At 39.9% G+C, this 230686-nt stretch carries 207 protein-coding genes, 1 tRNA gene and 1 other RNA gene (2 of these 209 running past the window's edge); 72 read left to right on the top strand and 137 right to left on the bottom strand.

Annotation, left to right across the window (positions count from 1 at the left end; all coding sequences use genetic code 11):
• The 7 genes in view from mraY to mraZ are tightly spaced (each overlapping or abutting the next) and all read right to left on the bottom strand, a layout consistent with a single transcriptional unit that may run on beyond the window.
• On the bottom strand, positions 1–743 hold the 5' portion of the coding sequence (gene mraY, locus ACMUMK_RS04090) for a phospho-N-acetylmuramoyl-pentapeptide-transferase (RefSeq protein WP_414699847.1). The gene continues 340 nt to the left of window position 1, outside the view; 743 of the gene's 1083 nt are visible here — the first part of the coding sequence; the start codon lies at positions 741–743; the stop codon falls past the left edge of the window.
• Positions 737–2143, bottom strand: coding sequence for a UDP-N-acetylmuramoyl-tripeptide--D-alanyl-D-alanine ligase (locus ACMUMK_RS04085; protein WP_414699846.1), 1407 nt, complete (start codon positions 2141–2143; stop codon positions 737–739). Before ACMUMK_RS04085 ends, mraY begins: the two co-directional genes overlap by 7 nt.
• On the bottom strand, positions 2140–3699 hold the full coding sequence (gene murE, locus ACMUMK_RS04080; protein WP_414699845.1) for a UDP-N-acetylmuramoyl-L-alanyl-D-glutamate--2,6-diaminopimelate ligase: 1560 nt from the start codon (positions 3697–3699) through the stop codon (positions 2140–2142). The genes ACMUMK_RS04085 and murE overlap by 4 nt, the downstream gene beginning before the upstream one ends.
• On the bottom strand, positions 3689–5530 hold the full coding sequence (locus ACMUMK_RS04075) for a penicillin-binding transpeptidase domain-containing protein (protein ID WP_414699844.1): 1842 nt from the start codon (positions 5528–5530) through the stop codon (positions 3689–3691). Before ACMUMK_RS04075 ends, murE begins: the two co-directional genes overlap by 11 nt.
• Positions 5527–5847, bottom strand: coding sequence for a cell division protein FtsL (gene ftsL, locus ACMUMK_RS04070; RefSeq protein WP_414699843.1), 321 nt, complete (start codon positions 5845–5847; stop codon positions 5527–5529). Before ftsL ends, ACMUMK_RS04075 begins: the two co-directional genes overlap by 4 nt.
• Positions 5844–6779, bottom strand: a complete 936-nt coding sequence (rsmH, locus tag ACMUMK_RS04065) for a 16S rRNA (cytosine(1402)-N(4))-methyltransferase RsmH (protein ID WP_414699842.1) — start codon at positions 6777–6779, stop codon at positions 5844–5846. Before rsmH ends, ftsL begins: the two co-directional genes overlap by 4 nt.
• On the bottom strand, positions 6779–7237 hold the full coding sequence (gene mraZ / locus ACMUMK_RS04060; RefSeq protein WP_414699841.1) for a division/cell wall cluster transcriptional repressor MraZ: 459 nt from the start codon (positions 7235–7237) through the stop codon (positions 6779–6781). The genes rsmH and mraZ overlap by 1 nt, the downstream gene beginning before the upstream one ends.
• A gap of 412 nt (positions 7238–7649) precedes the next feature.
• On the opposite strand from mraZ, the gene glpK reads away from it, so the two are divergent.
• Together glpK and ACMUMK_RS04050 are read left to right on the top strand one after the other, a co-directional pair.
• A complete protein-coding gene (gene glpK / locus ACMUMK_RS04055) occupies positions 7650–9143 on the top strand; it encodes a glycerol kinase GlpK (RefSeq protein WP_414699840.1) in 1494 nt (497 codons plus the stop codon).
• On the top strand, positions 9140–10198 hold the full coding sequence (locus tag ACMUMK_RS04050; protein ID WP_414699839.1) for an aldose epimerase family protein: 1059 nt from the start codon (positions 9140–9142) through the stop codon (positions 10196–10198). The genes glpK and ACMUMK_RS04050 overlap by 4 nt, the downstream gene beginning before the upstream one ends.
• 62 nt (positions 10199–10260) lie before the next feature.
• Here ACMUMK_RS04050 and ACMUMK_RS04045 read toward each other — a convergent pair whose 3' ends face one another.
• The gene (locus ACMUMK_RS04045; protein ID WP_414699838.1) at positions 10261–12267 is read right to left on the bottom strand and encodes a winged helix-turn-helix domain-containing protein; all 2007 of its coding nucleotides are present in this window, start codon (positions 12265–12267) and stop codon (positions 10261–10263) included.
• A gap of 133 nt (positions 12268–12400) precedes the next feature.
• On the opposite strand from ACMUMK_RS04045, the gene ACMUMK_RS04040 reads away from it, so the two are divergent.
• Positions 12401–14428, top strand: coding sequence for a spermidine synthase (locus tag ACMUMK_RS04040; RefSeq protein ID WP_414699837.1), 2028 nt, complete (start codon positions 12401–12403; stop codon positions 14426–14428).
• Positions 14429–14518: 90 nt separating this feature from the next.
• Here ACMUMK_RS04040 and ACMUMK_RS04035 read toward each other — a convergent pair whose 3' ends face one another.
• Positions 14519–15292 carry a SapC family protein gene (locus ACMUMK_RS04035; protein ID WP_414699836.1) on the bottom strand — a complete coding sequence of 258 codons (774 nt, stop codon included), beginning with the start codon at positions 15290–15292 and terminating at the stop codon, positions 14519–14521.
• Positions 15293–15517: 225 nt separating this feature from the next.
• The gene (locus ACMUMK_RS04030; RefSeq protein WP_414699835.1) at positions 15518–15949 is read right to left on the bottom strand and encodes a hypothetical protein; all 432 of its coding nucleotides are present in this window, start codon (positions 15947–15949) and stop codon (positions 15518–15520) included.
• 253 nt (positions 15950–16202) lie between these two features.
• Between ACMUMK_RS04030 and ACMUMK_RS04025 the strand changes: the two genes are divergently transcribed.
• A complete protein-coding gene (locus tag ACMUMK_RS04025) occupies positions 16203–17549 on the top strand; it encodes a sugar MFS transporter (protein WP_414699834.1) in 1347 nt (448 codons plus the stop codon).
• A gap of 97 nt (positions 17550–17646) precedes the next feature.
• On the opposite strand, the gene ACMUMK_RS04020 is transcribed toward ACMUMK_RS04025, so the two are convergent.
• Positions 17647–19254, bottom strand: a complete 1608-nt coding sequence (locus ACMUMK_RS04020; RefSeq protein WP_414699833.1) for an FAD-dependent oxidoreductase — start codon at positions 19252–19254, stop codon at positions 17647–17649.
• Positions 19255–19514: 260 nt separating this feature from the next.
• Here ACMUMK_RS04020 and ACMUMK_RS04015 point away from each other — a divergent pair, with 260 nt between their 5' ends.
• A complete protein-coding gene (locus tag ACMUMK_RS04015) occupies positions 19515–20720 on the top strand; it encodes a dipeptidase (protein ID WP_414699832.1) in 1206 nt (401 codons plus the stop codon).
• Positions 20721–20790: 70 nt separating this feature from the next.
• On the opposite strand, the gene ACMUMK_RS04010 is transcribed toward ACMUMK_RS04015, so the two are convergent.
• The 8 genes from ACMUMK_RS04010 to ACMUMK_RS03975 all read right to left on the bottom strand — a co-directional run bounded on the left by ACMUMK_RS04010 (position 20791) and on the right by ACMUMK_RS03975 (position 30047).
• Positions 20791–21705 (bottom strand): diguanylate cyclase domain-containing protein, encoded by a 915-nt coding sequence (locus ACMUMK_RS04010; protein WP_414699831.1) that lies wholly within the window; start codon positions 21703–21705, stop codon positions 20791–20793.
• Between the two features lie 106 nt (positions 21706–21811).
• Entirely contained in the window at positions 21812–23539 is a 1728-nt protein-coding gene (locus tag ACMUMK_RS04005) for a protein kinase domain-containing protein (protein ID WP_414699830.1), read from the bottom strand.
• A gap of 32 nt (positions 23540–23571) precedes the next feature.
• A complete protein-coding gene (gene cynS, locus ACMUMK_RS04000; protein WP_414699829.1) occupies positions 23572–24015 on the bottom strand; it encodes a cyanase in 444 nt (147 codons plus the stop codon).
• A 95-nt stretch (positions 24016–24110) separates the two neighbouring features.
• A complete protein-coding gene (locus tag ACMUMK_RS03995; RefSeq protein WP_414699828.1) occupies positions 24111–24920 on the bottom strand; it encodes a formate/nitrite transporter family protein in 810 nt (269 codons plus the stop codon).
• A 425-nt stretch (positions 24921–25345) separates the two neighbouring features.
• Positions 25346–26230: a glutathione-dependent disulfide-bond oxidoreductase gene (gene yghU, locus ACMUMK_RS03990; RefSeq protein WP_414699827.1), complete on the bottom strand. Its 885-nt coding sequence runs from the start codon at positions 26228–26230 to the stop codon at positions 25346–25348.
• A gap of 106 nt (positions 26231–26336) precedes the next feature.
• Positions 26337–28523 carry a S9 family peptidase gene (locus ACMUMK_RS03985; RefSeq protein WP_414699826.1) on the bottom strand — a complete coding sequence of 729 codons (2187 nt, stop codon included), beginning with the start codon at positions 28521–28523 and terminating at the stop codon, positions 26337–26339.
• Between the two features lie 152 nt (positions 28524–28675).
• A complete protein-coding gene (locus tag ACMUMK_RS03980; RefSeq protein ID WP_414699825.1) occupies positions 28676–28936 on the bottom strand; it encodes an EF-hand domain-containing protein in 261 nt (86 codons plus the stop codon).
• Between the two features lie 106 nt (positions 28937–29042).
• Complete coding sequence (locus ACMUMK_RS03975; RefSeq protein WP_414699824.1) at positions 29043–30047, bottom strand: rhodanese-related sulfurtransferase; 1005 nt, start codon at positions 30045–30047, stop codon at positions 29043–29045.
• 212 nt (positions 30048–30259) lie between these two features.
• Here ACMUMK_RS03975 and ACMUMK_RS03970 point away from each other — a divergent pair, with 212 nt between their 5' ends.
• Entirely contained in the window at positions 30260–30832 is a 573-nt protein-coding gene (locus ACMUMK_RS03970; RefSeq protein ID WP_414699823.1) for a YdeI/OmpD-associated family protein, read from the top strand.
• An 88-nt stretch (positions 30833–30920) separates the two neighbouring features.
• Here the strand turns inward: ACMUMK_RS03970 and ACMUMK_RS03965 are convergent, their stop codons facing one another.
• The 5 genes from ACMUMK_RS03965 to ACMUMK_RS03945 form a co-directional block, all read right to left on the bottom strand.
• Positions 30921–31232 carry a putative quinol monooxygenase gene (locus ACMUMK_RS03965; RefSeq protein ID WP_414699822.1) on the bottom strand — a complete coding sequence of 104 codons (312 nt, stop codon included), beginning with the start codon at positions 31230–31232 and terminating at the stop codon, positions 30921–30923.
• A gap of 79 nt (positions 31233–31311) precedes the next feature.
• Entirely contained in the window at positions 31312–31785 is a 474-nt protein-coding gene (locus ACMUMK_RS03960; RefSeq protein WP_414699821.1) for a DUF6438 domain-containing protein, read from the bottom strand.
• Between the two features lie 281 nt (positions 31786–32066).
• Entirely contained in the window at positions 32067–32807 is a 741-nt protein-coding gene (locus ACMUMK_RS03955; RefSeq protein WP_414699820.1) for an HAD family hydrolase, read from the bottom strand.
• A gap of 48 nt (positions 32808–32855) precedes the next feature.
• Positions 32856–34562: a pseudouridine synthase gene (locus ACMUMK_RS03950; protein WP_414699819.1), complete on the bottom strand. Its 1707-nt coding sequence runs from the start codon at positions 34560–34562 to the stop codon at positions 32856–32858.
• A 100-nt stretch (positions 34563–34662) separates the two neighbouring features.
• Positions 34663–35769, bottom strand: coding sequence for a DUF2891 domain-containing protein (locus ACMUMK_RS03945; RefSeq protein WP_414699818.1), 1107 nt, complete (start codon positions 35767–35769; stop codon positions 34663–34665).
• 287 nt (positions 35770–36056) lie between these two features.
• Here ACMUMK_RS03945 and ACMUMK_RS03940 point away from each other — a divergent pair, with 287 nt between their 5' ends.
• Complete coding sequence (locus tag ACMUMK_RS03940; protein WP_414699817.1) at positions 36057–38075, top strand: cache domain-containing protein; 2019 nt, start codon at positions 36057–36059, stop codon at positions 38073–38075.
• 345 nt (positions 38076–38420) lie between these two features.
• The gene (locus ACMUMK_RS03935; RefSeq protein WP_414699816.1) at positions 38421–38684 is read left to right on the top strand and encodes an RNA recognition motif domain-containing protein; all 264 of its coding nucleotides are present in this window, start codon (positions 38421–38423) and stop codon (positions 38682–38684) included.
• Positions 38685–38712: 28 nt separating this feature from the next.
• Here ACMUMK_RS03935 and ACMUMK_RS03930 read toward each other — a convergent pair whose 3' ends face one another.
• On the bottom strand, positions 38713–39213 hold the full coding sequence (locus tag ACMUMK_RS03930; RefSeq protein WP_414699815.1) for a VC2046/SO_2500 family protein: 501 nt from the start codon (positions 39211–39213) through the stop codon (positions 38713–38715).
• Between the two features lie 214 nt (positions 39214–39427).
• On the opposite strand from ACMUMK_RS03930, the gene ACMUMK_RS03925 reads away from it, so the two are divergent.
• Complete coding sequence (locus ACMUMK_RS03925; protein ID WP_414699814.1) at positions 39428–41509, top strand: trypsin-like serine protease; 2082 nt, start codon at positions 39428–39430, stop codon at positions 41507–41509.
• 107 nt (positions 41510–41616) lie between these two features.
• Here ACMUMK_RS03925 and ACMUMK_RS03920 read toward each other — a convergent pair whose 3' ends face one another.
• The 13 genes from ACMUMK_RS03920 to ACMUMK_RS03860 form a co-directional block, all read right to left on the bottom strand.
• Positions 41617–42702 carry a methyl-accepting chemotaxis protein gene (locus ACMUMK_RS03920; RefSeq protein ID WP_414699813.1) on the bottom strand — a complete coding sequence of 362 codons (1086 nt, stop codon included), beginning with the start codon at positions 42700–42702 and terminating at the stop codon, positions 41617–41619.
• A gap of 102 nt (positions 42703–42804) precedes the next feature.
• The gene (gene mazG, locus ACMUMK_RS03915; RefSeq protein ID WP_414699812.1) at positions 42805–43605 is read right to left on the bottom strand and encodes a nucleoside triphosphate pyrophosphohydrolase; all 801 of its coding nucleotides are present in this window, start codon (positions 43603–43605) and stop codon (positions 42805–42807) included.
• 6 nt (positions 43606–43611) lie between these two features.
• Positions 43612–45777, bottom strand: a complete 2166-nt coding sequence (relA, locus tag ACMUMK_RS03910; protein ID WP_414699811.1) for a GTP diphosphokinase — start codon at positions 45775–45777, stop codon at positions 43612–43614.
• A 168-nt stretch (positions 45778–45945) separates the two neighbouring features.
• The gene (acpS, locus tag ACMUMK_RS03905) at positions 45946–46326 is read right to left on the bottom strand and encodes a holo-ACP synthase (RefSeq protein WP_414699810.1); all 381 of its coding nucleotides are present in this window, start codon (positions 46324–46326) and stop codon (positions 45946–45948) included.
• A gap of 7 nt (positions 46327–46333) precedes the next feature.
• A complete protein-coding gene (pdxJ, locus tag ACMUMK_RS03900) occupies positions 46334–47065 on the bottom strand; it encodes a pyridoxine 5'-phosphate synthase (RefSeq protein ID WP_414699809.1) in 732 nt (243 codons plus the stop codon).
• A 9-nt stretch (positions 47066–47074) separates the two neighbouring features.
• Positions 47075–47800: a DNA repair protein RecO gene (recO, locus tag ACMUMK_RS03895; protein WP_414699808.1), complete on the bottom strand. Its 726-nt coding sequence runs from the start codon at positions 47798–47800 to the stop codon at positions 47075–47077.
• 24 nt (positions 47801–47824) lie between these two features.
• A complete protein-coding gene (locus ACMUMK_RS03890) occupies positions 47825–48106 on the bottom strand; it encodes a hypothetical protein (protein ID WP_414699807.1) in 282 nt (93 codons plus the stop codon).
• Between the two features lie 81 nt (positions 48107–48187).
• On the bottom strand, positions 48188–49906 hold the full coding sequence (gene recJ / locus ACMUMK_RS03885; RefSeq protein WP_414700324.1) for a single-stranded-DNA-specific exonuclease RecJ: 1719 nt from the start codon (positions 49904–49906) through the stop codon (positions 48188–48190).
• A gap of 81 nt (positions 49907–49987) precedes the next feature.
• Positions 49988–50719, bottom strand: a complete 732-nt coding sequence (gene dsbC / locus ACMUMK_RS03880) for a bifunctional protein-disulfide isomerase/oxidoreductase DsbC (protein ID WP_414699806.1) — start codon at positions 50717–50719, stop codon at positions 49988–49990.
• Between the two features lie 141 nt (positions 50720–50860).
• Positions 50861–51775, bottom strand: coding sequence for a site-specific tyrosine recombinase XerD (gene xerD, locus ACMUMK_RS03875; protein WP_414699805.1), 915 nt, complete (start codon positions 51773–51775; stop codon positions 50861–50863).
• The gene (locus ACMUMK_RS03870) at positions 51765–52079 is read right to left on the bottom strand and encodes a DUF2007 domain-containing protein (RefSeq protein WP_414699804.1); all 315 of its coding nucleotides are present in this window, start codon (positions 52077–52079) and stop codon (positions 51765–51767) included. The genes xerD and ACMUMK_RS03870 overlap by 11 nt, the downstream gene beginning before the upstream one ends.
• A gap of 32 nt (positions 52080–52111) precedes the next feature.
• On the bottom strand, positions 52112–53224 hold the full coding sequence (locus tag ACMUMK_RS03865) for a PilT/PilU family type 4a pilus ATPase (RefSeq protein WP_414699803.1): 1113 nt from the start codon (positions 53222–53224) through the stop codon (positions 52112–52114).
• 9 nt (positions 53225–53233) lie between these two features.
• Positions 53234–54277, bottom strand: coding sequence for a type IV pilus twitching motility protein PilT (locus ACMUMK_RS03860; protein ID WP_414699802.1), 1044 nt, complete (start codon positions 54275–54277; stop codon positions 53234–53236).
• A 30-nt stretch (positions 54278–54307) separates the two neighbouring features.
• Between ACMUMK_RS03860 and ACMUMK_RS03855 the strand changes: the two genes are divergently transcribed.
• The 5 genes from ACMUMK_RS03855 (at position 54308) to ACMUMK_RS03835 (ending at position 59685) form a co-directional block, all read left to right on the top strand.
• Positions 54308–55015: a YggS family pyridoxal phosphate-dependent enzyme gene (locus ACMUMK_RS03855; RefSeq protein ID WP_414699801.1), complete on the top strand. Its 708-nt coding sequence runs from the start codon at positions 54308–54310 to the stop codon at positions 55013–55015.
• Positions 55005–55826 carry a pyrroline-5-carboxylate reductase gene (proC, locus tag ACMUMK_RS03850; protein ID WP_414699800.1) on the top strand — a complete coding sequence of 274 codons (822 nt, stop codon included), beginning with the start codon at positions 55005–55007 and terminating at the stop codon, positions 55824–55826. Before ACMUMK_RS03855 ends, proC begins: the two co-directional genes overlap by 11 nt.
• A 24-nt stretch (positions 55827–55850) precedes the next feature.
• Positions 55851–56393: a YggT family protein gene (locus tag ACMUMK_RS03845; protein WP_414699799.1), complete on the top strand. Its 543-nt coding sequence runs from the start codon at positions 55851–55853 to the stop codon at positions 56391–56393.
• Between the two features lie 46 nt (positions 56394–56439).
• On the top strand, positions 56440–56832 hold the full coding sequence (locus ACMUMK_RS03840) for a DUF4426 domain-containing protein (RefSeq protein ID WP_414700323.1): 393 nt from the start codon (positions 56440–56442) through the stop codon (positions 56830–56832).
• Between the two features lie 153 nt (positions 56833–56985).
• The gene (locus ACMUMK_RS03835) at positions 56986–59685 is read left to right on the top strand and encodes an ATP-binding protein (RefSeq protein WP_414699798.1); all 2700 of its coding nucleotides are present in this window, start codon (positions 56986–56988) and stop codon (positions 59683–59685) included.
• 9 nt (positions 59686–59694) lie between these two features.
• On the opposite strand, the gene ACMUMK_RS03830 is transcribed toward ACMUMK_RS03835, so the two are convergent.
• Positions 59695–60288 (bottom strand): LysE family translocator, encoded by a 594-nt coding sequence (locus ACMUMK_RS03830; RefSeq protein ID WP_414699797.1) that lies wholly within the window; start codon positions 60286–60288, stop codon positions 59695–59697.
• A 105-nt stretch (positions 60289–60393) separates the two neighbouring features.
• Between ACMUMK_RS03830 and ACMUMK_RS03825 the strand changes: the two genes are divergently transcribed.
• The 5 genes from ACMUMK_RS03825 (at position 60394) to ACMUMK_RS03805 (ending at position 66309) form a co-directional block, all read left to right on the top strand.
• A complete protein-coding gene (locus ACMUMK_RS03825) occupies positions 60394–60846 on the top strand; it encodes an Lrp/AsnC family transcriptional regulator (protein ID WP_414699796.1) in 453 nt (150 codons plus the stop codon).
• Between the two features lie 104 nt (positions 60847–60950).
• Positions 60951–61379 carry a hypothetical protein gene (locus ACMUMK_RS03820; protein WP_414699795.1) on the top strand — a complete coding sequence of 143 codons (429 nt, stop codon included), beginning with the start codon at positions 60951–60953 and terminating at the stop codon, positions 61377–61379.
• A gap of 76 nt (positions 61380–61455) precedes the next feature.
• The gene (locus ACMUMK_RS03815; protein WP_414699794.1) at positions 61456–62523 is read left to right on the top strand and encodes a transporter; all 1068 of its coding nucleotides are present in this window, start codon (positions 61456–61458) and stop codon (positions 62521–62523) included.
• A gap of 160 nt (positions 62524–62683) precedes the next feature.
• Positions 62684–63802: a phosphoserine transaminase gene (locus tag ACMUMK_RS03810; RefSeq protein ID WP_414699793.1), complete on the top strand. Its 1119-nt coding sequence runs from the start codon at positions 62684–62686 to the stop codon at positions 63800–63802.
• A gap of 422 nt (positions 63803–64224) precedes the next feature.
• Positions 64225–66309, top strand: coding sequence for a TonB-dependent receptor (locus ACMUMK_RS03805; RefSeq protein ID WP_414699792.1), 2085 nt, complete (start codon positions 64225–64227; stop codon positions 66307–66309).
• Between the two features lie 127 nt (positions 66310–66436).
• Here the strand turns inward: ACMUMK_RS03805 and ACMUMK_RS03800 are convergent, their stop codons facing one another.
• From ACMUMK_RS03800 to ACMUMK_RS03775, 6 genes are all read right to left on the bottom strand, one after another.
• Positions 66437–66841, bottom strand: a complete 405-nt coding sequence (locus ACMUMK_RS03800; protein ID WP_414699791.1) for an NUDIX hydrolase — start codon at positions 66839–66841, stop codon at positions 66437–66439.
• A 61-nt stretch (positions 66842–66902) separates the two neighbouring features.
• The gene (locus ACMUMK_RS03795; protein WP_414699790.1) at positions 66903–67397 is read right to left on the bottom strand and encodes an arsinothricin resistance N-acetyltransferase ArsN1 family B; all 495 of its coding nucleotides are present in this window, start codon (positions 67395–67397) and stop codon (positions 66903–66905) included.
• A gap of 149 nt (positions 67398–67546) precedes the next feature.
• A complete protein-coding gene (locus ACMUMK_RS03790; RefSeq protein ID WP_414699789.1) occupies positions 67547–67891 on the bottom strand; it encodes a hypothetical protein in 345 nt (114 codons plus the stop codon).
• Between the two features lie 143 nt (positions 67892–68034).
• The gene (locus tag ACMUMK_RS03785) at positions 68035–68406 is read right to left on the bottom strand and encodes a hypothetical protein (protein ID WP_414699788.1); all 372 of its coding nucleotides are present in this window, start codon (positions 68404–68406) and stop codon (positions 68035–68037) included.
• Positions 68407–68737: 331 nt separating this feature from the next.
• Positions 68738–69466 carry a class I SAM-dependent methyltransferase gene (locus ACMUMK_RS03780; protein WP_414699787.1) on the bottom strand — a complete coding sequence of 243 codons (729 nt, stop codon included), beginning with the start codon at positions 69464–69466 and terminating at the stop codon, positions 68738–68740.
• A 137-nt stretch (positions 69467–69603) separates the two neighbouring features.
• Entirely contained in the window at positions 69604–70596 is a 993-nt protein-coding gene (locus ACMUMK_RS03775) for an MBL fold metallo-hydrolase (RefSeq protein WP_414699786.1), read from the bottom strand.
• A 119-nt stretch (positions 70597–70715) separates the two neighbouring features.
• Here ACMUMK_RS03775 and ACMUMK_RS03770 point away from each other — a divergent pair, with 119 nt between their 5' ends.
• Positions 70716–71696, top strand: a complete 981-nt coding sequence (locus ACMUMK_RS03770) for a transposase (protein ID WP_414699785.1) — start codon at positions 70716–70718, stop codon at positions 71694–71696.
• A gap of 500 nt (positions 71697–72196) precedes the next feature.
• Here the strand turns inward: ACMUMK_RS03770 and ACMUMK_RS03765 are convergent, their stop codons facing one another.
• Positions 72197–72559, bottom strand: a complete 363-nt coding sequence (locus tag ACMUMK_RS03765; RefSeq protein ID WP_414699784.1) for a winged helix-turn-helix transcriptional regulator — start codon at positions 72557–72559, stop codon at positions 72197–72199.
• A gap of 129 nt (positions 72560–72688) precedes the next feature.
• Between ACMUMK_RS03765 and ACMUMK_RS03760 the strand changes: the two genes are divergently transcribed.
• Together ACMUMK_RS03760 and ACMUMK_RS03755 are read left to right on the top strand one after the other, a co-directional pair.
• Positions 72689–73273: an NAD(P)H-dependent oxidoreductase gene (locus ACMUMK_RS03760; RefSeq protein WP_414699783.1), complete on the top strand. Its 585-nt coding sequence runs from the start codon at positions 72689–72691 to the stop codon at positions 73271–73273.
• A gap of 8 nt (positions 73274–73281) precedes the next feature.
• Positions 73282–73815, top strand: a complete 534-nt coding sequence (locus ACMUMK_RS03755; protein WP_414699782.1) for a redoxin domain-containing protein — start codon at positions 73282–73284, stop codon at positions 73813–73815.
• Between the two features lie 131 nt (positions 73816–73946).
• On the opposite strand, the gene ACMUMK_RS03750 is transcribed toward ACMUMK_RS03755, so the two are convergent.
• The 4 genes from ACMUMK_RS03750 to ACMUMK_RS03735 form a co-directional block, all read right to left on the bottom strand.
• Positions 73947–74468, bottom strand: a complete 522-nt coding sequence (locus tag ACMUMK_RS03750; protein ID WP_414699781.1) for a hypothetical protein — start codon at positions 74466–74468, stop codon at positions 73947–73949.
• Between the two features lie 119 nt (positions 74469–74587).
• Positions 74588–74926: a hypothetical protein gene (locus ACMUMK_RS03745; protein WP_057794162.1), complete on the bottom strand. Its 339-nt coding sequence runs from the start codon at positions 74924–74926 to the stop codon at positions 74588–74590.
• Positions 74927–75064: 138 nt separating this feature from the next.
• Positions 75065–75382 (bottom strand): hypothetical protein, encoded by a 318-nt coding sequence (locus tag ACMUMK_RS03740; RefSeq protein ID WP_414699780.1) that lies wholly within the window; start codon positions 75380–75382, stop codon positions 75065–75067.
• A 324-nt stretch (positions 75383–75706) separates the two neighbouring features.
• Positions 75707–76297 (bottom strand): helix-turn-helix domain-containing protein, encoded by a 591-nt coding sequence (locus ACMUMK_RS03735; RefSeq protein ID WP_414699779.1) that lies wholly within the window; start codon positions 76295–76297, stop codon positions 75707–75709.
• Between the two features lie 110 nt (positions 76298–76407).
• On the opposite strand from ACMUMK_RS03735, the gene ACMUMK_RS03730 reads away from it, so the two are divergent.
• Complete coding sequence (locus ACMUMK_RS03730; RefSeq protein ID WP_414699778.1) at positions 76408–77154, top strand: SDR family NAD(P)-dependent oxidoreductase; 747 nt, start codon at positions 76408–76410, stop codon at positions 77152–77154.
• Between the two features lie 17 nt (positions 77155–77171).
• Here the strand turns inward: ACMUMK_RS03730 and ACMUMK_RS03725 are convergent, their stop codons facing one another.
• The 7 genes from ACMUMK_RS03725 to ACMUMK_RS03695 form a co-directional block, all read right to left on the bottom strand.
• Positions 77172–77597 (bottom strand): hypothetical protein, encoded by a 426-nt coding sequence (locus ACMUMK_RS03725; protein ID WP_414699777.1) that lies wholly within the window; start codon positions 77595–77597, stop codon positions 77172–77174.
• Between the two features lie 27 nt (positions 77598–77624).
• The gene (gene gloA / locus ACMUMK_RS03720; RefSeq protein WP_414699776.1) at positions 77625–78185 is read right to left on the bottom strand and encodes a lactoylglutathione lyase; all 561 of its coding nucleotides are present in this window, start codon (positions 78183–78185) and stop codon (positions 77625–77627) included.
• Positions 78186–78320: 135 nt separating this feature from the next.
• Positions 78321–78662 (bottom strand): DUF1801 domain-containing protein, encoded by a 342-nt coding sequence (locus tag ACMUMK_RS03715; protein ID WP_414699775.1) that lies wholly within the window; start codon positions 78660–78662, stop codon positions 78321–78323.
• Between the two features lie 11 nt (positions 78663–78673).
• Complete coding sequence (locus ACMUMK_RS03710) at positions 78674–79870, bottom strand: FAD-dependent monooxygenase (RefSeq protein WP_414699774.1); 1197 nt, start codon at positions 79868–79870, stop codon at positions 78674–78676.
• A gap of 16 nt (positions 79871–79886) precedes the next feature.
• Positions 79887–82001, bottom strand: coding sequence for a 5-histidylcysteine sulfoxide synthase (ovoA, locus tag ACMUMK_RS03705; protein ID WP_414699773.1), 2115 nt, complete (start codon positions 81999–82001; stop codon positions 79887–79889).
• A 51-nt stretch (positions 82002–82052) separates the two neighbouring features.
• Positions 82053–83150, bottom strand: coding sequence for a hypothetical protein (locus ACMUMK_RS03700; protein ID WP_414699772.1), 1098 nt, complete (start codon positions 83148–83150; stop codon positions 82053–82055).
• Between the two features lie 74 nt (positions 83151–83224).
• Positions 83225–83494 carry a TIGR03643 family protein gene (locus ACMUMK_RS03695; RefSeq protein WP_414699771.1) on the bottom strand — a complete coding sequence of 90 codons (270 nt, stop codon included), beginning with the start codon at positions 83492–83494 and terminating at the stop codon, positions 83225–83227.
• 136 nt (positions 83495–83630) lie between these two features.
• Between ACMUMK_RS03695 and ACMUMK_RS03690 the strand changes: the two genes are divergently transcribed.
• From ACMUMK_RS03690 to ACMUMK_RS03680, 3 genes are read left to right on the top strand one after another with little or no spacing between them, the layout of a single operon-like run.
• Positions 83631–85076, top strand: coding sequence for a cryptochrome/photolyase family protein (locus tag ACMUMK_RS03690; RefSeq protein WP_414700322.1), 1446 nt, complete (start codon positions 83631–83633; stop codon positions 85074–85076).
• A gap of 2 nt (positions 85077–85078) precedes the next feature.
• Positions 85079–86617: a cryptochrome/photolyase family protein gene (locus ACMUMK_RS03685; protein WP_414699770.1), complete on the top strand. Its 1539-nt coding sequence runs from the start codon at positions 85079–85081 to the stop codon at positions 86615–86617.
• Positions 86604–86744: a DUF2256 domain-containing protein gene (locus ACMUMK_RS03680; protein WP_414699769.1), complete on the top strand. Its 141-nt coding sequence runs from the start codon at positions 86604–86606 to the stop codon at positions 86742–86744. The genes ACMUMK_RS03685 and ACMUMK_RS03680 overlap by 14 nt, the downstream gene beginning before the upstream one ends.
• A gap of 86 nt (positions 86745–86830) precedes the next feature.
• Here ACMUMK_RS03680 and mdoH read toward each other — a convergent pair whose 3' ends face one another.
• The gene (gene mdoH, locus ACMUMK_RS03675; RefSeq protein WP_414699768.1) at positions 86831–88774 is read right to left on the bottom strand and encodes a glucans biosynthesis glucosyltransferase MdoH; all 1944 of its coding nucleotides are present in this window, start codon (positions 88772–88774) and stop codon (positions 86831–86833) included.
• A complete protein-coding gene (locus tag ACMUMK_RS03670; protein ID WP_414699767.1) occupies positions 88764–90326 on the bottom strand; it encodes a glucan biosynthesis protein in 1563 nt (520 codons plus the stop codon). The genes mdoH and ACMUMK_RS03670 overlap by 11 nt, the downstream gene beginning before the upstream one ends.
• A gap of 903 nt (positions 90327–91229) precedes the next feature.
• Here ACMUMK_RS03670 and ACMUMK_RS03665 point away from each other — a divergent pair.
• The 5 genes from ACMUMK_RS03665 to ACMUMK_RS03645 are packed head-to-tail and all read left to right on the top strand — an operon-like array spanning position 91230 to position 96782.
• On the top strand, positions 91230–92558 hold the full coding sequence (locus ACMUMK_RS03665; protein ID WP_414699766.1) for a sigma-54-dependent transcriptional regulator: 1329 nt from the start codon (positions 91230–91232) through the stop codon (positions 92556–92558).
• 50 nt (positions 92559–92608) lie between these two features.
• Positions 92609–92824, top strand: coding sequence for a histidine kinase (locus tag ACMUMK_RS03660; RefSeq protein ID WP_414699765.1), 216 nt, complete (start codon positions 92609–92611; stop codon positions 92822–92824).
• A 1-nt stretch (position 92825) separates the two neighbouring features.
• Positions 92826–94319: a sensor histidine kinase gene (locus ACMUMK_RS03655; RefSeq protein ID WP_414699764.1), complete on the top strand. Its 1494-nt coding sequence runs from the start codon at positions 92826–92828 to the stop codon at positions 94317–94319.
• A complete protein-coding gene (locus ACMUMK_RS03650; protein WP_414699763.1) occupies positions 94319–94777 on the top strand; it encodes a response regulator in 459 nt (152 codons plus the stop codon). The genes ACMUMK_RS03655 and ACMUMK_RS03650 overlap by 1 nt, the downstream gene beginning before the upstream one ends.
• A gap of 25 nt (positions 94778–94802) precedes the next feature.
• Positions 94803–96782 carry a response regulator gene (locus ACMUMK_RS03645; protein WP_414699762.1) on the top strand — a complete coding sequence of 660 codons (1980 nt, stop codon included), beginning with the start codon at positions 94803–94805 and terminating at the stop codon, positions 96780–96782.
• Between the two features lie 25 nt (positions 96783–96807).
• On the opposite strand, the gene ACMUMK_RS03640 is transcribed toward ACMUMK_RS03645, so the two are convergent.
• The 5 genes from ACMUMK_RS03640 to ACMUMK_RS03620 form a co-directional block, all read right to left on the bottom strand.
• Complete coding sequence (locus tag ACMUMK_RS03640) at positions 96808–97773, bottom strand: diguanylate cyclase (RefSeq protein ID WP_414699761.1); 966 nt, start codon at positions 97771–97773, stop codon at positions 96808–96810.
• A 264-nt stretch (positions 97774–98037) separates the two neighbouring features.
• Positions 98038–98607 carry a BON domain-containing protein gene (locus ACMUMK_RS03635; RefSeq protein WP_414699760.1) on the bottom strand — a complete coding sequence of 190 codons (570 nt, stop codon included), beginning with the start codon at positions 98605–98607 and terminating at the stop codon, positions 98038–98040.
• 226 nt (positions 98608–98833) lie between these two features.
• Positions 98834–99079 carry a hypothetical protein gene (locus ACMUMK_RS03630; RefSeq protein ID WP_414699759.1) on the bottom strand — a complete coding sequence of 82 codons (246 nt, stop codon included), beginning with the start codon at positions 99077–99079 and terminating at the stop codon, positions 98834–98836.
• 2 nt (positions 99080–99081) lie between these two features.
• Positions 99082–99507 (bottom strand): hypothetical protein, encoded by a 426-nt coding sequence (locus ACMUMK_RS03625; RefSeq protein ID WP_414699758.1) that lies wholly within the window; start codon positions 99505–99507, stop codon positions 99082–99084.
• Positions 99508–99516: 9 nt separating this feature from the next.
• Entirely contained in the window at positions 99517–99837 is a 321-nt protein-coding gene (locus ACMUMK_RS03620) for a DUF883 domain-containing protein (RefSeq protein WP_414699757.1), read from the bottom strand.
• A gap of 369 nt (positions 99838–100206) precedes the next feature.
• On the opposite strand from ACMUMK_RS03620, the gene ACMUMK_RS03615 reads away from it, so the two are divergent.
• Positions 100207–101124 carry a mechanosensitive ion channel family protein gene (locus ACMUMK_RS03615; RefSeq protein ID WP_414699756.1) on the top strand — a complete coding sequence of 306 codons (918 nt, stop codon included), beginning with the start codon at positions 100207–100209 and terminating at the stop codon, positions 101122–101124.
• Between the two features lie 118 nt (positions 101125–101242).
• Here the strand turns inward: ACMUMK_RS03615 and ACMUMK_RS03610 are convergent, their stop codons facing one another.
• The 9 genes from ACMUMK_RS03610 to ACMUMK_RS03570 all read right to left on the bottom strand — a co-directional run bounded on the left by ACMUMK_RS03610 (position 101243) and on the right by ACMUMK_RS03570 (position 110809).
• On the bottom strand, positions 101243–102865 hold the full coding sequence (locus tag ACMUMK_RS03610; protein WP_414699755.1) for a diacylglycerol kinase family protein: 1623 nt from the start codon (positions 102863–102865) through the stop codon (positions 101243–101245).
• A 58-nt stretch (positions 102866–102923) separates the two neighbouring features.
• Positions 102924–103853, bottom strand: coding sequence for a phospholipase A (locus ACMUMK_RS03605; RefSeq protein ID WP_414699754.1), 930 nt, complete (start codon positions 103851–103853; stop codon positions 102924–102926).
• A gap of 152 nt (positions 103854–104005) precedes the next feature.
• The gene (locus ACMUMK_RS03600; protein ID WP_414699753.1) at positions 104006–104197 is read right to left on the bottom strand and encodes a hypothetical protein; all 192 of its coding nucleotides are present in this window, start codon (positions 104195–104197) and stop codon (positions 104006–104008) included.
• A 47-nt stretch (positions 104198–104244) separates the two neighbouring features.
• On the bottom strand, positions 104245–104421 hold the full coding sequence (locus ACMUMK_RS03595; protein WP_414699752.1) for a DUF1328 domain-containing protein: 177 nt from the start codon (positions 104419–104421) through the stop codon (positions 104245–104247).
• Positions 104422–104741: 320 nt separating this feature from the next.
• Positions 104742–106781 (bottom strand): TonB-dependent receptor, encoded by a 2040-nt coding sequence (locus ACMUMK_RS03590; protein ID WP_414699751.1) that lies wholly within the window; start codon positions 106779–106781, stop codon positions 104742–104744.
• Between the two features lie 120 nt (positions 106782–106901).
• Positions 106902–108035, bottom strand: a complete 1134-nt coding sequence (locus tag ACMUMK_RS03585) for a PepSY-associated TM helix domain-containing protein (protein ID WP_414699750.1) — start codon at positions 108033–108035, stop codon at positions 106902–106904.
• 167 nt (positions 108036–108202) lie between these two features.
• Positions 108203–109594, bottom strand: a complete 1392-nt coding sequence (locus ACMUMK_RS03580) for a histidine kinase sensor domain-containing protein (RefSeq protein ID WP_414699749.1) — start codon at positions 109592–109594, stop codon at positions 108203–108205.
• Positions 109591–110280, bottom strand: coding sequence for a response regulator transcription factor (locus tag ACMUMK_RS03575; RefSeq protein ID WP_414699748.1), 690 nt, complete (start codon positions 110278–110280; stop codon positions 109591–109593). Before ACMUMK_RS03575 ends, ACMUMK_RS03580 begins: the two co-directional genes overlap by 4 nt.
• Positions 110281–110374: 94 nt before the next feature.
• Complete coding sequence (locus ACMUMK_RS03570) at positions 110375–110809, bottom strand: hypothetical protein (protein WP_414699747.1); 435 nt, start codon at positions 110807–110809, stop codon at positions 110375–110377.
• 193 nt (positions 110810–111002) lie between these two features.
• Here ACMUMK_RS03570 and ACMUMK_RS03565 point away from each other — a divergent pair, with 193 nt between their 5' ends.
• The 3 genes from ACMUMK_RS03565 to ACMUMK_RS03555 all read left to right on the top strand — a co-directional run bounded on the left by ACMUMK_RS03565 (position 111003) and on the right by ACMUMK_RS03555 (position 113428).
• Positions 111003–111248 carry a hypothetical protein gene (locus tag ACMUMK_RS03565; protein ID WP_414699746.1) on the top strand — a complete coding sequence of 82 codons (246 nt, stop codon included), beginning with the start codon at positions 111003–111005 and terminating at the stop codon, positions 111246–111248.
• A 299-nt stretch (positions 111249–111547) separates the two neighbouring features.
• Complete coding sequence (locus ACMUMK_RS03560; protein WP_414699745.1) at positions 111548–112432, top strand: mechanosensitive ion channel family protein; 885 nt, start codon at positions 111548–111550, stop codon at positions 112430–112432.
• Entirely contained in the window at positions 112433–113428 is a 996-nt protein-coding gene (locus ACMUMK_RS03555; RefSeq protein ID WP_414699744.1) for a zinc transporter ZntB, read from the top strand.
• Positions 113429–113445: 17 nt separating this feature from the next.
• Here the strand turns inward: ACMUMK_RS03555 and ACMUMK_RS03550 are convergent, their stop codons facing one another.
• The 7 genes from ACMUMK_RS03550 to ACMUMK_RS03520 all read right to left on the bottom strand — a co-directional run bounded on the left by ACMUMK_RS03550 (position 113446) and on the right by ACMUMK_RS03520 (position 118154).
• The gene (locus ACMUMK_RS03550; protein WP_414699743.1) at positions 113446–114453 is read right to left on the bottom strand and encodes a phospholipase A; all 1008 of its coding nucleotides are present in this window, start codon (positions 114451–114453) and stop codon (positions 113446–113448) included.
• A gap of 57 nt (positions 114454–114510) precedes the next feature.
• A complete protein-coding gene (locus tag ACMUMK_RS03545; protein WP_414699742.1) occupies positions 114511–115104 on the bottom strand; it encodes a hypothetical protein in 594 nt (197 codons plus the stop codon).
• A gap of 41 nt (positions 115105–115145) precedes the next feature.
• Positions 115146–116183 carry an ACR3 family arsenite efflux transporter gene (gene arsB, locus ACMUMK_RS03540; RefSeq protein WP_414699741.1) on the bottom strand — a complete coding sequence of 346 codons (1038 nt, stop codon included), beginning with the start codon at positions 116181–116183 and terminating at the stop codon, positions 115146–115148.
• An 11-nt stretch (positions 116184–116194) separates the two neighbouring features.
• Positions 116195–116914 (bottom strand): arsenical resistance protein ArsH, encoded by a 720-nt coding sequence (arsH, locus tag ACMUMK_RS03535; protein WP_414699740.1) that lies wholly within the window; start codon positions 116912–116914, stop codon positions 116195–116197.
• The gene (locus ACMUMK_RS03530; protein ID WP_414699739.1) at positions 116914–117384 is read right to left on the bottom strand and encodes an arsenate reductase ArsC; all 471 of its coding nucleotides are present in this window, start codon (positions 117382–117384) and stop codon (positions 116914–116916) included. The genes arsH and ACMUMK_RS03530 overlap by 1 nt, the downstream gene beginning before the upstream one ends.
• An 18-nt stretch (positions 117385–117402) precedes the next feature.
• A complete protein-coding gene (locus ACMUMK_RS03525; protein WP_414699738.1) occupies positions 117403–117738 on the bottom strand; it encodes a metalloregulator ArsR/SmtB family transcription factor in 336 nt (111 codons plus the stop codon).
• 98 nt (positions 117739–117836) lie between these two features.
• Positions 117837–118154 carry an MliC family protein gene (locus ACMUMK_RS03520; protein WP_414699737.1) on the bottom strand — a complete coding sequence of 106 codons (318 nt, stop codon included), beginning with the start codon at positions 118152–118154 and terminating at the stop codon, positions 117837–117839.
• 93 nt (positions 118155–118247) lie between these two features.
• On the opposite strand from ACMUMK_RS03520, the gene ACMUMK_RS03515 reads away from it, so the two are divergent.
• The 3 genes from ACMUMK_RS03515 to ACMUMK_RS03505 all read left to right on the top strand — a co-directional run bounded on the left by ACMUMK_RS03515 (position 118248) and on the right by ACMUMK_RS03505 (position 120272).
• The gene (locus ACMUMK_RS03515; RefSeq protein WP_414699736.1) at positions 118248–118763 is read left to right on the top strand and encodes a YgjP-like metallopeptidase domain-containing protein; all 516 of its coding nucleotides are present in this window, start codon (positions 118248–118250) and stop codon (positions 118761–118763) included.
• Between the two features lie 53 nt (positions 118764–118816).
• Positions 118817–119170, top strand: a complete 354-nt coding sequence (locus ACMUMK_RS03510) for a YacL family protein (RefSeq protein WP_414699735.1) — start codon at positions 118817–118819, stop codon at positions 119168–119170.
• Between the two features lie 451 nt (positions 119171–119621).
• Positions 119622–120272: an OmpW/AlkL family protein gene (locus ACMUMK_RS03505; RefSeq protein ID WP_414699734.1), complete on the top strand. Its 651-nt coding sequence runs from the start codon at positions 119622–119624 to the stop codon at positions 120270–120272.
• A gap of 90 nt (positions 120273–120362) precedes the next feature.
• Here the strand turns inward: ACMUMK_RS03505 and ACMUMK_RS03500 are convergent, their stop codons facing one another.
• The 9 genes from ACMUMK_RS03500 to ACMUMK_RS03460 all read right to left on the bottom strand — a co-directional run bounded on the left by ACMUMK_RS03500 (position 120363) and on the right by ACMUMK_RS03460 (position 137261).
• Complete coding sequence (locus ACMUMK_RS03500; protein WP_414699733.1) at positions 120363–120869, bottom strand: hypothetical protein; 507 nt, start codon at positions 120867–120869, stop codon at positions 120363–120365.
• Positions 120870–120983: 114 nt separating this feature from the next.
• Positions 120984–122438, bottom strand: coding sequence for a decarboxylating NADP(+)-dependent phosphogluconate dehydrogenase (gene gnd, locus ACMUMK_RS03495; RefSeq protein ID WP_414699732.1), 1455 nt, complete (start codon positions 122436–122438; stop codon positions 120984–120986).
• A 233-nt stretch (positions 122439–122671) separates the two neighbouring features.
• The gene (locus tag ACMUMK_RS03490; protein WP_414699731.1) at positions 122672–123592 is read right to left on the bottom strand and encodes a diguanylate cyclase; all 921 of its coding nucleotides are present in this window, start codon (positions 123590–123592) and stop codon (positions 122672–122674) included.
• Entirely contained in the window at positions 123592–128277 is a 4686-nt protein-coding gene (locus ACMUMK_RS03485; protein ID WP_414699730.1) for a response regulator, read from the bottom strand. The genes ACMUMK_RS03490 and ACMUMK_RS03485 overlap by 1 nt, the downstream gene beginning before the upstream one ends.
• Positions 128278–128971: 694 nt before the next feature.
• Positions 128972–129058, bottom strand: a tRNA-Leu gene (locus tag ACMUMK_RS03480).
• A 118-nt stretch (positions 129059–129176) separates the two neighbouring features.
• Positions 129177–130115 (bottom strand): sugar kinase, encoded by a 939-nt coding sequence (locus tag ACMUMK_RS03475; protein WP_414699729.1) that lies wholly within the window; start codon positions 130113–130115, stop codon positions 129177–129179.
• A 59-nt stretch (positions 130116–130174) separates the two neighbouring features.
• Positions 130175–131479 carry an MFS transporter gene (locus ACMUMK_RS03470; RefSeq protein WP_414699728.1) on the bottom strand — a complete coding sequence of 435 codons (1305 nt, stop codon included), beginning with the start codon at positions 131477–131479 and terminating at the stop codon, positions 130175–130177.
• 310 nt (positions 131480–131789) lie between these two features.
• Positions 131790–134048, bottom strand: a complete 2259-nt coding sequence (locus ACMUMK_RS03465) for a polysaccharide lyase 6 family protein (protein ID WP_414699727.1) — start codon at positions 134046–134048, stop codon at positions 131790–131792.
• A 141-nt stretch (positions 134049–134189) separates the two neighbouring features.
• Positions 134190–137261: a TonB-dependent receptor gene (locus tag ACMUMK_RS03460; RefSeq protein ID WP_414699726.1), complete on the bottom strand. Its 3072-nt coding sequence runs from the start codon at positions 137259–137261 to the stop codon at positions 134190–134192.
• Between the two features lie 276 nt (positions 137262–137537).
• Between ACMUMK_RS03460 and ACMUMK_RS03455 the strand changes: the two genes are divergently transcribed.
• On the top strand, positions 137538–138269 hold the full coding sequence (locus ACMUMK_RS03455; RefSeq protein ID WP_414699725.1) for a FadR/GntR family transcriptional regulator: 732 nt from the start codon (positions 137538–137540) through the stop codon (positions 138267–138269).
• Between the two features lie 134 nt (positions 138270–138403).
• On the opposite strand, the gene ACMUMK_RS03450 is transcribed toward ACMUMK_RS03455, so the two are convergent.
• Complete coding sequence (locus ACMUMK_RS03450) at positions 138404–139216, bottom strand: SDR family NAD(P)-dependent oxidoreductase (protein ID WP_414699724.1); 813 nt, start codon at positions 139214–139216, stop codon at positions 138404–138406.
• 373 nt (positions 139217–139589) lie between these two features.
• On the opposite strand from ACMUMK_RS03450, the gene ACMUMK_RS03445 reads away from it, so the two are divergent.
• Positions 139590–140048 (top strand): RDD family protein, encoded by a 459-nt coding sequence (locus ACMUMK_RS03445; RefSeq protein ID WP_414700321.1) that lies wholly within the window; start codon positions 139590–139592, stop codon positions 140046–140048.
• Between the two features lie 70 nt (positions 140049–140118).
• Here ACMUMK_RS03445 and lptG read toward each other — a convergent pair whose 3' ends face one another.
• Together lptG and lptF are read right to left on the bottom strand one after the other, a co-directional pair.
• On the bottom strand, positions 140119–141183 hold the full coding sequence (lptG, locus tag ACMUMK_RS03440) for an LPS export ABC transporter permease LptG (protein ID WP_414699723.1): 1065 nt from the start codon (positions 141181–141183) through the stop codon (positions 140119–140121).
• The gene (gene lptF / locus ACMUMK_RS03435; protein WP_414699722.1) at positions 141176–142285 is read right to left on the bottom strand and encodes an LPS export ABC transporter permease LptF; all 1110 of its coding nucleotides are present in this window, start codon (positions 142283–142285) and stop codon (positions 141176–141178) included. The genes lptG and lptF overlap by 8 nt, the downstream gene beginning before the upstream one ends.
• A 263-nt stretch (positions 142286–142548) precedes the next feature.
• On the opposite strand from lptF, the gene pepA reads away from it, so the two are divergent.
• The 5 genes from pepA to ACMUMK_RS03410 are packed head-to-tail and all read left to right on the top strand — an operon-like array spanning position 142549 to position 150598.
• On the top strand, positions 142549–144054 hold the full coding sequence (gene pepA, locus ACMUMK_RS03430) for a leucyl aminopeptidase (RefSeq protein ID WP_414699721.1): 1506 nt from the start codon (positions 142549–142551) through the stop codon (positions 144052–144054).
• A gap of 28 nt (positions 144055–144082) precedes the next feature.
• Complete coding sequence (locus ACMUMK_RS03425) at positions 144083–144550, top strand: DNA polymerase III subunit chi (RefSeq protein WP_414699720.1); 468 nt, start codon at positions 144083–144085, stop codon at positions 144548–144550.
• Positions 144543–147395, top strand: coding sequence for a valine--tRNA ligase (locus tag ACMUMK_RS03420; RefSeq protein ID WP_414699719.1), 2853 nt, complete (start codon positions 144543–144545; stop codon positions 147393–147395). The genes ACMUMK_RS03425 and ACMUMK_RS03420 overlap by 8 nt, the downstream gene beginning before the upstream one ends.
• 57 nt (positions 147396–147452) lie before the next feature.
• Positions 147453–148997 carry a bifunctional metallophosphatase/5'-nucleotidase gene (locus ACMUMK_RS03415; RefSeq protein ID WP_414699718.1) on the top strand — a complete coding sequence of 515 codons (1545 nt, stop codon included), beginning with the start codon at positions 147453–147455 and terminating at the stop codon, positions 148995–148997.
• Positions 148994–150598 (top strand): diguanylate cyclase, encoded by a 1605-nt coding sequence (locus ACMUMK_RS03410; protein WP_414699717.1) that lies wholly within the window; start codon positions 148994–148996, stop codon positions 150596–150598. The genes ACMUMK_RS03415 and ACMUMK_RS03410 overlap by 4 nt, the downstream gene beginning before the upstream one ends.
• On the opposite strand, the gene ACMUMK_RS03405 is transcribed toward ACMUMK_RS03410, so the two are convergent.
• Complete coding sequence (locus tag ACMUMK_RS03405) at positions 150595–151152, bottom strand: DUF3016 domain-containing protein (RefSeq protein ID WP_414699716.1); 558 nt, start codon at positions 151150–151152, stop codon at positions 150595–150597. The two genes, ACMUMK_RS03410 and ACMUMK_RS03405, sit on opposite strands and share 4 nt — an antisense overlap.
• 70 nt (positions 151153–151222) lie before the next feature.
• Positions 151223–151585 (bottom strand): hypothetical protein, encoded by a 363-nt coding sequence (locus ACMUMK_RS03400; protein WP_414699715.1) that lies wholly within the window; start codon positions 151583–151585, stop codon positions 151223–151225.
• Between the two features lie 256 nt (positions 151586–151841).
• On the opposite strand from ACMUMK_RS03400, the gene ccoG reads away from it, so the two are divergent.
• From ccoG to ACMUMK_RS03375, 5 genes are all read left to right on the top strand, one after another.
• Positions 151842–153281, top strand: coding sequence for a cytochrome c oxidase accessory protein CcoG (gene ccoG / locus ACMUMK_RS03395; protein ID WP_414699714.1), 1440 nt, complete (start codon positions 151842–151844; stop codon positions 153279–153281).
• A complete protein-coding gene (locus ACMUMK_RS03390) occupies positions 153278–154243 on the top strand; it encodes a serine/threonine protein kinase (RefSeq protein WP_414699713.1) in 966 nt (321 codons plus the stop codon). The genes ccoG and ACMUMK_RS03390 overlap by 4 nt, the downstream gene beginning before the upstream one ends.
• A 263-nt stretch (positions 154244–154506) precedes the next feature.
• Complete coding sequence (locus ACMUMK_RS03385; protein ID WP_414699712.1) at positions 154507–154935, top strand: phosphate ABC transporter substrate-binding protein; 429 nt, start codon at positions 154507–154509, stop codon at positions 154933–154935.
• A gap of 14 nt (positions 154936–154949) precedes the next feature.
• Positions 154950–156062 (top strand): porin, encoded by a 1113-nt coding sequence (locus tag ACMUMK_RS03380; RefSeq protein WP_414699711.1) that lies wholly within the window; start codon positions 154950–154952, stop codon positions 156060–156062.
• A gap of 154 nt (positions 156063–156216) precedes the next feature.
• Positions 156217–156846, top strand: a complete 630-nt coding sequence (locus ACMUMK_RS03375; protein WP_414699710.1) for a thiol:disulfide interchange protein DsbA/DsbL — start codon at positions 156217–156219, stop codon at positions 156844–156846.
• A gap of 97 nt (positions 156847–156943) precedes the next feature.
• On the opposite strand, the gene ACMUMK_RS03370 is transcribed toward ACMUMK_RS03375, so the two are convergent.
• The 4 genes from ACMUMK_RS03370 to yaaA all read right to left on the bottom strand — a co-directional run bounded on the left by ACMUMK_RS03370 (position 156944) and on the right by yaaA (position 161769).
• Positions 156944–159298, bottom strand: a complete 2355-nt coding sequence (locus ACMUMK_RS03370) for a DNA polymerase II (RefSeq protein WP_414699709.1) — start codon at positions 159296–159298, stop codon at positions 156944–156946.
• The gene (locus ACMUMK_RS03365) at positions 159298–160071 is read right to left on the bottom strand and encodes a GGDEF domain-containing protein (protein ID WP_414699708.1); all 774 of its coding nucleotides are present in this window, start codon (positions 160069–160071) and stop codon (positions 159298–159300) included. The genes ACMUMK_RS03370 and ACMUMK_RS03365 overlap by 1 nt, the downstream gene beginning before the upstream one ends.
• A gap of 255 nt (positions 160072–160326) precedes the next feature.
• Positions 160327–160722, bottom strand: a complete 396-nt coding sequence (locus ACMUMK_RS03360) for a DUF3718 domain-containing protein (protein ID WP_414699707.1) — start codon at positions 160720–160722, stop codon at positions 160327–160329.
• Positions 160723–160992: 270 nt separating this feature from the next.
• Positions 160993–161769: a peroxide stress protein YaaA gene (gene yaaA / locus ACMUMK_RS03355; protein ID WP_414699706.1), complete on the bottom strand. Its 777-nt coding sequence runs from the start codon at positions 161767–161769 to the stop codon at positions 160993–160995.
• A gap of 367 nt (positions 161770–162136) precedes the next feature.
• On the opposite strand from yaaA, the gene tal reads away from it, so the two are divergent.
• A complete protein-coding gene (tal, locus tag ACMUMK_RS03350) occupies positions 162137–163090 on the top strand; it encodes a transaldolase (protein WP_414699705.1) in 954 nt (317 codons plus the stop codon).
• A gap of 84 nt (positions 163091–163174) precedes the next feature.
• Positions 163175–164818, top strand: a complete 1644-nt coding sequence (gene pgi / locus ACMUMK_RS03345; protein WP_414699704.1) for a glucose-6-phosphate isomerase — start codon at positions 163175–163177, stop codon at positions 164816–164818.
• Positions 164819–164904: 86 nt separating this feature from the next.
• Here pgi and ACMUMK_RS03340 read toward each other — a convergent pair whose 3' ends face one another.
• Entirely contained in the window at positions 164905–165444 is a 540-nt protein-coding gene (locus ACMUMK_RS03340; protein ID WP_414699703.1) for a DsrE family protein, read from the bottom strand.
• 367 nt (positions 165445–165811) lie between these two features.
• Here ACMUMK_RS03340 and ACMUMK_RS03335 point away from each other — a divergent pair, with 367 nt between their 5' ends.
• From ACMUMK_RS03335 to ACMUMK_RS03310, 6 genes are all read left to right on the top strand, one after another.
• Positions 165812–168283: a TonB-dependent siderophore receptor gene (locus ACMUMK_RS03335; protein ID WP_414699702.1), complete on the top strand. Its 2472-nt coding sequence runs from the start codon at positions 165812–165814 to the stop codon at positions 168281–168283.
• Between the two features lie 49 nt (positions 168284–168332).
• Complete coding sequence (locus tag ACMUMK_RS03330) at positions 168333–169625, top strand: CynX/NimT family MFS transporter (RefSeq protein WP_414699701.1); 1293 nt, start codon at positions 168333–168335, stop codon at positions 169623–169625.
• A 26-nt stretch (positions 169626–169651) separates the two neighbouring features.
• Entirely contained in the window at positions 169652–170707 is a 1056-nt protein-coding gene (locus tag ACMUMK_RS03325; RefSeq protein WP_414699700.1) for an LLM class flavin-dependent oxidoreductase, read from the top strand.
• Positions 170700–171359 carry a cysteine hydrolase family protein gene (locus ACMUMK_RS03320; RefSeq protein ID WP_414699699.1) on the top strand — a complete coding sequence of 220 codons (660 nt, stop codon included), beginning with the start codon at positions 170700–170702 and terminating at the stop codon, positions 171357–171359. Before ACMUMK_RS03325 ends, ACMUMK_RS03320 begins: the two co-directional genes overlap by 8 nt.
• A 447-nt stretch (positions 171360–171806) precedes the next feature.
• Entirely contained in the window at positions 171807–171977 is a 171-nt protein-coding gene (locus ACMUMK_RS03315; RefSeq protein ID WP_414699698.1) for a DUF3545 family protein, read from the top strand.
• A gap of 167 nt (positions 171978–172144) precedes the next feature.
• Positions 172145–172504 (top strand): DUF2750 domain-containing protein, encoded by a 360-nt coding sequence (locus ACMUMK_RS03310; RefSeq protein ID WP_414699697.1) that lies wholly within the window; start codon positions 172145–172147, stop codon positions 172502–172504.
• A 108-nt stretch (positions 172505–172612) separates the two neighbouring features.
• On the opposite strand, the gene ACMUMK_RS03305 is transcribed toward ACMUMK_RS03310, so the two are convergent.
• The 6 genes from ACMUMK_RS03305 to thrA form a co-directional block, all read right to left on the bottom strand.
• Positions 172613–173632, bottom strand: a complete 1020-nt coding sequence (locus tag ACMUMK_RS03305; RefSeq protein WP_414699696.1) for a GGDEF domain-containing protein — start codon at positions 173630–173632, stop codon at positions 172613–172615.
• A gap of 183 nt (positions 173633–173815) precedes the next feature.
• Positions 173816–175450, bottom strand: a complete 1635-nt coding sequence (locus ACMUMK_RS03300) for an FMN-binding glutamate synthase family protein (RefSeq protein ID WP_414699695.1) — start codon at positions 175448–175450, stop codon at positions 173816–173818.
• 115 nt (positions 175451–175565) lie between these two features.
• Complete coding sequence (gene ung, locus ACMUMK_RS03295) at positions 175566–176225, bottom strand: uracil-DNA glycosylase (RefSeq protein WP_414699694.1); 660 nt, start codon at positions 176223–176225, stop codon at positions 175566–175568.
• A gap of 9 nt (positions 176226–176234) precedes the next feature.
• A complete protein-coding gene (gene thrC / locus ACMUMK_RS03290) occupies positions 176235–177518 on the bottom strand; it encodes a threonine synthase (RefSeq protein ID WP_414699693.1) in 1284 nt (427 codons plus the stop codon).
• A gap of 91 nt (positions 177519–177609) precedes the next feature.
• Positions 177610–178605 carry a homoserine kinase gene (thrB, locus tag ACMUMK_RS03285; RefSeq protein ID WP_414699692.1) on the bottom strand — a complete coding sequence of 332 codons (996 nt, stop codon included), beginning with the start codon at positions 178603–178605 and terminating at the stop codon, positions 177610–177612.
• Positions 178605–181067, bottom strand: coding sequence for a bifunctional aspartate kinase/homoserine dehydrogenase I (gene thrA, locus ACMUMK_RS03280; RefSeq protein ID WP_414699691.1), 2463 nt, complete (start codon positions 181065–181067; stop codon positions 178605–178607). The genes thrB and thrA overlap by 1 nt, the downstream gene beginning before the upstream one ends.
• Before the next feature lie 348 nt (positions 181068–181415).
• On the opposite strand from thrA, the gene ACMUMK_RS03275 reads away from it, so the two are divergent.
• The 5 genes from ACMUMK_RS03275 (at position 181416) to nspC (ending at position 186142) form a co-directional block, all read left to right on the top strand.
• Complete coding sequence (locus tag ACMUMK_RS03275) at positions 181416–182318, top strand: 1-aminocyclopropane-1-carboxylate deaminase/D-cysteine desulfhydrase (protein ID WP_414699690.1); 903 nt, start codon at positions 181416–181418, stop codon at positions 182316–182318.
• Between the two features lie 84 nt (positions 182319–182402).
• The gene (pnuC, locus tag ACMUMK_RS03270; protein ID WP_414699689.1) at positions 182403–183023 is read left to right on the top strand and encodes a nicotinamide riboside transporter PnuC; all 621 of its coding nucleotides are present in this window, start codon (positions 182403–182405) and stop codon (positions 183021–183023) included.
• On the top strand, positions 183016–183546 hold the full coding sequence (locus ACMUMK_RS03265) for an AAA family ATPase (protein ID WP_414699688.1): 531 nt from the start codon (positions 183016–183018) through the stop codon (positions 183544–183546). Before pnuC ends, ACMUMK_RS03265 begins: the two co-directional genes overlap by 8 nt.
• 147 nt (positions 183547–183693) lie before the next feature.
• Positions 183694–184896 (top strand): saccharopine dehydrogenase family protein, encoded by a 1203-nt coding sequence (locus ACMUMK_RS03260; RefSeq protein WP_414699687.1) that lies wholly within the window; start codon positions 183694–183696, stop codon positions 184894–184896.
• A gap of 106 nt (positions 184897–185002) precedes the next feature.
• Positions 185003–186142, top strand: coding sequence for a carboxynorspermidine decarboxylase (nspC, locus tag ACMUMK_RS03255; protein ID WP_414699686.1), 1140 nt, complete (start codon positions 185003–185005; stop codon positions 186140–186142).
• A 35-nt stretch (positions 186143–186177) separates the two neighbouring features.
• On the opposite strand, the gene ACMUMK_RS03250 is transcribed toward nspC, so the two are convergent.
• A complete protein-coding gene (locus ACMUMK_RS03250) occupies positions 186178–186606 on the bottom strand; it encodes an Lrp/AsnC family transcriptional regulator (RefSeq protein WP_414699685.1) in 429 nt (142 codons plus the stop codon).
• Between the two features lie 140 nt (positions 186607–186746).
• Here ACMUMK_RS03250 and yjeH point away from each other — a divergent pair, with 140 nt between their 5' ends.
• On the top strand, positions 186747–188018 hold the full coding sequence (yjeH, locus tag ACMUMK_RS03245) for an L-methionine/branched-chain amino acid transporter (protein WP_414699684.1): 1272 nt from the start codon (positions 186747–186749) through the stop codon (positions 188016–188018).
• A gap of 112 nt (positions 188019–188130) precedes the next feature.
• Here yjeH and ACMUMK_RS03240 read toward each other — a convergent pair whose 3' ends face one another.
• Together ACMUMK_RS03240 and ACMUMK_RS03235 are read right to left on the bottom strand one after the other, a co-directional pair.
• Entirely contained in the window at positions 188131–188601 is a 471-nt protein-coding gene (locus ACMUMK_RS03240; RefSeq protein WP_414699683.1) for a thioredoxin, read from the bottom strand.
• A gap of 112 nt (positions 188602–188713) precedes the next feature.
• Entirely contained in the window at positions 188714–191329 is a 2616-nt protein-coding gene (locus ACMUMK_RS03235) for an ATP-binding protein (RefSeq protein ID WP_414699682.1), read from the bottom strand.
• Positions 191330–191626: 297 nt separating this feature from the next.
• On the opposite strand from ACMUMK_RS03235, the gene ACMUMK_RS03230 reads away from it, so the two are divergent.
• From ACMUMK_RS03230 to ACMUMK_RS03210, 5 genes are all read left to right on the top strand, one after another.
• A complete protein-coding gene (locus ACMUMK_RS03230) occupies positions 191627–192424 on the top strand; it encodes an RNA polymerase sigma factor (RefSeq protein WP_414699681.1) in 798 nt (265 codons plus the stop codon).
• Positions 192421–193065: a hypothetical protein gene (locus tag ACMUMK_RS03225; protein ID WP_414699680.1), complete on the top strand. Its 645-nt coding sequence runs from the start codon at positions 192421–192423 to the stop codon at positions 193063–193065. The genes ACMUMK_RS03230 and ACMUMK_RS03225 overlap by 4 nt, the downstream gene beginning before the upstream one ends.
• Positions 193066–193091: 26 nt before the next feature.
• Positions 193092–196334: a CHAT domain-containing protein gene (locus ACMUMK_RS03220; protein WP_414699679.1), complete on the top strand. Its 3243-nt coding sequence runs from the start codon at positions 193092–193094 to the stop codon at positions 196332–196334.
• A 31-nt stretch (positions 196335–196365) separates the two neighbouring features.
• Entirely contained in the window at positions 196366–196986 is a 621-nt protein-coding gene (locus tag ACMUMK_RS03215) for a hypothetical protein (RefSeq protein ID WP_414699678.1), read from the top strand.
• 251 nt (positions 196987–197237) lie between these two features.
• A complete protein-coding gene (locus ACMUMK_RS03210; protein ID WP_414699677.1) occupies positions 197238–198686 on the top strand; it encodes a hypothetical protein in 1449 nt (482 codons plus the stop codon).
• 22 nt (positions 198687–198708) lie between these two features.
• Here the strand turns inward: ACMUMK_RS03210 and rnpB are convergent.
• The 17 genes from rnpB to ACMUMK_RS03125 form a co-directional block, all read right to left on the bottom strand.
• Positions 198709–199076: RNase P RNA component class A (gene rnpB / locus ACMUMK_RS03205), an RNA gene on the bottom strand.
• Between the two features lie 49 nt (positions 199077–199125).
• A complete protein-coding gene (locus ACMUMK_RS03200; RefSeq protein ID WP_414699676.1) occupies positions 199126–199551 on the bottom strand; it encodes a hypothetical protein in 426 nt (141 codons plus the stop codon).
• 49 nt (positions 199552–199600) lie between these two features.
• On the bottom strand, positions 199601–200620 hold the full coding sequence (locus ACMUMK_RS03195; protein WP_414699675.1) for an AgmX/PglI C-terminal domain-containing protein: 1020 nt from the start codon (positions 200618–200620) through the stop codon (positions 199601–199603).
• Complete coding sequence (locus ACMUMK_RS03190) at positions 200617–201180, bottom strand: ExbD/TolR family protein (protein ID WP_414699674.1); 564 nt, start codon at positions 201178–201180, stop codon at positions 200617–200619. The genes ACMUMK_RS03195 and ACMUMK_RS03190 overlap by 4 nt, the downstream gene beginning before the upstream one ends.
• Positions 201180–201719 (bottom strand): ExbD/TolR family protein, encoded by a 540-nt coding sequence (locus ACMUMK_RS03185; RefSeq protein WP_414699673.1) that lies wholly within the window; start codon positions 201717–201719, stop codon positions 201180–201182. Before ACMUMK_RS03185 ends, ACMUMK_RS03190 begins: the two co-directional genes overlap by 1 nt.
• A 39-nt stretch (positions 201720–201758) precedes the next feature.
• On the bottom strand, positions 201759–202427 hold the full coding sequence (locus ACMUMK_RS03180) for a MotA/TolQ/ExbB proton channel family protein (protein ID WP_414699672.1): 669 nt from the start codon (positions 202425–202427) through the stop codon (positions 201759–201761).
• Between the two features lie 63 nt (positions 202428–202490).
• Positions 202491–202766, bottom strand: coding sequence for a hypothetical protein (locus ACMUMK_RS03175; RefSeq protein WP_414699671.1), 276 nt, complete (start codon positions 202764–202766; stop codon positions 202491–202493).
• The gene (locus tag ACMUMK_RS03170; RefSeq protein WP_414699670.1) at positions 202763–203497 is read right to left on the bottom strand and encodes a tetratricopeptide repeat protein; all 735 of its coding nucleotides are present in this window, start codon (positions 203495–203497) and stop codon (positions 202763–202765) included. The genes ACMUMK_RS03175 and ACMUMK_RS03170 overlap by 4 nt, the downstream gene beginning before the upstream one ends.
• On the bottom strand, positions 203484–206459 hold the full coding sequence (locus tag ACMUMK_RS03165; protein ID WP_414699669.1) for a tetratricopeptide repeat protein: 2976 nt from the start codon (positions 206457–206459) through the stop codon (positions 203484–203486). Before ACMUMK_RS03165 ends, ACMUMK_RS03170 begins: the two co-directional genes overlap by 14 nt.
• 47 nt (positions 206460–206506) lie before the next feature.
• Positions 206507–208573, bottom strand: a complete 2067-nt coding sequence (locus ACMUMK_RS03160; RefSeq protein WP_414699668.1) for a tetratricopeptide repeat protein — start codon at positions 208571–208573, stop codon at positions 206507–206509.
• 2 nt (positions 208574–208575) lie between these two features.
• A complete protein-coding gene (locus ACMUMK_RS03155) occupies positions 208576–209127 on the bottom strand; it encodes a hypothetical protein (protein WP_414699667.1) in 552 nt (183 codons plus the stop codon).
• A 39-nt stretch (positions 209128–209166) separates the two neighbouring features.
• A complete protein-coding gene (locus ACMUMK_RS03150; protein ID WP_414699666.1) occupies positions 209167–210336 on the bottom strand; it encodes a DUF3570 domain-containing protein in 1170 nt (389 codons plus the stop codon).
• Positions 210323–210559, bottom strand: coding sequence for a DUF4266 domain-containing protein (locus ACMUMK_RS03145; protein WP_414699665.1), 237 nt, complete (start codon positions 210557–210559; stop codon positions 210323–210325). Before ACMUMK_RS03145 ends, ACMUMK_RS03150 begins: the two co-directional genes overlap by 14 nt.
• A gap of 12 nt (positions 210560–210571) precedes the next feature.
• A complete protein-coding gene (locus ACMUMK_RS03140) occupies positions 210572–211126 on the bottom strand; it encodes a TlpA family protein disulfide reductase (protein WP_414700320.1) in 555 nt (184 codons plus the stop codon).
• Between the two features lie 34 nt (positions 211127–211160).
• On the bottom strand, positions 211161–211799 hold the full coding sequence (locus ACMUMK_RS03135; RefSeq protein ID WP_414699664.1) for an outer membrane beta-barrel domain-containing protein: 639 nt from the start codon (positions 211797–211799) through the stop codon (positions 211161–211163).
• Complete coding sequence (locus ACMUMK_RS03130) at positions 211769–212569, bottom strand: SH3 domain-containing protein (RefSeq protein WP_414699663.1); 801 nt, start codon at positions 212567–212569, stop codon at positions 211769–211771. Before ACMUMK_RS03130 ends, ACMUMK_RS03135 begins: the two co-directional genes overlap by 31 nt.
• Entirely contained in the window at positions 212569–215283 is a 2715-nt protein-coding gene (locus ACMUMK_RS03125) for a hypothetical protein (RefSeq protein WP_414699662.1), read from the bottom strand. The genes ACMUMK_RS03130 and ACMUMK_RS03125 overlap by 1 nt, the downstream gene beginning before the upstream one ends.
• A gap of 814 nt (positions 215284–216097) precedes the next feature.
• Between ACMUMK_RS03125 and ACMUMK_RS03120 the strand changes: the two genes are divergently transcribed.
• The 3 genes from ACMUMK_RS03120 to ACMUMK_RS03110 are packed head-to-tail and all read left to right on the top strand — an operon-like array spanning position 216098 to position 221432.
• Positions 216098–217288, top strand: coding sequence for a hypothetical protein (locus ACMUMK_RS03120; RefSeq protein ID WP_414700319.1), 1191 nt, complete (start codon positions 216098–216100; stop codon positions 217286–217288).
• Positions 217288–219807, top strand: coding sequence for a LamG domain-containing protein (locus ACMUMK_RS03115; RefSeq protein WP_414699661.1), 2520 nt, complete (start codon positions 217288–217290; stop codon positions 219805–219807). Before ACMUMK_RS03120 ends, ACMUMK_RS03115 begins: the two co-directional genes overlap by 1 nt.
• A gap of 32 nt (positions 219808–219839) precedes the next feature.
• Positions 219840–221432: a hypothetical protein gene (locus ACMUMK_RS03110; protein WP_414699660.1), complete on the top strand. Its 1593-nt coding sequence runs from the start codon at positions 219840–219842 to the stop codon at positions 221430–221432.
• A 91-nt stretch (positions 221433–221523) separates the two neighbouring features.
• Here the strand turns inward: ACMUMK_RS03110 and ACMUMK_RS03105 are convergent, their stop codons facing one another.
• The 12 genes from ACMUMK_RS03105 to ACMUMK_RS03050 form a co-directional block, all read right to left on the bottom strand.
• Positions 221524–222084: a YbhB/YbcL family Raf kinase inhibitor-like protein gene (locus tag ACMUMK_RS03105; protein ID WP_414699659.1), complete on the bottom strand. Its 561-nt coding sequence runs from the start codon at positions 222082–222084 to the stop codon at positions 221524–221526.
• Positions 222085–222173: 89 nt separating this feature from the next.
• Complete coding sequence (locus ACMUMK_RS03100) at positions 222174–222980, bottom strand: helix-turn-helix transcriptional regulator (RefSeq protein ID WP_414699658.1); 807 nt, start codon at positions 222978–222980, stop codon at positions 222174–222176.
• Between the two features lie 57 nt (positions 222981–223037).
• The gene (locus ACMUMK_RS03095) at positions 223038–223283 is read right to left on the bottom strand and encodes a hypothetical protein (RefSeq protein ID WP_414699657.1); all 246 of its coding nucleotides are present in this window, start codon (positions 223281–223283) and stop codon (positions 223038–223040) included.
• Between the two features lie 383 nt (positions 223284–223666).
• On the bottom strand, positions 223667–223987 hold the full coding sequence (locus ACMUMK_RS03090; RefSeq protein WP_414699656.1) for an Imm58 family immunity protein: 321 nt from the start codon (positions 223985–223987) through the stop codon (positions 223667–223669).
• 65 nt (positions 223988–224052) lie between these two features.
• Positions 224053–224556 (bottom strand): RDD family protein, encoded by a 504-nt coding sequence (locus ACMUMK_RS03085; RefSeq protein ID WP_414699655.1) that lies wholly within the window; start codon positions 224554–224556, stop codon positions 224053–224055.
• A gap of 80 nt (positions 224557–224636) precedes the next feature.
• The gene (locus ACMUMK_RS03080) at positions 224637–225011 is read right to left on the bottom strand and encodes a hypothetical protein (protein WP_414699654.1); all 375 of its coding nucleotides are present in this window, start codon (positions 225009–225011) and stop codon (positions 224637–224639) included.
• A gap of 89 nt (positions 225012–225100) precedes the next feature.
• Positions 225101–225463, bottom strand: a complete 363-nt coding sequence (locus ACMUMK_RS03075; RefSeq protein ID WP_414699653.1) for a hypothetical protein — start codon at positions 225461–225463, stop codon at positions 225101–225103.
• Positions 225464–225486: 23 nt separating this feature from the next.
• Entirely contained in the window at positions 225487–225855 is a 369-nt protein-coding gene (locus ACMUMK_RS03070; RefSeq protein ID WP_414699652.1) for a hypothetical protein, read from the bottom strand.
• A gap of 92 nt (positions 225856–225947) precedes the next feature.
• Positions 225948–226379, bottom strand: a complete 432-nt coding sequence (locus tag ACMUMK_RS03065) for a hypothetical protein (protein ID WP_414699651.1) — start codon at positions 226377–226379, stop codon at positions 225948–225950.
• Positions 226380–226421: 42 nt separating this feature from the next.
• Positions 226422–227228, bottom strand: a complete 807-nt coding sequence (locus ACMUMK_RS03060; protein ID WP_414699650.1) for an alpha/beta fold hydrolase — start codon at positions 227226–227228, stop codon at positions 226422–226424.
• 473 nt (positions 227229–227701) lie between these two features.
• Positions 227702–227965 carry a hypothetical protein gene (locus tag ACMUMK_RS03055; RefSeq protein ID WP_414699649.1) on the bottom strand — a complete coding sequence of 88 codons (264 nt, stop codon included), beginning with the start codon at positions 227963–227965 and terminating at the stop codon, positions 227702–227704.
• Positions 227966–228629: 664 nt separating this feature from the next.
• Positions 228630–230686: the 3' portion of an AAA family ATPase gene (locus tag ACMUMK_RS03050; RefSeq protein WP_414699648.1), read on the bottom strand. 1618 nt of this gene lie beyond the right edge of the window; the window shows 2057 of its 3675 coding nt (coding positions 1619–3675); its start codon lies off the right edge, out of view — the gene reads right to left on this strand; its stop codon occupies positions 228630–228632.

Raw genomic sequence — 230686 nt, 5'->3', positions numbered from 1 at the left:
CCCACTATTGCAGTACACACTATGACTAACTCACTTGTTAAGGGTAAGTGTGGGATATTTAAATAAGCAGAAAAATTAATATGGCCAGTAGCATAGGCGAAAATAGCAAAGGCCCCAGCAACTAAAATGACAGGAACAATAGCCAGCCCATCTAAGCCGTCTGTCAGATTAACTGCATTACTAAATCCTACTAACACAAAGTAAGTAGAGACTAAGAAAAAGATGCCCATTTGCGGCATAACTTCTTTAAAAAATGGAACCAGCAAAGCAGTTTCAGCTGCATTTTGTTGACTTGAATATAGGTAGAAGGCAACGGCTATAGCGATAACTGATTGCCAGAAATATTTCCAACGAGCAATTAACCCCCGAGAGTCTTTACGTATTACTTTACGATAATCATCAACAAAACCGATAATGCCGTAACTCACCACTACAAATAGGGTCACCCACACGTATCTATTACTAAGATCTGCCCACAGCAAAACGCTAGATACTATAGCTGCTAGAATCAACAAGCCTCCCATAGTCGGTGTACCGGATTTAGCTAAATGGGATTCAGGTCCATCATCTCTAACAGTCTGACCAATCTGCATATTCTGCAACCATTTGATCATTTTTGGACCGATAATAACCGCAATCAACAAAGCCGTTAATGTACTTAAAATAGCTCTAAGGGTAACGTAAGAAAATACGCTAAAGCCATTGTCAAACTGTTGTAGCCAGTCGGCTAACCACATCAACATGCGATGCGCTCCCTAATTCTTTCAAGCTTTCCCAAGGGGGATACCTCCAATGCAGCCACAACCAATTCCATTTTTGCGCTTCTAGATCCTTTAACTAAAATACTGATGTCACATTTTTCTGTAGTGACATTTTGATTAACGTATTCGACTAATTGCTCTAAACCACTGAAGTGCTTGCCCTGATCCTCAAAAACATCACTGGCAGACTGGCTTAACACCCCTAAACTGAACAGCTGATCAATGCCTTTTTCTTTGGCATACTCACCTACTTGCTCATGATAAAAACGGGCTTTTTCACCTAGTTCACCCATATCGCCTAGAATCAGTATTTTTCTTCCAGCAAAACTCGACAATAAATCTATACCAGCATTAACAGAGCCCACATTTGCATTGTAGGTATCGTCTAAAATTTTCACCTGGTTGGTTAGTTGTTTAACATGCAAGCGGCCTGCTACGTGGGTCATACTGCGTAAACCTTCACGGATATCTTCTAACGATGCGCCAACATTTAACGCAAGAGCGGCGGCTACTAACGCATTACTTACATTGTGAGTACCAGGTATAGACAAGGTAATATCTTTACGACCTTGGGGTGTTACTAACTCAAACTGTGCGCAACCATCTAAGTCCAAAATAATGTCTTCAGCATACAGATCGGCTTTTTTCTCCACACCAAAGGTTTCTACTTTGTTGTATTTAAGTTTACCTAACCAAAAATCTGCAAATTGGCTGTCTGCATTCACCACAGCTAAACCACTTTCCGATAGACCTTTGAATATTTCACTTTTTGCTCTGGCCACCCCTAAAAGGCTACCAAACCCTTCTAAGTGGGCAGCAGCTGCATTTACTATGGTGGCAACATCTGGTTTCACCAAATTAGTTGTGTAAGCAATCTCACCTAGATGATTGGCTCCCATTTCAATAACAGCAAACTCATGATCTTCTTCTAACCTAAGCAGTGTCATTGGCACGCCTAAGTCATTGTTAAAATTACCTTTTGTAGCGAGTACTTTACCTTTACGAGCAAGTATTGAAGACACCATTTCTTTCACAGTGGTTTTACCGCTGCTGCCTGTAATACCGACAGTTTTTGGTGCAACCTGGGCTTTTACTGCCGCCCCTAAATGGCCAAGTGCCAAACGGGTGTCTTCAACCAAAATGTAAGGCAAAGCGCTCTCAACATGTTTTGACACTATTAGTGCTATCGCGCCTTTTTGTTGCGCTTGCTCAATAAACTTATGACCATCAAAATTTGGCCCTTGCAGAGCTAAAAACAAATCACCGTTTTGAATACTTCGGGTATCAGTGCTTACGCCTTTGATAACAAGAGGTTGCTCTGTGTTATCAATAAGTTTTCCATTAACTTTATCTGCCACCCATGACAGTGAAACCGGGATCATATTGCTTTGCCTTTTTGAAATTGTGAAACGAAATGACGTTCATCGTACGCCACCGTATTAGTACCTATAATTTGATAACTTTCATGCCCTTTACCTGCCACTAGCACCATGTCTTCGTCTGACGTCATAGAATAGGCCGTTTGAATGGCTGTTTTACGGTCATGCTCAACCAAGATATTTTCAGGATGTATACAGCCTGCTAGGATCTCATCGATAATTGCCTGAGGGTTTTCACTGCGCGCATTATCATCGGTCAATACAATGTGGTCAGCGAGCCTTTCAGCTATCTCACCCATCAATGGGCGCTTACCCGCGTCTCTGTCGCCACCGGCTCCAAACACACACCACAGTTTTCCCTTACAATGCTGCCTAGAGGCAGTGAGTGCTTTCTCGAGCGCGTCAGGAGTATGAGCATAATCCACCACAATACTCGCCTTTCCAGCTCGGCTAAAAACTTCCATTCTTCCAGCTACAGGTTTTATTTTTTGAGCCAAATAGGCAATTTGCTTCATACTTTTGCCTAGACATAACTGACTACAAATAGCAGCCAGTACGTTAGACACGTTAAATTCCCCTAGCAGAGACAGGCGTATTTCACAGTCGCCCCAAGAGGAGCAAATTGACATGCGAATACCGTCAGCAGTAAAACGTAAATTATTAGCCACACAGTACTGGTAGCCCTTAGCAATAGAGGAGACATTGATATTCTGGCCAAACAAGACTACGGAAACGCCATTTGGTATCTGAGTGAGCCAATTTTTATGCTCAATGTCATTTATGTTGATGACCGCATAACGCAGCTCAGGTTGCGCAAGTAACATTCTTTTTGCTGCAGCATACTCTGCCATTGAGCCGTGGTAATCTAAGTGATCTCGAGTCAAATTAGTGAAAATAGCGATATCAGTTTTAACTGCACTGATTCGATGTTGTATAAGGGCATGGGACGATGCTTCTAACGCTACCTGAGATACCCCATCTCCAACAAACCCTGCTAACAAAGCTTGCATACTGATTGGGTCTGGAGTGGTATTAATTGTCGTTTTTAATTCATTTTTAGCAGCTTGCTCGTATACACCTGCCCCTAACGTCCCAATAGATGCACTACGCTCTCCCATTAGGCTAGCAAGCTGGTTTACTAGCTGCACGGTAGACGTTTTACCATTGGTACCTGTTACAGCTATAACTGACATTGAGTTAGCTGGATACTGATAAAAACGCGCAGCCAACTCGGATAGAGTTTCTGGTAGCTGATAAAAAGATACAATTTTACATTGCTGACGAGTGTCTATATGTCCATGGAGTGCTGGGTCATCACACTGGGCCACAATTACTTTTGCGCCTAGGCTTATCGCCTGGGAAATAAAATCTCGGCCATCTTGAGCATATCCTTTCACCGCAACAAATGCTTTGTGACTCGACACTTGACGACTATCTATTACCAGCTCACCTACCCATAAATCTGGGGCATCAATTCCAAAATGAGCCAAAAGAGGCTTAATGCTTTGATCAAAAGCACTATGGAATTGTGTGTTAATACTTACCATATCAGCCTTCATTTTCAGCCCCTGGGGTATTTTCTTCATAAGACGCAGCAGTCAAAGAAGACACACTTTTATCATCAGGTGGCACATTCAGCATTTGTAAACTGGCAGCCATCACTTTAGAAAAAACTGGGGCGGCTGTATGGCCGGCATAATACAATTCACCTTTAGGCTCATTGATTAAAATCACCACGGCTAACTGAGGGTTTGATACCGGAGCAACACCTGCAAAAATATTAACGTATTCTTCACCGTATCCATTTCTAACAGCTTTACGGCTAGTACCTGTTTTTCCAGCAACACGGTAGCCTGGTACCTTAGCTTTTTCAGCAGAGCCGCCTTTTTGCACCACGCTTTCCATCATGTGCAAAACTTGCTTAGTTGCATGCTCACTTAAGACTCGCTCTGACTCAACCGGTGTATCTGACTTTACAATGCTTAGAGGGCGCTTTATGCCGCCATCACCCAAAATACTGTACATTCTGGCAAGCTGTAATGCGGTTACCGAAATACCGTAACCAAACGACAAGGTTGATAACTCAAAATCAGACCAGCGGTTTCTTTCATTAAAGATACCGTTACTCTCACCTAGCAAATTGGCTCCGCTATCGCTCATCAATCCAACGTTATAGTAAGTATCTAACAAGAAATCTTTTGGGACAGATAAGGCTAATTTTGAAGTTCCCATATTGCTAGACTTACGAATAATGTCGGTTAGGTTTATCTCACCATAATTGCGAGCATCCCTAACAATATTTCCGCCAAGGTGCATCCAACCTGGCGAAGTATCAATCACAGAATCCACCTCTACAGCACCAAACTCTAGCGCACTAAGCACAGCTAATGGCTTAATTGAAGAACCCGGTTCGTATGCATCTGTCACTGCGCGGTTACGAATTCTGTGAGCAGAAACACCAAAGCGATTATTAGGATTAAAAGATGGACTATTAACCAAAGCCAAAATTTCGCCAGTATTGACATCTATGACTACAGCAGAACCAGACGTAGCCTTGTAGTATTGTACTGCTTGCTTAAGCTCTTTATAGGTAAGCGCCTGAATACGCTGGTCTATGGTTAATTGAATATCTTGCGCCGCTTCACCTTCTTTAAACTCAATTAACTCAACCATGCGGCCTTTACCGTCACGGCGAATTTTACGACTTCCTCTAGAGCCTGCTAACCATTTGTCATATAGTTTTTCTACGCCTTCAATGCCCGTGTCATCCACATTAGTAAACCCAACCACATGTGCTGATACTTCTCCACTTGGGTAATAACGTCTTGATTCATCACGCAGATACACCCCAGCCAACTCCAGTTGTTCTACGTAATCAGCCATAGCAGGTGATACTTGACGCTGCATGTAAACAAAACGTTTGCTAGGGTCTGAAATCTTACTTTTTAAAGCGTCAACATCCTGTCCTAAAACATCTGCCAGCGCCTGCCAGCGCTTAGCTTGTTTTTTGTTAAAACTTACAAGATCAAACTTAGGGTCATCTTCAGCTTCTTTTTGCGCTTCTAACTGAGCGTCATGGATGGCTTTAGGATCAGCCCATATAGCTCTAACCGGCACACTTACAGCCAGTTGTTGACCATTTCTGTCTGTAATTAGCCCTCTGTGTAGCGGGTTATCTCGTGTTCGCAATGTACGATTGTCGCCGCGTTTTATTAATAAATCTGGAGATACAACTTGGATGTATACTGCTCTTGCACTCAAACCAACAAACACCAATAAGATAGCCGCAACCACAACAACAAAGCGCCAATGCAGTAAAGCTGGCACAGCGTTTATTTTGGCTTGGTTACCTTTTTTATTAGGGCGTGTAGTGGTTTTAGCTCGGCTCATTTGATCCTCACCACCACTTCTTCATTGGGCTTAGGACGATGCATGTCCAATTGCTTTTTAACTAAGGCTTCAATTCGATTATGTTCGGTCAATGCGCTTTGCTCTAACACCAAGTGACGCCACTCTACATCCAGCTGATCTTTCTCCTGCATCAAGCGCTCTATGGCAATAGACATCTGCCTATTGTGGTGAGCGCTTAAGATAACTAAGGCAGCACTAACCATCACCGCTAGAAACAACAAAACCCGCACTGGATGGCGGGCTAAATCAGCAATAACAAAACTAAGGAGATTAAAGTTTGTTTTGGCACTGGTCATAGTTTTTCAGCCACCCTTAGCACCGAGCTTCTCGCTCTCACATTTACCTCCAACTCTTGGGGTGAAGGCTTAGTAGCTTTGCCAATTGTTTTCATAGCCTTAGTAGCATCAATTTCAGACTGCATAATTGGCAAGCCATGGGGAACATTTGCCCCTCTGCTTTGTTCACGCATAAAACGCTTAACCAGCCTATCTTCTAATGAGTGGAAGCTAATAACTGCTAATCTGCCTTTAGGAGCGAGTGTGGTAAGCGCGGCCTTAAGACCGGTTTTGATCTCGTCAAGCTCACTGTTAACGTAAATGCGTATCCCTTGAAACGCTCGGGTAGCGGGATGTTTAAACTTGTCTTTAACAGGCACAGCTTCATCAATGATTTCTGCCAGCTGTGCAGTGTCGGTTATAGGGGTGATTGCACGAGTATTTACAATGGCATGTGCTATTCGCTTGCCAAACTTTTCTTCACCAAACTCTTTGATAACTTGGGTAATATCTTGTTCATCAGCCACAGCTAACCACTCGGCAGCACTCATGCCTTTGCTAGTATCCATACGCATATCAAGGGGGCCTTTACGCATAAAGCTAAAGCCGCGCTCAGCATCATCTAGTTGCGGCGAAGAAACCCCTAAGTCCATCAATATCCCGTTAATTTTCCCCACTAGTCCTAACTCTTCTGCAACATCTTGAAGCTCAGAAAAAGCACGGTGGTGAATAGAAAACCTAGGGTCGTCTGCAAATTGCTTGGCAGCCTCAATTGCGGTTAGATCACGATCTATCGCGATCAAACGACCTTTATCAGATAAAGCCGCGAGAATTTGTCGTGAATGTCCACCGCGACCAAATGTAGCATCCAAGTAGATGCCGTCAGGTTGGATAGCCAAACCATCAATGGATTCGTTCAGTAATACTGATAGGTGGGAGAAGTCGTTATCCATTAAAGGGAAAAATCCTGTAGTCGCTCAGTTAGTTCAAAATTGCCTTCTTGTTCTGTGGCAACATCTAAATTTAATTGTTGCTGCCAAACATCGGCGTCCCAGATTTCGAATTTATTAAATTGCCCAACTAACATAATTTGTTTGTCTAATTTTGCATGCTGCCTTAAAGGCGCATTCAACAAAAATCGACCATTTTTATCCATGTCGCCTTCACTTGCGTTACCAAGTAACATACGTTGCATACGGCGTTCATGGGGATTCATACTGGATAAACGACTTAATTTGAGCTCGATTTCTTCCCACTCTGGAAGGGGGTAAAGCAATAAACAAGGTTGTTGAGTATCTATGGTGCAAACCAAATGGCCCTGACAATCATCCAGCAAAGACTGCCGATACCTTGTGGGTATCGTTACACGTCCTTTTATGTCTAGACTGATTGCATTGGAGCCGCGAAACATTGTCAAACCTTTGTTTTTATCTAGCGGAAATTAATCGTTATAGGTGACAACCAACGAATTCCATAAGAATTTTGTTGTTTTAGACCATTTTGATCCACTTTGTGCCACTATTACCCACATTGCACAGTTTATGTATCACTTGTCCATCATGTCAAGGACTAAAACAATCAATTTGAATGGATGCCAGCCCTTGAGTTTATTGGACTTATCGAAGTGTTTGATATAACGAAAGAAATACAATTAGTGACAGGAATTTGCGACAGTGGAATAAGTAAAAAACCCAACTCACTGCTATTACTGCTAATATGAAACCTAGGGTCTCTCCCCTATAACCTTCTTAGCTGAAATGGCAAATAGTTAAGATAATTGAAAACCACTAGCCCTTTAAATTTATAATGGAAGCCAGCTATTTATGTCCATTGAAAACTGCATTCTGTCAATTGACCAAGGTACAACATCTTCTCGGGCCATAGTGTTCAGCCCAGACTCCACCATAATTGCAATTGCTCAACAAGAGTTTGAGCAGCACTACCCAAACGACGGCTGGGTCGAACATGATCCTGAAGATATATGGGCAAGCATCCAAAATGTATGCAAACAAGCATTAGAAGAGGCAAAAAACAAAGGGGCTAACATTGTTGCGATTGGTATTACCAATCAAAGAGAAACAACTGTGGTCTGGGATAAAAAAACAGGCAAAGCTATATACAAGGCTATAGTCTGGCAAGATAGGCGCACAGCGCCCCAGTGCCGAGAGTTAAAACAGCAGGGTCACCTTAACACCATTCGTTCACGCACAGGGTTACTACTCGACCCTTATTTTTCTGCGACTAAAGTGTCTTGGATACTAGACAATGTAAAAGGCGCTAGACAAAAAGCCAATGCTGGTGAACTTGCCTTTGGTACGATCGATAGCTTTCTAATTTGGCGTTTAACTGGCGGAAAAGTACACGCTACTGACGTCACTAATGCCAGTCGAACCAACCTATTCAATATCCATACACTCAACTGGGACCAAGAGTTACTAAAGCTGTTTGATGTACCAGCTTCACTACTACCTAATGTAAAAGAGTGTACTGATGACTATGGCATAACCTGCCCGAGCGCATTCGGCGCAACACTTCCCATATTAGGTGTCGCTGGAGACCAACATGCAGCAAGCATTGGTCAATGCTGTTTTCAAAAAGGGGCAATAAAAAGTACCTATGGAACAGGGGGATTTTTAATGCTAAATACTGCAGAGCAAATACTGGAATCAAAAAATAACTTACTCACTACTGTAGCTTATACAATTAAAGGAAAAACCCATTACGCCCTAGAAGGCTCTATATTTGTCGCAGGCGCAGCCATTCAGTGGTTAAGAGACGAGTTAAACCTAATTGAACATGCCTTTGAAACTGAGTCTTTAGCACAAAGTGTTGAAGACAATCACGGCGTGTATTTTGTGCCAGCATTTGCAGGATTAGGCGCACCTTACTGGGAGCCTGACGCCAGAGGTGCCATATACGGTCTAACGCGCGGTACCACAATCGCTCATTTAGTAAGAGCTGCGTTAGAATCTGTATGTTTACAAACATTCGATTTACTTAAAGCCATGGCTGAAGATGGCGTCAACCCCCAACAACTTAGAGTAGATGGAGGAATGGTTGCTAATAACTGGATTTGTCAATTTTTAGCTGGAATATTAGAAATCGAAGTAGAGCGCCCTAAAATTATGGAGACCACTGCATTAGGCGCAGCATATTTAGCAGGGCTGCAAGCAGGTATTTACCAATCAACTCAAGAGCTGACGCTAATGAACCAAATTGAAAGCAAGTTTAAACCCCAAATGCCTCCCAAAATCAGACAACAACGATTAAAAGGATGGTCTGCCGCCATTCAAAGTACCTTAGGATTTAATGCATGATCACACAAACACCTTTCGGAACCATGCCAAATGGACACAAAATCACCCAATTTACGTTAACAAATGCTCAAGGGGTAAGTATTGAAATCCTCACCTTAGGTGGTGTGATCAGGCGCTGGTTGATTCCCACGACTGAAGATACTGCAACAGACATAGTGCTAGGGTATGACACACTTGAAGAGTATATACATGACGATAGCTCCTTAGGTGCATTAATTGGCCGTTACGCAAACCGTATAGCAAAAGGCCAGTTCACCTTAGACGGCACAGATTATCAAACTGATATAAACCTCGGAGAACACTGTTTGCATGGTGGCAGCCAAGGGTTTAGTAAACAAATTTGGGATAGTTCAATTTTGTCTGACTCAGAAAACCCTTCCATATTATTAGAGCTTCAAAGCCGGGACGGAGATCAGGGGTTCCCGGGAGATATTCATGTCAAAGTCATTTATACCTTAACTGAGCACAATAAGTTAAAAATTGAATACTTTGCTAATGCTTCAAAAAGCACAGTATTTAATCCAACCAACCATAGTTATTTTAATTTAGAAGGCCATAAACATGGCTCCGTAGAAGATCACCAAATACAGGTATTAGCGAGTCAATATACTCCCATTGACAATCAAGGGGTGCCAACCGGCGAAATAGTCACAGTAGACGAGACGCCATTTGACTTTAGGCCATTAACTAGCATTCATCAGCCGTTATCAGCACCCAACGAACAAATTCAATTTGGTAACGGTTTAGATCACAACCTATGCTTAGATTACTACTCAAATAAGGCTAGGGTTGCAACTTACGCTGCTCAAGCACAAACCCAAGACGGTAAAGTTACGTTAAAGGTGTATACCAATATGCCAGGTATACAAATTTTCACAGCAAACCATTTACGTGACAAAAAAGGAAAAGATAACGCCTTATATCAAGCTAGACATGGGGTGTGCTTTGAAACCCAATTTTACGCCGACTCCCCCAACAAACCTCACTTTCCTAGTACTAAATTAGAAGCAGATGAAGAATTCTATTCAATTACTGAATACGAGGTGTTGTTTTAGATACTTCCAAAAGTAAATACCCTAGTACGCAGTAAAAAACTGCGTACTAACGATAAGTTCTATTATCTCAAACGTACTAACTGTTTAATATCTTTAACCCTGCTAAACAAAAACTTATCTGCGTTTATATTAGCATTCGTTAAAAACATATTGTTACCGTATTCTTGGGTTAAAAGTTGAGTTTCACTTAGGCTAATTGGGTCAACTTTAATGAGCTCAAACCCTGAAGTATTGGCTACCTTCACCGAAAAATAATCCTCAGCAAGGGTAAAGCCTTCTACATTTCCCCCGTTGCTTTGCCAATATACTTCCAGCTCTTGACCGTCTTTTGTTGCATAAATTTTACTATTGTCAGATACATAAAGTGTGTCTTGGTTATCTAACCCCATATACACACATTCAAAATTTTCTGGGGAATCAAACAGCAGGGTTAACGTTTTTGTATCTATATTGAACTTAACAGGCTTTATGCCTTCATCAGTTTTGCGGGAAACTAATACAGCATTTTCATGGAAGTATGACTCCCATAAATAAAATGGGCCGAAATCATGTTTTACCTCCTTATATTTAGCTAACGCTACTTCTACAATAAACAGAGTATCTTTGCTGGCCGTAATGATTTGACTGCCATCAGAAGACCAAACAACACCGAATAAATCTTCGTTTTTAGGGTTAGTAAACACCAAGCGCTCTTGACCATTCTCGTATATAAAAAGTTGCTTTAAACCATTACGGTGAGACTCAAATACAAACCTAGAATCATCAGGAGCATAAATTGGCAAAAAATCTAAAGATTGAGTATCCACCAACATTTGGTAATCCTCTGGTGACGCTAGCTCAGAGTACATAATATCGATATCCATGCTAACCAACTCCATCATAATTTCATTACCATCGGTTGTATATTGTGCATTTCGGATATAGTGAAAGTTATCAAAATCAATATTGGTAAGCCTACCTTGCTTATCAATTAACTTTAATTTATCTCTATTACTTACCAATAAAGCCTGGCCCCCTGGATGCCAGCTTATGCCGTGGATATTATTCTCTATGACTCGAAGTCTAGTCATTTCTCTGTTTTCAATGGTAAATAAATCAATGCGATATCTGTTCTGATGCACATCAAAAACTAAAGCTAACTGGCTATCATCCGGTGATAATGCAAGCAACTGTAATTGTTCATTACCATTAAAGGTCTTGAGGATTTGTATTTCTTTAGTTCTCACAGAAATACGTTTTAGCTGCGTAACAGCCCCACCATTATCAGTAGAAAAATAGATATATCCTGTTGTTGACCATTGCAACTGGAGGTTATTGACTTGCCACTCTTTGAAGCTGGTCAAAGTGACAGGTTTTGTGGCACTTAGTTGATAGGGGTCTATGGTCAAGTACCGCAACAACTCTTCACTTTTTTGCAACTCTAGAAATGCCAATGAACTTCCGTCTTTAGACCATCCTAGCTTAGTGTACTTAGTGGCGTTTTTGGTGATCTGACGCTCTTCACCCGTTGAAAGCTTTTTAATCCAGATATGATTTTTCTTATTTTTACCTATTCTGACAAACGCAACTACATCCATGCCAGGCGATAACACTAAATTAGACTCACTTGCCTCACTAGAAGTTAAAGGCTTGAGTAAGCTAAAGTCTAGTTTGATTGCAGGCTCAAACCAGTCATCCCAAGTAATAAGCGCACCTATTGCGAATATTAAAGCAACAACCAATGATACAAAAATCATTACAGAAGGTGGATTAGTGTCAGGCTCGAGGTCAGCGATCGCCAAACTATACCCACGCTTAGGGTGAGTAAGAATAAACTCAGGAGATTTAGTATCCAGCTCAATGATTTTACGCAGTATCGCGATACTCCTCTGCACAGAACTAGGGTTGAAAATAGCATTTCCCCAAATGGCCTTAAAGATATCTTGCTGACTGACCACTTGGTTTTTATATGAATACAAAAATGCCAGTACATCCATGACTTTAGGCTCGATTGTATGGAGTTTACCCGATACATTTATTTGGCAACGGCTAACATCAACTGTACAAGATCCTATTTTAAACTCAGTCACTAACACTCCAAAACATCTTATAAATCAACCCTTAAGAATTTCTTAAGGAATCCTTAACCCTGACTACATTGTACTACTTTACTCATAGCATAAAGCTGAAAATACCTTATCACTTTACCAAATAGACTAACTTGTGCCGAAGTATTTATTTATTATTCCCCTATGTATTAGTGCGTTTTTACTGTTTCAAATCCAACCCATTTTAGCCAAGGTATTACTACCATTATTTGGGGGAGGTGCTGCCATTTGGACTGCCTGTATGATGTTTTTCCAAGGAATGCTGTTACTAGGTTATTTACATGGATATTTAGTCACTTTAATACCCAAATTAAGGTGGCAATGGCTGCTACAAGGGTTACTTTTAACTCTATCTTTACTTGGATTAAACTGGACCATATCAACCGAAGGGGTAGACTTAAATAGCCCTTGGCCACAACTAACTATATTGTGGGTTTTGGTAAAACAAATTGGATTACCTTTTTATTTACTTTGTTCAACCAATATTTTATTGCAATACTGGTACCTTAAATTCTACCACTCAAGTAGCTCCAGCTACTCTTTATATGCTTGGTCTAACTTAGGCTCATTAACTGCATTAATAGCCTATCCACTTTTTATCGAAAGCTATCTAGCAGTTAGTATTCAAAACCTGTTTTGGTCAGCTTTGTACTGTTTAGGGGTGGTCAGTCAAATGACCTTATTCTTTCTCTTAGCTAAAAAACAAAAGTGCCAAAAAAAACAGCTCCATCTAAATACTCTAAAAATAACAATACCAGCTCGCTTACTCTGTTTATGGATAAGCCTAGCGGCAACAGGCTCTATGATATTGATAAGCACGACCCAAATGCTGTCATTGAATATATCTCCTATGCCGTTTCTTTGGATATTGCCTTTAGGTTTCTACTTACTGAGTTATATTTTGGTCTTCTCAAATATAAATTATTATCAGCGTAGTTATTGGTTTCCATTGTTTGGTGTGTGTTTATTCGCAGCCTTGCTGATGTTTTATTTAGGTAATCAATTTAATAGCTTTGCGCAAATAGTTATGTATCTGCTAATTCAATTTGTCACTTGTATAGTGTGCCATGGCGAACTTCGTAAATTGGCTCCTGAAGGACACAAGATGCCACTATTTTACCTCTGTACCGCGGCTGGAGGGCTATTGGGTAGCGTTTTTGTATCTATATTAGCGCCATTAATTTTCAAGCGTTTAGATGAATACCTCCTAGCCTTGTTTTTACTTTTCGCTTTAACCTCTTTATGTATAACGCAAAAACGAAAGGCTTACATGGTTTTCTATTGTCTAGGGTTATGCTTATTACCTATCAGTTACCTACTTATTAATTCCGCCTATAGTCGCTTCGATGTTGCTCAGGTTCGAAACTTTTATGGCTACCTAAGTATAAAAGACGTACAAACGGACCAAGGCATGTCTCGCACTATGGTAGATGGGACAACGGTTCATGGCCGCCAAATGCTTCACTCTAATGTAAGCCAAGCAACAGATTATTATGCGAATAATACAGGGGTTAGCATAGCCATCGCCCATGCCAAACTAAACCCTCAAATGCATATGGCAGTTATCGGTTTAGGGGCTGGCGTTTTAGCACAGCAAGGACGCAAAAATGACCACATTACTTTTTATGAGCTTAACCCTGCGGTAAAACATTTTGCACAGTCTTACTTCAGTTACCTTGATAACACTCAAGCGACTATAGAGGTTGTAATGGGGGATGGGCGTATATCACTGCAAGAAAGCCTAGAGCTCAATCAAAGGAATACACTTGATATTTTAGTGATAGACGCTTTTAGTAGCGACGCCATTCCAACTCATCTATTGACTAAAGAAGCCTTTGAACTTTATTGGCAGCACCTCAAACCAAACGGCTTACTAGTTATCCATACATCAAACAATCATCTAGACTTAAAGCCTGTTGTTTACGCCTTAGGAAATAACCAAAATAAACATTCACTAGTATTCAACAACAGCAATAATCAAGGCTCTAAATACATATCGGAATGGGTAGTTGTTACTAGTGACAAAACCTTTAGAAGTGCGCCTGCGGTGCTAATACACTCTAAGCAACTGCAATACTCTAAACAGCAAGCTATCAGTTGGACTGATGATTTTAATAGTTTAATGTCGGTACTTAAAAGTTAACTCAATTTCAATTTGGCTTCGTCTAAATACTAAAAAACCCGTTAAGGCATTACCTATAACGGGGTTTCAAATACATTATATTGCTAAGTATCAGCTTGCTGGAGCAGCTTCTTCCGCTTTAGCTTTTTCTTCAGGGTTTTCAAGGCCTACTTGTAAAGAGTGCACTGGGTTATCTGTGCTAGCAGTCAATTGAACTAGACGGTTAAGTTGCCCTAATGACATCAATACAGCATAAATAGCGCCTAAGAAACCGCTTTTGTGAAGCTCAAGTACTTGCTCAGAATCCAGCTCTTGCAAACGCTTTTCGCTTATAGTTTGCATACCGTTTATATTACGCTTTTCACCATTTACGTATTGAGCACGAACAACAATCGAATCAAGTAACTTCAACTCTTCTAATTTCTCGATGAATTTACGTGTGTTCATTTCGCTATTTGTTAATTCAGACAACAACTTCTGTCTATTCTCAAGGTAAGGGCTTGCTGCTTCATCAACAAACAATGGCTCACCTTCTGTACCTACTAAATCTGAGTTTTCATCGATATACACACCTAACTTATCGCCATCAGGACGAACGTCAAATGGATACCGTTGAACATTCATAGGTACAACGTGTCCTTCCCACTTCCCTTCTTTAGCGAACAAGTTAACACCTTGTTCAATACCTAACATGACTACACTGTGAGTCGTACTGGTTTTTGGATCTGTAATAAAGATAATAGGCATGCAGCTAGCTAACTGGGCATACTCGCGAATTGAAGCCGCGGCTAAATGTGAGTCCTTGGCGTGAGAAAAGTCATTGCTTAATTTTACGCGAAGATCTTTATGCTTGTTTTTATCTAGGGGGATGTAACTCATTGTCATTGGAAAATTCTCTAATTATTTTTTATAAAACGACATAAATTATCGTTCTAACTTCTTTAGTTCAAATCTATCTGGGGATGATTATCTGGTTTACAAGTAAAAATTAAGGGTCACTGATTTTTATTTTTAAACATTCTTTAGTGTAATCAAAATTACTAGCCTGAGTTTAAAGGGCTAAAACTAGTTGAACAATAACCAATATTCAAAAACTAGCTCTATTCCATATTATGATGGGCAAGTTACAGTTTTATAACTTAACCTCTCATCTAACCCTGACACATCACTAAAACCTAAGTTTTCAGCCTCAACTAAGTTTGAAGCTTCAATTGTATAAATGTAAATATCACTTGTATCAGCACCACAAACCGTTGGATAACTTACACCTGTAATATAGCCACATTGGGGCTCTGTAAAATCGATATCTGCGCTTGTTAAAAATGCGCTGGTATCTTCAAGGCTTAGGCCATCATCATTACATTGGGTTTTACCGCTGGCAATATACACAGAAACAAGCTGGACTCCAACTTCACTTGTTAAGTCGCTACTACATGAAACCAGTAATATTGCTAATAATAGGAAGGGTTTATCTAAATACATGATTGCCTCAATTCTTATAAAGATACTGATTAAGCTTACTTCAAAACTAAAGTTAGTCACAAAAACTAAACTACCGTTAAGCATTTACCAATGAAAATCATCACAAATTTTACCTTTCATCGTGGTTTCAAGTACCGCTCAACGTCTTCTTCTTGGCCACATTATCACTAGATGTTAGCATTTTGTTAATCTGCATTAATTACTTGTGTAAATCGATGGGAGTAACGTATCTTCCATGTTAATGAAAACGCAAAGCCAATTCATACTTTGAAGCAATGGCTTTATTACCAAACAAAATTCAGGAAACGATTAAATGGGTTCTAAAAATAACTATAAATCTGCCTTTGCATTTTTAACCATTCTCTTTTTTATGTGGGGCTTTATCACTGTATTAGTGGATGCCTTGGTTCCTAGGTTAAAAGATGTATTTGAATTGACCTATGGTCAATCAATCATGGTGCAATTTGCCTTCTTCGGCGCTTTCTTTTGTTTTGCTATACCTTCTAGCTTTTTACTTGAAAAAATTGGATATCAAAAAGGCATAGTCGTTGGTTTGTCTGTAATGGGGTTAGCTTGTTTACTCTTTTACCCTGCTGCAAGCATCAGAGAATTTTGGATTTTCATAACAGCCTTCTTTACCTTAGCTGCAGGTATTACTTTACTCCAAGTTGCAGCTAATCCTTATGTCACCTTATTGGGCGATGAAGAGTCAGCCTCAAGTAGGTTAAACTTATCTCAAGCTTTTAATAGTTTTGGTACCTTACTTGCGCCGATAGCTGGAGCATTATTTTTACTTAGCGACACTGTATTAGATGCTAGCAGTATTGAACAATTGAGTGACGCCGCTAAAGTAGAGTATTACGCCAACGAAGCGTTATCAGTACAACAACCCTTTGTTATTATCGCTCTTATTCTATTTGCATTAGCCGCTATTTTTGGGTTTAAAACCCTACCATCACTGATTCAAAAAGCGCCTAAAGATGGTTACGCGCAGTTACTTAAGCACAAAAAATTCCTTTTAGGTGTACTCGCTATCTTTATGTATGTGGGCGCAGAAGTATCTATTGGCAGCTTTTTAGTTAATTATTTTCAAGAGCTACAGGTGATTGACACCATTAAAAACAGTGCATTTTTAAGTAATGTATCTTCACTATTATTAATTGGTAAAGACATCACAGACGTTGATGCTAATGCAGTGCTTGGCTCATTTGTTACCTTGTATTGGGGCGGCGCTATGATAGGAAGGTTTGTTGGTGCTTTCTTAATGCGCTTTATAAGCAGCGGTAAGCTTCTGATGATATTCGGTTTACTAGCAAGTACTATGATTGTCATTTCTGTTTCCGGCAGCGGCATCACAGCAATGTTTGCGATTCTAGCCGTAGGCCTATTCAACTCAATAATGTTTCCAACCATCTTCAGTTTAGCTTTAGACGGTTTAGACAACCTAAAAGCCCAAGCCTCAGGCCTTCTTGTAATGGCGATAGTAGGTGGTGCTTTCATACCAAAGATTACGGGCACAATCGCTGATACTTTCGGTACAGATGCCAATGGTTTATCCACTGGAAGCGGCTTGAGTATTGCATTTTTATGTTTAGTGTTGTGCTACTGCTACATAGCATTTTTTGGTGCTACAAAAAGCAAAGTAGCTGCAAGCCTGTAGGTATTGAGTAACCCAGTAAGCCTCTGTTTATAAACTTATTAATAAACAGAGGCTTCTTATAGGTAGCTATTGATACCTTTGAGGTAAATATCAATCACTAAACCAGCGAGGCTTTATACTCTTGCAACTTAGCGTCTGCCTCTTCTCCAAATAATATTTCGCAGGCTTCTTGCAAACCTGGATCTGCTAAAATATCTGCTTGTCGAACCACTAAGGAGATTTTCGAGCGTCGCCGTAAAAAGTCTTCTAACTTGGTAACCATCTCTCGACTCGCCGCATGCTCAATCTCCACTCTCAAGTATTCAGAATGTTTAATTAGTAGCTCTGCTTCGGCAGGGTTTTCGCGGATTTTTTCAAGCATATTAATCGCATTACGACCATACCTACGCCAAAACCTAATACTTAAAGGCTCCGAAGAGGTGGCAGGTGTAAGTGAGTCAAAATCCATTAATTTAGCTCGGTGAAAAAACTCATCTCGGACAGCTTTATCTGGCTCGCCGTACCATTTGAAATCTGGATCTGAAAACTCAACCCCTAAAGACGCTATAATTTCAGCCACTTCATCCCCTACATTTATACAATCAGTAAGTTTGCCTCCAAAAATAGAAAGGTAATTGTCAGTGGCGTTTACATCAATGGCATGTTTTCGGGACAGTTGCACCCAATCAAGCTTTTCCCCCTGCCCTTTAATAGCCAAGGGGCGAACCCCGCAGCGCTCGGCAATAATATCTGCTTGAGTTAAAGGATTTGGCAAGTCCATAAGCTCATTAACGTTATCTAGTACAAATTGCCTATCTTGCTCTGTCACAGCGACGTTAGGGTTTTCAACTTGGGTATCAGTAGTTCCAATACAGGTTTTAGCTCCCATGGGAATAACAAAAAATAAGCGACCATCGTTCGCAAAAAAGGTTAACACAGTGTCATCGTTTGTAAGCTTATCAACTATCAGATGAATACCTTTAGAAAACACATGTTTGTGATCTGTTACTTGTTTATTTACTCGATTAACAGTATCTACAAATGGCCCAGCGGCATTAATGATTACTTTAGAGCGTATCGTAAACTCTTCACCACTAAGGCAGTCTTTAGCTTGGGTGTGCCATAGTGCGTCATTTTTTATCGAACCATTAGCGACAACATAGTTAGCAGCAATACAGCCATAACTCATGCTCGAACGAATAAAGTTAAAAACAAACCTAGCGTCGTTATCGTGCAAAAATGCATCCGAATACTCTAAGCCAGCCTCAACATTTTTAGTATTCACAAGAGGTTGTAAATTTTTGATCTTTTTACGATTTAAATACACAGGAGGCTTTGTGTAAAAGCGGCCCATGACCCAATACACAAGAGTTCCAAGATAAATAAAAAAAGGAGGAAAACGAAACCCTTTATGAATACTGGTAAAAAAGCGAATTTCTTTCACTGTAGAGGGGTAGTGAGTCATTAAATGGTTACGACTTTTACATAACTCGTTAACCAAAGCATACTCGTGGCTTTCTAAATATTTAATTCCTCCCCAAGCTAAATTAGAGGAGTTTGAGCTAGTAAACCCTGCAAAGTCACCTTTATCGATCAAAGCGACTTTGGCTCCTTTAGCCGCAAGAGAAGCTGCAGAAACAGCGCCATTGATACCGCCGCCAATAATCAACACATCAAAGGTTTTTGACTTTAGTTGTTTGAGGTTACTTTTTCTTAAACTAGTCATTTTAGCTCCCTCTCAAATATGCTGCATTGAATCAACAATGCATTTATATCGCAGTAAAAGCAAAACATGAAAGTAATAAAGTTGCAATCTATGTGGCAATTAACACTAGAAAATAAGAGCAGCTTTACTTTAAGCACCTAATCTATAAACTAAATCTATACCAAATTGGTATTGAGGCGCTTCCTCACCATTCATAGGCAAAGCATCACTCATTCAAATCAGTAAAGCTGCAACAGTTAAAAATAGCGGGAGACTATTCGTTGAAAACAATACACAGTAAAATTAAATTAAGCTGCTTTTTAGCCGCGTCAACTTTTTATGCGGGGCAAGCCACCGCCATAGAAGTTAGTGACAAAGCCCACCAACTAGCTCAAGAAAACATCATTATTGATTCTCATATCGATGTACCTTATCGAATAGAAAACAACTGGGTTGACGTGACAAAAGCCACCGAAGGAGGCGATTTTGATTACCCTCGCGCTAAGCAAGGCGGTCTTAATGCACCTTTTATGTCTATCTACGTTCCAGCCAGTCTAGATAATTCTGATAGCTCTACTAAGTTAGCCAATAAGCTAATTGACTACATGGAAGCCATAGTTGGCCGTGCACCAGATAAATTTGCCATAGCCACTAGCACTGCTGATGTCGAAGAGCAGTTTGCAAAAGGACTTATTTCCTTACCTTTAGGTATGGAAAACGGTTCACCAATCCAAGGCGACTTAGCTAACCTAAAACATTTTTACGACCGTGGGATTCGTTATATTACCCTTGCTCATTCACTAGCCAATCATATTTCAGACTCATCTTACGATTTGCGTAGAAAGTGGCATGGATTAAGCCCTTTTGGTAAAAAGCTTATAGTAGAAATGAACAAACTAGGTATTTTAGTGGATATCTCTCATGTATCTGACGATGCCTTTTATCAAGCAATTGAAATAAGCAAAACGCCGGTTATTGCCTCTCATTCATCATTACGCAAATTTACCCCAGGATTTGAGCGTAATATGGATGACAAGATGATAAAAGCATTAGGAGAAAATGGCGGTGTAATTCAAATCAACTTTGGGTCAACTTTTGTCACAAAAAATGCAAACGCATGGAGTAAAAAGCGCAGCGCTGACCGCAAACAAGCTGAAGAAAAGTTAGGGAAGGATACGCCAGCCTTTAAAGCGTTTGCAGAAAAATACAGTAAAGAAAACCCGCTACCTTACGCCACATTAGAAAGCGTACTTGACCATATTGACCACGTAGTAGAGCTAATTGGTATTGACCATGTGGGTATTGGTTCTGATTACGACGGTGTAGGTGATTCACTCCCAACTGATCTGAAAGATGTATCTACCTACCCTAACCTAATTCAAGGTTTATTAGACAGAGGTTACAGCGACAGCGATATTATCAAAATTTTAGCTGGCAACTTTATGCGAGTATGGAAAGCTAACGAAGAGTACGCCGCAAAACATTAAGAAAAAGGAAACAAAAACAAACCTCTAAGTTACAGAGGTTTGTTTTTTATCTTGTGAATAAAGTAAAAAATTAAGCGATGATGTATTGCCCACACCCAAGCTCTTTCGCTTGATTCAGATGCTCATCAACTATTTGTAAGAAACGTGCAACCTCAAGGGAGCCATCAGTGATCAAAGTGCCCCCTATACACAGGGTAACTTTTTCAGATGGAGATGTAAGATGAGGAATACTCAACTCTCGAATTGCTTCCATCACAGCTAATGCAATATGTTCTATACCTGCAAGGTCGCTATCTGGAATCACTAAAACAAATTTGTCACTTTCAAAACGAGCTACAAAGTCAGTTGGCCTGCGAGCAAAGCTTGCTAATGTTTGCGCAATTTTCTTCAGACAATTATCCGCTGCGAATTTTCCATATTCTTTGTTGAATCTTTTGAAATAGTCAATATCAAACTTTAAAATGCCTAACGAACTATTATGCCTAGCCGCAAGCCTAGCTTGTTGAAAAAAGAAACCATCAAAAAATCGTCTATTGGGAATACTGGTCAAGGTATCCGAAATTGACAGCTTCTTTAGCTTATCCGTTGACGACTTCATTGACAAAAACGAAATCACTCTGTGCCTTAGAGTTTGTATCGAAAATGGCTTAGCAATAAAATCAACACAGCCCGCATCCCAACACTCGTCTTCTAATTCAGGATCAGTTTGCCCGGTAATAAAGAAAACGGGAATGTCTTTGGTCTTAATATCGCTTTTTAAATTGTAACTGGCCTCCAAGCCACTCATATTTGGCATATTGATATCCATCAACACCAAGTCAGGGGGAGACTCTTGGCAAAACACTATGGCTTCTAAACCATTATGGACATGGTGAGCTTCATAAATATCAGACAAAGCTTGCATCGAAATCATTGCACTTAGTGGGTCATCCTCCACCACTAAAACCACCATTTTTGTATCTGTTAATGCATTATCATCAAACATACTAAACCTTTCCGTAACCACTAAATACATGCCATTAACAGCAGATACCTTGCAAAATTCTCCATTATGTCAAAATACGTTTGATTTTTACATAGAGTGACAAATGTTATTTTGCTAACAATCCTAAGATAATTAGCACCAAAATTACGCAAATGCTTTGCCAAAAAATAACAGGATCTCTTTCAATGAGAGGCGGCTTAGTTTTACTTAAAAAGCTTTTACTAGGTTGGCTTAAATCAAAAATGAATTCTGATAATTCTTGATAACGTTTATAAGGGTTTGGGTGTAGCGCTTTTCTCAAGGTGTCATCTACCCAGGCTGGAATTTCTCTTTCATCATGCAGGGCTGATTGATAGTGTAATTTTTTCTGAGCTGATTTAGTTCGAGCTAGAGAAGCTTTAATTCCATAGGGTAACTTACCAGTTAACATCTGGTAGGTGATAACAGCTAAAGAAAACAAATCCGATTTAGAAGTGCCCACTTCACCTAAAAAATACTCTGGGGCTGTGTATTGCACCGTCCCTAAAATACTGTCATGCTCAATTGACTGTGTCATTTCCATTAGGCCGGCCACTTTAGTTGAGCCAAAATCAATTATTTTTACCACTCCCGCCTTATCTATCATGATATTTTCTGGGCGTATATCTTGGTGCAACATTTCTAAGCGGTGGAAGGCTTGCAATCCAGTGGCGATTTGCGCAACTATTTCCCTAACACTTTGTAAACTAGGTTTAGGGTTATCACGCATCCATTGCGTAAGAGTTTGCCCCTCAATATATTCAAAAGCCGTAAACAAAAAATGGCGTTTGCGCGTAACCTCACATGGTTTAAGCACATGAGCACTGCTTATACGCTTGGCAATCCACTCCTCCATTGAAAATCGTTCGAGGTGAGAAGGCTCATCTTTTAAATCTATGGATGGCGCCTTTATCACCACAGGTAAACTAGACTCTCCCATTAAATCTTCAGCTAAATAAACGTGGCTGCGACTAGTTGAGTACAATACTCGTAATATTTTAAATCCATCAAATTCTTCTCTCACATCCATAACCGGAGGAAAAGGTAACTCAGTGAGCTCTTTAATACGCTCAATAGCATCTTGGCTGGGTAGGCCATCGACTCTTATAACTTGTACACTGAGATTATCATCGCTACCCTCACTTAACGCATAATCAGCTATTTTAGCAGCAGCTTCGTCTAAGTTGTCGGCATTTAAGCCAACAATCTCGTACATTAGGTCTTTATCCACACACTCATAAACGCCATCGGTAGCCAGTATAAAAACATCACCAGTTTCTAGTTGAAGAGAGCTATGATCTAATTCTAGTTGGCGAAACATGCCCATTGCACGGCTTAAATAGCTTTGCTCATTAGAAACCCAAGTACGATGGTCTTCAGTTAATACACTTGCATTACCATCACGAAAGTGAAAAATACGGCTATCACCAATATGAAAAGTATAAGCTGTGTTAGATTTAATAACTAAGGCACTTAAGGTACAAACATAGCCCTTATTTTTATCAAATCTATGTTCGCTTTTTTCAGTTTGAGAGTGTAACCAAGTGTTGTTTGCGGTAAGTACCCGCTCTGCAGACTTTTTAACGGACCAGGTTTCAGAAGTGCAATAATAATCTTCTAATAAACTTCTAACTGAAGATTCACTGGCAATATGACTAACGTCGCTACTGCTTATACCATCTGCGATAGCAGCAACAATTCCTTTAGTGGATAGCTGGGGCTCTGAAGGCACCATCACACCATAAAAATCCTGATTTACAGCTTTGCGGCCTTTGTCAGAATACTGCCCAACCGATACAACTAATTGACTGGGCATGGTGTGAGGCTCCTTACTATTTACACTATAATTTAATAACTTTTATAAGGTAAAAACTTACCTGTCATGGTGATTTTAACTCTATCACCTTTTGGATCTTCCTTGCGGCTTAAGTCCATATCAAAATCGATTGCACTCATTATCCCATCGCCAAACTCTTCATGAATTAGCGCTTTAAACGTTGTGCCATAAACATTAACCAACTCATAAAATCTATAAATAAGTGGATCTGTTGGCACTGCTGTAGGCAGGGAGCCTTTATAAGGTACCACTTGCAACTGTGCAACAGCTGCAGGAGGTAAGTCTAGTAGCTCACCTACGGTTGCTGCCTGCTCAGCTGTTAATGTCATTTGACCTAACAAAGCTGCGGTAGTCCACTCTTTACTCTGACCTACTGCTTCAGCTAGTTGTGGCCAAGTTAGGTTCTTAATTTGTTTTTGTAAAACAATGAGTTCGGTAACTTGATTACGGTCCATAATATTACTCACTTTTTAGTAAATAAAAAATGATACTTGCTATGAGTAAAACAGGCTGTTGAACTGAATTAACTATAGCAAGCACCAAAGGGAAATTAAGCGTTACGGGCTTTACTTTCACGAACATGAGTGAAGTAAATAGGTAAACCTACAAGTAAAAATCCACCAGCAAGGTTACCTAAAGCAGTAGGGATTTCATTCCAGATAAAGTAATCACTTATCTCAAATGCTCCACCCATTATCATAGAGAATGGGAACAAGAACATGTTTACAATTGAGTGCTCAAATACCATAAAGAAGAACAGCATGATTGGCATCCACATAGCAGCCATTTTAGCGCCAGCAGAAGTAGAGATCATAGCGCCAACTACGCCCATAGATACCATCCAGTTACATAACATGCCGCGGATAAAGATAGTAAACCAACCACCTAAACCTTGCTCTTTATAGCCTAAGGTTCTTGACTCACCGATTGACGATACTTTTTCAGCAATGATACCGCCATCAATCTGATAACCATAAGTTAAAATGAAAGACGCAAAAAATGCTGTCGTTAATGCACCTGCAAAGTTTCCACAAAAAACTAATCCCCAGTTACGCAGCATACCTTGAATAGTACAACCAGGTCTTTTGTCAATAACGGCAAGAGGTACTAATGTAAATACCCCAGTTAATAAGTCATATTTCATCAAGTACAGCATGATAAAGCCAACAGGAAAAAGTACAGCTCCAAGTATTGGACTGCCTGTTTTTATAATCACGGTAATTGCGAAAAACGCTGCTAGAGCTAAGATTGCTCCAGCCATAAAGGCTCTAACAAGTGTATCTTTGGTAGACATGAAAATTTTCTGTTCACCAGCATCTACCATTTTGGTAGCAAATTCTTTGGGTTCTAAGTAAGACATTCTCAACTCCTGATTTTTATTTTTAAGTTTAATGTGTGATTTTTAGCAAAAAAAAACGTCCATAAACTCACTAGCGCTAGCTAATGAACTTATGGACGTCGTTATCCTGTGAATCTTTTATTTTAAGCCACTATTGGCTTTGATTCAGATTTACCAAAGCAAAGTTTGGGCCAATCACTTTTTTTATAATAAAATTGGCGTTTAAAGCCAATACAAATAGGCACTCCCGGTTAAACAATCCCCCAAATAAACGCCAACTAATCTAAAAAGAATAAATGCCACAGATCAAAAATAGTTCATAACGCACCTCAAAAGTGCGCAGTTTTTAAACACAACATTTCTATTTAATTAAGAAAGTAGAAAAAGGAAGCTTTACTATAGAAAAACTATGCCCCATAAAATATGGGGCAAATAGGCAGGAACAATTATAGGGTTTTAACTCCCTCTCCCTCCATTTTGTCTTGGGTTTTATTTTCAAAATCACTAGCATCATTGCGCTGGTGTAACTGCTCGGCTGGATCTCCCCAGGTTCTGTTAACCATTTTCCCTCTTTTAACAGCTGCTCTGGCATCAATTTGCTTAGCCCAGCGAACGACATTCTTATAGGTGTCGACTTGTAAAAACTCTGCTGCATCGTAGAGTTTGCCAAGCACTAAAACACCATACCAAGGCCAAATAGCCATATCGGCTATGGTGTACTCATCACCACAGATAAATTCGTTATCAGCTAATTGTCGGTCTAAAACATCTAGTTGGCGTTTAATTTCCATAGCATAACGGTTAATCGGGTATTCGTATTTTTCTGGCGCATAAGCGTAAAAGTGTCCAAAGCCACCTCCTAGCATAGGCGCACTGCCCATTTGCCAAAACAACCAAGATAAACACTCTGGCTTTCTAGCTGGATCACTAGGTAAAAAGGCATTAAATTTTTCAGCTAGGTACAACAGAATAGCCCCAGATTCAAAAACACGAGTAGGAGGCGAGGTGCTGTTGTCCATAAGTGCGGGGATTTTTGAATTAGGGTTAATATCGACAAAGTCACTACCAAATTGATCACCCTCCATAATATTTACTATGTAGGCGTCGTACTCAGCATCTTTAATACCAGCAGCCAATAACTCTTCTAACATCACGGTAACCTTTACACCATTGGGCGTAGCTAATGAATGTAACTGTAAAGGATGCTTACCAACTGGTAAGGTTTTATCATGGGTAGCACCTGCTATAGGGCGATTGATATTGGCAAATTTACCGCCACTACTCGCATCCCATGTCCAAACTTTAGGGGGGGTGTAACTTTTATTAGTCATAAAATTCTTTTTCCTCATAGTGCTATAAGGCAAACCTTGGTTTGCCACAGACTGTGGTTATTTTTATATTAGAACGATGACACCTTCGAATAATTCCATAAAAACATTATTCTTTTATGCCATGTGCCAAAAGCGTGAATGCGTATTCTTCTGCTGAGTCTTTTAATTGTACATATCGCCCTGTATTAGAAAAATGTCCAGCACCCATATTCATGCGCATGACTAACAGGTTTTTATCAGTTTTTGTGGCTCGTAATTTAGCTGTCCATTTGGCAGGCTCCCAATAGGTCACTCTAGGATCATTTAAGCCACCGGTGACAAACATAGGAGGATAGGCTTTCGCCTCTATATTATCGTAGGGTGAATAACTCTTTATATATTCAAAAGAAGCTTTACTAGTAATTGGATTGCCCCACTCACTCCACTCTGGCGGCGTTAAAGGTAAGCTTGCATCTAACATAGTATTTAATACATCAACAAAAGGTACGCCTAGCTTAACCGAACGCCAAAGCTCAGGCGCTTGATTTACCACAGCGCCCATTAACTCGCCACCCGCACTGCGCCCGCTAATAGAGATATTTCCTTTGGCCACATAATTTTTGTCAATCAAAAACTGCGCTACATCCACAAAGTCATTAAAAGTGTTTTGTCGTTTAGTTAGCTTGCCATCTAAATACCATTGATATCCCATTTCATCACCGCCTCTGACGTGGGCAATAGCAAAGGCAAAACCACGGTCGAGTAAACTTAATGTGTTTGGCACAAAGGTAGGCTCCATGCCTATTGCATATGCGCCATAACCATATAAATACATAGGCTGGCTAGCATCTTTTTTAAACCCCTTTTTGTAAACAATAGAAACAGGTACCTCAACCCCATCTCTGGCTGGAGCCATCAGCCTTTCGGTGTAATATTGAGTTTTATCATAACCCGAAGGTATCTCTTTAATTTTTCTAAGGGTCAAGGCTCTGCTAGCTATATCAAAATCATAGACACTCTCTGGGGTGATCAAAGACTCATATGTAATACGCACATGTTGCTGATTAAATTCAGGATTATGGCTTAACCTAACACAGGCTACTTTTTCAGGAAGTGGGATATCAAATCCAGGTTTGTCGTAAGGCAAAATACTTAATGACTGTATACCTTTTACACTGTTTGATACTGCTACAAAGTCTTTAAAAACTTGAAAACCTGTAAGGTATTTATCATCTGAACCAGCGATAAAGTCTTGCCAACTTTCATATTTTGGGTCGAGGTCACTTACTTTAGCAAGTCTAAAGTTGGTATGAGTATCGTTACTTAATAGATAAAAGAATCCATTACCATGATCCACCTCTAACAAGAACTTTTGTTCACGCTTACTTAGATACTCAGGGGCTTTAGTTAAATCATCTAAATCATACACCAAGGATTCAGTCGCTTCAGAATTACCCGACTGAATGACCAAATACTCGTCACTACTGGTAGGGTGAAAACTTAAAGAATAGGCGTCATCATGTTCTTCTTTTAAAATATGATCTTGTTGCTGAGTGTTTCCTAATGTATGCAAATTCACACTTTTAGTTCGCAAAATCTCTTCGTCTAACAAAGTATAAATGAGGCCTTGGTTATCTGTAGTGAATAAAACTGAGCCGTAAATATTTTGCAGATTGTCATCCAGGTACGCACCGGTAAGCAAACTGAATATTCTTACGGTGTATCTTTCACTACCATCTGTATCATATGAATAAGCCAACCAATTATTATCAGGGCTAACCTCAATAGTGCCTAAGTCAAAATACTCAAACTCTTTAGCTAATATATTCTCATCTAAAATGATCTGTTCTTCAGAGCTACCTAAGGCTCTTCTGACCCATACGCGGTAATCTTCGCCCGCTCTAAAATACCATCGGTATTCAAAACCGTTCTTTTGCCAAGGTACGGAAGTTTCAGCATCGCTAATACGGCCTTTAAACTCTTCAACTAAACTGCTGACTAAGGCCTGATTCGGCTCTATGAACCTTGCATAATATTGATTTTCAGCTTTTAGATAATCCAGTACAGGTTCGTCATCTACAGTGGGGTAACTTTTATCTTTCAACCAATGGTAGTTATCCGAAATTTCAATTCCATGGTATTCAGCTGTGAAAGCTTGTTGTTTTGCAATTGGCGCGGGTACTGTTAATTGAGTTAGTGGTGGAAATGTTTTTTGCTCAGTGTTTTGTTTGGTCACGTCAAAAGGCTCACATGAGAGAAATAAGACATTAATTAAGGTAATAATTAACAAGTACTTGGGGGGGTAATGAAACATAACTTTATATCCTTATAAATTAGTCAATTTAAGTGTCAATCAGAAAGGCTTAGCTACACCTCAAATCTACTTTACTCCTTTAACAAAAAAAGCCCAAACATTAGTGTTTGAGCTTTCTATATTGTTTACAAATAGTGAAACCAAGCTTTACTTTAGTATTCCCACCATGATTGTTGCCACCACTCTAAAAACTCTTCAAAATCGATAGACCCATCATGGTTCTTATCAATTAAGTTAAAGCCTTCTTCAACGTGGCTGGCTTTGGTTTTGGGTGATAAAACTGTTAATAATTCAATAAACTCTTTCAAGCCTATTTCACCATTACCATCAGCGTCAAAAAAATCAAACTCTTTACGAGCTTCGGCTATTTTCTCAGGAGCTAGTTTTTGTTCAGATTCAGTATTTAAAGACATAGTTTCTTCAACTTTTAATTCAATGGCTTAAGTCTAACGCTTATCACAAGTCAGTGTCTATGCACTATTGTGAACAAGGAGCAAAAAAGGTAAATAAATCACCCTTTTAGCCGTTACTTTTCCCCATAGCAGTGCGCTGAGCACGACGTGCAGCACCTTTTTGTTGGCGTCTTAGCTTAATTGCCTTGCGAGCTTCTGTGCCTAAATGCTCTTCCTTTCGCTCACGAGCAAGGTTAACTTGCTTCTCTCGCTCTCTAAAACGCGCTATCTGTTCATCACTGTGAGTACCGAAACATTTAGGGCAACTTACCCCAGATTCAAACTGTTCGCTTTGTTTATCTTCTTCAGTAATAGGTAAGCGACAGGCATAACACTGGTCATAATCACTTTTTTCTAAATCATGATTAACGGCAACACGGTTATCAAATACAAAGCAGTCACCTTCCCACATAGTGTCTTCTTTAGGCACATCTTCTAAATATTTAAGAATGCCGCCTTCTAGATGGTAAACCTCTTCAAACCCCTGCTCTTTCATATAAGCAGTTGATTTTTCGCAGCGAATACCACCGGTACAAAACATCGCAACTTTCTTATTTTTGCTTGGATCTAAATTCTCTTTTACATACTGGGGAAATTCTCGAAATGAATCTGTTTTAGGGTTAACAGCATGCTTAAAGGTACCGATTTCAATCTCGTAATCGTTACGGGTATCAATCAACAATACATCAGGGTCAGAAATCAGAGCATTCCAATCAGCGGGTTTAACGTAGGTGCCCACTGTTTTACGAGGGTCGATCCCTTCAACACCCATGGTCACGATTTCTTTCTTTAACTTTACTTTAGTGCGGTGGAACGGCTGAGTGTCATCTAAAGATTCTTTTACTGATATTGGATTCAAACGCTCATCAGCATTTAGCCATTCTAGCAAAGCATCAATGGTCTCTCTAGTTCCTGAAACCGTACCATTTATTCCTTCTTCAGCAAGAAGCAAGGTACCCTTGATATTCTTAGACTCCATAACCTGGAGTAAAGGTTGGCGAAGCTCTTTGAAGTTTTCAAGAGAGACAAATTTATATAACGCGCATACGACAAATTTAGATTGTTCAGACATAATATTACCTGCGGTTTGGGGCGTAATCCCAGAGCAAAAAATTAGGGTGCGGATGGTAGCAGATTGATGTGATTTTCGTCAAACAAGACACAGCAGTTACCCAAATCCCGAGTAGTATTGCCGTCACCTCTTTGAATCAGCTTTGCTGGTTGTTTATTTAGTTAAGCTGCTATATAACAGCAGCTCTACTTTAGTAATCAAACTGAACCTAAATGCCAGCACCTAACCCATCAAAAATAAAGGCATTTGCCACACCAGAAGCGCTCAATAACTGGTTAAAACAACACCACCAGAGTGAAACTGAGCTTTGGGTTAAAATATTTAAAAAGCACACAAAACTGCAAAGTGTTACTTGGGATGATGTAGTGATAGAAGCCTTATGCTGGGGCTGGATTGACGGCATAAAAAAATCACTTGATGAGCAAAGCTATCTACAACGCATAACTCCAAGATTACCTCGGAGCAATTGGTCCAAAAGAAACACAGAACATGTAGAGCACTTAATAGCGACAGAGCGCATGATGGAGCCTGGGATGGTTCATGTTCGAGCGGCTAAAGCTGATGGCCGCTGGGAAGAAGCCTATGTAGTAAGTAAAATGGAAGTCCCAGCAGATTTCATAGCAGCACTAGATACGCAGCCTAATGCAAAACGCTTTTACGCCACCCTTAATAAATCTCACAGAAATACCATTGCCTATAGTCTAACAAGTGCTAAAAAGCCTGAAACTAGACACAAGCGTTTTACAAAGTTTATTACTATGCTAACCAATAAAGAAAAACCCTAGTAATAACTGAGGGTTAGGTAAGTAAAGCTAGCTGTTACGCTACTACCATAAAGTAAAAAAGCGGCTATGACCGTATTATTGTTTGCTACTAAACAGGAATTTCATCTGACGATAAGTCATAGGAAGAAAACTTTCTCTCCATCAGACCGTATTTTTTGGCACTATCACGCCAAGGTATAACATGATCTGCATTAAGGTGGCTTTGTAAACTTTCTCTGTCTGGCCATAATTCGGTAAACCTGATTAGGCCTTTATCGAAAGGATCTTCTGCAACATCATAAGCAATGCAATTATCTTTCTCTCGGGTAGCATCAACAAAACTCTTAAGATGGGGTAATACCAACTCAATATTTTCTGCTGGAAACCTCAGTATCCCAAACACCACGACTTTAACTTTCATAGAAACTCCAAACTGTAATATTTAGGTAACCTCAAGGTATGCAATATGGCTATCTTTGTAAACTGTACCAAGCTATTTATTAGCCACCTACGTAGCTCTTTAGACCAATGAGTTCAAAAAGTGTATCTTCGATAACTTCTAACTCTTCTTCTCGGTCAAACCCTTTACAACCATGGTAATGATAAATGGTTTTCTTAGTATTGGCATATTGCAAAGATAGAACAGTACTAGGGTGATCTGTCCATTGCTCTTGGCAGGGGCTTTCTTTTTCAGACCATCCATAGTTATCGCGAAACGTTTGAAAATCGCTGCTATCTAACAAACGTATGATATTTTGAAAAAGGTCAGAATCCTTTGGAAGCCTATGTATTCCAGTTAGCTCTGTATGGGCTTCGCCATTAAAAACAATTACGCCATCTGAAAACACATTTACCTCATAGACTGGGCAAGTACCAAAACAAGGCGTTGTAGACAGACTAAATACATCGGTGGTGCTTGGATTAGCAGCTAGACTGAATGCAAAAAGCAGCACAGATAAGATAACACTTTTCATCGATTCACCCTCAACATATAAACATTACTCATACCTATTTGGAGTGCATTTGTAGCCACTATTGATAATGGTCGTTCTCGTAAAGTCTTATCCATAAAACTGCTATTAGTAAATTCATCAATCAATTTATCCAGATAGCGAACAATACCCATAAGAGGTCTTCGACCTCCTCAACATGCCCCCACCACATTGCCCAAAACACAATAATATTCAGTTAAAGTTAGCGACCTAATAGTTATTGCCAATACGCAGCTAACCACTATAACTAGTCTTTACTCTAGCTAAACCTCAGCTTCTGGAACCTTAATTCGTAATTTTGCCATTTTTTCATAATAAGGTTGTACGGCCTCTACAACTTTTAATTGTTGCTCGTTCAAAACAAAATCTTGCTGAATATAAGGTGAAAAGCCAGTGGATTTTTCTACACTGTGGTACCAGTGTTTTGCCCACACGCCATCGGACTCTCTGGGGCCTTTTGGCCACGCTAGCATCCCTGTATCAAAGGGTATCGCTAACGCCTTACACACTTCTGACAAAATATACTCAGGATGTTTAAGCACATCATTTGAATCAATAACAGGAATACTCTGTCCAGTAATTTGCGTAATCTCGTCATATAATTCGGCTTGCCTGATAATACCTATATCTTGAGCGCTACACTGGCCCATACTATTTGTGTATGAGTTAACCACTTGCGCTGGATCGCGAATTAAAAAGCAGTGTTTGAAGCTTTTGGTCCACCCTAAATCAACATCATCTAACATATGGTGAGTCATATGTTTTTGATATTGAAACTGGGTTATACAGTCGCCCTCGGTTAATTGCTTAACAACCTTTTTGTAATCAGTACTTTGCTCAGCGAGAATATCCTCAAAACAGGGATGAGGACTTTGGGTTTGCTGTAAATAATAAGCATAAAAAGGCTCATCGATAACCTGGCAGTCGCTACGGTTTTCCCAACTACGCATCATGGCGGTAGAAATATTACGAGGGCCAGACCACATGGCGATTCGGGTTGTCATAATTATTACTCTCTTTAAAGATTAGTTTTTTACAAGCCAATTCAAATGTTAAAACTCTGCTTCGACGTTAAAGGTCATCAACTCTTTGCTTTTGGGGTGCCTAATCGTCAGGCTTTGTGCATGCAAATGTAAACGGTGAGTTCTAAGGCCGTACAAATCATCTCCAACAATGGGCATATTTAACCCTTCGCCGTGAGCACAATGTAACCTTAATTGATGGGTCCGGCCTGTGTAAGGTTTCAACAACACTTTAGTTTGATTTATATGGGGGAAACGTTCAATTACCTGCCAAAATGTCTTAGCTGGCTTACCATCTTGCTTACATATTATTTGCCTTGGCCTGTCGTAATAATCCCCTCGCATAGGCAGGTTTATCTCACCTTGTTCATGCTCTGGTATCCCCTCAACTAATGCAACATATTCTTTATGAACATCTCGCTGTATAAATTGCTTTTGTAAAAATTTATTGGCTCTTGGGTTAAGGGCTAACACCATTAATCCAGAGGTAGACATATCTAACCTGTGTACGATTAAAGGCCCAGTTGCTTCTGGAAATTGCTGTTTTATCCGCAAATATACTGAGTCAGAAATATCTTTCCCCGGCACAGATAAAAATTCGGTAGGCTTATTAACTATCACTATATCTTCATCTTGATAGACGATATCTAAAATTTTACCTGCGCCACAATTTTGAATAAGGGGGTTATCTTCTACATCTAACCCCTGCAGCATGTGCTTTAAAATTGGATGGCATTTACCCATACAGGCTGGGTAGTATTGCTTATGCTTTCTTATTTCGGATTTAGGCGAAGCGCCCCACCAAAACTCAGCCATAGCCAAAGGCGTAAGATTTTGCTTAAAAGCATAATGTAAAAGCTTGGGCGCAGCGCATTCCCCCGCTCCTGCTGGAGGCGTATTAAGTGGCGTTTCAGCAAATATATCGAGTAGACTTTTTGGCACTAAAGCTTGATTCAAAAACTGATACTGAGAGAATATTTTGTTTTGTAAATTTGCTGAGAGTTGTTTTCTTTGAAGCTTTAAGGAAGCAATTTCATGGGTTAGTTTTACAAGTCTTTGCTGTACGTTTTCTATAGCACTTTCAGACTGTTCAGTTAAATCTCTTAGACGCCATTTATCGTAAACACTTTGTTTCGCCAACTCGCCAAGGGCGTCTTCATTTTTATCACTTTGGATGGCTAGCGTTTTCCGCTTAGCTTTTCGGGCCTTACGGTTTGCAATCAACTCCTCTTTGAGGGAGTTCAGTTTACAGTTAAAATCACTTTTAACCTCATCTAACTGCTTGGTTAAGTTTAGCAGTTCGGGGGCATTTTCTTGGGTTTCTATTTGTTCGTTTAATTGATAAATCGCGAGCTGTTCGGCCAAGAAAAAGCTATCTTTAGCTAACAAATCAAATACGGGAGGCACAAAGCCTTTCAAAAGATTTTGCTTGGCTAATTTACCTGAGAATGCCGTTATAAACCCCAACTCGCCCTGAGCATTTTTTACCAACAATACCCCAAACATTTTCCCAATAATTAAGTCAGGATCATCGCCCAAACCAAAGTTATGATACCAAGACGTTTGAGACTGCAAATACTTTTGTACTTGCTCTGCAGCAAGCACGCACAGAGGATGCGGCTCATAATAAAACGGAAAGGTAAAACGTTCTGGTAATGCATAGTTTTCAACAGATTCTGTAAAATAGGTAAAGCAACTATTTTCAAACTCTTGTGGGTAAGTGGTAGAAGTATTCAAATTTTAAGAAGCCGTGATAATAGTTGAACCTGACGAATGCCCTCTTTGAGACACCTAGCTCAACGGGTCTCAAAGAGTGTGATTAACAAAAAACTAAGGTTTAATGGATACCTCTTTTTGTTTGTAAATAAGTAGCAAAGCTGCCCAGCCAATGGCTTCCCATGTAATGCATATCGTGAATAACTGAATTAATACCTGCTTCTTTATGGTTTTTAGCAGCACTAACAAGGGCGTTTACACGAGGGTCTTGTTTATTCAGTGCAGAGGCAATACCTTCTAACATCCAGGCACGGCTTAGGTTTAAACCATCTAGATGTGCAAGTTTACCATCACTTTTATCCGCCACAGTAGCCACAGTCAACCAGTTCGAGCTGCCATCGGTAGGTATACTCGGTAAAAAGTCGCCTAACCATTTAGCGTACTCTGCTGCAGGTAACACTCGGCGCATTAAATCAGCTTCAGCAATGCAAGGAGACAAAAAGTCTTGCCCTGAAGGCTCATAACTCAAAGGACAATTTACGTCATTTATATATAAACGATTTACAGTTGTAGTTAATAAATTTCGAAAATCTTGATTTTGCGCTGTAATACTCCAATCTAGCATTAACCCAAAAGCAAAAGCGGTTTGGCTATGCTCACCTACTCGAATAGGAAAAGCCAACTTAGGTAGCCAATCACTCACATTTGCAACAATCTTATCCTCTAAGGGTTTAAGTGTCGTTAACCACTGTTTTGCTTTAGGGCTATCCCATTGGCGTAACTCACCCGTGAGTTGTAAAAACCAAGCTAAGCCGTAAGGGCGCTCAAAACTCGTTCCGGTATTAGGGCGATTAAAATATGCAAGCTCTGCTGTAATATTGTCTTTGGTAAAACTTTCATCAAGGCTATTTATAATATCTTGATAGTGCTTGTTATTAGGGTACTGACTAGCTATACGAGTTAACAACCAATGGCCATGCACAGAAGAGTGCCAATCAAAACACCCGTAAAATGCCGGATATAATTGCTTGGGAGTCTTAACATGCTCATCTTTCGTCATCATGTGTTTAATAATATTAGGATATTCTTTGTGAACGCACTCAAGGGCTAACTCAGCAAAACGATTCATCACTTGGGTTTGGCTAGGAGCAGAAGGTTCAGTCGCTTGCTGGCTAAAAGTAGTCACGCTGTAAAAAACCGCTAATACACATACAATTTTTAATTTCATAATGATTACTTGCAAATATATAGACCTAGTTGGTGAAAAAGAATAAACGCTCCAGACAAGCATAGCAACAAAAGCAAAAAATTAAGACTAAAGTATTAATTACCCCAACCATTATATTTTACCTTTAAGTTTCAAATAGATAGACATCTACATTCATTGAAAAAAAGTCATTGCATCCCGTGGATTTTTTGCGTTTAATGCTAAGAGTTGCTCAAGTAACAACCAATAACAAATATAGATAAGGATGTTGTCAAAAATAATAATAATAATAAATAGGCAAGATCATTTTGAACTCCTTATCTACTGTAAATACGCAAAATTTAAAATCAGTTATTCCCCAAATTAAATCCTATGAAGAACGTCTGCAAGCCCTTAACCTTTGGTGGGGTAAAATTTCCTTAATTGGTAAAATTAACAGCCAAAATGTATCGGATAGTATTCTCGAAGAGATGCACTACACCCGCCAAAAGTTTTCTAAGCTCCAAGAAAGACTGATTCAAAACCTACTTAACGCTCACCTACAAAAACGCATGGCTGAGGACCAAAACAAATCTCAGGTAGCAGTTGATATCCTCATTAGAAATCTATTTGAAAGAACAGCTGATGTTGGTTTTTTAGCAACAGACGATGACATTCGAAACTTCTTACTTATCCAAAATAAGAGTGAAAATGATCGCTTAAAGATGCAAGTTCGGCTGCAAGAATATGTAAAGAAGTACTCTGTATATGATGAAATCATAATACTTGACCCTACAGGTAAAGTGCAGATTAATTTAAACCCCGACAACAAGATCACCCACAGCAAAGATCCACTCATTTTCGAAACCCTTTCCACCAAGCAAGACTATATTGAAACCTTTGGTAAAAGTGATTTACAACCTCAGCAACAACACTCATTAATTTATTCTTGCACCATTAAAACCAGTAACAATCAAGATGCTAAGGTTTTAGGGGTTCTATGCTTATGTTTTCGATTTGATGATGAAATGGAAAGTATATTCAATAATTTACAGTCTAAAGGTATGACTAGCAGTATTAATATTGTTGACGCAAAACATAAGGTTATTGCATCTAGTCACCCACAAATTTTCGAACTAGAAGACTTTCTTACAGATCATGAATCAACCACTTTAGTGAGTTTTAAACAACAAGATTACCTATCGACCAAATCAACCACAAAGGGATATCAGGGCTTTATGGGCCTGTCTTGGTGCGGACAGGTTATGACCCCCCTTCAAGATGCGTTTCAACATACACATCAAGTAAGCAGCACCCCAAATGAAGCATTTACTTTATTAAATTCAGAACTATTTTCAGACGAATTAAAAGATATTTACCGAAGTTCGATGCTAATTAACGACGATCTAAGCTTAGTTGTATTAAATGGCATCATTGCCGCTGCAAGAAATAGTGCAGTTGAATTCATGCCAGTTTTGGACGAAATCAAAAAAACCGGACAAGGCATAGTGTCTATTTTTTCTGATTCAATCGATAATCTAAAATCTACAGTATTAAGTTCAAGGCTGAGTGACTTGAGTTTTTACGCAAGCTTAGCTGTGGATATAATGGATCGTAATTTATACGAAAGAGCAAATGATGTGAGATGGTGGGCATTAACTACTGTTTTTCGCGAACACTTACAAAGCAAAGAACTTAGCAGCGCAGCCAAACAAGAAATTTCAAACATACTGCTCTACATAAACAAGTTATACACGGTTTACACCAATTTATATGTTTACGATAGAAATGGAGTCATCTTAGCCGTTTCAAACCAAGACCAAGGGCACTTCATTGGCCAACAAGTTGAGCCTAAAAGCGGTGCAGCTGAAGCACTGCAAGTGAACGATTCACAAAAATATTCGGTTTCAAGTTTCGCTAAAAGCAATCAATATCAAAATAACCAAACCTATATATACAATGCTTCGATAACAAACTTGGAACAATCAAGTGTAATAGGTGGCATTGGGATTGTTTTTGATAGCAAACCAGAATTTTCGGAGATGTTAAACGACACACTACCGATTGACGAGCAGGGCAAAATTATTAATGGATGTTTCGCAATTTATTGCCAACGAGACGGCATGATAGTTTCAAGTACAGAGAACTCACCCCAAGGTGTGGGTGAAATAGTCGACTTAGATAAAGACCTTTTATCGTTACAAAATGGCGAGCAGCATTCTTTGTTAGTTGAATATAAAGGCAAACCTTATGCTGCTGGCATAGCCGCTTCAAATGGCTACAGAGAATATAAAACCACGGGCGATTATTGTAATGATATATTAGCCTTAATAATGCTACCTAGCTAATACCTTTTGGCAGCAAAAGTAAATAATAATTAACATTAAGTTAAACACAGCCAACCTAACAAGATAATGTTAAACTTTGCAACTATTTTCATTGAAATTTACTCTAAAAAACACGATAAACACATTAAAAATCAAATATCCTAAATTCTAGACAACGTAAATCAGTAAATTACCTAAACAGCAAGTTCGCGGCATTTCATGTTAATTTACCAACACTTTTCTCTAATAATTGCCTTTTATCCATCATTTTATGGCATAGTGGCGAAAACTTCCTATTATGATGAAAGTTGGTACTAACAAGCCTAACGCTACTACCCAATTATTTATCAAATACCGAGACAAAATATGAAAATTTTAATTCGAAATCTAGATCGTACAACCAATGAAGACGAGCTCAAGTTGTTATTTCAAGAATATGGAACTGTACAATCTTGTAACCTAGTTACAGACAAAGTCAGCGGCACATCTAAAGGGTTTGCTTTTATAGAAATGCCAAAAGTAGGAGAAGCTAAAGCAGCAATCAAAAATTTAAACTATAAGACACTGGGAGAGAATAAAATAAGAGTTAAAAAAGCAGAGCCTAAAGCTGCGGATACCCCAGAAGACTAAACCTATTTACCGATTTATATAAAAGCCACTAAGCAGCAGTGGCTTTTAGCCCATCTAAAATATCAAACAAAGCGGTTTCATCAACCTCAATATCTTGGCTAAGCTCATTAGTCACTCGGTTTTGTGTAAAGACACTAGTATTAGCAAGCACTTCTTCATCGATAGCATTAGGATTATTGCGCAGCGATAAAGGCTCTGGATGCATTGCCAACCAAAGGTGCGCCGACCTAATATGGCCACTTCCCATCAAGTTTGCGGTATTTTCAGCCTTTTTCCAATAATTTGCATCTACTGCCAAAGAGGAGCGTTTGTAATAATGAAGCCCTTGATTATCTATTGAGACATACTGAGGCTCCTCTGTTTTTTCTATACGAGGACGATAAAGACTATTTGGCTCTAACATTGCTAACAAAAGAGCAAATTTAGCACCCTGCTGAGAGGAACGATTAAGCTCTCCATTTAACTCGAGATCACCAGATAAGGTAAAATCAACATGGGCATTGTTTAGATTGCTTTCTGAGCTTAACAAATATAATCCAAAGTAATTAAAGGATGAATAACCTATTTATCGCATTAAACAGCGAAGACTTTAGGTAAATCTGTAGATCTGCCTCCTAACCTTTGACATTTACAATTAAATCACCAGAATGTCTTACCTGACTTTTAGTCACCATAATTTATGGTTACAACAAGCTATCTCTTTAACTTATGACTACTACTTGTATTATTTAGGAATTTTTTTAATGAATAGACTGCTGCGCGCTATCTTCCCTCTAGCGATATTGCCCCTCTCTCCTTATGTATTTTCTGCAGATAATACAAGCCTATTAAACACATATAGTAAGGATACTTTAATAGAATCAAGAATCGTTGGTGGCGACGAAGCGGTAGCCGATGACTGGCCTTGGATCGCTGCTTATGTTTTTCCATTTGGTACAGGTGATACATCATTAGTTGTAAATAATGAAACCTTTGATACTAACCCTTTTACTTATGGTACAGGCGGCCAAGCGAATGCTGAAATTGTCGATTGCGGCTTAGGCGACTACACATGTACAGAAGCTGCCGGAAAAGTGTGCCTAATCGAGCGGGGTGATATTAACTTTTCTTTAAAAGTTAATAATTGTGAATCAGGCGGTGGTGTTGGTGCAATCATATATAACAATGAAGAAGAAGGTAACTTTATTGGTACTTTGGGTGATGGCTTTATTGGAACTATTCCAGCGGTTGCAATCAGTCGTGATGATGGCCTTCTTTTGCTCGAAGAGATAGGCGAGCTTGCAAGTATTAATGTTTCCTTTGCTCAAGATATAGTCTGCGGGGGCTCTTTTATAGGCGACAAATGGGTCATAACAGCCGCACATTGTGTTGAAGATAGTACTTATCACAGTATTCTTAAGATGAATGTAGGTGAATACGACTTAACAGATGGAGCTGAAAACGCAATAGATATAGCCAACGTCTATATTCATCCAGACTACGATCCAAATGCATTTAACAACGATATTGCCATAGTAGAGCTGGCTGAATCATTGACTGTACCTGCAGTCACTATAGCAACATCTGAAGTAACCTCTCAATATGCAATAGAAAATAGCACAGCTACCGTTGCTGGCTGGGGGAGTAGAATTGGGTATGAGCCAAACGAAGAACACATTGAAGATTTTCCAGATATCCTACAACAAGTTGATTTACAGCTTTACACCAATCAAGAATGTATAAGTACATTAAGCGAAAACGTCTTTGTTGATGACTCAGATATAACAAGCAACATGATTTGTGCAGGCGTTCCAGCTGGAGGTAAAAGCTCCTGTCAGGGCGATAGCGGGGGCCCTTTAGTAATCAATACAGGCTCTGGCGTTCAACAAGTGGGCATTGTTAGTTTCGGATTTGGTTGTGGCGCTGAGGGGTACCCAGGTGTCTATACCCGAGTTTCTGAGTACATCGATTGGATAAATAACATCACAGGTGGTGTAGCAATTGAAACTCAGTTTGACTTTGGAGTTGTACTAGAAGGTGAATCACTCAGTGAGAGCTTTGAAGTGTCTAATAATAGTATTTCAACAGTAACGCTCAGTTTTGAAACATCCGGCAGTAACTCTATTACTATTGACAGCACAGCATGTAACACTATAGCTGCGAACAGTTCTTGCGAGATTGACGTTACCTATACACCAAGTGGGAGTGAAGATTTAAACGCTGAAATCATTATTTCTACAGATAACATTAATATCCCGGGTAATAACTTAAAGCTGACAGGTATTGCCCTAGCTGAGTCTAACTCAATCGGTGCATTAGTTGGAGAAACTGACGTTACTTGGTTTAGTGGTGGCTCTAATGAACTGGGCTGGGTTTCAAATACCCAAGAAGGCATTGAAAGTGGCGCCATTACAGATTTACAAGAAAGTACCCTAGTCGCATTGGTAAGCGGCACAGGCACCTTTACCTTTGAATGGTCTGTTTCTTCAGAAGAAAATACAGCCCTTGAGCCTACCGATGATGATTATGAGCCCTACGATGCCCTATTCGTTTATGTAAATGATGAATTACTTGATTTCATTACAGGAGACGTGGACTTTACAGAATACAGCATAGAGTTGTCAGGTGGCACAAACGTTATTACTTGGGTTTACAGTAAAGATTTAAATACTAGCTCTGGAGATGATAAAGGTTACATACGTAACGTTGACTTCCAAGTTCCAACAGACTCCACAGACACTGTGACAGAGACTTCTAATAACTCATCTGGAGGTGGCAGCTTAATGTGGTTAACACTATTGATAATTTTTGGGTTAGGAATACGGAATATATTAACGACTAAGTAATTAATTTAACCTACATAAAAATGCAAGGTCGCATTAATCAATACTATACAGCCTCTAAATATCAAGAGGCTGTATGTAAAAGATACAATAATTGCTAAAAATAAAAATTAGAGCAAATCTGTCAGATCATCTAAGCAAGACATAACTTGATTACTAGCTTGCTCCATTGCCACTAAGTATTTTACTGCTTCGTCTTTATTGCCTTTTGCCAATAACTCCATTGCTTTTAATCCGTTTTGATGTACTGCTTCGTGGGGCTTATCTAAATTTCTAAAAGGCGCGCTATCAGCATATTTTTGTTTGCCTTCGGCTTGATACCATTTTCCTAAACGACACATCTTATGGTCAGCAAAAGCATCTAAATTATGCTCTTTAAGTCCATAAATAACAGCGTAAACTTCACTTTTCCAAACTATATGATCTAACTTAACTGTCTGTATAAATGAGCGGTGAGATCCACTTGTAATAGTATCTTTCATGGCATTACTAGAATTAACAATAGATGTAAAACTACTATTTAACTCACTAACACCGACTGATAAGGTATCATTGTTGCCTTTAATTTCATTAACAGAATCCACGGCATCCGCTGTTGAGGATATAATATCACCAACTAAGTCAGCGACCTCACTTGCAGACTTATTCGTTTCATTGGCTAAAGAGCGCACTTCGTCGGCAACTACACTAAATCCTCTTCCAGCATCTCCGGCTCTGGCAGCTTCAATAGCAGCATTTAATGCAAGTAGGTTAGTTTGGTCGGAAATACTAGTAATAGTAGTAACAAATGTATTGATGTTATCAGCCTTATTAGAGAGGCCTGAAATATTAGCAGTCATTGTCATCATTTTTGTACTTAGTTCAGACATTGATGAAGCGATTGACTCTAAAGATGTAGAAGAGCTTTCAAATAACTTATTAATCCCTTCAATTGACTCACTTTGCTTGTCAATGCGTTGAAATGACTCTAGCACTGTTTGTCTTATACCTTCCACTTGCCCCAAAGAATCGAGCGTACACTTTACTAAAGTTTTTTCATAACTAGCGCTGGAAGAGTTTTCCAAAGCATTTGCTGCAACTACCTTTTTAAGATCTATATTCTCTGACTGCACAGCATCAAGTTTTTGAGATAACTCAATAACTCTTTGCTCTAATTGGTTTTTCTCAGATATTACTTTCTTGTACTGCGAAGACAAGACAAACCTATTGACCCCTTAGTTTCTAACTTAGTTACTAAATATCGGCTGATTATTCAAAGCCTTCAACAAGATAAACAGGTTTCATAAAAATAGAGGCGATTAGTTTGCTTTAACTCTTTGCCAAGCCGCTTCCATATTCTCTAAATCAGCGTCAGCAACACAAGAGCCTTGCGCTTTTAAAAGCTGCTCGACTTGCCTAAAGCGCTGTTCAAATTTGTGATTAGCTTTAATTAAGGCGCTTTCGGCATTAACATTAAGGTGCCTTGCAAGATTAACCACCGAAAACAACAAGTCACCAACCTCCTCTTCAACGGCTTGTTGATTTGGGTTTGCAACTGCAACTTCATCAATAACTTCTTGGATTTCTTCCCTAACCTTAGCAACGACAGGGTCAAGAGTGGGCCAATCAAACCCGACTTTTGCACATTGCTTTTGTAATTTATGAGCTTTGATTAAGGGGGTAACGCCACTAGGTATATTGGCTAATAGGCTTGAGTCATTATCTTTACCGGATTCAGCACGCTCTTGAGCTTTTATATCATCCCATTGCTTAGATAAATCTTGGTTGCTTTTCTCTTTGCTGCTAGCAAAAACGTGGGGATGACGACGAATTAATTTATCAGAGATGCCGCTAGCAATATCATCAAAGCTAAACTGGCCTTGTTCACTACCAAGCTGCCCATAAAACACCACTTGAAATAACAAGTCTCCAAGTTCGTCTTTGATATCTTGCATGTCTTTACGAGCAATTGCGTCAGCGACTTCATAAGTCTCTTCAATGGTATAGGGCACAATACTGTCAAAGGTTTGCTGTAGATCCCAAGGGCATCCAGATTCGGGATCTCTAAGCTGCTGCATTATGCTCAAAAGCTCGGCAATGGGCGTATTTTTAGCTGTCATCGGCTATTAGTTATTATCCGTTTTATACACATTGGTGACGCCTTTAACAGACTGTATTCTTGCAATTGTCTTTAATAAGGTCGTTAAATCTTTAACTTCGATACTCAGCTCAATTTTGGCCGTGTTTAGTTTGGTATCACTGGAGCTATTCACACCAAGTAGACTAACCCTTTCATTGGTCAATACAGTTGTCACGTCTCTTAATACACCGGCTCTGTCAGTACTTTGCACCACCACTTTGGTTTGAAACGCGCCCTGTATATCGCTTGCCCAATTAACGTCAATTTCACGCTCTGGGTGAGTGTCAAGCAAGTGGGCTAACTGATCACAATCTTGTCTGTGAACACTGACTCCACGACCTTGCGTAATATAACCTTGAATCGGCTCTCCCGGTAAAGGCTGGCAACAACCGGCAATTTGGTTCATCAAGTTACCTACACCTTCGACAACAATGGTGTCTTTTTTGTTAGTAGAAGGTTTGCGAGGAACAAGCTTAAGCTCCAACTCTGGCTCTTTTTCAGGTGCATGCTTTTGCTGTAAATAATGCACAACCTGCATGATTTTAATATCACCAGCGCCTAGAGCTGCGTATAAATCTTCGACTGTTTGCATATTAAAACGAGCCGTCGCTTCTGCTGCAAGCTTGCCATCCATACTCAACTTGCCTAGCTCTCTATCCAAAAGCTCTTTACCAGCAATCGCATTTTTATCTTTATCTTGGCGCTTAAAGTAGGTTTGAATCTTCGCTCTTGCTCGAGAAGAATACACATAACCTAAACCCGGATGCATCCAATCCCTACTGGGGTTTGAATGTTTACCCGTCAACACTTCTACCTGATCACCTGTCTGTAACTGATAAGTAAAAGGTACAATGCGACCTCCAACTTTTGCACCATTGCATCTATGGCCTACATTACTGTGAATATAATAAGCAAAATCCAAGGGTGTAGACCCTAGCGGTAAGTCAACTACATCGCCATCAGGGGTAAATACGTAAACTCTATCATCGAACACTTGGCTTCGTAGTTCTTCAACCAAATCACCAGAGTCTGATACTTCATCTTGCCACTGTAATATTTTTCGTAACCAATTGATCCGTTCTTCATACCCAGATCGCCCAGAAGCCGTACCTTCTTTATAACGCCAATGAGCAGCCACCCCTAACTCGGCATCTTGGTGCATTTTTTCGGTTCGAATTTGTATCTCTATGGTTTTACCTTGTTTTCCTAGGGTAACAGTGTGAATAGATTGGTATCCATTTGCTTTGGGCGTAGCAATATAATCATCAAACTCTTGGGGAATATGACGCCAATGGGCATGCACAACCCCCAAAGCCGCGTAACAATCTTGCAAACGTTCAGCGATGATCCTAACAGCACGAATGTCATAAAGCTGTTCAAAGCTAAGGTGCTTTTTCTGCATTTTTTTCCAAATGCTGTAAATATGCTTAGGCCTTCCGTATACCTTTGCTTTTATATTCTGAGAATCTAATACACCTTGAAGTTCGTTAACAAAGTCTTCGATATACACTTCACGATCAGTACGACGTTCATCTAATAATTTTGCAATTTGTTTATAAGACTTAGGGTGTAAATAACGAAACGAGTGATCTTCTAGTTCCCATTTTAATTGCCCTATACCTAACCTATTAGCTAACGGAGCGTAAATATTGGCACACTCGCGGGCCACTAAAACCCGAGTTTCTTCGTCTTCATTTTTAACTTTTTGTAAGGCGCATATTCGTTCTGCAAGCTTAAGAACGACTGCTCTTACATCCTCGACCATAGCAAGTAACATGCGCCTAACGTTATCGATTTGAGACTCGTCATTTTTACGAGCACTGTTGGCGCGAGTATGGAGCGATTTAATCGCATCCATTCTCCGTACACCCACAATTAGCTTCTGAATGCCCTCTCCAAATAACTCAGTAATTTCATCGTCATCTAACTTATGGACTTCACAATATGGATAAATAAGCGCGGCTTGTAAGGTTTCATCATCCATGTGTAGTTCATGGAGGATTTCTACCATTTCTTGGCCTGTTAGCAGTATTTCAGGGGTATCGGAAACATCACGAAGTTTTTGCTTACTAGACTCAGGCAAATTAAGGCCTGCTAACCATTCAGCAAATGGAGGGCGTTTTTCTTCGTGTACTTTTCGAATTGAAACCATAAAACAAGCCTTACTTTTGATATATCTTTCTAGATATGTAAATTGGGACTTTCACAATCCACACCCTAATCATCAGGGTTACTAACTTTGGTTTAACTAATCTATCGACGATTTAAATATCTGTTTGCAACAGCAAAGATAATTTAAGCACCATTGAAGTGCATCTTACTAAAGAGATTCTAGAACCACAGTTACCACTGCGTAGTGCTTCTCGTCAGAAATCGATATAAAACTATTGTTAATCTGCCTTTGTTCGCATATTTCAGCAAATTTCCCAGTAAAAACCAGACTAGGCTGACCAGATGGAAGATTTACAACTTCAACATCTTTAAAACCCACTCCGTTTGCAATCCCTGTGCCTAGGGCTTTAACGGCTGCTTCTTTTGCAGCAAAACGTTTAGCTAAAAATTGCGCTGGAAATTTATGTTGTTCGAAAATCTGCCACTCTGCAGGCGTTAAAATTCGCTCCGCAATACGCTTTGAATGACTAATTAGTTTTTCAATGCGTTCAATTTCTACTATGTCTGTGCCTAATCCTGCAATTGCCATAAATGAATTACGCCCGAGCTTCTTGCATCAACTTACGCATATCAGCAACAGCTTTTGCCAGCCCATCAAAAGCGGCTCTAGCAATAATGGCATGACCAATATTGAGTTCATACAGCTCCTCTATGGCGGCGATGGGTTTCACATTATGATAATGCAGCCCGTGACCTGCATTCACCTTTAGGCCTTTTGAATGCGCATATTTAATTCCTTCAATCAGAACAGCGAGTTCTTTTTGCTGCTCTTGTTCATTGTCAGCTTCAGCATATTGTCCTGTATGAATTTCAATAAAAGGAGCACCTGCAGCAATCGCCGCATCTATTTGCGTTTTATCCGCATCAATAAACAAAGAAACTAAGATACCAAGAGCGGCTAAACGTTCACATGCAGATGTAATTTTAGGTAAATTTCCTGCTACGTCCAAGCCACCTTCAGTGGTTAATTCTTCTCGCTTTTCAGGGACAAGGCAACAAAACTCAGGTAAGGTTTTCTCAGCAATGAGTAGCATTTCTTCTGTGACTGCCATCTCTAAATTCATACGGGTCTGTATGGTCTGCTTGAGAATCTGCACATCTCGGTCAAGTATATGCCTTCTGTCTTCTCTAAGATGAACGGTAATGCCATCAGCTCCAGCACGCTCTGCAATTTCAGCTGCATGAACTGGATCTGGATACTGTGTTCCCCTTGCATTTCGAAGGGTCGCTATATGATCAATATTTACACCTAGCAAAATTTCTTTCATTTACGCTTCTCATTTTTTTCTAAAAGCACTTTTAGTCCATGTCTGCTGAAAAAGCTCTCTGCTTTTTAGCGGTTTATGACCTAATAAGTGGGCTAATGCAGTACGAGTTATATATTTCGCACACTTTAAACTTTCTGTTGTCCAGCTATTATCGCCCATAGCAATAAGGGCCGCTCCAGAAAAACGATTGGAGCCTACCGAGCCAGATTCAACCGTTTTAACACCCTGCTCCAACACTAAGCAATAGTCGATTTCAGGCTCTACTATTTGCCCAGTTTCAAAATCATGAAGTAAATCTATTCCATATCCCAATTCGTCCAATAAAATTAACTCGAACTGACGTAAGCAGGGCTCCATTTCGCAACCATTTTGTAGCAAAGTTAAACTTTGATAATAATACTCGTAAAGTTCAGGATGAGGGACTTCTTTGGGTAACAACCTATTCAACAATTCATTTAGGTACATGGCACAAAACAATGCTTGACCACCTAAGTTAAGCATTTTACCGGCAGATTCAAGTTGATTGAGGTTTCGCAGCTCATGCTTACCAGAAATGCTAACAAGTAAAGGTTGAAAGGGTTGTAACAAGCTTTTTTTATCGCCTTTGTTTCCTCTGACACCTTTAACTACTGCACTAATTTTACCGACTTCTAGCGTGAAAATATCCGTTAAGTAGCTGGTTTCTCTATATGCTCGGCGATGCAATACAAAACCATGTAGTGGTTCAACAACCAACAGAAGTAACCTTATATAGGGAGATTAACTAACTTTAATACGTACAACTTTCATGGCTTCAAACTCCATTCCAGCAATATCTTCGGTGATAGGGTAATAAGTCAGATTAACTCTCGCCCCCGTTAGATTTTTATACATTTTTCTACGGCGAAATTTGAAAGGAACATCAATGCCGTCAATCATCAGCGTATTAGCAAACCAATCATCGTCTTTTCTTTGAACATGGGACACCACAGACATATCTTCTGAATGTGTGAGGTTATCGTGCTTGTCTAGTAACTTTTCTACGTCGGATTTTTTTGCCATAACATTTTTTTTAATTCGATAAAGAAAGTAGTCTAGCACTTCTAGGGTATTTCATAAATGCTTAACCCTTAAACAGCAAGATTATAACGCCACCAGACCATCAACTAGTAATTGTAGACTGGTTTTACCTCGGAACTCATTTATGTCTAACTTATATGCCACACTAACTCGACGACATGCAGGATTAGGCCACAGTGTTAAGTCGATATTAAAAGCGATGGCATCTATTAAAATTCCACTTGTATGTTTAAGCATCATTTTTAAGTGCTTAGCCCCCACAAGCCGCTGCTCTAGAAGTTCAAACTCGCCGTCAAATAAAGGCTCGGGAAATTGCTGTCCCCAAGGCCCGGCCTCTTTCACTTGCTGAGCAAATTCCAAAGTAAAATCTGCAGCCGCTAACTCACCATCGCTCACTAGCTCACCTGCCAAGGGTTTACCAGCTAATGCCTCTTCAGCTAATTGGTTAAATGCTTGTTTAAATGCCTCTAGGTTACGCAAAGGCAAGCTTAGGCCAGCTGCCATAGCATGCCCACCAAACTTACCTATGATATCTGGGTAACGACTACTCAGCTCTTCGAGTAAATCACGAATATGTAATCCAGGGATCGAGCGTGCTGAACCTTTAAGGGTATGATCGTCATGGTGTGCAAAGGCTATAGTTGGCCGAAAATACTTTTCTTTTATACGCCCGGCTAAAATACCTATAACACCTTGATGGTAGTTCTCTTCATATAAAACCAAACCAAAAGGCAATTGACTTGCTTCCAAGTTTAGATTCTCCAACGCCTTTACTGCTTCTTCTTGCATCGACCCTTCTATCTCGCGACGCTCCCGATTAAGGCCATCAAGTTGCACTGCGATTTGCCGTGCTTTGGTGTCAGAGTCTGTGAGTAGGCACTCAATACCCAAAGACATATCGTCGAGGCGCCCTGCTGCATTTAACCTTGGACCGATCACAAATCCCAAATCAGAAGCCTGCATACGGCGCTTATCACGAGAGGCAACTTCCATAATGGCTTTGATACCTGGTCGGCACTTATTACCTCTAATTCTTTGTAAGCCTTGATGCACTAAAATACGATTATTAGCATCCAGCGGAACAACATCGGCAACCGTACCTAAGGCCACCACATCGAGCAAATCTGCTAAATTTGGTATATTGATACCTTTGTTTTCAAACCAATCTATTTCTTTCAATTTGGCCCGTAGAGCCAACATCAGGTAAAACGCCACCCCAACGCCAGCTAAGTTTTTAGACAGAAACTCACAACCAGGCTGATTGGGATTCACGATTGCATCAGCTTGTGGCAAAGATTCCGCCGCCAAGTGGTGATCGGTAATAACCACTTCTATGCCCAGTGATTTGGCTTTCGCCACCCCAGCAAAGCAAGCTATACCATTATCAACTGTCATGATTAGTTGTGCTTTTTGTTGGTGAGCCACTTCAACTATCTCGGGACTTAACCCATAGCCAAAATCAAAGCGGTTCGGTACCAAATAATCATGATTTTTCGAGCCCAGCCAAGAGAGTGACAACATACTCAGAGCGGTACTGGTTGCGCCATCGGCATCAAAGTCGCCAATAACCATGATCTTGCGCTCTGCAACTATTGCATTTGCCAGTAGCTCCACTGCTTTATTGACTCCAGTTAAATCTTGGTAGTGTAATAAAGCTTGCACATTTCGTTGCAGCTGAGTTTCGTTTTCAATACCGCGGTCAGCGTAAATCTGTTTTATTATCGGATGAATTGAGTCAGGTAAATGACTACTAGTTTGATGTTCTCTACGGCGGATTTGCACAACGGGCATAAGGGATAATCTAATTTGAGGAAAAATAAAAGCCCGCTATAAACGGGCTTGGAATAATAACTAACAAGGGGGTTACATTATCGCTTTTAAAGCTTTCTCTAATTCATGGGGAGGTTGATAGCCCGGTATTACAGCGCCATTAGGCAAAACGATATTTGGCGTGCCACCAACACCAATTTGCTGACCAAACTGATATTGCTGAGCAACTTTAGTACTACAATTTTTACGAGTAACACTCGCCCCAGCTTTAGCGTTATTCATAGCTTCTTGTGGGTTATCAGAACACCACACAGACACCATATCATTATATGGCGCGCTATTTATACCGGCCCTAGGGAAAGCTAAATAACGTACAGTTATGCCTAAGTCATTGTACTCTTCCATTTGATTGTGTAGCTTACGGCAATAACCACAAGTTATGTCTGTGAAAACATTTACAACATATTTTTCGTTTTCAGCTTTGTATTCAATTGTATCGTTTTCAAACGCCTTAATGCCATCAAGACGAACTTGACCAAGCGACTCTTCGGTGAGGTTACGCATACCATCTTCAGTATCGTAAATACGGGCTTGCAATAAATACTGCCCATCTAAGCTGGTGTAAAACAAACCACGATTAGTTAATACCTGTAATAAACCAGGGATAGGTGCATCACCAATTGACGTTACTTGCATGTTTAAATTGTTTTGAATTTTAGCTTTTGCTTGTTCATATTTAGCAGTGTCATCAGCTGCCGATGAGCTAAAACTAACGCTTAGTATTAAACCAGCTAAAATGCTGCTAATTTTTGTCCGTGCTTTCATTAGGTTTCCCAAGTAATTTCAATAATAATATGACCCTAAAGAGGGAAAATAATTTCAAATAAAATAGTTTAATTTGTTAATGCTTAAGTGTAACGGAAGCAAACCACTAACCCAACACCTGATTCAGCCTCTTTTAGCACCCTAACCTCTTGGGTGATGCTCCGCTACTAGCTTCTGTAAACGCTCTGTGGCTACATGGGTGTATATTTGTGTAGTAGATAAATCACTATGGCCTAATAGCATTTGTACCACTCGTAAATCCGCCCCATGGTTCAATAAATGAGTAGCGAATGCATGGCGCAAAGTATGGGGTGATAAATCGTTTTTTATACCTGCTAACTGACTATAGATTTTTATTCTATGCCAAAAGGTTTGCCTTGTCATGGCCACCCCGCGTTTACTAGGAAATACAATGTCACTCTCAGATTTAAGTAATAATATTCGCCCCTCTTTGATAAACCTTGCTAGCCATTCAATGGCTTCTTCACCTAAGGGCACTAACCTTTCTTTATTACCTTTACCTGTAACCCTAACCACGCCTTGTTGCAGGCTGACTTGATCCATTCTTAAGTTAATCAATTCTGTTACTCGCAAACCTGTGGCATACAAAACTTCTAACATAGCCTTGTCCCTTAGTTGAATAGGATCATCAGGTAGCGGGGCATTAAGTAGATCATCAACCTGCGCTTCACTTAAGGTTTTTGGTAATGTCTGAGGCAGCTTGGGGTTTTGCATTAAACTAATGGGATCATCAGCCCGGATTTTTTGGCGCAGCATATAGTGGCACAAAGCCCGTATGCTGCTCAAAACTCTAGAAGTACTGCGCTGCGACAAGCCGCCGTCAATCCGCATCGCAAGGTATTGATTTAAGGTTTCCTGGGTAAAGTTACTTAATTCAATTTCACCGATGTTAGCCGAAGATTGCTTCAAAAAACCTGAAAACTTCGTTAAATCAGCACGGTAAGCACTCAAGGTATTTTCACTTAAGCCTTTTTCTAACCACATAGCCTCGATAAAAGCTTCAATTTGCTCTTTATCTGCAGGGCTAATTATCATAAATATCCGTACCGCACTGCCAACATACTTCAAAGCTAGCTTCGTTTAACTCATTGCAGGTATTACAAAGCCACGACTGAGAGCTGTCGGGTTGCTCCTCAAAGCGGCGAATAAATTGCTCTACTTTAGGCAACCACTCCTCATCAAGGATCCATACTTCAGGGCTAGCATCAACTGCGGACAATTCACCGACACCACCAATTGCAAATTCATTTTTTACAAAACAATCAATGCCTTTTTCATCCAACAGTTGCTTTACTTGAAACACCATAAAACGGTCGTTATGGGTATATACTTTTTTCACTTGGCCACCAACTTATGTCTACAATTTATCTATTAATCCATATCAATAGATACATTAGACAGTGATCCTAGCTGATTTCCTTCATCAGAATCCAACTTAATCATTAATCGTAGATCATTTGGCGAGTCAGCATGGTGAATGGCATGCTCTAAAGTTACCTTGCCTGCTTTGTATAATTCGTACAGTGCCATATCAAAACTCTGCATTCCCATCTCTTTGCCTTTCTTCATGGCTTCTTTTAAGCCACCTATTTCATTGCGCTGAATTAGGTCTGTCACTAGGGGGGAGTTTAATAGTATTTCAATGGCCGCAACTCGACCTTTGCCATCAGGTGTAGGCACCAATTGCTGCGCCACTATGGCTCGCATATTTAAACTTAAGTCAAACCTTAGTTTTTCATGCTGCTCTGGTGGGGCTAAATGCATAATACGCTCAATAGCTTGGTTGGCATTATTAGCATGGAGTGTCGCCACACATAAATGCCCTGTATCAGCAAAAGACATAGCGTATTCCATGGTTTCCATTGAACGAATTTCCCCAATCAAAATTACGTCTGGCGCCTGACGCAAAGAGCTTTTTAAGGCATCATCAAAGGACTGGGTATCAATTCCCACCTCACGTTGCGTTACAACACAGTTACCGTGCTCATGCACAAATTCAATAGGATCTTCTATGGTTAATATATGACCTCGAGAATGCTGATTTCTATGCCCCATAAGTGCCGCAAGAGAAGTAGACTTACCCGTTCCGGTAGCACCCACAAACAAAAGCAAACCTCGCTTTGACATAATCACATCTTTCAAGACTTCAGGTAATCCTAACGCCTCTACTTGAGGAATCTTAGTGACAATACGCCTTACTACCATACCGGCCATGTCTCTTTGCCAGAAGGCACTGCAACGAAAACGTCCAATATCATCCCGGGCTATGGCAAAGTTACATTCTTTAGTTGAATCAAATTCGTCACGTTGCTTTTGATTCATTGCATCATGAACTAACGCTAACGCTTCTTCTTCAGTTAGATTACTGCTGCCAACAGGTGTCATTTGCCCATTCACTTTTGCACTAACAGGGAAGCCAACCGTCACAAATAAATCTGATGCACCTAAGTCTTGCATCGCTTCAAGGTAGGGGGAGAGTTCCATAATATATCCTTAAAAACCGTTAGATGTTTTTTTATCGACAGACTTTGCCGCGGCATCTTGTGGTGATATCAACCCTTGCGCCACCAGCTTTTGTAAACACTGATCCATAGTCTGCATACCATGGGATTGACCTGTTTGAATCACCGAGTACATTTGTGGCACTTTATCTTCACGAATAAGGTTACGAATAGCAGGGATCCCCAGCATAATTTCGTGGGCTGCCACACGGCCACCGCCGTTTTTCTTCAACAGGGTTTGCGAAATAACCGCTCTGAGTGATTCTGACAACATTGAACGTATCATGGACTTTTCAGCCGCAGGGAACACGTCAATCAACCTGTCTATAGTTTTAGGTGCAGAGTTGGTATGTAATGTACCAAATACTAAATGACCAGTTTCGGCTGCAGATATCGCTAAACGTATTGTTTCTAAATCCCTAAGCTCACCCACTAAAATAATATCTGGATCTTCCCGCAAAGCTGAGCGCAAAGCGTTGTTAAAACTATGGGTATCTCTGTGCACTTCCCTTTGATTGAGTACACACATTTTATTTTCATGCACAAATTCGATAGGGTCTTCTATGGTCAAAATATGTTCACGCTTTGTTTTATTGATATGGTCAATCATAGCTGCCAAGGTGGTACTTTTACCGGAACCTGTCGCCCCAGTTACCAGCACAATACCCGTAGGCTGATTAATAATATCTTTAAATATATCTGGCGCACCTAAATCGTCTAAACTCAAAATTTCACTAGGGATGGTCCTAAGTACTGCAGCTGCCCCTCGGTTTTGCATAAAAGCATTCACCCTAAAACGGGATAAGTCTTTTACTTCAAAGGAAAAGTCAGTTTCTAAGTTTTCTTCATACTCCTTACGCTGCTTGTCATTCATGATTTCATATATCAATCCATGCACTTCTTTATGCTCTAAGGCAGGGATATTCAGTCTTCGCATTTCGCCATCAACACGAATAATTGGGGGTAATCCAGCAGAAAGATGTAAATCAGAGGCTTTATTTTTAACACTAAAGGCCAAAAGTTCGGTAATATCCAAAGCAATATTCTCCGTATATGATGTTGCAGTATGGAAACAATAGCAGAACGACTTAAAAGCGTACAAACAACGATTAAGCAATCAACTTTAAAAGCTCATCGTCCTTCAAATAGCGTAAAATTACTAGCGGTTAGTAAGACTAAACCCGTATCTGATATTGTCCAAGCGTATGAAGTTGGACAACGTTTGTTTGGTGAAAACTATGTACAGGAAGGCATTGAAAAAATTCAAGCATTGCAAGATCTTGATGATATAGAGTGGCATTTTATAGGGCCATTACAGTCAAATAAAAGCCGCCTTGTGGCAACGCATTTTGATTGGGTAGAAACCATTGATCGTCTTAAGATTGCGCAACGTTTAAATGACCAATGCCCAGAAAACAAAAAGTTAAACATTTGTGTCCAAGTTAATATCGACAGCGATCCAAACAAAGCTGGCATCAAAGTAGAAGAGTTAAATGAATTTATAGAGGCAATAGTAATAATGCCTAACTTGTGCTTGCGGGGCTTAATGACTATCCCCAAAGGGCAGCAATCACCAGAACAACAGCAGCACAGCTTTGGAAAAATGGCTGATTTGTTTAATGCCTTGAAATTAAAATATCCAAATATAGATACCCTTTCCATGGGGATGTCTGGTGACATGGTGCACGCCATAAATAATGGTAGCACTATGATAAGAGTAGGTACTGCTATATTTGGAACACGTAATCAAACTAAGGAATCTAATGCAACATAGAAAAATCGCTTTTATCGGTGCCGGTAATATGACCAAAAGCATCATAGGTGGACTTATAAAGAACGGTTATCCAGCAGATCTCATCATTGCTAGTAACCCTTCTGTGGCCAAACTAAATGCATTGAAAGATGAGTGTGGCATAAATATCACCCAAGATAACAATCAAGCGATAGAGTTTGCACAGGCTGTAGTTCTCGCAGTCAAACCACAGCTTATGGAGCAGGTAAGCGCAGCTATCGATAGCACCATCGATTTATCAGATAAATTATTTATCTCTATCGCAGCGGGCATCACCACAACCAGACTTAAAGAAATGCTAGGTGGTAACTATTCAGTTATTCGTACTATGCCCAATACTCCAAGTGCCCTTGCATTAGGCATGACGGGCCTGTTTGCTGACGCAAATATAACAGCTGAAGATAAAGAATTTGCAGGTAACCTATTATCACAAGTAGGAAAAATAGCCTGGGTTGAAGAAGAACCTATGATGGATGGCGTTATCGCTGCAGCGGGAAGTAGCCCGGCTTATTTTTTCTTATTCCTAGAAGCCATGGAAAAAGAAGCGATGGCAATGGGATTTACAAAATCCACCGCGCGCTTACTCGTTCAACAAGCCATGTTAGGTGCAGCTGAAATGGTTTGTCATAACCCGAACCTTGAATTAAGTGAGCTGCGCACCCAAGTCACTTCTAAAGGTGGCACTACAGCAAAAGCAGTTGAAGCACTACAACAACAAGGCTTAGAAAAAATTATAGCCAAAGCAATGCAAGCAGCAGTGCAACGAGCTGAAGAAATGTCTCGTCAGTTTTAATAAAGATTAGGAACACAACGCCCAATGAACTCAGTTTTAATGCTTATTGATACACTATTTAACTTGTACCTTATGGTAGTGTTACTGCGCTTATGGCTACAATTCGCCAGAGCAGACTTTTACAATCCATTTAGCCAGTTTGTAGTCAAAGCCACACACCCAATAATTGGGCCTTTACGCAGAATACTGCCATCGGTAGGAAGGTTAGATACCGCTACCCTAGTGTTAGCTTTCTTAGTAGCGGCGGTTAAACTCATCGTGATACGTTTAGTCGCAGGAGGCATCGAAGTTACCCCCATTCAAATTGCTCTATTCGCTGTGATTACCGTTTTTAAAGAAGCCTTAAGCTTGTTAATTTATGTCTTAATATTAAGGGCAATATTAAGCTGGGTTAGTCAAGGACGTAATCCTATCGAGTTAGTCATGGGGCAGCTTACAGAGCCACTATTAGCACCTATTCGAAGACGTATGCCTGACTTAGGCGGGTTAGACTTATCGGTAATGGTGGTTATCTTATTGCTATTTTTTGTACAAAGTTTATTAGGTGAATGGTTTGGTATTTATTAAACAAAATAAGGGTTCATCATATTGGCTTAAGATTTTAATTTGCATCATGGGAATCTTTGCTTCTCAGGTTCAAGCAGAACAAAAAGCCGATTTGGGAAGCTGGGAAGTACACTATATAGCGATAAACAGCACATTTTTAACCCCAGAAATAGCCAAGCATTATGGTATTTTGCGAAGCAAATATAATGCTGTAATAAATATTTCTGTACTTGATAAGCAAGACAAAACGGCGCAGTCTGTGGTAGTGACTGGTGAAGCCAAAAATTTATTAGGTGTAGTTAAAAAGTTATCCTTTAAGAAAGTAACCCAAGGTGGCGCTATTTATTATTTAGCTCCGCTTTCTTTTAGTGACTTAGAACAATACCGAATGACAGTAAATTTGAATGATGGAACAGAACAAGAAACTTTGAAATTTCAACATAAATTTTATGCAGAATAGGCGGTAAAGAAACAAACCGCCTAATTCAAACTAAAGGCTAATGGACGTATATTTTCCTTTATATTAATGTTCGCTTGTTATTTTAAGGACGAGTTGTGAGCAAAGATTTTCGCGAAAATACTATAAGAATTCTAAACAGAACTTGGAATATTTATGTTTAGAACCATTAAGTTTCAGATTTTATTAATATCTACTATTTTTGTGGTGTTAATGCTGTGCCAAACATTCTTATCTAGAAATATACAGTCTGTCTTCACTGAAGCATTAGACCAAACTCAAGAAATAGCCAAAAAAGTTAGCTTGGTAAGAGAGCTAGAAAGAGATGTTATTGATTTACAACGCAACGTTTTAATCTACAAAAACTTAGCTAACGAGTCCTCTATCAGCCGCTTTAATGTGCTTATGGCTAAGAGTTTAAATAACTTAGAAACCCTGACTAAACTCACCGAAAAAGAGCATGATCAGAATATATACCTTGATTACATCAAGCGTATGAAAGCACACCTCAACGATTATCAAGAAAACTTCAATAGTGTCATAGTGGGAAGAGGTAACCGAGAAAAGCTTTATCAAGAAGGCGTGTTAAATAATTTAGGGTTAGCATTTGAAGGCTTTGACCTAGAACCCAACGCAACTCATATTAATGAGCGAAACTTTCAAGCAGCCAAGTTTCATTTAGCACAAGCAGAAACACTGTTATTACAATACCTTTTAGCCCCAGACCAATCGATAGTAGAGCCTTTTAACCAATTAATCGCTGCCGTTAAAAGCGATGTTGAACAAATCAATAGCAACAAAGCCCAAGTGCAACAAGCCCTTGAGAATTTAAGTAATGTAAAAGTAGAGTTTGCACGGTTAACAAAAATTACCCGTGGATACATGTTTTTAGCCAACGTTGTTATGACAGGCTCGGCAAATGAATTTCTGCTTTTAGCAAGGCAATTAAATGATTTAGTGACCCAAAACTTAGATAAAACTAATCAAGCCGTTAAAGAGTCTATTGATAGCTCTCGTTTAAGCAGCGTGGTGTTTTCTTTGTTTGGAAGTATGTTAACCATATTCACTACGCTGTTTTTAATTTACAAAATAATGCTACCAGTGAGTAACATAACTCATGTATTTAGAAGACTAGCAAAAGGCGAGAGTATAGATAAAATCCCTAACCTTCATCGCACCGATGAGATTGGAGAGCTAGCACAAGCAGCAGATATATTTCATAAGAAAAACAAACAAACGGTTACCCTATTAGAAGAGTCCCAATCACTAAATGAGCAACAAGAGCGACTCAACCAAACCCTAGTTGAAACCAATAAAAAAGCTGAGCAAGCCACCTTAACTAAAAGTAGATTTCTGGCCAATATGAGCCATGAAATTCGCACTCCAATGAACGGTATTATTGGCATGCTTGAAGTACTTATGCGTACCCCGTTAACCCCAGACCAAACCGAAAAGCTAACAAAAGCGTCATACTCTGGGCAGATACTCATTAACCTTATTGATGGCATATTAGACTTCTCTAAGATTGAAGCTGGCAAGCTAGATATCGAAAGCATAGAGTTCAATACCAACAATATGTTCAGTAGTATTTTAGCCAGCATAGAAAGCGGCTCACGACATAAAAGATTAGATGTACGTTTATACATCAACCCAGAACTACCAAGTACGTTGATTGGCGATCCGTTACGAATAAACCAAATAATACTGAACTTATGTAGCAACGCCATTAAGTTTACTCGCAATGGATCTGTGTTTATCAATATTGATTTCATACCTAAAAACGACACAGACTTAAACTTTATCATCACAGTAAAAGACACTGGGATAGGCATGCTACAGAGTCAGGTGAGTAAGGTATTTGATATTTTCTCTCAGGCAGATGGCTCAACTAGCCGAGTGTTTGGTGGAACAGGCTTAGGCTTATCCATAGTAAAACAACTTGTTGAGTTAATGTCTGGGCATGTAAGTGTGCAATCTGAAAAAGGTAAAGGAAGCACATTTACGGTAAGTCTTCCCCTTAAAAGAAGTAGCAATGATGAACAGGTGCTAAATGAAGCTACACACCTAACCACTAAGCTCTATTACTTTAGCAGTAATAGAAACGGCTTTTTACACCATAGTTATTTAGAAAAAATGGCGCTAGATTACCATCACATGCCACTGACACAGCTATCAGTAACAGTTGATGACATTAAAAAAGGTGACATAGTAGTTCTAGATATAGATGAGCAAAGTGCCCTACAGTCGTTTTTTGATGCCATTGATTATCTACACAAAAAGTCAATTGCCATTGGTTTTGTTTCACACTCGCACTTAAAGAGTTTACCCAAGCAGATCACACTATTTTGGGACGTAGAATTTCTTTATCACCCTTTTATTCCTGAGCAGTGCAGCCAATTTTTAATGAAGCTTTTTACCTCTAACAAGCTGGTGACCATTCCTAGCAGATTTGACAGGCCTAATGAGAATATCCCTCAGTATTCTGGGTACGTGCTGATAGTAGAAGACAATGATATTAATCTGGCTGTTATCAGTGAAATGCTAAAATCATTGGGGGTACGTTATGATGTGGCACATGATGGCGGTCAAGCTGTAGTACAAATCCAAAAATCTCCCACATACGACATGGTCTTCATGGATATACAAATGCCCCTAATGGATGGTTACGAAGCCACCACTAAAATAAGAGAGCTTGGTTACAAAGAGTTGGTTATATGTGGGTTATCAGCTAATGCCATGCAACAAGATATTGATAAAGGTAAATCCGTTGGCATGAATGACTATTTAACCAAACCTATCAATCAACAGTCTCTTGAAAAAGTCATAGCTAAATACCTGCCCATTAAAGATAAATAACAGCACATATCATAAAAACATTGGGTATAAAGACACCACCAACATACTTGCCATAAGACAGTTAAATACCCTTAAGCGCTTTGAGTTGGTTAAAAAGCGTCGAATGTTTTTTCCTAAAATTGTCCAAACTGTAATGCAGGGCAAATTAACCATCCCAAAAACCATAGTAACAAACAATACGGCTTCGACATTATTGGATGGTGCATACACACTTATAGCCATTAGCGCCATTGTCCAAGCCTTTGGGTTAACCCATTGAAAGATAACTGCTTGAATAAAAGACATAGGCTTTGACTCGCCCTTATTGCTGGCCATAGTAGGATCAGATGTAGCAATTTTAAAAGCTAGGTATAAAAGATAAGCCACGCTTACCACTTTCAAAATATTATAAATTACAGGGTAAGCATCAAATAATTTTGTCAGCCCTAAGCCTACCAGCACAACCATAAACATAAATCCCAGATTAACCCCCAATAAGTGGGGTAAAGTCCTTTTAAATCCATAGTTAGCCCCAGAGGTCATCAACATCAAATTGTTAGGCCCAGGCGTAGCAGAAGACACCAAAGTAAAAAGTAGCAAGGCGCTGAAAATCTCGTAGGTCATAAGTAATGTTGTAGGTTTTAGATATTTTAAATTAATGCAATTATAAACAATGTTATGATAAATATTCGTGCAAAATAACCGAAAAAACAAAACATAAAGCAAGATATGATTAAAAAGAACAAGCTAAACGACAGAATATTGCAAGAACTAAAATACAATGGTCGCATATCTAACGCAGAACTTGCAGATAAAATTGGGCTTTCACCATCAGCCTGCTTACGACGGGTTCAAGAATTAGAAAACAACGGCACCATTAAAGGCTACAGAGCAATTCTCGACAACGAATTATTAGGACAAGGTTTTATAGCTTACGTCACCGTTGGCTTAGGAGAACACACCAAAGGCTCTCAGGAAGCATTTGAACAAGCCATTATTAAAGCCAATGAAGTCAAAGAATGTCACAATGTAACAGGCGCATTTGAATATATTTTACGGGTAGAAACCCGAGACTTAAAAACCTATAAAACCTTTCATACTGATGTACTCGGCACCTTGCCACAAGTCAGCACAATCAGTACCCATGTGGTGATGGAATCTGCAAAAGATGAACGTGCCTAGTCCCCAGTAAATGAGTAAATAAATGACATCAATAGCAAAAATGTTTGCACCCCACTCACTCAGCTGGGTAGAATAATCCACCCTACCAAATAAGGCCGCCTTTTTTGAGAAAGCTTGTTAAAAAACCTAGTGAAAATATCGTATTTACTCTGATATTGACCTTGTTGTTTAACGGCATTGTGAGCCTTTACGTATCTGCCTCTATGGTGAGTCATGCCACTGATTTTGCGGATCAAGATAGCGTTTTAATTTGTACTGGTACCAGCTACAAGTGGATGTCGCTTTCAGTCTATGAACAAACAGGCAAAGTAGAATATATTGATCCGCCTGAAAATAGCCCCGAAAACCTCAGCGATTTACACTGTACTTATGGCTACTTAAGTGACTCAAAATATCATGGCTTTATCTTCAACAACCTTGGAGATTTAGTAAGGCCAGCAGATAGCAATCTTAATATTTGCTATTTCCAAGCCTTATATCCAAATGCAAAACATCAACTTCCCTTAACCCGAGGGCCACCTTCTCTTAGTTAAGTCTGTCTGTTACCAAAAAATAATCATGACGTTTTAATTAGCGTCTCCCATTTTGATTAAATTAAGAGAAGTTATCATGCTTAAATCTAGCTCTATACTTACTAGCCTAGTTACCTCTGGGCTCATGGCATTACCCCTACAAGCCTTTAGTGATGAAGCACAACAATCAAATTTAAAAGCGACGGATCACGCACCTATTGGTGTAATGGGAGACCATTTACACAAAAAAGGGGAATTCATGTTTTCCTATCGGTTTATGCAAATGTCCATGTCAGGCAACTTACAAGGCAGCGACAGTATTTCTGACGATGACATAGTCACCTCAGTAACCGCGCCCAATAGCTCAATGAATTATGTCAGAGTGGTGCCGCAAACCATGACACAAAACATGCACATGCTTGGCTTTATGTATGCACCAACTGACCATGTCACCCTTATGGCCATGGTTAATTATATTGATAATGACATGACGCTAACCACCTACTCAGGTGCATCCGGAACTACAGTTTTAGATAATTTCAATACCGCAAGTTCCGGCTTAGGTGACACTAAGCTAACTATGCTTTACAGCTTAATAGATACACCAGAGCATAAGTTTCATGTAAACCTTGGCTGGGTATTACCTACAGGTTCAATTGAAGAGACTGACCAAGTGCTAACGCCCATGAATATGCTCACTAACCTGCGCTTACCCTACAGTATGCAATTAGGCGGAGGCAGCCACAGAGCTGAATTTGGTTTAACTTACAATGGTAATAAAGACAACCTAAGCTGGGGCGCACAAGGCTTGTATAATCTTGCACTTTCAGAAAATGATGAAGATTACGAAACCGGTAAAACTCTAAAACTAAGCACTTGGGCAAACTATGGGTTTTCAGACGCAGTAAGTGCAACTGCTCGGCTAACCTATAACAAAACTCAAGAAATTGTAGGTGAAGACGAAAACCTTACCGCTCCCGTTACAACCGCCAACCCTGCCAATTACGGTGGTACATTGTTAATGGCAGCTATAGGCATAAACACTGTAATAGCCAACAAACACAGAGTCGCATTTGAATACGAAATACCTGTCATCCAAGACGTCAACGGCGTACAAATGGAAATGGACAATATGTTCACCATAGGATACCAGTTGGCCTTTTAAGAGTTGCACAACTCCATTTTGCAGCCTTAGCAAGCAACTTGATAAGGCTGCGGTATCCTATCTAATTGCTATATTTGATACCGTTTGAACACTAGCCGAGCTTAACAATCACTTGTATGCTAGCACTTTAATTTAGCCCCAAATAAACCTTGGAAAATTCATGCTCCCTAGCCAAAAACCTGCAAATCCTAATTTTTCTTCAGGCCCTTGTGCAAAACGCCCTGGTTATGATGTTAATTCTTTAGACTTGTCTGTACTGGGCCGCTCCCATCGTGCACCTATTGGTAAAAAAGCCTTAGAAAGCGCCTGCTTAGATACAGCAAAAATACTCAAACTACCTGAGGGTTATCGCGTAGCAGTTGTACCGGCTTCGGATACAGGCGCCATGGAAATGGCCATGTGGTCTATGTTAGGTGAACGCCCTGTTGACGTTTTATATTGGGAGTCGTTTGGTCAAGGTTGGGCCACAGATATTACTAAACAGTTGCAACTCAAAGATGTGAACATTCATAGTGCAGACTATGGACAGCTTCCTGATTTTACTCAAGTAAACTTTGACAATGATGTGGTATTCACATGGAACGGCACCACATCTGGCGCCCGCGTACCCAGTGCCAATTGGATAGACGCAAACCGCAAAGGGCTAACCTTTTGCGATGCCACCTCAGCCGTATTTGCTCAAGAAATAGAATGGCAAAAGCTAGACGTTATCACCTACAGCTGGCAAAAAGTCTTAGGCGGCGAAGGCGGCCATGGCATGCTAATTCTTAGCCCTAAAGCCGTCGCTAGGCTAGAAAGCTACACCCCAAGCTGGCCACTGCCTAAAATATTCCGTATGACTAAAAACGGGAAACTAACCGAAGATTTATTCACAGGTGCAACCATCAACACGCCATCCATGCTATGTGTAGTAGATTACTTAGACGCATTAAACTGGGTTGAATCTATCGGTGGGGTAACCGAAACCATAGCTCGTGCTGATAAAAACCTAGCTACGCTAGAGGACTTTGTCGCCAAGCATGACTGGATTGAGTTTTTGGTCAAAGACAAAGGCATTCGTTCAAACACTAGCGTTTGCTTAACCCTTGATTTAACAGCCGAGCAAGTAAAATCTGTCATCAAACTACTTGATGAAAACGCGGTTGCCTATGATATTGGTGCATACCGAGACGCCCCCGCAGGCTTGCGCATTTGGTGCGGAGCTACTATCGAAAACAACAACTTAGCAGCCTTATTGCCTTGGCTTGAATGGGCTTACCATCAAGTAAAGTCTAAATAAACACCTTATACGCCACTTTTAAAGTGGCGTGTTACCCCCACTGCCCCCAAGGGTTACCACAGCTTACAAAAACTTTTGTAAAACCGGCTTGAGCAACCTGAGTTTTACATGACAAAAATTCGCCTTATAGCTTGCTCAAAGTAATGCCTGCCAAACCTTTAATTTAACATTTTGAAAACCTTAATTTTACAACAGTCCAGTTTTTGCGCCGAATAACACATGGATCACGTTAATTGACATTTTTTATATAAAAGTAAAATCTATGTAATCCACTTTTCTTTATTGATAATCATTTTCGTTAACATTAACATCCTGCCGACTTTACTTTTCAATACAATATAAAAACATTCATACAGGGAATTAGGCACAGTGAAGTTAAGGGCATTTATGCCATTAGAATTAATTTCTGGAGAAACACACACATGAACCTGAGAATGACCACAATAGCAGCAATGGTTACCCTATCATTTACCCAGCATGCTAGTGCCAATGACGAAATCGAAACCATTGAAGTGACAGGCAATTACCTGTCTAGCAATCAATCAAACTCAATAAAAACCCCTACTCCTATTCTTGACGTACCACAGAGTTTATCTATTTTCACAGCAGAAGATATTCTGCAACGTAACATTGTTAGCGTTGGCCAACTTATCGACTATACCCCAGGTGTTAACACTTCTCAGGGTGAAGGACACCGCGATGCAGTGGTCTTTCGTGGTGTACGTTCTACTGCAGATTTCTACTTAGATGGCGCAAGAGATGACGTGCAATACTACAGGGCACTTTACAATATTGAACAAGTTGAAATTTTGCGGGGCCCCAATGCCCTTTTATTTGGCCGTGGCGGTACAGGCGGTGTGCTTAATCGTGTAACTAAAAAAGCAACAACTAGCAGTGACTTTGCTGCTTATACGGCATCATTGAACTCTTTTGGGGGCTATCGTGGCGCAATTGATAGCAATAGTTCGCTATCAGAAGATGTCGCCTTTCGTGTTAATGCTATGTACGAACAACTAGATAACCACAGAGACTTCTACGAAGGTGAACGTTTTGGGATCAACCCAACAGTACATGCGGTACTGAGCGAAAACACCTCAATTGACCTATCTTATGAATACGTGGATCACCAACGATTTATAGACCGTGGTATTCCAACAGGCACCAATGGTAAGCCTGATGAATCCCTAGAAAACATAGTGTTTGGTGACAAAGATAACAACTATCAAGAAACCCAAGCTCATATATTTCGTACGGCTTTACAACATCAATTCAGTGACACCCTAAAAGGTAACTTTAGTGCTTTCTATGGTAACTATGACAAGGTTTACTCTAACTTTTATGCCTCAGCATATGATCAAGACAATGCCCTAGTCACCTTAGACGGCTACATAGATACCACAGTACGAGACAATGTGATTTTAACCGGTAACTTAGTTAACGAGTTTGTCACTGGCAATATTGGTCACACTCTAATGTTTGGTGCAGAGTGGATCCACACTTCGTCTGACCAAAACCGTCTTAACCCTGTGTTCTCTACATCTATTGATGATACTGAACAATTTAACGTACAACGCCCCATCGACTTTTCAGGTTTAACAGGTGTCAATGCCAATGGTGAAGTAACCACAGCAGCCTTTACAGATTTAAACGACGATACCCGTGTAACCTTAGATGTTCAGTCAGCATATATTCAAGATGAAATTGCCCTGTCTGAGAACTTTGACTTGGTAATTGGCGCACGTTTTGACAGTTTTGATATAGACGTATTTAACGCAGACCCAGATGTACTAGAGCGCCGTACTAAGAAAGACAGCGAAGTATCACCTCGATTTGGTGCTATCTATAAACCACAAGAAAACATCTCATTTTATGCAAGCTACAGCGAATCCTTCTTACCTCGAAGTGGTGAGCAATTCGCAAATATCAACGGTGACAACAACCAGTTAGATCCTGATACTTACAAAAATAGCGAAATTGGTGTGAAGTGGGACTTAGAGTCTGGCATGAGTCTGACTGCAGCAATATTCGAAAACGAGCAAACATCACTATCAGTCTCAGATACTGACGCTGAACGCTTTGACGTAACAGAATCAGAAATATCAGGTGTTGAACTACAGTTTTCTGGGCAGTTAACAGAAAGCTGGGCAATAAACGCTAATTATAGTTACTTAGATGGAACCAACGGCAGTACTGATCTTACGCCACGAGAATTACCAGCACACACAGTATCTGTATGGAATAACATCCAAATTAACGAAGTGTTAGGTGTTGCGATTGGGGCCACTTACCAAGATGAAAGCTATATAAACAACGGCAATACAGCGGTACTACCAAGCTACACCCGTGTAGATGCAGCCGTGTATTATCAGGTATCTGAAGATATGCGTGTCTTGCTTAATATCGAAAACTTAGGGGATACACAGTACTTCCCTAACGCCCATGCGACTCACCAAGTCACTGTTGGTGCGCCGTTAAATGCGACCTTAACCTTATCAGGTAAATTTTAATCTACCCCGATAATTTCAGTTAAGTAAAAATGGCTCCTGTCCGAATATATTTATCGGGGCAGGAGCCATTTTATGGATCATAAAAAATAACACATAAAAAAACAATAACTTATAAAATATTAAAGACTTAAAAGCGTGCGCTTTGCACGTACCCATCAAACCCTAAACACTCCTGAACTCTGCGTTTTTGGACATCTGACAACTCATCAATGTCAAAGAACTTAAACTCCAAATGCTCGTCACTTAAGGTAATAGTTGCCCCCTTCTTAATCTTGCACTTAAAAATAAAGGCCTGTGATTCATGCTGCGAGTGGTAATACACACCGCTTAAATATTGAATTTCGATTTCGCAGCCTAGCTCTTCTGCGCACTCACGTATAAGTGCATCGTGAATGGTTTCACCAGCATCTAAAGCACCACCGGGTAAACCCCAAGCGTGATTGCCATAACTCGCTTTAAGCAATAACACCTGCCCCATTTCATTCAAAATTACCCCATGGCTGCTTAAGCGATATGTATCATGATATGCCAATCAACTGCTCCTGTAGTTTAAAACGGCGAGTGGTAACCAAAAATCACTACCCTGTTAGTGCTTAGGTGCGCAGGCTTAATTGCCAATATCCCACATCTAACCATTTATCGAATTTAAAACCCACGTTTGCGAAGTGGGCGACTTTTTCCATACCTAACTTTTCGTGCAAGGCAACGCTAGCTGGATTAGGTAGTGTTATGCCACCGATTACATTATTAATATCAAGGGATTTAAGCCTACTCAAAAGCACCTCATACAACTCGGTACCCAAACCATTTCCATGGGCATCATGGGCGAGGTAAATTGTTGACTCTACCGAAAACCGATAAGCACTTCTTTCTTTCCACTTTGTTGCATAAGCATACCCAATTACAGTGTCATTTTTAACGGCAACTATCCAAGGTAAGTTTGCATCCCATACCTTAGCTAATCGACTAGACATTTCTTCGGTAGAGACAGGGGTTTCTTCAAAAGTGGCAGAGGTGTTTGTCACATAAAAATTGTAAATATTGGCAATATCTGACGCATCACCTAAAACAGCATTTCTGATAATCATAATTCCCCTATTAATCTAGGCCTAAGTTAGTTTCTAAACAGAAAAAAGTTAAACACCAAAATACTCAAGAAAGCATCTAATCAAAAACGCTTTCAAGCTACTTTAAAAGCAGGAGCCTTGGTAATCTTGAAATCTGCAGCAATTAGCAATTAGCAATTAGTTTGATACTCCAACCAATGAATAGTATTACCAATAACTGCAATGCTCCCAGATACGATTAATGTAGCAGCAGATACAAAACCTTCAGCAACCAAGAAAAACTTTAAATCATCTTTATCACCAGTGTGCCTACCATCTGATGAACGGTGGCCCACCAAGCCCACATATTTACTATCAAGCTCCAACATTCTCGTTGCCATAGTGCAATTCGAAGAGTACTTTTGATTATCTGAAGTCGTTGGATAAAACACACACGACGTACAAACAACGGCCAAAACTAATATTGTTAACACTCCTTTCACCTGCAATTCTCTTCTTCCTTTTAAATTTGCCATAAAAATCAACCTAACGTGTCCATAAGAACACCTCACTACGAGTGAGAATACAAAAATTTACTAAGACACTCAGAACAATAAAGTAACCAACCACACTTCTATCAACAAGTTATAAATTTTAAGTAATTAGAGTGACTGTCCTTTTAGTAACTGGGACAACTGCTGTCGTCAAAAGAGTATTCATAGATTCCATGTTCACTTTCTAATACAACATTATTTTCATCCACTATGCGTATTTCTAAGTTGCTTCCTGCCAAAGCCGATAGTAAACCTTTGCAGTCACCTATATTTTTAGGTTGCGGAAGGCTCTTCATGCCCGCTAAAGCTTGCATAAAGTTACTAGACTTATTCTTCTTATTTAAACTCATTTTTAATTTAGGTCCTGGCGGTATTTCAGATCGTTCTATTCTGGTACCGGTTACTGTGATCTTTTGCGATGATTCATCGTCAACTTTTGATTTTGAAGCACACGCTGCCACCAAAGTTATAAGCGCTAAAATAAATAAAACTTTCACATAAACTCCTTTTCTTTAAGAAACATAACGCCCTAATCAGCCGACGCGTTAGCGGTCGGCTGGATTTGTTTGTTAGCTTTATAGTGCAATATTTTTGTTTTTACGCCTAGATATTCATAAGCTGCAGCAGCTTTCATTACCAAATCTTCGTCTCTACACAAAAACAAATGACAAAACGAAGCAATTCCCGCATGCGTCATATCACTAAAAGATGCCCGAAACCTCCTATCTTTTTTCATTTTTGAATCACAGAGAATTAGAGTGGCTGTCCTTTTAGTAGGAGTATATTTTTAGCACTTTTTCTGTGCAAAAATATAATGCAAAAGGGATTTCATCTTTTTGTGGCTGTTACGATTAGCATCATGGGCCTTCTCTGTTCGTCATACCAACCCATTTTTTTCACCATTTCATCTGATGGTTTCGGCTCCAATAACGAGCTAATTTCAAACCCTTCGGATAATAAAGCAGATATATGTGTTTCTATTGTACGGTGATACTTGATGACTTCACTTCCTAAAAATTTAGTTTTCCTTTTCCCTTCATGAAAATAATTATCCAAAGGCCAGTGCTGAATTTTGTCATTTTCGTAATGCCAATCTTGCGAGCTATTTGAAGTAAAAACTGGATGTTCGACAGAATAACAAAGAACGCCTTTGGATTTTAACAGCTTGGATGCTTTGCGGAAAACTGAACTAAGATCTGCAACGTAATGCAAAACTAAAGAACTAAATATCACATCAAAAGACTCTTCATCTGCATCAAAATCTTCGATAGCACAATGTTCAAGAATAACTTTTCCTTTACCAGTTAACTCACGAGCCTTACTTAACATTTTTTCTGATAAATCTATACCTACTACAGTATCAGCTCCTTGTTCAACAGCATACTGACAATGCCATCCGTAACCACAACCTAAATCAAGTATTTTTTTTCCAAATAATTTTGGTAAATGGGCACGAAATACCTCCCATTCACCAGCTGACTTTAGGCCATCAGATGAGCGTGGCATTTTAGCGTAAGCTTTAAAAAAAGCTGGGTCGTCATATTTATTTTGTTTCACAATAAATTATCTATTTTTAACTAGCCAAAGTTTACTTAGACACTCGTACAATAAAATATTGCTACTTTTTACGTAGGGCGTCTACTTAAGCTTCTTTATATCGGCTCATGTACTAAACCGTTTGAGCCTATGACTCGTCAGTTAGAATAGCTTGCCTTGCGATCTAAATTTGGAAGTGACGCCTTAGGTGGCGGGCTGGAAACTTCCAAGGTTTTAACATTGACCGACCACCCGTCTTTTGCAAGAAATAACGGCCCAAGGTACCCGGCTTTTCGAGTTTGTTCCTCAATAAAACCATCGCTATCTTTAGGTAGTTCTTTACCTACAAAATGTGAATACACCGCAAGGCCTGGCTTAGCCTTATTGAATAATGTTGCCGCTTCTGGAACCGACATCAGTTTGGCAACCACACCTTGCATTTCCGGCTTTTTCGCAAGAGCTTCAGGCATCGACAAAATATTTGAAATCAGCACATCTACGCCTTTTGAAGCATCTTGTAGCTCTTTAAATAAGCGCCCATCACCTGTCATCAAAACTTTATGGTTTTGGTGTTCAACCGTGTAACCGAATGCTGGATCGCCGTCATCATGTTGGGCTGTGATAGCGCTCACTATCACCTCCGTTTCTTGAATTACAACTTGCGGCTCTGAAATTTCAGATACGATAATGTCTAAATGCGCTTTGTCATTAAAACGATTAGATCGTTGTTCAATGTCAAACTGATACATTTGATACATACCATTGATCATGTCTTGAGTACCTTTAGGCCCCCAAACTCTGAGTGGCTCTGTACGACCCAATAAGAACCAGCCTGTCATCCATAGAGTTGGTAACCCCTCAATATGATCGTTGTGCAAATGTGTGATAAAAATGTCAGTGACTTCTATAGGATTAATACCAGCCTCGTACAAATTCTGCATGGTGTTACGACCTACATCAAAAAGCATTTTTTGATCCCCAACAGAAACAATGGTTGCTATTCCTTCCCGTGCTGTGTTTATTTCTGGGCCGCCAGTGCCAACAAAGGTGACAATAAAATCATGGTTTTTAGTGGTTGAGAGCTGAGCATTAGCGCTTGATATTAAGCACAGATGACATAACAAGAACATAATTCCAAGGGCAATTTGCATCAAAAGTACTCGAATAGGCTTACAGCGAGAGCTTAATCATGACACCCATTCTAAAAAATGGCAAAACAACCACTTTCTTCTAAACTTTAAAGACTTAATACAACCAAGGATGGTCTGTTATGCCTCAGCCTCGTAAGTCTCAAATCAGTTTAATTGATACCCCTTATTATCATTGTGTGTCTCGGTGTGTTCGTCGTTCGTTTTTATGTGGGGTTGATAGCGTAAGTGGCCAAAGCTACGAACATAGACGTGGCTGGGTAGAAGATAGGTTATTGTTCTTAGGCACTGTGTTTGCCATTGATGTTTGCGCCTATGCTGTAATGAGTAACCATACCCATGTGGTGCTGTGTGTTGATAAAGACTTAGCAGATAGCTGGTCTATGGATGAGGTGATTCATCGTTGGCATAGGCTCTATAAAGGCACACTCTTAACGGCAAAGTATGTAAAAGGAGAGGCGTTATCTACAAGCGAACGTTTAAGCCTTGAAGACACAGTAACCGTTTATAGAAAACGCTTATACGACATGAGTTGGCTAATGCGTAATCTCAATGAGCACATTGCCCGTGAGGCCAACAAAGAAGACAGTTGCACGGGTAGGTTCTGGGAAGGCAGGTTCAAATCACAAGCCCTATTAGATGAGTCTGCCGTTTTAGCTTGCATGGCTTATGTTGACTTAAACCCCATTCGAGCCAAGATGGATAAAACGCCTGAGACATCCAAACACACCAGCATAAAAACGCGTATTCAATCAATTATAAAAGGTGAACAATCTAAAGCACTTATGCCCTTTGTCGGTAACCACAGGCAAGACATGCCTAAAGGCATTGCTTACAGCTTAATAGATTACTGTGAACTAGTAGACACAACAGGTAGATGTATAAGAGAAGATAAAGCAGGATATATAGATAACCATCAAAGTCCTATTCTAAAAAGATTGGGGTTAGACAACGAACAGTGGCTTACCCTCACTACAGAGTTTGAACAACACTTTGCAACCGCAGTTGGCAGCGAACAGATGATGCAACAGTTTAAACACCACACCCACCACAAAAGAATACGAGGGATGGCAAAGGTTAAAACCTTATTTAAAATCGCCTAAAGTCTCTATGTACTAAACACAACACTCAGCATAAGTTGGAGAGTTAAAACTCGCCTGAAATTTGAGTTTTTGACTAGATTTACAACTAACACAACTCAAACTTCGCTAAATTCCCTTTTTAAACTTAAAAACACTAACTCACCAACCGAAAATATTCAGGAAAAAGACTTAATGAAAAACGCTGTTTTTTACTTTTTTAAAAGTGGCTGTCTTTGTAATTTTTTCCTGAAGTCTCTAAGCACTACACTCAGCACAAGCTGGAGAGTTAAAACTCGCCTGAAATTTGAGTTTTTAGCTAGATTTACAACAAACACAACTCAAGCTTCGCTAAATTACCTTTTTAAACTTAAAAACACTAACTCAACAGCCGAAAACAACCAGGGAAATGAATTAATGAAAAACGCTGTTTTTTACTTTTTTAAAAGTGGCTGTCTTTGTAATTTTTTTGTAATTTTCTTGTTAGCTGATGATTCAGGCTTACTCAAAACCATTTTTTCGAATTACGTTTTTATATCATTCACTTCGGACCAAATTCTTAAGTCCTCAAGAATTTTCAGGGCACTTCGCCCAAAGTCGGTTAATTCATAGGTAACCGCTACTGGGCGGTCATTAATAACCTTGCGTATTACCATACCGTTAGCTTCCAACTCTTTTAAACGTTGGTCAATCATCTTCTTACTCGCGCCACCAAGCATTCGACCAAGATCATTAAAGCGGACGGGGGAATCCTTTAGATGGTAAATAATAGAACCCGTCCATTTGCCACCAATGAGTCGCATTCCCCGTTCTATAGCGCAAGGCTCTGTACAGGCATTGAGCGTAGTTTTTCGACCTTTACTGTCGGTTTTTACAATACTTTCCATTTCTCTCACCCGGCTTGATCATAGGTTACCAAAAGTATACTAGTTGTTTTTAGGTGGAAGGTTACCATAGTATACCTACAGTTCAAATTACACCTCTACTTTCAAAAGACTATAGGAGATAGGTAAAACATGAGCAATGTATTAATTATTAACGCACACCACCAATACCCATTTTCTGAAGGGAAATTAAACAGTTCTCTCGTGCTTCTAGCTCGTAAGCTATTAGAAGCGAAAGGACATATCGTAAAGGTAGTCGAGATAGACAATGGTTGGAATGTTGAAGAAGAGCTGAAAAACCACCAATGGGCAGACATTATTCTTGTTCAATCACCTATAAACTGGATGGGCGTTCCGTGGACATTTAAAAAATACATGGATGAGGTCTATACAGCAGGTATGGACGGTACTTTATGTAACGGTGACGGGCGAACCAGAGAGCAGCCCCGAAGTAACTATGGCGCCGGAGGCACTTTAAATGGCAAAAAATACATGATCTCGCTTACATTTAACGCCCCTAGGGAAGCCTTTGATAATAGCGATGAATATTTATTTCAAGGCAAAAGCGTGGACGACCTAATATTTCCGATGCATATGAACTTTCGGTTTTTTGCTATGGAAGCGATGAAAACGTTCGCCTGCTTTGACGTGATGAAAAATGCGACGATAGAAAACGATTTCAAGCGCTTTGAAGACCATTTAAATAGCCATTTTTAGGAGGAATTATGTATACGAAAAAACTACATGCTGGCACTAAATTTCCCAATATTAACGCCACGCTATTGAACGGTGAGAACGTACTACTTTCTCAGCCGAACGGCGATAAAGATTGGAAGCTTGTGCTCGTATACAGAGGAAGACACTGCCCGCTGTGTACAAAGTACCTTAATGAACTAGAACAACATATCCAAACTTTGTATGACGCTGGTGTTGATATTATTGCCGTGTCAGGTGACAGCAAAGAACAATTAGTAGACCACCTAGAAGAGCTGAATGTAAGTTTTCCTATGGCATATGGGTTAACTGAGGAGCAAATGCGAGAACTCGGATTGTATATTTCCATTCCTCGATCCGAGAAAGAAACAAATCACAATTTCTCTGAACCCGGCCTGTTTGTTATCAATCTGGACGGCAATATTCAGGTAGTAGATATTTCAAACAATCCATTCGTAAGGCCAAGCTTACCTGAATTTGTCTCTGGGATTAATTGGATCCGGAACCCGGAAAACAACTATCCTATTCGTGGAACGTTTCAATGAAAAAAACTAGCAACGCGCGCAGCTAACACCCAAATAAGGGGCACAAACGTCGCGGCTATAATCGGAACGAAGCGGCGACACAGCCGCCATGTTTGTGTCCCAGCGAGCCCGCGAGCGACTTAATTTGATTGTTATATGCCGCTTGCATAAATAGCTCCATATAGTTTTGAAAAAGCCATAAGTAAAAAGCCAGACATAAGAGACCAGTTTCGGAGCCTCGATAACCAGCCTGACAAAATAACATTCCGACTCATGCTCTTTTCAACTAAGGGAGCCTGCTCAGAAATCACACTTAATATTATTTGTGCTTCTTGAGTATGTATAACCCGACCTGAACTATGCTGTAAATAACCACCAGGCTCTGCGAAAGAACTTAAAATACTACTCTGATTTGATTCCATATCAAGTACACGATAGTTGCCCATCATTACTTTTATATTAGTGTTAATACGCCAAAAGCCGACTAGAAGTGATACGAAAAATAGCGTGATGGCTGCTAGTTCTAGTGTATTTTCTGACAGGGATATTGGCTCAGGTTTATATTTTTCACCGACGTAAGCAAATAATGCTGACGTAAGGCCGAGCAAAAAGTAATCAAGCTTCTGTTGAGAATCTCTAATCCCTTTAAATAAATCTAATTTCTCATTGTCCATTAAAATTTCCGACAGGCATATAACTTTAAGCTAAGGGGCGCAGATACGTGGGGCATAATGGCGAAGCCGCCCCGCGTATAGGCGTCCCAGCGACCGAAGGGAGAGGCTTGAGCATTTTGTTAGGCATTGGGCTCAAACTTTGCCTTTGCGGCCAAAATAAAACAACACAGACTAGCAAAAGTAGCTAAGTAATAAGGTAAATCGTTGTACAAATGAATATCATCATATACGGCATCGTCTATTATTGCAGTACCAACTGCTATTGAGACTATCGGGATAAATATAGATAAGAAAGTAAAACAAAATCCCAGTGAAAGGTACTTGTACACTTGATGACCAGAAAGTTTTGCGCTTTTACGAAAATTTAAAGATAAGTAACCAAAGGTTATTAAAACTAACAGTTCAAAAATACCAGAAAGCATCCCTTCTGTTCCTAGGAGCTCTAAAAATAAATCCATTGTTTACGATTACCTTTAAATGCCTAACGCTAAGCTAAGGGGCAAAACTGCTGTGCGATAATATGCGAAGCATAGCACAGTGGTTTTGTCCCAGTGAACGGAGTGAACGACTTGAGCGCTTTGTTAGGTAGCTTATATTTAATTCGGTTCTTTTTCCCATTTGTCACCTCTATTCAAAGCGTCAATTGCAAGTTTTGCCCAATTTCTGACTTCTTCGTAAACACTATCTAATTCTTTTTCAAGGTAAGGGACAACTGATTTATCCTCTGACTCTCCCAGAAGTTCAATTAACTTTCCTTTAGTGTATGGTTCAGAATGGATATTTAGTAGTTTAATTATTTCAGGAATAGTATCTCGTGCAGATGGCCTTTGTCCCCAATAAGCATCTTCGAATGCCGTAGCATCCTCGTCGACTATATCATTTAACCATTTTTTTAAACTAATATACTCAGGCATGACTGCTACCTAACAATTTATTAGACGACATAATGTCGTGTTTAAACACGACATTATGTCCAATATAATTCAGACCTTATTTTTACTCGGTCTCTACGTTATTCTTTTATAACTATTTTTTACCTATCAAGCAAAAGCTAAATGGGAAAGTGCCCCAAAATGTCCACGATCTGCTGTTATTGGACAAAACGCATAATACTGTCTATAAAAACAGTATAAATTAAATTGCAAGGCATTAACGCAGACACACATCGTAGCTTTACGGTAAGGTATCATTGCTGGACCAGTAAATAAGTTCTTTGGCTCTTTAACTTTTCCCATAGTTCAATAAACCACATAAAATAGCCCTTTGGCCAAAGGAGTAGATATACACTCAAACCTGTGAGGAATAGCCGCATTAAAACTGATTAATTGATGAGCTTTAATAGACACTCGCTTGTTGGCGATATACATCAGCATACTGCCTTGCTCTAGCCATATATGCTTAGTTGATCCTGCTACATTGGCTGCAAAGGCTGTTTTACCAAAGGCCTTAAAGTGGAAATGGTAGATTTCATTCGAAAAATGCCGTGTTTGGCTATTCAGTATATGGCATACAAAGGGGCTGTCTTTTTTACTAACTAAGTTATCTGTATTGATTTCAGATACACGAATATTAAGTGCCTGCTCTGGGGGCTGTACTAAGTCCCCTAAACTTATTTCCATAGCATTGGCTAACTTGGCTAACACCACAATAGTAGGCGTGGTTTGCGCTGACTCTATTTGTGCGATCATCGAACGACTTACACCTGAGCGATCCGCGAGGGCTTGTAAGCTCTCTTGTTTTGCGGCCCGATAACTACGTACAAAATGTCCAATAAAATCAAAACTAGGCTCACTTTGCGTGACCTTTTTATCAATAGTGTCTGTTGTCATACTCCCCACCACATTCCAATATACTGGATAAATTCCTATTTATACTTACACAGTCATCAAAAACGCGCCAGACTCACCATTTAAAACACAATTCATTCAGGTGGTTAGTCATGACTGGATCTAAAAAAGTAGTCGCGGTAACAGGTGCAAACTCGGGTATTGGGCTAGACCTTGTTAAGGCATATCTTGCGGCGGGTCACAAAGTCGCAGCGTTCTCACGAAGTGTTGACCAATGTGAAGCTTTGGCTCATCAGTACCCCAAAAGCTTAATGTGTAAACAGGGGGTAGTTGAGAACACTAAGGATTTAGAAAGCTTTTATCAACAGATATCAAATACTTGGCAAGGGCTCGACATCCTTGTGGCCAACGCGGGTATCGCCCATGCAGAAGCAATATCAGAGGTAACTGAAGAGAGCTTTGAAAACACCCTAAACATCAATGTAAAAGGCGTGTTTTTCACCGTACAAAAAGCATTGCCTGTCCTCAACAAGCAGGCATCTATCACTTTAATTTCATCCATACAAGCAAATCGCGGGGCCGGTGTGTGGGCAGCTTATGGCGCCTCTAAAGCGGCGGTTCGTTCATTGGCCCGCTCCTTTGCAGCAGAACTTGGGCCAAAAGGTATACGGGTAAATTGCTTATCACCCGGTGTCACGCAAACGCCTATCTTTGATAAATTTGGCATTGATAGAGAGGTACTTGACCAAAGCTTAATTCAAATTAGTGACAGCACGCCGCTAAAACGCTTAGGTACAGTTGATGATATTACCAATGCAATCATGTACTTAAACTCAGACAATGCGTCGTTTATTACCGGGGCCGATTTACAAGTAGATGGAGGCTTGGCACAAATTTAAAAATACTCTAACTAGCTTTAACTTTTTAAAGCTAGCCACTGCTGCTTTAGGCCAACTAAATGTAGTAAACCTAATACTAGGCAAATACTCGAACTCCATACCCAAAACTCAGGGCTTCTACCAATAGGGTTAGCCACAAAGTAAAAACCAGCCACTCCCCGTAAAAGGTAAATACTGGTAATAGCAACAAGGGCAAGGCGTACTAATGGCAAACGTTTAATTAGCCCAGCCCCCGAGAATGCAAACAGTGCCCAAACCATTAACACACTGGCAACCCCTAGTGTGATAAGAGTGGGCTGCATCATGCCTTGTTCAGCCAAGTTCGCCATATGCTCACCAGCCCCAAAAAAACGGTACCAAGGCGCACCAAAATAAATACACCCTAGGTGCAACAACCCTGCTATGGCGTTTAAGCTGCCTGCTGCAATTAGGTTATTGTTCACATGTTTTCCTTTGGTGTGGCACTAACATTACTTTTGCTGCAAGTGGCCTTTCAGCAAACTTGGTAAGCGCTCTGGGGTGAATATTTCAATCCAGTAACCATCTGGGTCTTTAATAAAAGCAATACCTTTCATGCCGCCATCGTTTGGTTTTTTCTGAAACTCAACCCCTAGTGACTCAAAGCGTTCACAGGCTGCATCAATATCCGGTACCGAAAACCCAATATGGCCAAATCCCTTAGGCTCAGAATTACCATTGTGATAAGCCACAGTGTCATCGTTTTCATCGCCCCAGTTATGGGTTAGCTCTAACATAGCGGGGCGACCAAAGGTTTGCACCATACGTTGGTCATCGTCTGCAGACCAATCACCACTAGCTTGTGGTGGAACACAGGCTAAAAAGTACAAGGAGAACTTCATGTCTTCAAAATCTAAACGTTTGACTAACGTCATGCCTAACACTTGGGTATAAAAGGCTAATGTAGGCTCAGGGTTTTTGATCCTGAACATGGTTTGATTAAATACAAATTCATGGGTAGCAGGGTCGTGCTCTTCGCTTAAGCCTTTAGCTTGGTCAAAATGACGGCTCATATTGGTATCCTTTTATGCATTATTAACGCGACAAGGGGTTATGGTATCTTAGATGATAAGCCCTTTGAATGGTTTTATAGGGTCTACAAAAAAGTAAGGAGTTAAGCCTACTTTTTAGATGGTTTATCTTAATTATTAATGCTTTTTACGCAGCTGATAAGTTAAGGCTGCAAAGATAAACTGCTTTATTGGCTCTTCTTGAATTGAGTCGCGGCGATCAAATAACACTCCGCGGTTTTTATTGTAATCTAAGTCAGGATAAACCAAGCTAAACTCTTCAATTAAACGGGTTTGGCAGTGTACAAATAAGCCGTATTTTTGCGGGGTAGACTTAAGGGGGGCAAGCCTTACTGTTGTTCCAGATTTAGGAGTATGAGTTAGGTAACTTGTCTCTCCCCATTTTAAACATTCGTCAATTTCGCCTATGTTTTCCGACGTGTTTGCAATATCAAACACGGCTTTTACTTTTGGCTCCATCCTCAGCCCTTTTAGCCCAAGTTTTTAGGTAGGTTATAACCGTATATACCATCTAGTTGTTTAGCTGCCAAAGCATCACTTAATCCAAGCTTTGAAAGCCCAGACAGCACAGCTAACTTTGCTTGGTCAATGGGCGTCCTCATATGATACAAGCCGGCATTTTTACGTGCCCCAAGTTGAATACCTTTGGTGCGGGCTAATCGCAAATTTTGATACTTTTCTAAAGCAGCTGGTATGGGTAAATTACTCACTAAACAATGGGCTAACGCATAACTGTCTTCAATGGCCATGGCTGCACCTTGTGCTAAAAACGGCAACATGGGGTGGCAAGCATCTCCTAGTAGCGCAACATGTTTATCTACCCACTGGTTCAATGGTTTTCTGTCAAACAAAGCCCATAAAAAGCAAGACTCGGCACCCTGAAGTAACTCAGTTACTTCTGGGTGCCAGCCCTTAAAAGCGCTTTTAAGTTCATTAATATCACCCGCTTCGTTCCAAGACTCTTTACGCCAATCATCTCGTTCTTGTACCGCCACAAAGTTCACTAAGTCGCCGCCACGCAAATAATAACTGACAAAATGCTGCCCTGGCCCCACCCACAAATTGGCCTTAGGCTTAACTAGATTTTTGGGAAGCTTATTGGCTTTTACTGTCCCTCGCCATGCCACTTGACCGGTGAATTCAGCTGGGGATTCTCCCAACATACAAGCTTGAACCTTAGACTTAATTCCATCGGCACCAACAAGTAAATCAGCTTGCACGTGAGTGCCACTTTCAAACTCAATGGACACGCCATTATCATGTAATTGATAACCTAACACAGCATCACCTAAGTGAACACTTACACCCTCTTCAATGCACGCATTATAAAGAGCGGTATGTAAGTCAGCTCGGTGGATATGTAAATAATCAGCAGCGTATTTTTCAGTGGCACTTGCCCCAAGGGGCACAGAAAAATAGTGGGCGCCTGTTTGGTAATGACGCATCACGGCTGCACTAGGTTGAAACCCTAATGCTTTGATCTCATCAGCCACATTTAAGCGCGCCAAAACATGCATGGCATTGGGGCTTAACTGTAAACCTGCCCCTACCTCAGATAGTTCAGCGCTTTGTTCATAAACAGCAAGATCGAAGCCCTTTTTTCGTAACGCTAACGCAGCGCAGAGGCCGCCAATTCCTGCCCCTGCTATAACAATTTTTATACCCAAAAGGGATCCTAAGGAGTTAGATTTTCTTACGCCAAATAGTAATATGGTTGTTAGCGGTTTGGCTAGTGCGATTGTCTAATTCAAACTGGCTAACAATATCAGCCTGCTGCAACAACTCAAACTCACCTTCCATCAACTCCGTTAAGTGTGCTTCACTGCTTAGGTTTTCACCGTTACGTTTAACACCGCCTATCCAACGGTGTTTATCGGTTATATCTTCATTCCAACCGTAACTGCTGCCTATCACCATAATGCCACCGGGTTTAACCCTTTGGCACAATTGCGCTAGTAACACTTCTGGATGATAACTGTATTCAATGACACGATGGCAAACGAGCACATCATAATCACAAAATTGCGGCTTAAGGTTATGGCCGTCACCTTGGGCAAAGTTCAAGTTTTCAGGAGCTTGCTGAAAACCTAGATCAGCGAGGGTAACCTCATGAAAATCAAAAATATCACCTTGAGTAGGCATGGCATAACGTACCTGCCCTTGTTCTTTTAAATCTAAGCAATGCTGAATATGCCTAGCGGTAAAATCGATACCATCAACCTGCCCTGCTATTTTTGCCAGTTCGAATGATAAACGCCCTGCACCGCAGCCTAAATCTAATACCTTGCTATCGGCTTTTATATAACCTTTAACAAGACTCAAAAGCTGATGAATATCGCTTGTGGTATTTACACTAGTGGCCTTAAAGTGATGATGTAATAAGCGGCTTATCTCTGTTTGCATCTCACATTTAGTCACAGGTGTAACGGGGACATCTTTACTAGAGCTTGCCACATAACGAAACCCAGCATGTTGATAAAAATGACGGCGAAACGCATAGCGTGAATCACGAGTCGCTTCGTTTCCAGTAGAAATCCAGCTCCCTCCTTTAATTAAATTATGTTGCCCATCAAAGGTAGGGGTTGAAAAGTCATCATACAAAGGGTGAACCTTAAAGCCTTCGTAACCATCGATTGGGCTTTCTGTCCACTGCCATACGTTACCAATAACATCGTAAAAATCTGTTTGTTTGAAGGTATCCACTGGGCACGAAGAAGCATAATGTTCTAAATTTACGTTACCCGGCGCTTTGCTCCAATAGGGTAAGTCAGTATCAAGTTGATCCCTAAGTACTTGCCATTCACCTTCTGTGGGTAAGCGCACAAAATCATCACTTAGGCTATCTTTCCAATTACAAAAAGCTTTTGCTTCAAGGTAGTTCACCTCTACTGGCCAATCAAGTGGCAATGGAATGGCTTCTGTTAAATTACGTTGCCAATAGCTGCCATCTTTTACATCCCAAAATCTGGGCATTGTAGCTTTAGTGAATGCTAACCAACTTTGGCCCTCTTCGGTCCAAAATTGTGGATTTTGATAACCACCAGCATCCACAAACTCCATGAACTCTTGGTTAGATACCAAGTACTCAGACGCGGCAAAATCCTTCACGCTAACTGGATGCTGGCCATACTCATTGTCCCAACCGTAGGTTACATTTGTGTCCGGTTTACCTAGCACAATGTCTGTAGCGCCTACATCAATCAAGCTGTTGTTAGGCGCTTTGCCACTTTCAGCACACGCCTTCCAAAGGTTTGAAGGCGTAAGGTAACGTAAATCAAGCATACGAATAATCACGGAGGATGTTTCGATATGAATACGCTCGTGCTCACACCCCATTAGTAGCACCCAAGCTAATGAGTCTTGCTGAATAGGTAACGACAAGTCCATGGAATCAATTAAATCTAACACCCGCTTTTTAACAAGGTCACGGTATTGAGATACAGCATCAACACTAGGCCACTCATAATTACCGGGAGACAAGTCATCCCAAGACATTTCGTCAACACCCACCGCGCATACAGACTCAATTTTTTGATCTACACGACTTTGAATAAACTGGCCTAATAGCAATTTGTTAATGTAAAACACCGCTGTGTGGCCATAATAAAAAATAAGAGGATGACGCAATGGCTCGGGCCGCAGGTAGAAGGCTTCGTCTTGATTAATCAATGAAAACAAAGACTCGTATAAATCCCAAGTTTGCTCAAAGTAAGTTCTAATTTCAGCCCTTTTCCCGTCAACAGAATCACCAGTTAGTAAAGGGGGCTTATCAAGGGCAATGACTTTTTGTTTTAACAAAATACTGTTCCTAATTTTTTAATACCAGCCTAAATATAGCCGGTTAAATTTTTATGAACCCAGAGCAATCGTTGCTCCTTCATATGGTTTTAACACCATATCTCTAATCTTTTTACTTAAGTTTGCGACATCAGCGTAAAACATATTTTGACAATACAGGTCAACCTTACTCATCAGCCAGTCATCATTTTTAAACAAAGACAAGGCGCCAAGTCTACCGTCGTCTTCAGAACCTGTATCATATAAAGACCTTGGTAAGGTCTTATCTGAAAAACTAGGCGCTGCTCTACCGGTTTTCCAACTATTTATGCCTTCAAGTACATTCAATAACGCAAAAATCACATTTAAATACGGATTGTAATCTTTACTTGTGGCACCAATTCTGTGTTCAACACGGGCCGTTTTTTGCCAATCTATTGTGTAAGACAACACTGAGTTATCAGCTGCAAAAAATAGCGGCTCTTGGCCCATTGCCTGATTGTGTTTACCTTTTTCTTTGTACAATGCAATGCTGCCTTGATGTCCACCAGATAAAATCACAGGTGAACTCAACTCTGCATCTAACCCATAATCATTTCTTAGTGCTAAGCGTTTAAAGGCGTCTTCTTCGGGTAAAAACAAAATGCAATTGTGGTAACTGTTACTCAGCAAATGGTACTGAACCCACTCTCCTAATCCCTGCTGTGCAAATAAGTTTTCGCCTTTGTGATTCTCAACACTGACATTTAGTTGAATCGCATTGGGTATGTGCACAGACCGCGTGTCTAATGAAAATATTGCGCCAGATCCACTAAGGTAACGGCCCTTGTCTGCCCCCCAAGCAACAGGTTGCATCAGCACGTTTTCTGCGCCGTGTTGCCGCATAATTTGTGGTAGCAACTGCATAGCTTTGTCTAGATTCTGCGCCTCTTTTAATGGCGATTGCCCGTTAAAAAGAGAGACATACTCCCATTGGTTTTTCCAATACTCAGTTTTAAGCTCACCATCAATATCAAGTTGTTTAAGCTTGTTGTTAATGCCTTGGTAATCAAGTTGCTTTTGCCACGGCGGTAACTCAAACACACCCTCCAACTCAAAATGCACCACTGGGTTAAACCCTTGTAGCGCTAAGTTATCTAGCAAATGTTTAATAATCTGTTGAAGCAACATAATGTAAGATGATTTACTCAGTTTTAAATTGTCACGGTCAAGTGTACAAAGCTAAAATCTACAGGCAACCAATATCACCTATGTTTGTACTGAGTTTTACAATATCCACGTAAAATTCCTTCTGGTCGTAAGCCAAGATGCTTGGTGGTTCGTCCTGCCATTCGCTTGCGCCAAACCTTAAACGAGCCTGACTTAAGCTCGCTACGCATCATACTCACGAGTTGGTTGGGTGTGAGTCCGTACAGATGCTCGATTGCCTCAAAAGGTGTTCTGTCTTCCCACGCCATTTCTATGATGCGGGAAACCTCTTCTTGGCTAAATTTATTTTTATTATCAAATTTCATAATTCACCCTTACGCCTAGATGAATGTTCTGGTTCACTAAACCACAAAAAATTAATGGCTGACTTTGATCTTAAAAGCACTAAAAAACGTAAAAACACTCTAATGACGCTCGAAGAATTTAAAAAGGAATCTTCTCATCAACGCAACAACTTTAGTTTGGTTTAGGCAAGACTTACGATTGAAGGACAACCCAGCTTTACATTTCGCCGCTGAGCAAGGGTCTGTTCTGCCTATATATGTACTCGATGACAACTGCCCCGAGCACGCCCAAATTGGTGGTGCCAGCCAGTGGTGGTTACACCAATCTTTGCAATCCTTAAATGCCTCCCTTGATGACAAGCTGCATATTCAAAAGGGCGATGCCACCAAAATATTGCTTAATATAATTAATGAACTTGATATCAAACAAGTGGTGTGGAATCGCTGTTACGAACCGTGGCAAATCAAGCGTGATAGCCAAATTAAACAGCAACTAACGGACATGGGAGTTAAAGTTAAGAGCTTTAACAGCCACTTGCTTTGGGAGCCTTGGGAAGTACTCAAAAAAGACGAGACACCATACAAAGTATTTACGCCTTACTACCGCAAAGGCTGCCTTACAAAAACCGCTCCTCGCATGCCAATAGCAAAGCCTGAAAACCTTAGCATCGAATTTAAAGCTGACCTTGATAAAGGCATAGATTCTTTAGCACTCATGCCAAGTATTAACTGGTACGACACAATGGCGACAACATGGACACCCGGGGAAGAAGGCGCTGCCAAAGGTTTAAGTGAATTTTTGCCCGCTGGCGCAAAACAGTATAAAGAAAAGCGGGATTTTCCTGGGCTAGGTGCTACATCTAAGCTCTCTCCTCACTTACATTTTGGTGAAATATCCCCGAATCAAATTTGGTACGCTGGGATCCACGCCTTAGATGGCAACATAGATAACTCGGGGTTAGATTGCTACTTAAGTGAACTTGGTTGGCGGGAATTTTCATACTATTTGTTGTATCACTTTCCTCATATTCCTGAGCAAAACTTTAGCCCTAAGTTTGAGCATTTTCCGTGGCGCACCGATAACGATTCTTTGCAAGCTTGGCAGCGCGGGCAAACAGGTATCCCTATTGTTGATGCAGGTATGCGAGAACTATGGCAAACCGGCACCATGCACAACAGAGTACGTATGATAGTTGCCTCATTCTTAGTTAAAAATTTGCTAATTCATTGGCGTGAAGGCGAGCGCTGGTTTTGGGATTGTTTACTAGACGCAGACCTTGCAGCCAATAGTGCAAGTTGGCAATGGGTGGCTGGCACAGGCGCAGATGCAGCGCCCTATTTTAGAATATTTAACCCAGTGACACAGGGTCAAAAATTTGATTCTCAAGGGGATTACGTTAAACGTTTTTGCCCAGAACTCAGTAAACTACCCGACAAGTACATTCATAATCCATGGGATGCTCCACAGAACATTTTAGATTATGCAGGGATCACATTTGGTGAAAACTATCCCCGTCCTTTGGTTGATTTAAAAGCCACAAGACAAAGAGCATTAGATGCACTAGCAGATGCCAAACATCTTGCTGAGCAGGAAGCGTCTTAAGCATGGCCTGCTTACGATTAATTCTTGGTGATCAGCTAAGCCATTCACTGGCAAGCTTGCAAGATTGTGACAAAACCCAAGACATAATTTTGATGGCTGAAGTCAAAACAGAAACCAGCTATGTTAAACATCACAAAAAGAAAATAGCATTTTTATTCTCTGCCATGCGGCATTTTTCAGAAGAGCTAAAAGCCCTCGGACACAATGTTTTCTACAGAAAATATAACGACCAAGATAATCAAGGTAGCTTGTATGCAGAGGTAGCGCTTATCTGCAAACAACAGACTATTGACAAAGTCATACTCACTCATCCTGGTGAGTATCGAGTACTAGCTGATATGCAAAGCTGGCAAGATAAGTTAGGTATAGAAGTAAGTATTCAAGAAGACACTCGCTTTTTAGCTAGCCTTGAGGAATTTGCAAACTGGGCAAAAGGACGCAAGCAACTGCGCATGGAGTTTTTCTATCGAGAAATGCGCAAGGCCTGGTATTGCCTAATGGATGGCGACAAGCCCGTTGGCAATAAGTGGAACTTTGATAGTGCCAACCGCAAAGCCCTACCCAAAGGTATGCACCCACCACCACCCACTACCTTTGAACCCGATGACATTACCCAAGAAGTTATCTCGCTGGTTCACCAAGAGTTTAGTGATCATTTTGGAAGTCTTGAGCCATTTCAATTTGCAGTTACCCGAGAGCAGGCACTACAAGTGCTAAGCGTGTTTATAGCAAAACGTTTAGAAAACTTTGGAGACTACCAAGATGCCATGGTGCAAGGCGAACCATGGATGTACCACTCACATATTAGTTTTTACCTAAACTCTGGGTTACTCACTCCCAAAGAAGTTATCGAACAAGCAGAGAACGCTTATCGTCATGGTCATGCTCCGTTAAACGCAGTAGAAGGCTTTATTCGCCAAGTACTAGGATGGCGTGAATACGTACGCGGCTTGTACTGGTTCAAAATGCCCGGCTATCAGAATGAGAACTTTTTAAACGCCAAGCGTCCTTTGCCCAGCTTTTTTTGGGATGCAAACACCAGAATGAACTGCTTATCTCAGTGCATCACTGAAACCTCTGATAATGCCTACGCCCACCATATCCAAAGATTAATGGTATTAGGTAATTTTGCTTTGCTGGCAGGCCTTCACCCTGATGAGGTCAATGAATGGTATTTAATTGTCTATGCCGATGCCTACGAGTGGGTTGAAATGCCAAATGTCACTGGCATGATTTTATTCGCTGACGGTGGATTACTGGCCAGTAAACCCTATGCAGCAAGCGGTAGTTACATCAATAAAATGTCTAACTACTGTCAACACTGCCACTACAATGTAAAAGAAAAACTGGGCGCCCAAGCTTGCCCTTTTAACTATTTATATTGGGATTTCCTAGAGCGCAACAAAGAAAAACTTGGCAGTAACCCCAGGTTAGGCATGCCTTACCGCACCTTAAACAAAATGACAGATGAAAAGCGCTTAGCCATTAGCCGAGATAGTCAGATATTTTTTAAAGCACTAGAGAGCAATGAAGAAGTCTGAACTGCCCACTAAAATTTGTGTAGTGTGTGAGCGGCCCTTCACTTGGCGTAAAAAATGGCAACGGGATTGGCAGCAAGTTAAGTATTGTTCTAAGCGCTGTGCGTCGAATAAAAGAAGTACAAGGTAAGAAGCCGTCTTAGAACACTTAGTCCTTTAATAAAAAGCCCAGTCTAGTTGTCTAGACTGGGCTTTTTAATGGTGAGATGAACTTTTCTATCCGAGCTTTGAAGATACCGGCAACACTGTGCTTGGCACTTCATTACTTGACTTTGGGGGATAAATCCCTCGAGCCAAAGGCTGCAGCGGCATATCTACCCAAGCTTCGTCAGGTAAACTAGGGACAACAGCAAGCTTACGTTCCATCTGCAAGTTTTTCATACTGCGATTAACATTACGGATAGCACTGTTTGGCTGACATTCTGTATCTAATAAGAATATCCCTTTACGTTTACACCACAGACCAAACTTAACGCTACTTGATAACCTGATTATAGGCGCTGCTAACACTAAGCCAGAAAATACCGGCAACAACCACAAGAATAAAGTCGGGGTATAATAAGCAGTGACACCTCCCCAAATTAATCCAATGGTAGTCAGTAGATAACTAAAGCGGAAAGCCTGTGACCAAGGAAGCATTCGACCTTCCCTAACCTGGGCTTCCCATTTAACACTCTTACCCGCTAAAACATTAAGCACAAAATAACTATGGAACATCATCATTACTGGGGCTAACAGTACTGCAAAGAAAAACTCGACTACTGCGCTTTTCAAAAAGTTGATACCCCCACCAAACTCTTTACGTCTTTGTAGAAGAGTGATCACAATACCCAAAACTTTGGGTAAAAATAGTAAGGCTATGGTGACCCAAAGTGTGGTGATCATCACATTCTTTTTAGTGATCAACCAAGTGGGGAATAGCTGGTAGGTGCTAGTGAAATAAACTGGCGTGGTAAAGGCTTGAATTAATGCATCTGTGGTACCAGCCAATAAAGACAACAGCAGCAGAATAGAACTGGCATAAGCAAATGCTCCAAAGGTAAAGTGCATTCTGTTTGCTAGGTGTAACCCTTTACTGGTAACAATACCTAAATGCTGCATATTACCTTGTACCCAACGTCTATCTCGGGTGGCGTAATCTATGATATTGCTTGGAACTTCTTCGTAACTACCCGCAGAGTCTGTTAACAAGAAGACTTGCCACCCTGCCCTACGCAATAACGCTGCTTCAACAAAGTCATGACTTAAAATTTCTCCACCAAAAGGTTGTTTACCTTTTAGCGCAGGCAGGCCACAAGTATCAATAAATGCTTTGACGCGAATAACAGCGTTGTGCCCCCAATAATTGGCACAATCACCCTGCCAAAAAGACAGTCCAGTTGCCAACATTGGGCTATAAACTTGCGCTGCAAATTGCACGAAACGCCCAAAGAAAGTACTTTGCCTCGCTGGCATCGGAATGGTTTGAATCAAGCCTGTAGTGGGGTTGGCTTCCATACGCTGAGCTAGCTCAAGCATTTTTTCACCTGTCATAATGCTATCTGCATCCAGCACTATCATGCTTTCATACTGATGCCCCCAGCGCTGGCAAAAGTCTTTGATGTTTCCTACCTTACGACCTACATTTTTTTTACGGTTGCGATAAAAGCATCGCTTAGCAGCTTCTTTTGGTAGGCGCTTTAATAAGCTCTCCCATGATCTAAGTTCAGCAGACAGCAAGGTTTGATCTTGGGTATCGCTCAACATATAAAAGTCAAATTGTTCAGAACTATGGGTTGGCAGCATAGTCAGCACTGTGGCCTCAAAACCAGCCATAATCCGCTGGGTTTCTTCATTGTATACGGGCATAACTATGGCATGGCGCTTGTTTAGAGGCTCTGCGCTGACGGGAGCATGTTGTTCGGCTTGAAATGTTAATGGGTCTCGCTTAAACAACTTAAGCAAGAAACCTATGATTGATGTCCAAAATGCCATGGTTAACCACAAAAATAACACTGAGGTTAAACCAAGTTGAACCCACTCTAACGGTCTAAACTCATTAGGCTGGAAAATAATATAAACCTGTGACATGGCCCAATAAGCTGTAGGCAAAACTAGCAATGCCATAATGAACAAGCGGGTTTTTCGGGCACGTACCCTTAATGTAAAATTATCTTTCATAAACATAAGTCCATACCTCACTGATAGGTTTTCCCTTGTGGGTAATTAAAAGTCGCATATCATTAACACTCCTTTGATCCTTAGGAGTAAACAAAAAAGTAGCTCTAATTTCGTGGTCGAAATTAGTTTTAAATACTCTGATTTGGCTAATATTTCCGTTAGTTGCTGAAATATCTGCGGCTAAGTCTTCTGGGTTTAGCTTTACACCTTCAGGCGCGGTAAAATCAACGATGAAGCGACGGGTTAAGTTGTCTTCATCGACTTCTTCGCCGGGTAATCTATCCGAGCCTTGCAAGGTACGTATTACTTTTGATTTATCGTAAGCGTAAGCATCGCCACTGACAGTGCTTAACTCATAATGCACATGGATACTGTCACCCTGCTTCACTGGTTTGTCATTCACCCAATAGGCCACGATATTGTCATGGGTTTCAGAATTAGTGGGGATTTCTACCAACTCTAAGCGGCCTTGATTAAATCCTTTATAAGGTCTAACCCAAAAGCCAGGGCGTTGATGATAATGAGCTTCACTATCAACATAATGTTCGTATTGGATATCCCGCTGCAATAATCCAAACCCTTTAGGAGCTTTATCTCCCAAAGAAGTAATACGTAAACGGTTTGGGTTATCTAATGGTCTCCAAAGACGCTCATTATTGGCGGTAACTAACATCATTCCGTCACTATCGTGGACTTCAGGGCGGTAATCGTCAGGCTTAGACATTGAGTTTTCGCCGTACAAAAACATACTTGTGAATGGCGCTAAACCAACCTTGTCTATGTCTTCTCTGGCAAATAACCAAGCTTTTACATCAGTTGTTGCGTCACCTGTGGTTTCTGCACCTATTTTAAATTTATAGATACCCGTCATAGATGGACTGTCCATCTTGGCGTACACACTTAACCTTTCACCACTGGCAGGCTCTATTAACCAAAAGTCAGTAAAATAAGGAAACTCTTCACCTTCTGGCATGCCTGTATCAATCGCGATGCCTCGTGCTGATAAACCATATTTTTGGTTTTGGCCTATCAATCGAAAATAAGTGGCACCTAAAAAGGCGATTAGCTCGTCTTTGTATTTATCGCTATTTAATGGGTAATGGACTCTAAAGCCCGCAAAACCCACATCTTCGTTAATTTCATCTGCTAAAAACTCGGCTGGAGGATCATAGCGAAAATAATCAGTATTAAATGGCAGCCCAGTTACACGATTCTTATAATCAATCATGTGAATATTGACTGGATGTTTATATAAAAAGCCTGAATGAAATAACTGTACTTCAAAAGGATAAACCCCGCGCCAAATACTTTCTTTTGGCTCAAACCTTATCGCTCTGTACTGCTGATAATCAATTCCATTTAAAGCTTCATTCTCAATTGCTGGAACTGGCTCAAAATCTATCTCTGCTTCAGCTTTAGCCTGAAGTACCAGTTTACGAAGTAACGGACTACTTTCACTTGGTAACTCATCCTGCTGTATGTTTTGCGCAGACACATTTCCTGAACTTACCAATACTAATACCGACGCAAAAAAAACGTATTTTAGGGACAAACTACTCTCCTTATATATTTAAGTAAACTGCATGTAATAACCAATCAAATGCACTAATTACGCCACTTTTAACTAAATTTAGCGTAAATTTAAAATTTAAATTGATACTACCCCATTTAATACTAAAGTCGTAGTTTTGCGGATCAAGCAAATATCAAAAAAGCCTCCCTTTTTATAAATGGAAAAGTAACAGCCACCTTATTATGTCTTAAAAAAGAGACAGCTCTGAGCTCGTTCAGCTAGCTATTATTTTTGGCTCATTTTTAATGACATAGATAAAGATAATTAAAAGCCAACAAATCCCCTAAAACTAGCTGCAAGCTCTAAGAGCTGGGCTCTTCCAATGGCCCAAATAAGGTCCGGAATGGTTATTGCTACATCACTAGTGGCTTGAATCCAACCCTTAAAAACATTCAGCCAAGAAAAATAGTGATCCATATTTAAAGAACAAACGTATTTATCAAGTTAGCTCCAATAGAATAAGGAAGTATCAGTAGCGAGCAAAGTCATAAAGCCTTGGTTGCATAGGCGTATTTTTGTCGTTTATTGCCAGTCTGTATCTAATAAACGTCACTGTAACAATGAATAAAACAATGCTTTAAAACTTAAATTTACCCCTCAATATATGAGGTAGTAGTTGAGTCATAGAGTTGAGATAAACACTTCACTTTATATAATGCTGCGCTGTGAATGTTATTAAGTGAGAAGGTTTTACAAAGATTGTGTATTATTTTCACAATGCAAAAAACAACTAAAAACAGGCGAATATAGCTCAAGCTAGAAAGAAATGAATATGCTAGTTTTTTGAATAATTAAAAATGCCCTTTAGTTTGATAGCTAAAGAACAGAGCTTGTATCACCTATACACATTAGACAGAGGTTACTCTGTAAGAGGACAAAACATTGCTAAACGTATTGCTTGTTGATGATGACTTAGAGTTTGCTGAAGTTGCATCGAATATTATCGAATTTTTAGGGCATCAAGTATCCATTGCCAGCAGTTTAAAAGAAGCATGTGAATGGACGGATAGCCAACCATTTGATCATATTTTGTTAGATTTCATGTTACCAGATGGTAGTGGTTTACATTTAGTCGATCGCCTTGAGAAAAGTAATTCAGCGGCACACATTACTTTTATAACAGGACACCCTTCTGTAAAAGGAATACTAGCTGGGTTCAGTGGACCAAAAGTTGATTATTTAGTTAAGCCCCTGCAGCGTGAAGATATTGAGCAAGCCCTCTCTCGTAAACCTAAACACTCCAAATCCCCCAAAAACTCTAAAATTAAAAGACATTTTGGATGTTTGATTGGTGAATCTGCAGCTATGCAAGAACTCTATTTGATGATTGAACGCGTGGCTCAAACATCAGCAAATGTCATGTTGATGGGAGATAGTGGAGTAGGTAAAGAAGTTGTAGCAAGCGCCATTCACAAGGCGAGTCAGGCAGAAGGTGAATTGGTTGCCACCAACTGTGGCGCTTTATCTAAAGAACTCATTGCCAGCGAATTATTTGGTCACGAAAAAGGGGCGTTTACTGGTGCGGTAGCTAAGAAAAATGGCGTATTTGAGAGAGCCGAAAATGGCACCTTGTTTCTTGATGAAGTAACAGAAATGCCAATTGATATGCAGCCTAACTTACTTCGCGTACTAGAAAACAAAAAAGTAATTCGGGTAGGCGGTGTTAAAGAAATACCTGTTAACTGTCGAGTCGTGTCTGCGACGAACCGCTCTATGGAGTCTATTGCTAACGATAACGTATTGCGAGAAGACATCTACTTTAGACTTGCAGTATTCCCAATAGCCATTCCTGCTTTATGCGACCGTAAAGAAGATATTCCGTTATTAGCCCAAGCATTTTTAGAAGAGCTGAATTTAGAGAATGGTTGCGAATATGAATGGAACAATGGACAGCTTGAAAAGCTAACTAACTTTGACTGGCCAGGCAATGTCCGAGAGTTACGCCATGCGGTACACAGAGCATTTATTATGAGCGACCCTAGCACCAAGGAGATTCAGTTACCCTCTAGTTTTCATTCGCCTTTTTCTCTTGCCAAAAAGCAGGATAAAGGCGTGTCTGCAGGACAGACCATAGAAGATGTAGAAAAAGAACTGATCCGTATCACCTTAGAGCAAGTAGAGGGTAATAAAACTGCCGCCGCCGACATGTTAGGTATCAGTACCAAAACCTTATACAACCGCTTGCATGCCTACGGAGATTTTGAAGACTAGCCCTACACTATAAATACAACCGTAAGCACATAAAATAATTAGGAAGATAAATGTCTCTTGAAGAAGATGTGACACTAAATAAATTGGTACATGACGCTCGTTCACCGTTAAACCGTATTTCAATGAATGCAGAAATGATCAAATTAGTACTTGAGAATGACATGCCAATGGAGAAAGGACTCCAAGCGTTAGACAAAATTATCAATGCTTGCCAAGAATGCAGCCAGACTTTACAGACTATCAGTCAGCAATATGGTGACAAGTAAAATGACACCAACCAATCAAAAACGCTGGTTTGATAACTCGCTGTCAACCTGGGTGGTAATTGCTATTTTAGTGCTTGGGCTAATTATCGGTAATGCCTATATTGCCATCCAAACCATTGGCAAATTATCAACAACCCAAAAACAGCTCTATCAAACCTCTGAGTCTGTGCTGGCGTTAAATGATCTGCACATCTCTATCCTGTCCGCAGAGACAGGACAAAGAGGCTATTTATTAACTGAAATTGATGATTATTTAATGCCATACAGGCGAGCACTTAGAAAAGTGTCCGACCAAATGGCACTAGTGGCCGAGCAAGACTTTCAGCACCCTCTGCAAAGTGAAAAGATTGAAACCCTGCTTTCACTAAGTGAAGAAAAACTAGATGAACTCGAAAAAACAGTCAAACTCGCACTCGCAGAAAGAGAAAGAAGTGCTATTAGCTTAGTAATGACAGGCCGAGGCAGAAATTTATATACCGATATTTTGAGTATCATAAGTGAGCTAAAAGAAGCAGAAATCGAATATCGTGACAGCAGCCTCGAATACCTCATAAAAATACGCCAAGAAGCTAAAATCACCTTTTGGCTGTCGGGTATCACCAGCTCACTTTTGCTCTTTGGCATGCTGTTTATGGCTAAACTGAATATTAATTATGAAAGTAGGTTGCGCCAATCATTAGAAGAACAAAACGAAAAGCTAGCTGAACAAGTCACGGCAAGAACTAAAGAGCTCACCATTTATTCGGAAGAACTCAGTAGAAGTAACAGAGAATTAGAAGACTTTGCATTTGTGGCTTCCCATGACTTGCAAGAGCCTCTGCGTAAAATCAGAGCTTTTGGTGATAGGTTAATGTCGACCTACGAGAAAGAGCTCGAAGGCAAAGGTGTTGACTACATTACGCGTATGAAAGCCGCCGCTGAGCGCATGTCGAATTTAATAAATGATCTATTAGACTTTTCGAGGATCACGACCCGAGGTAAGGAATTTATTAACGTCGACCTCAATGTCATTATGGAAGATATTCTCAGTGATTTAGAAATCGCGATAGAAGAAAGTGGCAGTCACATTAATCTAGATAGCCTGCCCGTAATCAAAGGCGACAAAGGACAGATGTACCAACTCTTCCTTAATCTTCTGTCTAACGCGATAAAATTCAGAAAACCTGATGTCGCACCTATCATCACAATTGCTTACGAACAAAAGCAAATACCCGAAGACATCACTAAGATTTTGAGCGATTGGCATATCCTGACCATTACCGACAACGGCATAGGATTTGAACAAGAATTTGAAGACAAAATATTTGTTCCTTTTCAGCGTCTTCATGGTCGCTCTGAATACAAAGGAACCGGCATAGGACTTGCTGTTTGTCGCCGGATAGTCGAACGACACGGAGGTAAAATTAGCGCCACCAGTAAATTGGGAGTCGGCACAGTGTTTACTGTCACTATTCCCGCAGCCCCTATTCTTTTTGAACACACGGAAAACCAATAATGACTGAAGTAAATAAAAAGCCAATCACTATCTTAATGGCCGATGATGATGAGGATGATAGGTTACTAACCAAAGAAGCACTAGAAGAAAGCCGTGTACTAAACGATTTACACTGTGTTGAAGATGGCGAAGAGTTAATTAACTACCTAAGGCGTGAAGGCAAGTATGCTGATACTAAGCAATACCCTTGGCCTAGTTTAATTTTGTTAGACTTAAATATGCCCCGAAAAGACGGTAGAGAAGCCTTAAAAGAGATCAAAGCGGATCCTAACCTTAAGTCTATACCGGTTGTCATTCTAACCACCTCTCAACAAGAGGAAGATATGGTTAAAGGGTATGGACTAGGAGCGGCGTCTTACATCACTAAACCTGTTAATTTCGAAGGCTTAGTTAATCTAATGAAAGCCCTAGGTAAGTATTGGATTGAGTTTGTAGAATTACCCAACCAATCCTATTAAATTTACTAAGGCTAGCGGAATCAATATGGCAATGAAAAACGCGCGAATTCTTTTAGTAGAAGATGACGAAGATGATTACATCATTGCCAGAGACTGCCTAGAAGAGCTAGATGAGTATACCTTTGAAATAGATTGGGTAGCCACGCCCCATGAAGCACTTGAGCAGCTAAAGGGTAATCAACATGATATTTGCCTTTTAGATTATCAACTTGGTGCCTTAAACGGCCTAACGGTATTAGAGCATTCCACTGCAATTCGCTGCAGAGTGCCTATCATAATGCTCACCGGACAATCGGATAAAGTGCTTGATAAACTAGCACTAGATGCCGGAGCCGTTGACTTTATTGTTAAAAATGAACTAGATAGCCCGCGCTTCACAAGGGCAATTCGCTATGCCCTAGCTCGCCAAGAAGTTGAAAAAGAGCGCTTAGAAAGAATTAATGCTGAGACTAAAAGCCGCTCTAAAGATCGCTTTTTAGCACACCTTAGCCATGAGTTACGCACGCCATTAACCTCAATATTAGGCTATACAGAATTACTGCTAGGTAATCAAAAAGCTGAGCCTGTAAAAGATGAGCTTAATATCATTTTAAATAATGGTAAGCACCTGCTCAGCCTACTTAACGACGTACTAGATTTATCAAAGATTGCTGCTAAAAAGCTTGAGCTTAACCCCACCACCATCTACCTCAACAGCTTTTTGGTTGACATTTACACCCTGATGCAAGTTGCCGCAAACGATAAAGGCATAAAATTAAGGCTAAGTTCAATTACCCCCATACCGGATGAGATCTATAGCGACCCGACCCGTTTACGCCAGATACTGATTAATCTTATTTACAATGCCATAAAATTCACTGATATGGGCTCAGTTGAGATTGTCATTACATCAGAGCGTCAAGATGACCAGTATCAAATCCAATTTGACATAAAAGATACAGGCCAAGGAATACCAACAGAAAAAATAGATAAAATTTTCCAACCCTTTGAACAAGTGGAAGATATGGTATCTAGAAAAGAAGAAGGCGCGGGGCTAGGTCTGGCCATATCATCGGAGCTGGCAACTAAATTCAATGGCAGTATATCTGCTACTTCAACGGTTGGTGAAGGTAGCTGCTTTACTGCTGTGGTTAAATGCGGTGTTACCGCCAATAAACATTGCGCGCCTTTGTCTTTAACAAAGCAATTAGCCAACGATAAACAAACCTCTCTGCCTCCATTACAAGGACGAATATTAGTCGTCGATGATATTCCTGATATTAGAATGTTAATTGGCCATATTACTAACTCATTTGGTTTAACTGTGGATTTTGCTGAAAACGGTAAGCAGGCGCTAGATAAAGCTATCTTAAACTTAGATAACCATACTCCCTATGACGCCATTATTATGGACATACATATGCCCCACATGGATGGCAAAGAAGCCGTAGTCGCAATCCGCGACCAAGGATTTAGTGGTTATATCATCGCCTTAACCGCCGCCACCATGAAAGGCGTAGAACAGCAGCTAAGAACCCTTGGTTTTGATGGTGTGATTTCAAAACCAGTGGATAAAGCTTTACTTCACCATAGCCTATCTAAAGTACTAGCTCCGCAAAACGGACAAAAAGTTAGAGTAGAAAATGAAAAGTCTGAAGCAAATGAGGCAGATAACTCAACCCCATCACATCACATTATGTTGGTGGAAGATGATGTAGATGCAGCAGAAATCACTAAGCTTTTGCTAGAATCATTGGGCGCTAAAGTATCGGTAGCCCATAGCGCTGAACAGTGCCGAGCACTTTTAGCAACCGAAAAAAGATGGGATAAAATTTTACTAGATCTACACTTACCTGACGAATACGGCTTAGACCTAGCAAAGCATAGCCAGCTAACAAGCTACACAGATGAACTAATCATTATTAGCGGTGAAGACCTAAGCGAAGAGCAGCTTAAGCATGAAGGCATTAACAGAGCTTTGCTCAAGCCGTTAAATAAACAGAAACTCGCAACCTTAGTTACTTAAGTCCCGGTAACTTAACCCCAATACTTTAGCCCCAATAGCAATTTCGACCATTGTGTTTGGCTTTATAAAGGTTGCTGTCTGCTTCTTCTAACAACCAAATAGGATCTAGGTTTATATCTTCAATAGAATGGGGCTCACAACTGCTAATACCGATGCTCACACTCAAATATGGGTTACCTTCATACTCATGAGGTATGTGTAGACCTTGTAACTTTTGCAAAACCGCTTTTGCTACTTTTACTGCGCCTTCATGATCGGTATTAGGTAATAGTATGGCAAATTCTTCACCACCAAATCTTGCACCAAAATCTGAATCTCGGGCAGCTACCTGTTTAATCACATTGGCCACTTTCTTTAAGCACTCATCTCCTTCTATGTGTCCAAATGTGTCGTTAAAATGCTTAAAATGGTCAACGTCTACCATCAAAGCTGACAATGGCAAGTTATTTCGTTTCATTCTATACCATTCGCTTTTAAGCCTGGTATTGAGCTGCATTTTATTTGCTAACCCAGTTAAGCCATCAGTGCACGAAACCAACTCCAGTTCCTTGATACTTTTTATTAACTTCATGTAGTTGGCTATTTTGGCGTTAAGCAAAAACGTATTCACGGGCTTGACCATGCAATCTAACGCCCCGAGTTCTAATGCAATCAGCTGCGAATTAACAGAATTGGTTTCGGTTAACACTATCACAGGGATAAAGTTCAGCATTGAGTTAGAGCGAATTTGCCTGAGAGTCTCTACCCAAATATCTTTATCGTCTGCAGCATATAGAATGATCATATCCACATCTTCATTACTGCTTACCTGAAGTACGTCCTCAGTATGTGAAGCACTAACAACATTAAAGCTCTTAGCAAAAGACAATGATAGACATTCAAGAGCTCTTCCCGAGCCCACTAACAACAAGGTTTGGTCTAAGTCTCTATATACGCGACCTAGATAAGCTGACTCTTCAGCCTGTAAAATTTTGTTACTCGTTGCAAACATAATAAAGAATTCCTAAAAATTAGCCCTTAGCTTGGTAATCCATAATTGGCGAGGCAATATCTGCATTTTAACAACCCGTTGGCTTCATAACTTGCAAACCAATTAAAGTGGCTGACTAAAATACAATCTAACGTTCTACTTTCTGTTTCAGCTTTAGGATCAAATAAATTTGATATTACTCTTGAGAGTTTTTGCATATTGAAAGGTTCCTGCTTTAAAGAAAAAAAACGCACATTAAATGGGCGGGTTGAATAACAGCTATGTTCAGTTCTTAACCACCAGCTCATCTACTTTTATCAAACTGATGACTTCAGATACGCCTTCAGTGTTCTCTGCTATCGCTACAGCGAGATCTCGCTCGGACCCTGTTTGACTGACACCACTTAAGGTTACAACAGCATTTTCAACTTCTACTTCAATATCCAAACCACTAACCTCAGGCTCAAATAGCAAACGAGCTTTAACACCGGCTTCTAACTTAGAATCCTGCAAACTATTCAAAACTCGATTATCGTTAGTGCTAGTTTGCTCATCAGAACCTATGGTTAAGTTATTATCTACGACATACACACCATCAATTGCAGCCACTAACTCCTCTGCTAAGGCCTTCTCTACACTGCTATTTACTTTACCGGTAAGAATGACAACACCTTGATTAACATCTGTGTTGATATTGAAAGAATTTAGATTGCTATTAAAAAGTAAAGCAGACTCGGCTCTACCATCAATCCATGCATCTTTAGCTTCACCCTTCCATGTGTTTTTAGCCTGAATACCAAATGAGGTTGTACTAATAGCAGTCGCAAAAATGATTGTAAGTATTTTACGTTTCATAATGACCTCCTATTACAAGTTCACTTAGGCTTATGCTAGTTATATGCCACATAGTAACCACATGTTTTTAAAGGAAATTATTTTCAAGTAACTAAAAAGCAGGTTAAGATGTGTACCCATTTACACACAGAGTGTAAACATTTCACTGTGAGGTTTATCAAATGCTAGGCTCAAATTAAGCCCCATCGAAACGGTAAACTAATGGAAGTGAGAAATCAGCGGGTAGTTACAACAGTTCAGAAAGTAATGGAAATAATCGGGCCCAAGTAGAAATAGATTTAGCCTGTGAAGGTGATGCGCCTAGCATTGCTCCTGCAGAAAAAGCAGATATTAGCCCTTTGGGAGACCCAGCAAATGCCTTAGTCTGGCCCTTAGCAATATTCAACTTACGATTTACATACTGACTAGCGACAAGATAATCACTCTGTGCTTGTTCAAGCTGACGTTTCTGTTTTGATAATACGTTTAACATACTCATTCCTTATGGCTTTGCTTTTTATCAAACAACACCCTTAAAGTGGCATTAAGATTGATAGAGCTTTTTGCCTTTGAGAAAATTGAATAAACACAAACAAGCAACACACCATTACAAGCTATGATGGTCACCGGTATAAAAACCCAATGAGCGCCCAGTGCCACCAGCCCATAACCTATAGCCAAAAGCACAGTTATCCAAACCAATAAGCCAATCCCCACCAAAGTCATCAAACATAATGCACTGACTATGACAGCTTCTACTGAAAGACTCAGATCAGCGGCTACTAAGTCTTTTGCCAATCTAGCTTTCACCAAATAACCTTTAAAGACTTTTTCCCATGAGGAAAGTATATCTTGAGGAGCAGCATCACTGTGCTGCTCCTTTACTCTCGCTGATGCGGCTTCAGAGCCTTGGGCGGTCATGTTGTGAGCCTACTTACGTTTAAGTAAAGATGTTAGCAACACACCTGCAGCGAACGCGATACCCGCGGTGGCTAAAGGATTTTCTTTAGTGTATTTACCTACTGCTGAGCCATCCCAATACTCTTTAGCTTGGGCTTGCTTTTCACTTACATTGGCAGCTGTATCGCTGGCAGATTCTCTAAGTTTCTGCTCTAGTGATGCGCCATGATCAGCCAAAGTGTCAACAGATTCATGTAGTGTTTCTGTTACCTTCTCAGCAATAGGTGTAGTAGCAGTTTTACTTGCTTTCGCTTTCGTCGTTTGAGATCCAGAATTTGCTGTAGTCGCCATTTTGTTCTCCTAGTTTTGTTAACTAACCGAAGTACATTCCTCGGTAGTGACCTAACTAAAGCAACTCACATACCATTAAATAAAAGCTATACTTTACATATACTTAAAAAGAAAACTCGAATTTTACCGGTCCAATACTTTTACATCCGTGTAAATTATTCCCTCCTCAATGAAGTATTTGCTTACACAGCTAAGCAGTGACAATGTGCAGTTATCATCACAATGAAAGTATGCCGCTAACACTGTGTAAATGTTACATAGACCATGACTTTTTAAATCTTTAATTTATATTTTATTCTTTAAATACAACAAGTTAAAACAAGGAATGATTATTGTTTATAAAGCTTTATCTAATAACTGGAGCTTAGTATGGAAATAATAAACATAGAATCATTTTGGAGCCTAATTAACGAAAAGTTAATGGTTTGGCTAGAATCAGGTATAAAACACCTTCCGAACATAGTGGTTGCAATAGTTATCACTATTGTATTTTCAATTATTGCGAGGATAGCAGGGAGAGTATTAAAACAAGGGCTACACAGAGCCTTAGAGTCCCGGCAAATAGCAGACCTGCTTGCTGCAATATTTAAAATGCTGATCCTTGTATCCGGTGTCTTTATTGCCTTAGACTTCTTAGGGTTAAAAGGTACAGTCACTTCACTATTAGCTGGTGCTGGTATAGTTGGCTTAGCCATAGGCTTTGCCTTTCAAGACATGACAGAGAACCTAATAGCCGGTATTGCAATGGGGATTCGTAAACCATTTCAACTTGGCGACGTAGTGGAGTCTGATGGTGTATTCGGCACAGTTAAGACCATCAACTTACGTAACACTTTAGTTGAAACATTCTTTGGTCAGTTAGAAATCATCCCAAATAAAATACTCTTTAGAAATATTCTTACCAACTATTCAAGTACAGGTGTTCGAAGAATTGAAATTCCAATTGGTATTTCATATGGCGATGATCCTAAACGGGCCACCGAACTCCTAGTCAATGCTATTAACACATTTGACTTTGTGATCCGTAAGGAAGAAACAGCTGTTTTTGCAGAAGGCTTTGGTGATAGCAGTGTTAATTTATTGCTTTGGTTCTGGATAGACTACCCAGGAGAAACTGGCTTTATGCAAGCCAGACATGAAGCGGTAATAAAGGCCAAGCAAACACTAGAAGATGCCGATATTCTGATCCCTTTCCCAATCAGAACATTAGACTTCGGGGCTAAAGGAGGTGAGAAGTTAGATACCATGTTAAGTTCCAAGCACTCTGTTACCGCTAATGATAGCTAAACCTTGATTGTTTTGATCCTACTCAGCTTCAGCTGGGTGGGAATGCAAAAAAGCCAGCCCTCACTCATGTAAGGGCTGGCTTTTTCATATTAAGAAGAAGCTAACGGCTTAGTTAACTTTAAACGTTTACGTCAGTCACAACCTTAAGAGAACTAGGTTTTACAATAATATCAAGGGCAGAGGCACTGCGCGTTTCTCCGTCAATTACATAATCAATGGTACGATTTGCTGTAATTGAAACCTTTTTGCCTTGGCAAAAGAAACACTGTTGGCTTAGCTGCGTTCCAGCAATAGCATTTATTGCTAGCCCACCAAAATTAAAAAGCTGCTCTGCGGGCTCACCTTTAGAAGGTAACCAAGTCAAATCCATCTTACCGTCTGTTAAGTCTGGCTCCCCTCCACCTTGCGCCAAAATAGAACTAAAAGGAGCAGCATTGGCAATCACTAAGCTAGTGGTATGAATAGGCATGCTAGGTTTGTCATCCACCGTGAGGGTTAGTTCAAGGCCCTCATCTAGTTGTATGGCCTGCCACAAGCCTTGAATATAAGCCAGCTGACCTGACTCATTCTTGACTTTTCTACTTGCAGACTCAATCATCTTTTGACCAAGCCCTAATCCAACCATGAGTAATACTAGCTCTTGATTACACTCTAAGGTGTCAATTGTATGCAGATCACCCTTAATTATTAGGTCGCAACATCGCGAAATAGGTAATATTTTACTAGTTACACCAAATAGGACATGACAAAGGGCATTGGTGGTGCCCATTGGGATCATCCCGAGAGTGACATCTGTATGTACCAAAACTGATGCCACTTCGTTTATGGTTCCATCACCACCGCAGGCCACTATGGTTTGATAGTTTTCACTCAGTGCTTGTTGCGTTAGCGCTATTGCAGTGTCTTGTAGGCTTGTTTCAAATACCTGTACATCGAACTTAACTGAAAGCCTCTGTAGGATCTCTTGTTTATGAAGTAACCATTTGCCCGAGCCAGAAGCAGGATTGGCAATGATGGCAAGCTTTTCTTTGTTAATAAGCCCACCTTTATCATGAATCTGTTGCAACTTTCTAAGCTGTTTTTTGTTTAAATTGGCAGTTTTTCTGACCCCTTGAATTTTATTTAAAGCTTGCTCTACACTCCAGTCAGGATGCTTACTCAACAAGTAGGCTGCCATAACTAGCACTGAACGCCCCCGCCCTAATGCGCAATGTATCACTACGCCTTTATCTCTTGCCCTTTGAATATCAATCCAATTAATAGCGTGTAATAGTTGTGCATCGGTGGGGCTTTGATGGTCAAGCACAGGAATGTTTAAGTACTGCCACTCGTTATCTGACAGTACCCACCCAATACCACTAAATTCGGCAGTGACATCCAAAACACATGACACGCCATAACCACTTAGCTCATTCACATCTGATGGAAATAACCTACAAGCTAAATATAAATTTTCTTCGATTTTTTGTATGGGTGGAACAGAATCTCGTTTTCTAGCCCAGGTATTGTAGAACTGAACACCAATAAGAAAGGGGATAAATAACCAGCGGATCAACAAAGGAATAGAACCGTCATGATTCTTTTTAAAAACACTTGGCCGTTCCAATATGTAGGCTACTGTCACGCCAAGTAAAGAGATAAAGAGCCATAGAAACCCCAACTTTGTGAAAACATTGGGGGCAAGCCAGGTTGCAATGGCGGCGAATACAGTCAAGATTGCATAATAATAAGTGATATTCATAAGTCCCTCAGAGATCCGAAAATAGTAGATAGACTAAATTTAGGAATGCCCAACTGAGCTATAAAAACTTGAGCTGCACACCCAGACCGACCCTTTGTTGATGACGATTGTAATCAATTAGTGAGTCTCCATAACCATTGAAATATTGAAACAACAAATCGTAATTTGTTGTTAAAGGGTAAGTTAGGTTTAACTCAATACTACCTTTGTTATTGCTGGTTCTTAGGTTGTTTCTGACCAAAGCTGAAATGTTGGTCTTTCCCCAAGTTGTTCCAAAGCCTAATTCAATATTGCCTAGGTAGCGTGTGATATCTGGGTTGTCATCGCCTGTGGCACTAGTAGGCGTTTCTTTTTCATCTTCAGGAATTCGGTACCAAGTTTTAATGTAATAAAAAGATGTGTCATCACTGAATAAGGCTGAAGCAAAAAGTCGGTTCCAGCTTCGAGATAACACGTTTGTCTGGCCATTAGATTGGTGATTAATACCGGCTTGAATATTATTAAACTTAAACCCAAGGATGGATAACTCATTCTGCCAAGAGTAATACACCTCTGGTTCATAATTTGTTTCTCTAAATGGTTTGGATACTTCTGAGTTATAAACCTGCCAAAAGGACTTTAATGTAAATCCCATATACAGACCAGATGTGGTGCCCTTCTCTATATATAAAGGCAGCTTCATACTCACCTGATACTTAGCTTCAAAGTTATCAACATTTGAGCTATCTAATCCATCGACAGTTACAGCATTTGGGTTGGTGGCATAGGTAAAAGGTAGAAAATAATTACGCCTATGCTGGGATATGGAAAAGGGGTTAGCAATCGCCTCTTTCACCGAATCGCTTTTTACATCGAGTATAGATTCGGTATTTGCTATTACTTCTTTTTCCGTTTCAATCATTTGAGAATTAACATCTTGCGCATATGTCTGAATAGACACAAAACCGCCAATGATAAGACTATAAAATTTAAGTATATTTTTATTCATGCTTTTTAATCCACTCTTTAACCATGTATGTTTTGTTGGAGCACTTTATGTGTAAAAGAGAGCGTCACACTGAATTTTCAGACCCAAATGACTATTAACCATTACCCATAAAAAAAGGGCGTAACGCCCTTTTTATTTACGAATAACCTTGATTAACAATCAGTGTCTTCAGCTTTTACGCCTTCTTTTAGCTCTTCACATGTATCTTCAACAGCGTTACCTGCATCCGTTACTGCGTTATCAATTTTTTCACCAGCATCTTCTGCCTCTCCATCACATGATGACAAAGCAAATACAGCTGTTAATGCTAATAATGTTGTAGTAATAGTTTTTAAATTTTTCATGATTTTCTCCGTTAAATTAAAATAATAAATCTGTGTTTTTCTCTAAACTAAATTTTTGGTTTACGTCCACGTAATGCATTAAAAATCAATGACAACACCAAAAGTACAACAAAGATAAAGAATAATATTTTGGCGATACCTGTCGCCGCTCCTGCAATGCCACCAAAACCGAATACTGCGGCGATAATTGCAATAATAAAAAAAGTTAGCGCCCAACCTAACATAATGACTCCCTTTTAAATATGTGAAGAATGTGTGGTTCAGTTATCTATATGCGACATCTGTTCCAACTCCAAAAATCAAAATAAGTCGTTGTTTTAATTGAATAAAAAATAAAATAGCGCCAACTATTAGAATTTAATTAGGTAAGTTAAATGTAAAACTTACACTAGAGGTGAGAAATAATTTCGTGAAAATCTGTACACAGCTAATAGGTGGTAGGCTCAAACACAAAAAGCCACACATTTCTTAGGGGAGATACGAAAAGTGGGCCTCATACAGCCCACTTTTTTTAAACATTTACGCCTTATTGAAACAGCTAGGCTTAAAACTCATAACTCACAGACAAACGAATGTCTCTGCCTGCTTCATATGGGCCAATGACAGAAGCAAATACCTCACTGTAATCTCCCACACTTGAATGGTCTAAATAAAGCTTATCAAATAGGTTAGTCACAGCTAGGTTTACAGCAAAACTCTCTGTGATATTCCACTCACCATAAATATCAACAGTGGTATAAGATGGTTTGTTGAGTCTATACAAGGCATCAGTCCAGCCCAAATCAACAGCCTGATGCATAGTGTCGATATTAATCTCATCTACCTTAGTAATATTAATGCCAACACTTGCATTATCATTGACTTCATAGTCTAGCCCAAGTATCCAGGTATTGCCGCGACTGTTTCCTAAACCAACAAACTCATAGCCATTGATATCAATACTTGGATAATCCACATTGTAGATCCCTTCACGGGGTGCCAATTCAGTATCAGCACTGGAGAAACCAAAGAACAAATCAACATTTTCCCAAGTATAGGCAAGGTCAAATTCGATACCTGTAGACTCTAAATCACCAATATTGTTATAAACTGAATTACCTTCATATCCACTAAACAAAACATCATAGATAGTAGATTGGTATAGGCTGAATCGCGCATTCAAATTGGTATGCTTGTATTCAATGGATGCCTCAAGGTTTTCTACTGTCTCTGGTACCACATCGTCTGCAACCACTGGAATGTCTTCACCGTCATAGAGGTATTCGTCTAAGGTAAAACCATCTCCTATTTCTTTACCCCGCGCCGCCTCAGCATAGCCAAGAGCAAGTGACCAGTGGTCTGTCAATTCGTAAGATAAGCCAAGATTAAAACTAAACTCGCTGTCACTTAACGCCGCTGGAGAATCCGTTACAGGGGTGCCGTAATATTCTTCAAGGAGGATCCTTTGCTGAAAATCATAATCATCAAAGCGCACACCATAACTCAGAAGTAATTCAGGAGATAAATTACTGTGAGCTTGAGCATAAATCCCCAACGCACTTCCTTCTTCTTCATTTTCCACACTCCCTGCAGCAGGGCCACTTTGTGCCTTGTCACTGCGGTAGTCGATACCATAAGTAAACGAGTGGTTAGGTGTAACACTGGTATTGCGAATATCAAAGCCTGTACTATCAATTTCAGCTAACCAATCAAATCGACCACCTCTAAATGATGAACTTGTTTGATATGCTGTGGCCTCTAAGTACACCATGTCACTGTGATCTAATAGATAATTACCAACAATGGTTTCACGATCAGCAACACTTGGATAAAGCGCTGCTCCTTCTAAGACCACCCAATTAGGCCTTGCTGAGAACTCACCCTCTTCATCACGTTTTTCATAACTTAAAGATAAAAATTGGTTGTCCGCTATATCGCCGCTAACTTTGACAAACATTAAGTCTTGGTCTGCTGCTGTGCCGTAAATTTCATCACCATTACCATCTTCCATGTTGTCACGGTCAATCGTGCTGTAGTAACCAAGAACGCCCCATGAATCACTCAGTTTTCCGTATAGGCTACCGCTATATCGTGTTCCATCATTTGAGAAATAATTCGCTTTAACGCTTCCACCAAAGCTCTCATCACCTTGTAGTAGGTCTTGCGCATTTTTAGTTTTAAAACGTATGGAACCGCCAATTGCACCCGGACCGCTAGTGGCTTCACCGGCACCCGCTTGTACGTCAATTTGTTTTAACAAGTCAGGATCAAGGGTGACCCGACCAATATGATGGAATAAGGTTGATGTTTGCTGTGCACCGTCCACTGTGACATTCAAATAAGCATCTTCTAAGCCTCGAACAAATATTTTTTGCGCTACGCCAACTGAGCCGCCTACACTGATTGATGGGGACTCTCTAAAGATATCGGCTAGGTCATTAGCTTGAAATTGTTCAATCTCTTCGGCTGTGATACTGAAATTCGTAGCCGCTCCTACTACAGAAATTTTTTCAATAGCGTTTGTTTCGTCTTTTACCTGAGTGTCGGCATAGGACAATGCGCTGCTTAATGAACATGCCACACCAAGTAGTGTTAGTTTTCTCAAAAGATACTCCTTCCCAAATGATTTAATATAAATAAAAACCATTATCATTAAGTTTAAGAGAGAAAAGTATTACTTTTACATTTGTTACATATGCCTGCTTACTTATGGATAAAAGTAAAATCACTTAGACGACATGCGCTTTTTGTAGGGCTCAGTAACTAAGCGCCTCCATGATAAAAAGAAACCTGTGTACACTAAAAAGCAAGCGGCAAGAGACACAAGCCCAGCTATGGTTTGCCCCAGTAAACCAAAGTGCTCCCCTGTATGTAGGTAGCGTCCAACTGTCCACGCGCGGCCACCGGGTGTCCAATCAGAATACTTTTGAACGCTGGCGACCTTCCCGCTATCTACATCTAAAAATAACGCATAGGCATTTTTAGGGTTATTTCCTATCCCAGGATCAATATAAAAACGTAACTGCCCTTCTACTCGGCCAAACTCCAACCACATGGAATGCCATTCTTTTAAAGTATTTTTAGCTGCATGTTGTTTTGCTAATTCAAACAAAGCATCGTAACTAAGGTTTCCAGCTGGCAGTGATGAGAGCACTGCTCTTTGCGGGCGTTTAGCAGGCTCTTCGCCATAGATACCGTACAAGGCCTTATTTACCCAATCAAAGTGAAATAGCGTGGCTGTACTTACCACTACAAAAAGTGGAATTAATGCCCAAAATCCAAAAACATGATGCCAGTTATAGTATTTTGCATGGCGATTAGTACTGTGCTTTTTAAATAAAAAGTTGGACTTTAAAGCTGACCACCTCATGTTTCTGGGTAACCATAAATAAGCACCGGAGATGATTAAAAACAAAAACAACAAATTACTGTATGCGGTAATCCCTTTACCGATAGCCTTTTCCTCACCATGCATACCTAACCAGCGATGCCATTCAGTAATCACATGGAATGCCTCTCCCAACCAGCTTTGACCAGTTTGTAAAATTTCTCCTGAGTAGGCCGAAATCAAATAACGCTGAGAGCCAGCCCATGCAGGTATTGGCCTTCCCTCTTGATTAACCCAGCGTATGTAAAAATGGGTTTCTGTTGGGTGCTTTTGTTGCAATATATCCAATACTTGATCTGTCGTTAATCTGTGCTCAGCAGCTAATGGCATACTTATTAACCGAGCTTCATCCCATTCTTTAATCTGTTTTTCATAGGTAAGTAGTACACCAGTCACAGACATAATAAACACAACCAAACCAACACAGATGCCGACGACTAGGTGAGACCAAAACACAAATTTACGAAACATGAGTACCTTACAGATAAGACTTATTGAATAGTTTACATGCCTGAAGTTCAAGCAAACACTGTCTATATCTGGCAATTATGAAATGATAATAATTGGCATTATCGTATTCAAAACTCAAAATGAAATGACTTTTACAATTGTTACACTTTTCTTGCTTAGGGACTCAACTAGGTAAGACGAGGAAGGATAATTTCAATTTCTAAACCAGTAACATCACCTGATGCTGCTAGCTTATTCTTAGCGATAATTTTCCCACCAATGGCTTCTATTTGTCGTTGTGCTAAGGCTAACCCTAAACCGTAGCCTTTACGTTTTTTATTTACATCGCCTACTTGTTGGGATTCTGATGAAAGTCTAGATTTATCCACCCGAAAGAAAGGTTTAAAAATATCTTCAAGCATATGTTCGGGTACACCTGTACCCTGATCACAAATTGACACTGTGTAAGCTTGCGCAGTTTGGCTCAAAACAACACGTAAGCTTGATGAGGGCGGCGTATGGTGTAGACCGTTACGAATTATATTCTCTAGAGCTTGGCCCAATGCTCTTTGGCTGCTCTTTATAACTGGGGCTTGAGCGATGGACTCAATCTCTATGCTCCTATTGGGAAACTCAAAACGGGCATCCTCACAGATAACATTAATTAATTCAGCTAGATCAAAACCATCACTGCTTAACTTAGGTTGCTCTGTGTCCAAATAAGCAAGGGTTAGAGCGTCTTCAACTAGGCCCCTCATATTTGAAGATTCATAACGTAACCTTGCCAGTGCCTCTTGAGGTGTTATATCTTGCTCTACAAAATCAAGGGCCATATCAATTCTTGTTAAGGGTGTGCGTAGCTCATGGGATAAATCGGCAAGCAATTGACGCTGATTGGTAATCAGCCTACTCGTGCGCTCAGCCATATGGTCAAAGGTAGCAGCTAAGGCTGTTAATTCATCATTTCTATCACCCATTGAAGGAGTTACTCGTACATTGAATTGTCCTTCACTAAATTGCTTAGTGGCACTTTCTAGTTTACGCAGCGGTGACATAACGTGTTGATAAAGCACAATGGATACGAGTGACAGCAGTAAAAATGGTAAGGCAAACTGAATCGCGATATCCGCGTAAGTATGGTATTCGCCGGGCCGCATCCGCTGAGGTAGTTCAATCAAAAGGTGAGTTTGCCCGTCTGAAAAAGGAATATCCATCGACGGGTTATAATCAAAATGTAAATGTATTAACCATTCTACACTTCTACCTAACCATACTCCTTCAGTGTACTTGCTAGCCATTTCTGAATTAGCAATGGCTTGTATATTAGACCTAAATACCCCAACCCAAACATTCTCGCGGTGCCGTACTTCATCTAGCCAGCGTTTCAGGGCTGCCTCACCTTGACTGGTATAAACGTCTTCGGCTTGCTTTCCTAAGTCACGCAATTCTTGTTTATGTAACTCGGAAATAGAGCTCATGGTTTGCTCTGTTTTAGTGGCAAGCATATCAACAGCAGCAAAAAGCAGTACAGTCCCAAAACCTATGATAATACACAGCTTTAGCAGCAAACGGTTTTTCATTTAAATACATATCCTTTGCCATGAACAGTTGCTAACCGATCAGGTGACATACCTGCATCAACCAGCTTTTTGCGGACACGGCTAATATGCATGTCTAGGGTTCTATCATATCGACTAAAGGCTTTATCAAGGACAGTTTGATACAAAAGAGGTTTACTTAGTACCTGCTCCTGATTATCAGCTAAGGCCCAAATTAAACGAAACTGCAAAGGAGTTAAAACGATTTCATTATTAGCAAATGTAATTTTTTGCTTAACTCTATCAAGGTATAAACCGTCGGCTGATATATGATTTTTTTGGGTTTGATTGATTGAATAGCTTGAGGTTCGCCTCAACAGCACATCGATACGTAACATCAATTCCATCAAATTAAAGGGCTTAGGCAAATAATCGTCAGCTCCCTTACTGTATCCCTCAATACGCTCCTGCTCTGCGCCGCAGGCGGTCAGCATCATCACAGGTGTTTGACTAACATTGCGTAACTGATTTAAAACAGAAAAACCATCTAAAGAAGGGAGCAATACATCTAATAAAATTAAATCAAATTTTCTTTTTAGTGCAGTGAGCAAGCCTTGTTCACCGTCATGACATTGTTCGGTAACAAATCCTTTGCCCGACAGCAGCTCTGCTAACTGGTTATTTAAAACCTGATCATCTTCAATAATCAGTATATGTGCTTGTGCCATTTTACTGCCTAGTTAATTTAATTGATAACTATTATCATTAAGATTGTAACAAACCTGAATATTTTTGACACTAGAATGTGTTGACCAAGCGTCACTAGTGAAGTGTCACACCTTCAGCACTTGGTCTTACCACCAAGTCGGCTTTAAGTGATGCAATGCATTCTTGAATGTAAGCTAATCGGGGCTTATTTCCCAAAGAAGCCTGGGCAGCAGTGTGCAAATTAGCCTTGGCTTGAGTGATAATTTGCTCTTGATACTGATAGGCTTTTTGATGATAAAAAGCATTTGCCAGCATAGATGCTAATACGGTGAGCCTCCCCAGTAAAAATGATTTTGTTGCCCCTTGTAGTTCCATTAGAATTTCTGTTGTTTCGAAGGCGCAGCCTAAATATGCGGTAGCCTCTTGCCAATCTTTTTCTCTTAACAGCTTTTCTCCTACCCCTTGAGCATCATCTAGATAAGACAAGGCTTCTTGTGGATGAAAGTACACCCAGTTTCTATGGTCAGGACACAAAAAATTTATACTCATTAGATTCTCTCCTACTCATTATGTGACGCACCTTTGATTACTTCACTTCTAAAATAATCTTAATGATAATAATTCTTATTTGCAACTATGAAGATTATCAGCTAAATTTAACTTGGGATTTGGAAGTACCCAGAAAACATTCAATCGATTTAAGAAATGAAGAAGATTAAGGAATAATTCAGGGGAATTAAAAATGAAAGGGTTAAAACTAGGTCAGACTCGGTTAACCAACAAAGTCTTAGTATGTATATCTACTTTGCTTTTAAACACACCAACATACGCAAACCCTATACAACAACTAAAAGAATATGAAGTGCTTACTTACCTGTTAGTTGATTTGGCATTTTTCATTGGCATTTGGTGTGTACTTGGGTTGTTAAAATACCTATGTAAACTAAGCAAAAAATCAAGCAAACCCACAGGGATAAAGGCAAGTTAACTAATATTGTTAAGTATATTTTGAGTAACTTTTATTATAAAAACTGCTCAGATTTTTTGTTAATGTTTAACAATATTTGGCCCAGTAAAAAGAACCTTTAGTGACTTACTAATACCGAATTCCTCTCTTTGCTGTCATTCACAATCACCTAAAAGTGAATATTTATACCCCCATAAGCTCTGGTAATTCCAAGCATCACAGCTAAGGTTTACAAAACTAACGATTTTTATTGGTGATAAGCTAAATCCACCCTATGATATCCATTAATTATTTTTACTTTTTATGAAACCTTAAGTTAAATGGATGACATCACCAATACTCTCAATCAAGTAATATTCACCTTGTATGAACAACCTTTCACGGTTGGCGGACTGATCTTTACACCCATTTTATTATTTGTTGGTGTGGTACTAACGAATTGGTTGGTAAAAAAGTTGGTTGCTCGATTAATTGCCAATGGAGCCAATGCCGATATTGTTCATCTGGTTAAGCGCATTACATACATAATTGCGATTATCATCATCACAATCACCACACTCGACATTCTCAATGTGCCTATCACAGCCTTTGCATTTTTATCTGGTGCAATTGCTATAGGTGTGGGGTTTGGTGCCCAAAATATTATTAATAACTTCATAAGTGGTTGGATTTTGATGTGGGAGCGGCCTATTCGTATTGGTGACTTTTTGGAAGTAGAAAATGCAAGAGGCCGTGTCGAGAGCATCAATACTCGCTCCACCAGAATAAGGAGAATAGATGGCGTTCATATGCTGATCCCTAATAGTAAACTGCTCGAAAATACAGTGGTAAACTGGACACTTATCGACACACTCACCCGTACCATGGTAAAAGTTGGTGTGGCATACGGCTCACCAGCCACAAAAGTCAAAGAACTCATCAATCAAGCAGTGACAGATCAAGACGATATTCTCAAAGACCCAGCGCCTGTGGTCTTGTTTGAAGACTTTGGTGATAACGCCTTAGTTTTTGAAACCTATTTTTGGATAAACGCCACAGTTGATCGAGACTTGCGAGTGATACGCAGCAATGTTCGTTTTGCCATCGATGAGCTGTTCGCAGAGCATGGTATTGTTATAGCCTTTCCTCAAAGAGATATACATGTGGACGGTCAATTACAATTAGTTTCTAACTCTGATAGCAAACAACATAAAGAAACCCTCTAAATGACTACACTAGCTGAGCCTAAAACACCAAATATGCCCAATTCAGTATTATGGGCCTATAAGATTTCAGAAACAGCCACACCTGTTACCGAAGACTTAAACGAGTTAGCGCAAACTGACCAGCCCCAAGGGTTTCGTTGGGTGCACATACAAGCCGACTCTCCAGACTCTATGAGTTGTTTGCAAAGTTTGGGATTAAAAGAAGAGATAGTCGAAGCATTATGTACCTCAGAAACTCGCCCTAAAGCCTTGCTATTTGGTGATGGCATGCTGATTTACTTAAGAGGGATCAACCGCAACCCAGATGCTGATCCAGAGGACATGGTGTCTTTGCGGATATGGCTAACCAAAGATGAACTTATTTCTGCGAGACGTAAAGACCGTAAACTGCTGTCATTAATGGATGTAAAAACAGAAATAGATAGAGGGGTAGTTCCGGATACGCCAGCAGACTTAATGCTAGATATCATTACTAAAATAGCTGACCGTATTAGTGAAACCGTTGACTTACTAGATGAAGAGTTAACAGAGTTTGAAGCCCAAGAACAATCGACTAAACATGATCGCCTAAAGCTCTCGAATATTCGCAGACAAGCAGCTGCTATTCGCCGTTACTTAGCCCCTCAAAGAGACGCTTTAGATGCAATTTACCGGTTTAATAAATCACTGACTCAAGCACAAATGTTTGAATTACGGGACCAAACCGACAGAATGACTAGATATGTTGAAGATTTGGACCTAGCCAAAGAGCGGGCCATGGTGCTGCAAGATGAGTTACGCAACCGTATTGCTGAGCAACAAGGTATGCGTATGTATGTATTGTCTCTTGTTACCGCAATCTTTTTACCTTTGTCATTTTTAACAGGCATTTTTGGTATGAATGTCGGAGGATTACCAGGCACAGAAGAGCCCAAGGCATTTACTTATTTAACTGTCAGTATGTTGCTGTTGGCCATTGTATTACTGCTCGCCATGGTATGGAAAAAGTGGTTTTAGTGGCATAACTAAAACCACTACAGCCAGTTGGTCATTTTAAACCCTATACCTAATCGCTGAGTGTGGTAATTGTAATAAATTAAGCTTTCACCATAACCATTAAAATACTCAACATATCCCTGTATTTTATCGTTGATTGGAAAAGACCAGCCCAATTGAATGGCACCTTTGTTATCACTGCGAAGATTATTACGTAGCATTATTTCTAAAGAATGCTTATCAGAAATACTCCACAAACCACCTAACTCACCATAACCCATGTATTTTTCAATATCTGGGTTATCATCACCGCTTGCATCTAAAGGTGACTTTTTTTCTTCTTCTGGAATGCGATACCAAGTTCTAAAGCCCCATAGCATTTTTTCGGTGGCTGCAAAGGTGAAGCCTAAAATAATACGGTTCCAGCTACGGGATAATGAACCAGTTTGCCCGTTAGATTGATGATTAAACGATAAAGTTGTCATCTCTACTGGCAAACCTAATAACGACCAAGAGTGATGGTAATCAAAGATAAGCTCAGGCTCATAGTTGGTTTCTCTAAAAGGAGCAGAAATAGCTCCATTGTATGCCTGCCACCAGCTGGTTGCGGTAAAGGCAACTTGTAAATCTAAGTCATTGAATATCACATCTTGTGCCACTCTATACTTCATGGACACTTGAAACTTAACCTCAACATCGTCTAACTCTGAGTCTACAGGTAAATCAACATAGGGCTCTTGGTTAATGCTAGTTAAGCTTGCAGGTAATACAAAGTTAGGTTTATGTGGAAGGATAGCAAAGGGGTTATCTGAAGCTTGTTGCTCTAGGTTAACTCTCTTTTTTACTAGGTTTGACTTAGAATAAGTGCACTTTTTGCGGATATCTGCAATAGTTTGCTCAGGTTTAGCATTTTTAAAAGCCTTAAGGACACAGCCATTGATAACAGCGTCTTCTGGCGATTCCTCATTCAGGGATTCAGATTGTCCCAAACCAGAATTAGACATTCCTAGCGCACATATTAACAACAAACTTTTACTTAATTTCACTACTACTTTCCAAATTCAAACAACAAAAAATACAGCCTAATCACCATGTAACAGCAATTATACACATACCCCAGTTTCTTCTGTGGTTAGCTCTTTGATTAACTCCTGGCTGCCATCTGGGTAAACTTGAATTAGGTTTGTTCCTTTAAGCCCACATAGGTTATTCCAAGCAATCACTACTCTATAACCTTCATCATTTTCTTCAAATGTTTCGGGCACAGAATAATCAATTGCAAGAAGATGATATAACTCAGCTTCTGTATCTATGTCTCCAAAAAAATCTACTAAGTCAGTCATAGACTCAATCACAAAACTTGAGTCATTTAGTAGCGCCACTCCATAAATAGGGCAATATTCAGGTAAACACTGTGCGTCATAGCCATTGTTGGTATCTGCAGTATCTAAAAGAGCAACCTGCTCTGTACTTAAATCAGTATAAATTTCGGCATCAAATTGAGTCAGTACTTCATCAGCTTGGTCTTCTTGACTATAAAGATTACCTCGCCTAATTTCCCAATAAATATAGGCATCGCTCAGTTTGAAATCAGCGAGCTGGTATTCATCTGCAAATTCTTGCTTAGGTAAGTCTGTAGAGTCATTACACGCCATGCATAGCAACATGATGATCGAGCTTAGTAAATAGTTTTTCAATTGAATATCCTTATTAACAGACCTACCAAAAATAAAAGACTTTAGGTATCAAACCAATGTCGGGTTTTGTTTGCAAAGTAAACCAAAGACAACATAACTGGCACCTCCACTAACACACCAACAACAGTAGCTAAAGCTGCGCCTGAGTGCAATCCAAACAATGAAATAGCCACAGCTACCGCTAATTCAAAAAAGTTTGACGTACCAATCATACAAGCAGGAGCTGCAACATTATGGGGCAGTTTTAAGCGCTTCGCGAAGAAATAAGCTATCGCAAAAATACCGTAGGTTTGAATAATAAGTGGTATGGCAATCAATAATATAGTTTGAGGTTGCGCTAAGATGCTTTGAGCTTGGAAACCAAACAACAATACAACTGTTGCTAACAATCCAACTATCGACCAAGGCTTTAACTTCCCTACAAAATTATCAATGGCTTGAGCACCTGTCTCGGTGGAGTTCTGGTGTTTTTTATCCAAAGATGAGCGTGTCATGGCTCCTGCAATTAAGGGCAGTAGTACATATAACACCACAGAAAGTATCAGAGTATTCCAAGGCACTGATATATCACTCACCCCTAATAACAAGGCGGTAAGTGGCGCAAAAGCGAAAATCATAATGATATCGTTAATGGATACTTGCACTAAAGTGTAATTTGCATCTCCTTTAGTCATTTGGCTCCACACAAATACCATAGCTGTACAAGGAGCAACGCCAAGCAAAATCATGCCTGCGATGTATTCACTTGCAGACTGAGGATCAACCCAATCTGCAAAGATCCCTTTAAAAAATAGCCAGCCCAGTGCGGCCATAGTAAAAGGTTTAATTAACCAATTCACCACTAACGTCAGGGCTAGCCCTTTAGGTTTTTTACCTACATCTTTGATTGACGAGAAGTCAATTTGGATCATCATAGGGTAAACCATTAACCAAATTAGTACGGCAACTACTATATTCACATGGGCATATTCTAGCCCAGCAACCAATTCAAATGCTGAAGGAAAATAACTACCTAAAGCAACGCCAACCACAATACATAAACCTACCCACACAGATAAGTAACGCTCAAATAGCCCCATGGTTCTCTCCTTTAAATTGAACGCTGATTAACGCGCTGCGTAAGTTGCTCTGCTGACTCGACACGCTCCGAATAGCGGTCAACCAGGTACTCAGCATTGTCACGAGTAAGTAACGTAAATTTCACCAGCTCTTCCAATACATCCACAATACGGTTGTAGTATGACGAAGGCTTCATACGATCATCATCATCAAATTCCATAAAAGCTTTAGCTACTGAGGATTGGTTAGGTATGGTAAGCATACGCATCCAGCGTCCAAGCACGCGCATTTGGTTAACAGCATTAAACGACTGCGAGCCCCCACATACTTGCATCACAGCTAAGGTTTTACCTTGTGTAGGACGCACTGCACCAACACTCAAAGGTACCCAGTCTATTTGACTTTTTAAAATACCTGTCATCGAACCATGTCGCTCTGGCGAGCACCATACCTGGCCTTCAGACCACATCATCAGTTCTCTAAGCTCTGCCACTTTAGGGTGTGTAGGCTCGTCACCGTCTGGCAATGGCAAACCAGTTGGATCAAAAATACGTGGCTCTGCCCCCATCTTTTCTAACAAACGGGCTGACTCTTCAACCACTAAACGGCTAAATGAACGCTCTCTAAGTGAGCCATACAATAAAAGTATTCTAGGCTTGTGCTCTGATGAACTATCAAAAAAACTAGCAGTGTTAGGTTGTTGAAATTGCGCTTCATCAAGAGCTGGGAAACTCTTATCACTTACTGTCATTAGTTTGCCCCTAAACTTTCTAAGGCAAGCTTCAACGCTTTCTTGTCACTCACATCAACATCAATAGAAGCTAGCTGTTCAACACGGCCCTTAATTTCTGCAATAGTTGCTCGAAATGCATCTGCTAGCTGTTCTTCAGTCCCTTCTAATTTAGATGGGTCTATTAAGCCCCAATGGACTTTTACACTGTTACCAAACCATACAGGACAAGACTCGCCTGCCGCTGAATCACATACAGTAATAACAATATCTGCATCAAAATCTTCAAACTCATCCCAAGATTGGCTCACCAATCCGTCTGTAGCGATACCAGCTTCTTGCAAATATTTTATCGACAAAGGATGAACCTCTCCTACAGGCTGGCTACCAGCACTTTTTGCAACTATCTTTCCATTCGCAAAATGATTAGTAATAGCCTCTGATAAAATGCTACGACAGCGGTTATGAGTACAGATATATAAAATTTTCACTTGGCTTCCTTTTTAGAATTAACAACAACTAACTGTTTGTTTACTAAGGTTTAAATTATTAACACTAGATGATAGATAGTCAGAATTATGTTTAGCTGTAGTTTGTAGTACTTCAACAGCCCATTCAGGTAGCGACGAACTAAGTTTATAGAACACCCATTTGCCTCGCCTTTCATCTTGTAACAGGCCACATTTACGCAACTCTGCTAAATGCCTAGATACTTTTGGCTGACTCAACTTAAGAGCAGTAATAAGATCGCAAACACATAGCTCTGAATGCATGGTTATCAACAACAAACATTTCAGTCTAGTGTCTTCTGACAAGCACTTGTAAAAGGATAAGGGGGTGTTCATATTTGCTCCTCACTATACATACGAAATATCATATATATGAAAAATCATATGTCAATGATTGAGTAAAAGGTTTATAGCTGTTTAATAAAACTTTAATATTAAGTTTTACTTCGACATTGAACTGGCCTCATCCGGCCTATTTCAATACTTAGTGTTTGCCCCTTCCCCCTAATGCTTGTTTTACCGTTAGAGTAGTAAAAGCCAGACGCTATTGGCTGCCTTGGTAACACTAGAGTATCTTTATGAATAGCGACATTCGCTATGCCTTGTGTTTCATTGAACTGCACTTCAACTATTCCTAATCTTTCACACTCAAAAACAAGCATATTGTTGCTACTCTGGGCACACCCTAATAAAGCGAGAATTGAAAACAGAAAGCCTAAACTGACTGTAAAATATCGAGTTTTCTTTTTCATTTGCAATACCTTTGAGTTTTTATAAAAACAGGGTGAATTAGATGAGGCTGAAACGATATAATTACTAGCTAAATCACATTTTTTCATACATTTATGACACCACCATTAAGTTACTTATCCCATTACCCGCAACATTTACAAACGAAAATTCAGCAATTGTTATATGAAGATAAACTAGGTGGCTGGTTAAGAAGCCGGTACTCAAGTATGCATAAAGTTAGTAATGACAATGATCTGCGTGAGTATGTTATTTCCTTAAAAAACCATTATATGAAAAAAACTCAGCCTTTAAGTAAAGTGGTTTACGATAGTAAAATTCACATTGTAAATCATGCCCTTGGCTTGCATACATATGTGTCCAGAGTGCAAGGAGGAAAACTAAAGAGCAAAAATGAGGTTCGAGTCAGCACCCTATTTAAAAACACTCCAGAAAAGTTTTTGAATATGATAGTGGTACACGAACTTGCCCACCTAAAAGAGAAGCAACACAACAAAGCGTTTTACAAACTGTGTGAACATATGATGCCTGAGTATCATCAAGTTGAATTTGATGTTCGGGTATACTTAACCGAATTAGAGCACTCAGGCCAGGTTTTCACCTCCAAATAGATAGCTAAACTTGTGCTAATATTAGGGTTTATGATTTTAGGTAATTTCTCCCCATGGAATATCAATTTTCTTATGATCTTTTAGGCAAACCAACAGCCAAATGTGAGCTTGATTGCGAGTTATTTGGAGATTGGCTTACTCAAGATATGAGTGAGAATAGCAATAGTACCGAAGAGCTACTGGCAATCATCCAACAATTACTAGCTCGTGAGATTCAAGATTACTGTTTTATCAGTGACACTTTTCACTTGTTATTAGATGACAGCGAAGCAGAACTAAAAGTAAACAATGCTGATTTAGCAGCATCTGTAAACCTAGAAGTAGAATGGCATAGCGAAGACTCGGCAGGCTGTGGACTAATTGACTTACAACATATTTTAGAAGCTTGGCTGGATTTCATCGCTTAAAAAGTTTTTTAGCTGCCCAATTTTGGTGAGCTTTGTTGTTAATATTAAGCCAAACTTGTGCATTGAGCTTACCTAACTAGGAATAAAAACCATAAGCCATTGTTTTATATATACTTTTAATTTTGGCCTAAAACATGCTAAGCATATAAGTATGAGAAGTTTGTTTTCTAGGTGTAGGGAACTGATTAAAGAGTGTACAGACAGATTCTTTAATGGCCGACAAAATTTAAAAATAATAAAGGCAGAAAATAAGCAGACTCAATAGGCAAAGGCGCCTTGACATAGCATTATGTCAAGGCGTCTTTTTTTATGAGTAAAAGAACTATTTTCAGCTCCATAATTATTGCTTTTATTCCCCAATCCCCAAAAAGCCTAACCTTGTTTTAGATCAATTTATCCCTTTTATGGGCGATTAGACTACGCCCATCAAGTTAAACAAAAAGGGATACACATGAATAAATCATATATAGCACTAGCAAGCATTATTTGTTGCATAGGCCAACCTGCATATTCTTACGAAAAAGGTGACTGGATGGTAAGAGGCGGGATAACTGCTGTCACCCCTAATGACTCGAGTAACCATGTTAATGTGGCTGGAACTGACCTTGGCATAGGCGTAAATGTAGATAGCAATAGTCAATTAGGTTTAAATATTCTTTACTTTTACACTCCAAAATTAGCAGTGGAGTTACTCGCTGCAACACCTTTTAGCCATGATATAGGGTTAGATACAGTAGGAGACTTAGGAAGCACTAAACATCTACCACCTACTTTAAGCTTGAATTATTACTTTTTAGAACCAAGCGCAGCATTCCAACCATACGTAGGAGCAGGCCTTAACTACACCATCTTTTTTGAAGAAGAATTTACGTCGGCCAATACGGAAGCTGGTTTCAGTAACTTAGAATTAGACAACTCTTTTGGGCTTGCAGCACAAATTGGGTTTGATTATACAATTGATGAGAAATGGTCGATTAATACATCGGTACGCTGGATAGATATTGATACCGAAGCCACTTTTGACCTAAATGGTGCAGCAGGCTCTGTTGATGTAGAAATTGATCCTTTGGTTTACAGTGTAATGCTTGGCTATCGCTTTTAATCAATAGGCTAGAGTTTTAATGCTAAGTCCCATAGTGTCAAATCATTATGGGATGCCCCCTACAATGATAACAGCGAAATATAGGCAGTACTAAAGCTCATTTTGATGCATCACAATCCAACCATTAATATAAATATTACGAGGTCTTGCCGCTGAATAGATAGTTCCTGTTTGAAAATAATCCGCTATTTTTGAAAAGCTTAACTCTAAGGTCTGCTTACGATAATAGTTATCTAACATAGGTTTATCGAATTGAACATGCTTGTCTACAGACACCTTGGTTGAGTGAGCAATACCTCCGACCTTGAACACAATGGAATCTCTTTTTACCTCTAGTACTTTCATAGGTACGTATCTGTGTCGAATATCAGAATCTTTATTCAAAGCATAATAATCCACTAAAAAGAAATCATTACGCTGGGGGTTTTCTACTACTAATTTTGCAATGTGTGCATCGTGCCAAGAAGATAGAAAAAAGCCCAATACTAGCAACAGCACTAAGGTCCACTCAAAATAATCAGCACTTAACTGAAATACTCGCCTTATCAAGCTAAAGCTCGGGAACCTAATATATCCAGTTTCGTATGTTGTAATCATTTACTAATTTGCTCAATAAACAGTCAAACAGAGTTTAACTGTACTCTTTCTTGGGGCATAAAAAAAGCCCGTGCACTAAGAGTGCATGGGCTTTAAATTTGTACTTAGTAGAGTTTAGGCGTTATAAGTAGACGAAGATGTATTACCGCCTCGTCCTGTCCAATTAGTATGGAAGAACTCGCCTCTAGGCTTATCTGTGCGCTCATAGGTGTGAGCACCAAAGTAATCACGCTGTGCTTGCAATAAGTTTGCTGGTAAGCGCTCTGTGCGGTAACCATCAAAATAATTAAGTGCTGCAGTTAAGCAAGGAGCAGGAACGCCATTTGTCACTGCACTTATCACAACATTTCTCCAGCCTTGTTGCGCATTAACTACTGTATTTTTGAAGTAGTCATCAAGCAACAAATTATTAAGCTCAGGATTTTTATCAAAAGCATTTTTAATATCACCTAAGAATGCAGAGCGAATAATACAGCCACCACGCCACATTAATGCAATGCCACCGTAGTTAAGGTTCCAGTTAAACTCTTTAGCTGCTTCACGCATCAAAGTATAACCTTGGGCATAAGAAACAATTTTCGCGGCCAATACAGCTTGGCGTAAATCCTCAATAAAGGCTGCTTTGTCACCATCAAAGGTTTTAGCTGGACCACTGATAACTTTAGATGCCTCTACTCGTTCTTCTTTCAGTGCTGATATACAACGAGCAAATACAGATTCAGCGATTAGTGTAAGAGGCACACCTAAATCAAGTGCTACCACACCAGTCCATTTCCCAGTACCTTTCTGCCCAGCAGTATCTAAGATATTTTCAACTAGTGGGCTACCATCTTCATCTTTATAGGCCAAGATATCACGGGTAATTTCAACTAAGTAACTGTCTAACTCTGTTGTATTCCATTCTTTAAATACTTCATGCATCTCATCAGCAGACATGCCCAGTACTTCTTTCATGATTTGATAAGCTTCACACAGTAATTGCATATCGCCATACTCAATACCGTTGTGAACCATTTTAACAAAGTGACCAGCACCATTTTCACCCACGTAGTCACAACAAGGTGAACCGTCTTCAACTTTAGCTGAGATATCTTGGAAAATAGGTTTTACAGCTTGCCATGCTTCTGCTGAACCACCTGGCATAATAGAAGGTCCTTTAAGTGCCCCTTCTTCTCCACCTGACACACCGGCACCAACAAAGTTAATACCTTTTTCAGCACAGTATTTCTCACGACGAATAGTGTCTGGGAAGTGGGTATTTCCACCATCAATGATAATATCGCCTTTGTCTAATAAAGGGATAAGCTGTTCTATCGTGGCATCAACTGGTGCACCAGACTTAACCATGATCATTATCTTACGAGGGGTAGCTAGTGATTGAACTAGCTCTTCAATAGAATAAGCACCTCTAATGGTCTCACCTTTAGCGCGACCATTAATAAAGTTTTCAACTTTATCAGTAGAACGATTATAAGCCGTAACAGTATAACCTTTACTTGCCATGTTAAGGATTAGGTTTTCACCCATAACAGCTAGGCCTATAAGGCCGATATCAGACAGAGTTTTCATAGAATTCCAATCTTTATTTTAATTAAAAAAAGTGTAGGTCCGTTAAACAATCAAAAAATTAACAAACTAAATCCAAAGGTGTAGGGCCAATTGAATTAAACACATTATCTGTGATATTTAACCACTAACCTTAAACTTAGCACTTCAATTGTGTATAAATAAATAATGCATTGATATAAGACATATTGAACTTCTATGCTTTTACATCAACAGTCCCTTCGCTATGGGTTAGATCATTTTATGGTATATGCGCATGCCCTACCATTATTTTTAGCTTCAAATAGGGCGTTGTCAGCTATATCTAATAAGTCTACAGCTTTATCATCATGATTTGGCAATACAGAATGGTATCCAATAGATACCGTCACCATCTCACGTAAGCTATCAGGTGCATGGGGAATGTGGCTGTCTACAACATCTTGCAAAAGGCGGTCTGCAAAGTGTTGTGCGCCCTTTATACCGGTATCAGGAAGGACAACAACAAACTCTTCACCGCCATATCGAGCAATAAAGTCAGTTGGACGCCCTATGGCATCTAATAAAATTTGCGCGACTTTTTGAATACATAAGTCTCCGACTATATGTCCAAAATGATCATTGTATTTTTTGAACTGATCAATATCTATCATCAGCACAGAAATAGGTAATTTCGAACGCTTCGCCCGCTTAAATTCCATATTAAACTTTGCATCAAATGAACGGCGGTTATGAAGTCCAGTTAGCGCATCTGTTAGGGTTAAGTATTCTAGGCTTCTCAAAGCTTTTACGTAATTTAACTGCAAGCTTGCTCTGGCAACCATAACTCTTGGGTTAATAGGTTTACTAATATAATCTGCAGCACCTTGATCAAAAACTTTTTCTTCAAACCCATCTTCTGAGCGACTGGTTACAAATATAATTGGAATAGAAGCAGTAGTTGGATTAGCTTTTAGTGCACTACACACTTCAAAGCCTGTCATATCAGGTAGACCTTCATCTAGTAAGATAACGTCTGGCAGTTGCTCGTTTGCTAATTTCAGAGCATTGGTACCATTTAAAGCAAAAACCACTTTCCCTAAACTATCTAGAGCTTTGGTCGCTGTTACAACAATTAAAGGGTCGTCATCAACAATCAGTATTGTTGCATCTCTGTCTTTCATGGGGGACTCAGTCACTATCTATCACTCTCTATTTTGGAGTCCAAGATAGTCAATGCTTGTTCAAAATCTAACTTATTCATAAGTAATTGAAGGTTTTCAAATTCAGATTGGTTCATCAACTTTTGTATATCGGCAATATATTCATTAAATGTAGATAAAGCTGCCATATCACTGCTTTTTAACATCTCTATGAGTTTCGCTAAATGTTGCATATTAAGCGGCGAGTCAGGCTCTTCTTCTACATGATAATCAGTTGTGTTTTGAATTGTATTATAATCCTTTAGAAATTTATAACTATTCTCTTTTAAGCTAACAAGCTGCTGCCCAACCGCTCTCAAGTTTTCTATAATATTATTGTCATCAGATCTTAATGCTTCTTCAGCGTTTTTAGCATATTGGGACAGTAAGCTTGCACCAATTAAACCAGCACTGCCCCTTAATTTATGAACTTGTGCCAAGACTAATTGTTTTTCATCATGGTGGAGTTCCTTGTTTGAGCTAGCATATTTTTCTAAGTTTTTGTACTCACTGAAAATCTGTGTCAAAGCCGAATGTAACAAAGCAATATCACCATGAAGCTTCTCGTTACTGCTTTCTAAACCAATAATTACCGGCCATTTTTCCTCTGGAGGGAAGCTTACGTCGTTTTTTCCTTCAACGTGAACAACGCTTTTACGATACAGCTCCACCCATTTTCTCATTGTTCTGATAAGCATGGGGGGCTCAATTGGTTTAGTTAAAAAGTCATTCATACCTGACTGTAAAGCGTGTTTTCTCTCCTCCATTAGTGTACCCGCCGTTAGCGCAACTATAGGGATTTCCTCCAAATAAGGTAACTTTCTAATTGCCTTAGTAGCCTCAAAACCATCCATATTTGGCATTTGAAGATCCATAAGCACAATATCAAAAACCTTGGAGTTTGAAGACAGGCACTCTATAGCTTCAGGGCCGCTTAGAGTAGTAACAACCCGAGCACCATTACGCTCAAGTACGCTGCCAACTACTTCTAGGTTAATCTCACTATCATCAACAACAAGTACAGTAATACCCGCTAACCACTTAGCATCAATTGCTTCTGTGCGCGTTGACTCTAAAACTAAATCTGAACTTCCAGTGTGTTTCACAATGACATTATTTACAGCATTAAATAATTCAGGAGTAGTAACTGGCTTTTGAATAATTTGATCGACTAGTTTATCTGAATCCAAAGAGGCTATTTGTTCTGTCTCGTAGGCTGAAATCACCAATACCGCCGGCAAGCTATCTCGGCCCATTTCTTTTGCAATAAGATTTAAAGCCTGCAAGCCGTCTAGTTCTGGCATTTGCCAATCAACAATTAAAACATCAGGGATAGGGCGACCTACACTATGCAGGCGCATAATTTCATTTACTAATTGTGCTCCAGTTACAACACTAGTCACTCTCCAACCTAATGCTCTACTGTCTGCAACAAGCCTATCTCTTTGTTTTACGTCATCTTCAGCAATCAATACAGATAATGCACCTACGCTAGTGCTAAGGGCACTAACATCCTCATCTGTGGGCAAATTCAATGGTAGGTTTATCCAGAAGCAGCTTCCCTGATTAGGAGCACTCGTTATGCCTATTTCAGCCCCAATAAGTGAAGACATATTCTTCACAATAGATAAACCTAAACCCGTACCTCCAAACCTTCGATTGGTATCTTCTTCTGCTTGACTGAATGGCTGAAAAAGCATTTTTTGTGCTTCTTCAGAAATTCCTATCCCTGTATCACGCACTTCTAATCTAAGACAACGACCCGACTCGATATTGGTACTTGAGGGCTCTACTAAAAAAGCAGATAAGGTGACACTACCATGCTGAGTAAACTTAATAGCGTTGCTTAATAAGTTTGTTAGCATTTGTCGTAATAATTTTTCATCTGTAATCAACCAATCACAAATATTACTATCAACCTCATATTTCAACTCTAGTCCTTTAGACTGTGCTTGGGATAAAAAGATACTTTGCACATCAGTTAAAAGCTGAGAGATATCACAAGGGCTAAGGTGTACATTAAGTTCGTTAGCTTCTATTTTTGCAAGATCTAATACATCATTTACTATCCCTAATAATGAACGCCCAGCTAGTTTCACTTTACTAATTAGATCTAGTTGTCTTTTTGTGAGCATCTCATCTTGTAATAGATAAGTTAACCCAATAATTGCATTCAGGGGGGTTCTAATCTCATGACTCATATTTGCTAAAAAAGAACTTTTAGCTTTGTTCGCTTTGTCTGCATCTAAAGAAGCTTGACGTAGCTCTCTCTCTATACGTTTTCTTTCTGAAATATCTCGAACTGAAGTAGCAATAAGCAATCTATCTTCAAGTTGCACCGAGCTCAAACTAACTTCAATTGGAAACTCATTGTGCTGACTATTTAAGCCATAGATTTCTGCGGTATGGTTTTCAATCACTTGAAATGATTCATCAACGCTAGCTAAAAAAATATCAAAAGGGTGCTCTTCATAATAAGGGATTAAAAAGTCTATATGTTGTCCAAGTATCTTAGCCCTAGCGTACCCAAATAAACTCTCTGTTTGCGAGTTTATAATCTCGATATATCCATCAGTATTACAAATTACTAAAGCATCTGGTGATAATTCTAATAAACTCTTAAATACTCTATCCTTCTGACGCTCTACTAATAACTCCGCCTGAATATCTTTACGCCTGGTTTCAGCCCAACTGAAATAAAATAGAAAGACAAGTACCAAGCCTATAGCCAAGAGTACCGATATATATATCAAAGCTAAATAAGCGACAGACCTATACAATTCTGAAAGCGATGCACTTGCTCTAAACTGAATACCACCAATCTCAGTCCTAGTATTTGGAGTGAAATAGCCATCAATTGTAAAAACGGTATCATTGGCTTGGCTCCAAGTTTTCAGGTCATCATTTATCAAACTAAAAGAAATAGAAGATGGAGAAAACTCGTTGTCCCAGGTGTGTTTCTCTCCTTTGTCCGAACTAAAACGCTTAGTGTTATCTGGATGTAAGATAAAGTCTTGTTTAGAATTAATGCCGTACAAGACTTCACCAGGCAAAGTTAAGCGCGAGAGAGTCGTTAATAAAGGCTTTGCATTAACGTTAACAATCAAAATTCCAAAACGCTTACCTGACTTCGACAACAAAGGAGTGGAAAATCTGTAGGTTGGACGGTGAGGTATTTCTAATTCATTATTTTCATTGTTTAATTCAATATCAGATAACCAAACATCCCCTTCTTCTAGTTTAATTGTGTTGGCAAGGTAAGGTCTGTCACCTTTAAATTGCAGTTCCGCCTCTGGAACCACAAAAATACCGTTAGACTTTCTTTCTACGCGCACTAATTCATGGCCATCTGGTTGTGCTGAAATGATCCGCGCCTGGTAAACATCCGGAGAGGAGATAACGTAAGCCTTAAATATATCAATTAATCGATTTTTCCAGTCCGATACTATCTCCTCATCAGACTGAGCTTCAATGGCTTCAATTAATCCTTCTAAAGGGGGAGTTGATGCCAAAAATAATAAATCTTCTTTTTTCTCTTGGTAGCGGCTTTCGAAAAGCATTTGCCCTCTAACGACATGATTTCGGAGACTTTCACTTTTTTCAGAAAGCTGTGCTGGAAACTGTTGAATTATCACAAAAAAAACAAATGCCACTGCTATACTCAGGTACACCTTAGTCAAGCTACTTATTAGAGGACTAGTTAAAAAAGTCCCAACACTAATCGTATTTTTATCCTCTTGACTAATTCGCCGAGTATCTGACCGTCTAAATATATAAACGACGACCAGCAAAAGACAAATAACAAAGCTACCAAATCCAGTCCATAGTGCTGACCAAAGCCCTAATGAAGTACGCATAGAAGGTAAGTTTTGAGACGCTAATATCCACTCTTGTCCCATTAAGTTTATAGTGCGTTCAACTAGCCCTGAAAACAGCAATCCGTCAGAGCTAATTGTAGAGTTGGTATAAAATGGGGCTGCCTCAGTTTTACTTCTGAGCGAAAATTTTAAGCCTTTCTCCTCCATCCCTAAACCAGTTAACACCTCTTCCACAACCAAAGGAGTATAAACCCAACCAATTACAGCTTCCTCACGGTTTTCTGGAGTTAAAGAAGCAACTGTTGGATTGTAAACAGCAAGCAAAGCCAGTAAACCTTGCCTCTCACTGCCTTTAGCTTGAACTAAAGTAATAGGAGCACTTAACCTAGGAACGCCATCCTGTGCCGCTTGGATGGCGGTCATTTTACGTTTACTTTCAGATGCGATATCTAAACCAATCGCTCCTTGGTTTAAAGCTTCGGGATAAATATATTGAGTAATATAACGATCACCATCATGGGGGGTAATGGTGCGAATTGAAAAATCTGGTGCGCCATCAGCTCTCGCCATTGAAATAAATTGGGCTTCATTGTCTTTATCTACTTTTCTTATAAACCCAAATCCACGGGCACCGGGAAACTCCTTGTTTATAGGCCGCAGCTCCATATAGTGAGTAAATATATCCCTATTTATGTTGATGCCACCAGCACCAACAATTACACCACGTACCCCTTGTAAGCCAGAGCCATAATGAGTAAATCGACTGGTTACTAGCGCTTCAGTTTCAATCGTCAACTGCTCTAAACGTTCAGATAACATGCCCATGTTATAAACATACTTTAGGTACGTAACCAAAATGGACACGCAAACTCCTAGCAGCATTAAGAATAGAAATGCTCTTTTTTTAAATGGATGAGGATATTTACTCTGGATTAGTTGTTCTGAAGTCAAAATAATTTCCCAAAATTTACTTGCTTATTGCTTTTATGTCAGTTGCCTACAAATCACTGTTAGATTCACTGCTTATAACCAAATAATTCATTAGTAGCCCACTTATAATCCACAAGATATAAAATTAGTTCCTCAAATGATTAGACATTAACGATACCAGATTTACCTAGTGTTAGTATCAAAACACCTCAATTGGCTAAAGTAAACCGCAATAGCTGCCAGCTTAACCTAAGATAGAAGCAGCCCAGATTTTAAATATAAAAAAACCAACTTAAAAGTTGGTTTGATGTTTGGTACCAGAGGGGAAAACTAGATAACTTAGCTGTGCAGCAGCGCCTAGTTTTTCATCTCAGCAAGGACGCTGAGATGGGGTGACGACCATAAAGGATGTGTATTTGACTCACCCAAAGTAATCACTGCTTTTCTACCCTAAGAACAACAAAACCCGCCGAAGCAGGTTTAGTTTACCTCTTCTAAAAGAGATGATACCAGAGACCAGGGTTTGATTGGTCGCCACGCGATGGACCGACACTCGGACGGCGCGCGCTAGTGCCGGGCCGCTTTTCTCAAGGCACAAAAAAACCAACTTAAAAGTTGGTTTGATGTTTGGTACCAGAGGCCGGACTTGAACCGGCACGCCCGTGAAGGCAACGGATTTTGAATCCGTCATGTCTACCAATTTCATCACTCTGGCATTATTCAATGACTAACTTAGAGCTTGTCAAGAAGTGGCAGGCATTATAACCATAGCATCTAGCCATGCAAGTTTTTTATGCTAGTTAAGAGTCATGTGATGTTTTTTTAGCCGTATTCTATAGTTCAGAGAAACTACTCTTCATAAAGTCTAAAAAGTCCTCTTTTGGAGCAATCGCACCTGGATGCTGAATAACACAGGCAGCTGCAGAAGAGGCTATCTTTGCCGCTTTTTCAGCCGAGTGCCCTGCTAATCTTGCACCTATATAACCGCCATTAAATGAGTCACCGGCAGAGGTGGTATCAACGACATTTTCTACAGGTTTAATTTTTAGCTCTGTAAGCTGACCATCAAGCTGGATAAACAAGCTCTCAGGACCATTTTTAATTACCATCTCGGCAATATTATATGGTTTACAAAAGTCTACGACTTGCTCAACCGTAGTTAAACCGTAAAGCTGCTCAAAGTCATCAATACCTGGTAACAACATATCACTTAAAGAAAAGGCTTTTTCAAAGGCTTGTTTAGCCTCATCGGCACCTCGCCATAGACGGGCTCTATAATTAGGATCAAAAATAATCTTAACACCAGAGATGCTAAGCTTATTTAACAAATCCCAAAATGCTGTGCGATAAGCTGGCTCAATTACGGCAAGACTGATTCCAGAAAAGAAAAACACATCTGACTCGGTTAAAGTGCTTAAGACTTTATCGTCAACAAACTTCATCGCTTGACGCGCAGCTGAACTATCCCGCCAATATAGAAATGACCGTTCTCCAGTTTCATCTACTTGTACTAAATAGATCCCAGGTGTTTTTGTATCATCTGCAAACACCAAGTCGTTATTAAGTCCTTCATCAGTAAAGTCACTTAACATATCATTACTAATGGGATCTTGACCAACGGCCGTCATAAAACTGATATCTTGATCTGAAAATAGACGCTTCATATATACAGCAGTATTATAAGCATCACCTGCGAACGATTGGCGCATGACCTTTGGTTCGCTTTGTTTAAGCTCAAGCATACACTCACCAAATAACACTACTTTTTGCATGATAACCTTTTGTCCTGTTCTTTCATTAAGAAATTAAATATTTAAAGAGCACCAAGTTATTACTTGGTGCTTTTCAGCGGTTCAATTTTAGGGCAAAGGAATAAAATACTTGCCATAACAATAGAAGCTAGTGCAGCACCAAGAATAAATACATTTTGATAATTAGCACCCGCTGTCAAAATTGGAACCATTGCAGTTAGACCTGCTGCTGTAAACTTAGCAGCCATACCAGCAAATCCAGATAAAGAACCAACGCTATCTTTGCCTAGCATGTCACTTGGTAAGGTCTGTATGCTACCAATAGCAGTTTGGAAACCAAACAATATTGCAGCCATTAACATAACAGCCACATTGGAGCTACCAGGGTTTGATAAAAGCAATAATGATGGCAGCATTATCAAGCAACCAAGTACGATGACTGTTTTACGGGTTCTATTAACACTCCAGCCCGCTTTGATTCTATTTTGAGATAACAAGCCACCAAACCAAGCACCTAGCATAGCGCCTACATATGGAACCCAACCTATAATCGCTAGAGCTTTAACGTCCATATTATAAACTTCTACTAGATAGGTAGGGATCCATACTATGAATAACCACCAAATAGGATCAATTGCTGCCGTTGCAAGAATGACTCCCCAACTTTCTTTGCGCCCTAGCATCTCACCATAACTAGGAACATACTCATCTTGTTTAACATCAGTATTTTCATCAGTTGATACAACCTTTTGACCTGACAAGATATAGTCACGTTCTTCATCTGTAATCCAAGGGTGTTTAATAGGTGGAGCTTTTACAAGAACTAACCATGGAACTAGCCATAAAAGCCCTACAACACCTACCAATACAAATATAATTTTCCAACTTAAAAAAGTGGCTAGATATGCAATTAAAGGTACTGAGATAATGCCACCAATTGCAGCACCAGAATTAAAGATACCTTGAGCTAAGGCTCTCTCTTTACTTGGGAACCACTCAGCGTTACCCTTAGCCGCCCCAGGCCAGTTACCCGCTTCTGAAATACCCAAAATTGAACGGAAAATACTAAAGGTTAATACACCTTGCGCAAATGCATGCATGGCAGTTGCGATAGACCATACACCGATTGATAAAACGAAACCTAGACGGGTACCAATCCAGTCAAATATTTTGCCGAATAATGCCTGACCTATTGCATAAGAAAATAAGAATACAACACTCACTGTCCCTAAAACTTGTTTGAGTTCATCGGCATTTTTTTCTGGATATATTTCACTACCCATATATGGCCAAAGAACACTAAGCGCTTGTCTATCTATGTAGTTAATAACAGTGGCAAGTGCAATTAATGCAATTACCCACCAGCGTAATCCTTTAATTTTCATATTATTTATTCTCTTTTTGGTGTTTTATTACTAAGCAAAGTTTATTGTTTGTGGGCGAAATAGTTCATCCACGCAAAGAATTAAGCTAATTTTTACGTAGAACAATAGAATACTTAAATTGGCAACTTATTGTAACTTCTTTGGTGTAATAAGACATAGTGTTAATGTCTGAATCCAATCAAACAATCTTTAAATTACATCAATCAATTCAAATTGTTATGTCACCATATCATTTGCAACATTTTGGGCATATTTAATACACACAAAATACATATTTACTGATTAAATCCACTCTATTATTAATCGGGGCTTACGATTTATTCACTCTATTATCTTTTAATGTTGCGGTATGTGGCCCTTTTGCTACAAGTTCACTAATCCTTGGAGCATCAGTTTCAGTAAAAGTATTATTTGTTAAAGCCGTTTTAGGTTGCCCTACCGTATGTTCAATATTAACAAAAGCTGATTTGACAATTTTATTGTTAGCGATGTCGCTAACTTGCACGCCATGTAAAAAAACAGCAGCACTTGCCTTATTACGTTTTCCTTTACCGACATTCTTAATGTCGTTATTTTTCATCAAAAAATGAGGGCCAAAAGTACTTTCATCTGTACCACCTCTATAAACCTTGGCGATAGCACCTTCTACATTTTCAACTGTATTATCATTGAAATAAATATACTCAGCATTGTAAATACCTAAGTCATCAGTTTCTTTGTTTAAACGTAAAATATCACCAGTCACATTTTTAAGGGTGTTGTTTGAAATATTGATGACATCCGCAAAACTCCTGTTACCTGCATCAAATACATGAAACGAATGGTTTACATTTAAATCTTGGATCACGCTATTAAGAATTTCTAAACGGTAATTACGCTGCATGGGTGTTCTTGATGTGCGTATTAGGGTATTACCTGCAGAGTCTGGCGCTTGTGTACCATCAATAACTAGATCAACTAGTTTCAAGCTACCATAATCATTTATATCAACAAAAGTTGAACGACCCGGATATAGACGAGCATGCCCTTTATTCGCTGCCCTGATAGTAATTGTTTTTGTCAGTTTAATAACTTTAGAAATGTTGTAATCGCCATTATCTAAAACCAAGGTATCACCAGAGCTGGCAGTTTCAATTGCATTAAAAATTGCGTTTTCAGCAGGTTTTACTTTGATTATTTGGCCAGAATCAAACGCTACCTCTGGTTCTGATTTAGGGTAGTAACTTGCACCTACTTTGTTTTTATCAACTAAAACTAGGCCTTGAGAAGCTCCGATACCTTTAAGCTCTAGATTTGTTGGATATAACAAACCATTTTCAGCTCTGTGGACTTTCACATCCGACGGTAAAAAACCAGTTGCAATTTTGGGGACAGTTTTTGAGCTTACAACATTGTTATCGAATTCGATTCCGCTGATATCATCAAAAATTGACACGCCATCAAGATTGTCTTCATTTAAAACCAAATTATTTTGAAACTTACTGTTGATAGGAGTAGCGGTTCGTTCTGCATCACTACCTGCTGCAAAGTGAATATGATCTACATTTATCAAAGTATTATTTTCAATTAGCGCATTATCTACTTGATGGTAACGATTAATTTTTGAATTAGGAACACCATTCATAATAGTAAAACCACTACCAAAACGATAACCTGTTAAACCTTCCATATAATTATTGCGAATAATTTGGTCTCGGTTTATCACACGAATTCCACCAGTATGGTCAACACCATTTCCGAAAAACACGTTACCTTCAACCAAGTTACCGTTGCCGTGGCGTAGCGTTAATGTTCCTTTTGATTCAAAAAATAAGTTATTTAAAATTCTGTTCTTACCGGATTTATTAGAAATTATTTCGACTTCGCCATTACAGCGGTCAAAATAGTTGTTTTCTATCGTGGTAAAAGAGTTAGTTAGTGAATAATGACTCGTTCCAATACGTAAGGTTTCCCCTCCGTTTGAACCTAAAACTGGCCGAGGGCCGAAATAGTTATTGTCAATTCTATGATAGTTTTCCTGGCTTTCTTCACTATTTAAGCGAACAGCCATAGTAACGCCGGCATTTTTCTTACCAACTAAACTACTGTGGTCAAAACGATTATGCTTACCATACATCACTACCCACTTATCTTGTTCGAACTTTTCTGGGTTACTGTAATTGTCAATTACAACTTGGGTCACCCTACTATAATTTGCCAAATTATCTTTATTCTGACGAAAGGAAATAACCTCACCTGTTGGGGTGTAGCCATCTTTAAATACCAAGCCTGATACAACTAAGTATTCACCAGCTATCCGTAAGTTAGACAAACCAGATAAGAACACTTTACCTGGGGTTTCAGCTTTGAGTCTAATGGGCGCTTTTTGTGTACCTTTAGCTTTAAATAGTATCTCGAAATCAGACCATATCCCGTTAGCTAAGATAACCTCATCACCAGGCTGAAGATTAAACGCGACTTGCTTGTACTCGTCAGGAGTTTTTACTAAATATTCTCTAGCTAATGCTTGTTGACCAAATAATGTTAACGCCACATAGGTAAAAACGATTAAGGAAAAACTGCGTTTCATTTTGAATTTTCTCTTAGTTTAATTTTAGTAATTTACATAAAGATATTAAAAAAAAAGCTCTCTATACAAAAATCACAGAGAGCTCAATTTATCTATCAAGATGATAAGCCGAGCATAAACTACGTTCGGCTTTACCTTGTCTTAGTGCTTGTATGTTACACCAGCGAAAATACGCGGTCCGTACACATTAACTTCTGAGAAGTTATCAGGTGTAGGATTGAACTGTCTTTTAGGTTCATTAAATAAGTTGATAGCTTCAAGGGAAAATTTCCAGTTACTATCAAGCTTATAACTTACACGGGCCTCATACTGGCCTTTATCACCTACGTATCTTAAGTTACCTGGAGTTGATACATATTGTTGGAAGTATTCGCTTCTGTATTTATATATCAACTGAGCATTAAAACCGCCGTCTTGATAATATAATTGAGCAGAGGCAACATTCTCCGAGAAACCGAAGATTTCAGCAGCAGGAACAATACCTACTCTTTCAGTAATAGAGCCATCTGAATTAATGATATTAGAGGCACCAAAGTTTGCGTCTTCAACTTCAAAATCAGAATCAGCCCAGTTATAACTAACTTTCACACCCATGTTACTTAATACACTTGGTAGGTAAGAAAACGCATGGGTAGCTGTCATTTCAACACCAAAAATAGTGCTAGTGTCTTCAGTTGTTTGTTGAGTAGTTACAATGGTCTCTAAATCTTCACCGTCAACATTAAATGTTTCATTAACAGAAGTATTCTCGAAGCCACCTTCGAAGCTCTTATAATAACCACCTAATGCTAGAACTGTATCTTCGTTTGGATACCATTCGATTGCTAAATCAGCATTCCAAGATGTGAAAGGCTTAAGATTAGGGTTACCATTAGCGATAGCCGTTCCGATAGCTGCACTGATATCTTCTGCTTCTTCACCATCTTCAGTTAAACCAGTAAATGCTCGGCCAAATCCTAAATCAGACGGCGACGGTCTTGATAAAGCACGGTATACCGCACCACGAAGTAAAACATCATCGCTTAAATCCATTACAGCATTGAAGCTAGGTAATATTTCAGAATAGCTACCACCGCCTTCTACTTCAATAAGCTCACCAGCAACCTCACTAACTGTGATGCTTCCATCAGAATTAACAGTTGATTCTAGCGGTCCTCTTAAACCGATAGAGGTAACGTCAGTATTAACGTAGCGAACACCAAAGTTACCGCGTACAGTATAATCGCCAATTAAAGTATCGTAGTTAGCTTGTAAATATACAGCAAAGGTTTCCTCATCTACGTCAACGTTAGCTACAGTATCTCTTGGCTCTGGAATAACTGGATCATCCCCGATGACTGCTCTTGCTAAACATAGAGGGTCAAATGTTGCGAAACCATTACCAGTACCTTCTGCGATAACGTTACCGTCATTATCATAGTTAGTAATTAGCGCTTGGCCACCGGTTACAGATGATAAAAATCCGCTTTCCGGGAATTGTGAGTTCTGACATGCTGCTACCGCTGCATATACAACATCATCATCGTCATTTGTAAATTCATCACGAGATCTTGGAACACTATCAAACTCTAACTTAGAAAAACGAAGACCACCTTTTATCTGACTGAAAACATCACTATCAGGTAAATATTCAAAGTCTGTTCTTAATGCTGTTATAGAGTTATTTCTATATTGATTTAGATCTACTCGTGTACGAGCGGCATCAGCAAAGTTATTGGGGTTGGTAACATCAAAGTTTCTTACTGACATAATGGGAATCAAAGAACCATTTTGGCCGATTTCAATGGCAGTATTTATATATCCGCCATCTGCAGCACCTTCAACAGCATTGCCCAGAATATCAGTAGGCTCTGATTGCAAGCGGGTATGGTAAAGACTCTCACGACGCTCAGTTTCAGAGTATGACAAATCGGCTGACACAGAGAATACATCGCTCATGTCATAAATAAACGATACACCACCACCTTTGTATTTTTCTAAACGCTCAATATAAGTACTAAGAGTCTCAATACGCTGATAGTTTGTACCTGAAATTAACGAGCCAGAATCAGAAATAACAAGGGGTGTATCAAATTGACCTTCACGAACCACAGTTGGGTCATCAAGCCTTTTACTATTTGCGAATACTAAATCATTTCTAGTTTCTGAAAATAAACGGTCTGAAACTTCTAAATCGACATTCATTTCAAACTTTTCTGAAGGGCGCCATTGTACAGCAGCAAAGTAAGACTCTCTGTCATCATCAGTGATGTTCTGACGGTATGAATAAGAGCTTGGTGCAAATACGTAAGGCACACCATCATCAATTGGCAAGCCAGTTTCTGGGTCGATGTTATAGTTAACGCCACCATCACCATTTGGATTTAAGCCACTGTCATCATCATCACAATCATCCCCTGATGTACTGTAAATACCGTAAGGCGTATTGGGGTCAAGGCGACAGTCAGCGAACCCACTGGTTGAGCGAGCTTCTTGTTCTGGATTACTTTTTACATCTTTCTGTACACCAATTGAAAACCCGATTTCACCAAATCTATCAGTTTCGTATTGATCAACAAAACTGGCGGTAAGACGAGTACCAAAATCACGAGCACTATCATTTATATCAGACTCATCTGGATTCCAGTTCCCTTTAACTTGGGCTTGGAAACGACGCTTACCATAATCAAGAGGCTTTACTGTTTCTAAAGAAATTTGACCAGCTACGCCGCCTTCAATCAAACTTGCCTCTTGGGTTTTGTAAATTGCGATTTTATTAAAAAGTTCAGATGGGAACTGTGAGAAGTTTACCGAGCGGTCACCACTTCCGTTAGCCGCTTCACGGCCATTGAATACTGTACTACCTAAAAATGGTCCTAAACCACGAATTGAAATCTCAGTTGCACCACCTTGCTCTGTATGAGACGCGGCACCTGTTAATGTTTCTAATGCTTCACCAATCGATAGTGCCGGTAAGTCACCTATATCTTCTGAAGATAAACCATCAACAATACTTGTTGATAGCTTTTTAATATTGTTAGAGCTTTGAATTGTGCCACGGATACCTTTAACTTGGATAACTTCAAGGTCTTCTTCCGGGGCTTCTGGCGTTTCTTGAGAAGTTGCAGGAAAAGTAACCATACACATAAGTGCGGTTGCACAAAGACTTTTGGCAAGAACGCTATTTCTATTAACTGCTAGAAATGCGCTACTAATCTTATTTAGTTTTATCATTAGTGTGATCTCATTTTCATTTTTATGTACAGACTCTATCAATGTAACTAATTGTTAAACGCTATGTCAAACAAATATTAACCAATTTTACATTTAAAGTATTACCAATATAGATTTTATTGGTAATACCAATATGAGTTAATGAAATGTTACCAATTTGGTTTTCACTTAACATTGTGTTATAAAGCTTTAGCGTATAATTGTGTACGGCTTTACAATTTAACGATAAACTACGCGTAAGAATAAAAATATCTTTCGTACGATGAGGAACGAAGAATGAAGAACCGGCGGTTATTTTGGAACATTGTCGATAAAATTGAAGCGTTAATCAATTCAGGGCAATATCCAGCCGGCAGTAGGCTGCCCCCAGAACGTGAATTAGCAGAAAACTTTGAGGTAAGCAGACCTACCATCAGGGAAGCCATCATCGCTCTAGAAGTGCTAGAGCGTGTTGAGGTAAAAACAGGTTCAGGGGTTTATGTTTTAGAAAATGTTGCCAAGCAAGCCGTTCAACACAACGTAAGTGCTTTTGAGTTAACTCAAGCCAGAGCATTGGTTGAAGGTGAAGCTGCTGCATTAGCAGCCACAACGATTTCTGAAGAAGAACTGGTTAACTTAAATCGCACGTTAATAGAAATGGAACAAGGAGCAGATCCAGAAGCAGCTGATAAAGAGTTCCATATTATTATATCCACCGCCACGAGAAACAAAGCAATACTCCTTTCTGTTATTAACCTTTGGAATATGCGCGAAAGCAGCGCTTCAGTGAAGCAAGCCTATAAAGGGGTATGTAGCCAAAGTGATAGTAAAAGACTTGAAGAGCATAGAGCTATCTACACTGCTCTAGAAAATCGAGATGCTCAAGCCGCAAGAGCTGCAATGCACCTGCACTTTAATAGGTTGATTAATGCATTATTTGAGGCAAGTGAAGCTAAAGCCCTAGAAGAAGTTAGAAAGCAAACCAGTGAAACACGAGACTTGTATTCACTCAATCACTTAGTATCTTAGCTTTAAACTAAACAACTAGCCACATCCAAACAGCAACTACAAAAACTGCTAGAATTAAAAAAGGCCATATATAATATGGCCTTGCAGGGTACAGTAGCTTGATATTCTACTTTTATTATTAATTTTTTGTTCTCTTAAGAGAAAAGCATACCGCCATTGATGTCGATATTGTTACCAGTCATGTAAGAAGACTCATCAGATGCTAAGAAACCAACTAATTTAGCCACTTCTTCAGACGTACCTTCTCTTTTCGCACAAGTGTTACCAGCAACCATTGTACGTACATTATCTGGAGTAAAAGTATCGTGGAAACCAGTACTGATCATACCTGGGCATACACCGTTAACACGAACATCTGGACCTAACTCTTTAGCTAGACCACGTGTGAAAGTCATAACAGCACCTTTCGAACTAGCATAAGCAACAGCACCGCCGCCGCCGCCATCACGACCAGCTTGAGACGCTAACGTTACGATTGTGCTACCAGGAGCTAAGTGAGGGATACATGCTTTAGACATCATGAATAAAGAAGTCATGTTTAAGTCTAATACGTTGTTCCAGTGCTCGATGCTCATATCAGCAATCTTAATTCGAGCTAGTAAGCCACCAGAAACGTGAACAAGACAATCAATTTTACCAAAAGTATCTAATGTTGCTTGAACTGTAGCATCAACACTTTCTTGATTAGTTAGGTCAGCCTTAAGAGCTAGTGCTTTACAACCAAGTGCTTCGATTTCTGCTACAGCGCTTTCAGCTGTTGTTTTACTTGAGTGATAAGTAATTACCACGTTTGCACCGCGTTGTGCTAATTCTATTGCACATGCACGACCTATATCTCTACCGCCGCCAGCAACGATTGCTACTTTGCCTTTCATTGTCATAATGTTCTCCACTGAATCTTCACTAGATAAAATTTCTATTAACCATAACTGGGAGCCATTAGACATGCATTACGGTCACATGAAGAAAAAGGCCAGTTAGGTTCCACTAACAAACGTAACCAATACTACCATTAATGTCAATCAAAAATGTCAACCAATTACCATCATTGGTCATACCAATAGTAACTTGCATTTCATTAAATGTTATATTCATGTTACAAACTAAACAGTTGAATAATTGCAAGAAAATAGATTCATGGTTAAATAGTGCTGCAATTGTTAATACCAATATTGGTAATAACCAATTTAATGTTTACCGTATATTTAAAAAATATTGCTGCTAAACTTACAAACCAATTAATTGACCAATAACTTTATACACGTGCAAAACGAAACTACTCAATACTCAAGAGCCGGCTTTTTCCGCCGTTTAGCCGCAATGATTTATGACCTTTTGGTAGCAATCGCTATTGGGATGTGTGCAGGTCTAATCATGTTAATTTTTCTAATCACTTTATTCGAATCAAAAATAATTGATGGCGCTGGCCATGAGCATTTCATGGATTTCATGCAAACCTCCACAATTTATCCACTCATATTACAAATTTGGGTAACTATCTGGGTCGTCGTATTCTTTCTATGGTTCTGGCGAAACGGGGGGCAAACTATTGGTATGCGGGCATGGCGACTCAGACTATTTAGTACCAATGATAAACCCTTTGGTTACCGCAGAGCTTTATTGCGATTAGTATGTGCTTTTGGAGGTTTAGGAACCCTACTTGTACTATTTGATAGGAAATCAAAATTATCTTTGCAAGATAGATTAACTAACACAGAAATTTTAGTCTTAAGTAAAGAGGCGAACCATCATGCTTCTTGGAAAAACATCCAAGAGTAAGCCCTTAAATTACCTTAAGGGCCACTGGCTATAACAATAATTCGCTATATATTTGTGTTATAAATAAAGCTTAGGTTCTGCGCAATAAGTAAATTGAATACATTGCAAAAACTAAACTTGGTAATGCAGCACCTATAAGAGGTGGAAACTGATAAACACCACTTAGGGTGCCAAATACTTCGTTACTTACAAAAAAGCCAAAACCAGTTAACACACCAAGGATCACCCTAGCTCCCATAGTTACGCTTCTTAATGGACCAAATATAAATGAAAGTGCCATTAACAACATAACGCCCACAGATACAGGCTGCAGTATTTTCCGCCATAAAGCTAACTGATATCGGCTCGGATCTTGACTGCTGCTTTCGAGATAATTTACGTATTCAACCAAGCCTTGAATGGATAAAGCTTCAGGCTTGACAGTGACCACACTTAATTTGTCAGGAGTTAAAGTAGAATCCCATATACCTAATTGTTGTTCAGTGTAGCGAATTTTTTGCTCTTCTAAATGGGTATACTGGACATTCTCCAGCTTCCAGTGTTGGTCTGTGTAGGTAGCTTTCTTGGCACTTGTGATTTGTTTCAATACCAAGCTGTCATCGAACTCATAAATCTTAATATCTATTAAGGTATTTCGGTTAAGTACTTGGTCTATGCTGACAAAATTTTCTCCATCTTTTGCCCACGTCGTTCTGTCAGAGGCAAACAAACTACCACCAGATATTGCTTGAGTACGGATTTCTTTTGCTTTTGTTTCTGTAATGGGAGCCACCCACTCTCCAATAGACATAACAAACAACACCATTAAAAGTGCAGACTTCATGGCCGAATTAACGATATTCCATCGACTTTGCCCTGAGGATTGCATAACCACTAATTCACTATTACTCGCTAAGATCCCCATACCTATAAGCCCACCAATTAAGGTAGCCATAGGAAAAAATTGCTCAATTTCCCTCGGCAGACTTAACAATACGTAAATACCAGCCACTGTCATATCATAGCTGCCTTTACCTACTTGGCGCATTTGCTCAATAAACTTAATTAGTGCACTCAAACCAACCAGCACACTTAAACTCATACCTGTGGTAGCGAGGAGTGTTCTGGCTATATATAAATCTAAAATTTTAAACATTTGAACTACCTTTAAACCCAGCTCTTAGCTTTATTCCTAAGGGGCGACCTTTAACGAGCAAAATCCACCCTATGCACAATAAGATACCGTGAACCCACCAAAGTCCAAGTTGCTGTGGAATAGTCCCCTCTTCTAATGCCTTACGACCAGCCATCAACATTAAAAAATACCCAAGATATAACATTAATGCGGGAAACATCTTTCCAAACCTCCCTTGTCTAGGATTAGCTGCACTCAAAGGTACGGCAATTAGCACTAAAAAAGGTAGAGAAAGAGGAATGGCTATCCGCCAATGTAATTCAGAAATGGCATCTAGCGATGGATCTTTAATCAGATCAATGGTTTTATAGGCACTTAATTTTCGTCTTTTCTTTTCAGCTTGCTGTTCAGCAATTTGAATCTGATATTCATCGAATTCAACTACTCGGTAGTCTTGTTGACCAATTTCACCTTCATACTGTTTACCTTGCTTTAAAATTAATTTTTCGGAGCCATCCAACTCTTCTTTAACGCCTCCAGTTTTGGCGTAAACAATGCGCACATTTTCAAGGTCTGAATTACTATCTCGTTGTGCTAAAAAGATCCTTTTCAAAGGCTCATCACTACCATCAATATCATGCACAAAAACAACAGCTTGTTGATTGGCAGTTTGTTGAAACCTTCCAGAAATAAGACTTGTTAGGCCACTTTTAGCGCCTACTTCATCTTCTAATTGATACTGACTTTCTACCGAATAGGGAGTGAGCCACAGAGTAAAAAAGGCTGTCACAATTGACATCACAATTGCCAATACCAGCATCACCCGTGTTATGTACCATTCACTTATGCCGCAAGCTCGCATTACACTCATTTCGCTATCTACGTATAGCCTGCCGTGTGCCAACATAATGCCCAAAAATAGACTCAAAGGTAAAATAAGTGAAGCTAACACTGGGGTACTTAGCGCTAAAAAGCCCAAAACTAGTCCAGCTGGGATCTCACCATCTGAAGCATCAGCTAACACTTTCACAAACTTTTGCGTAATAAATATTGCCATAAGCAATAGAAAAACAGCAGCTTGAGACTTTAAAGTTTCTTTAACTAAATAACGGAAAATCAGCACAATACATCCATAGAAAAGTAGTATTTTTAGTGGCACTATGCGAAATTTTAAGTAGACTTAACGTTTTCACAAGTTTAATTTATGAAGTGCCTATTTTTAAGGCCCTAAGCCAAGACAATCTTTGCAGATTATGTATGGCTGACATTGATTTTACAATAATATCACTACATTACCCAATCCTGACGTATTTTTATTATAAGTTTAGGAAAGATAAATAATAAAAGGTGATGTGGCTCAATCAAATTATGCAATAAGGAATGACAGTGGAATTTAGTGTTAAAAGTGGCAGTCCAGAAAAGCAGCGTAGTGCTTGTATTGTGGTTGGAGTGTTTGAGCCAAGACGTTTAACGTCAGTAGCGGAACAACTTGATAATATCAGTGAAGGTTACATCAGTAACCTATTAAGACGAGGTGATTTAGAAGGCCAAGCCGGTCAAATGTTGCTACTTCACCATGTCCCAAATATTCTAAGTGAGAGAGTATTATTAGTTGGCTGTGGTAAAGAGCGAGAGCTAGACGAACGTCAATATAAGCAAATTATCTCTAGAACGGTTAAGAAGCTGAATGAAACAGGTTCAATGGAAGCCGTTAGCTTTCTGACTGAATTACATGTTAAAGGCCGCGATACTTACTGGAAAGTACGTCAGGCAGTAGAAGCCACTCAAGATTCTCTATACACATTTCTACAACTTAAAACTAAAAAAGGTGAGTTACGTCGCCCTCTTCGTAAAATAGTGTTTAACGTCCCTACTCGCCGTGAACTTTCAATAGGTGAACGAGCATTAGCTCATGGCTTAGCTGTAGCTGCAGGTTCAAAAACGGCTAAAGATGTCGCCAATATGCCGCCTAATATTTGTAATCCCGCATACTTGTTAACTCAAGCAGAACAATTTGCTGCTGTATATCCAAACCTAGCTGTCAGTTCAGTGAATGAAAAGCAAATGGATGACCTAGGTATGCATAGCTATCTAGCAGTCGGCCGAGGCTCAGTTAACGAATCTATTATGACCATAATGGAGCACAAAGGGGGCCCAGCAGACCAAGCGCCCATTGTTCTAGTTGGTAAAGGCTTAACCTTTGATTCAGGTGGAATTTCTATCAAGCCAGGTGAAGCCATGGATGAGATGAAGTATGACATGGGCGGAGCTGCAGGTGTCCTTGGCGCTATGCATACTATCTGTGAATTGAACCTGCCTATTAATATAGTTGGTGTCCTAGCTGGATGTGAAAACATGCCAGATGCCAATGCTTACCGACCAGGCGATATATTAACCACTATGTCTGGGCAAACAGTCGAAGTACTAAATACTGATGCTGAAGGTCGTTTAGTACTATGCGATGCTTTGACCTATGTTGAACGCTTTGACCCTGAACTGGTAATCGATGTAGCCACCTTAACTGGCGCCTGTGTAGTTGCACTTGGTAAACATGCCACTGGGGTCATGAGTAATCATAACCCTTTAGCCCATGAGCTAATCAACGCTTCAGAGCAAAGTGGTGACAAAGCTTGGCGATTACCCTTGTGGGACGAATACCAAGAACAAATTGAAAGCCCATTTGCCGATATGGCTAACCTGGGCGGCAGACCAGCAGGTACTATCACAGCAGCATGTTTCTTATCTCGCTTTACTCGCAAGTATAACTGGGCACATATGGATATTGCAGGAACAGCTTGGGTTGGAGGCAAAAACAAAGGCTCAACAGGTAGACCCGTGCCTATGTTGTCACAATTTTTAATGAATCGAGCCGGCGTAGAGACCGAAGACTAGCCCTAACATTCAATTAAGGCCCTAATAAATGTCTAACGTTATGTTTTATCTACTTGATGAAACCCAAGAGAAGCTTCAGCAGCCAGCGCATTTTGCGCTGGCTTGTTCGTTAGCGACCAGAAGTTATAGACAAAAGCAAAAGTGTATTGTGTATTGCCAAGATCAAGCCCAAGCTGAGAGTTTTGACGAATTACTATGGCAACTGCCAAATGAAGCTTTTGTACCACATAACCTTGCAGGAGAAGGCCCTGTAGGTGGAGCGCCAGTAGAAATTTGTTGGCAAACACCAAAACAATTCAACCGTCCTGTACTTATAAATTTATCAAATACAGTACCCGACTTTCACCAAAAATTCAGACAAGTCATTGACTTTGTGCCAGCACTAGAGGCTCTAAAAGCCCAGGCCAGAGAACGTTATAAACAATATAGAGCAGCGGGTAATCAACTCGACACATTACCTGCCTCAAGCATAAATGAGACACAAAACCATGGATAAAACCTTTAATCCCCATAATGTAGAACAAGAAATTTATAAAAAATGGGAGGACAGCGGTCAATTTAAACCGTCTGGTGAAGGCGACCCTTATTGCATCATGATCCCGCCGCCTAATGTGACTGGTAGTCTACATATGGGGCATGCGTTTCAACAAACCATTATGGACTCCTTGACCCGTTACAAACGTATGTGCGGTAACAATACCTTATGGCAAGTGGGTACAGACCATGCTGGCATCGCAACTCAAATGGTTGTTGAGCGTAAATTAGCCGCTGAAAATCAGCCTACTCGCAAAGAAATGGGGCGCGAAGCTTTTATCGAAAAAATATGGGATTGGAAAGCTGAGTCTGGTAACACAATCACCAACCAAATGCGACGCTTAGGGACATCTGTAGACTGGGATAGAGAGCGTTTTACCATGGACGCTGGCTTATCCAATGCAGTACAAGAAGTATTTGTGCAGTTGTATTCCGAAGACCTAATCTATCGAGGTAAGAGGCTTGTTAATTGGGATCCTAAATTACATACAGCCATCTCAGACTTAGAAGTAGAAAACAAAGATAAGAAAGGCCACATGTGGCACTTCAGATACCCATTAGCAGATGGCGTAAAAACCTTAGATGGCAAAGACTACTTGGTTGTTGCCACAACTCGACCAGAGACAGTATTAGGAGACACTGGGGTTGCAGTGAACCCTGAAGATCCTAGATACAAAGATCTCATTGGGAAATATATAGAACTGCCATTAGTAAATCGTCGCATTCCCATAGTAGGTGACGAGCATGCAGATATAGAAAAAGGAACGGGCTGCGTAAAAATCACTCCAGCTCACGACTTTAATGATTACGAAGTAGGAAAAAGACACCAGCTTCCTATGGTTAACATTTTAACCTTCACCGGAGAAATACGTAAAGAAGCAGAAGTCTTTGATACCAATGGTGAAGCCAGTGATGTGTTAAGTACTGCCTTACCAGAAGCTTTTCAAGGATTAGAAAGATTCGCAGCTCGTAAAGCTGTAGTCGCTAAATTCGAAGAAATTGGCTTATTAGATGAAATAAAAGACCATGATCTAACCGTACCTTACGGTGATAGAGGCGGTGTGGTTATTGAGCCTATGCTGACAGATCAATGGTATGTTCGTGCAGCTCCCTTAGCGAAAGTTGCCACAGACGCGGTTACCAATGGTGATATCCAATTTGTCCCTAAACAATACGAAAATATGTACTTTTCGTGGATGAACGACATTCAAGATTGGTGTATATCTCGTCAACTATGGTGGGGACACAGAATACCAGCATGGTACGACGAACAGGGTAAAGTCTATGTGGGTCGCGATGAGGCACAAGTTCGGGCAGACAACAATTTGTCTGCCGACGTTATTTTAAAACAAGATGATGACGTACTAGATACTTGGTTCTCGTCTGCTCTGTGGACATTTTCTACCTTAGGTTGGCCAGAAAACACCGAAGACCTCAAAACCTTTCACCCCACTGATGTACTAGTAACAGGGTTCGATATCATATTTTTCTGGGTAGCCAGAATGATAATGATGACCATGCATTTCATTAAAGACGAAAATGGTAAACCTCAAGTTCCGTTTAAAACCGTCTATGTCACAGGCCTTATCCGTGACGATGAAGGTAATAAGATGTCTAAATCTAAAGGAAATGTAATCGATCCTTTGGACATGATCGATGGTATTTCATTAGACAAGTTACTGGAAAAACGTACCGGAAATATGATGCAGCCTAAAATGGCTGAAAAAATCAAAAAGCAAACCTCTAAACAATTCCCAGATGGTATTGAGCAACACGGTACAGATGCACTGCGTTTTACATTAGCAGCACTGGCCTCAACTGGCCGCGACATCAATTGGGATATGAAGCGCCTGGAAGGTTACCGAAACTTTTGCAATAAGTTATGGAACGCCAGTAACTTTGTGTTAATGAACACTGAAGAGCACGACTGTGGATTTACAGCAGATGCTGCCATGACATTATCTTTGGCTGACAAATGGATAATGGGTCAGTATCAACATACGATTAAAGCTTATCGCGAAGCTATGGATACATACCGCTTTGATATTGCAGCAAAAATAATCTACGAATTCACTTGGGATCAGTTCTGTGGTTGGTACATCGAATTAACCAAGCCAGTATTACAAAAAGGGACTGATGAACAACAACGTGGTACCCGTCATACCTTGATAGTTGTTTTAGAGTCACTACTAAAACTTATGCACCCCATTATGCCGTTTATTACTGAGACTATTTGGCAAAATGTCTCAGTTTTAGCTAATTGTCATAGTGCAACCATAATGAACCAAGCTTATCCTGAGTATGACGAATCTAAGGTCGACGCAGTAGCCATGGCAGATTTGGAGTGGGTCAAAGGGTTTGTTGTTGCAATCAGAACCATTCGAGGTGAAATGGACATAGCACCAAGCAAACCTCTTTCGGTAATGATACGCAATGCATCTGATGAAGATATTCGTCGTCTCAAGGAAAATAATATCTTTTTGCAGTCCATCGCCAAACTCGATGCAATTACTCCTATTCAAAAAGATGAAGAAACACCAGCTTGCGCTACTTCTTTATTAGGTGCTCTTGAGATCATGATCCCCATGGCGGGACTAATCGATAAAGATGCGGAGTTAACACGTATTGCTAAAGCTTTAGATAAGTTAGAAAAGGATTGCGCCAGAACAAGCGGCAAGCTCAATAACGATAAGTTTGTAAGCAACGCACCGCCAGCGGTTATAGAAAAAGAAAAGGCTAAATTAGCGGACTTTAGTATGCAAATAGATAAGTTAAAGGAGCAACGAAACACAATAGAATCATTATAATGAATCTACACTGAGGTGATTCATCATATAAAGATTTAACTGGTAGGTAAAACAGGTATGTTCCAGCGCAATAAGGATAGCTTTGCGATAGCAATAAAGTTGGTACAAAACTTAAAGCTTATTACTATCACAAGCTTTTTAATTATAAATATTTTGCTTTCTATAGCCTCGGCCAACGAAAAGCAATTAACATTAATTTACGCTGGAAATATGCCTGATATTGGAACGAGTACCTTTGGTACTTATTCCAAGCTTGCTAGCCTACTAAAAGCAAACAGAGCCGAAAATTCCCCTACAATATTTGCGTTTGCAGGTGGCAGTTTAGGGCCTAGTCCTTTATCAAGCTTAGATAAAGGTACGCATATAATTGATATCCTCAACACTTTAGAGCCAGACTTAATGACCTTAACTAAACGAGAGTTTAGTTATTCTGAAGATGAACTTATACTTCGCTCCTACGAAGCAGCCTTTCCTATAGTTAGTAGTAATATTTACGACCCAGCAAGCCAAAAAAACTTAGAAGGGGTGTCTTCAATTTATATCGCCGAGAAAGAGGATATAAAAGTAGGCTTTATTTCAGTTCTAGATGAAGAGGTAGTTGAAGAATATTTACTTAGCAGAATACAGGTATTAGAGCCTAAGGAAATCATCCAACAGCAAATTGCCTATTTAAAGCAACGTAAAGTTGATCTCATCATATTAACTTACGCCAAGGATAGAGATTATTACCATACTTTAATATCCGAAAAGCAAATTGATTTTGCCTTAAGAGTTCTTCCAACGGCAGAACAAAACAAGCAAACTGAGCCTCCTCAAAATGTATATGCCATTGCCACTAACGCACCATTTATCGCCCTTAAAATTCGTTGGGATGCACACTCAAGTGATAAAAACCTAACCATTGATATCCCAAAATTAAACCGCTCTACTTTAGCCAGAGATCAAGCTACTTCACAGTTAATTGATGAATATAACCAAAGACTAAACAGATTATTGAATCAACAAATAGGTGTTTGGGGTACGCAAATAGATACGTCCAGAAGCCTAGTAAGAACCCAAGAAATAGCCTTCGGTAACCTTGTAGCAGACTCCATAAAAAGCTACATGAACACTGAAATTGCTCTAATTAATGCAGGAGATATTAGAGGCGACAGACGTTACACAAAAGGTTCACCAATTACTCGTCGAGATATCATTACTGAAATTCCTTTCAGAAATACTGTAACTAAAATCAATATTACAGGAGCACAGTTAAAAGAAGCCTTAGAGCACAGCGTCAGTGAGCTTGATCAAATTAAAGGGCGCTTCCTGCAAGTGTCAGGGTTATCCTTTACTTATACGTTAGAAAAACCACCCTACAATAGAGTAGTATCAATATTAGTTAATCAAGAACCTCTTGTTGCTACTAAGACGTATAGTCTTGCCATCTCTAACTATTTAGCTAAAGGTGGGGATGGGTATGATGTGTTTATGCATAATGCAAATCAAAACAATAATGCACATAAATCCCCACTAATATCAGATATAGTTACGCGTACAATACAACACATGCAATACATCTCGCCTAGTGTTGAAAATAGAATAGTGCAGGATAAACAATGATTGTCACATCGGCAAAAAATGCCCCTAGAATTTCATTAGTCACTGTATTTAGTGTTGGGTTCATTAGCATCATATTAGTGTTCATTTTACTAAGCTATTTTACATTTTCACGCATATTAAGTTTTGAGTCTGTGTTAACAAATGTCTCAGATGAATCTTTGCCTCAAATAATTGAGATAAATCAACTCTACACTCAAGCAGCATCACTTTCAGAATCCATAGAAATACTTTCACAGTCATCTTCTATTGCAGCTAAACGCTTAGCAACCACTAGACTTCAAACTAACCTATTAAATACTCGTAAAGCGGCGAAGGAAATTTTTGGAGATGAGTATTTATATACGCAACTAAACACTATTACTTTAGAAATCAATGAACTTTCAATTCTCATAGATGAGCGCCAAAAAGCCAGAGACAGCATAGCTATTCTGAGAGACCAGGTATATCAGCTTAATAATCAGGCTATCCTTGTTCAGGCAGAAACTTCCGATATATGGAGTTTAATCATGTCGCAAGCGGTAGTGAATGTCGGTAATGCTTTAAACGAGAATAGACTGCAGCAAGTAAGGTACTTATTTAACAAGTTAAAACAGCAGCTTAACCTAATAGAAAGCGAAAAAGTTGACGGTAAGAAACAGCAACTAACTAACAAGTTAAAAACAATACTTTTTGGGACACATGGCCTAGAAGAATTAAAAATAAAGTCACTACGGCTATCTGGCCGCACCATTGGCAGAGCGAATTTCGTACAAAGCTTGATTAAAGACTACGTAACACAGCTAGGTTTTGTAGCAGATAAAACAAGTAAAAGGATCACCAAGCAAGTATCTTCTTCTGTTGTCGAAATGAAACAACAAACTCAACTAATTAGGCTTGTGTTAATAGGGGGAGTTATATTTCTACTTATTACCTTTTTTATGTTTCAAAAAAGGGTGTTAAATAGAATCAGTGTATTCAACCAAATTGTTCGTAACAAAGCCCTAGGCAAACACAGTAATACTGAATTAACAGGCAATGACGAGATCACTGACTTAGCAAAAACCTTCCAAGAGTTTACAAAAACCATAGAGTTACAAAAACAAAAACTTGAGCACCTTTCCATGTCTGATGGCTTAACAGGTATAGCAAATCGCCGCGCCCTAGACATTAGACTTAAGCGGGACTTAGAGTTATCGAAAAGAGAAAAGTACTGCGTCTCCATTTTGCTTATGGATATAGACAACTTTAAACGATTTAACGATAACTACGGACACGCCGCCGGAGATAAGTGTCTCCAAGATGTATCTACAATCATAAGCAATACACTTCAAAGGGACTGTGACTTTGTCGCTAGATATGGAGGAGAAGAGTTTATTTGTGTACTGGTAAACACAGACACCAATGGAGCCCAGAAAATTGCAGCTGAAATAATCACCCAGATAACTGGTGCCAATATACCTCATGAATATAGTGAAATAGCAGATCGAGTAACCTTGAGTATAGGCATAGAAACGTCTACGCCCACTTGCCTACTTACTACTGAGTCTATAATTAAACGTGCTGATACAGCGCTTTACGATGCAAAAAAATCAGGAAAAAACACGTATAAAATATATGGTTAACCAGCTGAGCTAGAAGTATCAGTCTCTACTAAGTTACGAGATATTTGTTGGCTAAACTCTTTATCAAACCAACGCTTCAACATGTTTTTCTCATACCGCAAAGGCTCATTTCTAAAATGATGATTTGCATTATTGAGGAAAGACATATCTTTCAATTCAACGTCTGATTCTTGAATAAGTTCTCCCGAACTCGACATTAGCTGATAGTTAAAATTCATTCTTGGAATATCTACAGCTTTAATAACCCTAATATCCGAACCGCCACTTCCCAAACCTACAAATGACGCTGGAAATACTTGCCCGGCTAAATCTAAGTCTGTCACTGTCATTACAAGCCTACTTCCTTCGGGTAGCTTACGACTCAACTCTTGTAGATACTCATCAAGGTTTTTAAAGGTAGATGCTTCAAAGCGCTTTCTCGACCCAGAGCTTGATTGAACATCTCTAAAATCTTCTGGGTTTTGCCATTGAACTTCAACTTGAGTCGCCGCTGTAACTTGAGTACCTAAAAGCGATAGTGTTAAACACGCACAAAATGCTACTAAAAGTTTCATTATTAACTCTCCCCACTAGAATGTTATTAGGAATGTAATAGGCACCTATTTTAAATAGCTCAACTTAAAATCAATTGCTATCTAAGATACCAGTGCGAACAATTTCACCGCATATGTATTGTCGAGTTGCCCCGTAAATATATGGGTTTTTGTCATTGTTTTGACAATAATTACGATTAAAGTTTCGTAATGCAGCCATATTTTCACTTATATCGAATAAATATTGTTTTTGGTATTCCCGCAAATTTTCTGTGTGGGGCTTTATCTCTTCCCTAAAGCTTTCTAATTGTTGCCTCTCTACAACCAAAGAAATCTCTAGCATCCAGTCTGCTAATTTTGTTTGAATATCAGCAATCCAAAATTGCACAAAAGGCGTGCGTAGAATTACCACCACCGCCAATATTCCAAATGCAGTTACAAACCATCGAAACATTACGCTAACACCAAAATCAGATAAAAAACAAATATACCATTAAATTAAACCGACATCACACAAGAGGTAAATAACCAATAAACACATGAACTTATGCCTTCAAAAACAACTGAAATTATTCGCTTTATATCAATTTGAGATTATTACTTAATTTAAAATTCCTGACGGGTGTCAAGCAGGGTCATCCAGATACTGGTATACTTACATCTAAAATTGCCTTCGCGCTTTTGTATTTATATTTTCTAAGGATCCACAAATGAGTGAGCGAATTCCCGTTAAAAATATCTCACCAGTTAAAGTTCACCAACCCGATAAAAATACACATGATAATAGCTATACACCACGCAGTCGCATATACGTAAGAGCTGTTAAAGGCGCATTAGAAAATTTTCGACGTTTTTTTGGATTATTCTTCTTAGGTATTTTCGCAATTTTCCCTTGGATCCAGTATCAGGGACATCAAGCTATATTATTAGATATTGGTGCCCAGAGGTTCAATATTTTTGGCCTTACCCTTTGGCCACAAGATTTAACTCTCCTAGCTTGGATTTTAATCGTTGCCGCATTTGCACTATTTTTTGTCACCACCTTTGCTGGAAGAGTATGGTGTGGCTTTATGTGTCCACAAACCACCTGGACTTTTATCTATATATGGTTTGAAGAAGCTATAGAAGGCAGTCGAAATAAGCGTATTAAGCTTGATCAACGAGCCTGGGATTTCGATAAAATATGGCGTAAAACCTTAAAACATATCGCATGGCTAACCATTGCGCTATTTACCGCTCTCATATTCGTTGGGTACTTTACCCCTATTGATAGTTTGTTTGTTGATTTCTTCACCTTTTCAGGCAGCTTTTGGGCTACAGCTTGCGTGTTGTTTTTCGCACTGTGTACATACGGAAATGCTGGCTGGATGCGAGAAATAATGTGTACTCACATATGTCCTTATGCTCGTTTTCAATCTGCCATGTTCGATAAAGACACCTTCACCGTAGGCTATGACGCAACGCGAGGAGAGCATAGAGGGCCTCGTGGACGAAAAGCAACGAGAGAGCAAAATCAAGAAAAAGGCTTAGGAGATTGTATTGATTGCAACTTATGCGTTCAGGTTTGCCCCACAGGAATAGACATACGTAACGGATTACAATACGAATGCATTAACTGTGGTGCCTGTGTAGATGCCTGTAATGGGGTAATGGAGAAGATGAACTATCCTAAAGGACTGATTAGTTTCACTTCAGAAACCCAGCTTGCTGGAGGTGTCACTAAAATATTTCGTCCTAAATTGATTGGGTATGCCCTAGTTTTACTGTTAATGTCTGGACTACTGGTTTTTGAGATTGCCACACGGTCTCCTCTAGAAATCGATATTATAAAAGACCGTACTCCTCTCTATAGAGAAACAGGCAATGGTATGATAGAAAACATATTTACAATTAAAATTCTCAATAAATCTCAAGATGCTCAACAGTACCGAGTGTCTGTATCTGGGCTCCCAGAGCACACGATAATAGGCACACTTGACGCGACAGTAGCTGGAGGCGAATTGTTTAACTTACCCATTAGTATCGCCATCAACCCTAAATACCTTACAAAAACGGTAACTGAGTTCCATTTTGAAGTAGACGCTACAATAAATTCTGACGAAGTAATTCATGCAGAAGAAGTAAGCAAATTTTTGTACCCAGACTTATGAGTACATTTGATTTCTCTGGATTAAATCCAGACCTTATTTTAGATGCCATAGAGTCTACCGACATTCGAGTAGAGTCTGGTTTACTTGCCTTAAATAGCTATGAGAATAGGGTCTATCAATTTCTAGCCGAAGATAGAAAGCGCTATGTGGTGAAGTTCTACCGGCCACAACGTTGGACTAAACAACAAATACAAGAAGAGCATGATTTTGCCGCTGAGTTGGCTAGTCATGAAATTCCTATTGTCGCCCCTTTAGTTATCTGTGGACAAAGTTTGCATTTTTATCAAGGTTACCTTTTTGCTGTGTTTCCTTCTGCAGGTGGACGGCAATTTGAAGCAGACAACCTAGATCAATTAGAATGGATGGGACGCTTTATTGGCCGTATGCACAGTGTTGCAAAAAGTAAAACATTTAAGCATAGGCCTGCTATCAGCATTCAATCCCACCTAGAAATCCCCGCAAAAGAATTAAAGCAAACAACCCTGATCCCACAAGATTTACATCAAGCTTTTTTTACTATACTCGAACAAGTCATAGAGCTAACACAAAAATGCTATAACGATAGTACGCACATTCGGCTCCATGGAGACTGCCACGCAGGTAATATTTTATGGCGAGATGGTCCTACATTTGTGGACTTAGATGACTGCCGAACTGGGCCTGCAATCCAAGATTTATGGATGATGTTATCAGGAGATAGACAGCAGCAGTTTATCCAATTAGACACACTAGTAGAGGCTTACGAGGAGTTTTGTGACTTTGACAGAGCTCAACTATCTCTAATTGAACCTTTACGTGCTATGCGCATGGTCCATTATATGGCTTGGCTCAGCAATAGATGGAATGACCCTGCTTTCCCCCAAGCTTTTCCATGGTTTGCCGAGGGTAGATATTGGGAACAACAAATTTTGGCTTTGAAAGAGCAACTATCAATCTTACAAGAGCCAGCACTTATTCTGTAAGAACAAAACTAATACTTTAGTATAATGCCAGACACTTTTCTCATCCTTTCTTTGTTAGAAAAAAAACCTAACATAAAATTTATTCCATTAAAAACAACAGCTTAACATCAAAGCCAGTGGCATACATACGTATTCGGCCACATACCCAAAATACCTAATAGATATGTCTTTTTAAAAGATAATACCCCCATCGAATCGGCACTCCTAAAAACAATAACTAGCTGATGATTTGTATTTAATGAAATTACACATGAGTATCTTATATGAACATAAAAATGTTTTACAAAGCCATTACAGGAGTAGCCTTAGGTTGCACTATTTCACTTTCATCTTTTGCTGAAGTCGTTGTAATAGTCCACCCCAGCAACAACGCCACATTCAGTCAAAAAGCAGTGCAAAGAATTTACCTTGGCAAAGAAAAAAAGTTTTCTGATGGTAAAGAGGCGTTACCAGTAAACCAAGTTCCATCATCTGCCGCTAGGGAATCTTTTGATTCAGACACCTTAGGACGTAGCACTAACCAAGTTGCAGCTTATTGGTCTAAATTAGTATTTACCGGAAAGGGCATACCGCCAAAAGAGCTAGACAATGATTCAGCCGTGATAAGCATTGTCGCTGAAAACCCAAATGCTATTGGCTATGTAGATAGCGCTTCAGTCACAGGCACTGTTAAAGCCGTTTCGCTAAACTAATTGAGGACATATTAATGAAAAAGTTATTAACCATTGCAGCTTTAACTGCCACCACATTCACAGCCAGTGCTGAAGTAAGAATCAACGGTTTTGCCAATTTAATCGGTGGGATCAGTAATACAGAAGGATCCCCCTATGGCTACGGAGAAGATATAAGCTTCTCAGAAGAGAGCTTATTTGCTATCCAAATTAGTGGTGATATAAATGAAAAAATGACGGCAACAGGCCAAATTGTCGCTAGGGGTGAAGATGACTACTCTCCTACCTTTGAATGGGCCTATATGACCTATGCTGCAAGTGATAACTTAAGTGTAAGTGCTGGACGACTACGTTTACCCTTATTCCGCTATTCGGCATCACTTGATGTGGGTTACTCTTACCACTGGATAACTGCGCCTCAGGCTGCATATGATGTACCTTTCAACAACCTTGATGGTATTCGTCTTGACTACAGTAACTATGCCGGTGATTGGGAGTATAACCTGCAATTAGCATACGGTACCTACGAAAACTCCACTGAAGACTATAATGTCAATGGAACAAATACAATAGTGGCAAGTGCTGAGTTAGCTTACGAATGGCTTAAATTGCGAGGTGTTTGGGGAACCGCTAAAACAACTTTAAATCTCTATGCCCTAGAAAGTACTTTCGCAACTTTTGAGCAAATATTACCTGCTGACTTCTATGATTTATACGTATCTGAAGACAACAGTGGTTATTTTGTTGGCTTTGGTGCTGAGGTTGACATGTTTGACTGGTTTGTTAGTGGCGAAATTACCAGTGTTGATACACCAGATTCTTTCCTACGAGAAGATATAGCCTATTACGTAACTGCTGGATTAAGGCTAGGTAAATTTACCCCCTCAATAACATATGAAGTAAAGAAAAGTGACGATGATTTTAAATTCACTAATCAAATTAGTGCATTGCCGTCAGCTGAGTTACAGGCTTCACTATATGGAATTCAAACTTTATTAGACGACGACCTAAAAAATATTACCCTAGGTTTGAGATATGACTATGATACTAACATTGCCCTCAAGGCTGATGTATCTAAGTATACGGATGACATAAATGAAGACAATGACGCAACACTTATAAGGGTTGCAGTGAACTATGTTTTCTAAGTAATACAGGTATATGTTTAGGCCGCTCTTTAGCGGCCTTTTTTTATGTATACACCAATAAAAACATTAACATTGACTTACAAAGTCCTGTCGGATTTTTATCATACCTATGCTAATCTGTGCTAAATCTTCAATCTGTAGAAAGCGGAATACAATGAAAAAAATATTACTACTTATTGCATTAGCAACCTTTATTCCTTTACAAGCGGCAGCCCAGGAGCGATGGAAAGAGGGAATTCATTACAACATCATTGCTGAACAAGCGACTGATAAAAAACAAGTTATGGAGTTTTTCTCATTTTGGTGCCCTCATTGCTTTAACTTTGAGCCTTTAGTTAAAAGTATGAAAGCTAAGCTAGCCAGTGACGTAGACTTCAAAAAAGTGCATGTTAACTTTATGGGGTTTACCTCCTCACAAATTCAAGATGAAGCCACTCGCGGTATGATGGTAGCAAGAGCATTAAAAAAAGAAGAGCAGCTAAATGGCGCTATCTTTAAATACATACATGTTCAACGCTCAAATTTAACTAGCCTTAATGACATAAGAAATATATTTGTGGTTAACGGTGTTGAGCCAGAAGAGTTTGATAAAATGGCTTCAAGTTTCGGTGTTAATAGCTTAGTACAAATGAATAACAAGAACATCGCTCAATATCGTAAACACGTAAGCGGTGTCCCTAACTTCATTGTTAATGGTAAATACCAAGCTGTTTTCAACAAAGATAGAAACCTAACTCAAGATGACATGGTTGATCTAGTAGTCTGGTTATCCACTCAAAAATAAGCGCTTCAGGTTTGATTAACTAAAGTTAATACCCAAAAGGGCATCATTTATTCTAAATGATGCCCTTTTTAAGTATATACACCTGTAATTTGTAATACTAAAACAATCCGAGTTGTTGCCCTGTCACTTCTTCAAAAGACACACCTATAAAGGGTAGTATCCCTTCAGCTATTGGCCGAACTTGCTTCTCAATATAGTGCTCATAATCAATTTTACTTGTTTGATACTCTATCGGCTCTGGTCCATTAACTGTAATTAAATAGCTCACCCATGCTTTGTTTTGATATTTACTGGGTTTTCCCAAGCTAACGTTTTTTTCATCGGCAATTCTTGCAGCTTTTACATGTGGAGGCACATTTTTTACATATTGAGCTAGCTTTCTACGTAACCGTTTGCGGTAAACTAGTAACTCGTCATAATTACCTTTACGGGTATTTTGAACTACATCTTGTATGTATTGAGTTACATCTTCTTTTGCGAACACCATTTTGTACAAAGTTAACTGGAACTGCTTAGCTAAAAGGGTCCAATCTGAGCGCACAGTTTCTAACCCTTTAAAAACCAACTCATCACCTAATGGAGTAGCTTTAACACCCGCATAGCGCTTCTTGCTGCCAAGCTCAGATCCTCTAATAGTTGGCATTAAAAAATGTTTAAAATGAGTTTCAAATTCAATTTCGAGCTCACAGGCTAACTCAAACTCCTCTTTTAGTTTGCTGCCCCAGTTCTGATTAATCATATCAGCCAAAGACTTACCAACAGAAGCTGCGGCTTCCTCTGTATAATCACCTTCTAACCACACAAAAGTTGAATCAGTATCTCCATAGATCACTTGGTATCCAGCTTCTTCAATCCAGTTCGCTGTGGTTTGCATAATATCGTGGCCTCGCATCGTTATAGAGCTAGCCAACCGTGTATCGTAAAAAGGGCACCCACCGGATCCTAGTACCCCATAAAAGGAATTCATTAATATCTTGATAGCTTGACTGCGAGGTCCATCTTTATTGCGTTTAGCCTCATCTCTTTGATTCCATAAGGATTCGATAATGTGCGGAAGGAAGTGTTTATCGCGACTAAATTTCGCACCGCGATAACCTTCAATTGCGCTTTGTGGAGACTTTAACCCTTCTACTAAGCCTAAAGGATCAATCTTAAAGGTGCGGATAATGGATGGATACAGACTCTTGTAATCTAGTACTAGTACATTTTCATAGAGTCCAGGTTTAGAGCTCATCACATAACCACCAGGACTAGCTAAACCACCATCTGCGGGCCGGTTTGGTGCAATATAGCCAGACCTATGTAATTTTGGTAAATACAAGTTGATAAATGCAGCAACTGAGCCCCCCATGCGGTCTAGCTCTAGGCCAGTTAACTGACTTCTAAGCACCAAGAAATCGAGTACTCTAGTTTTTTCAAAAATGTCTAATACTAGGCGACAATCTTCAAGGTTATACTCAGCTAATTTAGGCTTATCATAAAGAAAGTCATGCTCAATATGGGCCATTCTGTTATCAATATCTTCAGTTTTTTTGCCTCGCCCCAGTAATTCTTGAGCAACATTTTCTAAACTAAAGCTGTCAAATTGATAGGTAGCCGTTTTCAAGGCTTCAATTCCATCTATAACCAAACGACCCGCAATACTTACAAACCCTTGAGAATTATCACTGCGAGAATCACGCCACGCTAAGGGCTGCCCATCACGACCAATATTAAATGACACGCCGTAAACTTCAGCACGCTTAACAAGTAACCTAAAATCGAAATTTACGATATTCCAACCAATGATTAAATCAGGATCAAATTGATTGAGCTGTTCGATACACTTTACTAACAGCTCCTTTTCGTCTTCAACCCATTCCACCCACTCAGGGCCAGCTTGTTTTGCCCCTATCATTAACACTACTTGAAAATCTTGGCCTGCCATACCAATAGAATACAAATGACCTTTATCACTGCACTCTATATCTAAAGACAAAATCTTAAATTCAGGTACAAATTTGCTGGGTTTGCAATTGATATCAATAAGTGAAGGAGTAAACGTAGCTGTTTGAATATGGCCAGTAAATTTAGCACTACCATAAACAAAACGCTCCATTAAAAAGCGGTCGGTTAATCTAATATCGGCTTCAAAATGTGGCAATCTGTGGCGCTTGAGTAAGTTTCTGGCTTGGTAGAGTGCTGAAGTCGTATCAAAATACATGCCTCCTACCAACTCATGCTCAAAGGTACTGAGGGCTAAAGGTTTGTAATCATGCTTAATATTACTAGTGCTGAGTAACTCACTAATTTGATTTCCATCACACTGACGTACAAAAAATACACCTCGTTGAGCCTCGGTCGTCCCTTTAACCGGCCCATTTGCTGTCAAAAACCAAAAATCTAAAAATGTTTTACCTTTTCGGTCAAATGCATGTGAGGTTAGTACAAAACCTTCAAAAATTTCAGACACTATATATTTATATCTTCCGAGCGTTCACATTGTACAACCATATTTTTACCATTCGTCTTTGCGCGGAATAAGGCAGTCGTTGCTAATTGCACCATTTTATCTGACGTATCTGTCTTTCTATATTCGCAGATACCCGCTGATATGGTTACCTTTAAATCAGGCATATTTATCTTATCACTTACCTCCCCCATTGCTAGGCGTAAATCTTCAATCGCCTTGTAAGCACAATCAATACCTACTTCAGGCATAACAATCAAAAAACCTTCTTCTGTAACTCGCCCTAATTCAAAATCTTTAGAGAGGTTTTCAATACATAGTTCAGTAAACAGTTTAAGGACTTTATCACCGGTAAAATAGCCAAACTTATCATTAATAAACATCAAGCGATCTATATCAACCAAGGCTATTGATAACTTGCCACCATTATTTTCTATACTTTCTAATTGTGTGTTAACAGCCTCTATTGTCTGCTGTTGATTCATAAATCCTGTTAATGCTTCGCTCGTTGCTAAACTATCTAGCTTACGAACAGACTTTTTATTACTAATAAGTCGACCCAATAGGATAAGAATAAGTGCCGTGACTACCAATATGCCACTTACCATTGACCAACTAACATCTTTTTGTGGCATCGAACTACTTAATTCTTGTGCAACCACAGCAGGGGCAGACATCAATAATGAAATAGCCACTACAAAGACTTTATTAGTTTTACGAAAATAAGAGGAAAAATGAGGTTTGTCTATCGACGAATTAAATTGCTTGCTGAACAAAAATATATCCTTAACGTGATGTTTCAAAATGAAAATAAAGGCAATTCCAAAAACCACCAAAGCTCGAAAAATTAGACAGGAACAAAAAAAACGAGTTCTATCGAGTGATAAGAACGAGATGTTAACACTTAAATTTCTTTTCTTTTTTATAAACTGGAAATTTTTATATATCCATCAATAAGCCCATAAAAAAACGACCTCAAATGAGGTCGTTTTAAAGAATACAAAATTCCTGAACCGAATAATTTGTGTACTTTAGATACGGTCGTTTAAAACCGCAACAATAGGTGAAGTTGTTAAACCATTTTCATTTGCCCAGTCTAATACTGTTTTACCATCTTTTTCTGGAGCTTGAAGGTCACCCTTGGGCATTTTTTTAACCATTAGTGTGCCCGTTTCCACAGCATTATTTAGCATAGCTGTACGAATAAGGCTATTGCCGCCACAAGACACACCTGTGTAATAATCTTTTAGCTTTAATCTGAAGTCAGATTGAACACGCTTCATTTTTTTGCGTAATTCACCTTTGTCATCAGCTTTTACGATAGTACAAATATTCTGTAATGCTTCACCAACATCAGCCTGAGCTGTTCCTGCAGATAAAAAAGATATAGTAGCGATAGCGATAGAAGTTTTAACGATTTTCAACATGGTTAAGTCCTCGGGTTAATTAAGTTGTGCAACACTTGCTGCGTTGAAGCTATTAAAACCCAGCTAGGACGATTAAAAAATCTACGTGTCTATACTTTAGTATTAGTTCTGATACATGCTCGGTAAAAACGTCGATTAAACTCAAAGATATTATTCATACTCTTCTTATAAATCCTTTTGAGGCTGCCTTGTGACAACCCCATTCCTAAGCGCTTTTCCGTGTTTTATTAACCAATAGTTAAATGGAGGGATATCGTAAATGTTGTAGCCTTAACTTTGTTCTTCCCTAGTAAACACCAACTCATTGCCTTGGCTTTTTTCAGCAGAAAACTGATAACCTGCGGTATCAAAACCTTTTAACTGACTAATCTCTGTTAAACGATTTTCAATAATATACCTAGCCATCAAACCTCTTGCCTTTTTTGCATAAAAGCTGATGACTTTATATTGTCCATTCTTAGCATCTTGAAACACAGGAGTGTAGATTTCACCATTTAAAGCTTTTGGTTTAACAGACTTAAAATACTCATTAGAAGCTAAGTTAACTAAAACATTATCACCTTGGGCAGCTAGGGCTTGGTTAAGTTTATTGGTAACTCGGTCATCCCAAAATTGATATAGATTCTTATTTACTCCAGTATCTAACTTGGTTCCCATTTCAAGTCGATAAGCCTGCATTAAATCTAACGGACGCAATACGCCATATAGTCCAGATAAAATTCGCAAATGTTGTTGCCCATAATCCAAGTCTTCTTGGGTTAAACTAGCAGCATCTAAACCACTGTAAACATCGCCATTAAATGCAAGTATGGCTTGTTTGGCATTCTCGGTATTAAAAGGCAATTGCCAACTAGCGTACCGGTCTGCGTTTAACCCAGCCAACTTATCACTAATTTTCATTAATGAGCCTATTTTTGCTGGACTTAGCTTGCGGCAGTGCTCAATTAGAAACGCCGCATCATCTAACATCTCCGGTTGCGTGAATGTATTTGTAGTAGGCGGAGTTGTGTAATCAAGGTTTTTAGCTGGGGAAATAACCACTAACATTCAAAAGGGTCCTGTAATTAATAATTTAAAGTAAGTCTAGGTTCTAGATATTGGGCATGGACTGAAAAAAACAAGCAGCTCTTGATTGGGCTTTTAAGATAGGAGTCTAGAGCATTTATCTCAGATTTGGGTTGATGCAAGCTAACTGTAAAATGCTTTTACCTACCTTAATTAAATTTTTTAGCAGTATTACTAGCCTTTTACTGGTATCAGCTTTTTAACAGTTATATCCTTTATACCTAGGACTGTTAATATGTTTGGTAAACATTAAGCATAAGATAGTTAGCTTACTTCTTTGAGTTCACAACCAAGCTATAGCACATTAGCATCAAGCATAAACTAATCGTCACCCATTACAGAGGATACTATGTCTAACCAATTAGAAGCTTTACGAGAAATCACTACAGTTGTTGCTGATACAGGTGATATCGAAGCAATCAAAAAATACCAACCAGTAGATGCAACTACAAACCCATCTTTATTGCTAAAGGCTGCAGAAATGCCCCAGTACAAATCTCATCTAGAGAGTGCTGTTGCATGGGCAAAAGAACAATCATCAGATCCAGAACAGCAAATTATTGATGCTGGCGATAAGCTTTCAGTTACCATAGGCACAGATATCGTTAATATTGTACCTGGTCGTATTTCTACTGAAGTAGATGCTCGTTTATCTTTTGACACTGCTGCAAGTATTGAAAAAGCGCACAAATTAGTTGCCCTATACAAAGAAGCAGGCATAGACAAAAGCCGTATACTCATCAAATTAGCCTCTACTTGGGAAGGCATCAAAGCAGCTGAAGTACTAGAAAAAGAAGGCATCAACTGTAACCTAACGCTATTATTTGGTTTTGCTCAAGCACAAGCTTGCGCTGAAGCTGGCGTCTACTTAATTTCTCCTTTTGTAGGTCGTATACTTGACTGGTATAAGAAAAGCACAGGAAAAACAGACTACACTTCAGAAGAAGATCCAGGCGTAGTATCTGTTACTAAAATCTACAATTACTACAAAGAGCACGGCTACAAAACTGTCGTTATGGGTGCAAGCTTCCGTAACACAGGTGAAATCACTGAGTTAGCCGGTTGTGACCGTTTAACTATTGGACCTGCTTTATTAGAAGAGTTATCTCAATCAGATGCACCTCTTCCAGTTAAACTTACAGACACAGGAGCAACTAAAACTCCTGGAGCGCCTTTGACTGAAGCCCAATTCCGCTGGGAAATGAATCAAGACGCAATGGCAACTGAGAAAGTATCAGAAGGTATTCGTAACTTTGCCATCGACCAAGTAAAACTAGAAACACTTTTAAAAAGCTACTTATAAGTTAAATTAGCTTATTAACAAAGCGTCGTTCTGCGGCGCTTTTTTGTCATTACCATTTTATAAGCCCTACACCCGAGGTCTCCTATGACAGCATTGACTGAATCTCAAGCTTGGCAAAACCTAAAGAGCCTAGCAGAACAAATAAAAACACAACACATGCGAGATTGGTTTGCAGCCGATCCCAAAAGAGCTGAAAAGTACACTGAGTCTGCTTGTGGTATCGAATTAGATTTTTCTAAAAATTTAGTCACAGACGAAGTACTCAGTGCATTACAAGCTTTGGCAACTGAGTGTCAAGTTTCAGAAAAGCGCGACGCCATGTTTGCTGGTGAAATTATCAATCACACCGAAAAACGCGCAGTACTGCATACTGCTCTTCGTAACTTTTCTGGTAACCCAGTTCTAGTTGATGGCCAAGATGTCATGCCAGAAGTACTAGCCTGCCAACAAAAAATCCAAGATTTTGTGGCAAGTGTTCACAGCGGTGAGCGCAAAGGTTACACAGGAAAGCCTCTTAAACAGATTGTTGCGATTGGCATAGGTGGTTCATTCTTAGGTCCTAAAATAATGTCTGAAGCACTCAAACCTTATTGGTTTGAGGGTGTAAAAGTGCATTATGTAGCAAACGTAGATGGCTGCCATATTCAAGACGTATTAGCCACAGTTGACCATGAAGAAACCTTAGTTGTTATGTCCTCTAAGTCTTTCACCACTCAAGAAACGCTGCAAAATACCCTGACTGCTAAAGCATGGTTTTTAGAAGCTGGCGGTACGCAACAAGATATAGCCAAACATTTCATTGCCGTATCTTCAAACATCAAAGCCGCCACCGAATTTGGTATGGCTGAAGATAATATATTTCCAATGTGGGACTGGGTAGGCGGTCGTTATTCACTTTGGTCAGCGATAGGCTTACCTATTGCCTTGACTATAGGCTACGACAACTATCGTGAACTACTACAAGGTGCCTTTGACATGGATGAGCACTTTAAGTCGGCACCAGTAGAGCAAAACCTACCTTTATTACTAGGGCTATTGGGTGTTTGGTATGTCAATTTCTTTGGCGCTCAAAGTCATGTACTACTTCCCTACTACCATTATTTACGTGGCTTCCCAGCTTATGTTCAACAACTAGATATGGAAAGTAACGGTAAACGTATTGCCGGTGCAGAAACAGCAACTGACTATGAAACGGGCCCAATTATCTGGGGAAGTGAAGGTACTAACGGCCAACATTCATTCCATCAGCTTATTCACCAAGGTACTGTATTAGTTCCCGCTGACTTTATGTTACCTCTGAACGTTCCCAATCAAGATGCGACTCATCATGCTATGTTAGCTTCTAATTGCTTCGGTCAAACTCAAGCCCTAATGCAAGGTAAAACATTTGACGAGTGCAAAGCTGATTTAGCGTCAAAAGGGCTAGATGATTCAGAGTTAAACTCACTGGCGACCCATAAAACCATGCCTGGAAACAAACCAAGCAATACCATGTTATTTGATAAGGTGGATCCTAAAACATTAGGGGCGCTAGTGGTCATGTACGAACACAAAGTATTTGTACAAGGTGCAATATGGGGCGTGAACTCATTTGACCAATGGGGTGTTGAGCTAGGAAAAGAACTAGGTAATCAAGTGTTAGATAAACTCGTTAATACTGACGCGCCGCTAAGCTTTGATGCTTCAACTAACCAGCTAATAGCTAAGTTTAGAGCAGCAAATAGCTAGCATTAACTAGGTTAGATAAAAACTAAAAAGGCGGATTACGTTGGTAACCCGCCTTTTTAATTAAAATTAAGTTCTACAAAAAAGTCCTAAAATGGATTTTGGCTATACCCTTTAGCATTTAAAATCGCGTGCGCAGTCATTGCAGATAGCGCCATATTTACCCCTTCAATCATATCTGTGTTATCCAATTGATGAAAAGCTGCAGACTGACCACACTGCACAAACTGAACCTTATTAGCCAATAAAGTGTCAATTAGCTCTGCATTGGGGTTTTCTTTGCCGTATTTAGCTTGGTAGGACTTTGTATTGCGCATTTCATTTGTCGCGCCACCATGAACAACAACTACAAGATCAATGTTCTTTGCAGGTATCCCATTTGCAACATGCATGTTGTAAAAGCGAGCCACACTATCAAAGCCACGATTAACGCCGCCCTCTTTACCTGCTTTAGCAACATCGAAAACCACTTTTAACTTAGTGTCTTTGGCAATTTTCATATCCTGCTTTACTGCAGCATGTTTACCATAGCCAAATATTATGGGCCCATCAGCAAACTCTGCAGCTGAGCTTTGTAAACACATACCACACATTAAACTTATCATTGCGATCTTAGCTAAATTATTCATAGTGACTCTTCTCCGTAGTTCTTTATTTTATTAAATTCGGCAATTAACTATATATTTCTAGAGACTAGCTTTAAAGTGTCAGGATAATTTAGATATTTAGCACAGCCTAAAAAATGCTAAAGTATTTATTTTAGTAATAGCTATTAGCAGCTTTTTACTAGGTAGATGTTATGGACTCCAAACACCACAATGAACTGTGATAACTAGGAGTATATGAGGTTATTAATAATATCTCCCTCCTCATGTAAAAAATAAATGATTTTATATATGGTCACAACGATAGACTTATAACTATACAAATGACCTAGCCAAAATTGGTAGTGTAAAACCTTCATTAAAAGACAGAATACACAAATAGGTTCACACTATGCGAAAATTCAATAAGCTTTTTAAATCAGTGTCATTCGCTGCTGTTGTAATTAATGGCGCGGGGAACACACTGTTAGCACAAGAAGTAGTGGCGACAGACAAGACTGCAAATACCAGTGATTCTGACTCCTTAGAAGTCATATCAATTACTGCCAAACGAGACATTGCAGGATTTCTAGAGAATCAACCTAGTAGTTTACTATTTGGTTTTGAAAAATCACTTTTAGAAACGGGGCGCTCAGCAACGTTTGTTAGTGATGACACCTTAAAAGCCTTTGGTGTGACAACGGTTGATGATCTTACAGCGGTAGCACCGGGTACATTTACAGCTTCTTATTACGGTGTAGAAGGGGCATTAAATGTTAGGGGGACTTTAGCTGAAACCTACTTTCATGGGTTCAAGCGAATTGAAAACCAAGGGACTTACCAAACCCCAATCGGCTCTACCTCCAGAGTAGATATCTTAAGGGGGCCACCTACTGCTAATTTCGGGCCAGGGAAAATAGGAGGACTATTAAACCTAGAACCTAAAACCGCTCGCCTTAGTCAATCTGGTGGCTTTTTACCTGAGGTAATAGGTGAAGCTCAGGTGACAGTTGGCTCCTATGATAAGAAAAACGCTAGCTTCCAATTTGGTGTACCTGTAAAAATAGGTAAAGCCGAAGGAGGAATTTACACCTATATTGAACTTGAAGACTCAGGTAGCTTTTACAACGGAATCACTCCCGAACATCAAATGGTGCAATTATCAGCCGATTTTGAACTATCAGATGACTGGAAATTCGCAGCAGGACTAATGTCATATAACTCAGATGGTTATGTGCAAACTCCAGGTTGGAATAGGGTCACTCAAGACCTTATTGATAATGGCACATACCAAACAGGTAGAGACACTGACTTAGTTGATACGGATGGCAATGGTCAAATGGAATGGGCTGAACTTTCAGCGCAAGATCCTACTTATTTTGCAAAGTTAACCCATTATCCAGACTTTTATCTATATGCAGATGGGGATGTTGCTGCGTTAGATACTAACTTAGGTACCACCAAGTTATCACGTCAGGATGTGTACACCAGCGACAGTGATTTTTCTGATACATCCACCTTTACAGGGTTTGTAGATTTAATTAAAAGCTACGATGACGAAAGCCAGTTAAAGCTACAAATGTTTGTTGATTATTTAGACAACCAGCGTTTTGTAAGCTACGGGTTTCCTGCAGATTATTTAGCAAAAACCTATGAAGCTCGAGTATCTTATATTAGTTCCTTTGGCAGTAGCAGTGATGATATTCAAGGTGTTTACAATATAGGCTTGAGCAGTCGCTATTATGATGCCCGTAAAAAAGAATCCTATAACGGAGGACAAATTGCCATTAGTCGTAGAGATCTATCGGTTGGCGCTATGCCAAATGACATAATAGGCTCTCCGTTTAATTCAGATTTTTTCTGGGACTTAGACACACAATCTACTTGGACCGACAATGCAATTTTTGCAATGCTTGATGTTACCGCTATGGACATTTGGGATTTGTCATTAAGCGCAAGATATGACTACTACGATTTAGATGCCACTGAAAATGGTGACCCAACTTATTCCTACGCTGGCGTCACCGAAGCAAAAGATAGTGATGGTAAATTTACGTATAGCGCCACGCTTCTATTAAACCTAGAATCAGGGATTAGACCTTACGTTAGTTACGCTGAATCAGCCGCAATTGAATTTGGTCAAGCTGGTGAAGTATCGCCTGACCTAATTACCAATGGTGAATGGTTGTCAGATGGAAAACTATTTGAAGCTGGAGTGAAACTAGAATTGTTCGAAGGAATAGTGACAGGTTCAATTTCTGGTTATGAGCAAGAAAGAACAGAGTTAAGCACAGTAGCTGGTAGTACAGTTAACCGCACTAAAAGCCAAGGTGCAGAGCTTGAACTTAGAATATTAGCTAGTGAAAACCTAAGCTTCAGTATTACCTCTAACAAACAAAAAACAGAGTTTGTGGATGGGTATGATGGTTACTATGTTATCAACCCCAGAGATATCGGCCTTGATGATATATCTAACTATGGGGTATCTGTTGCTGCCTTTAATTTTTCTGACAGTTTGTATGCATTGACTGGCAGTGAATTTTACCTAGGAGCACTTGAAGATACTCGTATTCCCGATTCAGTTACCAGCGTTTATGCTACCTATGCAGATGAAATAGGCTTGTTTGACAGTATTGGTACTACATGGGGAGTGCGTCATGTATCAGAAACTTCTGGATTTACAGAGTTTGCAACTAAGTACCCTAGTTATTTACTCACACAGGCAGCGTTTTTTGTGAATTATAAGGACTGGTCTTTTAGTTTGAACATAGACAACCTACTTGATGAGACATACTTCACACCATTGCAGGATATTTATGGTGATGTAGCAGTATTGCCTGGTAAAGGTCGTGAGTGGCGTATGTCCGTCAACTACTACTTTTAGTTCGCAGTGAGAAAAATGTAAATGATAACAATAAAAAATTGGAGACCTTATGGGTAAGTTAACCGCAGATATACAAGCGCGTTTTGTGTTGTGCGCTTTTAGTCTTGGTTTCTTTGTAATAACCGCAGCGACCTTTACCTCATTAGGCGTAGTGTTACCTGCTATGGTAACAGAGATGAACTGGGACTGGACCACAGCGGGCCTTGGCTTCACCTTCTTGGGGATCGCCTGCGGTTTAAGCAGCTACTTACCTACAGTAACCATTAAAAATTGGGGTTTACCTGTTACCTTAATTACCGGCTTAATAATTTTAACCGCTGGTTTCATGATCCTGTATACAACGGCAACCCCCGTTTCTTATTTTTGGGGTTGTATATTAATCGGAACAGGATATACCTTTGTAGGTTCAGTACCAGGCACCTATGTTATTACCCACTTTTTTAAAAAGCACTCTACGGCATTTGGTTTTTATTACACAGTAGGAGGCTTAGGTGGCGTTGTGGGCCCTATTATTGTATGGCTAGCGACAGATATATTAGGGAACTGGCGCTACCACTGGTTAGTTATGCTAGGGGCTATTATCGTTTCGGTTTTATTTATGCTCGCCTCACTACTTTTGACTGACGCCAAACGATTGCAGACACCACCAGAACACAAAGGGGCTAATTCCAAAAAACAAAGAGTGTATGAAACAGAACAAGCATGGACCTTTAAACGAGCAGTCAGAACACCTCAATACTTACTATTACTCGCCGCCTACTCTACTGTGTTATTCGTAGGGATCACAGTCAATAGCTTTTCTGTTGCCCACTTAACTGAAGTGGGTGTGTCATTTGCTTTAGCTAGCACGCTATTGTCTGCCGAGGCATTTTGTAATGCCATCTCGCGAATAGTCGGAGGCTTTATTGGCGAGTATTTTGAACCCAAAGTCATGTTGCAAATAGCCTTAATGTTATTAGCTGGCGGCATGTTTGCCCTTAGTTTTGGCCAAACATTATTAAGCTTAGGTTTTTACTCATTCGCTATTGGATTTGGCTTTGGTTTAACGTTTTTATCTTGTACTGTTTTATTGATTCGTTATTTCGGTACAGCCCCTTATTTACAACTGTTTTCATTCATGAATGTTGGCGCAACAGTTGCCGCTGCAGCACCTTTATTAAGTGGCTACCTAAAAGATGCCACTGGCACCTTCGTTCCACCATTTCTGCTAATAGGTACCCTGCCGATTCTTATATTTATTGGTATTACTTTTATGCGTCCACCTAGACTGGACTTGCCTAGTAAAACCAAACCTCCCACCCCTTCAAGCAATAATATGCTTACTGTTAAAGATTGTGATTAAATTTCTTAAGCACAGGAACAATTCAAATGACTACCTATAACAAAGAATTCGGCGTATTTTTACCTATTGCAAATGGCGGCTGGATTGTATCTGAAAACACCCCACCATTAGATGCCACCTACCAGCAAAATAAAACTGCAGCCAAGATTGCAGACGATTACAAAATGGACTTCATAATGTCCATGGCTAAATGGCGTGGTTATGGGGGTAAAACCGAACACTGGGGCACCTCATTAGAGTCAATAACTATGATGGCTGGCCTAGCTGAAGCCACCAGTCACGCTAAAGTGATTGCAACAGTCCACACGCTAATGATGAATCCTGCAGCTGTCGCTAAGATGTTTGCAACTTTAGATCAAATATCTAACGGCCGAGCAGGTTTAAATATTGTGTCAGGCTCTTTCAGAGATGAGCTAAACCAAATGGGAGTGTGGCGCGATGAAATAGACCATGATGAGCGCTACGTTTACGCTCAAGAGTGGACTGAACTAGTACACAAGTTATGGCAAGAAGACCACGTTAATTACGACGGAAAATACTTTAAATTTGAAGACTGCGTGTCGCAGCCTAAGCCTGCCAAAAAACCATTTACAGTATGCGCAGGCCAATCAGAGCGTGGCTTAAGATTTTCTGTAAAAAATACAGATGCGTGTTTTGTTGGGGGTAAAAACGATGAAGAAACCCTTAAAATAACACGCATGGCCAGAAGTATTGCCGATGAGTTAAACACGACAGTTAAGTGCTATTGCATGGCGATTCTAATCATCGAAGATACCGAAGAGCAAGCCCAAGCCAAAGCCCAACACTACAGAGATGGTAAGGACTCTGGGGCAGTAGAAGGTATGATGCGCTCCTACGGAATTGATCCTGCGTTAAAAGACAATGCTATGGTTATTCGCTCTCAAGGTGCTTTTATGAGCCGTGAGCTAGTCGGCACGGTTGAATCAGTAAAACAGCAGTTAATTGAGGTCATTGATGGCACCGAAATGGATGGTGTAATGATTATTTTTGATGACTATGAAAAAGGGCTACATAAATTTGGGCAACATATTCTACCTGAGTTAAGGGCTCATTATGGCTGACATGGCCGTAATTCAATTAACCCAGCTACAGACCCCATGGATTGCTCCTGAACGCACTGCCTTGTGTATTATCGATGTACAACTAGACTTTGCGAGTCCAATTGGTTTGCTGGGCCAATTTGGCTTAAACATGGAAGCTGTGCAGCCCGCCATTGAACATTGCCAAGCATTAGTTAATGCCGCTCACAAGGCTGGCGTACCGGTTTATTTTATCGGCTTAAAAACAGCACAAAACACAGACTCCGCAGCTTGGAAACAATGGATGAGTCGCCAAGGCAGAGATCCAGAAGTCGAAAGCGCAATTTGCCGTGAAGACACTAACGGCTGTGACTTTTATAAAGTTCGGCCTTCAGCATTGGATTCGGTTATTTACAAAACCCGCTACAGCGCATTTCATGAAACTGAATTCGACCAGCAATTGCAACTTAAGAATATAGACACACTGGTGTTTTGTGGCGTGACTACCGAATGCTGCGTGGAGTCGAGTGTAAGAGATGCCTTTCATCGTGACTATCACGCCATAGTCGCCACCGATGCATGTGCCGCTTACGAGCCCCATATTCACGAAGCAAGCTTATCAGCAATGGCAATAAACTTTGCGTTATTGAGTAATACAAAACAAATTTGTTCTATATGGGAGAAAACGCTTTGACCAGTCCCTATATTCTTCAGATACCCACACTAACTATAAAATTTCAATTGAAGATGTTGAGAAAGCCTTAGTATTAAGATAGCTCATGTTTCTATCCTTTCGTTAATAACATGAGTAATGATGGATTAATTCCAATTTCATTCTTTCATTCATATGCCCAATGTTTTGATTTTAAAAGTAAATAGGAGCAAGTCAGCAAAGGTTAAAATAGGATTCTGCAATGAATAATAGGATTAGATAGGCCATTTTCTATTGTAATTAATAGAGAAAAAACTGATTTGTCATGAAAACTTCATAGACAAGCAACAAAACGGTAAAAAATATATTCTAGCTTATGAACTTGTATGATATACATACCATAAGCTGCTGTTTTGTGGACTAAAATCACATTAGCTTACGAAGTATTGTTGTAATTCCTGCGCTATAAAAATGATAAAGAGGTTCCAAATGGATAAGTCTGAATTATTGTCAACATTAGATACAGAAAACCCTACTCCTAAAACTAAAAGCAGCAAACGTAGATGGCGAGAGATAGAAGCCATACGTGACAGGCATCAACTCAAAAAAGAGCTTCGAGAGCTGGGAATGTCTCCCGAAGATGAATTAGAATTTATTTAAATCCAGCGAAAAGCCCTAAGTTGTTAGGGCTTTTTTGTTTCCCTATTCCTGCCTCATATACATACTAGTTAAATAGAAAAAACTATTAGCCACTTGCAAAGGTAAATAGCTTTACTGTCACTACTCTGTAGAATGCCCGGTAAATTATCACTAAGAGATCTCCTACAATGACAGATACCAGTCCAATCTCCGCCGACTTTATGGCCCAAGTAAAAAGCACGCAAACACTTTGGGCATTGCAAGATGCAGCCAGTGAAGGCTGGGTTATTCTTGATTCAATCAATTTTGAAAATACTGATGTTATGCCACTTTGGTCAAGTAATAAGCTCGCCCAAGCCCATTGTATTGATGAATGGCAAGATTACACGCCTAAAGCCATAACCGTTGCAGACTGGTTAGAATTTTGGGTTGAAGACTTAGCTGAAGATAACGTTATGATTGGTATTGAATGGCTAGATGGCGGTGAATATTTAGAGTTAGAGTTGGCCGACTTCAGTCAACTATTGGCTAAAATTGAAACCTTTTAACCTTCTATTCAAGTACTTTTCATTAATCGCATAAGAGTGGGCCAATTCGTTTTAATCTGGCCCCAATTATTGCCATCAAAAAATACCTACTACTTTAGACAATTGCACTCATTCTGACACAACTTGATTACGACCTTGTTCTTTAGCTTTATAAAGCCTTTCATCAGCCACTTTATAAAGGTCAGAGAGCGTCTGACCATTTTCAGGCCAGCGAGCAACACCTATACTCACTGTCATAGCAGCAGAATAGCCTTCGGCATTTAGATTGTTCTCCACTGCATGCCTTAAACGTTCAGCAACACTGCTAGCTTGAGAGATATTCACCTCAGGGACGAGTAAGCAAAACTCTTCTCCGCCAAATCTAAATGCCCAATCATTTCTGCGGCGCATACTGCTTATAATTCGAGAGACATCAACTAGCACAGCATCGCCAACACCGTGACCAAACACATCATTTACCTTTTTAAAATGATCCAAATCTATCAATATCATTGACACTGACTTTTGTTTCTCGGGTAAACTTTGTTGCAACATTTCGAAAATGGAGCTTAATAATAATCTATTATTCAAGCCTGTAAGTGGGTCTAACGATGCCATTTCTTGTAAGCGCTTCACCATTTCTGCACGCTTCTGTTCGTAGGTATAAGATAAAGCCCATATGGCAATTAATGCTAGTGCGATATTTACAATTGCTATTGTAGGGATCTCGCTAAAGTGCATGATGTGACGATAAGACAAAAGGCCGCAGCCTAAACCAACATAGATAATTGAGTAAATTGTACCTAACAGGGTGCCCAGCAATAAATAAGACAATACAGGTACAATAAAAAGCCAACTGTATAGGGCTGAACTAAAAGAAGCAGTGTAAATACCAATTAAAATAACAGTATAAAGTGCAAACAAAAACACTGATGACCACAGGGTGAGGTTTGGTGTTTTTTTGTGAATAACTAAAATAAACACAGATAAGACAACCACCAATAGCTCTACCATGGCGAAAATCTTATGACCGACCACCCAGTTGTTAATCGTGAAAGTTATACCTGCCAGTATAATAACAAGAAGCACAACTTTCAGAACAGTACGACGATACTCTAGTTCGTTTCCCCATAAGTTAGGAGCAGTCATGGTAAAATATATTCCTTAGTGTATCGTCTTCACACATACAATCCTGCAAGCTTGTATGGGGTCTTTAATAATATTATATAGTTAAAACCTTGTTCTTAATTGCTTAATTACAATTAAGACACTAAATATTTTAACCACCATGCTCTAAATCAACTTTATAAGCCATACATACCTCCCCCAAAATTAATCGGGTAGGGTCTCTAAACCACTGTAACATTCAATAACGTAATGATTAGGCATAAAACACTCAGCTGACGACTCTTTCATTTCATGTGCAAACCTTACTGGGTATTCGCTGGTTAAGAGCTCTCCGTCTGTCAACTCTGGGTAGATTTCATCGTAGCGCTTAATTTCGGTTTGGCTCACTCTACGGTGAATATGGGTACGATTAATTTGGCTGGGATCTCTAAGCCCTGCTGAAGCAATTAAGTCCATACAAGCCTTTACTGTCTCTTTTTGATACCTAGCAATACGACTAGCTTTGTCTCCAACCACTAAGCCTGCTTCTAGGGTTGGGTCTTGTGTTGCAATGCCTGTTGGACATTCATTGCTATTACAAACCAAAGACTGAACACAACCTAACGCCACCATCATGCCCCTAGCACTGTTGCAGACATCTGCACCTAAGGCTAAGTTTCGCACTAAGTGAAAGCCAGTAAAGACTTTGCCACTGGCGATAATTTTTATATCTTTCTTAAGATTAAAACCTACCAAAACATCGCGAATAAACACTAAAGCTTCAATTAAAGGCATACCCACAGAGTTACTATATTCCAAAGGTGCAGCACCTGTGCCACCCTCTCCGCCATCAACGGTAATGAAGTCTGGCTTGATATTAGTTTCAACCATAGCTTTACAAATGGCGACAAACTCACTTTTTCGGCCAACAGCTAGCTTGAAACCAACAGGTTTACCGCCAGACAAGTCGCGTAGCTTCTGAATAAAAAGCATCATACCTAAAGGGGTTTTGAAGGCCTTATGAGCAGGAGGTGAGTCAACTCTAGTACCGGGCTTAACGGTTCTGATTTGAGCAATTTCGATGGTGTTTTTATCCGCGGGTAATATTCCCCCATGGCCGGGTTTAGCGCCTTGAGACAGCTTAATCTCAATCATTTTTACATTATCTTTGGTAGCAGTTTTAGCGAACAGCTCTTCGCTAAATTTGCCCTTTTCATCACGACAACCAAAGTAACCTGTTCCAATTTGCCAAACTAAGTCTCCACCGTGTTGCAAGTGATAAGGACTAACACTTCCTTCCCCGGTATTATGATAAAAGCCACCTAGCTTAGCCCCCTTATTAAGGGCCTGAATAGCATTACCACTTAATGACCCAAAACTCATAGCTGAAACATTAAAGATACTGGCTTGATAAGGCTTTTTACAATCAGGTCCACCAATTTTTACCCTTGGATATAAAGCATGGGGATCGAGGTGGATTGCTGCCATAGAGTGACCTATCCATTCATACCCTACCTGACGAGTATCGAGTTTTGTTCCGTAAGGTACGGTATCTTTTTGCCCTTTAGCACGCTGATAAATCACCGAGCGGAACATGCGATTAATTGGAACACCATCTGTCTCTGACTCAAAAAAGTATTGGCGTACAAATGGCCTTAAAAACTCCATAACCCAGCGACCACGCCCCACTACAGGAAACGTTCGCCATAAAGCATGTTTAGTTTGGTACATGTCGTATATACCCGTTGCGGTCACAGGCAATAAAATTAAACATAACCACAATAAACCTGGCCATATAAAACTCAATAAAATGACTGTAAGCCAAGTAGCAATCGCACCTTTTACAAACCACTTCCGCATAAATTTGATCCTATCTTTCAGCTAGAAATTAACCATTAACACATATTAACCAAACACCGCCCAAATGACTGACGTACAGTGTTTTCAATAAGTTAACACTCGGGTGACATGACAGTTAAAGTTGCCAATTAATAACAGTTTTATTCTGCTGTTGTAATATTTTATTTGTTTGTGAAAAGTGCTGGCAGCCAAAAAAGCCACGGTAGGCTGATAAAGGCGAAGGATGAGGGGCTTGCAAAATATGATGTTTTTGCTTATCGATTACGTCACCTTTTTTTTGAGCATGGCTACCCCATAACAAAAAAACCAACCCTGTGTGTTTCAGGCTCAACTGCTTAATGACATACTCGGTAAAGCGCTCCCAACCTATTTTACTATGGGAATGAGCTTTACCTTCCTGTACCGTTAATACGGTATTGAGTAGCAACACCCCTTGCTGAGCCCAGCTATCTAAGCAGCCATGCTGTGGAATGGAAAAACCTTCGATATCAGTAGCGAGCTCTTTATAAATATTTCCCAAAGAAGGCGGGATTTTTACACCAGGCAACACAGAAAAGCTTAACCCATGGGCCTGTTTGGGTCCGTGATAAGGGTCTTGCCCTAAAATCACCACTTTAACCTTGTCAAACTCAGTCAAAGAAAACCCATTGAATACGTCCTCTGCTAATGGGTAGATTGTCTTGCCAGCAGCCCGCTCATCTTCAACATATTGCATAATATCTTGAAAATAAGGCTGCTGCTGTTCTTGAGCTAAAACATCCGCCCATTTTTGCATAGACTTAACTTATCCAAGCAGCGCTAACAAATGAGCTTTCAGGGCTTCATAGTCTGCAGGTAATTCAGCTGATAAGCCTTCTTTTCCTGCGCAATCAACCAAAGGTTGCGGCAAGCTGATAGGTTGCCCTAATACGTTTTCAACTGTTTCACGGAATTTTGCAGGATGCGCTGTACCTAAGAAAATACCAGTCTGCCCTTCTTCAAGCTTTCTAACCAAGGCTTTATAAGCAATAGCTGCGTGGGGTTCACTCACATAACCAAGTTGCGCTAACTGGCGCATAGCCACTTGGGTGTAATCTTCATCTACTGTATCACCAGAAATAACAGACTTATCAAGGTAACCTTGCTCGATAATCGCTTCGATACGGGGCCAGTTGTTAGGTTGGCTTACGTCCATAGCATTGGACATAGTAGCGACTGTATCTTTAGGATCCCACTCACCTGTTTTTAAGTAACGGGGCACAGTGTCATTTAAATTGGTCGCGGCAACAAAATGCTTAACAGGTAATCCCATTACTTTTGCAATTAAACCAGCTGTTAAATTACCAAAGTTACCACTAGGAACTGAAATCACTAAGTCTTGACGTTCTTCTTCAGAAAGCTGAGAAACCGCTTCAAAATAATAACAAACCTGAGCAGCTAAGCGGCTGATATTAATAGAATTTGCAGAGTTTAGATGTAAACCATCACGTACTTCAGGATCATCAAAAGCAGACTTTACAAGTTGCTGACAAGCATCAAAGTCATCTTCAATCGCCACAGTATGGATGTTGTCACCTAGGGTAGTGAACAGTTTCTCTTGCAGTTGGCTAATTTTGCCTTTCGGATACAAGATAACCACATTGATATTATCTATACCGTGAAACGCATGAGCTACAGCAGCACCAGTGTCACCAGAGGTAGCAGTCAAAATCGTAATAGGGTCACCGTTAGAAATAGCGGTTAGGCACTGGGCCATAAAGCGACCACCAAAATCTTTAAAAGCAAGGGTTGGCCCATGGAACAGCTCTAAACTGTATACATTGTCTGTTACTTTTGCCAAGGGTGCTTCAAATGCAAAAGCCTTAGTCACTATGCTTGCAACGGTTTCACGAGGTAACTCATCACCAATCAAGGTACTTAAAATTTCAATGCTACGTTCAACAAATGGCATTGCCAAAATCGCATCGATGTTTTCAAATTTTGGTAACTCTTTAGGAAAGTATAAACCTTGGTTTTTTCCTAGCCCTTTTTTAACTGCTTCTGCAAATGATGCTTGGTCTGCTGCATCTTTAAGATTTACAAGTTCCACTTTTCATACCTTTGTTTTCCAATTTCAAAACACTTAAGTTATGTACAGTGTTCATTCATTGCTACCGCACCTAAAATGCGCGGCTTGGTTTTCAACAATGACGCGAAGTTGCGCCGTTTTGGTCTAACTGACATATATGACTAAAGCCGGTGTCATTTTGAATATAATTGTCTGTTAACCATTGATTAATTTTTTCTGCGTTTTCTAAATTATCACAAACAGCAAATACCGTTGGTCCTGAGCCTGAAATACCAAAGGCTAGTGCCCCTTGTTGTTCTGCAAATGCACGGGACTCATCAAATTTAGGTAATAGAGACTTTCGATAAGGTTCGGCGATAACATCTTGCATCATGGCTGCGGCCAATGCTTCGTCTTCACGGTAAAGTGCATCAGTAAATACCGCCAACTGACGCCCAAACTTAATGGTATCAGCCATAGGCACTTGCTTAGGAAGAATATCACGCGCCGCAGCAGTGGATACGCTAATACCAGAATAACAAGATACCCAGTACCAATGTTTGAAACAGGGTAACTGCAAAGCCACTTGCTCTTTATGTTCAGCCATAAGGACTAAACCGCCTAAAAAGCATGGCGCTACGTTATCATAATGAATACTGCCACTGATTTGCCCTTCTAGCTCACCCATTACCAATAACAACTGGTTATCGGTAAAAGGGGCACTACCAAAATACTCAGTAAAAAACTGATTCAGTCCATGTAACGCTGCCACAATAGAGCTAGCGCTCGATCCTAAACCACTACCAATTGGCAAATGTTTGTGTAGTGTCAATTTTAAACCAGGAATTGAACTGGCGCTATGGCCTTGCTCTTGTAATACTTTTATAAAATGTTGGTAACAGCGGGTGACTATGTTGCTGTCTGGATCAGGAGGTAATTTATCAGCAAAACGTCCTTTAACTTCTAAACTAAACGTCTCTGCCACTTCAACTTCTACTTCATCACCTAATAGGCTGCCATCAATAGGTTTCAGGGCAGCGCCCAGTAAGTCAAAGCCAAGGCTGACATTACCAATTGAGGCAGGTGCGTATGCAACTAGCTTTGATTTATTCATATTCGAGCCTGACATTATACTGTTTGTTTCCAAGGCATAGTACGCATCACATCTGCAAATACGCCAGCGGCTGTCACTGCTGCACCTGCACCATATCCACGGATAACATAAGGAATAGGTTGATAGTAGCGACTATGGATTGCCAGTGCGTTCTCACCTTCTTTAACCATATAAAGTGGATGGGACTCATCCACCGCTTCAATACTCACCACACATTTTCCATGATCAATAGAGCCTACGTATCTAAGCACCTTACCTTCACTTTTAGCAGCTTCTACTCTTTTGGCAAAAGCAGCATCTATCTGTGGTAGGTTCGCCATAAACTCATCAATACTGCCACTTGCATCAAAGGATGCAGGTAATACTGGTTCAATGGTTATGTCTGCTAACTCTAGTTTCAGCCCAGCTTCACGGGCCATGATAAGTAATTTTCTGGCGACATCCATTCCACTTAAATCATCACGGGGGTCAGGCTCAGTAAAGCCATTCTTTTTAGCAATTTCTGTAGCCTGTGATAGGGTCAAACCTTCATCTAGCTTACCGAATACAAAAGATAGAGACCCTGACAGAATACCTTCGAATCGAACCAACTCATCACCTGCGTAGAACAAATGCTGCAAGTTATCAATAACAGGTAAGCCTGCACCAACTGTGGTTTCATATAAGAACTGACGATTTGTTTCTTGAACTGTATCTCGTAACAACTCATAAAACTCATAGCTAGCCGTATTAGCCTTCTTATTAGGTGTTACTACGTGAAAACCACTTTGCATCATCTCTGGATATTGTTCTGCAATCACAGTACTACTCGTACAGTCAATAATAACTGGGTTGATTAAGCTGTTGGCATGAACAAAGCCCGTTAATGCTTCGATTGAAAACTGTTCATCACTTTCGCTTAAAGCATCAGCCCAAGCTGAATTTAAATCGATACCACCTGCTTGTAACAAACATTTTTTACTGTTGGCGATACCGTAAACATTTAAACTGATATTACGCTCTAGCAATGAAGCTTGTTGGCGAGCCACTTGCTGCAAAAACTCTTTTCCTACGCTGCCACAGCCCACCAAAAATGCATCTATAGCATGTAAATCAGAGAAGAAGTTTTGATGTACAACTCGCACCGCCTTCTTAGCTTTCGCAGCTTCTATAACCGTAGAAATAGAACGCTCAGAAGAGCCTTGAGCAATAGCCACATTGTTTACACGTGCTTGAGATAGAGAGTTGAAAAACTTAGCCGCTAGCCCTTTAGAGTGGCGCATACCATCGCCCACCAAAGTAACAATAGCTAAATCGTGACGTACTTCGATTGGATCTAACAATTGGTTGCTAAGCTCTAAAGCAAAAGAGTCTTCTAACAAATCTAAAGCTCTATCCGCATCTTTGCTATGAATACAAAAGCTAATGCTATATTCAGAAGAAGATTGTGTAATCAAACTTATAGACACATTGGCATTCGACATAACCTCGAATACACGGCTAGCCATGCCTACCATGCCTTTCATTCCGGGCCCTGCCACATTGAACATAGTCATGTCGTCTAAATGGGAGATACCTTTTACGCTAGTCCACTTAGTACTGGCTTGATTACTAATCAAGGTACCTGGCGCTGCAGGATTTAAAGTATTACGGATCAAGCAAGGGATATGATGCTGTGCGATTGGACCAATAGTTTTAGGATGTAAAACTTTGGCGCCAAAGTAAGATAGCTCCATGGCTTCTTGATAGGTTAATTTATCAAGTAAAACTGCACCATCAACTTGGTTAGGATCGGCATTATAAACACCATCTACGTCTGTCCAGATTTCACAACATTCTGCATCGATACATGCCGCTAAAATAGCCGCAGAGTAATCAGAGCCATTGCGCCCTAATGTGACTTTTTCGCCCGCTTCATTTACTGCAACAAAACCTGGCATAATTAATACATTATCACCTGAAGTATCAACATCACTGAATCTTGCCTTACTTGCAGATACGTCAGCTATGCTATCTAGGTAATCACCTTCGGCAATAATATAATCAACAGGGTCAATTATTTGGTTACTTTGACCAATGGCATTTAAGATTTCACTAAAGATATTAACGCTAACGTACTCACCCACACTTAGTACTTTAGCAACCACTTGGTCTGGCGCACAGCCTAATAAGGCAAAGCCTTCTAGGTGTTGATTTAATTCATTTAATGTCTGTTGTACAAAATCAGCTAACTTAGTTGAGGTAAAATTTGGAACATTGTCTTGCAGATCATCAAGAATACCGAAAAGCACCATATTTAACTTTGCAAACAATTCGCCATAATCTTTACCCGCAGCGGCTTCGTCACACAATAAAGACAAGGCATTAGTAACGCCTTTTGGAGCAGACAAAACAACTGCTGCGCCAGTTTCGGTGTGACAAGACATACTAATGTCTTTCACTCTCAAGTAGCGTTCTGCGTCAGCAAGAGACGATCCACCAAACTTCAACACCTTCATTTTGTACTCCTTAATCTTTACTTAGCCATGTTTATATTTTTATTCGCTTTTCACAAAGCCAAATAACAAAAAAGCCCGCTTGGGCTGCGGGCTTTTAATGTGTAATGCGTATGCACTAGCCAGCGACCACCTCATAGAGGGTGATAATAATCATGCTGGTCGTAGTTGTTGTATTCATTTTCATGTGGGCAATTTGCCGTATAGACGTCTATATGTCAACCAACATATGTGGTTGTTTTGTTATTTGTTATATCTACTTTTACCAGAGCCCCTTAAATAGCCGTTTAGTTATTGCCATAACGCCAATAAAAACTATTATGTTGCCACTACATAAATGGCAAGAGAGCAATGTCTTTAAGCAAGCAATTAAATATAAATACGCCGTCCCCTGAGCAAGCTCTTACAGCGTCGTGGTTAGATAAAAAAGCATTAACCTTAACCATAAAAAGGGATGATCTTGTTCACCCTGTGATATCTGGAAATAAATGGCGCAAGCTAGTTTACCCATTAGCTGAAGCACAGCAAAAACAGGTAAAGCATATTATCAGTTTTGGCGGCGGATTCTCTAACCACCTGCATGCTTTAGGTTATTGCTGTTATAAATTAGGTATCAAGTTTACGGCCATAGTAAGAGGCGACTACTCCTCGAACCTCAGCCCCATGCTAAACGACTTGCTGGCATGGCAAACTCATGTGCAATATGTCAATCGTATTACCTATAAAAAGCGAAATGATCCAAGCTACTTAGAAGAACTCACAAAAGCATACCCTGATTCACTTATTATTCCTGAGGGCGGATCCCAGCAGCAGGCCTTAAAAGGCGTTGCAAATATCGTGACTGAATTACAGCATCAATACGATTACATTATTGCCCCAGTGGCAAGCGGTGGCACTTTAGCAGGTCTTATAAATTGTGCTGCTAACTTTTCACCGGCAACGCAAGTAATAGGCATTGGTGTTCTGAAGGGACAAGGCTACTTAGAAGAATTAGTCGCCTCTTTTTTGCCAAATGGACAAACTTATAGCAATTGGAAAATTATTCATGATTATCATTTTGGTGGCTATGGTAAGTCTACACCTGAGCTTAACCAGTTTTGCTCAGACTTTTTAGCACACTTTCATATCCCCATAGAGCCCGTTTACAGTGGTAAGTTATGCTATGGAATTAAAGACTTAGCGAACCGTGATTACTTTCCCAAAAACAGTAAGATACTCGCCCTGCATACAGGTGGTTTACAAGGCGCAAGATAATAGATTGCAAAATAAAACCTTTCTTTACAATGAATAATTAGTTCAAATAGCGCTCCAAATCGCAACAAGAGAAACACCAAGGTAATGAATTGGCAGCAGTGGTTAACCGGATTTGCCGGCGCCTCCCCTTTAGAATGGATAGCAACCATAGCGGGCTTTCTATGCGTATATTTACTTATAAAACGTAGTATATGGAGCTTTGCTTTCGGCTTGCTACAGGTCAGTATTTACACTTGGATTTTCTATGACGTTAAGCTGTACTCAGATATGGCACTGCATATTTTCTACGTTGGTTTTCAATTCTATGGATGGTGGATTTGGCGCCAGTCTAGCGATACAGATAACCGCATCATAGTTGCAAAGGGCTCCTTCAAAGAATACGCATTTTGGTTACTTTTAATCTCAATTAGCACTGTGATAGTAGGCACATTAATGCAGCGATATACAGATGCTAGCTTTCCCTACCCCGACGCCTTTACTACTTGTGCAAGCCTAGCCGCACAATGGTTGTTGTCCCATAAGAGATTATTAAACTGGAGCATATGGATTGTGGTAGATATAGTAGCCATTGCAATCTACTGGCAAAAAGGGTTATATCCAACCTCAGTACTGTACTGCTGTTTGTTAATCATGGCCTGTATCGGTCAGTGGCAGTGGTTTCAAAGTTTACAAAAGCAGCATTATAAAGGCTTAGCAAGTGATTAAAAGAATAGTGTTTTTAGGTGGTCCCTCAACAGGTAAAACAACCTTATGCGAAGCCTTAGCAAAAGAGCTCGGCACTATCACAGTGCCAGAATATGGCCGCGAATACTGGATTACCCACCAAGTCGATAGGCGTTTAACTCCAGAGCAGCTTTTACATATTGCTAAAATGCAAAACCAATGGGAAGACCAAGCAGCAGAAAAGGCCAACCATTACTTATTGTGTGATACTAGTGCCTTTACCACTTGGCATTTCGCATTACATTACCACCAGCAAGCTTTACCTGAATTAGAACAAATGGCACTAGATTGCTGGAAACGCTATGCATTGGTGGTGCTATGTGGCGACGAAATCCCCTACGACGATACCTGGGAGCGTTCAGGAGATGCTAATCGTCAAGAGTTTCAAGCTTTCAACCGTAGCTATATGCAACAACATAAGATCCCATACATAGAAGTAAAAGGCTCAATACAAGAGCGAGTCGAGTTAGTATCCAAAGAACTAACACTAGAATATTCCCAATAAGCCATGTAGCTCATGGCCTAAATTAGCCACTTTAATCAGCAATAATCAGTAACAGATAAATCTATTTTACATCCTCCTCTTGCACGGACATGAATTACTGATAGCATGCAGTTTTTGCTGTTTAACCTAATCTAATTGGATTTTCTTATGTCTCGTGTTTTGATCATTGGTGCCGGTGGTGTGGCCGCTGTTACCATTAAAAAATGTGCTCGTTTACCTGAATTTTTTGACGAAATTTACCTCGCCAGTCGTACGGTATCAAAATGTGAAGCACTGCAAAAAGAAGTAGGTGTTGACCGAGTAAAAGGTGTATTTGCAGTAGATGCTGATCACGCCAGCGAAGTCGTCGCTGTCATCAATCAAGTTAAACCTGATCTCGTTATCAACCTTGCTTTACCTTATCAAGATTTGGCTATTATGGATGCGTGTTTAGAAACAGGCGTGCATTACCTAGATACGGCAAACTATGAGCCAAAAGACGTGGCCAAATTTGAGTACTCTTGGCAGTGGGCCTATCAGGATAAATTCGAAAAAGCAGGTCTAATGGCCCTATTAGGTAGTGGTTTTGATCCTGGCGTTACCAACGTGTACACAGCTTATGCCGCTAAACACTACTTCGACGAAATTCATTACCTAGACATAGTAGATTGTAATGGTGGTGACCACGGTCAAGCTTTTGCAACTAACTTTAATCCTGAAATTAATATACGTGAAATCACCCAACGTGGGCGCTTCTTTGAAAATGGCGAATGGAAAGAAACCGAGCCATTAAGTGTACGTGAAGACCTTGATTATCAAAATATAGGAGTACGTGCATCCTACTTAATGTATCACGAAGAACTAGAGTCTATCGTTAAGCACTTCCCTACTATCAAACGTGCTCGTTTTTGGATGACCTTTGGTGATGCCTACCTTACCCACTTAAAAGTATTGGAAGGTATTGGCATGACTAGTATTGAACCCATTAATTTCCAAGGGCAACAAATTGTGCCCTTAGAGTTTTTAAAGGCCGTTTTGCCTGATCCTGGCTCATTAGCTGATGGTTACACGGGAAAAACCTGCATAGGTACTTATATTACTGGCGTTAAAGACGGTAAAGAAAAAACCATCTTTATCTACAACAACTGCGATCATGCAATGTGTCATGAAGAAGTGGGTGCCCAAGCGGTATCTTACACCACAGGTGTACCAGCAATGATAGGTGCCAGCTTAATGTTAAACGGTACCTGGAAAAAACCAGGGGTTTGGAACATGGAACAATTTGATCCAGACCCATTCATGGAAATGTTAAACATTCACGGCTTGCCTTGGCATGTTTTAGAATGCGATGAGAGTCCATTTTCTAAATAGCTAATAGCCTTTAAAGTAAGCTAGCTGATATGTTCATCCTTAGGGTATCTGCTTCCAAAGTCGGTACCCTAGTTATTTTTCTCAACTCAAAGAAAGCCATATTTATATGCAAGACTCCATGTTAAACCCAGATATCCCCTCTCCGTGTTATGTATGCGAAGAGGCAAAACTCGAAAGCAATTTACAGCTAATGCAATATGTTCAACAGCAATCTGGCGTTGAAATAATATTGGCTTTAAAAGGGTTTTCAATGTGGTCTACCTTTGATTTAGTTAAAAAATATTTACAAGGCTCCACTGCAAGTGGTGTTTGGGAAGCCAAACTAGGCAAAGAGAAAATAGGCAAGCAAGTGCATGTTTATTCTCCTGCTTTTAAGCCAGCAGATATAAACGAATTAGTAAACTTGGCAGACCATATTTCATTCAATAGTTTGGGACAGTGGCAAAGATATAAGCAAAAAGTACTTGAAGGAGGTTTGTCTGCAGGTCTCAGGGTTAACCCTGAGCATCAAGAGGCAGAAACAGAGCTCTATGATCCAAGTGCGCCCGGCTCGCGGTTAGGCATAAAAGCGAGTGACTTAGCAGACGCAGATTTGTCTGGGATTTCAGGGTTTCATATTCACAACTTATGTGAGTCTGACTCCTTTGCTACAGAGCGCACCATTCAAGCCATTGAGAAAAAATTCGGACAATGGCTACCGTCACTTAAGTGGATTAACTTTGGTGGCGGCCACCTAATGACCAAGCAAGGCTATGATGTAGAGCATCTAATTAAAGTATTAAAGACCTTTAAGGAAAACTATCCTCATTTAACGGTAACCCTAGAGCCGGGCTCTGCGGTTGCTTGGCAAACTGGTACCTTAGTGACTGAAGTTGTTGATATTGTTGAAAACCAAGACAAGATTGCCATTTTGGATATTTCGGCGACAGCTCATATGCCAGATGTACTAGAAATGCCCTATCGCCCAGAAGTAAGAGGAGCTGGTATCTCTGGAGAAAAAGCCTATACCTATCGTTTTGGTGGCAACTCATGCTTAGCAGGTGACGCCATTGATCGTTATAGTTTTGACCATGAATTACAAATAGGCGAGCGTATAATCTTTGAAGATATGATCCATTATACTATGGTTAAAACCACCTTTTTTAATGGTGTTGAGCACCCTTCTATTGGCTTACTCCGCAAGGACAGAAGCTTTGAGTTAGTGCGTACATTTAACTACGATGACTTTAAAAATAAGCTCTCATAAAAAGTACCTATTACCAGAGAAGTGAATGGAAAAGCTTAGTTATGGTTATCTATCCATTCACTCATAACAACGTGGGTTTTTATTTTAGTTACATCCTCTTCGACGTCTAAAAACTCACGGATTTCATGGATACGCCGCATACTTGCTGCTTTTACAAATACTAATAAATCCATATCTCCGGTGATCCCGTGGCATGTCACTACCTCAGGTATTGTTTTAAACAAATGAATGACATCTGAACAACGGGCGCGGCGGTGTTGAATTTCAAAATATACAGTCACCCCTTCTTTTTGGGATTCGCTCAGCAACACTTGGTAGCCGCGTATTATGCCACTTTTTTCCATTTTCTTAATACGCTCGGATACACTGGAACGAGACAAACTCACCGCTTCTGCAATATGAGAAATACTTGCTCTAGCATTGCTGCGAAGCTCTGCGATAATCCCCTTATCAAATTTGTCCATATCTCTTCCTTCATATCATCATCAAAATTAAAAAATCCGTCATTATGTCGGTTTAAAAGACATTTTGATGTTACATAATGACAAAATGAATATGTAAATCATTGTAATATAAAGCTCTATTAATCAAGGTATTACAGCCGATGGCAAATCACAATAATAAAATTGGACTATGGCAGGGAGCAGCACTACTTGCCACCACTTTGCTTGGTACTAGCGTGTTTATATTGCCACAAATGACAATAAACATAGCCGCGTCCAATGCCTTATATACGTGGCTAGGCTTAACATTGGCTATCATTCCTGTGGCCTTGGTTTTTGGAAAATTGGCTGGAAAATACCCCCATGCCTCTGGTCCAGCATTCTTTGTACAACAAGCATTTGGCGTGGTAGCAGGCCGAACAATAGGCATAATATTTTTACTGGTTGTTCCATTAGGGGCTCCAGCGGCCATTATTATGACGTTTCAGTTTGTGGACTCCTTAATATCTATGCCTCCAGTGTTGCAATGGTTCACTCAAATTAGCGTACTTGTTTTACTCTTTGTTCTAAATTTCAGAGGTATTCAAATATCTGCGAAATTACAACTCGGCTTAACATTAATAATAGTGGCAATTGTGGCTGTATTATTGGGGTTATCGGAGACAAGCAGCACGCTAACTTCGACCTCTCCAGTCGTAAACAGTGATATCAAGCTAGATTTAATCTTAGTGGCGGCAGGACTGGCTTTTTGGAGTTTTCTGGGGATTGAAGCCATGGCACATTTAGCAAACGACTTTGAAAATCCAGAAAAAGACCTACTTCCGGCGCTCATCATTGGCTGCACAATAGTAGGTTTAATTTATCTAATCTGTACCTACTTACAAATACACAACCCAAATACTGAAAAACTAGCAATTGTAGGCGTATTCAATCAATTACTAGGTGGATATGGCGCTCCCATAATAGGTGTATTAGGTATTGCAGGTGGTATTGCAACGGTCAACGTATACACTGCTAGCCTCGCCAGATTGGCATGGAGTTTTAGCAACGACGGAGTATTGCCCTGTTATTTTAAAGCCCTTAACCAATATGGTGTGCCAGTACGCGCCTTAAATACTTTATTGGTGATAATGGCAATCGTCATTACTGTGACGTTTTTAACTGACAAACATTTAGAAGACTTGATTACTTGGGTAAACGGTGTCTTTGTTATTATCTATTTAGCATCCATGTTGGCCGCAGTAAAACTACTAAGTCGCAATCAAACCCCTTTTATAATGGCGGGTTGTGCTTTTTGTGTAGCACTCATGTGGGGGCTAGGCTGGCAAATGAGTTACGCATTGATACTCATCCTGATAACCGCACCTTTGCTGCACTGGCAACATAAAAGTGCTATCAAAAGAGCTTCGCCAGTAGTCGCGACTAGCAAATGACAAAATACCATGACTTACACAATCAGTAAGAAAATCAAAACCTGATAGTTTATGAGTTTATTGATGGCAGGCCAAAAAGTCCTACCATCAATAAATAAGGAGTGGCAAACAATTATAACGCTGAGAATTCAGCTAAATCTTCCGCTAAACTGATTTTAGGCCTTTCAATCACACGTCCTATTTCTTTACCACTGTCTAATAAAATAATGGTAGGGGTGTATTTCAGCGCAAACTCACTGTGCCTGTTACCCGGCTCTTGTTTACTACGGTCAACTGCAACTAACTGCAAGTTGTCCAGTGTGACACTGGAGCTATCCAACAGTTTTAATAACCTAGGGACTTCTCTCTCACTGTCGTGACACCATGTCCCAAATAAGACTACTATAGACTTGCCTTCAAGGGATTTCATCGCTTTAAGATCACTATTACTTGGCTCAAATTCATTATATGAGGCTTGAAACTCTGGGTAATCAGCAAGCAATTTTGTAGCAGAAATAGCGCCTATATGGTCCCCCGGAGCTTCATTGACTGCACTGCATCCCATTGACACCATTAGAACTAGTGACATTAAAAAAATCTTCATGAATAAATCCTTATTGTTAGTATGACCACAAGGCTACCTAACTTTAGCTTTTTTAAAAAGGCTTCCCCCAAAATGAAAGCCACTTCATTTAAGTAAATGCCTTCACGACAAGCTAGTTGTTATATAAATCTTCCATATAACTACCCATCTCTAAAATATACTGCTGCGCTTCATTCAGTTCGTTTTGTTCAATTCTTTCTTCTATCAAAACGGCAAAATCACTGATTTTCTGAAAACCATAGCTCCCCGCTGAACCTTTAATTTTATGCATGAGCGCCTTTACCGCATTCCAATCCTGCGCTGCTACAGCTTGGTTAATATCAGCTGACTTTTGTTTAAAGCTCATTCGATATTTATCTACCAATTTCTCAAATTCAGTTAATGTTGCTGCTGGCTCTTTAGCTTGCTCTACTGGCTGCTTACTACCCAAGTATTTATCAAGTAAGTCGTAAAATTTACGGGTATCAATTGGTTTTGCGAAATGCTCAACAGCGCCAGCATTAAACACTTGCTGCTTACTACCACTATCAACATTTGCGGTTAGCATAATCACTGGACTTTTAACCCCTCGTTTTTTCAACAAAGTAGTTGTTTGCAAGCCATCAAGAACCGGCATCTGCATGTCCATTAATATAAGATCAAAATCTTGCTCTTGAGCAAATTTCAATGCTTGCTCACCATCTTCAGCTAAAACTAATTCAAGTCCAGTTTTAGAAAGTAAATATGACACTAAATCTCTGTTATCTTGGTTATCATCAACCGCCAAGACACAGCCACTTAACTTAGGAATGGTCAGTTCATTTTTTACCTCAGCATGACGTAACACCTCAACTTGCTCATCAGACATCAACATAGACTTATCATCTGACTCAATCCAAGGTAGGTACACAGCAAACTGGCTACCATGACCTTCTTGGCTAGTAACCTTAATATGGCCACCAAGCAATTCAATTAGCTGTTTACTGATATAAAGCCCTAGCCCTGTTCCACCATATTTTCTATTTATGGCTTGGTTGCCTTGAGAAAATGCAGTAAACAAACGTAACTGCTGTTCATCACTCATTCCTGGACCTGTATCTGACACAACAAATATCAACCTCCGGCGATAACTGTCTAAATGAATTTGCACATCCACCTGTCCTTCTTGGGTAAACTTGATAGCGTTATTGCATATGTTCAACAATATTTGTTTTAACCTAGTGCCATCTGTAATGAATTTCTCAGGTAATGGAAAATTAAGCTTTAAATCGAATTTTAAGTGTTTTTCTAAGGCAAAACCTTCTATGTGTGATGCCACCTCATCAAGCATGTTCACTAAACTAGTTTCTGTTTTATTGAGTTGAATTTTACCTGCCTCAATTTTAGATAGATCAAGTACATCATTCACAATATTCAGTAAATACTGACCACCATTATGCACCGCTTGTACTGCTTTATTTTTCTCTTCAGCACTGGCTGATGGGTCATTAAGGATCGCGGAATAACCTACAACAGAATTAAGTGGGGTGCGGATTTCATGGCTGACATTTGCCAAAAACAGACTTTTTGCTTCGGTGGCAGAAGCCGCTAAATTTTGTTCTTTTTGGGCAAGTTCGACCTGGTATTTAATTAAATGAGTTTGCCTAATCTCTTCAGCTTGGTCTTTAATTTTTCGCTCTCGTTCCATCACCGCACTTTGCATATTCGAAAATTCTTTGGCTAACTCACCAAGTTCACTTTTTTCAGAAATATTGATTTTTTCAGTGTAGTTTCCTGCAGCGACCAACTGAGCCACCTCCAATAAACGGCTAACAGGGCGTGTAATACTTCGTGCAATAAAAAATGAACCCAATAAAGCCAGTAAGATCCCTACAATAAAAAACGGTAGCAGCTCTAACATAAACGCATTTCGGGTTTGCAACCATGCACTTATAGAGTCTTGCAATACCACTACAAAGTGCCGCTCTTGATCCTTAAAAATACTAAAAGGCAAAACGACAACATCATCAGCTTCCATTACGTACATGCTTGATTCAGACTTTTGAGCTACAAAATTTGCTGCTACTTGCGCCAATTCGTTTTGAATTTCAGGACTATTTTCAAGGGAAGATAACAAGATAGAACTAGCTTGGTGTTGGGTTACTAAGATATTGATATCGAGTGATATTAAGCTTTTAGTGCGAGATAAGAACTCATGATTAAGTCTTTTCCCCATTAACAACCAGCCAATGGTCGCAGGAGCTTTAATTGGATCTGCCGACATCATGAAAGGCTGCTCACCCACCATAGCGATCCAAGGCATGCTCTGCTGCTGCTTATCGAAATTTTGAGCAAATGAACGATCAACTATTACGTCTTCGTTACCATACTGAGCGATAAGCTTAAATTCTCTATCCAGAACTAAGGCAATATCAGCCTCAATACGTTTGCCATGATTAAACAATACACTTCTAATGGACTGAGGATCTTCTCCTTGTCCTATTGCACTTCGCAGTGCCCAGTCTTTAGCTATGGTTTCAACACTTGAGTCGAGGTGTTGCTTAGCGATCGTCACTTCATTTTTAAAAACATTCTCACCCACCTTTAAACGGGCAATAAACTCTCGTTCTGCTTGATTATAAGCCGCTTGATAAATACTCAAAAGGGTTAAGGCAAATACTAGAATAAATAAACTCGCAACGAGTAAAAAAACCTTCTTTTGCAAAGGGGTCCAAATCAATTTCGTACCTTTTTGTAAATGTGTTTTCACAATCTCATCCAAAGCATGTTTAGCATAAAATCCATGGGGTAAAGGTCAACTCTTATTCATGAGCCTATACAGACAAACAAACCTAAAGCTAAATTTAAAAAGACGGACATTAATACCTTTAAATGACGCTTAAATTTCAAACTACCCAGAATAGCAATTTAGTAACCTTAAATTATCACGTTTTTGTCATTTTTTTAGAGAGCTGCAATTGCACCACCAAGCAATATCGATTAACCTTTGTTCAGAAAGTGCAAATTTCAACCAATTCAATGTATTAAAATAATAAAAGTGGTAGAGATGGACCAAAAACTAAGCCAATCCGAATCGATTATTTTACGAATATCGAGAGGTGACAAGGACGCTGAGCAAGAACTTGTCGCTACCTACTACCGCGGGTTGATGTTTATTCTAAATAGGCAAACCCAAAACCAAAGCCTATCAGAAGATCTAGCCCAAGATACCTTTATGATAGTGATTCAAAAAGCAAGGAATGATAGCATTACCAACCCAGCCGCTCTTGCAGCGTTTATTAGGCAAACCGGCATTAACCTGCTAATCGGCCATAAACGCAAAGAGTCTCGTCGCGATACCCATAGCGTAGATAATGTCGAAATACATGCGCCTACTGACAATATGGAAATCAGCCAAGCCCTACACTCAAATAAGCTACTCGAAATAACCACACAGTTACTCAATGAACTAAAAAGCCCAAGAGACAAGGAAATTCTTCAAAATTACTTTGTTTACGAGCAAAACAAACAACAAATCTGTGAAGACTTAGCCCTAACTAAAGAACACTTTGACAGAGTATTGTTTAGAGCTAGGCAAAGGCTTAAGCAGTTAATTCAACATAAACTTGGAAGTGAAGATAAATCGTCAAAAATTACCGCAACCTATCTAAGCCTAGGTATTTTTGTCGCTGCTTTCAATCTACAAAGCTCTGAATTAAAAAGGGAATATTTATTCGCAATACAAGTGAGAGATAAGCAGCATCAAGAGCACTTACCTATTACAACGCCAAAAATGAATAGTCGATATATACCCCAACTGACCAGTTTGGGTATGCCGTTAACGTCTAAGTCGAGGTGTGCATGAACACAACAAAAAAAATGGATGATGATTACATCAACCAGAACGATACCGTGCAAAGATATCTACACAACAAACTCACCCCAGAAGAAACGGTAGAGTTTGAAGAATACATAATGGATAAGCCACACTTATTGGAGCAATTGGAATTGGATAGTGTGATGGTAGAGACAATGCCAAAAGTTGAGCTAGGCAAATCAAAGCCTTCATTTTGGCAAGGAATTTTTGGTACACCTCTAAAAGCCAGTTTAGGAACTGGGTTAGCATGCGCATTAGCAGCTGTTCTATTACTGCCAGCCATACAGCCTCCCTCTTCACCTGCCATAGGAAATCTTGAATTATTTTACCTTTCAGACGTGAGAAGCGATGACTATGAACAAAAGTTTAAAGTAGCACCAAGCGCGGATACTTTAATCTTTGTACTAGAAGCCGAATTTGAACAGGTCACCCCATTCAATGTTTCATTAACAAGTGAAAGTACAGACCAAACTATTTTTGCAGAGCTAACTTATTTACCCAGTGAAGTAGGCGAAATTTACGTACCTATCTCTGTACAAGACATGCCAAATGGTAAGTATGAATTTGAATACTACCCTGCTAATGATAAATCTAAAGTGCAGTCTTCAAGACTCACCATAGATGATTAGGTAAATAAAAGATGAACATCAAGGGAATGAGTTCAACACTACTACTATTTAGCTTGATACTCTGCTGTTCATCGGTGATTGCTAAAACAGTCGACATTCAAAATAGTGTGCAAATCTTTGAAGGTATTTTAGGAGATAAAGACCAATACCATTTTGAAGTAGCTCCCACTCAAGCAATTTCAATATCTATCGAACAAATCAACGCCGATGTAAAAGTCGCACTAGCCGAAGTTGTCGATGGCAAAGAATTAGAGATATACCAACTAAGCACCCCTACGGACACGTGGCTAAACGAGCTGCTATATATCACCGCAGATGATTGTAGCCAATGTATAGTTAAAGTGCTCCCCCGTGAAACAATCGATCAATCGGGTAAATACCAACTAACTTTTGAAAAACGAGAATCTATAGACCCTACTGAAAAAGCCATTATGGAACTGGCCGCAAAGGCTGGGATTGCTTGGTTACATGCCCTTAATGACTACAAAAATTTTGATAAACATGTCAAAGACTCACTTATTCATTATGAAAGAGCTTTCAAATTAAGTGAGTTTCATAATAATACGAGATTAGTTGGTAGGTATAAGTATCTGGCCTCTCAATCTGCCCACTATGACTCTAATCATATTCTTCAAAATGAATATCTTAATGAACTCAAGAATATACTAGAAGAGCTAAGCCCTGCACTAGTGATAAGAGTTAAATTGCAATTGGGATTATATGAAATTGGTAATATTAGCTATCAAGATATAAAGCCAAAACTAATTTCATTACAACCCACTATACATAAACAGAAAGAAAAATTACTACAAGCTTACCTATCGCTGCAACTAGGAAAACTAGCAGAAGAGCAAGGTAAATATTTAGAAAGCATAGATTATATGGAAACTAGCCTAGCTCAATTTACTGAATACGGAGATTGGCGTAATACCATATTGTTGATGACAGAGTTAGGTTGGTTATACATTAACCAAGGTAAGCATGAGCTCGCTTTAAACCAGTTTTTTCAAGCATTAACTTTATCTAAAAAGCTAGACCATAAAAAGCTAATCACTGAACTCAATACCCATATTGCTTATTCCTATAGAATTAGTGGGGAGATCAACCTAGCGAATCATTTTATTAATACCGCTTTACTTACTAGTAAAAATTACCCGTATACAGTTATTGATGGTAGGGCAAATCAAGAAAAAGCCAGAATACATTTGCTTATGGGGCAAATGGAATTAGCCACCGACTTTTTTGAAGAAGCACTTAAAAGCTACAAGCGAGTTGATGCTAAAAATGACATGATAAATATTGAGTATTTCTTAAGTATTATCCATAGCCAACTAGAGAATTATACGCAGGCGTTAACCTACGCTCAAAACGTACTTGAACATGATCTATTAACAGAAAATAATTATGATATTGGCACCGCTTATAACAGATTAGCTAGCATTCAGCTTGGTTTAGGTGAATATCAAGAAGCACTAAAAACTCAGGAGTTGGCATTAGAATACCTGCATAAAATAGAGAGCCCTATCACCTTAAACCAAGCTTTTAGTCAGGCGGCTGAGATTCATTTTTTAAATCAAAATAATACTAAATCGGAGGAGTATTTCAAAAAAAGTCGTAGCTACTTACAAGAAAACAACAATCTGTTTGGAAAGTTAGATACTGACTATCGATATATAAAAACTCTATATAGTCGCGGCAATATAACATTGGCTTTAGAGTCACTGCAGAGGTTAACCGCTGAGATTTTGCAACACCAACATTCTATTTCAAGAGGGGATTTAAAAAGGAGCTACTTAGGGCTCCAACAAAAAATCGCCAGCTTATACATAGATACACTGTTAGCATCGGGGAGTAATCCCCAGTCAACCTTAAAAACAGCAGAGTTATTTCGAGCGCAAATCATAGGTGCCTCTCAAACTCCTGATAATCTTATAACTGCTCACTCACAAGAATTAAAGAAAAAGCGCCAAACACTTAATCTTCAACTACAAACTAAAGTAGTTGACTATGCAAAGTTAACAAAGGCTTCAGACAGGTTAGCTTTAGCTAAACAGACACGATTACTGGCCAATCAAATTCAAGAGTTGGAAGCCTCGACTACTCAAATAAATGTTGAACAAACAGAACCAAATACCCCTCCAAAACCAAAGGAACTTAACCTCAACGCGATTCAGCAAAGCTTATCTTCAGAAGAGCTAATTTTTTACTTTGACTTGGCCGCCACCCAAAGTCATTTATGGGCAATATCAAACTCAAATATTGCCCATTATTTATTACCAAAAGAAAAAGAAGTAAATGAGGCCATACTTGAGTTAATTCCAAAAATATCTGACTTAGCACAGGCTAAATTAAAACGCGCAACAGCCAAGTCCGAGGTTACACGCCTATCTTCTATCTTATTCAAATCGTTAGATATTGATTGGCTCAGATTTAAACAAATTACCATTATCCCCGATGGTTTGCTCCACGACATTCCATTCTCACTACTCAAAGTAGGGCCACAAAAACAGTCATTGGTAGCGCTTGCGGCCATTTCTTACCTTCCCTCTTTAAAAGAATACGTACGCCTTATTGAGTCCAAAACACACATATCAACTAGTGATAATTTGTTATTGGTTGCTAACCCAGTAATGGAGAGTGAATCAAAATTCAGCTCTTTAGAAATAGCTTTAACGAGGGGTGGGTTTGACGCTAGCGCCCTGCCTTATTCACAACAAGAAGCAGAGGTCATTGAGCAGATATTTGCTAACAACAGCACAACACTATTCAGTCATAAAGCATCAAAACAGCAGCTACTTACCCAGCCCCTTAGCGAATATCAGGTTCTACATTTTGCTACACATGGTATTAGCTACTCCCATACTCCTTCGTTGGCGGGGTTGGTGCTATCAAACACTGATTCAAGCGACAACCTATTACTAGCACCAGAAATACGACAACTTTCTATTCCGGCTAATTTAGTAGTGTTAAGCGGTTGTAAAACAGCCTCAGGAAAATTGATAAAAGGCACAGGTAATATGGGGCTGAGCAGAGCCTTTTTTGAAGCTGGGGCCAAAGGTGTAGTGGCAAGTTTATGGTCGGTACAAGACAAAGCCACAGCAGAATTAATGAAACGGTTTTATATGTATATGGTAAACAACAATCTCTCCATATCTAGCGCACTACAAAAAGCAAAACTGGATATTAAAAATTTCCGTAAAAAAAATGGCCACCAGCCTTGGAAGCATCCCTTCTACTGGGCAGGATTTGTACATCAAGGGACAATTTAATTTGTGTAGTAAAACTAACGAGGAATTAAAAATGAAGAACTTACTTGCAACATCCATCTCATTAATTTTCATACTGACAGGATGTCAGTCGCCAGAAGAACATAGCCATGCTAAATCAATTCAAGTACCAACAACTGCTTGTGATCTTGCTTGTAGACAAAAAAGAATAGAACGTATTAGAGCTGATCATCAAGACGGGCCAGGAACCGATACGAAAAATAGACACTTTGTTATTACCAGTACCCCGAACGGTTCCAAATGGAGAGGCTTCAAACTTAAAATAATTCCTACTAATAACGCTTCAGAAATTAGCATCAAACTAGACGGTAAAGATGCACCAATTTTGTTCAAAAATCGCTCAAGAGAATCTACTATAAATGAAATACCTGGGGGTATACAGGTTGAATACCCGTTTTATTATCAAGTAGCAAACAGTGAGGAGACAACTGATGATGCTCATGAAAAATGCGAGCATATTATGAATATTGCTATCTTCGACTCCCCTTTTAATGATGGAAAGCACAGTAGAGCATTTTTCTTTGAAATCCATCATTTTGATGAGTTAAATGCGGTATGCCACACTATCGACGAAGACAATGTAACTAACAAAAATCATCATGCCGGATCAAGCAGTGGAGGCGGCAGAAACTAGAAACTATCAAAGGCTTTCGATATGCTTACTATCACTCTTGTACTTTGCGATCCCTTAGACCTTGTCATATACATTAGATAATTAATTACTCACTTTCATTACTAAAATATCCTTCCTTGGTAATGAAAGTGAGAACCTGAAAGCCACAAAAACTCCCCATTGCTTTCAGTCTTTGTAATCACTATTATCTAAGACAAGTCTTTAGTAGTATTCATGGTGCAAAACTCTACTGGCATTTGGAACAAATTTACATGACAACAAATTTGAGCGATTCAGACTATACCCGCTCGGTACAGTCTCTCATAAATCAAATTCAACAAAATTCTACCCGTAAAGATTCTTTTTTCGAACTTGCCCAAATTTACTATACATCATGCCAAGCAGATGCAGGCACGCTCAGAACCTGTCAAGCTAACTTAAAAGGAGCGGAGGAGTATTTAGAAACAGTCTCCGAAAGCAAGCGTGAATATGCTCAGAAACAAGTAAAAAAATTCGCCAGAGAATTAAAAGATGAAGAGCAAAAACAAACCAATGATCGCCAGTTAAGATATAAATGTTTAGCTAACATTTGCGTCAATGTATTGCGCCTCACGGAAGGTAAAAACCTACAACAAACTAACCTTAAAAGCTCCAAATTATTGGCTACGCTATTTATGTTATCAAGCACAGAGTCCAGTAACCGGCAACAAATGCACCACCTTTACAAGCCCTTATACAAAGCCGTCTTGTCCCTAAGATTGCTTGATAAGATGTTACTAGAAGGCAAGTTAAATAATACCTATATCACCAGTAGATTTGACTCTAACACTCGATTTTCACAAAAAGCGGGGAGTTATAGCCAATTTCAACTAGACGTGGCTATTCCCGTTATTATTGCAGCATTACTTCAAGATATAGGTATGCAACACCCAGAGGCTCAACGGCTTTTAAAGGGTGCCGATAGTTCACAGGATGAATTTAGGGTATTAGAAAAAGAAACGCGAACTATATTATTGATTATAAATCATGAGCAAACCCAAGATTTTTTAACCAATGGTATAGGGATTTCTAAATACGAAGGAGACGACCCCGAGAAAAAACAACGTTTCGAGAAGAAACAATTAAACCGCATGAAGTTCGTGTCTGGCTTATTACTTGATGCAGTTAAACCTTCTGAAAATAGCATCGGTAATATCATTAAAATACCCCAGATTTATTCATCATTCGTGCTATCAACTAAACCAACTTACCGCTTTTTAGATTTACCCAATGTAGTAACTGTACTTAACAATTCTGCCAAACATGCCTTTATATGTAGCCAAGCGAATGAGTGTTTCATTCAATTAGTTGGATACTTTCCTTTGGGCTTGGGGGTGCTTTACGTCCAGCCCCATGATATTGGTGAAAAGCTAAACAACTACTTTTACGGAATAGTGACACGCTTAAGTCCAGAGCACCCCAAGACCCCAACCTGTAGACGCATATCAATCAGTAAAGATATTTCAGATAACCCAAAAGACTTTACCCTACTCGAAAGCAATAACTTGTTTTTTGATACACCAAAGCATTGTTTAGACGAAATGAGCCCTGAAGATTTAGTGACACTACGCAATACTCACATGCGCCAGCTAAATGAAACTAAATTGCCCGAAATTAACGAAGGGTTTTGGAATCCACACCATTACTTTAGTATTTCTAAACACCAGATACTTTGGGATTAAGAAAGGTAAGTATAAAAGGGAAAATTGGAGTTGGCCATAAGCCGGGTTTTGTCGTGGGTAATCATTCATCTAGGCCAGCAATCACTCACTGGCTCAAGCAACACACCCGATCTCAACGCGGGCCACGCCATAAGAGATCCTATTTGGTCTTGCTCCGGGTGGAGTTTACCTTGCCATACACTGTTACCAGTGATGCGGTGCGCTCTTACCGCACCCTTTCACCCTTACCTATTTATTACACGTAACAAATAGGCGGTCTTCTCTCTGCTGCACTTGTCGTCGGCTTACACCGCCCAGGCGTTACCTGGCACCCTGCCCTTTGGAGCCCGGACTTTCCTCCCTTTAGAAATTCACGAATGAAAACTAAACGGCGATTACCAGGCCAACTCCGCGGCGGATTCTACAGCCTCTAAAGGAGCGAGTAAACGAGTTATTCTGATTACTTGGGCTCATTAGGCACATTTACGCCTTCAGCTTGCAGCCACTGTAACGCGTCCTTAGTCTCAGTAAATACTCGTCTTACAAAAGCAATATCATTATCAAAATACAATGTTCTATCTTTATATTTATCAAATAGGTGTAGTTTAATAAAGCCTTTGCTATTTACTATGGCTTCTCTTGTTAAGCCATTAGCAACAGCCTGTTTCACTGTTTCTACTATGGTGGCCTCACACTCTGGTGTAAATAGTTCCCAGTCACTCATGTCGGTCACCAAGCTCCATGGCTCACCATGTAATGGGGATGATTTTTGGAGGATATCTTGTTTGAACGCTAGCGTGGTTTCGTGATTCCACGCTCCTTTCATTTCTAAAAATACTACTCGTCCATGGCAGGAGAGTGAATAAAATCCATGCTGATCAAACATCCAAATGCAATCCTTACAGTTTAAAACCTAGCCCTAGGTAAACTGTAAGCTAGAATGGTAAAAAGTTAAATGAATAATCCAGTAATGTTTGTGTAACGGCTTGCTCACCAAAGTTAATCAGCTTAATACGATTCAGAAGCTTACCTTCTAAGGTTGCAGATTCTAGCTCGCTAAATACTAATTTAATGTCAGATACACTACCGTTAGGCTCAATGGTAAGGTTAACAGTTAGCTTTCCCTCTAAACTGGGATCCGATCTTAATGCTCTTCGATAAATTGCATAAATGGCGCCTTTATTGGCATCAAGCGTTTTTCGGATTGATTCTATGTCTCGGCTGCCTAGTACTTGATCTGCTACTTCCAACTGCTTAGCTGCTATAGACGCCAGCCCTTCGGTAGGCGCCACATATTCAGTTGTTTTTGTGCCTTTCAATTCGCCCTTAGCACCTATATCTGAGGTCAATTGACTAGTATCAACACCACCACTACCACCAGCTACCTTTTTACCCACAAATTTACGTTGAGTTTGGTCGCTAGCCCCTGCACCTTTAATAGTGTCTGTATCTGCTAGATTATTAAAACTGTTATTGTCTCGTAAACTTGCCAAGTCATCTTGAAAAGCTAACACACCTGATTGTTGCGCTTTTGCCTTAGCTTGCTCTGTTATTTCAGCTTTAGTAGGTGTCTTTACTTTAGTGGGAGTAGGTTTAACAGGCTCTTTTTTAGGCTTAGGCTGCTCTTTTTTGGGCTCAGGAGTTGGCTTTTTAGGTTCAGGCTCAATAGGTTTGGGCTCTGGTTTTGGAATAGGCTTAGGTTTAGGAGGCTCAACTTTTCTAGGGGCCATAATTCGTGTTAATTGCGCAGGTACTTTTTCTTTCTCAGCTCTAGGACGTTCAGGCAACTCTTGCAACTTGATTAAGCCAGCAAATATTAAGGTAATACACAAGACTATGGCGGTGATAACAGTAAAGCGCTTGTTTTCAGCAACACTTGATGACCAAGGTAACTCGGTGACAAAGCTATCAGCAGTCAAAGAGGTGTTTTGATAGTTGGCTGTGGCAACATTCATACTGCATCCTGCTCCGTGCTGGCGTTAACATCAGGTGTGTTTTTTTGCTCCTTTGGCATTTCACCTTCTACTGCCAATGAAATATTGGTAAACCCTACTTGCGCACAGGTCTGCATAATTCGTTTAAGTACAGTATATGGAATACTCTTATCACCCATAACTGTGATAGCTCTGGCAATAACCTCTTCGCCATCAATTTGTTCAGGTGCTGGAGCACTTGAACGTTTGACTTGATATTCTAACTCGGCAACTAGTTCAGGAATAATATCTTGCTCTTGGTTTAAAACATTAGCGACATCAACAAGCTTTCTACCTTGCAATATTAAATCTTGGTTATTTACCATTAAAATTAACGTTTCTTTAGCTGCCTGTTGAGATGTAGATTTAGGTAACTCAACACTTTTATTGTTTTGTAAAACCTGCACATCAGATGCGTTCACCATTAAGAAAAATACCAAGATGGTAAAAATGTCCATTAAAGAGACCAGACTTAGCTTAGACTCTTTAGCCATGCGCTTATGATGGCGTTGCATTCTTAATGCTCTGGCTGACTTTTTCATTATTTGCTCCCTTGTTCTGAGACTAGCGGAGCATCACCTAATGAAATTTCTGGGAACAATTCAGCATCTACCACAGAGGTAATCAATACATCCTCATAGGAACGGGTCGTGTCCATTAGGGCGACTATTACTTCGTAGGGTGTGTTTTCTTCTAACAATAAGGTGGCAGCTTTCTTATCAATATCTTTATTCAATAGGCTTTGTTTGATTTGTTTTAGAACAAACTGAATTGCTTCATAGTCATGACCTTGCTCAGAGCTAGGCACTTCTTTGACCAAATATCCCTGAGGGTAAAAAACAGATACACCTTCGGCTCGCACTACTAGCTCTAAACGCTGATTTTTTTCATCAATATTTTGAGCACTAGCATCACCTAACTCGGGTAAGGTCAGCTCTAATACTGTGATACGAGAAAACACCATCATCATTAATAGCACAGGTACCAGTACTATCATTAAATTCATAAATGAAGTGATATCAAGCTCAGCGTCTTGTTTAGGCTTACGCCCTTTTCGTGCAAATGATGATCTACCGGCCATAACAACGTCCTAGGTTCTAGTTCCAACTATCAGATTTAATTAACTATCGTCTGATGAACGTGAACGACTATTCAAGTCATTACGAGCAATTAAAGCGTTGACACATTTCACACCAGCCATTTCCATGCTGTCGATGATTTCAGTAGTTTTGGTTTGTAAAACAGAGTGAAACACTAAAAGAGGTATAGCTGCAATTAAGCCAAACGCTGTGGTATTCATAGCAACCGAAATACTTTGTGACAGTAAGCTGGCTTTTTCAGAAGGGTCAGCGGTAGCCACTGCTGAAAAGGCGGCGATAAGTCCAATAATTGTGCCTAACAAACCTAACAAAGTGGATATGTTCGCCAAAGTAGCTAAGTATGCAGTTCGTTTTTCTAGGCGCGGGGTAGTTTCCATCAGACCTTCTTCCATTGCGTATTCAATGTCTTCACGTCTTTGGCTATTGTTTAACCTCGCCATTCCTGCTCCAATAATACGGCTGATAGGTGCTTTACTACTGCTAGCAAAATTTAACACACCTGTATAATCATGCTTATTAAGAAGCGGTTCCATTTGTTTAAAGGCTTTTTTATTCACACTTTTTGCAAAGCTAATAAAAATATAGCGTTCAATGGCGATTGCTAACCCTATCGCTAAGACCACTGCAATTGGGAACATAAAGGTGCCCCCTTCCTGAAAAAATCTCACAATAGTTTGGAAAAAATCCATGACTTACTCCTAAAAATCAGTAGGGACACTATATAACAATACTTTCTTCCACAAGGTATGAAACTAGTGTTTTGGGTATGTATTTTTGCTACGTAAAACTTTTAGCTCTCTTAAGAGTTCTCCTCTTTGCAAGGGGGAAAACTGCTTATTTATGCGCTCAACTATATGACTAGGTAACCCTTCTTTTACCGTTGGAGCCTGCCAAGGCACTATGGTTAGCACTTTAGGCTGCTCTTGATTAGCGCGAATTGTTTCTTCAATAGTGACCACTTCTGAGTCCTGAGCAAAAAGTATAGAATTCCATAAACATAATGTAATCAATAAATAAGATTTCTTCATAGCATGCCTCCACTATCTTGCTGGGCTTCTATTTGCCTCTGTAAATCTGCCATCCACCCCTTTACTTGCCGAGAAGGCTTATCTAACAATGCTTGGTATAGGGTGTAATCATCTAGAGCCATGTGTTTTTCTCCCAAATATAGGTCGTATAAAATCCCCCTATTTCTGTATGCTTCTGGAAAAGCAGGCCACACTTCCAAGGCTTTATTGTAATGATGTAGAGCTTGGGAGAACTGTCCTTTTTTACGATAAACCAAGGCTATTAGGATATGGGCATTAAGATTGAGTTCATTCGCCTTAATGGCATTAGTGGCATAGGTTTCGCATTTTTCTAGGCTGCTTGTTTCTGCTTTTGAGCATTCAATTTCAGCTAATGTTAACCACACTCCAGATAACTGAGGTTGAGCTTGTGACAAACGTTTTAATAGCGCTTCAGCTTCTGCCAGTTCTCCTTTAGCTTTATGAGCCACTGCATCAGTAAACTGCTTTTTAATAGAAGGTGAAAGTTGCCCGTTTGATTCAGTAACCCCTTGAGTATACAAATTAGGCTGGGCTTTTAAGCTCAATACTTTTTCTTGAAAAGGCGTTAAGGGCTCAGTAGCTGGAGTATCGATGTTTTCAACATCAGCACTTGATCTAGCCTCCTCAGACACAGGTACACTGGTACAAGCCGTTAACACTCCCGCGATACAAAGGGCCCAAACTAGAGTTGTACAATTAGTAAATTTCATTTGTCACCTCAGAAAGCTCTTCTACCTTGTTATAGCGACCTGGTAGTAAAACCTGCAAGGCCTTAAAGCTTTGCTGTACCCAATCATCGTATACACCATTCCAACTTCTTTTAGCGTTAGTTTCGTGAATTTCTATGGCCTTCTCTTCAAATGGGTATGCTTGCTCTTCAAGCAGTATTTCATATTGCTCAAGCTCTAATGCATTTAGGTTATCAGGGCGACTAGAAGCCATAAGATCTTTTGCAAGTTGGTGATAAATGTCTGCAATGCCAAAATTTGCAATAGTACTAAACTCAGCAATCTTATAAGACAAAGTTTGATTATAAGCTTCTAATGCATCAGTAAGCGCTGCCTTTTTCTTGGTTAAACTATCTTTTAATGGCTGAGTTAATTTTATCGCCTTGTAATTATAGAGTTTGTCTTGGGCAAACACATTTGATGCCATAGCAGCTAGATAACGGGAACGATCACTACGCTGCATATTAGCCTGTTGCTGAGCTTGTCTGTCTGCCAAAATCAACTTGTTCAGCCAGAAACGTCTTTTTGTAGCTTCATTACTTTTCAGATAAAACTCACTCATGATAAAACGCGCTTCGTTCGCCTCTGCAAAAGGCAATGGATAACTATGTGCATAGGTACGATAGGCATTTAACGCCTGAGTCCTATTGTCAATTTTGTAGAAATAACCTGCAGCCACATACAAGGCCTGACGGCCCTCTTCTGACTCTGGATTGCTTTGATGTAACGCCAGTAGCTCTTCGGCGGCTTGCTGCCAATTTTCATTTTGCTGATAGGCTAAAATCAATTGATCTGGAATATTTTTAGTCAACTCATGATTGGGAAAACGCGCTCTAAAGTCCTCTAGCAACCCTATTGCTTGCTGCCATTCCTCAAGCTCTAATAAGTAGCTCGCAGCATCATATTGAGCATTTAAACGAATCGCTGAGTTGGGAGTTTTAGCGATAACCCGTAAAAAATCATTCACAGCTAAGGGCAAGTTATTGCGACTAAGGTTTGCTTCACCTTGCTTATAAATACTAGCGGCAAGTTTGTCTTGGATATCAAACCGCCGTAAATCTTGCAAAGACAGTAATTCTAGTATGGTCTGATACTCTACTTCAGCAGCGGGATACTGTAATAACTCAAAGTGACTGTGGGCCATAACTAGGTGACTAGCCAATAATTTGTCAGCACTGGCAGGCGGTTGCCAACCAAGTAAAAGCTGAGCGTTTGTTATGGCGTTTTCATATCGTTTCAGTAAAAACAGCTGCTGAATATTAGTATGTAGCACATCAAGAGCTCGTAAATCGTCAGGGAATTTCGTCACAAAATTCATTTGACTCGCCAGCTGTCTCTCTAGCCAGTTAGCATCTAACTCTATTTTCAAAGACTCAGCATTGTCCATAAACTCTCTGTACGACAACAAAGCTAAGTAGGCAGCTTCAGAAGCCTTAGGATAAGCTTTGCTAGAAAGATCAACCCCATAGCTTGGCTTATAAGCGTACGCTTCGAATACCTCTAACGCATCTTCATAATACTCGGCGGCAAAATAGCTTTCTCCCAATCTAAATAAAAACTCTGGTGCCAGTTCATCTTGAGGGAAGGTATCTATAAATTGTCTGTACCAAGTTGCAGCCTTTAAATAGGCTGCCACACTTTGTTGCTTTAACTCCTGCACCTTAGCTGCAAGATAGTCACCTTTACTATCACGACTTGCCTTATCTAATAGTTGTGCACGGCTATGTTCAAACTGAGCGAGCTCTCGTAAGTATTGATTTAAATAGGGCGCAACTTGCTCTTGTAAAACCAAAGGCCAGTTTGTCCAATACTCCCCAGCCATGCCATAGCGCATAACAAACTCTTCTTTTGCAGGTAACACCAAGGTAGGAAATTTCCCTAGAATATAAGCATCCACTTGTTTAACGGCAAAAATAGGAGCTTGAAAGTGTAATGCATGACGGTCACTAAAGGCCTTATAGGCTTTTGCGCTATCTCGATAGCGATCATTGTTAAGGTAATGCTGAGCTAAGGCATCATATAAAACGTATTCATAATGTCTTGGGCCAAGCTTTTCAAAGTGAGCCTGTATACTGGCAGCAGGCTCAGTAAATAAGCTATCTTGATAGGAAAACAGTAGACTCATAATACGAATGGTGTCATTCACCAAGCGTTTTTTACCCACAGATAATCTTTCAATCTGAGCTCGGCTGTCTACCTGAGACAGCATAGACTCAGCAATTACCTCATTAGGTAAACTTTGGTCGAGCAAACGACTAAAAGCAGTCAATGCTTCAAGCTGTTGTTCATCTTTAAAGTAACTCCAGCCCAACATATACGCTGCAGTTGCGTAATAGGGATTTTGGTCTCCTTGGGCGATGACCTGCTCATAGTTTTCTATGGCACTAAGATATTTACCTTGATTAAACTGCATCTCTCCCATACGAAAATACACTTCTGCCACATTAGGGGAGTCTGGGAATTGCGTAACAAGCCTTTCTAATGCGCCGTAACATTTTTCGGTTAAGCCTTGCTGTTCATAAGCTTTGGCGAGTTGATACAATACTTCTGCACTATTAGCATGGGTAGGGTTGCTAATTAATAAGCTCTCATATCGCTCTATCGTTCTGCCAAATAACTGTGATTTAGCCTGAGAACCATCGGACTTTGCTGTCTCTGTTGCCGCTCCTTCTTCTAACTGCGCCTCAGCAACGAGTCCTTCTAAATCTGCAAGACGGTATGCTGCTACTTCTCGCGTTTTAGGATCGCCAACTATCTCTAGAAGGGCTTGGTATCTGTCTCGTAAGGTTTTAGTATCCGGCTGTTGTAAAGGAGAATGATCAAGTGGCAAAGGCTCAAAATAAACGTCACTTAAACTTTCAGTAGGCACTTCAGTGCGCTCTTGAGCCTGGTCAGACAAACCGTCGCTAAAAATACTACAGCCACTTAGTACACACAGGCTCATAAACAGGCCATGGGCACGTATATTATGAAAACTCAGATAACTCAAAATCATAGGGAATTATCCTTAGCAGCGTCACCGCCTTCTATCAGCTCACCTTCATCTTTTTGCAAGGCTTGATCACTTAAACGCACGGCCGCAAGTTGGGCTTGCAACAGGTAATTATCCACCTTGTCACTATGTTCAATAATTGCTTTCTTAAAAAGTGTAGATAACTGAGATACCAATGTTTGTTGCAGCAATTGGTTATTTTTAAGCTGTATGCTTAATCGCTTTGCTATGGCGTCAACCCTTTGCCAATGCTTTGCGTATAAAGGTTCAGTAGCTAGCTGAGTTAACAATCCTTGTTGCCTACGTTCGGCCTCTAGTAATGAATCGTCTAAATCAGCAAGTGCTTTTTTAGCCTGCCATAAGTTTGCTGGTAAGTCTTCCGATGCCAGCCAAATTAGTCTACCCGCGACTATGTCTAGACGTTTTTGATAAGACTCAGTTAAAGGGGTTTGTTGTAACTGAGACTTAATTTTGGCAATGCTTGTTAACCTTTCTTCTGAGCGTTTGACTCTTTTTAGCCAATCTTGGTACTGCTTTGACATAAAAACACTACCATCTTGCAGACGCTCTGCTTGCTCTAACTCTGCAGCTAGCAGATCTCTATGACCTTTTAAGCTTTCTAATTTATCTAAGGTACGGTCTGTCACCATGGCTTCTGCCCGCAAACTTCTATCAACTTTTCGCTCATCTAACATTAAATGATAGTGAGACATACGCTGTTGCCAACTAAGTAACTGAGCCTGTATCTCTAGGCTACTTTTTAAAGCCTCTATACCTATTTTAAATTCATTAGTGACTGCAATACTTTCAAAAATAAACTGTGCGTCTAGCGCCTGACCTTTTTGGCTCAACAAGGCATAACTATCAGCTTGATTTTCTGTTTTAAATGTTCCAGGAATTAAATCTAAAATAAAGTTAGGCTCTGATACCTGTGCCAATGCCAATTCCAATACTTGATTGGCTTCCTTAAATCGAGTCACACCCAGTTGTAGCATATTCATGGCTTGCCTAGGCGCAAAGGCCTTTTCATAGGCATAAGCACTGGCGATATATGCCTCTAACGTATATTCACTATGCTGTGGCATTTGGGTAAGTCTTTGCCAAATAGCCAATGCTACTTGCAAGTCCCCTTTCTCTGCCGCCGCCCAACCAAAGCCTAACAGTGCACTGTTATAGTCAAGTCCAGCAGTTCTAATTTTTTCAAATGTACGATAAGCGTCATGTGGCTTACCTTGTTGCATCAAAGTAAACCCTAAAGTTAGGTTGGCTCTATCTCGAATGGCAGCCCTTTCATCAGCGTCATTTTCATCTTGCTGAGCTTGATATAGGGGGCTCATCCAATTACCCCACCTTTTAATGATCCCAGAGTCTGTCGATGCTAAATCACCAAGCTCGGTAATGGCTTGTTCAACCTTGTTGCTTTGTAACAAACCTAGGGCTTTATTGTATGCAATGTATTGGCGGTAGATAGAGTCATCAGATAGGTTATCTAGCCAGTTATCAGTTGCTGAATCTGTAACGGTTTGAGTGTTAGGGCTTAATAAAAACCCATCTAACTGAGATTGAAGATATAACCAGTGGTCGCGTGTTAGGGAGTCGAAAAAATTATCTGCTTGGGTAATTGAAATGTTAGAAAAGGCTTGTGCCGCACTTTCATACTCACCTTCCCTATAATAAGCTTCTCCTAACAGTAACCAAGCATAGGCTGCGACTTTTTTAGATTGTGCATTTGTTAACAATTCTGTGAATATTTCAGCGGCCTGCTCATTTAAACCATAAGCTAAACTCATGGCGCCTTTTAGCAGCTCTGGCTCAATAAGCTCGCCACGCAAAGAATCAGATATGTTAGACAGTCCCTCAGGATACTGCTGCTCCAAAAGTGATATTTTAGCTAGGCCTTGGGCAAAGTTTCCTTGGTAGTATTCGTACAACACTTGTTGATAAGCATTTTGCAAGTCACGGTTTTCTGAGCTCGCCACAAGTTTTGCCTGAGCCAGCACCATAGGAACCATAGCTGACCAAAGCACAAAACCAATACAAGATTTTAGCAAACTGTTAATTGCCATATTTACAGCTCAACAGCCTTAAAAACTGGCTGCTGTTTTACACTTGAGTCGATAATACTTAGCTCTAATGTCGCAGGCTCTGCAGTCTTATTAAAGGTCAAACTCGTGGCCCTCTTATAGTCTCTGTTCTCTGGGCCTTTACCGATGAAAAACGCAGTTAGCTCATGCTCTCCTTGGCTAAGGTTATCTAGGTGTAACTTTTGAACGCCTCCTTTATAAAGGGCTTGAATTTGCTTTTCTGTGTATAGGTAATGAGTCACTGTATTGCCATCTATTTGTAGCTCCACAGAATCCAAATTAAAGTAAGTACCAACATCCATTGAAAGGTAAACCACTAGCTGGGTACTCGAAGGAAATAGTAAATCTTCTTCCAATACAAATAAGTCACGATTAAGTGCAATGACTTCCTTTCGTAATGCCTGCAGCTGTTGAGTAACAGTTTGCTCACCACTATTAGCATCTGACTCCACCACACTTTGTGAGTGAGCACCTACACTTAACAACATCAATATTAAATAAGGTAAAATGGCTAGCGTTTTAAATTTGCAATTCATAGTATCGGTTATCCTTAGGCTAATTTGGCCACTTTGCGACTAATAAAATATCGACACATATAAGCGCGTGATATTAGCTGAATACTGAAAAAGGGGTTCTTCACCAACAGGTGCATCAATTAACACATTTCTAAAGTCATCATAATCATAATTGACGTGATCTATGTCTAGGTTAATGGTGCTTTTCTTAAAAAAGTTAGCGGCAGAAAACTGAAATTCATAGGTAAGGCTCGCGCCAATAGAGACGTTACTAAATGTGCTCATTTCTTTGTCTCTAGCCCGTACATTAAACTCCGCACTTCGGCTAAATAAGTCCTGATAAAAGTCTGCTTTATCTTGAGAGTAATGGCGGGCTCTAACCTCAACTATCCAGTCATCACCAAAAGTATGTATGTATCCTACTTTATATGTGTTTGCTTCTATGCCCCAAGAATCAGAGAATAGTTTTGCCTCACCGTAAACCGATGCACGATAGGGTAAATAATAATTAGCAGTTAATGCAGCTGCATTACTGCGGCGGGTATTTGGGTAAACTTCAGTTTCAAATTGATAACCTCTTGCTGAGCTTGGGTCTAAATAACGTACCGACCGATAAGGATTATTAAGGTACCCTTGGTCCGCTATGTTTTCAAAACTCAACCCCACTATCATATTTTTAGTGATAATTTGAGTTAACCCTAACCGGTAATTTTGCCTTTCAGCCTGTTCGTAAAAAGATGCATCACCTATTCTACATATATCATCATTTCCTTTGGAGTAGCCTAAGGTTAAGGTAGTTAAGTCTCCAAAAAAATCTTGACTAATACCCACATGATATGACTCCGCCCAAAAGTCGTTCTCTAAGCTGTTTGTATAGTTTAAGCTCACCAGCGTTTTGTTGTGCAAAAAATCAACACCAACACTCTTTTCTGTGCGCTCTTCTTCATAGGGGCTAGCAGTCGCTAACACATCGATAGAAGCACCAGAAATGGTATCCACATAATAATTAGCCGACACAGATACAGAGTTGCCAATTTTTTTGCGTAATAATATTGAAGGGCCATCGATAGACATCCCTCCACCTTGATATGAATGATACATAGCATCAGATCTATCTTGCGGTAATACAGCAGCTTTAGTCTGCCAAGTAAGTGCAACTAAACTCAATATGGCCGCAGTTTTTAATAGGCTTATAAATTTAACGCCCAACACACATTTAGTTACAGCCACAACCACCCCCAGCGCCGCCTTCAGCCCCTCTAGCTCCTTCACGCGCCTGAAGAGCATGATTAGTATAAGAAGCAGAAACAGGATTTCTATTCATACTCATAATGGTGTCAGCCAAATTATCTCGTTCATAAGGTTTCACCCAAGGCTCAAAAGTTGAACTGCACCCACTAGCGCCAACAAGGGCCAAAATGCTGAGTAAAATAGGGAAATACGCTTTTTTCATAGTGAAACTCTCCTACTCTCGCAGTAATGCCTTCACTGCTTGTTTATATTTCACTTCGTCTCCGCTTTTATAACCATGATGTAATAAACGTTGGTTGCCATCTCTATCTACTAATACGGTTGTAGGCATAGCTTTTACTTCATAAAGTTTGCTGACTGTATCATTGCTATCAAATAACACAGGGAAGCTCACCGGAATATCGTTTAACAATATGTCAGCTTTAGCAGGGTCTTCGTCAACGTTTACTCCTAAAATGACAAACCCTAAATCTGCATATTCTTGCTGTAGGGCTTCTAAATAGGGTAACTCTTCTCTACATGGCCCACACCAAGATGCCCAAAAGTTAATCAGCACTACGTTGCCTATTTGCTCTTGCAAACGAACATTACCGTGAGCTTTGCTCGCTAATGTAAAATCTGGTGCAGGCCCCTTCTGAGTCGAGGCAGCAGTTGCCGTAAAACTTAATCCCAGCAACACTATGCTTGCACTTAGCCACTTACTTACAAATTTAATACTAGATAAGGCTGAGTCATGGGCCGAAAGAAATACTCTGTTTTTCGAAGTCATATTCATAAAATTCTCTTTTGATAAAAGCGCTTAGTTAGAAGAAAAACGTCGCACTCAAACTGTATTCGATATTGTGTGTTGTTTTTTCTTCACCAATCAACTCGGAGTTAAATAGGTGGTCTCGCATCGTAAAATGTAAGGCAAAGTAATCTGTAATAAGTAATCGGTATCCTGCGCCTAAACTCACAGTAAAGCGTTCATCGCCACCAAATTCAGTGCTTCCTGCACCTAAGGTAAAATAAGTTGCTGAATTAAAAATCAAATTGTCGGTAAAAAAGGTTTCACCATTTAGGTTGTACCCAAAAGACACATTATAAAAACGATAGTCTCTTTCATCTTCAGTTAAAAAAGGCGCACCACCACTTAGCACTTCAAAACTAGTTTGGCCTGCTTCAGCTTGGCCATAACTGGCTTCAACAAAAAAGTCTTCATTAATATGATATGCCGCTCGCAATCCAAGCAAGGAACTAGAAGCAAAATCTTCAATGCTAATCACCCCAGCAAAGGCACCAAACTCAAAATTCTCAGAATCAATATTGGCTTCGTTGATGTCCTGCCTTTTTATATTTGGCTCAATCAAGGTACCGGCTTCAACCGACTCTTGCGCCAACAAATTAGTACAATTTAAACAAAACAGTACAGCTAGAAATAAACTGCGAAACCCAATTTCCATTCTTCTATTTCCTCGTTTTCATCTCGGCTCGTTAAGGCCTGCAGATTTTTATATTCTAATTTCACTAAAAAGTTTCTTGCCAAGTAATACCTAAGGCCCACACCCACTGCATATAAATCACTGGTTCGGGCTTCGTCACCACTTTGCACTAGATTAGCCCTTGGCTGAGTTCGTATCTTCCCTACACCTAAACTAAAATAAGGGGAAACTCTCCAATCGGGAAACGTAGTATGTTGTACATTAACCAAAAAATACTGATTCTCTGATAAGTCGCCCAACGCTTGAGTAAGACTCAAACCCGCACTAATGTTTTCTGTGGCAATCCAATCTGCAAACAAAGTAAGCGATGGCGTACCATCAAAAGAACCGCCTAACATGCCAAATTCCATGTCTCGCTGAGAAAAAGAGGTAAATGACCCATCAAACAATTTAACAGCGCTACCTTGGCTACTTTCGGTTAAGTGCAAATCATCTTGCTTAATCCAACCTTGAACATCATCTGATGTACTCACCTTAAACCAACTTGTACGTCGCTTTAAAACGGTAACCCACTCCCCTTTTGCCGCAACATGTATCACTGGGTATCCACCAGCAGGACCAGAGTGAATATTTAAATAGGGCTCTACCACTTTAACTTGAATAAGCTCTTCGCTTAAAACCGCTTGGGTAAATATCAAAAGGCTGACCGCAGCCAAATATTTCAGATAAAATAGGGGATAAAAAGTCATAGCGACCTTACAGGTACGAGGTTTTGCGGCTAAAGGCAACATCAGTTAGCAGGCGCCGCAAATGGATTATTGTAATACTGGCCACCGATATCTAACCATTCAGACAGTAACTTCAGTTCAGCGGGACTTAACCAGCCATCATGGCTAGCACCAGGTTCAAAAATATCGAAAAAGCGGCTACTAGATGCCGCTCCATTGGGCGACATACTATTAACAACATTTACTAGCTCTGTCACTGGGATAGGCTCACCATCTGCATCCAAAATCAGCTCACCTTCTGCATCGACTTCAAACACTATATTTCCATCTGCATCTGTTACTTCTACTAAGCGATTAATTAAGATCCCGTCTGATAATTCTTGCTCGTTATCTGTAAACATCAACTCACGATAGCTAGTAAAAACATCTGGATCATCGCTAGAGGCAACACCTCTTAAGTCTAATTGTGCAGCAGGGACTTGTGCTAAATCGTCAGCCCCATCAGGAGTATGGCAACTAATACAGCTTCTATCTTCTATCAGGGTTACGCCGTCTTCAGCAAACACCTGTCTGGTTAGCGAAAACAAAGGTTGAATATGATCGGGGTAATTAATTTCAATGCGACATAAAGATGTCCAATTCAAAGCGCAGCTATTGCTTATGGGCAAGCTAGATTGTAAATCCGCATAGGCAAAGGTGAAACTTTCTTGTGGAATTTGTATTTCAGGGTCTGTCCACACGTCATCAAATACAATGTCTGCGCTTGGGTAGCTAACACCTAAGACTCGACCGGCAGTTTGTGCCATGGTATCGCCAACATCGGTAAACATAGCAGGGTTAGTATTAGGAAAGGCTCCGCCCGAGCTAGTGGCCCCTAAATTAATGCTTTCGGCTTCGGCATCTAAGCGGCCATGTGGTAGCTCACTGTTTTGGGTGTGGCAGCCATTACAGGTTTTCACTTCACCGGGAGCAAACTGCAACCAATTTTGATGACGCCCACTTACTCTTTTCCCGTCTTTATCCAGTACACTAAAACTCAAAGGAACATTAGCTGGTACATTAAACAATACCGACCCATCTGGCTCCACTGGCACATAACCTATGATCTCACGCATCAACTGTGCAGTACTGCGCCCAAAAGCAGAATTATCAAAATCACGTACATCATCATCGGGGAGTGACACTGCCTTTACCACCCTTAAAAACCTTGCGGGCCTATCAATTACAGCTGTTTGAGTAGGATCCGCCAATGCAGCAATCCCTTGTGGGCTAGTATCTATACCTGCAAAATCATAGACACTACGAATGTGCACTCTCCCTAAGTCATCTAGAGCCAAGTCTTGGTCATACTCATCAGCAATAATAGCGTTACCCGGGAAAGCTCTTGGCTGCATGGCCACAATATCAGTGTAAAAAACATCATCTTCAGGCACATTGATCACCAATTGCGTATTATCAACTGGATCATACATCCATAGCCCGTACAACAAAGGAGCGGCTTCAATCAAAGGGTTAGCTAATAAGCTATCATCACATGGCAGAATTTGTGCTTCTGCAGTCACTTCTAGTTCTGGGTCATACACTCTACATTGACTCCAGCTAAATAAGATCCGCTCACTGCCATCCCACAATGGATACACAGCAGAAAAACTCCCGCCAGGTGATATATCACCATTTATCAATACATTATCAAAAATTGCAGGGGTTTGAGCAGGGCCTACTAAGCCACTTTGAGACGCTATTGGCATAGTGTCATCAATGTAGTTTTCTACATCAATATTCACATAATCTGTACCCCAGCGGTCTGAGCTAAAAGGACGTAAGGCAGCTAAAATACTACCGTCTGGTTGCTCTGCTAATTGTGTAAACTGTAACGAGTCATCACTGCGTGTTGAGTTATGACTGTGGCGTCCATAAACAATTTCAAGGCCACTACCATCAGTATTCATTTGATATAGGTTCACAGTATTATTGTTAACTGCGTTATCCCAGCGACTGAATAAAATCTTCCCCGAGTTAAGCACAGTAGGGCCTAAATCGTGGCTTTGGTTGAATGATATTTGCTGTATATTCTCGCCTGTAGCATCCATAACATGTAACACAGAGGCTATTTGACTACGATCTTCATCTAACCCTTGGTATTGGGGTTTTCCTTCATCAAGTAAAATGGCCTGATTAGCCTGCTGGCGTGTAGAGCTAAATACAATTCGCCCATCGGGTAAATATGCAGGACCAGTGTCTTGGCCAAATTCAGCTTCAGAGTCTGAGGTAATCACCCGTCGTAACGAGTCACTTGGTAAGTCATATTCCCAAATATTCCATGTGGGTTGTTCGTCATCGTCCGCGTCTGCAATTTCTGGTGCGCGCATTGCAAAAATCAAACGCTCACCATCATATGACACATTTAAATCTTTAACGTCATAGGTCTCAAGTTCAGGCGCATTCCCAGCGATTTGTTCTTCAGTAAAAAAGGCCGCAGCAGAGATATTGGTTTCAGTGGCACTTACCGCTGCTCTACTTTTAATATATAAACTGGCACCAGGAATAAAGTCAGCTGGGCGAGTGATACTTTGCTGGATAAGAGCCTGTTCGTCATCTAGTGGAGTGATACGTTTTATATAGGCAATAGGCACATCTACCACTACAGGATCAGGCTCTTGTTCTGTGAGTAACAAAGAATCGTTGCCACAACTAAAAAGGGATACACACAAAAATGCACTCAATCCATAAGAGGGTTTTGAGTGCTTTAAAGAGCCAAAAACTAGGTCCGAAAACATACGTTTATTGATACCTGTAATACGCCAACTATTGATTCTATGTCTCCAAATAAATTGCTGTATAACCTACAAAAAGAGCATTCTAAGGTCATAACATTATTCTTTATCGGTAGCATTTAGATTATCAGTAACTTTAATCAATAAATACTGTCTACCGAATGCAACTTACCTATAAAGTTTTATGAATACTTACATTAACTTTCTGACGCAACAACAAATCAAACCATTATAGGGGATGATTTTTAATACCTTTAAGAAGCATTCGGTAAATTCCTCCCAATAAACACTAAAATAAAAAAGATATCCCTTTTAATAACATGTGCCTGTGCCCTTTTAACGACAGCAACTAGCCAACCAACACACCTGCCTAAAGCCTCATGTACTTTGGTTTCTTCCAATACGTTACTGAAAACTTGGTTAAAAAACATGTCAATCATCACAATCTCAAGTCTACAAAAAGCTACGTAATCAGGTCCGTTATTCGCTTTAAGTTATAACCTAACGTCGCTAATGGCATATACGAGTATGAGTGCGAAACCATGGCCCACTTCATGCTAATAGTCCAAAAATTGAAAATCCGATTAAACACCAGAGAAGCACGGATGCTAGGTGTGTAAAGCCATAGAAAATAGTTAGCCTGTAAATTGGGTATTAAATACTAGACCTAGTTACGAGATCGTATGTTGTGGCAATTCATTTAATTAATTAAAACTCTCTCAAGACATTTTGCTTGAGTATTTCCAAGCAGTCATGGGAGCCGCATTTGAACTTTGTTAACAAACACTACAACACGCTAAAGCACATGAGCAAACATATGCTTTTGGGAATTGTAATCGCCAGTACCTTAACTCCTTCAATTAGTTTTGCAGGCTCAAGAGAGCAAGCCAAGCGAATCCATGACCGCGTTGTAGGTATACCTCCTACAGCTGAAGTACTTGATGACATGACTCAACTTATTGACCAAGGCAATGTTAACGACGCCGTTTACCTAGCCATGGAAAATTCTGCTTTTTACTCTGTTACCCTTAAAAATTGGGTTACCCCTTGGACCAACGAAGAAGCGGACGTGTTTGCGCCACTCAATGATTACACTGCCACTGTAATAGGAATGATACGAGACGACATCGACTTCAGAGAAATACTCAGCGGCGATATCTTGTATGTCGCAAACGATAGTGTAGATGTGCCGGCCTACTCCATCACCAGTAATGATCACTACCAAGCCCTAGACGATATAGACGCAGACTTAAAAGAAGTACTGCAAGCAAGTACCCAATCTTCTGTTACAGGGATCCCATCAAGTGCATCTGCAGGAGTTATGACCACACGGGCCGCAGCAAAATCATTTTTTAAAGACGGAACCAATCGAGCGATGTTCCGTTTTACATTAATCAATCATATGTGTACCGATTTAGAGGGAGTGAAAGACACCACTCGCAGCCCAGACCGCATTCGACAAGACATCAGTCGTAGCCCGGGAGGCGACAGCCGTATCTTTAATAACTCTTGTATTGGGTGCCACTCAGGAATGGACCCTCTTGCACAAGCTTTTGCCTATTACGATTATGAATATGACCCAGAGTCAGATCCAGATGGTGAATACGGAGCGTTACAATACAACACCAGCTCACAAGTAGACCCAGACACCGGCTCCCAGGTGCAAGGTAAATATCATATCAACAGTAATAACTTTCCTTTTGGTTATGTCACCCACGACGACAGTTGGAGTAATTATTGGCGTGAAGGATTAAACAAAAACCTAGGGTGGAATGAGTCATTACCTGCAAGTGGTAACGGCGCTAAAACTATGGGTCAAGAGCTTGCAAACAGCGAAAAATTTGCAAGCTGTCAGGTAACCAAAGTGTTTGAAAATGTTTGTTTACGTAGCCCTCAAGATGCCGCAGATAGAGCCGAGATTTCAGCTATGACGAGTACATTTACCAACAGCGGCTATAACATTAAGCAGGTGTTTGCTGACTCAGCCAACTACTGTAAGGGAGAATAATGATGAGCAGTAACACCTACCCAATAATAACCCAAATGTTGGCTAAAGTAGCCCAGTACAACGCACACAATATGCTCAAATATTCATTCCCTTTGGTTGCCTTAGTTTTATTGGTCAGTAGCTGTGGCTCAGACACCACAGCGGTGGTTGAAAACCCATTAAGCTCGTCAACTCCAGTAGAAGCAACCAGCTACTCTGGACCGGTTGCATCCACCCAAGATGTCACCCAATTTAAAGTCGCCTTATGGGACAACATCAGCACAGAAAGTAGATGTGGCGCCTGCCACATACAAAATACGCAGTCACCAGCATTTGTACGAAATGATGATATTAACCTAGCCTACAAAGAGGCAAGCTCACTAGTAAACTTGGCTTCACCTAAAGACTCAGTGCTAGTAAGTAAAATTTCTGAAGGTCATAATTGTTGGTTAAGTAGCGCTGAAGCCTGTGCCGATATCATGACTACCTGGGTAAGCAATTGGGCTCAAACTGAAAATATTGCCAACGAAATCCAGCTTGAAGCGCCAGCAGCCAAAGAGCCTGGAGCCAATAAGAACTTTCCAGCGTCCAACGAACTATTTACCGATACCGTATATCCATTACTAGAAACCTATTGCGCAAACTGCCATACCAATTCAGCCACCATACCCATCTCTCCTTATTTTGCTTCCAGTGACTTAGACGAAGCATATGAGGCATCAAAGGCCCGTATCAATTTGGATATTCCAGAAAACTCTCGCTTTGTTGAGCGTATTCGAGATGAGTTCCACAATTGCTGGGGAGACTGTTCGAGTAATGCCTCAGACTTAATTACTGCCATCTTTGCTATGTCAGCAGAAATAGATGTAACCGAATTAGATGAAGCTCTTATCAATAGTAAAGCCTTAACTCTTTACGAAGGTACACTGGCAACTGGGGGTGGTCGTTATGAAACCAACGCCATAGCTAAATGGGAATTCAAAGCCGGCTCTGGAAGCACAGCATTTGACACCAGTGGCGTTGAACCCGCATTAGATTTAACCCTAAACGGCGATGTGGAATGGCTAAGTGGTTGGGGCATAAAGCTCACAGACGGAAAAGCACAAGGCTCTACCGCCAATAGTAAAAAAATATATGACTCCATCACAGCAACTGGCGAATTTTCAATAGAAGCATGGGTTGTGCCTGCTAATGTCACCCAAGAAGGTCCTGCCAGAATCATTAGTTACTCAGGTGGTGATACCACCCGTAACTTTACCCTTGGGCAAAGTCTTTACAACTACGATGTACTTTTAAGAACCAGTCAAACAGATTTAGACGGCCAACCCGCTTTATCAACCTCAGATGCTGATGAGATACTGCAAGCCAGCCTGCAGCATGTTGTGGTTAACTATGATCCTATCAACGGCCGCCAAATTTTTGTAAATGGTGAATTCACTGGTAATTTAGACAATGTTCAAGCTGGCGGTTTTAGTGACTGGAACGACAGCTACGCCTTTGTGTTAGGTAATGAGGTATCCGGTGACATTCCGTGGGCAGGCTCAATTAGAATGGTTGCCATTCATAATCGAGTATTATCTGCAGAGCAAATTGTCCAAAACTTTGACATGGGCATAGGCCAGAAATTCTTCTTATTATTTGAGGTGAGTGAAATCACTGAAGTTCCTCAAAGTTATATTGTGTTAGAAGTCAGCCAATATGACAGTTACAGCTATTTATTTAGCGAACCATTTTTTATCTCATTAGATGAATCAGCTAGCATAGGAAATATCCCAATTGCAGGCATGCGTATCGGTATAAATGGCCGTGAAGCCTCGGTAGGTCAGGTATTTCAAAACCTAGATACTCAACTAACCGACTCTGACTACACACCCAATGAAGGCCAAGTTTTATCTAACCTAGGGACAATTGTAGCCATAGAGAAAGGCGCTGAGCTAGACGAGTTCTTCTTAACCTTTGAAGTGCTTGGAGACCAAACCAATGTGGTCGTAGAAGCGGACCCAGCTGCAGCAGCCGAAGCCACAGATTTAGAGCCACAACCAGATATCGGCATACGTAACTTTATCGAAATCAATGCCAGTATGGCAGCGGCTACAAGTGTTCCGACTAACAATACCGCCGTCAAAACCACCTTTGAAACATTGAAACAACAGTTACCGTCTGTCACTGATATAAGTAGCTTCTTAGCATCAAACCAAATGGCAGTTACCCAACTGGCTATAAAGTACTGTGATCAGCTAGTAGAGACCCCAGAGCTTAGAGAAAATTACTTCAGTGGTTTTGACTTTGATGAAGCAGCATCTACCGCTTTTGAAACCCAAGATAGAAGCCTAGTACTCAATCCCATATCTGAAAATATATTAGGTATAAATTTAGAAACCCAACCCGACAATAGTGACGTGGAAATTGAGTTAAACTCCCTTATAGACAGGTTAACAGACTGCAGCCAAGGTAAATCTTGTGACGCTAATTATACCAAAACCGTTGTTAAAGCAGTCTGTGCCGGCGCACTAGGTAGTGCCGCCATCACACTTCAATAAGCACGATAGATAGAGTTTAAAAGAGTATAAACATGAAGCATAAACCAACATTGAGTCCAGACGAACCTTTGTATCATGCCTGCCATGCTAAACCTATGACAAGGCGAGACTTCATAGCACAAGGCTTTATGGCAGGTGTAGGGACAGTGCTAAGCGGCTCTGCTCTTAGTTTATTTGCTAACCCACGCAAAGCCCATGCAGCTCTATCTTCCGACTTGGAATCTTTAAAAAATAGTTGTGGTATTGCCACTCAAGGCGCTGGAAAAATCCCCTTTATCGTGTTTGATTTAGCAGGCGGTGCCAATATTTCTGGTTCTAATGTGCTAGTTGGTGGCCAAGGCGGCCAACAAGACTTTTTAAGCACAGCGGGCTACAGCAAGCTCGGCTTACCTGGCGACATGATCCCATCTATTGCCAACCCTGATACCGGTTTAAGTGACTATATCAATACCGAACTTGGTTTAGCTTTTCACTCAGACAGTGCTTTTTTAAGGGGAATTCAAGATAAGCTTAGTGTTACTAACCGAGCAAACATTAACGGTGCAGTCATACCTGCCCGCTCTGAGAACGACACTGGCAACAACCCACACAATCCTATGTATGGCGTAAATAAAGCAGGCTCAGACGGTTCACTTCTGACCTTAATTGGTTCCCGAAACACAGACTCAGGCGGTAACTCTATGTCGCCCAGCTCTATGATTGATAGTGCTAAACGCCCCACTAAAATTGACCGCCCATCAGACGTAACTGGTCTTGTTGATACAGGGGATCTAATCGGCCTACTAAGCCAACAAGACTCAGTCACAGTGATGGAATCAATTCAGCGTATTAGTGCCATGAAACTAGGCAAAGTGAATACCCAAATTACCACAGATGACGTACTTAAAGATTTAGTAAATTGCGGTTATGTTAAAAGCGCAGACATTGCCGATAGATTTGGCGATCCCTCAACTTTAAACCCAGAATTAGACCCAGATATAGTAGGTGACAATGGAATATTCACCCAAGAAGAGTTTGACAATGACTCTGAATTCCAAAAAACAGCCTCCACTATGAAACTTGTTATTAACGGCTTTGCTGGTGCTGGTACCATTACTATGGGTGGTTTTGACTACCACACGGGTAACCGCGCCACAGGCGAAACCCGAGACCTAAGAGCTGGTCGCTGTATGGGTGCTTGTTTAGAATATGCAGCACGAGTTGGCGTACCACTAATGATGTATGTTTGCAGTGATGGCTCAGTTGCCAGCAACGGTATGATAGATGACTCTCTAGACGGCAGAGGTAAAGGCGTATGGACTGGAGATAACTCTTCTACCGCTTCATCGTTTTTCTTAGTGTATAACCCCGGCGGTACACCTCAGCTAATTGGTGCTACGCCAGACGCTCAAGCTCAGCACCAACAAATTGGTTACATGCGTAGCGATGCATCGGTAGAAACCGCGTCAAGCCCAGCAGCAAATAACGTAAACCTTTTAGCTGAAACTGTGATCCTTAACTACATGGCCCTGCATGGTGAACAGGGCAACTTTGCAAGTTTGTTCCCAACCCATGGCCTAGGTAACAGCGCCCTAATGGATAGCCTAACCGCGTTCGAGCCTATAGTGAGTGGCACTTACAGCTAAAAAATACCCCTCATTGAATGTCCCTTTGTAGCCCGGCCAAGACAAGCCTGGCACAAAGGGCTAAAGATTAACATCACCCAAGAAAGTAAAGTTAATCTCGTTTATACAATGCTTCTATAGAGCTAGTTTCAATAGTGTTCGCATTAATCATATACCCCGCCAATGCCCCAGAGGCATCTTCTGGTAACGCTAGTTTTTCAACGGATAAAGCATGAACCGTAAAGCGGTAGTGATGCACACCATGGCCAACAGGTGGACATGCCCCGCCAAAACTTGGCGCACCATAATCATTACTAACATGCATACTGCCCTTAGGAATAGCACTCTCTTTTAGGCTTGCTGCCCCTGTTATTAGCTCTGATGTATCTTTTGGTATATTCACTAATTGCCAATGCCACCAGCCACTGCCCGTTGGAGCGTCAGGATCATAAGCTGTAATAGCAAAGCTCTTGGTATCTTCTGGAGCATTCACCCACTTAAGATGAGGAGATAAATCATCACCAGAACAGCCAAACCCATTATATTCTTGGGCTTTATCCATAAACTCACCCTGAGCAATATCATTGCTCATTAATGTAAATGGGTCATTACTATGGGCCACAGTAGACGCCCCCATTAGTAATGCAGCAATCAGCTTTGTTGAGTGAACCATTGTGTTTCTCCTTACTCGGTATTAATTGAAAAGCTATGCTATGGTACTTTTAACTGAGACTTTAGTACCAAACCAATCATTGTTTCGCCTTATTCTGCCACTTGTGTTTTACGAAGCTCTGACGGCGTTAAACCAAATTGTTTCTTAAATCGTTCAGTAAACCTAGATTGGGACTGATAGCCACATTTGTCTGCAATTATGCCAACAGGATGCTTAGTGGTTTGCAGTAAATGTAAGCCTAAACCTAACCGCGCCTTATCTTTTATCTCTTGGACACTGGTAGATTCTTGTTTTAATTTACGCCTAAGGGTTGATTCGCTCATTGCTAATTTCTGACAAATTGCTTGAACTGATAACTCACACCCTGGCTGGTTGATAAACATATTATGTAATCGATCTTTTAACTGAGGATTCGCAAGTAAAGATAAAATATCAGTATGCCCAAGGTGGCATAACAAAGTAAGTAGCTCTCTTTTTCGTGATGACAATATCTGGCTTGGCGCCCACTTTGCGCTTTCTACAAATTGTTGCAAACACGCCATTAAAGTCGGGCTCGTTTTGCCTATATAGTGTTTTTTAGCACTGACTCCATTAATTTGTAACCCAGCAAAATCCTCATGGTCAAACTCAATTAACAAAGCGAAATAGCGATTTGTTTGCGGGATGTTACGCATATCTATAGCGCTATCACTTGGCAAAAAGATAAACTGCCCCGCCTCGCAAGTGATATCACTATTCACCCCCAACTCTTTGTAACCACTAAGAACAACAATCAACAAAGGCTTTGCAATTGGTACGTTTAAGAGCCGCTGCTCTTCAACCGAGGTGTAAACACTAAAGGGCTGCTTACTATTGTCATCGAGTGAATTGTTAATTACATCAATAAGAGTTGCCACGGCCTACCTATCTGTCAGTAATATGCTTAAACAAGGTTAAATATAACTTCAACAAACCTAAATACTTTTACTGAAAGGCTTGGCTTTGACAGGGTTTGTACTGAACTTAGCCGCAAACCAAAAGCTCCATGACAAATACAAGACTAACCAAGATTTACTAATGCCCATTAAACTCTCCCATATATCAGGCAATTCAAGTACAGCGGCAATAAACCCAAAAACAGAGAAAAACAAACACAACAAGGCCCCTACATAAGCGCTAAATTTCACTAAGGGATGAAATTCATAAACTTTAACTTTCATATAGTTCTCCATGTCATTGACCTGATTTATTAGGATTCTTTATCTTTAAAATATCTCTAGTTGAAAAATAACTGAAAAACGGTAACGAAAGATATATTCCCAGTAGCGAGTCAAAGGCAACTAAATAATATACTAGCTCCCCTTGGCCCACAGTGCCGCAAAAATCCCATTGGAAAATAGATATACACTCGTACACAGAGGTAAACCAAACGTAGCAAGTAAAACCTATAATTGCGCAGAAAATAATGATGCTTCTAAGCATTTTTAAGCGCAGTGATTTTGAAGGTTTAATTTTCATAACTGCGCCTTTAATGCCAAAAAATGAGGCTTAGGCCACTGGCAAAATCCAAATTCACCGTGGCCAGTTAACAATCACAAGCCCCTTACTCCACTCTTGCTAACTTACCGTTTTCAAAAGTAAATTTAGAATGTTCAGTAATTATCACATTCCCCTTTTCAACAATAAACTCATCAGGGTTAACTTGACGAAGTAGGTGCAAAATATCTTTTTGCGTGTATTTATCTGCACCTTTGACTATTAACTCACCCAAAGACTTTATTGAGTTATTTGCATCATCATTTGAAGTCGATAGATACGAGTAGCTTACAGCTTGATCAACTACGGCATAAAACCAAAATAAATTAGATAAAATTAGCAGTGTCACAGCAACAAAAAATGATAACTTCCATTTGTTCTTAAACACAATTCAGCCTTTTATAAAGTAAAAACTTGGTTACTAAGCACCTAACTAAAATGGCTCCCTCGGGGCTATTTATGAGCTTTAATCACTTTGGTCCCACCAACATGATCGTGAATACAGCGTTTTGATTTACTAAATATAAAAAGAACATTAACTAAATTTATAAACTGCCCCACTAGAGGTATTTGAGGGATCACCCAATAAAAACCATAACGCTTAGCTAAAGTTTTTAAGTCCGCATGCTCACCATCCACGGTAACAATCTTTATACTTTGTGATTTTTTACCCCAGGTTTGACCATCTCTAAGCATGATTTTGCCGTGTATAAGTAAAAAAATGACTGTGCTAACCAATGCCAAAGTTAATGTATAAAGTATTGACAGCTGTTGACCTTCAGCAATACCCTCAAAGCCTCCAGTTAAATACATAATAGTTAATGATATGGGTAAAATTGTTAGCGAATCTATAATTGATGCTAAAAACCTAGCCCCCCGTGAGGCTAACTCATTATCAATATCGTCTACTTGAGGGACTAACTCGGCTTCCGGTGATTTATATATTTCATTTTCCATTTTTTACTCGATATTTAGATTAAAGCTAAATAGAAAATACGATGGCTTTTAACCGAAGGCAAGCAATAAAAACTCTGCATTCATTTGTGAAAGCGAATAACAAGCTTAAATAGATAGGAAAGATACAGCACCATAAAAAGGGCAAAAAAATCAACCAAGTAACCTTGCCCATTTTCAAAATCACCAATTGGAACAGCCATAGATATAGGTGCAATATAAGGAATCAAGCTAGCATCGCCTACACTTCTGATGCTTTGCCAAAGAAAACACAGCAAGGTGATAAGTATTGCATTTCGACTCTTAACCCAAATACCATAGGCCCCATATCCAGGTATCAACACATAAAGCAAAACACTAATTACAGCACTAACAGAGCTTTGAAAACCCAAGGAAATAATCACCCACAAACCAATGAGTGCAAACACGCCAAGAATACAACTAGCAAGCTTAAACATTAGTTTTCCAACACCTCACTTAGATGCACAAATATGCAAATGATACTACGAACCTAACCATCAACCCTTTGTAATATTTAACCCGCCAATTATATGCTTGCGGCCTTTATTTCAAGAAGCCGGTTCACCACCACTGGTAGCTTTTGAAATGCATTGTTAGGGTATGCAATTAAGAAGTATTCACCTCTCATTTGCTTAAAGTCCAAAAGCTTATTGGCTTTGTATACTTGACTAAAGTGCTGCTCCACTTCTCGTTGAGAAATGTTTAATTCAATTGAAACTCCGTAGACACGACCATAAAGCTTTTCACCCTCGATGTTTTCGACCTTACCCCAACTTACATAAAGAAATTCAGGCTTGTCACTTGGTGACGGACTAGATGGAAAATGCATTCCGTAATCGTCAGCAGTAAAATATCCCCAACCTTTCCAATTTGTCGGCTTGAATAACATCAATAAGAACTATTAGCGGTTTGTTATGGCCCTTCAGAAAAAGCCCACTTATCTCTGTTACCGTAAAATACCCAAGCTAAGTCACTTGAAACCAAATACAAAAACAAAATATCTGTATTTCGTTGGAAAGCATCAAAGTTATCCCAATTTAAAAGAAAGTGAGATGATAGGCGTTTCTTGATACCAGTAGACTTAGATATTCGTTCAAAGCTTTCAAAGGCAAAAACTATTTGATTAGACATACCGCTAAAAATTGAACTAAATTCTTGCTCCGTAAGCCAACCAGCGGGTGCGGTGACAAGGCTCTTGATTTCTGTCCAATCTGAATTTTTAACTGAAAGTTCAATATCACTATCTGTATTAACTATTCTATTCAGGTCGGTGAACTTCATTTTGTCTTCGAGCGCTATGGCGTATAACAGATGTAGATTTTAGGGACGCTCTAGCAGCGAGTAAAGCTCCTACCATAGTCACTTGTTAGGTTTCATTTGCTTGACCGAAGTGCATTAACCAACACTGAAATGTGAATTAGTAGGAGTCCAAACAATATAAAAGTTTTTGATTTGAGAAGGTCAACGAGCGCGTATGTATCATCCATTCTTGCTGTTTCAGAGTTTAACTTTTCAGTGACTAGAGATATTGCCATATCTTCAGTCAATGGTTCATCTGCTTCCTGAATTACTTTGATTAATTCTTCATAAACCACTTGTGATTGTTCTCTGGTTTCATGAAGCCTAAGAACATTATCTGCAATGTATTCGGGAGCAAAATAAGAAAATATCGAATACGCCACAATTAGAGAAAAAGAAATGTAAACAGCCTTTGTCTTCAAAATTTTCTTCCTGAAACCTAACGCCCCGCTAAGGGGCACAAATATGTGGGCTATAATTGACGAGCAAAGCGAGACAGCCCACATGTTTGTGTCCCAGCGAATGCAATGAGCGACTTAAGCGGTTTGTTAGTGTTTAATTCTAGACAACAACTCCAATATTTCTGATACAACCATTTCTGGTTCTTCATTTTGAGGGTAGTGATAACTTTGTTCTGTTAAAACGATTTTACCTTGCGGAAAGGCATTTACCCAATCTGTATGCAGTTTTCCCCACAGTTCCCGCCCTTTATCGGTGAAGAATAATACAGGGGGGTTAACAAATTTTTTGGTCGATGCAATTACAGTAATAGGAATATTAGGTATTTGGGGGTAATCTGGTAGCGGACGTTTTGACCAAAAATCTAAATATTGATTAGACATTCCGTCGACTAAATCATCAAGTTTAATTTGAGCTATCTCTTTTTCAGCTTTGTCTAAATCAATTTGACGCATTATATCAACGTCATGTTCTGAGGCTGGCTCAATTAACATTAATGCAGATAATTTTTCTGGGTATGAAGATGCAAATCTTCTCGCAATATAAGCACCATAAGAGTGTGCTACATAAACAACTGGTTTTTTTATACCTGATGCATCAAGTAGTAAAGATGCCTCTTCGGAATATTGCTCAGAACTGTAATTTTTTTTAATTTTCTCCGAACCTCCATTACCAATTCTTGAGTAACGAATAACTTTTGTTTCTTTAGCTAATTCTTCAAAAATCTGGTCCCAATCAGATAAACCAGCTGAGCCTCCAGCTTCTAAAAAAATGATGCTGTTACCCTTTCCTTTTGTTTCGTATTCGACATCATAACCTTTTACTTTTACAAAACTAATCTCAGCTAATGAGTCCAAGCTAAGAAAAAAAATAAAAAATAACCATCCAAATTTCACGAGTCCACCTGTAACACTAACGCCTAAATATGGGGCACAAACAGGCAGGCGATAATGGCGAAGCCGCCTGCTTGTTTGTGTCCCAGCCCGCTTGCGGGCGACATAATTTTTTTGTTATGTGACACTGCCATTTAATTCCTTTTTTCTTTAAGCTTATGAATTGATTTGATTAGCATATCCCAAAGACACAAAACTATTAGCGCAAAACCAGCAATAAAAATAAACCCGTCTGAACGACGCCCATCAAACCACGATTCGATGCTTTCGAATCTAGTTACCATCCAGTAACACAACAAAGTGCCAGCGATAATTCCGCTTAAGTCCAAAAGAAAGTTCTTTGTAAAATAAAGTTTTGGGAGCTTCTCTGACTTCATCAGTTAATCCAGTTCTTTTGGCACATAACGGCTCAACTAAACGGCGATAACGCGCGTTTTGGCGAAGCCAGCGTGTTGACGTCCGAGTTGAGTTGTTTGTTATGCATAGCCAAATTCCAAAAGAGCGAAGAATGCCAACAATGATAAAACACTACCAACCAAATATATCCTGGCTTGCTTGTAGCTATCGGGATTGTCTGTTTCATTAATCATTTTCGCCAGTTCTGAGCCAAGTGATTGTATGCTGGAAGCAGATATTTTCCTTTCTAAAACTATCATTGCTAGATTCACACCAAAGTACATAAACAGTATTAGAAGTATTACTGTTGAGATAATCGTTGATGTATTTTCAATATTTACCAAGCTAAATCCTTTCTATGCATAACAATTTAATAGTGCGCGAACCGCGCATTTTTCTATCTACAAATCGCGCACTTTCTTAATTTATCTATTTCTACCAAATTCAGTAACACTTTGCTACTTAAAGAAAAATTTGGATTTTGAAATTTTTATGATCCCACAAAAATGCGCGATTCGCGCATTTCCCTAAATATAGGGGAAACTAAATTATACTGTATAAAAAACAGTTAGACTGGGTGTGTAAAATGAATAACACTTATCCTGACACCCACTGTAACAAAAACGATAAAACATATTGAAATCAAAGAACTACGGAAATGGAACTGCGGAAAAGAAGTGTCGTAGCCACCACAGTTGCTGTCGGCGATGCCGATGCTTTTGCCCTACCTCTGGCATGTATGTTCGCCGATTATTTTTGAGATTTTGTAGGTCAATTTACATGGATGTAAATTGAGTCACAGAGTGCTGGGAGCACATTGTGACGACCTGCCAAATCTCGAAAATAATTGGATGAAGAACATATTTGGCGAGCGGCCCTTTTTGCTTACTTTTTGCAGCTGTAGGTAAAAAAGAAGTCGGGGCTCATGGATGAGACTTGAAAACGTCATGGATGACCTAAGCGCAGCGCATGCACTATGAGCAAAGCGATTGCCTTGCGCAGCAAAAACTACCCCACTGCATACTCTCGTTCCAACTCGCTTACCCCTAAACCACTTTTCTTTGTCACCCTTAACTGTGTTGGGATCCGCTCTTTCATGGCTTCAATATGACTTATCACCCCAATCATCTTGCCAGATGCATTGAGGTTATCTAAGGCATCTAGGGCAATATCTAAAGTTTCAGCATCTAAGGTGCCAAAGCCTTCATCTAAAAACAGTGAATCGATGCTAGTTTTGTGACTCACTAAGTCTGACAAAGCTAAGGCTAAGGCCAAGCTTACTAAAAAGCTTTCACCACCAGATAGGGTTTTGGTATCTCGCTCCACATCACCTTGCCAAGTATCTAGCACAGTTAGTGCAAGACCTTCTTCGCCTTTGCGTTTTAGCAAATATCGGCCATGAATACGGTCTAGTTGTTTATTGGCTAAATACACTAGGTTATCTAAGGTTAGGCCCTGTGCAAAGCGTCTAAATTTATCGCCATTCGCTGAACCAATAAGGCCATGTAAATAGCTCAATTGCTCGTATTCTATTTGTTGCTGCCTAATGTCATCCAGCAAAGCTTGTTGCCGCGCTGACTCGTTTTCATCTTTTTGCAGTTGGCTGCTAATAGCCCCCTTTCGTTCTACTAATGTGTCTTTTTGAGCCTGTAGCTGTGTCAGTAATTCTTGCACTTGGCTTTGTGGAGTTTGCTGCCATTCGCTAGCCTCTGGCTCGCTTTTCAATACGCTAAGTTGAGCTTTAGATTGCTCTAATAAGGTATTTGCCTTTTGAAGCTGGTTATCTAGGCTTTGTTTTTTATTGAGCAAATCAGTGCGTTGCTGCTGGGGTAATAATGCGCTTTCAAATTCTACTTGGCTCGCAAATGGACTTTTGCTAAGTAATGTATGCCATGTATCGGTAAGCTCTTTGAATAATTCCTGAAGCTCAGTTTGCTGTTGAGATTTGGCTTTTATCGTGGCTAACAAATCACCATGTTGCCGCTCAGCTTGCTTATGGGTGTCTATGGCGATGTGCTGGAATTTTTCAGCCTCGGATACTTGAATTTGAGTGGAGTCTCTAGCTATTTGTACTACCTGATCTCCAAACAATACAAAACGTTGCTTGCTTGAGTTGTCTAACTCTTCTTTAAGGCGAACTTCTTCTAACTGCATCGAAGTCAATTTTTCAGAAATCCCTCTTATCACGTCACATAGACTGTTATTTTCTGCACTTTTAGCAGCAATATTAGTGTTTATTAATTCATTTTGACGACTTTTATCTTGATAAACTTTTACATCATCAGATTTAACTTGTAGCCATTGTGCAAGATCTTGTTGTGGTGGGACTGGGTATCCTAAGTTATTAATACTGGTTATCAGGGTACTTTTAGCCTGTTCAACTAAGTCATTTAGCCTAGTTATTTCTGCCGCAGCCTGCTGCTGGCTCTGTTCAAGGGTTTGTCGGTTTTGCTCTAGTAACTTAAGCTCACTATTAAGTTTATCTACAGCTCGTTCGCTATGGTTTACCGCCTCTTTACAGCTAATTAGTTCTTTGTCGGTTTTATTAAGCTGTTGAGATAAACTAGAAGCTTGCTTTAGTTGATGGCTTAATTCTTGTTCTAAATTTTGTAATCCAACCTGGTCGCTCATATCCAAGCTGGACTGCAACAATTGAATGCTCCCTTGCCAATCACTCGTTAATTGGGTGTGTGTTTGCTGTAGTTCTTGCTGTTTAGTCTGCAGTTGCTTAATTCTAAGGTTTGATGTGTCTAACTTTTCACGCACTTCTGTACCTTGTTGCTTAAGGCTTTCTAGCAAAGACTCTGCCTGTTGCTGCCTTTGTAAAGTCTCAGGTAAATCTAACGCCATATCCGCTGATTTAGGGTGCTCGGTTGCACCACATAAAGGGCACTCTTCATTAGCTTTTAGTAGTTGCCGATACTGAGCCAACTGGTTTTCTTGGGTCAGTAAGTGTTGTAAATCTTTACATTGTTGTTCTTGTGCTTGGTATTTATGAAGCAGCTCGTTACGCTGCTGGCTTAAAGCTTCTGCCTGCTGGGTAACAGTTAGCAACTCCTCTTCGG

This window comes from Paraglaciecola sp. 2405UD69-4, assembly GCF_047525415.1.
Lineage (GTDB): Bacteria > Pseudomonadota > Gammaproteobacteria > Enterobacterales > Alteromonadaceae > Paraglaciecola.
Note: the sequence above shows the minus strand (reverse complement) of the source record. Positions and strands in the feature narration are given on the sequence as shown.

Coding starts and splice junctions, on each gene's coding strand:
- ACMUMK_RS04085 (WP_414699846.1), bottom strand. CDS start 2,143: ATGATCCCGGTTTCACTGTCATGGGTGGCAGATAAAGTTAATGGAAAA.
- murE (WP_414699845.1), bottom strand. CDS start 3,699: ATGAAGGCTGATATGGTAAGTATTAACACACAATTCCATAGTGCTTTT.
- ACMUMK_RS04075 (WP_414699844.1), bottom strand. CDS start 5,530: ATGAGCCGAGCTAAAACCACTACACGCCCTAATAAAAAAGGTAACCAA.
- ftsL (WP_414699843.1), bottom strand. CDS start 5,847: ATGACCAGTGCCAAAACAAACTTTAATCTCCTTAGTTTTGTTATTGCT.
- rsmH (WP_414699842.1), bottom strand. CDS start 6,779: ATGGATAACGACTTCTCCCACCTATCAGTATTACTGAACGAATCCATT.
- mraZ (WP_414699841.1), bottom strand. CDS start 7,237: ATGTTTCGCGGCTCCAATGCAATCAGTCTAGACATAAAAGGACGTGTA.
- glpK (WP_414699840.1), top strand. CDS start 7,650: ATGTCCATTGAAAACTGCATTCTGTCAATTGACCAAGGTACAACATCT.
- ACMUMK_RS04050 (WP_414699839.1), top strand. CDS start 9,140: ATGATCACACAAACACCTTTCGGAACCATGCCAAATGGACACAAAATC.
- ACMUMK_RS04035 (WP_414699836.1), bottom strand. CDS start 15,292: ATGACAATGAGTTACATCCCCCTAGATAAAAACAAGCATAAAGATCTT.
- ACMUMK_RS04025 (WP_414699834.1), top strand. CDS start 16,203: ATGGGTTCTAAAAATAACTATAAATCTGCCTTTGCATTTTTAACCATT.
- ACMUMK_RS04020 (WP_414699833.1), bottom strand. CDS start 19,254: ATGACTAGTTTAAGAAAAAGTAACCTCAAACAACTAAAGTCAAAAACC.
- ACMUMK_RS04010 (WP_414699831.1), bottom strand. CDS start 21,705: ATGTTTGATGATAATGCATTAACAGATACAAAAATGGTGGTTTTAGTG.
- ACMUMK_RS04005 (WP_414699830.1), bottom strand. CDS start 23,539: ATGCCCAGTCAATTAGTTGTATCGGTTGGGCAGTATTCTGACAAAGGC.
- cynS (WP_414699829.1), bottom strand. CDS start 24,015: ATGGACCGTAATCAAGTTACCGAACTCATTGTTTTACAAAAACAAATT.
- ACMUMK_RS03995 (WP_414699828.1), bottom strand. CDS start 24,920: ATGTCTTACTTAGAACCCAAAGAATTTGCTACCAAAATGGTAGATGCT.
- yghU (WP_414699827.1), bottom strand. CDS start 26,230: ATGACTAATAAAAGTTACACCCCCCCTAAAGTTTGGACATGGGATGCG.
- ACMUMK_RS03985 (WP_414699826.1), bottom strand. CDS start 28,523: ATGTTTCATTACCCCCCCAAGTACTTGTTAATTATTACCTTAATTAAT.
- ACMUMK_RS03980 (WP_414699825.1), bottom strand. CDS start 28,936: ATGTCTTTAAATACTGAATCTGAACAAAAACTAGCTCCTGAGAAAATA.
- ACMUMK_RS03975 (WP_414699824.1), bottom strand. CDS start 30,047: ATGTCTGAACAATCTAAATTTGTCGTATGCGCGTTATATAAATTTGTC.
- ACMUMK_RS03970 (WP_414699823.1), top strand. CDS start 30,260: ATGCCAGCACCTAACCCATCAAAAATAAAGGCATTTGCCACACCAGAA.
- ACMUMK_RS03965 (WP_414699822.1), bottom strand. CDS start 31,232: ATGAAAGTTAAAGTCGTGGTGTTTGGGATACTGAGGTTTCCAGCAGAA.
- ACMUMK_RS03960 (WP_414699821.1), bottom strand. CDS start 31,785: ATGAAAAGTGTTATCTTATCTGTGCTGCTTTTTGCATTCAGTCTAGCT.
- ACMUMK_RS03955 (WP_414699820.1), bottom strand. CDS start 32,807: ATGACAACCCGAATCGCCATGTGGTCTGGCCCTCGTAATATTTCTACC.
- ACMUMK_RS03945 (WP_414699818.1), bottom strand. CDS start 35,769: ATGAAATTAAAAATTGTATGTGTATTAGCGGTTTTTTACAGCGTGACT.
- ACMUMK_RS03935 (WP_414699816.1), top strand. CDS start 38,421: ATGAAAATTTTAATTCGAAATCTAGATCGTACAACCAATGAAGACGAG.
- ACMUMK_RS03925 (WP_414699814.1), top strand. CDS start 39,428: ATGAATAGACTGCTGCGCGCTATCTTCCCTCTAGCGATATTGCCCCTC.
- mazG (WP_414699812.1), bottom strand. CDS start 43,605: ATGACAGCTAAAAATACGCCCATTGCCGAGCTTTTGAGCATAATGCAG.
- relA (WP_414699811.1), bottom strand. CDS start 45,777: ATGGTTTCAATTCGAAAAGTACACGAAGAAAAACGCCCTCCATTTGCT.
- acpS (WP_414699810.1), bottom strand. CDS start 46,326: ATGGCAATTGCAGGATTAGGCACAGACATAGTAGAAATTGAACGCATT.
- pdxJ (WP_414699809.1), bottom strand. CDS start 47,065: ATGAAAGAAATTTTGCTAGGTGTAAATATTGATCATATAGCGACCCTT.
- ACMUMK_RS03890 (WP_414699807.1), bottom strand. CDS start 48,106: ATGGCAAAAAAATCCGACGTAGAAAAGTTACTAGACAAGCACGATAAC.
- dsbC (WP_414699806.1), bottom strand. CDS start 50,719: ATGAAAGCACGGACAAAAATTAGCAGCATTTTAGCTGGTTTAATACTA.
- xerD (WP_414699805.1), bottom strand. CDS start 51,775: ATGATAATTAGCCCTGCAGATAAAGAGCAAATTGAAGCTTTTATCGAG.
- ACMUMK_RS03865 (WP_414699803.1), bottom strand. CDS start 53,224: ATGGAACTCTCCCCCTACCTTGAAGCGATGCAAGACTTAGGTGCATCA.
- ACMUMK_RS03855 (WP_414699801.1), top strand. CDS start 54,308: ATGGAAACAATAGCAGAACGACTTAAAAGCGTACAAACAACGATTAAG.
- proC (WP_414699800.1), top strand. CDS start 55,005: ATGCAACATAGAAAAATCGCTTTTATCGGTGCCGGTAATATGACCAAA.
- ACMUMK_RS03845 (WP_414699799.1), top strand. CDS start 55,851: ATGAACTCAGTTTTAATGCTTATTGATACACTATTTAACTTGTACCTT.
- ACMUMK_RS03840 (WP_414700323.1), top strand. CDS start 56,440: ATGGGAATCTTTGCTTCTCAGGTTCAAGCAGAACAAAAAGCCGATTTG.
- ACMUMK_RS03835 (WP_414699798.1), top strand. CDS start 56,986: ATGTTTAGAACCATTAAGTTTCAGATTTTATTAATATCTACTATTTTT.
- ACMUMK_RS03830 (WP_414699797.1), bottom strand. CDS start 60,288: ATGACCTACGAGATTTTCAGCGCCTTGCTACTTTTTACTTTGGTGTCT.
- ACMUMK_RS03825 (WP_414699796.1), top strand. CDS start 60,394: ATGATTAAAAAGAACAAGCTAAACGACAGAATATTGCAAGAACTAAAA.
- ACMUMK_RS03815 (WP_414699794.1), top strand. CDS start 61,456: ATGCTTAAATCTAGCTCTATACTTACTAGCCTAGTTACCTCTGGGCTC.
- ACMUMK_RS03810 (WP_414699793.1), top strand. CDS start 62,684: ATGCTCCCTAGCCAAAAACCTGCAAATCCTAATTTTTCTTCAGGCCCT.
- ACMUMK_RS03805 (WP_414699792.1), top strand. CDS start 64,225: ATGAACCTGAGAATGACCACAATAGCAGCAATGGTTACCCTATCATTT.
- ACMUMK_RS03795 (WP_414699790.1), bottom strand. CDS start 67,397: ATGATTATCAGAAATGCTGTTTTAGGTGATGCGTCAGATATTGCCAAT.
- ACMUMK_RS03790 (WP_414699789.1), bottom strand. CDS start 67,891: ATGGCAAATTTAAAAGGAAGAAGAGAATTGCAGGTGAAAGGAGTGTTA.
- ACMUMK_RS03775 (WP_414699786.1), bottom strand. CDS start 70,596: ATGCAAATTGCCCTTGGAATTATGTTCTTGTTATGTCATCTGTGCTTA.
- ACMUMK_RS03770 (WP_414699785.1), top strand. CDS start 70,716: ATGCCTCAGCCTCGTAAGTCTCAAATCAGTTTAATTGATACCCCTTAT.
- ACMUMK_RS03765 (WP_414699784.1), bottom strand. CDS start 72,559: ATGGAAAGTATTGTAAAAACCGACAGTAAAGGTCGAAAAACTACGCTC.
- ACMUMK_RS03760 (WP_414699783.1), top strand. CDS start 72,689: ATGAGCAATGTATTAATTATTAACGCACACCACCAATACCCATTTTCT.
- ACMUMK_RS03755 (WP_414699782.1), top strand. CDS start 73,282: ATGTATACGAAAAAACTACATGCTGGCACTAAATTTCCCAATATTAAC.
- ACMUMK_RS03750 (WP_414699781.1), bottom strand. CDS start 74,468: ATGGACAATGAGAAATTAGATTTATTTAAAGGGATTAGAGATTCTCAA.
- ACMUMK_RS03745 (WP_057794162.1), bottom strand. CDS start 74,926: ATGGATTTATTTTTAGAGCTCCTAGGAACAGAAGGGATGCTTTCTGGT.
- ACMUMK_RS03740 (WP_414699780.1), bottom strand. CDS start 75,382: ATGCCTGAGTATATTAGTTTAAAAAAATGGTTAAATGATATAGTCGAC.
- ACMUMK_RS03735 (WP_414699779.1), bottom strand. CDS start 76,297: ATGACAACAGACACTATTGATAAAAAGGTCACGCAAAGTGAGCCTAGT.
- ACMUMK_RS03730 (WP_414699778.1), top strand. CDS start 76,408: ATGACTGGATCTAAAAAAGTAGTCGCGGTAACAGGTGCAAACTCGGGT.
- gloA (WP_414699776.1), bottom strand. CDS start 78,185: ATGAGCCGTCATTTTGACCAAGCTAAAGGCTTAAGCGAAGAGCACGAC.
- ACMUMK_RS03715 (WP_414699775.1), bottom strand. CDS start 78,662: ATGGAGCCAAAAGTAAAAGCCGTGTTTGATATTGCAAACACGTCGGAA.
- ACMUMK_RS03700 (WP_414699772.1), bottom strand. CDS start 83,150: ATGTTGCTTCAACAGATTATTAAACATTTGCTAGATAACTTAGCGCTA.
- ACMUMK_RS03695 (WP_414699771.1), bottom strand. CDS start 83,494: ATGAAATTTGATAATAAAAATAAATTTAGCCAAGAAGAGGTTTCCCGC.
- ACMUMK_RS03685 (WP_414699770.1), top strand. CDS start 85,079: ATGGCCTGCTTACGATTAATTCTTGGTGATCAGCTAAGCCATTCACTG.
- ACMUMK_RS03680 (WP_414699769.1), top strand. CDS start 86,604: ATGAAGAAGTCTGAACTGCCCACTAAAATTTGTGTAGTGTGTGAGCGG.
- mdoH (WP_414699768.1), bottom strand. CDS start 88,774: ATGAAAGATAATTTTACATTAAGGGTACGTGCCCGAAAAACCCGCTTG.
- ACMUMK_RS03660 (WP_414699765.1), top strand. CDS start 92,609: ATGTCTCTTGAAGAAGATGTGACACTAAATAAATTGGTACATGACGCT.
- ACMUMK_RS03655 (WP_414699764.1), top strand. CDS start 92,826: ATGACACCAACCAATCAAAAACGCTGGTTTGATAACTCGCTGTCAACC.
- ACMUMK_RS03650 (WP_414699763.1), top strand. CDS start 94,319: ATGACTGAAGTAAATAAAAAGCCAATCACTATCTTAATGGCCGATGAT.
- ACMUMK_RS03645 (WP_414699762.1), top strand. CDS start 94,803: ATGGCAATGAAAAACGCGCGAATTCTTTTAGTAGAAGATGACGAAGAT.
- ACMUMK_RS03640 (WP_414699761.1), bottom strand. CDS start 97,773: ATGTTTGCAACGAGTAACAAAATTTTACAGGCTGAAGAGTCAGCTTAT.
- ACMUMK_RS03635 (WP_414699760.1), bottom strand. CDS start 98,607: ATGAAACGTAAAATACTTACAATCATTTTTGCGACTGCTATTAGTACA.
- ACMUMK_RS03630 (WP_414699759.1), bottom strand. CDS start 99,079: ATGTTAAACGTATTATCAAAACAGAAACGTCAGCTTGAACAAGCACAG.
- ACMUMK_RS03625 (WP_414699758.1), bottom strand. CDS start 99,507: ATGACCGCCCAAGGCTCTGAAGCCGCATCAGCGAGAGTAAAGGAGCAG.
- ACMUMK_RS03620 (WP_414699757.1), bottom strand. CDS start 99,837: ATGGCGACTACAGCAAATTCTGGATCTCAAACGACGAAAGCGAAAGCA.
- ACMUMK_RS03615 (WP_414699756.1), top strand. CDS start 100,207: ATGGAAATAATAAACATAGAATCATTTTGGAGCCTAATTAACGAAAAG.
- ACMUMK_RS03610 (WP_414699755.1), bottom strand. CDS start 102,865: ATGAATATCACTTATTATTATGCAATCTTGACTGTATTCGCCGCCATT.
- ACMUMK_RS03605 (WP_414699754.1), bottom strand. CDS start 103,853: ATGAATAAAAATATACTTAAATTTTATAGTCTTATCATTGGCGGTTTT.
- ACMUMK_RS03600 (WP_414699753.1), bottom strand. CDS start 104,197: ATGAAAAATTTAAAAACTATTACTACAACATTATTAGCATTAACAGCT.
- ACMUMK_RS03595 (WP_414699752.1), bottom strand. CDS start 104,421: ATGTTAGGTTGGGCGCTAACTTTTTTTATTATTGCAATTATCGCCGCA.
- ACMUMK_RS03585 (WP_414699750.1), bottom strand. CDS start 108,035: ATGTTTCGTAAATTTGTGTTTTGGTCTCACCTAGTCGTCGGCATCTGT.
- ACMUMK_RS03580 (WP_414699749.1), bottom strand. CDS start 109,594: ATGAAAAACCGTTTGCTGCTAAAGCTGTGTATTATCATAGGTTTTGGG.
- ACMUMK_RS03575 (WP_414699748.1), bottom strand. CDS start 110,280: ATGGCACAAGCACATATACTGATTATTGAAGATGATCAGGTTTTAAAT.
- ACMUMK_RS03570 (WP_414699747.1), bottom strand. CDS start 110,809: ATGAGTATAAATTTTTTGTGTCCTGACCATAGAAACTGGGTGTACTTT.
- ACMUMK_RS03565 (WP_414699746.1), top strand. CDS start 111,003: ATGAAAGGGTTAAAACTAGGTCAGACTCGGTTAACCAACAAAGTCTTA.
- ACMUMK_RS03560 (WP_414699745.1), top strand. CDS start 111,548: ATGGATGACATCACCAATACTCTCAATCAAGTAATATTCACCTTGTAT.
- ACMUMK_RS03555 (WP_414699744.1), top strand. CDS start 112,433: ATGACTACACTAGCTGAGCCTAAAACACCAAATATGCCCAATTCAGTA.
- arsB (WP_414699741.1), bottom strand. CDS start 116,183: ATGGGGCTATTTGAGCGTTACTTATCTGTGTGGGTAGGTTTATGTATT.
- arsH (WP_414699740.1), bottom strand. CDS start 116,914: ATGACAGTAAGTGATAAGAGTTTCCCAGCTCTTGATGAAGCGCAATTT.
- ACMUMK_RS03525 (WP_414699738.1), bottom strand. CDS start 117,738: ATGAACACCCCCTTATCCTTTTACAAGTGCTTGTCAGAAGACACTAGA.
- ACMUMK_RS03520 (WP_414699737.1), bottom strand. CDS start 118,154: ATGAAAAAGAAAACTCGATATTTTACAGTCAGTTTAGGCTTTCTGTTT.
- ACMUMK_RS03515 (WP_414699736.1), top strand. CDS start 118,248: ATGACACCACCATTAAGTTACTTATCCCATTACCCGCAACATTTACAA.
- ACMUMK_RS03510 (WP_414699735.1), top strand. CDS start 118,817: ATGGAATATCAATTTTCTTATGATCTTTTAGGCAAACCAACAGCCAAA.
- ACMUMK_RS03505 (WP_414699734.1), top strand. CDS start 119,622: ATGAATAAATCATATATAGCACTAGCAAGCATTATTTGTTGCATAGGC.
- ACMUMK_RS03500 (WP_414699733.1), bottom strand. CDS start 120,869: ATGATTACAACATACGAAACTGGATATATTAGGTTCCCGAGCTTTAGC.
- gnd (WP_414699732.1), bottom strand. CDS start 122,438: ATGAAAACTCTGTCTGATATCGGCCTTATAGGCCTAGCTGTTATGGGT.
- ACMUMK_RS03475 (WP_414699729.1), bottom strand. CDS start 130,115: ATGCAAAAAGTAGTGTTATTTGGTGAGTGTATGCTTGAGCTTAAACAA.
- ACMUMK_RS03470 (WP_414699728.1), bottom strand. CDS start 131,479: ATGAAAATTAAAGGATTACGCTGGTGGGTAATTGCATTAATTGCACTT.
- ACMUMK_RS03465 (WP_414699727.1), bottom strand. CDS start 134,048: ATGAAACGCAGTTTTTCCTTAATCGTTTTTACCTATGTGGCGTTAACA.
- ACMUMK_RS03460 (WP_414699726.1), bottom strand. CDS start 137,261: ATGATAAAACTAAATAAGATTAGTAGCGCATTTCTAGCAGTTAATAGA.
- ACMUMK_RS03455 (WP_414699725.1), top strand. CDS start 137,538: ATGAAGAACCGGCGGTTATTTTGGAACATTGTCGATAAAATTGAAGCG.
- ACMUMK_RS03450 (WP_414699724.1), bottom strand. CDS start 139,216: ATGTCTAATGGCTCCCAGTTATGGTTAATAGAAATTTTATCTAGTGAA.
- ACMUMK_RS03445 (WP_414700321.1), top strand. CDS start 139,590: ATGATTTATGACCTTTTGGTAGCAATCGCTATTGGGATGTGTGCAGGT.
- lptG (WP_414699723.1), bottom strand. CDS start 141,183: ATGTTTAAAATTTTAGATTTATATATAGCCAGAACACTCCTCGCTACC.
- ACMUMK_RS03425 (WP_414699720.1), top strand. CDS start 144,083: ATGTCTAACGTTATGTTTTATCTACTTGATGAAACCCAAGAGAAGCTT.
- ACMUMK_RS03420 (WP_414699719.1), top strand. CDS start 144,543: ATGGATAAAACCTTTAATCCCCATAATGTAGAACAAGAAATTTATAAA.
- ACMUMK_RS03415 (WP_414699718.1), top strand. CDS start 147,453: ATGTTCCAGCGCAATAAGGATAGCTTTGCGATAGCAATAAAGTTGGTA.
- ACMUMK_RS03410 (WP_414699717.1), top strand. CDS start 148,994: ATGATTGTCACATCGGCAAAAAATGCCCCTAGAATTTCATTAGTCACT.
- ACMUMK_RS03405 (WP_414699716.1), bottom strand. CDS start 151,152: ATGAAACTTTTAGTAGCATTTTGTGCGTGTTTAACACTATCGCTTTTA.
- ACMUMK_RS03400 (WP_414699715.1), bottom strand. CDS start 151,585: ATGTTTCGATGGTTTGTAACTGCATTTGGAATATTGGCGGTGGTGGTA.
- ccoG (WP_414699714.1), top strand. CDS start 151,842: ATGAGTGAGCGAATTCCCGTTAAAAATATCTCACCAGTTAAAGTTCAC.
- ACMUMK_RS03390 (WP_414699713.1), top strand. CDS start 153,278: ATGAGTACATTTGATTTCTCTGGATTAAATCCAGACCTTATTTTAGAT.
- ACMUMK_RS03385 (WP_414699712.1), top strand. CDS start 154,507: ATGAACATAAAAATGTTTTACAAAGCCATTACAGGAGTAGCCTTAGGT.
- ACMUMK_RS03380 (WP_414699711.1), top strand. CDS start 154,950: ATGAAAAAGTTATTAACCATTGCAGCTTTAACTGCCACCACATTCACA.
- ACMUMK_RS03375 (WP_414699710.1), top strand. CDS start 156,217: ATGAAAAAAATATTACTACTTATTGCATTAGCAACCTTTATTCCTTTA.
- ACMUMK_RS03360 (WP_414699707.1), bottom strand. CDS start 160,722: ATGTTGAAAATCGTTAAAACTTCTATCGCTATCGCTACTATATCTTTT.
- yaaA (WP_414699706.1), bottom strand. CDS start 161,769: ATGTTAGTGGTTATTTCCCCAGCTAAAAACCTTGATTACACAACTCCG.
- tal (WP_414699705.1), top strand. CDS start 162,137: ATGTCTAACCAATTAGAAGCTTTACGAGAAATCACTACAGTTGTTGCT.
- pgi (WP_414699704.1), top strand. CDS start 163,175: ATGACAGCATTGACTGAATCTCAAGCTTGGCAAAACCTAAAGAGCCTA.
- ACMUMK_RS03340 (WP_414699703.1), bottom strand. CDS start 165,444: ATGAATAATTTAGCTAAGATCGCAATGATAAGTTTAATGTGTGGTATG.
- ACMUMK_RS03335 (WP_414699702.1), top strand. CDS start 165,812: ATGCGAAAATTCAATAAGCTTTTTAAATCAGTGTCATTCGCTGCTGTT.
- ACMUMK_RS03330 (WP_414699701.1), top strand. CDS start 168,333: ATGGGTAAGTTAACCGCAGATATACAAGCGCGTTTTGTGTTGTGCGCT.
- ACMUMK_RS03325 (WP_414699700.1), top strand. CDS start 169,652: ATGACTACCTATAACAAAGAATTCGGCGTATTTTTACCTATTGCAAAT.
- ACMUMK_RS03320 (WP_414699699.1), top strand. CDS start 170,700: ATGGCTGACATGGCCGTAATTCAATTAACCCAGCTACAGACCCCATGG.
- ACMUMK_RS03315 (WP_414699698.1), top strand. CDS start 171,807: ATGGATAAGTCTGAATTATTGTCAACATTAGATACAGAAAACCCTACT.
- ACMUMK_RS03310 (WP_414699697.1), top strand. CDS start 172,145: ATGACAGATACCAGTCCAATCTCCGCCGACTTTATGGCCCAAGTAAAA.
- ACMUMK_RS03305 (WP_414699696.1), bottom strand. CDS start 173,632: ATGACTGCTCCTAACTTATGGGGAAACGAACTAGAGTATCGTCGTACT.
- ACMUMK_RS03300 (WP_414699695.1), bottom strand. CDS start 175,450: ATGCGGAAGTGGTTTGTAAAAGGTGCGATTGCTACTTGGCTTACAGTC.
- ung (WP_414699694.1), bottom strand. CDS start 176,225: ATGCAAAAATGGGCGGATGTTTTAGCTCAAGAACAGCAGCAGCCTTAT.
- thrB (WP_414699692.1), bottom strand. CDS start 178,605: ATGTCAGGCTCGAATATGAATAAATCAAAGCTAGTTGCATACGCACCT.
- thrA (WP_414699691.1), bottom strand. CDS start 181,067: ATGAAGGTGTTGAAGTTTGGTGGATCGTCTCTTGCTGACGCAGAACGC.
- ACMUMK_RS03275 (WP_414699690.1), top strand. CDS start 181,416: ATGTCTTTAAGCAAGCAATTAAATATAAATACGCCGTCCCCTGAGCAA.
- pnuC (WP_414699689.1), top strand. CDS start 182,403: ATGAATTGGCAGCAGTGGTTAACCGGATTTGCCGGCGCCTCCCCTTTA.
- ACMUMK_RS03260 (WP_414699687.1), top strand. CDS start 183,694: ATGTCTCGTGTTTTGATCATTGGTGCCGGTGGTGTGGCCGCTGTTACC.
- nspC (WP_414699686.1), top strand. CDS start 185,003: ATGCAAGACTCCATGTTAAACCCAGATATCCCCTCTCCGTGTTATGTA.
- ACMUMK_RS03250 (WP_414699685.1), bottom strand. CDS start 186,606: ATGGACAAATTTGATAAGGGGATTATCGCAGAGCTTCGCAGCAATGCT.
- yjeH (WP_414699684.1), top strand. CDS start 186,747: ATGGCAAATCACAATAATAAAATTGGACTATGGCAGGGAGCAGCACTA.
- ACMUMK_RS03240 (WP_414699683.1), bottom strand. CDS start 188,601: ATGAAGATTTTTTTAATGTCACTAGTTCTAATGGTGTCAATGGGATGC.
- ACMUMK_RS03230 (WP_414699681.1), top strand. CDS start 191,627: ATGGACCAAAAACTAAGCCAATCCGAATCGATTATTTTACGAATATCG.
- ACMUMK_RS03225 (WP_414699680.1), top strand. CDS start 192,421: ATGAACACAACAAAAAAAATGGATGATGATTACATCAACCAGAACGAT.
- ACMUMK_RS03220 (WP_414699679.1), top strand. CDS start 193,092: ATGAGTTCAACACTACTACTATTTAGCTTGATACTCTGCTGTTCATCG.
- ACMUMK_RS03215 (WP_414699678.1), top strand. CDS start 196,366: ATGAAGAACTTACTTGCAACATCCATCTCATTAATTTTCATACTGACA.
- ACMUMK_RS03210 (WP_414699677.1), top strand. CDS start 197,238: ATGACAACAAATTTGAGCGATTCAGACTATACCCGCTCGGTACAGTCT.
- ACMUMK_RS03200 (WP_414699676.1), bottom strand. CDS start 199,551: ATGTTTGATCAGCATGGATTTTATTCACTCTCCTGCCATGGACGAGTA.
- ACMUMK_RS03195 (WP_414699675.1), bottom strand. CDS start 200,620: ATGAATGTTGCCACAGCCAACTATCAAAACACCTCTTTGACTGCTGAT.
- ACMUMK_RS03190 (WP_414699674.1), bottom strand. CDS start 201,180: ATGAAAAAGTCAGCCAGAGCATTAAGAATGCAACGCCATCATAAGCGC.
- ACMUMK_RS03185 (WP_414699673.1), bottom strand. CDS start 201,719: ATGGCCGGTAGATCATCATTTGCACGAAAAGGGCGTAAGCCTAAACAA.
- ACMUMK_RS03180 (WP_414699672.1), bottom strand. CDS start 202,427: ATGGATTTTTTCCAAACTATTGTGAGATTTTTTCAGGAAGGGGGCACC.
- ACMUMK_RS03175 (WP_414699671.1), bottom strand. CDS start 202,766: ATGAAGAAATCTTATTTATTGATTACATTATGTTTATGGAATTCTATA.
- ACMUMK_RS03170 (WP_414699670.1), bottom strand. CDS start 203,497: ATGAAATTTACTAATTGTACAACTCTAGTTTGGGCCCTTTGTATCGCG.
- ACMUMK_RS03165 (WP_414699669.1), bottom strand. CDS start 206,459: ATGAGCCTGTGTGTACTAAGTGGCTGTAGTATTTTTAGCGACGGTTTG.
- ACMUMK_RS03160 (WP_414699668.1), bottom strand. CDS start 208,573: ATGGCAATTAACAGTTTGCTAAAATCTTGTATTGGTTTTGTGCTTTGG.
- ACMUMK_RS03155 (WP_414699667.1), bottom strand. CDS start 209,127: ATGAATTGCAAATTTAAAACGCTAGCCATTTTACCTTATTTAATATTG.
- ACMUMK_RS03145 (WP_414699665.1), bottom strand. CDS start 210,559: ATGAAAAAAGCGTATTTCCCTATTTTACTCAGCATTTTGGCCCTTGTT.
- ACMUMK_RS03140 (WP_414700320.1), bottom strand. CDS start 211,126: ATGACTTCGAAAAACAGAGTATTTCTTTCGGCCCATGACTCAGCCTTA.
- ACMUMK_RS03135 (WP_414699664.1), bottom strand. CDS start 211,799: ATGGAAATTGGGTTTCGCAGTTTATTTCTAGCTGTACTGTTTTGTTTA.
- ACMUMK_RS03130 (WP_414699663.1), bottom strand. CDS start 212,569: ATGTTGCCTTTAGCCGCAAAACCTCGTACCTGTAAGGTCGCTATGACT.
- ACMUMK_RS03125 (WP_414699662.1), bottom strand. CDS start 215,283: ATGTTTTCGGACCTAGTTTTTGGCTCTTTAAAGCACTCAAAACCCTCT.
- ACMUMK_RS03120 (WP_414700319.1), top strand. CDS start 216,098: ATGCTTTTGGGAATTGTAATCGCCAGTACCTTAACTCCTTCAATTAGT.
- ACMUMK_RS03115 (WP_414699661.1), top strand. CDS start 217,288: ATGATGAGCAGTAACACCTACCCAATAATAACCCAAATGTTGGCTAAA.
- ACMUMK_RS03110 (WP_414699660.1), top strand. CDS start 219,840: ATGAAGCATAAACCAACATTGAGTCCAGACGAACCTTTGTATCATGCC.
- ACMUMK_RS03105 (WP_414699659.1), bottom strand. CDS start 222,084: ATGGTTCACTCAACAAAGCTGATTGCTGCATTACTAATGGGGGCGTCT.
- ACMUMK_RS03095 (WP_414699657.1), bottom strand. CDS start 223,283: ATGAAAGTTAAAGTTTATGAATTTCATCCCTTAGTGAAATTTAGCGCT.
- ACMUMK_RS03085 (WP_414699655.1), bottom strand. CDS start 224,556: ATGGAAAATGAAATATATAAATCACCGGAAGCCGAGTTAGTCCCTCAA.
- ACMUMK_RS03080 (WP_414699654.1), bottom strand. CDS start 225,011: ATGTTTAAGCTTGCTAGTTGTATTCTTGGCGTGTTTGCACTCATTGGT.
- ACMUMK_RS03075 (WP_414699653.1), bottom strand. CDS start 225,463: ATGTTATTCAAGCCGACAAATTGGAAAGGTTGGGGATATTTTACTGCT.
- ACMUMK_RS03070 (WP_414699652.1), bottom strand. CDS start 225,855: ATGAAGTTCACCGACCTGAATAGAATAGTTAATACAGATAGTGATATT.
- ACMUMK_RS03065 (WP_414699651.1), bottom strand. CDS start 226,379: ATGTGGGCTGTCTCGCTTTGCTCGTCAATTATAGCCCACATATTTGTG.